At 59.3% G+C, this 227,676-nt stretch carries 218 protein-coding genes, 2 tRNA genes, 3 pseudogenes and 1 riboswitch (1 of these 224 only partly in view); of the genes and pseudogenes, 126 read left to right on the plus strand and 97 right to left on the minus strand.

Going from position 1 to position 227,676, the window contains the following annotated elements; genetic code table 11:
• Positions 1-227: 227 nt before the first annotated feature.
• Genes L1C91_RS02440 through L1C91_RS02455 form a run of 4 tightly spaced genes read right to left on the minus strand, consistent with a single transcriptional unit; the run spans position 228 to position 6,388 of the window.
• A complete protein-coding gene (locus L1C91_RS02440; protein WP_234857869.1) occupies positions 228-1,679 on the minus strand; it encodes a phytoene desaturase family protein in 1,452 nt (483 codons plus the stop codon).
• Positions 1,680-1,688: 9 nt separating this feature from the next.
• The gene (locus tag L1C91_RS02445) at positions 1,689-2,303 is read right to left on the minus strand and encodes a DUF3239 domain-containing protein (RefSeq protein WP_234857870.1); all 615 of its coding nucleotides are present in this window, start codon (positions 2,301-2,303) and stop codon (positions 1,689-1,691) included.
• A gap of 10 nt (positions 2,304-2,313) precedes the next feature.
• Positions 2,314-3,960: a DNA repair helicase XPB gene (locus tag L1C91_RS02450; protein WP_234857871.1), complete on the minus strand. Its 1,647-nt coding sequence runs from the start codon at positions 3,958-3,960 to the stop codon at positions 2,314-2,316.
• Positions 3,961-3,970: 10 nt separating this feature from the next.
• Positions 3,971-6,388, minus strand: coding sequence for a helicase-associated domain-containing protein (locus L1C91_RS02455; RefSeq protein WP_234857872.1), 2,418 nt, complete (start codon positions 6,386-6,388; stop codon positions 3,971-3,973).
• Between the two features lie 69 nt (positions 6,389-6,457).
• Between L1C91_RS02455 and L1C91_RS02460 the strand changes: the two genes are divergently transcribed.
• Entirely contained in the window at positions 6,458-6,658 is a 201-nt protein-coding gene (locus L1C91_RS02460) for a hypothetical protein (protein WP_234857873.1), read from the plus strand.
• Between the two features lie 70 nt (positions 6,659-6,728).
• On the opposite strand, the gene L1C91_RS02465 is transcribed toward L1C91_RS02460, so the two are convergent.
• Positions 6,729-7,346, minus strand: coding sequence for a resuscitation-promoting factor Rpf1 domain-containing protein (locus L1C91_RS02465; protein WP_234857874.1), 618 nt, complete (start codon positions 7,344-7,346; stop codon positions 6,729-6,731).
• Between the two features lie 295 nt (positions 7,347-7,641).
• On the opposite strand from L1C91_RS02465, the gene L1C91_RS02470 reads away from it, so the two are divergent.
• Positions 7,642-8,022, plus strand: a complete 381-nt coding sequence (locus L1C91_RS02470; protein ID WP_234653646.1) for a cold-shock protein — start codon at positions 7,642-7,644, stop codon at positions 8,020-8,022.
• Between the two features lie 48 nt (positions 8,023-8,070).
• Here L1C91_RS02470 and L1C91_RS02475 read toward each other — a convergent pair whose 3' ends face one another.
• Complete coding sequence (locus L1C91_RS02475) at positions 8,071-8,745, minus strand: DUF3027 domain-containing protein (protein ID WP_234857875.1); 675 nt, start codon at positions 8,743-8,745, stop codon at positions 8,071-8,073.
• Positions 8,746-8,813: 68 nt separating this feature from the next.
• On the opposite strand from L1C91_RS02475, the gene L1C91_RS02480 reads away from it, so the two are divergent.
• Together L1C91_RS02480 and L1C91_RS02485 are read left to right on the plus strand one after the other, a co-directional pair.
• Entirely contained in the window at positions 8,814-9,683 is an 870-nt protein-coding gene (locus tag L1C91_RS02480) for a glutaminyl-peptide cyclotransferase (RefSeq protein WP_234857876.1), read from the plus strand.
• Positions 9,684-9,689: 6 nt separating this feature from the next.
• The gene (locus L1C91_RS02485; RefSeq protein WP_234857877.1) at positions 9,690-10,229 is read left to right on the plus strand and encodes a DUF2771 domain-containing protein; all 540 of its coding nucleotides are present in this window, start codon (positions 9,690-9,692) and stop codon (positions 10,227-10,229) included.
• Positions 10,230-10,272: 43 nt separating this feature from the next.
• On the opposite strand, the gene L1C91_RS02490 is transcribed toward L1C91_RS02485, so the two are convergent.
• Together L1C91_RS02490 and L1C91_RS02495 are read right to left on the minus strand one after the other, a co-directional pair.
• Positions 10,273-11,052, minus strand: coding sequence for an aminotransferase class IV (locus L1C91_RS02490; RefSeq protein ID WP_234857878.1), 780 nt, complete (start codon positions 11,050-11,052; stop codon positions 10,273-10,275).
• A 118-nt stretch (positions 11,053-11,170) separates the two neighbouring features.
• Complete coding sequence (locus L1C91_RS02495; protein WP_234857879.1) at positions 11,171-12,862, minus strand: chorismate-binding protein; 1,692 nt, start codon at positions 12,860-12,862, stop codon at positions 11,171-11,173.
• A 136-nt stretch (positions 12,863-12,998) separates the two neighbouring features.
• Here L1C91_RS02495 and L1C91_RS02500 point away from each other — a divergent pair, with 136 nt between their 5' ends.
• The gene (locus L1C91_RS02500; RefSeq protein WP_234857880.1) at positions 12,999-14,432 is read left to right on the plus strand and encodes an NCS2 family permease; all 1,434 of its coding nucleotides are present in this window, start codon (positions 12,999-13,001) and stop codon (positions 14,430-14,432) included.
• Complete coding sequence (locus tag L1C91_RS02505) at positions 14,432-15,352, plus strand: TrmH family RNA methyltransferase (RefSeq protein ID WP_234857881.1); 921 nt, start codon at positions 14,432-14,434, stop codon at positions 15,350-15,352. The genes L1C91_RS02500 and L1C91_RS02505 overlap by 1 nt, the downstream gene beginning before the upstream one ends.
• 11 nt (positions 15,353-15,363) lie before the next feature.
• On the opposite strand, the gene L1C91_RS02510 is transcribed toward L1C91_RS02505, so the two are convergent.
• From L1C91_RS02510 to serC, 3 genes are all read right to left on the minus strand, one after another.
• Positions 15,364-16,182, minus strand: coding sequence for a DUF6928 family protein (locus L1C91_RS02510; protein WP_234857882.1), 819 nt, complete (start codon positions 16,180-16,182; stop codon positions 15,364-15,366).
• A 29-nt stretch (positions 16,183-16,211) separates the two neighbouring features.
• On the minus strand, positions 16,212-17,210 hold the full coding sequence (gene sepH / locus L1C91_RS02515) for a septation protein SepH (protein WP_234857883.1): 999 nt from the start codon (positions 17,208-17,210) through the stop codon (positions 16,212-16,214).
• Between the two features lie 137 nt (positions 17,211-17,347).
• Positions 17,348-18,478: a phosphoserine transaminase gene (gene serC / locus L1C91_RS02520; RefSeq protein WP_234857884.1), complete on the minus strand. Its 1,131-nt coding sequence runs from the start codon at positions 18,476-18,478 to the stop codon at positions 17,348-17,350.
• Between the two features lie 652 nt (positions 18,479-19,130).
• Here serC and L1C91_RS02525 point away from each other — a divergent pair.
• On the plus strand, positions 19,131-20,429 hold the full coding sequence (locus tag L1C91_RS02525; protein WP_234857885.1) for a citrate synthase: 1,299 nt from the start codon (positions 19,131-19,133) through the stop codon (positions 20,427-20,429).
• A 30-nt stretch (positions 20,430-20,459) separates the two neighbouring features.
• Complete coding sequence (locus L1C91_RS02530; protein ID WP_234653643.1) at positions 20,460-20,822, plus strand: FKBP-type peptidyl-prolyl cis-trans isomerase; 363 nt, start codon at positions 20,460-20,462, stop codon at positions 20,820-20,822.
• Positions 20,823-20,905: 83 nt separating this feature from the next.
• Here L1C91_RS02530 and L1C91_RS02535 read toward each other — a convergent pair whose 3' ends face one another.
• Positions 20,906-22,450: an acetyl-CoA carboxylase carboxyltransferase subunit alpha/beta gene (locus L1C91_RS02535; RefSeq protein ID WP_234857886.1), complete on the minus strand. Its 1,545-nt coding sequence runs from the start codon at positions 22,448-22,450 to the stop codon at positions 20,906-20,908.
• 110 nt (positions 22,451-22,560) lie between these two features.
• Here L1C91_RS02535 and L1C91_RS02540 point away from each other — a divergent pair, with 110 nt between their 5' ends.
• The 7 genes from L1C91_RS02540 (at position 22,561) to L1C91_RS02570 (ending at position 31,601) form a co-directional block, all read left to right on the plus strand.
• Entirely contained in the window at positions 22,561-23,406 is an 846-nt protein-coding gene (locus L1C91_RS02540; RefSeq protein ID WP_234857887.1) for an aldo/keto reductase, read from the plus strand.
• 61 nt (positions 23,407-23,467) lie between these two features.
• A complete protein-coding gene (locus L1C91_RS02545; protein ID WP_234857888.1) occupies positions 23,468-24,292 on the plus strand; it encodes an enoyl-CoA hydratase in 825 nt (274 codons plus the stop codon).
• Positions 24,292-26,712 (plus strand): HAD-IC family P-type ATPase, encoded by a 2,421-nt coding sequence (locus L1C91_RS02550; protein WP_234857889.1) that lies wholly within the window; start codon positions 24,292-24,294, stop codon positions 26,710-26,712. The genes L1C91_RS02545 and L1C91_RS02550 overlap by 1 nt, the downstream gene beginning before the upstream one ends.
• 355 nt (positions 26,713-27,067) lie before the next feature.
• On the plus strand, positions 27,068-27,418 hold the full coding sequence (locus tag L1C91_RS02555) for a DUF485 domain-containing protein (protein WP_419178696.1): 351 nt from the start codon (positions 27,068-27,070) through the stop codon (positions 27,416-27,418).
• 12 nt (positions 27,419-27,430) lie between these two features.
• Positions 27,431-29,119, plus strand: coding sequence for a solute symporter family protein (locus tag L1C91_RS02560; RefSeq protein WP_234857891.1), 1,689 nt, complete (start codon positions 27,431-27,433; stop codon positions 29,117-29,119).
• Between the two features lie 115 nt (positions 29,120-29,234).
• Positions 29,235-30,140 carry a hypothetical protein gene (locus L1C91_RS02565; protein ID WP_234857892.1) on the plus strand — a complete coding sequence of 302 codons (906 nt, stop codon included), beginning with the start codon at positions 29,235-29,237 and terminating at the stop codon, positions 30,138-30,140.
• A gap of 30 nt (positions 30,141-30,170) precedes the next feature.
• Entirely contained in the window at positions 30,171-31,601 is a 1,431-nt protein-coding gene (locus L1C91_RS02570; RefSeq protein WP_419178706.1) for a cation:proton antiporter, read from the plus strand.
• A 19-nt stretch (positions 31,602-31,620) separates the two neighbouring features.
• Here L1C91_RS02570 and L1C91_RS02575 read toward each other — a convergent pair whose 3' ends face one another.
• The 3 genes from L1C91_RS02575 to L1C91_RS02585 all read right to left on the minus strand — a co-directional run bounded on the left by L1C91_RS02575 (position 31,621) and on the right by L1C91_RS02585 (position 33,767).
• Positions 31,621-32,562, minus strand: a complete 942-nt coding sequence (locus tag L1C91_RS02575; RefSeq protein WP_234857893.1) for a DUF1906 domain-containing protein — start codon at positions 32,560-32,562, stop codon at positions 31,621-31,623.
• A 64-nt stretch (positions 32,563-32,626) separates the two neighbouring features.
• Positions 32,627-33,412, minus strand: a complete 786-nt coding sequence (cobF, locus tag L1C91_RS02580; RefSeq protein WP_234857894.1) for a precorrin-6A synthase (deacetylating) — start codon at positions 33,410-33,412, stop codon at positions 32,627-32,629.
• Between the two features lie 85 nt (positions 33,413-33,497).
• Entirely contained in the window at positions 33,498-33,767 is a 270-nt protein-coding gene (locus tag L1C91_RS02585) for a hypothetical protein (protein ID WP_234857895.1), read from the minus strand.
• Between the two features lie 189 nt (positions 33,768-33,956).
• Here L1C91_RS02585 and L1C91_RS02590 point away from each other — a divergent pair, with 189 nt between their 5' ends.
• Entirely contained in the window at positions 33,957-34,211 is a 255-nt protein-coding gene (locus tag L1C91_RS02590; RefSeq protein WP_041747306.1) for a mycoredoxin, read from the plus strand.
• 71 nt (positions 34,212-34,282) lie between these two features.
• Here the strand turns inward: L1C91_RS02590 and L1C91_RS02595 are convergent.
• The 4 genes from L1C91_RS02595 to L1C91_RS02610 all read right to left on the minus strand — a co-directional run bounded on the left by L1C91_RS02595 (position 34,283) and on the right by L1C91_RS02610 (position 36,596).
• Positions 34,283-34,358: transfer RNA gene (locus tag L1C91_RS02595), tRNA-Arg, on the minus strand.
• A 73-nt stretch (positions 34,359-34,431) separates the two neighbouring features.
• Positions 34,432-35,034 (minus strand): dihydrofolate reductase, encoded by a 603-nt coding sequence (locus L1C91_RS02600; RefSeq protein ID WP_234857896.1) that lies wholly within the window; start codon positions 35,032-35,034, stop codon positions 34,432-34,434.
• Positions 35,035-35,838, minus strand: a complete 804-nt coding sequence (locus L1C91_RS02605; RefSeq protein WP_234857897.1) for a thymidylate synthase — start codon at positions 35,836-35,838, stop codon at positions 35,035-35,037.
• Positions 35,838-36,596, minus strand: a complete 759-nt coding sequence (locus tag L1C91_RS02610) for a 3'(2'),5'-bisphosphate nucleotidase CysQ (RefSeq protein ID WP_234857898.1) — start codon at positions 36,594-36,596, stop codon at positions 35,838-35,840. The genes L1C91_RS02605 and L1C91_RS02610 overlap by 1 nt, the downstream gene beginning before the upstream one ends.
• Positions 36,597-36,631: 35 nt before the next feature.
• On the opposite strand from L1C91_RS02610, the gene L1C91_RS02615 reads away from it, so the two are divergent.
• Positions 36,632-41,581 (plus strand): ATP-dependent helicase, encoded by a 4,950-nt coding sequence (locus L1C91_RS02615; protein ID WP_234857899.1) that lies wholly within the window; start codon positions 36,632-36,634, stop codon positions 41,579-41,581.
• Positions 41,574-42,419 (plus strand): DNA-formamidopyrimidine glycosylase family protein, encoded by an 846-nt coding sequence (locus L1C91_RS02620; RefSeq protein ID WP_234857900.1) that lies wholly within the window; start codon positions 41,574-41,576, stop codon positions 42,417-42,419. Before L1C91_RS02615 ends, L1C91_RS02620 begins: the two co-directional genes overlap by 8 nt.
• Here the strand turns inward: L1C91_RS02620 and L1C91_RS02625 are convergent.
• The 3 genes from L1C91_RS02625 to L1C91_RS02635 form a co-directional block, all read right to left on the minus strand.
• Positions 42,401-43,042 (minus strand): hypothetical protein, encoded by a 642-nt coding sequence (locus L1C91_RS02625; protein WP_234857901.1) that lies wholly within the window; start codon positions 43,040-43,042, stop codon positions 42,401-42,403. The two genes, L1C91_RS02620 and L1C91_RS02625, sit on opposite strands and share 19 nt — an antisense overlap.
• Before the next feature lie 30 nt (positions 43,043-43,072).
• Entirely contained in the window at positions 43,073-44,695 is a 1,623-nt protein-coding gene (gene pgi / locus L1C91_RS02630; RefSeq protein WP_234858178.1) for a glucose-6-phosphate isomerase, read from the minus strand.
• Positions 44,696-44,767: 72 nt separating this feature from the next.
• Complete coding sequence (locus L1C91_RS02635) at positions 44,768-45,076, minus strand: chorismate mutase (RefSeq protein ID WP_234653526.1); 309 nt, start codon at positions 45,074-45,076, stop codon at positions 44,768-44,770.
• 79 nt (positions 45,077-45,155) lie between these two features.
• Between L1C91_RS02635 and L1C91_RS02640 the strand changes: the two genes are divergently transcribed.
• Complete coding sequence (locus tag L1C91_RS02640) at positions 45,156-47,606, plus strand: ATP-dependent helicase (RefSeq protein WP_234857902.1); 2,451 nt, start codon at positions 45,156-45,158, stop codon at positions 47,604-47,606.
• Positions 47,607-47,688: 82 nt separating this feature from the next.
• On the opposite strand, the gene L1C91_RS02645 is transcribed toward L1C91_RS02640, so the two are convergent.
• Positions 47,689-48,426 carry a M23 family metallopeptidase gene (locus L1C91_RS02645; protein WP_234857903.1) on the minus strand — a complete coding sequence of 246 codons (738 nt, stop codon included), beginning with the start codon at positions 48,424-48,426 and terminating at the stop codon, positions 47,689-47,691.
• Positions 48,427-48,833: 407 nt separating this feature from the next.
• Here L1C91_RS02645 and L1C91_RS02650 point away from each other — a divergent pair, with 407 nt between their 5' ends.
• The 4 genes from L1C91_RS02650 to L1C91_RS02665 all read left to right on the plus strand — a co-directional run bounded on the left by L1C91_RS02650 (position 48,834) and on the right by L1C91_RS02665 (position 53,704).
• Positions 48,834-50,453, plus strand: coding sequence for a cell division protein PerM (locus L1C91_RS02650; RefSeq protein WP_234857904.1), 1,620 nt, complete (start codon positions 48,834-48,836; stop codon positions 50,451-50,453).
• Between the two features lie 41 nt (positions 50,454-50,494).
• A complete protein-coding gene (gene purN, locus L1C91_RS02655; protein WP_419178697.1) occupies positions 50,495-51,106 on the plus strand; it encodes a phosphoribosylglycinamide formyltransferase in 612 nt (203 codons plus the stop codon).
• Between the two features lie 88 nt (positions 51,107-51,194).
• Entirely contained in the window at positions 51,195-52,766 is a 1,572-nt protein-coding gene (gene purH / locus L1C91_RS02660; RefSeq protein ID WP_234857905.1) for a bifunctional phosphoribosylaminoimidazolecarboxamide formyltransferase/IMP cyclohydrolase, read from the plus strand.
• 89 nt (positions 52,767-52,855) lie between these two features.
• Entirely contained in the window at positions 52,856-53,704 is an 849-nt protein-coding gene (locus tag L1C91_RS02665) for an HpcH/HpaI aldolase/citrate lyase family protein (RefSeq protein WP_234857906.1), read from the plus strand.
• On the opposite strand, the gene L1C91_RS02670 is transcribed toward L1C91_RS02665, so the two are convergent.
• The 6 genes from L1C91_RS02670 to rpmB all read right to left on the minus strand — a co-directional run bounded on the left by L1C91_RS02670 (position 53,679) and on the right by rpmB (position 56,562).
• Positions 53,679-54,356, minus strand: a complete 678-nt coding sequence (locus L1C91_RS02670) for a TetR/AcrR family transcriptional regulator (protein WP_234857907.1) — start codon at positions 54,354-54,356, stop codon at positions 53,679-53,681. The genes L1C91_RS02665 and L1C91_RS02670 overlap by 26 nt on opposite strands.
• Complete coding sequence (locus L1C91_RS02675; RefSeq protein WP_234857908.1) at positions 54,346-55,359, minus strand: hypothetical protein; 1,014 nt, start codon at positions 55,357-55,359, stop codon at positions 54,346-54,348. The genes L1C91_RS02670 and L1C91_RS02675 overlap by 11 nt, the downstream gene beginning before the upstream one ends.
• Before the next feature lie 229 nt (positions 55,360-55,588).
• A complete protein-coding gene (rpsR, locus tag L1C91_RS02680) occupies positions 55,589-55,837 on the minus strand; it encodes a 30S ribosomal protein S18 (RefSeq protein ID WP_020975862.1) in 249 nt (82 codons plus the stop codon).
• Positions 55,838-55,848: 11 nt separating this feature from the next.
• Positions 55,849-56,154 (minus strand): 30S ribosomal protein S14, encoded by a 306-nt coding sequence (gene rpsN / locus L1C91_RS02685; protein WP_234857909.1) that lies wholly within the window; start codon positions 56,152-56,154, stop codon positions 55,849-55,851.
• Between the two features lie 3 nt (positions 56,155-56,157).
• Entirely contained in the window at positions 56,158-56,322 is a 165-nt protein-coding gene (rpmG, locus tag L1C91_RS02690) for a 50S ribosomal protein L33 (protein WP_020975864.1), read from the minus strand.
• 3 nt (positions 56,323-56,325) lie between these two features.
• Positions 56,326-56,562, minus strand: coding sequence for a 50S ribosomal protein L28 (gene rpmB / locus L1C91_RS02695; RefSeq protein ID WP_020975865.1), 237 nt, complete (start codon positions 56,560-56,562; stop codon positions 56,326-56,328).
• Positions 56,563-57,124: 562 nt separating this feature from the next.
• Between rpmB and L1C91_RS02700 the strand changes: the two genes are divergently transcribed.
• The 7 genes from L1C91_RS02700 (at position 57,125) to L1C91_RS02730 (ending at position 62,489) form a co-directional block, all read left to right on the plus strand.
• On the plus strand, positions 57,125-57,391 hold the full coding sequence (locus tag L1C91_RS02700; protein ID WP_020975866.1) for a type B 50S ribosomal protein L31: 267 nt from the start codon (positions 57,125-57,127) through the stop codon (positions 57,389-57,391).
• A gap of 15 nt (positions 57,392-57,406) precedes the next feature.
• Complete coding sequence (gene rpmF, locus L1C91_RS02705) at positions 57,407-57,580, plus strand: 50S ribosomal protein L32 (protein ID WP_020975867.1); 174 nt, start codon at positions 57,407-57,409, stop codon at positions 57,578-57,580.
• Positions 57,581-57,806: 226 nt separating this feature from the next.
• The gene (locus tag L1C91_RS02710; RefSeq protein WP_234858180.1) at positions 57,807-58,526 is read left to right on the plus strand and encodes a response regulator transcription factor; all 720 of its coding nucleotides are present in this window, start codon (positions 57,807-57,809) and stop codon (positions 58,524-58,526) included.
• A gap of 48 nt (positions 58,527-58,574) precedes the next feature.
• Positions 58,575-60,026, plus strand: coding sequence for a sensor histidine kinase (locus tag L1C91_RS02715; protein WP_234857910.1), 1,452 nt, complete (start codon positions 58,575-58,577; stop codon positions 60,024-60,026).
• Between the two features lie 96 nt (positions 60,027-60,122).
• Positions 60,123-61,583 carry a trypsin-like peptidase domain-containing protein gene (locus L1C91_RS02720; RefSeq protein WP_328219573.1) on the plus strand — a complete coding sequence of 487 codons (1,461 nt, stop codon included), beginning with the start codon at positions 60,123-60,125 and terminating at the stop codon, positions 61,581-61,583.
• Between the two features lie 107 nt (positions 61,584-61,690).
• Positions 61,691-62,263 carry a MogA/MoaB family molybdenum cofactor biosynthesis protein gene (locus tag L1C91_RS02725; protein WP_234857911.1) on the plus strand — a complete coding sequence of 191 codons (573 nt, stop codon included), beginning with the start codon at positions 61,691-61,693 and terminating at the stop codon, positions 62,261-62,263.
• Complete coding sequence (locus L1C91_RS02730; RefSeq protein ID WP_234857912.1) at positions 62,256-62,489, plus strand: hypothetical protein; 234 nt, start codon at positions 62,256-62,258, stop codon at positions 62,487-62,489. Before L1C91_RS02725 ends, L1C91_RS02730 begins: the two co-directional genes overlap by 8 nt.
• A gap of 117 nt (positions 62,490-62,606) precedes the next feature.
• Here L1C91_RS02730 and mscL read toward each other — a convergent pair whose 3' ends face one another.
• The 3 genes from mscL to L1C91_RS02745 form a co-directional block, all read right to left on the minus strand.
• Complete coding sequence (mscL, locus tag L1C91_RS02735; protein WP_234857913.1) at positions 62,607-63,005, minus strand: large conductance mechanosensitive channel protein MscL; 399 nt, start codon at positions 63,003-63,005, stop codon at positions 62,607-62,609.
• A gap of 127 nt (positions 63,006-63,132) precedes the next feature.
• Entirely contained in the window at positions 63,133-63,837 is a 705-nt protein-coding gene (locus tag L1C91_RS02740; protein ID WP_234857914.1) for an SAF domain-containing protein, read from the minus strand.
• A gap of 13 nt (positions 63,838-63,850) precedes the next feature.
• A complete protein-coding gene (locus tag L1C91_RS02745; RefSeq protein ID WP_234857915.1) occupies positions 63,851-64,555 on the minus strand; it encodes a 5-formyltetrahydrofolate cyclo-ligase in 705 nt (234 codons plus the stop codon).
• Between the two features lie 68 nt (positions 64,556-64,623).
• On the opposite strand from L1C91_RS02745, the gene L1C91_RS02750 reads away from it, so the two are divergent.
• From L1C91_RS02750 to L1C91_RS02775, 6 genes are all read left to right on the plus strand, one after another.
• Complete coding sequence (locus tag L1C91_RS02750) at positions 64,624-65,544, plus strand: UTP--glucose-1-phosphate uridylyltransferase (RefSeq protein ID WP_234857916.1); 921 nt, start codon at positions 64,624-64,626, stop codon at positions 65,542-65,544.
• Positions 65,545-65,649: 105 nt separating this feature from the next.
• Positions 65,650-66,936, plus strand: a complete 1,287-nt coding sequence (gene glp, locus L1C91_RS02755; protein ID WP_234857917.1) for a molybdotransferase-like divisome protein Glp — start codon at positions 65,650-65,652, stop codon at positions 66,934-66,936.
• A 97-nt stretch (positions 66,937-67,033) separates the two neighbouring features.
• On the plus strand, positions 67,034-67,684 hold the full coding sequence (locus tag L1C91_RS02760; RefSeq protein ID WP_234857918.1) for a GNAT family N-acetyltransferase: 651 nt from the start codon (positions 67,034-67,036) through the stop codon (positions 67,682-67,684).
• 110 nt (positions 67,685-67,794) lie between these two features.
• Positions 67,795-69,147: a divisome protein SepX/GlpR gene (gene sepX / locus L1C91_RS02765; RefSeq protein ID WP_328219581.1), complete on the plus strand. Its 1,353-nt coding sequence runs from the start codon at positions 67,795-67,797 to the stop codon at positions 69,145-69,147.
• Positions 69,148-69,186: 39 nt separating this feature from the next.
• Complete coding sequence (locus L1C91_RS02770; protein WP_234857920.1) at positions 69,187-69,588, plus strand: DoxX family protein; 402 nt, start codon at positions 69,187-69,189, stop codon at positions 69,586-69,588.
• 8 nt (positions 69,589-69,596) lie between these two features.
• On the plus strand, positions 69,597-70,259 hold the full coding sequence (locus L1C91_RS02775; protein WP_234857921.1) for a zf-HC2 domain-containing protein: 663 nt from the start codon (positions 69,597-69,599) through the stop codon (positions 70,257-70,259).
• On the opposite strand, the gene L1C91_RS02780 is transcribed toward L1C91_RS02775, so the two are convergent.
• Positions 70,256-71,881: a dolichyl-phosphate-mannose--protein mannosyltransferase gene (locus tag L1C91_RS02780; protein WP_419178698.1), complete on the minus strand. Its 1,626-nt coding sequence runs from the start codon at positions 71,879-71,881 to the stop codon at positions 70,256-70,258. The two genes, L1C91_RS02775 and L1C91_RS02780, sit on opposite strands and share 4 nt — an antisense overlap.
• On the opposite strand from L1C91_RS02780, the gene rsmI reads away from it, so the two are divergent.
• The 10 genes from rsmI to L1C91_RS02830 all read left to right on the plus strand — a co-directional run bounded on the left by rsmI (position 71,880) and on the right by L1C91_RS02830 (position 83,471).
• Positions 71,880-72,776 carry a 16S rRNA (cytidine(1402)-2'-O)-methyltransferase gene (gene rsmI, locus L1C91_RS02785; RefSeq protein ID WP_234857923.1) on the plus strand — a complete coding sequence of 299 codons (897 nt, stop codon included), beginning with the start codon at positions 71,880-71,882 and terminating at the stop codon, positions 72,774-72,776. The two genes, L1C91_RS02780 and rsmI, sit on opposite strands and share 2 nt — an antisense overlap.
• A 275-nt stretch (positions 72,777-73,051) precedes the next feature.
• Positions 73,052-73,438 carry a hypothetical protein gene (locus tag L1C91_RS02790; protein WP_234857924.1) on the plus strand — a complete coding sequence of 129 codons (387 nt, stop codon included), beginning with the start codon at positions 73,052-73,054 and terminating at the stop codon, positions 73,436-73,438.
• 48 nt (positions 73,439-73,486) lie between these two features.
• Positions 73,487-73,759, plus strand: a complete 273-nt coding sequence (locus tag L1C91_RS02795; protein WP_234857925.1) for a hypothetical protein — start codon at positions 73,487-73,489, stop codon at positions 73,757-73,759.
• 11 nt (positions 73,760-73,770) lie between these two features.
• Positions 73,771-75,606 (plus strand): methionine--tRNA ligase, encoded by a 1,836-nt coding sequence (gene metG, locus L1C91_RS02800; RefSeq protein WP_234857926.1) that lies wholly within the window; start codon positions 73,771-73,773, stop codon positions 75,604-75,606.
• 33 nt (positions 75,607-75,639) lie between these two features.
• Entirely contained in the window at positions 75,640-76,479 is an 840-nt protein-coding gene (locus tag L1C91_RS02805) for a TatD family hydrolase (RefSeq protein ID WP_234857927.1), read from the plus strand.
• A 268-nt stretch (positions 76,480-76,747) separates the two neighbouring features.
• Complete coding sequence (locus tag L1C91_RS09440; protein WP_234857928.1) at positions 76,748-77,878, plus strand: transglycosylase family protein; 1,131 nt, start codon at positions 76,748-76,750, stop codon at positions 77,876-77,878.
• Between the two features lie 45 nt (positions 77,879-77,923).
• The gene (gene rsmA / locus L1C91_RS02815) at positions 77,924-78,784 is read left to right on the plus strand and encodes a 16S rRNA (adenine(1518)-N(6)/adenine(1519)-N(6))-dimethyltransferase RsmA (protein WP_234857929.1); all 861 of its coding nucleotides are present in this window, start codon (positions 77,924-77,926) and stop codon (positions 78,782-78,784) included.
• A complete protein-coding gene (locus L1C91_RS09445; protein WP_234857930.1) occupies positions 78,784-79,740 on the plus strand; it encodes a 4-(cytidine 5'-diphospho)-2-C-methyl-D-erythritol kinase in 957 nt (318 codons plus the stop codon). Before rsmA ends, L1C91_RS09445 begins: the two co-directional genes overlap by 1 nt.
• A 243-nt stretch (positions 79,741-79,983) precedes the next feature.
• The gene (locus tag L1C91_RS02825; RefSeq protein ID WP_234857931.1) at positions 79,984-81,753 is read left to right on the plus strand and encodes an aldehyde dehydrogenase family protein; all 1,770 of its coding nucleotides are present in this window, start codon (positions 79,984-79,986) and stop codon (positions 81,751-81,753) included.
• Between the two features lie 35 nt (positions 81,754-81,788).
• Positions 81,789-83,471 (plus strand): alpha-keto acid decarboxylase family protein, encoded by a 1,683-nt coding sequence (locus L1C91_RS02830; RefSeq protein ID WP_234857932.1) that lies wholly within the window; start codon positions 81,789-81,791, stop codon positions 83,469-83,471.
• A 5-nt stretch (positions 83,472-83,476) separates the two neighbouring features.
• On the opposite strand, the pseudogene L1C91_RS02835 reads toward L1C91_RS02830, so the two are convergent.
• From L1C91_RS02835 to L1C91_RS02855, 5 genes and pseudogenes are all read right to left on the minus strand, one after another.
• Positions 83,477-83,982, minus strand: a pseudogene (locus L1C91_RS02835) (L-serine ammonia-lyase, iron-sulfur-dependent, subunit alpha); the annotation flags it as partial.
• Positions 83,970-84,125 (minus strand): serine dehydratase beta chain, encoded by a 156-nt coding sequence (locus L1C91_RS09545; RefSeq protein WP_419178699.1) that lies wholly within the window; start codon positions 84,123-84,125, stop codon positions 83,970-83,972. The gene L1C91_RS09545 and the pseudogene L1C91_RS02835, both read right to left, overlap by 13 nt.
• Complete coding sequence (locus L1C91_RS02845; protein WP_234857933.1) at positions 84,098-85,942, minus strand: ABC-F family ATP-binding cassette domain-containing protein; 1,845 nt, start codon at positions 85,940-85,942, stop codon at positions 84,098-84,100. Before L1C91_RS02845 ends, L1C91_RS09545 begins: the two co-directional genes overlap by 28 nt.
• Positions 85,943-86,034: 92 nt before the next feature.
• Positions 86,035-86,388, minus strand: coding sequence for a cupin domain-containing protein (locus tag L1C91_RS02850; RefSeq protein WP_234857934.1), 354 nt, complete (start codon positions 86,386-86,388; stop codon positions 86,035-86,037).
• Between the two features lie 14 nt (positions 86,389-86,402).
• The gene (locus L1C91_RS02855; RefSeq protein WP_234857935.1) at positions 86,403-87,182 is read right to left on the minus strand and encodes a class I SAM-dependent methyltransferase; all 780 of its coding nucleotides are present in this window, start codon (positions 87,180-87,182) and stop codon (positions 86,403-86,405) included.
• Positions 87,183-87,314: 132 nt separating this feature from the next.
• On the opposite strand from L1C91_RS02855, the gene L1C91_RS02860 reads away from it, so the two are divergent.
• The 3 genes from L1C91_RS02860 to L1C91_RS02870 are packed head-to-tail and all read left to right on the plus strand — an operon-like array spanning position 87,315 to position 89,682.
• On the plus strand, positions 87,315-87,638 hold the full coding sequence (locus L1C91_RS02860; RefSeq protein WP_234857936.1) for a putative quinol monooxygenase: 324 nt from the start codon (positions 87,315-87,317) through the stop codon (positions 87,636-87,638).
• A gap of 53 nt (positions 87,639-87,691) precedes the next feature.
• The gene (gene ppk2, locus L1C91_RS02865; protein WP_234857937.1) at positions 87,692-88,564 is read left to right on the plus strand and encodes a polyphosphate kinase 2; all 873 of its coding nucleotides are present in this window, start codon (positions 87,692-87,694) and stop codon (positions 88,562-88,564) included.
• Positions 88,565-88,599: 35 nt separating this feature from the next.
• Positions 88,600-89,682, plus strand: a complete 1,083-nt coding sequence (locus tag L1C91_RS02870; RefSeq protein WP_234857938.1) for a 3-hydroxyisobutyryl-CoA hydrolase — start codon at positions 88,600-88,602, stop codon at positions 89,680-89,682.
• A 58-nt stretch (positions 89,683-89,740) separates the two neighbouring features.
• Here the strand turns inward: L1C91_RS02870 and L1C91_RS02875 are convergent, their stop codons facing one another.
• Positions 89,741-90,937, minus strand: a complete 1,197-nt coding sequence (locus tag L1C91_RS02875; RefSeq protein WP_234857939.1) for a DUF6882 domain-containing protein — start codon at positions 90,935-90,937, stop codon at positions 89,741-89,743.
• A gap of 274 nt (positions 90,938-91,211) precedes the next feature.
• Here L1C91_RS02875 and L1C91_RS02880 point away from each other — a divergent pair, with 274 nt between their 5' ends.
• On the plus strand, positions 91,212-92,669 hold the full coding sequence (locus L1C91_RS02880) for an alpha/beta hydrolase (RefSeq protein WP_234857940.1): 1,458 nt from the start codon (positions 91,212-91,214) through the stop codon (positions 92,667-92,669).
• 664 nt (positions 92,670-93,333) lie between these two features.
• Here L1C91_RS02880 and L1C91_RS02885 read toward each other — a convergent pair.
• Together L1C91_RS02885 and pth (L1C91_RS02890) are read right to left on the minus strand one after the other, a co-directional pair.
• Positions 93,334-94,968 carry a peptide chain release factor 3 gene (locus tag L1C91_RS02885; RefSeq protein ID WP_234857941.1) on the minus strand — a complete coding sequence of 545 codons (1,635 nt, stop codon included), beginning with the start codon at positions 94,966-94,968 and terminating at the stop codon, positions 93,334-93,336.
• A 65-nt stretch (positions 94,969-95,033) separates the two neighbouring features.
• Positions 95,034-95,768 carry an aminoacyl-tRNA hydrolase gene (gene pth, locus L1C91_RS02890; protein WP_234857942.1) on the minus strand — a complete coding sequence of 245 codons (735 nt, stop codon included), beginning with the start codon at positions 95,766-95,768 and terminating at the stop codon, positions 95,034-95,036.
• A gap of 238 nt (positions 95,769-96,006) precedes the next feature.
• Between pth (L1C91_RS02890) and L1C91_RS02895 the strand changes: the two genes are divergently transcribed.
• From L1C91_RS02895 to L1C91_RS02915, 5 genes are all read left to right on the plus strand, one after another.
• Positions 96,007-97,458, plus strand: coding sequence for a glyceraldehyde-3-phosphate dehydrogenase (locus tag L1C91_RS02895; RefSeq protein WP_234857943.1), 1,452 nt, complete (start codon positions 96,007-96,009; stop codon positions 97,456-97,458).
• Between the two features lie 581 nt (positions 97,459-98,039).
• The gene (locus tag L1C91_RS02900) at positions 98,040-98,228 is read left to right on the plus strand and encodes a hypothetical protein (protein WP_234857944.1); all 189 of its coding nucleotides are present in this window, start codon (positions 98,040-98,042) and stop codon (positions 98,226-98,228) included.
• Between the two features lie 191 nt (positions 98,229-98,419).
• Positions 98,420-99,607, plus strand: coding sequence for an ABC transporter substrate-binding protein (locus tag L1C91_RS02905; RefSeq protein WP_234857945.1), 1,188 nt, complete (start codon positions 98,420-98,422; stop codon positions 99,605-99,607).
• Between the two features lie 67 nt (positions 99,608-99,674).
• Positions 99,675-100,721, plus strand: a complete 1,047-nt coding sequence (locus L1C91_RS02910) for a FecCD family ABC transporter permease (RefSeq protein ID WP_234857946.1) — start codon at positions 99,675-99,677, stop codon at positions 100,719-100,721.
• A gap of 29 nt (positions 100,722-100,750) precedes the next feature.
• A complete protein-coding gene (locus L1C91_RS02915) occupies positions 100,751-101,506 on the plus strand; it encodes an ABC transporter ATP-binding protein (protein WP_234858182.1) in 756 nt (251 codons plus the stop codon).
• Here the strand turns inward: L1C91_RS02915 and L1C91_RS02920 are convergent.
• Positions 101,392-102,477 carry a hypothetical protein gene (locus L1C91_RS02920; RefSeq protein ID WP_234857947.1) on the minus strand — a complete coding sequence of 362 codons (1,086 nt, stop codon included), beginning with the start codon at positions 102,475-102,477 and terminating at the stop codon, positions 101,392-101,394. The two genes, L1C91_RS02915 and L1C91_RS02920, sit on opposite strands and share 115 nt — an antisense overlap.
• A 164-nt stretch (positions 102,478-102,641) precedes the next feature.
• Between L1C91_RS02920 and L1C91_RS02925 the strand changes: the two genes are divergently transcribed.
• A complete protein-coding gene (locus L1C91_RS02925) occupies positions 102,642-103,709 on the plus strand; it encodes an AAA family ATPase (protein WP_234857948.1) in 1,068 nt (355 codons plus the stop codon).
• Positions 103,710-104,260: 551 nt separating this feature from the next.
• On the opposite strand, the gene L1C91_RS02930 is transcribed toward L1C91_RS02925, so the two are convergent.
• Positions 104,261-104,770 carry a GNAT family N-acetyltransferase gene (locus tag L1C91_RS02930; RefSeq protein WP_234857949.1) on the minus strand — a complete coding sequence of 170 codons (510 nt, stop codon included), beginning with the start codon at positions 104,768-104,770 and terminating at the stop codon, positions 104,261-104,263.
• A gap of 58 nt (positions 104,771-104,828) precedes the next feature.
• Between L1C91_RS02930 and L1C91_RS02935 the strand changes: the two genes are divergently transcribed.
• Together L1C91_RS02935 and L1C91_RS02940 are read left to right on the plus strand one after the other, a co-directional pair.
• Positions 104,829-104,978, plus strand: a complete 150-nt coding sequence (locus tag L1C91_RS02935; protein ID WP_234857950.1) for a hypothetical protein — start codon at positions 104,829-104,831, stop codon at positions 104,976-104,978.
• Between the two features lie 167 nt (positions 104,979-105,145).
• On the plus strand, positions 105,146-106,168 hold the full coding sequence (locus L1C91_RS02940) for a GIY-YIG nuclease family protein (protein ID WP_234857951.1): 1,023 nt from the start codon (positions 105,146-105,148) through the stop codon (positions 106,166-106,168).
• Between the two features lie 2 nt (positions 106,169-106,170).
• Here L1C91_RS02940 and L1C91_RS02945 read toward each other — a convergent pair whose 3' ends face one another.
• Complete coding sequence (locus tag L1C91_RS02945; protein WP_234857952.1) at positions 106,171-108,054, minus strand: hypothetical protein; 1,884 nt, start codon at positions 108,052-108,054, stop codon at positions 106,171-106,173.
• A gap of 152 nt (positions 108,055-108,206) precedes the next feature.
• Positions 108,207-108,992, minus strand: coding sequence for a hypothetical protein (locus L1C91_RS02950; protein ID WP_234857953.1), 786 nt, complete (start codon positions 108,990-108,992; stop codon positions 108,207-108,209).
• Positions 108,993-109,400: 408 nt separating this feature from the next.
• Here L1C91_RS02950 and L1C91_RS02955 point away from each other — a divergent pair, with 408 nt between their 5' ends.
• The gene (locus L1C91_RS02955) at positions 109,401-110,030 is read left to right on the plus strand and encodes an ATP-binding cassette domain-containing protein (protein ID WP_234857954.1); all 630 of its coding nucleotides are present in this window, start codon (positions 109,401-109,403) and stop codon (positions 110,028-110,030) included.
• Here L1C91_RS02955 and hutG read toward each other — a convergent pair.
• Positions 110,027-110,968 (minus strand): formimidoylglutamase, encoded by a 942-nt coding sequence (gene hutG, locus L1C91_RS02960; RefSeq protein WP_234857955.1) that lies wholly within the window; start codon positions 110,966-110,968, stop codon positions 110,027-110,029. The two genes, L1C91_RS02955 and hutG, sit on opposite strands and share 4 nt — an antisense overlap.
• Before the next feature lie 22 nt (positions 110,969-110,990).
• On the opposite strand from hutG, the gene L1C91_RS02965 reads away from it, so the two are divergent.
• The 5 genes from L1C91_RS02965 to hutH all read left to right on the plus strand — a co-directional run bounded on the left by L1C91_RS02965 (position 110,991) and on the right by hutH (position 116,864).
• Entirely contained in the window at positions 110,991-111,779 is a 789-nt protein-coding gene (locus L1C91_RS02965) for an IclR family transcriptional regulator (RefSeq protein WP_234857956.1), read from the plus strand.
• Positions 111,780-111,864: 85 nt separating this feature from the next.
• A complete protein-coding gene (hutU, locus tag L1C91_RS02970; protein ID WP_234857957.1) occupies positions 111,865-113,574 on the plus strand; it encodes a urocanate hydratase in 1,710 nt (569 codons plus the stop codon).
• A gap of 5 nt (positions 113,575-113,579) precedes the next feature.
• The gene (locus tag L1C91_RS02975) at positions 113,580-114,098 is read left to right on the plus strand and encodes a CoA transferase (protein WP_234857958.1); all 519 of its coding nucleotides are present in this window, start codon (positions 113,580-113,582) and stop codon (positions 114,096-114,098) included.
• Between the two features lie 8 nt (positions 114,099-114,106).
• Positions 114,107-115,288: an imidazolonepropionase gene (gene hutI / locus L1C91_RS02980; protein WP_234857959.1), complete on the plus strand. Its 1,182-nt coding sequence runs from the start codon at positions 114,107-114,109 to the stop codon at positions 115,286-115,288.
• 46 nt (positions 115,289-115,334) lie between these two features.
• The gene (gene hutH, locus L1C91_RS02985) at positions 115,335-116,864 is read left to right on the plus strand and encodes a histidine ammonia-lyase (RefSeq protein ID WP_234857960.1); all 1,530 of its coding nucleotides are present in this window, start codon (positions 115,335-115,337) and stop codon (positions 116,862-116,864) included.
• A gap of 54 nt (positions 116,865-116,918) precedes the next feature.
• Here hutH and pth (L1C91_RS02990) read toward each other — a convergent pair whose 3' ends face one another.
• Entirely contained in the window at positions 116,919-117,452 is a 534-nt protein-coding gene (gene pth, locus L1C91_RS02990; RefSeq protein WP_411909703.1) for an aminoacyl-tRNA hydrolase, read from the minus strand.
• A gap of 146 nt (positions 117,453-117,598) precedes the next feature.
• On the opposite strand from pth (L1C91_RS02990), the gene L1C91_RS02995 reads away from it, so the two are divergent.
• The 17 genes from L1C91_RS02995 to L1C91_RS03075 all read left to right on the plus strand — a co-directional run bounded on the left by L1C91_RS02995 (position 117,599) and on the right by L1C91_RS03075 (position 133,660).
• Complete coding sequence (locus L1C91_RS02995) at positions 117,599-118,180, plus strand: thioredoxin domain-containing protein (RefSeq protein WP_234857961.1); 582 nt, start codon at positions 117,599-117,601, stop codon at positions 118,178-118,180.
• 3 nt (positions 118,181-118,183) lie between these two features.
• Positions 118,184-119,854 carry a cytochrome c biogenesis protein DipZ gene (locus L1C91_RS03000; RefSeq protein ID WP_020975937.1) on the plus strand — a complete coding sequence of 557 codons (1,671 nt, stop codon included), beginning with the start codon at positions 118,184-118,186 and terminating at the stop codon, positions 119,852-119,854.
• Entirely contained in the window at positions 119,832-120,560 is a 729-nt protein-coding gene (locus L1C91_RS03005; protein ID WP_234857962.1) for a response regulator transcription factor, read from the plus strand. Before L1C91_RS03000 ends, L1C91_RS03005 begins: the two co-directional genes overlap by 23 nt.
• 1 nt (position 120,561) lies before the next feature.
• Positions 120,562-121,560 (plus strand): sensor histidine kinase, encoded by a 999-nt coding sequence (locus L1C91_RS03010; RefSeq protein WP_234857963.1) that lies wholly within the window; start codon positions 120,562-120,564, stop codon positions 121,558-121,560.
• Between the two features lie 804 nt (positions 121,561-122,364).
• A complete protein-coding gene (locus tag L1C91_RS03015) occupies positions 122,365-123,231 on the plus strand; it encodes an alpha/beta fold hydrolase (RefSeq protein ID WP_234653411.1) in 867 nt (288 codons plus the stop codon).
• A gap of 15 nt (positions 123,232-123,246) precedes the next feature.
• Positions 123,247-124,185 carry a 3-carboxyethylcatechol 2,3-dioxygenase gene (locus L1C91_RS03020; protein ID WP_234857964.1) on the plus strand — a complete coding sequence of 313 codons (939 nt, stop codon included), beginning with the start codon at positions 123,247-123,249 and terminating at the stop codon, positions 124,183-124,185.
• Positions 124,186-124,187: 2 nt separating this feature from the next.
• Positions 124,188-124,964: a 2-keto-4-pentenoate hydratase gene (locus L1C91_RS03025; RefSeq protein ID WP_234857965.1), complete on the plus strand. Its 777-nt coding sequence runs from the start codon at positions 124,188-124,190 to the stop codon at positions 124,962-124,964.
• A gap of 19 nt (positions 124,965-124,983) precedes the next feature.
• Entirely contained in the window at positions 124,984-125,904 is a 921-nt protein-coding gene (locus tag L1C91_RS03030) for an acetaldehyde dehydrogenase (acetylating) (protein WP_234857966.1), read from the plus strand.
• Positions 125,905-125,906: 2 nt separating this feature from the next.
• Entirely contained in the window at positions 125,907-126,911 is a 1,005-nt protein-coding gene (gene dmpG, locus L1C91_RS03035) for a 4-hydroxy-2-oxovalerate aldolase (protein WP_234857967.1), read from the plus strand.
• A gap of 132 nt (positions 126,912-127,043) precedes the next feature.
• Positions 127,044-128,354 (plus strand): aromatic ring-hydroxylating dioxygenase subunit alpha, encoded by a 1,311-nt coding sequence (locus tag L1C91_RS03040; RefSeq protein WP_234858183.1) that lies wholly within the window; start codon positions 127,044-127,046, stop codon positions 128,352-128,354.
• Between the two features lie 8 nt (positions 128,355-128,362).
• Positions 128,363-128,707: a bifunctional 3-phenylpropionate/cinnamic acid dioxygenase ferredoxin subunit gene (locus L1C91_RS03045; RefSeq protein ID WP_234857968.1), complete on the plus strand. Its 345-nt coding sequence runs from the start codon at positions 128,363-128,365 to the stop codon at positions 128,705-128,707.
• Between the two features lie 14 nt (positions 128,708-128,721).
• The gene (locus tag L1C91_RS03050; protein WP_234857969.1) at positions 128,722-129,927 is read left to right on the plus strand and encodes an NAD(P)/FAD-dependent oxidoreductase; all 1,206 of its coding nucleotides are present in this window, start codon (positions 128,722-128,724) and stop codon (positions 129,925-129,927) included.
• Positions 129,928-129,939: 12 nt separating this feature from the next.
• The gene (locus L1C91_RS03055; protein WP_234857970.1) at positions 129,940-130,500 is read left to right on the plus strand and encodes an aromatic-ring-hydroxylating dioxygenase subunit beta; all 561 of its coding nucleotides are present in this window, start codon (positions 129,940-129,942) and stop codon (positions 130,498-130,500) included.
• Between the two features lie 5 nt (positions 130,501-130,505).
• On the plus strand, positions 130,506-131,315 hold the full coding sequence (locus L1C91_RS03060; RefSeq protein ID WP_234857971.1) for an SDR family NAD(P)-dependent oxidoreductase: 810 nt from the start codon (positions 130,506-130,508) through the stop codon (positions 131,313-131,315).
• Positions 131,312-132,928, plus strand: coding sequence for an acyl-CoA synthetase (locus tag L1C91_RS03065; RefSeq protein WP_234857972.1), 1,617 nt, complete (start codon positions 131,312-131,314; stop codon positions 132,926-132,928). Before L1C91_RS03060 ends, L1C91_RS03065 begins: the two co-directional genes overlap by 4 nt.
• Positions 132,921-133,244, plus strand: coding sequence for a hypothetical protein (locus tag L1C91_RS03070; RefSeq protein ID WP_234857973.1), 324 nt, complete (start codon positions 132,921-132,923; stop codon positions 133,242-133,244). The genes L1C91_RS03065 and L1C91_RS03070 overlap by 8 nt, the downstream gene beginning before the upstream one ends.
• The gene (locus L1C91_RS03075; protein ID WP_234857974.1) at positions 133,241-133,660 is read left to right on the plus strand and encodes a PaaI family thioesterase; all 420 of its coding nucleotides are present in this window, start codon (positions 133,241-133,243) and stop codon (positions 133,658-133,660) included. Before L1C91_RS03070 ends, L1C91_RS03075 begins: the two co-directional genes overlap by 4 nt.
• A gap of 221 nt (positions 133,661-133,881) precedes the next feature.
• On the opposite strand, the gene L1C91_RS03080 is transcribed toward L1C91_RS03075, so the two are convergent.
• From L1C91_RS03080 to L1C91_RS03105, 6 genes are all read right to left on the minus strand, one after another.
• On the minus strand, positions 133,882-135,264 hold the full coding sequence (locus L1C91_RS03080) for an MFS transporter (RefSeq protein WP_234857975.1): 1,383 nt from the start codon (positions 135,262-135,264) through the stop codon (positions 133,882-133,884).
• Positions 135,265-135,309: 45 nt separating this feature from the next.
• Positions 135,310-136,005, minus strand: a complete 696-nt coding sequence (locus L1C91_RS03085; RefSeq protein ID WP_234857976.1) for a putative quinol monooxygenase — start codon at positions 136,003-136,005, stop codon at positions 135,310-135,312.
• 6 nt (positions 136,006-136,011) lie between these two features.
• A complete protein-coding gene (locus L1C91_RS03090; protein ID WP_234857977.1) occupies positions 136,012-136,983 on the minus strand; it encodes a VOC family protein in 972 nt (323 codons plus the stop codon).
• An 11-nt stretch (positions 136,984-136,994) separates the two neighbouring features.
• Positions 136,995-137,624: an aromatic-ring-hydroxylating dioxygenase subunit beta gene (locus tag L1C91_RS03095; protein WP_234857978.1), complete on the minus strand. Its 630-nt coding sequence runs from the start codon at positions 137,622-137,624 to the stop codon at positions 136,995-136,997.
• A 36-nt stretch (positions 137,625-137,660) separates the two neighbouring features.
• The gene (locus L1C91_RS03100; protein WP_234857979.1) at positions 137,661-139,094 is read right to left on the minus strand and encodes an aromatic ring-hydroxylating oxygenase subunit alpha; all 1,434 of its coding nucleotides are present in this window, start codon (positions 139,092-139,094) and stop codon (positions 137,661-137,663) included.
• Positions 139,095-139,320: 226 nt separating this feature from the next.
• A complete protein-coding gene (locus L1C91_RS03105; protein ID WP_234857980.1) occupies positions 139,321-140,088 on the minus strand; it encodes an IclR family transcriptional regulator in 768 nt (255 codons plus the stop codon).
• A gap of 505 nt (positions 140,089-140,593) precedes the next feature.
• Between L1C91_RS03105 and L1C91_RS03110 the strand changes: the two genes are divergently transcribed.
• Entirely contained in the window at positions 140,594-140,983 is a 390-nt protein-coding gene (locus L1C91_RS03110) for an OB-fold putative lipoprotein (RefSeq protein WP_234857981.1), read from the plus strand.
• 761 nt (positions 140,984-141,744) lie between these two features.
• On the opposite strand, the gene L1C91_RS03115 is transcribed toward L1C91_RS03110, so the two are convergent.
• Positions 141,745-142,380: a 50S ribosomal protein L25/general stress protein Ctc gene (locus tag L1C91_RS03115; protein WP_234857982.1), complete on the minus strand. Its 636-nt coding sequence runs from the start codon at positions 142,378-142,380 to the stop codon at positions 141,745-141,747.
• 510 nt (positions 142,381-142,890) lie between these two features.
• Between L1C91_RS03115 and L1C91_RS03120 the strand changes: the two genes are divergently transcribed.
• Together L1C91_RS03120 and L1C91_RS03125 are read left to right on the plus strand one after the other, a co-directional pair.
• Positions 142,891-144,366, plus strand: coding sequence for a PepSY-associated TM helix domain-containing protein (locus tag L1C91_RS03120; protein WP_234857983.1), 1,476 nt, complete (start codon positions 142,891-142,893; stop codon positions 144,364-144,366).
• 67 nt (positions 144,367-144,433) lie between these two features.
• The gene (locus L1C91_RS03125) at positions 144,434-146,401 is read left to right on the plus strand and encodes a hypothetical protein (RefSeq protein ID WP_234857984.1); all 1,968 of its coding nucleotides are present in this window, start codon (positions 144,434-144,436) and stop codon (positions 146,399-146,401) included.
• A 632-nt stretch (positions 146,402-147,033) separates the two neighbouring features.
• On the opposite strand, the gene L1C91_RS03130 is transcribed toward L1C91_RS03125, so the two are convergent.
• Positions 147,034-148,011, minus strand: a complete 978-nt coding sequence (locus L1C91_RS03130) for a ribose-phosphate diphosphokinase (protein ID WP_234857985.1) — start codon at positions 148,009-148,011, stop codon at positions 147,034-147,036.
• 5 nt (positions 148,012-148,016) lie between these two features.
• Positions 148,017-149,483, minus strand: coding sequence for a bifunctional UDP-N-acetylglucosamine diphosphorylase/glucosamine-1-phosphate N-acetyltransferase GlmU (gene glmU, locus L1C91_RS03135; RefSeq protein ID WP_234857986.1), 1,467 nt, complete (start codon positions 149,481-149,483; stop codon positions 148,017-148,019).
• Between the two features lie 285 nt (positions 149,484-149,768).
• On the opposite strand from glmU, the gene L1C91_RS03140 reads away from it, so the two are divergent.
• Together L1C91_RS03140 and mfd are read left to right on the plus strand one after the other, a co-directional pair.
• Positions 149,769-150,377, plus strand: a complete 609-nt coding sequence (locus tag L1C91_RS03140) for a TetR/AcrR family transcriptional regulator (protein ID WP_234857987.1) — start codon at positions 149,769-149,771, stop codon at positions 150,375-150,377.
• Between the two features lie 29 nt (positions 150,378-150,406).
• Positions 150,407-153,973, plus strand: a pseudogene (gene mfd, locus L1C91_RS03145) (transcription-repair coupling factor); the annotation flags it as partial.
• 119 nt (positions 153,974-154,092) lie between these two features.
• Here mfd and efeB read toward each other — a convergent pair.
• The 3 genes from efeB to efeU form a co-directional block, all read right to left on the minus strand.
• On the minus strand, positions 154,093-155,337 hold the full coding sequence (efeB, locus tag L1C91_RS03150) for an iron uptake transporter deferrochelatase/peroxidase subunit (RefSeq protein WP_082091734.1): 1,245 nt from the start codon (positions 155,335-155,337) through the stop codon (positions 154,093-154,095).
• Positions 155,338-155,352: 15 nt separating this feature from the next.
• On the minus strand, positions 155,353-156,459 hold the full coding sequence (gene efeO / locus L1C91_RS03155) for an iron uptake system protein EfeO (RefSeq protein ID WP_234858184.1): 1,107 nt from the start codon (positions 156,457-156,459) through the stop codon (positions 155,353-155,355).
• Positions 156,460-156,530: 71 nt separating this feature from the next.
• Complete coding sequence (gene efeU, locus L1C91_RS03160) at positions 156,531-157,382, minus strand: iron uptake transporter permease EfeU (RefSeq protein WP_234857988.1); 852 nt, start codon at positions 157,380-157,382, stop codon at positions 156,531-156,533.
• Between the two features lie 300 nt (positions 157,383-157,682).
• Here efeU and L1C91_RS03165 point away from each other — a divergent pair, with 300 nt between their 5' ends.
• The gene (locus L1C91_RS03165; RefSeq protein WP_234857989.1) at positions 157,683-158,348 is read left to right on the plus strand and encodes a MazG nucleotide pyrophosphohydrolase domain-containing protein; all 666 of its coding nucleotides are present in this window, start codon (positions 157,683-157,685) and stop codon (positions 158,346-158,348) included.
• A 90-nt stretch (positions 158,349-158,438) separates the two neighbouring features.
• Here the strand turns inward: L1C91_RS03165 and L1C91_RS03170 are convergent, their stop codons facing one another.
• Positions 158,439-158,921 carry a hypothetical protein gene (locus L1C91_RS03170; RefSeq protein ID WP_234857990.1) on the minus strand — a complete coding sequence of 161 codons (483 nt, stop codon included), beginning with the start codon at positions 158,919-158,921 and terminating at the stop codon, positions 158,439-158,441.
• Positions 158,922-159,076: 155 nt separating this feature from the next.
• Here L1C91_RS03170 and L1C91_RS03175 point away from each other — a divergent pair, with 155 nt between their 5' ends.
• The 5 genes from L1C91_RS03175 (at position 159,077) to L1C91_RS03195 (ending at position 163,632) form a co-directional block, all read left to right on the plus strand.
• On the plus strand, positions 159,077-159,856 hold the full coding sequence (locus L1C91_RS03175; protein WP_234857991.1) for a lytic transglycosylase domain-containing protein: 780 nt from the start codon (positions 159,077-159,079) through the stop codon (positions 159,854-159,856).
• 289 nt (positions 159,857-160,145) lie between these two features.
• Positions 160,146-161,426 carry a phosphopyruvate hydratase gene (eno, locus tag L1C91_RS03180; protein ID WP_234857992.1) on the plus strand — a complete coding sequence of 427 codons (1,281 nt, stop codon included), beginning with the start codon at positions 160,146-160,148 and terminating at the stop codon, positions 161,424-161,426.
• Positions 161,427-161,530: 104 nt separating this feature from the next.
• Complete coding sequence (locus tag L1C91_RS03185; protein WP_234857993.1) at positions 161,531-162,070, plus strand: FtsB family cell division protein; 540 nt, start codon at positions 161,531-161,533, stop codon at positions 162,068-162,070.
• Positions 162,071-162,075: 5 nt separating this feature from the next.
• Positions 162,076-162,624 (plus strand): DUF501 domain-containing protein, encoded by a 549-nt coding sequence (locus L1C91_RS03190; protein ID WP_020975976.1) that lies wholly within the window; start codon positions 162,076-162,078, stop codon positions 162,622-162,624.
• An 18-nt stretch (positions 162,625-162,642) separates the two neighbouring features.
• The gene (locus tag L1C91_RS03195; RefSeq protein ID WP_234857994.1) at positions 162,643-163,632 is read left to right on the plus strand and encodes a Ppx/GppA phosphatase family protein; all 990 of its coding nucleotides are present in this window, start codon (positions 162,643-162,645) and stop codon (positions 163,630-163,632) included.
• 90 nt (positions 163,633-163,722) lie between these two features.
• Here the strand turns inward: L1C91_RS03195 and L1C91_RS03200 are convergent, their stop codons facing one another.
• Entirely contained in the window at positions 163,723-164,598 is an 876-nt protein-coding gene (locus tag L1C91_RS03200; protein WP_234857995.1) for a Bax inhibitor-1/YccA family protein, read from the minus strand.
• A 181-nt stretch (positions 164,599-164,779) separates the two neighbouring features.
• On the opposite strand from L1C91_RS03200, the gene L1C91_RS03205 reads away from it, so the two are divergent.
• Positions 164,780-164,856, plus strand: a tRNA-Leu gene (locus L1C91_RS03205).
• A 1,115-nt stretch (positions 164,857-165,971) separates the two neighbouring features.
• On the opposite strand, the gene L1C91_RS03210 is transcribed toward L1C91_RS03205, so the two are convergent.
• The 9 genes from L1C91_RS03210 to L1C91_RS03250 form a co-directional block, all read right to left on the minus strand.
• A complete protein-coding gene (locus tag L1C91_RS03210) occupies positions 165,972-166,880 on the minus strand; it encodes a phage major capsid protein (RefSeq protein WP_234857996.1) in 909 nt (302 codons plus the stop codon).
• A 34-nt stretch (positions 166,881-166,914) separates the two neighbouring features.
• Positions 166,915-167,376 carry a hypothetical protein gene (locus L1C91_RS03215; RefSeq protein WP_234857997.1) on the minus strand — a complete coding sequence of 154 codons (462 nt, stop codon included), beginning with the start codon at positions 167,374-167,376 and terminating at the stop codon, positions 166,915-166,917.
• Positions 167,369-167,713 (minus strand): hypothetical protein, encoded by a 345-nt coding sequence (locus L1C91_RS03220; RefSeq protein ID WP_234857998.1) that lies wholly within the window; start codon positions 167,711-167,713, stop codon positions 167,369-167,371. Before L1C91_RS03220 ends, L1C91_RS03215 begins: the two co-directional genes overlap by 8 nt.
• A complete protein-coding gene (locus L1C91_RS03225; RefSeq protein ID WP_234857999.1) occupies positions 167,710-168,132 on the minus strand; it encodes a helix-turn-helix domain-containing protein in 423 nt (140 codons plus the stop codon). Before L1C91_RS03225 ends, L1C91_RS03220 begins: the two co-directional genes overlap by 4 nt.
• 12 nt (positions 168,133-168,144) lie before the next feature.
• Positions 168,145-168,531, minus strand: coding sequence for a hypothetical protein (locus L1C91_RS03230; protein ID WP_234858000.1), 387 nt, complete (start codon positions 168,529-168,531; stop codon positions 168,145-168,147).
• 945 nt (positions 168,532-169,476) lie between these two features.
• A complete protein-coding gene (locus L1C91_RS03235) occupies positions 169,477-169,767 on the minus strand; it encodes a hypothetical protein (RefSeq protein WP_234858001.1) in 291 nt (96 codons plus the stop codon).
• A complete protein-coding gene (locus L1C91_RS03240; protein WP_234858002.1) occupies positions 169,768-169,968 on the minus strand; it encodes a hypothetical protein in 201 nt (66 codons plus the stop codon).
• Between the two features lie 39 nt (positions 169,969-170,007).
• Positions 170,008-170,277: a hypothetical protein gene (locus tag L1C91_RS03245; protein WP_234858003.1), complete on the minus strand. Its 270-nt coding sequence runs from the start codon at positions 170,275-170,277 to the stop codon at positions 170,008-170,010.
• Between the two features lie 29 nt (positions 170,278-170,306).
• Positions 170,307-170,612, minus strand: coding sequence for a hypothetical protein (locus L1C91_RS03250; RefSeq protein WP_234858004.1), 306 nt, complete (start codon positions 170,610-170,612; stop codon positions 170,307-170,309).
• A gap of 713 nt (positions 170,613-171,325) precedes the next feature.
• On the opposite strand from L1C91_RS03250, the gene L1C91_RS03255 reads away from it, so the two are divergent.
• The 4 genes from L1C91_RS03255 to L1C91_RS03265 all read left to right on the plus strand — a co-directional run bounded on the left by L1C91_RS03255 (position 171,326) and on the right by L1C91_RS03265 (position 174,989).
• Positions 171,326-171,733 carry a hypothetical protein gene (locus L1C91_RS03255; protein ID WP_234858005.1) on the plus strand — a complete coding sequence of 136 codons (408 nt, stop codon included), beginning with the start codon at positions 171,326-171,328 and terminating at the stop codon, positions 171,731-171,733.
• Positions 171,690-172,862 carry a tyrosine-type recombinase/integrase gene (locus L1C91_RS09550; protein ID WP_419178700.1) on the plus strand — a complete coding sequence of 391 codons (1,173 nt, stop codon included), beginning with the start codon at positions 171,690-171,692 and terminating at the stop codon, positions 172,860-172,862. Before L1C91_RS03255 ends, L1C91_RS09550 begins: the two co-directional genes overlap by 44 nt.
• 520 nt (positions 172,863-173,382) lie before the next feature.
• Complete coding sequence (locus tag L1C91_RS03260; protein ID WP_234858006.1) at positions 173,383-173,685, plus strand: hypothetical protein; 303 nt, start codon at positions 173,383-173,385, stop codon at positions 173,683-173,685.
• Positions 173,686-173,912: 227 nt separating this feature from the next.
• On the plus strand, positions 173,913-174,989 hold the full coding sequence (locus L1C91_RS03265; RefSeq protein ID WP_234858007.1) for a S41 family peptidase: 1,077 nt from the start codon (positions 173,913-173,915) through the stop codon (positions 174,987-174,989).
• A gap of 137 nt (positions 174,990-175,126) precedes the next feature.
• Here L1C91_RS03265 and L1C91_RS03270 read toward each other — a convergent pair whose 3' ends face one another.
• The 3 genes from L1C91_RS03270 to L1C91_RS03280 are packed head-to-tail and all read right to left on the minus strand — an operon-like array spanning position 175,127 to position 176,672.
• A complete protein-coding gene (locus L1C91_RS03270) occupies positions 175,127-175,630 on the minus strand; it encodes a hypothetical protein (RefSeq protein ID WP_234858008.1) in 504 nt (167 codons plus the stop codon).
• A 45-nt stretch (positions 175,631-175,675) separates the two neighbouring features.
• Complete coding sequence (gene greA / locus L1C91_RS03275; protein ID WP_234858009.1) at positions 175,676-176,200, minus strand: transcription elongation factor GreA; 525 nt, start codon at positions 176,198-176,200, stop codon at positions 175,676-175,678.
• A gap of 52 nt (positions 176,201-176,252) precedes the next feature.
• Positions 176,253-176,672, minus strand: a complete 420-nt coding sequence (locus L1C91_RS03280; RefSeq protein WP_234858010.1) for a DUF4307 domain-containing protein — start codon at positions 176,670-176,672, stop codon at positions 176,253-176,255.
• A 44-nt stretch (positions 176,673-176,716) separates the two neighbouring features.
• Between L1C91_RS03280 and mca the strand changes: the two genes are divergently transcribed.
• From mca to L1C91_RS03295, 3 genes are read left to right on the plus strand one after another with little or no spacing between them, the layout of a single operon-like run.
• Positions 176,717-177,628 (plus strand): mycothiol conjugate amidase Mca, encoded by a 912-nt coding sequence (gene mca, locus L1C91_RS03285; RefSeq protein WP_234858185.1) that lies wholly within the window; start codon positions 176,717-176,719, stop codon positions 177,626-177,628.
• Positions 177,629-177,638: 10 nt separating this feature from the next.
• The gene (locus L1C91_RS03290) at positions 177,639-177,911 is read left to right on the plus strand and encodes a hypothetical protein (RefSeq protein ID WP_046204397.1); all 273 of its coding nucleotides are present in this window, start codon (positions 177,639-177,641) and stop codon (positions 177,909-177,911) included.
• 2 nt (positions 177,912-177,913) lie between these two features.
• Complete coding sequence (locus L1C91_RS03295; RefSeq protein WP_234858011.1) at positions 177,914-178,675, plus strand: isoprenyl transferase; 762 nt, start codon at positions 177,914-177,916, stop codon at positions 178,673-178,675.
• A gap of 15 nt (positions 178,676-178,690) precedes the next feature.
• Here L1C91_RS03295 and coaA read toward each other — a convergent pair whose 3' ends face one another.
• Positions 178,691-179,617 carry a type I pantothenate kinase gene (gene coaA / locus L1C91_RS03300; protein ID WP_234858186.1) on the minus strand — a complete coding sequence of 309 codons (927 nt, stop codon included), beginning with the start codon at positions 179,615-179,617 and terminating at the stop codon, positions 178,691-178,693.
• A gap of 110 nt (positions 179,618-179,727) precedes the next feature.
• On the opposite strand from coaA, the gene glyA reads away from it, so the two are divergent.
• A complete protein-coding gene (gene glyA, locus L1C91_RS03305; protein WP_234858012.1) occupies positions 179,728-181,020 on the plus strand; it encodes a serine hydroxymethyltransferase in 1,293 nt (430 codons plus the stop codon).
• On the opposite strand, the gene L1C91_RS03310 is transcribed toward glyA, so the two are convergent.
• Positions 181,017-181,355, minus strand: a complete 339-nt coding sequence (locus L1C91_RS03310) for a DUF5997 family protein (RefSeq protein ID WP_234858187.1) — start codon at positions 181,353-181,355, stop codon at positions 181,017-181,019. The two genes, glyA and L1C91_RS03310, sit on opposite strands and share 4 nt — an antisense overlap.
• Before the next feature lie 36 nt (positions 181,356-181,391).
• On the opposite strand from L1C91_RS03310, the gene L1C91_RS03315 reads away from it, so the two are divergent.
• The 3 genes and pseudogenes from L1C91_RS03315 to L1C91_RS03325 all read left to right on the plus strand — a co-directional run.
• Positions 181,392-182,165, plus strand: coding sequence for a LysR family transcriptional regulator (locus L1C91_RS03315; protein ID WP_234858013.1), 774 nt, complete (start codon positions 181,392-181,394; stop codon positions 182,163-182,165).
• A gap of 85 nt (positions 182,166-182,250) precedes the next feature.
• A complete protein-coding gene (locus tag L1C91_RS03320; protein WP_234858014.1) occupies positions 182,251-182,841 on the plus strand; it encodes an LGFP repeat-containing protein in 591 nt (196 codons plus the stop codon).
• Between the two features lie 89 nt (positions 182,842-182,930).
• Positions 182,931-183,098: pseudogene (locus L1C91_RS03325) on the plus strand (GNAT family N-acetyltransferase); the annotation flags it as partial.
• A gap of 67 nt (positions 183,099-183,165) precedes the next feature.
• On the opposite strand, the gene L1C91_RS03330 reads toward L1C91_RS03325, so the two are convergent.
• The 6 genes from L1C91_RS03330 to L1C91_RS03355 are packed head-to-tail and all read right to left on the minus strand — an operon-like array spanning position 183,166 to position 189,030.
• On the minus strand, positions 183,166-184,740 hold the full coding sequence (locus tag L1C91_RS03330) for an MDR family MFS transporter (RefSeq protein WP_268836288.1): 1,575 nt from the start codon (positions 184,738-184,740) through the stop codon (positions 183,166-183,168).
• On the minus strand, positions 184,740-185,396 hold the full coding sequence (locus L1C91_RS03335) for a TetR family transcriptional regulator (protein ID WP_234858015.1): 657 nt from the start codon (positions 185,394-185,396) through the stop codon (positions 184,740-184,742). Before L1C91_RS03335 ends, L1C91_RS03330 begins: the two co-directional genes overlap by 1 nt.
• A 56-nt stretch (positions 185,397-185,452) precedes the next feature.
• Positions 185,453-186,337, minus strand: coding sequence for a biotin-dependent carboxyltransferase family protein (locus L1C91_RS03340; RefSeq protein ID WP_234858016.1), 885 nt, complete (start codon positions 186,335-186,337; stop codon positions 185,453-185,455).
• A gap of 23 nt (positions 186,338-186,360) precedes the next feature.
• Entirely contained in the window at positions 186,361-187,017 is a 657-nt protein-coding gene (locus tag L1C91_RS03345) for a 5-oxoprolinase subunit B family protein (protein WP_234858017.1), read from the minus strand.
• The gene (locus L1C91_RS03350; RefSeq protein ID WP_234858018.1) at positions 187,014-187,742 is read right to left on the minus strand and encodes a 5-oxoprolinase subunit PxpA; all 729 of its coding nucleotides are present in this window, start codon (positions 187,740-187,742) and stop codon (positions 187,014-187,016) included. Before L1C91_RS03350 ends, L1C91_RS03345 begins: the two co-directional genes overlap by 4 nt.
• Positions 187,743-187,755: 13 nt before the next feature.
• Positions 187,756-189,030, minus strand: a complete 1,275-nt coding sequence (locus L1C91_RS03355) for an NRAMP family divalent metal transporter (RefSeq protein ID WP_419178701.1) — start codon at positions 189,028-189,030, stop codon at positions 187,756-187,758.
• A gap of 125 nt (positions 189,031-189,155) precedes the next feature.
• Here L1C91_RS03355 and L1C91_RS03360 point away from each other — a divergent pair, with 125 nt between their 5' ends.
• Positions 189,156-189,929 (plus strand): GntR family transcriptional regulator, encoded by a 774-nt coding sequence (locus L1C91_RS03360; RefSeq protein ID WP_234858019.1) that lies wholly within the window; start codon positions 189,156-189,158, stop codon positions 189,927-189,929.
• A 125-nt stretch (positions 189,930-190,054) separates the two neighbouring features.
• On the opposite strand, the gene L1C91_RS03365 is transcribed toward L1C91_RS03360, so the two are convergent.
• Positions 190,055-191,452 carry a class II fumarate hydratase gene (locus tag L1C91_RS03365; protein ID WP_020975999.1) on the minus strand — a complete coding sequence of 466 codons (1,398 nt, stop codon included), beginning with the start codon at positions 191,450-191,452 and terminating at the stop codon, positions 190,055-190,057.
• Positions 191,453-191,702: 250 nt separating this feature from the next.
• Entirely contained in the window at positions 191,703-192,659 is a 957-nt protein-coding gene (gene glpX, locus L1C91_RS03370; protein ID WP_234858190.1) for a class II fructose-bisphosphatase, read from the minus strand.
• A gap of 258 nt (positions 192,660-192,917) precedes the next feature.
• On the opposite strand from glpX, the gene L1C91_RS03375 reads away from it, so the two are divergent.
• On the plus strand, positions 192,918-193,550 hold the full coding sequence (locus L1C91_RS03375; protein WP_234858020.1) for a DUF4245 domain-containing protein: 633 nt from the start codon (positions 192,918-192,920) through the stop codon (positions 193,548-193,550).
• Positions 193,551-193,556: 6 nt separating this feature from the next.
• On the opposite strand, the gene L1C91_RS03380 is transcribed toward L1C91_RS03375, so the two are convergent.
• Positions 193,557-193,841, minus strand: coding sequence for an exodeoxyribonuclease VII small subunit (locus L1C91_RS03380; protein ID WP_234858021.1), 285 nt, complete (start codon positions 193,839-193,841; stop codon positions 193,557-193,559).
• A gap of 29 nt (positions 193,842-193,870) precedes the next feature.
• Positions 193,871-195,118, minus strand: coding sequence for an exodeoxyribonuclease VII large subunit (gene xseA / locus L1C91_RS03385; RefSeq protein WP_234858022.1), 1,248 nt, complete (start codon positions 195,116-195,118; stop codon positions 193,871-193,873).
• Positions 195,119-195,199: 81 nt separating this feature from the next.
• On the opposite strand from xseA, the gene L1C91_RS03390 reads away from it, so the two are divergent.
• Entirely contained in the window at positions 195,200-196,159 is a 960-nt protein-coding gene (locus tag L1C91_RS03390) for a 4-hydroxy-3-methylbut-2-enyl diphosphate reductase (protein ID WP_234858023.1), read from the plus strand.
• 85 nt (positions 196,160-196,244) lie between these two features.
• Here the strand turns inward: L1C91_RS03390 and L1C91_RS03395 are convergent, their stop codons facing one another.
• The 4 genes from L1C91_RS03395 to L1C91_RS03410 form a co-directional block, all read right to left on the minus strand.
• On the minus strand, positions 196,245-197,051 hold the full coding sequence (locus tag L1C91_RS03395; RefSeq protein ID WP_234858024.1) for a DUF6542 domain-containing protein: 807 nt from the start codon (positions 197,049-197,051) through the stop codon (positions 196,245-196,247).
• 54 nt (positions 197,052-197,105) lie between these two features.
• Positions 197,106-198,308, minus strand: coding sequence for an AI-2E family transporter (locus L1C91_RS03400; RefSeq protein ID WP_442872263.1), 1,203 nt, complete (start codon positions 198,306-198,308; stop codon positions 197,106-197,108).
• Positions 198,309-198,423: 115 nt separating this feature from the next.
• Positions 198,424-198,591 carry a methionine/alanine import NSS transporter subunit MetS gene (metS, locus tag L1C91_RS03405; protein ID WP_020976007.1) on the minus strand — a complete coding sequence of 56 codons (168 nt, stop codon included), beginning with the start codon at positions 198,589-198,591 and terminating at the stop codon, positions 198,424-198,426.
• Between the two features lie 3 nt (positions 198,592-198,594).
• A complete protein-coding gene (locus L1C91_RS03410; RefSeq protein ID WP_234858026.1) occupies positions 198,595-200,220 on the minus strand; it encodes a sodium-dependent transporter in 1,626 nt (541 codons plus the stop codon).
• A gap of 316 nt (positions 200,221-200,536) precedes the next feature.
• On the opposite strand from L1C91_RS03410, the gene ychF reads away from it, so the two are divergent.
• The 3 genes from ychF (at position 200,537) to L1C91_RS03425 (ending at position 202,321) form a co-directional block, all read left to right on the plus strand.
• Complete coding sequence (gene ychF / locus L1C91_RS03415; RefSeq protein ID WP_234653305.1) at positions 200,537-201,616, plus strand: redox-regulated ATPase YchF; 1,080 nt, start codon at positions 200,537-200,539, stop codon at positions 201,614-201,616.
• A gap of 115 nt (positions 201,617-201,731) precedes the next feature.
• On the plus strand, positions 201,732-202,013 hold the full coding sequence (locus L1C91_RS03420; protein WP_234858027.1) for a type II toxin-antitoxin system RelE/ParE family toxin: 282 nt from the start codon (positions 201,732-201,734) through the stop codon (positions 202,011-202,013).
• 8 nt (positions 202,014-202,021) lie between these two features.
• A complete protein-coding gene (locus tag L1C91_RS03425) occupies positions 202,022-202,321 on the plus strand; it encodes a HigA family addiction module antitoxin (RefSeq protein ID WP_020976016.1) in 300 nt (99 codons plus the stop codon).
• 407 nt (positions 202,322-202,728) lie between these two features.
• Here the strand turns inward: L1C91_RS03425 and L1C91_RS03430 are convergent, their stop codons facing one another.
• Positions 202,729-203,688 carry a DUF808 domain-containing protein gene (locus L1C91_RS03430; RefSeq protein ID WP_234858028.1) on the minus strand — a complete coding sequence of 320 codons (960 nt, stop codon included), beginning with the start codon at positions 203,686-203,688 and terminating at the stop codon, positions 202,729-202,731.
• Complete coding sequence (locus tag L1C91_RS03435) at positions 203,689-204,324, minus strand: DUF4232 domain-containing protein (protein WP_234858029.1); 636 nt, start codon at positions 204,322-204,324, stop codon at positions 203,689-203,691.
• Positions 204,325-204,425: 101 nt separating this feature from the next.
• Positions 204,426-204,522: riboswitch (TPP riboswitch) on the plus strand.
• Here L1C91_RS03435 and L1C91_RS03440 point away from each other — a divergent pair.
• From L1C91_RS03440 to L1C91_RS03470, 7 genes are all read left to right on the plus strand, one after another.
• A complete protein-coding gene (locus tag L1C91_RS03440; RefSeq protein ID WP_020976020.1) occupies positions 204,519-205,166 on the plus strand; it encodes an ECF transporter S component in 648 nt (215 codons plus the stop codon). Its footprint overlaps the riboswitch before it by 4 nt.
• Positions 205,167-205,173: 7 nt before the next feature.
• Complete coding sequence (locus L1C91_RS03445) at positions 205,174-206,772, plus strand: ABC transporter ATP-binding protein (protein WP_234858030.1); 1,599 nt, start codon at positions 205,174-205,176, stop codon at positions 206,770-206,772.
• On the plus strand, positions 206,769-207,539 hold the full coding sequence (locus tag L1C91_RS03450; protein ID WP_234858031.1) for an energy-coupling factor transporter transmembrane component T family protein: 771 nt from the start codon (positions 206,769-206,771) through the stop codon (positions 207,537-207,539). Before L1C91_RS03445 ends, L1C91_RS03450 begins: the two co-directional genes overlap by 4 nt.
• 243 nt (positions 207,540-207,782) lie before the next feature.
• Entirely contained in the window at positions 207,783-209,360 is a 1,578-nt protein-coding gene (locus L1C91_RS03455; protein WP_041746951.1) for a peptide ABC transporter substrate-binding protein, read from the plus strand.
• Between the two features lie 253 nt (positions 209,361-209,613).
• Positions 209,614-210,540 carry an ABC transporter permease gene (locus L1C91_RS03460; protein ID WP_234858032.1) on the plus strand — a complete coding sequence of 309 codons (927 nt, stop codon included), beginning with the start codon at positions 209,614-209,616 and terminating at the stop codon, positions 210,538-210,540.
• Positions 210,533-211,513: an ABC transporter permease gene (locus tag L1C91_RS03465; protein ID WP_234858033.1), complete on the plus strand. Its 981-nt coding sequence runs from the start codon at positions 210,533-210,535 to the stop codon at positions 211,511-211,513. The genes L1C91_RS03460 and L1C91_RS03465 overlap by 8 nt, the downstream gene beginning before the upstream one ends.
• A gap of 2 nt (positions 211,514-211,515) precedes the next feature.
• On the plus strand, positions 211,516-213,237 hold the full coding sequence (locus L1C91_RS03470) for a dipeptide ABC transporter ATP-binding protein (protein WP_234858034.1): 1,722 nt from the start codon (positions 211,516-211,518) through the stop codon (positions 213,235-213,237).
• A gap of 275 nt (positions 213,238-213,512) precedes the next feature.
• On the opposite strand, the gene L1C91_RS03480 is transcribed toward L1C91_RS03470, so the two are convergent.
• Together L1C91_RS03480 and L1C91_RS03485 are read right to left on the minus strand one after the other, a co-directional pair.
• Entirely contained in the window at positions 213,513-214,049 is a 537-nt protein-coding gene (locus L1C91_RS03480) for a DUF402 domain-containing protein (RefSeq protein ID WP_234858035.1), read from the minus strand.
• Positions 214,049-214,762 (minus strand): Rv1157c family protein, encoded by a 714-nt coding sequence (locus L1C91_RS03485; protein ID WP_234858036.1) that lies wholly within the window; start codon positions 214,760-214,762, stop codon positions 214,049-214,051. The genes L1C91_RS03480 and L1C91_RS03485 overlap by 1 nt, the downstream gene beginning before the upstream one ends.
• 309 nt (positions 214,763-215,071) lie before the next feature.
• Here L1C91_RS03485 and typA point away from each other — a divergent pair, with 309 nt between their 5' ends.
• The 7 genes from typA (at position 215,072) to L1C91_RS03520 (ending at position 222,122) form a co-directional block, all read left to right on the plus strand.
• Positions 215,072-216,982, plus strand: a complete 1,911-nt coding sequence (gene typA, locus L1C91_RS03490; RefSeq protein ID WP_234858037.1) for a translational GTPase TypA — start codon at positions 215,072-215,074, stop codon at positions 216,980-216,982.
• A gap of 121 nt (positions 216,983-217,103) precedes the next feature.
• Positions 217,104-218,843, plus strand: coding sequence for an ABC transporter family substrate-binding protein (locus L1C91_RS03495; RefSeq protein WP_234858038.1), 1,740 nt, complete (start codon positions 217,104-217,106; stop codon positions 218,841-218,843).
• Positions 218,844-218,885: 42 nt separating this feature from the next.
• On the plus strand, positions 218,886-219,734 hold the full coding sequence (gene mshB, locus L1C91_RS03500) for an N-acetyl-1-D-myo-inositol-2-amino-2-deoxy-alpha-D-glucopyranoside deacetylase (RefSeq protein ID WP_234858039.1): 849 nt from the start codon (positions 218,886-218,888) through the stop codon (positions 219,732-219,734).
• Positions 219,724-220,140, plus strand: a complete 417-nt coding sequence (locus tag L1C91_RS03505) for a hypothetical protein (RefSeq protein WP_234858040.1) — start codon at positions 219,724-219,726, stop codon at positions 220,138-220,140. The genes mshB and L1C91_RS03505 overlap by 11 nt, the downstream gene beginning before the upstream one ends.
• Positions 220,137-220,460, plus strand: coding sequence for a ferredoxin (gene fdxA, locus L1C91_RS03510; RefSeq protein WP_234858041.1), 324 nt, complete (start codon positions 220,137-220,139; stop codon positions 220,458-220,460). The genes L1C91_RS03505 and fdxA overlap by 4 nt, the downstream gene beginning before the upstream one ends.
• A 22-nt stretch (positions 220,461-220,482) precedes the next feature.
• Positions 220,483-221,610: a succinyldiaminopimelate transaminase gene (dapC, locus tag L1C91_RS03515; protein WP_234858042.1), complete on the plus strand. Its 1,128-nt coding sequence runs from the start codon at positions 220,483-220,485 to the stop codon at positions 221,608-221,610.
• 14 nt (positions 221,611-221,624) lie between these two features.
• Positions 221,625-222,122: a GtrA family protein gene (locus L1C91_RS03520; protein ID WP_234858043.1), complete on the plus strand. Its 498-nt coding sequence runs from the start codon at positions 221,625-221,627 to the stop codon at positions 222,120-222,122.
• A 24-nt stretch (positions 222,123-222,146) separates the two neighbouring features.
• On the opposite strand, the gene L1C91_RS03525 is transcribed toward L1C91_RS03520, so the two are convergent.
• The 4 genes from L1C91_RS03525 to L1C91_RS03540 all read right to left on the minus strand — a co-directional run bounded on the left by L1C91_RS03525 (position 222,147) and on the right by L1C91_RS03540 (position 225,826).
• A complete protein-coding gene (locus L1C91_RS03525; RefSeq protein ID WP_234858044.1) occupies positions 222,147-222,287 on the minus strand; it encodes a hypothetical protein in 141 nt (46 codons plus the stop codon).
• A 111-nt stretch (positions 222,288-222,398) separates the two neighbouring features.
• Positions 222,399-223,367 (minus strand): 2,3,4,5-tetrahydropyridine-2,6-dicarboxylate N-succinyltransferase, encoded by a 969-nt coding sequence (gene dapD / locus L1C91_RS03530; RefSeq protein WP_234858045.1) that lies wholly within the window; start codon positions 223,365-223,367, stop codon positions 222,399-222,401.
• 18 nt (positions 223,368-223,385) lie between these two features.
• Positions 223,386-224,768 carry an amino acid permease gene (locus L1C91_RS03535; protein WP_234858046.1) on the minus strand — a complete coding sequence of 461 codons (1,383 nt, stop codon included), beginning with the start codon at positions 224,766-224,768 and terminating at the stop codon, positions 223,386-223,388.
• 59 nt (positions 224,769-224,827) lie between these two features.
• Positions 224,828-225,826: a DapH/DapD/GlmU-related protein gene (locus L1C91_RS03540; protein WP_234858047.1), complete on the minus strand. Its 999-nt coding sequence runs from the start codon at positions 225,824-225,826 to the stop codon at positions 224,828-224,830.
• 64 nt (positions 225,827-225,890) lie between these two features.
• Between L1C91_RS03540 and dapE the strand changes: the two genes are divergently transcribed.
• Both dapE and L1C91_RS03550 read left to right on the plus strand, forming a co-directional pair.
• On the plus strand, positions 225,891-227,048 hold the full coding sequence (gene dapE / locus L1C91_RS03545) for a succinyl-diaminopimelate desuccinylase (RefSeq protein WP_328219577.1): 1,158 nt from the start codon (positions 225,891-225,893) through the stop codon (positions 227,046-227,048).
• A 42-nt stretch (positions 227,049-227,090) separates the two neighbouring features.
• A protein-coding gene (locus tag L1C91_RS03550; protein ID WP_234858048.1) for a TIGR00730 family Rossman fold protein crosses the window boundary here: on the plus strand, positions 227,091-227,676 show its 5' portion. 173 nt of this gene lie beyond the right edge of the window; 586 of the gene's 759 nt are visible here — the first part of the coding sequence; its start codon is at positions 227,091-227,093; its stop codon lies off the right edge, out of view.

The following is a 227,676-nucleotide window of genomic DNA, read 5'->3' on the forward strand; positions in this document are numbered from 1 at the left end:
GAAAAACGATAATTTTATATAGTTTTGTTTGTTGGGAAGGCGTCACTTGTTTGTTGGGTGGCGTCTTTCCTTTTTTGTGTGGTCATGATTGGGGGGGTGTTTGGGTGGTGGGGTGTGTGGGTGTTGTTTGTGGGTGGGGTGTGGGGTTGAACGATTATGAACCCGACGGGTGGGGTGGGTGAGTGTAGTAAAGCAACACACACCACACGCCCCTGGGGCAGCAACGATTATGAGCGCAGGATGTGGTTGGCGGCGATGGCCCCGGCCATTCCGTGGACACCGGCTCCGGGGTAGGCGGCTGCGCTGATGAGGTAGGTGTTGGGGTGGATTTGGTTGTGGTTGAGTAGATTGGCTGCGCGGTGGAGGAGTCCGGTGGGTCCCATGGTTCCGAGGGTGATGTCGCCGCCGGTGAGGTTGGGGTTCCATTGTTGTAGGTCGGATGGGGTTGTTGTGCGTGTTTCGACTATGCAGTCTTTGAAGCCGGGGGCGTAGTGTTCGATGCGGTCGGTGATGAGGTTTTTCATGTGTTGGGGTGTGGGGTCTTGGTAGCCGTGGGGTACGTGGGCGTAGGCCCATAGGTGGCGTGCGGTGCCACTGGTTGTGCCTGGTCCGTGTTGTGGTCGGCGGGTGGGGTCGGTGTTGTCTTGTTGGCAGACCATGATGAATGGATGTGTGGGGATTTTTCCGTGGTGGATGGTTTGTTCGGCGGTGATCATTTGTTGTGGTGTGCCGCCGAGGTGTACGGTGCCGGCTTTACTGGTTTCTGGGTTGGTCCAGGGGGTGGGTTCGCTTAGCCAGTAGTCGACTTTGTAGATGCCGGGTGCTTTGGGGATGGTTGGTAGTGGGTGTCCGGTGATGCGTTGTGCGGTGGCCCTGGTGGTGTTGAGTAGGGTGGGTTGGTTGTTGGGGGGTGGGTCTATGGGGTTGCTTATGGGGTGGTTGGTGTGGATGTGACCGCCGTTGTTTTTGATGATGGTGGCTAGCCTCTTGGTGATTTCGCCGCTTCCTCCGCGTGCGATGGGCCATCCTGTAGATTCTCCGAGTGCGGCGAAGAGTAGGCCGATGCCGGCTGTTCCGGGGAGGTTTGGGGGGCGGATGGCGTGGAGTGCGCAGCCGAGTAGTAGGGCGTGGGCGGCGTCATTGGTGAAGAGGGTGCTGGCTAAGACGCTGGCGGGCAGCATGCCTGTTGTGCCGAAGGTGAGGGCGGCTGCGGGGCTGCATAGGAGTTGTGCGCCGTGTCTTGGTGGGTCGAGGATTGCTTGGCCGATTGTTGTTGCGTTGCGTACTAGGGGTGTGAATAGGCGTTTCCAGGCGTTGGCGTCGGTGGGGGAGTGTTCGGCTAGTGCGTCGAGGGTGTCTTCTAGTGTGTTGCAGAGTAGGGCGACGCGCCCGTTTTCTAGTGGGTGCGCCATGGGGTAGGTGGGGTGCACCCATAGGTTTTGGGTGATGCCTAGATGGTTGAAGGCGGGGCTGATTGCTCCGAATGGGTGGCCTGCGGCGCCGAGGTCGACTATTCCACCGTTGTTGAATATGTCTGCGGATGAAGAGGCACCGCCGATGGTGGTGGTTTGTTCGTAGATGTGTACGTCGCGGCCGGCTTGGCTGAGTAGGGCGGCTGCGGTGAGTGCGTTAGGCCCGGATCCGACGATGTGGATGGGGTCGGATACGTGGGCGTTCATGGGGTAATTCTACAGTGGCAGCAGGTTGAAGCGGGTGCTGCGGACGTCTTCGAAGCGGTTTTTGTTTGCTTCGAGGAGGTTCCATTCGCGCCCCGGGATGCTCTTGATTGCTTCCTTCCACACAGTGGTGTCGGGGGTGGCCCAGTCGACGGGCATGGGGGAGACTTCTTCTAGTGTGCCTTGGCGGCTGCGGCGGCCTGGGACGGCGACTGTTGCTACGCGGTCGCCGAGTGCACAGGGGTGGCCGAGGCTTTTCATGGGCCTGACTGCGAGGGCGTAACGGTCCGCGGCGTCATTGATGCGGACGAGTGCCAGGAGTGTGAGGTCGTGGTCGCCTTTGGCTGCGACGATGGCGGGCGCTAGTGGGTAGGTGTTGTAGAGGTCTTGGGGGTCGCCGATGCGGCGGCTGACGGCGATCATGGAGCCGAGCATGAGGGCGGCTACGACAAGGAGGGATGCGGCGAAGAGTAGTCCGGTGGTGCTCAGGCCGCTGATGAAGTAGACGATGATCGCGGCGGCGACGAATGCGGCGCTGAGGATGTAGCCGGAGAGTTTGAGGCGGCCGGCGTCACGGTTGAATTCATTGTGGATTTTGTTGTGGGCGGCGTCTACGGGGATGTGCATATCAGATAGTTTAGATGGGGCTGATGAGATCGTCGGCATCGACGATGCGGTAGGCGTAGCCTTGTTCAGCGAGGAAGCGTTGGCGGTGGGCGGCGTAGTCGACGTCGAGGGAGTCTCGGGTGACGACGGAGTAGAAGTGGGCTTCTCCGCCGTCGGCTTTGGGACGGAGCAGGCGGCCAAGGCGTTGGGCTTCTTCCTGTCGGGAGCCGAAGGTTCCGGAGACTTGGATGGCGACGGCGGCTTCGGGTAGGTCGATGGAGAAGTTTGCGACTTTGGAGACGACGAGTACGTTGATGTCGCCGTTGCGGAATTGGTCGAATAGTTTTTCGCGGACGGTGTTGCGGGTTTTGCCTTCGATGACTGGGACGTCGAGGCGACGGCCGATGTCTTCCAGCTGGTCGAGGTAGGCCCCGATGATCAGGGTGGGTTGTCCCTTGTGCCGGTTTAAGATGCGGGTGACGACAGGGAATTTCTGTTCGCTGCAGGCGGCGAGACGGTAGCGTTCTTTGGGTTCTGCGGTTGCGTAGAGCATCCGTTCTGCGGGCTCCATGGTGCAGCGGACTTCGACGCAGTCGGCGGTGGCGATGAACCCTTGGGCTTCGATGTCTTTCCAGGGGGCGTCGTAGCGTTTGGGGCCGATGAGGGAGAAGACGTCGCCTTCACGCCCGTCTTCGCGCACGAGTGTTGCGGTCAGACCTAGTCGGCGCCGGGATTGCAGGTCGCTGGTCATGCGGAAGACAGGGGCGGGTAGCAGGTGCACCTCGTCGTAGATGATGAGGCCCCAGTCGCGAGAGTCGAAGAGCTCCAGTGCGCGGTACTCGCCTTTGGTTTTGCGGGTGACTACCTGGTAGGTGGCGATGGTTACGGGGCGGATTTCTTTTTTCTCACCCGAGTATTCACCAATTTCATCGGCGGTGAGGCTGGTGCGTTTGATGAGCTCGTCGCGCCACTGTCGGCCCGCGACGGTGTTTGTGACCAGGATGAGGGTGGTGGCTTGGGCCCGGGCCATCGCTGCGGCACCCACCATGGTTTTGCCCGCACCACAGGGCAGGACCACTACTCCGGAGCCACCCTCCCAGAAACTATCGGCGGCGTAGCGTTGGTAGTCGCGCAGCTCCCAGTCGTCTTCTTCGAGGGCGATGGGGTGGGCTTCACCATCGATGTAGCCTGCGAGGTCTTCTGCCGGCCAGCCGACTTTGAGTAGTTCTTGTTTGAGGCGGCCGCGTTCGCTGGGGTGGACGACGTAGGTGTGCTCATCTATGCGCGCACCCAACATGGGGGCGATCTTTTTCTGACGGGAGACTTCCGCCAGGATTGCGGGCTCTTCCGATTCCAAAATAAGCCCGTGGGCTGGATGTTTGTGTAACCGTACCCTGCCGTAGCGCGACATGGTTTCCGCGACGTCAATAAGCAGCGGTTGTGGTACAGGGAAGCGGGAGAATCGGTCGAGTACGTCCACGAGCTGTTCGGCGTCATGGCCTGCGGCACGCGCATTCCATAGCGCAAGCGGGGTGATGCGGTAGGTGTGCACATGCTCGGGTGCGCGCTCGAGCTCAGCAAAAGGTGCAAGTGCTGCGCGGGCAGCGTCCGCTTGGGGGTGATCGATCTCCAGCAGCACGGTCTTATCGGATTGGACGATCAAAGGGCCACTGGACAAAACGCACTCCTTAGAACTTCAGATCGCTGTCAGCCGGCACGAGGATGCCCGCCACCCGGTCGATGCTGACTCGACGGGGAAGACCCTGGGAATCAACCCCGGTTAATGCACCGCTCAGAATACGGCATGTGTCAAGCTGCAGCACCTGCAGGCCGCCCCGACTGTGCTCGAATTCGACGCGCACGGGCACCTTGGCTTGGGATGCCGCGGCGACCACGGGGATGACATCGCGCCCACTCAGCTGCTGCCCTTCCGCGTTGCATGCGGCCTGCCACTTGGGGGCGTCTTCCACACCGATGCGGCGAACAACGGCATCCACCATCGCAGGATCGAGGGGGGCGAGTTGGCTATCAAGTGTTGCCGGGGGACTGAACTGTCCGGCGGGGCGAGCCGTGTGACGGTCGGAGATTTCGAAGCGCCGCACACTCAAGTCAACAACCTCGCCGTCTAGCGACTCCGCGGCGGGGGAGAAACCGGCATTACGCAGCAGATCCAACAGCATTGTGGGCGCCACCGTACTGATTGCCACCGTGGGCGCAAGCAGCCGTAGCTCAGCCGAGGGCACGGCTTGTGCTGCGTGCGCCAGCATCTCCGGGTCCTCGCAGCGCAAAAAACAGCTTGCAGCCCCGACACGAAGCACCCCGTGTGCGCGTTCGGCATCGGCCAGAGCGTACACAAGCGGCTGGGGAAGTTCCCCCACTACATAAGTCTCCAGCAATGTTTTCATTTCCGGGACGCTGACGCCGCGTTCCAGACCGCGCGCAATGGACTCCGGGGAGATGCGGAATACGGTCGCAACACCCGCGGATTCTGTGTCGGCAAAAGCGAGCAGCATGCGTTGGACGTTCGGCGCCAGTGGGCCGGGCGCCAAAATGGTGTGGTCGGCTTGAGCAATCAGGTAATCCACAGGCTCCGGGAAGAGTTGTGCTGCCCGCTCCACACCTTCAAGCAGCAGCGATCCGGCCGCATACATCTCCACCCCATCGATGGTGTGGCGCGATACCAGCCCCAGCCACGAGGCCTCCCGAAGCACTGTGCCGAAGGCATCGTGTGGGTGCTTCGGAACATCGCCTGGGGCCAGCACAGACGCGATGTCAACAATGTCGTCCAGGGACAGCGCAACGACTGTTTCCGCATGCTGGTGGCAGTGCCGAAACACCCGCACCAGTAGCTTTTTGGTTGTCACCACGATGGGGTCGCTGTGCTCGGGGGCGAAGAGTTTTGGTTTCTGGTGTTGCTCCTCGGCGGTTTTCATTAATGACGCCGTGGAGAGCACCGACGCCAACCAGCCTCGCGCGAGCAGCCCCCAACGAGCCGCTTGGTCGGAATCGATCCACTGCTGGGAAGACTCCGTGACGGCAAGGAAGGAAAAACGCCCATAATCGGGTTCGGGGTGGGGCACGCCGACGGTCAGGAGGTCCGCGCCCCGCAGGACAGCGACAACGTCAGCCAACTGCTCGAACTCTAATCCGAGGGTTTTAGCCAGGGCGTTAGCAGCACGAACACCGACCTGCTCGGATGCGACCAGCTCGACCGGCTGCTGCTCGATAACAGTCACCACGTCGTAGGCCACGCGTACGACCTCCAGGGCGGCAGCGGCGCACGCATCATCAACCTGCTTGAGCGTGGGGCCGCCTGCGGGCGGAGTGTAACCGGGGTAGACCAGTGGGGCGAGGTGGCCTCCCTTGGCATAAGCGCGCACGGTGTTGGGCAGGCGCACTCGGCCTTCAACCGGGGGAGCGAGCTCCAGAACACCACGGCGAAGCAGCGAAGGCACAGGCGTGTGCGCCTCCAGATCCAACGAGCGGCTGAACCCATAGCCACCGCTGGTAGCCAGGGTAGTGACCACCCTGCGCTCCTCGGGGCTTAAACCCTCGAGCAGCTGCGGAATACTCGCTACAGGGATAGAGACATCCGCCAGCACACACAGTGCCGATGAATGGTTGAGAGGGTTATTGCGGGCATGGGGCGCGATCACAAAAGATTGTGGATTGCCCCACGCAATTCCCGCCACGATCAGATCGACGAAGGCACTGCGGAGTTCGGCCATACTGGGCCGGTAGTTGTCGCCCAATGACGCCGCGTCTGCCCTGGAGACAATGAGCGCCGCGACGTCATCAAGTTGAAAAGTGCGCGGGGTGTTTGCTCCGGAACGCTCGAGGCCATCGAGGCGCTGTTGCTCCGTGGCTTCAACAATTGCGGCAGATAGCGAAGACAAGGTGGGCGGGTAGGCCCTGTCCACGCAACGAGCGAGTTGTGTAAACGTTGACACTTGGGAGACTGTGCGCTCGGGCTGGTGGGCGACGATAGCGCAGATGACCTCGCGCGGACAGGTTGCCAGCCACTGTTCGTAGGAAGCGAGCTGCCCTTCAGCCGGTGCGAGAGTATCGAGAACACCGCTGGAGAAGCTGGCAGGGCAGGGATTCATAGCAGACAATTATCCCACAGTAGGGGTGAAGTCGTTGCAGTTAGTGCCCGCATCTGCGACAATGAGCACATGAGTAAAAGCGCTGATGTTGAGAAGAAGTCCTACGTAGACCCGGGCTGGCCTGCACACGTCGCTGGCGGCGGTCACCCCGTAACCGAGCTGGTCTCCAAGGTTGCTGGTGCATCCAGCCCCTATGGTGACGAGACCATCTTCCCCGTCCCCGCATCCCAGCTGGGTTACGTCCACCCCTACACCAAGGTCAATAAGTAATACTTCGAGTGCACAAGCAAAACCCCCGGACACTGCTTTTCCAGCAGGCCGGGGGTTTGTGTTGTGCAGATTAGTTGTTAGCCAGCAGAGCCTCAATGGTGCCGCGGTTAGCGTTGTAGAAGTTGTTGAACTCCGAACGGTTGGCGTTGTAGTAGTTGGTGATGAACGCGGGCATCTGGATGCCTGCACGGTTGAATGCGTCCTGCAGCTGCTTGAACAGTGCATCAGACGGCAGGGAGGAGTTCTCGCTGGAAGCCTCGACTGCGCGCTCAACGGTGCGCTCGACAGCCTGAACAGCGGGGGATGCTTGGACGTCGCGGAGGGTCGGTGCGGAACTCAGACCCAGGCGAGCGGAGCAGGACGGCCATGCGCCCCAGCCCTGGCCAGCCAGGACCTTCTCAGCGATCGCGATCTGTTGTTCGCGGGTTGCCTGGAAAGCGAAGGGGGCGAACTGGCCGCCACCGTATGCACGCCAGGTGGAGGGGGAGAACTGGAGGCCACCGTGGTAGCCGTTACCAGTGTTGATCTGCCAGTTGCCGCCGGCCTCGCACTGTGCCAGACGGTCCCAGTCAGAATCGGGCGCTGCGGAGGCGTTCGGGGCCAGGATGGTAGCAGCGGTGCCCAACGCGACGGTGGTAGCTGCGAGCTTGGTCGCTACGGACGAGTTTTTAGCTGCATGACGAGCCATGAAAATCCTCTCGAAGGAAGTGCTTGAATATCTCAGACCACCCTAGACGTTTATAACGAAATAGTCACGCTAAAAGCTCAAAAAGTTTGCAGATTTGTTACCAAATTTTAGAAAGTGCAGGTCAGGGCTGTAGGGGAGCGTTAAAAAAGTCAGTGTGATTCGCGTCGCCCTCAGTTATGCAGCGCAACGCCACGGTGCGCGCGAGGGAACAATAGCAGCCTGCGGCGCGTTAAAGTGGGCGTTAGGTTATAGCTCACCCCTCAACGAACGCGAAAACGATAAAAAGGAGAAACTCATGCCCATCGGCAAAGTGAAGTGGTACGACCCCGAACGCGGCTTCGGTTTCGTTAGCAACCCCGGTGAAGAAGACTGCTTCCTGCCCAAGTCCGTACTACCCGAGGGCATCGATGACCTCTACCCGGGGCAGAGGATCGAATTCGACTTTGTCGCCGGCCGCAAAGGCCCCCAGGTCCTGCGCATGGAAGTACTCGATCCCCCCAAGCACAAGGTGCATAAGTACAGTGCGGATCAGCTAGGGAGCATGGTCGCAGACTTAGTCACCCTTCTGGAAACCACGGTGCAGCCGGGACTCGCCGCCGGCCGATACCCGGAGAAAAAGGTGGGTCGCCAGGTCGCAGAGATCCTGCGCGTCGTCGCCACCGAGCTCGACGCCTAAGCAACCCCCGGAACATACGGGACCCAGCCCAGCCCATTGCCCTAGGTTCTAGACCAGGGGAATGGGCTTTTCGTCATCAAAGGCAGTGTGTTCCGCCTGGCCGAGGATCTCCGCCGGGGGCGTATCCGAGTGGGCACCGCAACCAAAACCAAGCTGCACAACCCTGCCGTCAGCGGAATACTCATTGGTGCACACACCGAAGCCTTGGCCAATGACCTCCCCGGCGGGGACACAAAAAGCACAGGTCTTACAGAACAACTTCGTCGCGCGAGCAAAATCCGAATTCGGACCAGTATCGCCTTTACGCCAGCGGTCCTTCGCAGCAGACAACCCCTGTTCACTCAGTGCGTAACCATCGTCACCGCGCTCAAGTCGGGGATCGTCCGGACGCGGAGGCATCTCATCATTAGGCCCCAAATCTCCCGGGCGGACACGATCTTCATAAGGAACCCACTCTGGGGTCTTCAACGCCTCATCGCCCGGCAGCAAAGCAACCTCATTAATGGTCACGTGCTCGCTGCCCGGGGCACAGGCCACAACAGCCGTCCACTCCCACCCCGGATAGCCCGGAACAGAGGCTGAGAAACGATGCAAAGCCAGATTTTCCCCCAAACGTCGAACCCCCAAATGACGCCCAACAGGCCCCTCATCGAGCTCAAGAAGCGCGGCGCGCGCAACGTCGCGGGCAGCATCGCCACACAGCGGTGTTGTTGAATCAGGCACCTGTCCATTATCCACGGTTGCCACCAGCAATCAACCCAGGCCCCACACCCTTCAGGCATGATAGAGCCATGCGCCACGCAACACACCAGCACGCCCGAGCACACGCGCGCGCACTCCTCATCATCTGTGCAGCAGCGCTCCCACTAGCCACCGCCTGCACACAAGTCGACCCCGACCACGTAGAACACTTACGGGCAGACGTCATCACCCGCTACCCATTCGACGCCGACAGCTTCACCCAAGGCCTCGAATTCGACGACACCGGTAACCTCCTCGTCTCCACAGGCTGGTGGGGTGAAGGCCGGGTCTACCGCACCACCATCGAAGGCAAAGAAACAGCCACCTCAGAAGTCCTCGACTCCGAACTATTCGGCGAAGGGATCACCGTCGCCCAACCATCCGGACCACTATGGCAACTCACATGGAAAGCCGGGACAGCCTACAAACGCGACCCCCACACCCTAAGAACACAAGACACCGTCACCTACCAAGGCCAAGGCTGGGGACTGTGCGCCTACGAGGACTACCTCGTCATGTCCGACGGTAGCGCAACCCTCACCCTGCGCGACCCACACACCTTTGACGTCATCGGCACACGCGACGTCATCAATCCAGACACGGGCGAAAAAATAGACAAACTCAACGAACTCGACTGCACCTACGACCGACACGGCCACAACACACCCCGAGTGCTAGCCAACCGCTTCCTCACCACAGACGTCTACGAAATCAACCCCGACGACGGCCACGTCACCGCACACATCGACGCATCCGGCCTGCCCAACAACGCAACACCCGACCCAAACAACGTCCTCAACGGCATCGCCACAGCCAACCCTCACGAACGCAACAGCGACGCAGGCACCGCAGGACGACTATTTATGACAGGCAAACGCTGGCCAGACCTGTACGAGGTCGCCCTCGTCAACGTAGAATAATCCCCCATGAGCGAGCCCACACACGACGCGACCACATCAACCGTCGAACCAGCACCCGAACGCAACACAAAAACTACCCTCATCCAAATTGGGGTCATGCTGGCCACCGTCGTCGTAGTCACCATCGCATTCCTAGGCTTCCGCACCTGGTGGAAACCCGCCGACCCGGAACCGCAAGACGTCCACATCACCGTCGCCACAGGGGACACAACAGAAGAAATAGCCCCCTACTCCGTGTGCGAACAAGGCGTCGAATGCCAAGAACAACCACTCACAGAACTAAGCTTCGGCGACGACGTGACCCTCACCCTCCCCGAAGCCATTTACGACCACGACTGGGCCTTGCTGAAAATCTACGACAACCCCGCCAAAAACGACCAGTCCTACTACGGCTCCCACGAAAAGCAGGAAATAACCCTGCCCACCCACGAAGACGACGCCCAACTAATGGTCATCGAAGTGTCCTCCCTGATGATCGGCCACGACGACCAAGGCGAAGAAACCCCCTACGTTGTCACCTGGTCAATCAGCTCCGACAAAGCCTAAAACCCAGGCGCAACACAACCATGGCTTCCGCCGACACGAGCGTTTAAACATCGTGTACAGACTGAGCCTGCGCCCACAAATAATCATTGACGACGCCGCGCAAATGTTCCCAGGCCGCAGGGCCCGCGACGTCATCAATTCCCGCAGCGCGAGCAACATGCTCCGGGATCTCGGGGCAAGACGTAGGCACCATAGCGGCATATTCCAACCAATGCGACACCGAACGAACCCCGGAAAAAGAATTCAACAACCACACATGCGAACGCATCAAGTGCGGCGGGCGCAAACCCAACTCGTGGCGAATCACCCGGAAACCCCAACGCTCAACCAGCGGCAACACTAAGCCGGCAGTCACCGACGCCAACGTCCGTGGATGCGTCGACACATGCACAACACCATCGGCATCAAACGCCAGGGGAGTGGAATAAAAACACTCCACGATCCGATCTCTCGGGGCCTCCGGGCAACCCAAAATACCCTCGGTAGCGCCCTTTTCATGAGCACGATGCATCAACACACCCAACATGTAAATATCCGGGCCCTTGACCGTGGGATTGTAGCGCTCATCCAGCACAGGATGGACACGAACAATCGCCGAATCCTCCACCACACGGTCCGGACGATGCGTCACCACCCAATGGGTGCCCTCCAAACTAATTTTCGGATTGCACGGTGCGGGGCCAAAACTACGCAGCCGGCCCAAGATCGCCCGCTCGACCTCGGTAGTCCACGGCACCGACTCGAGCGACGAATAGGTGCGCAAACGTTCGAGATGCAGGTCCAAACCACGAACCCTGCCATCAACCATCCGAAAAGAGGTCATCCCTAGGGAACTCACAAACCACGCACCTCGCAGAACTAACGTGCATAAAGCACACCTGTACAACACCACCGGCCGGCACCAAGAGGCACCGCGTGGACACACACGACCGCAGCACTACCTACGGCACATACTGTTGGCCTAGCAGCGCAAACAACGGCCGGGCCTTCACAAGGATCTCATCGTATTCATCATCTGGGTCGCTCAGCCACGTTATTGCACCGCCCACGCCGTAGTGCAGACGTCGCTGACGTAGCACGACGCAGCGAATCAGCATGGACAGGTCAATGTCGTCACAGTCAATGTAGCCCATCACCCCGGAATAATAACCGCGAGGGTGCCCTTCGTATTCCCGCAGAAGATCCATAGTTTTTTGCTTTGGTGCACCCGTCATCGAGCCGCCCGGGAAAGCAGCGAGCGTGGCGTCGATGGCGGAGATTTCCGGGCGCACGTGACCAGAAATAGTCGAAATCATCTGGGTGACCTGGGGGAGCTCGTAGATACCAAAAAGTTCCTCCACCGTGACGCTTCCCGGGGTGCATACGCGGGCGAGATCATTGCGCATGAGGTCGACGATCATCAGATTCTCCGCGCGATCCTTTTCGCTAGATAACAGTTCCGCGGGGTCGCTGCCGGCTGGGCGGGTTCCCTTAATCGGATGGGCCGAGATCGTGCGCCCACCCGCGGCTGTTGGCTGCTCGGGGCGGACGCGTATGAAGCGCTCCGGGGATGCTGAAATAATCGACACCTCGGGGCTCGTTAACATCCCGCGCATGGGTGCCGGCACCAGCGAGCGCAGGCGCACATACAGTTCAATCGCAGAAACCTCTTCAAGCAAGTTTGATGACGCCGCGGTGGTCAAGCACAACTCGTAGGAATCACCGCGGGCAATGGCCTGGCGACAACGTGAAATGGCCTCGCGGTAGTCCTCGCGGCTATCGCGGAAAGAAATGGCACTGGCCTGCGGTGCAGGGGGAACGCCGCCCAAAAGTTCCTCCGGTACGGCTCCTTCCCAACGCAGCTCATGCACGGGGTGAAACCATATACTCTGCGCACTATCGGCACCGGAGTTGTTGTTGGCGTGCAGCTGTGCGGCAGTGCTGCCATCCACCCCGCCTGTGGCCTCATAGGACAGGGCACCATACAGGGCGACATCTGTATCCAACGGCCCCTCCCAGTGCTCATTCCCGGCAGCGATGCGGGTGTATCCGTCGAATTCAAGCCACGCAAAATACGGGTAGCGGTGCGCCCACTCCCATGGCTTCAATGCACACAGCAGGACATTACGCACAAGGTCCACGCCCTGCTCAGTCGCAATGGACTCCGGGTGAAACTGCACACCCCACTGCGGTGCATCCGTCCGGCGGCAGGCCATGATCGAACCGTCGTCCGCGCGGGCCAGAACCTCCAACGCGGCGTCATTAAAATCTGTGATCTCCAAGGAGTGATAGCGCACAACCTCCATCGGCTGCGGCAACCCCGCGAACATTCCCGTGCCGCAATGCGACACCTGGCTGACACGGCCATGCATCGGAAACTGCGCGGGCCCTACCGTCGCGCCGGCCTCCATCGCAATGACCTGATGCCCCAAACACACCCCCACGCACGGCACGCCGCTGCGCACGGCCTCGATACTCAATCGCGCGTCCTCTGGTCGGCCGGGGCCGGGGGAGAGCACAAACACGTCGGCGTCCGCAGGCAATTCGCCGTCATGGGCAACCACCTGCGGAAAAACACCGACGGCGCGAAAAATCGCATCAGCTAACAGATGCGAAAAAGAATCCTGATTGTCGATCAACACAATGCGCGGCACGTAATACACCCTAAAGCACCCCTGGGTGAGTGGGGCTATGCCCAGTATTTGCCCATTGAGCGGACTCAGTGAGATTCTTTAAAGCGCCAGTTCACTGAGGGCGAACCCCGCCCCAGTACCTTTAAACGGAGAGTTCATGCAGCAAGCACTTGATCGCTACTTCCACATCTCGGAACGTGGATCCACCGTAGGCACCGAAGTACGTGGCGGACTCGTCACATTCTTCGCGATGGCCTACATCATCATTCTTAACCCGCTCATCCTCGGAACCACCGAGGACATCACAGGCCAAGCGCTTGGCGGCGCACGCGTTGCCGCAGTGACCGCACTGGCCGCAGGCGCCATGACCATCCTGTTTGGTTTGTTCGCGCGCTACCCATTCGGCATCGCCACCGGCCTGGGCATTAATACTCTTGTGGCCGTCACCTTGGTTGCCACTGAGGGTCTGACGTGGCCGGAGGCCATGGGCCTGGTGGTCATCGACGGTATCATCATCGTGTTACTGGCCGTATCGGGTTTCCGCGTCGCCGTCTTCAACGCCATCCCCCGCGAACTCAAAGCCGCAATGGGCGTGGGTATTGGCCTGTTCATCGCGATGATCGGCCTGGTTGATTCTGGTTTCGTCCGCCGTATTCCTGACGCCGCGGGCACCACCGTCCCCGTCGGCCTAGGCATCAATGGTTCCATCGCGTCGTGGCCGACCTTTGTTTTTGTGTGCGGTTTGGTCATCTGTGGCGTGCTGGTTGCCCGCAATACCCGTGGCGGATTGTTTATCGGCATCGTTGTGACCACCGTGATCGGCATGATTGTCGAGGCTCTCACCGGTGCTGGTCCTTCCTTCGTTGATGGCAAGCCCAACCCCACTGGATGGTCGCTTGCGGTGCCGACCCTGCCGGATTCCATCGGCGGTATGCCGGACCTTTCCCTCGTTGGTGCGGTTGATTTGGTGGGGGCCTTCAGCCGCATTGGTGTGCTCAGCGCCTCCCTTTTGGTGTTCACCCTTGTGCTCGCGAACTTCTTTGATGCCATGGGCACCATGACCGCATTGGGCAAGCAGGGCGGCTTGGTTGATGAGGACGGCAACCTTCCCGACATGAAGCGCGCCCTGATCGTTGAGGGCACCGGTGCCATCATCGGTGGCGGTGTGTCTGCTTCCTCCAACACTGTCTACATTGACTCCGCAGCGGGTATTGCTGACGGTGCGCGCACTGGTCTTGCGAACGTCGTCACCGGCGTGCTGTTTTTGGCCGCGATGTTCCTCACCCCGCTGTATTCCATCGTCCCGATTGAGGCCGCTGCACCCGTATTGGTTGTCGTCGGTGCCCTCATGATGGCGCAGATCAAAGACATCGACTTTTCCACCTTCTCTATCGCACTGCCCGCCTTCCTGATGATCGTGGTCATGCCTTTCACCTACTCGATTGCCAACGGCATCGGCGTCGGTTTCATCGCCTACGTTCTGATGGCTCTGGCGTCCGGCAAAGCTAAGCAAGTTCACTGGCTGTTGTGGCTGATCTCTGCATTGTTCCTTGTGTACTTTGCAGTCGATCCCATCATGAACGCTATCTAATGAGCACCCAGCCAGCTAGCTTTGATGCGATCGACGGGGTTGTACGCCTCGACGGTCCCCATGACCCCCGTTTGGACGATTTTCGGGATCTTAACAATTCTGATCACCGCCCCGATCTACCCGACGGCAAGGGGCTAGTTATCGCCGAGGGTGCACTGGTGGTTGGCCGGCTGGTTGACTCCCGCTACCCGGTGCGCGCAATCGTGGGCTTCGGGTCCAAACTGCGCGGCTTCATCGACGCATACGCCGAGGAACATGGCATTGCAGGCGAGGATCCGGAATCCGCCCGAGTTGCGTGCGTGCAGCACTTACACAGCTTAGGTATCGACGTCTATGAGGTGTCACGCGCACTGTTGGCCGAGGTCGCCGGTTTCGATATGCACCGAGGACTGGTCGCCGTAGCGCAGCGCACGGAGCCGCTGTCGGTGGCAGAAGCCATCGACGGGGCACGAACGGTGGTGGTGCTCGAAGGCGTGGGCGACTTAGAAAATATTGGTTCCATCTTCCGTAATGCAGCAGGAATGGGTGTTGACGCCGTGCTGTTCGGCGCCGGCTGCGCAGACCCCCTGTATCGCCGCGTGGTGAGGGTGTCGATGGGGCACGTTCTGCGACTTCCCTTCGCTTTCTTCGAGGGAAGCACACGCAACTGGCACCACAGTATGCAGCAGCTGCACGAGGCAGGCTTTAGCACTGTGTCGTTGACGCCCGACCCGCAGGCGCCGACAATCGCGGCCGCTCTACAAGGCGTCGAGAAAGCAGCGCTACTCGTGGGCGCTGAAGGGCCAGGCTTGAGCGAAAGAACCATGCACTACACCCACACCCGCGCACGGATCCCCATGGCGGAAGGCACAGACTCCCTCAACCTCGCCACCGCAGCAGCCATCGCATTCTACGAACGCGACAGGCACCTGCACGGCTAACCCCCGCGACGTCAGGAACGGTCGATGCGGCGCAAACGCTCGCGAGCCGAATGCGCCGCAGACTTCGCCGCATCACTCATGCCCGACAATAAGGTGCGGCCCACGTCGCTAGCCTTCGCGGCAGTATCACGCATGCGGGCGGTCATCTCGGCCTCCGCATCAATCGACAGATCCTCATAATCCGGCTCCAAAACCTCAGAACCGGTATCAACCGGGGCCACCGGCCGCGTCACCAACGGAACCTGCTTCGGCTCAGGGCGCCCATCGACCGCGAACGCCACAATATTGATCGGCGGGCCCTCCATCGACACATCAACCCCCAGCCACCCCTGCTGGGACGCCACAGCCAACTCCACCGGATCAAAAGGCAACAAAATGCCCCCGTCAGTGCGTTCCTGGGACCAAAAAGGCAACTCGAAAGGCTCGGGCACGCCTTCGTCTTCGAAAATCCGGTCAGGGGTCGCAAAAAAACTACGGCGCAGAACGCCACCCGAAAAATGTGCAAAGCCCCCAAGCCCAGTGGACTCATTGACCGCGCTGATATATACATCAGCCGCTGGCAGAGCAGTCAGCAAAAAATCAGGCAAGTGCGCCACACTGCGTGCGTCTTCCACCACCGTCTGGATAATGCCCACACCCGGAAAACCCGCAATATAAAATTCGCCGGTGGACGTCGGAACACTGCGGTTCATCGAAAACTGGCCAATGGGGGTGATCGGCCACGAAGGATTCAACTGGGCCAACAGTTTCCGGCCGAAACCACGATCCGCCCGAGGATGAGAATTGATCACCGCAGCAACATCCGCAGCGGTGACAAACCACGCGGTCACAACCGCACTGCAATCCACGACGATCCCCGCTAGCTACGTGGCCGCTTCGTGTTGGCACGAACCCCCAACAGGACGTCCTCCCAGTGAGGAGTCACGGCCTTGCGGCGACGCTTGGAGGAAGGCTCCTGACCTTCCCGCTGGGGGGCCTGGGAATCCGACTGCTCGGCCCCAGCGTCGCCGTCGGCAGCAGAAACATCAGCGGCATCGGACTGCGCAGCGGCAGGGGTTTCGACAACGCCAGTCAGCTCTGACAGAAGATCCATTTCTTGGGTGTCTTCCGCAGAAGGGCGGGGCCGGTGGACGCTGACTTTGCGCACTGGCTGGATGAACTCCGGATCGATCACATCAGCCGCGATGGCGTTTCTTGCCACAGCAGTGGACTGGCCGAAATTCTTGGTATGCAGTGACCACTCAGCCGTATTCTCCGACAGGCCGGCCTTCCACGACACGCTCACCACCCACTGGTTGGATGCATCACGGTAGGAATCCCACTCGGCAGATTCCAAATCGATACCACGGGCGGCGAAGGCAGTCGCCAAAATCTCCCACAGGGTGAGCTTGGCCGGGCCGTCGTCACGCACCGGATAGGCCTTCTTGGCGATCTCAGCCATCCGCGAACGCTCCAACAGCACCGGGTAGGCGTAGTCGTCGATGCGCTCCACAGAGACTCCAGCTAGCTCCGCAACCTCTTCGACGGTAGCGCCCGCGCGAATACGCTCCTGAATCTCCTTTGGGCGCAGCTTGAGCGGCTGCGAACGCGGCGACTCAACGGGTTCAGCTGCGGGTTCAGCGGGGGAGGAAGCGACGTCATCTCCTGGCGTCGCAGTCTCGGCAGAAGCCTCAACTGTGGAGACATCAGCGCGGCCGCGAGAGGACTCTAATGCACTGGCCAGGGCGTCAATATCCTGAGGCGACAAGGTATCCAGGGCCAGGAAAAACTGCTCCTGGGCACCATTGGCAGAAGAATCGGAGGTAAACACCAAAGAATTACCATCAGACTCGGTGCTCTCAAAGCGAAGCTCACGCATCGTTACTCCTGACCCTAACGCGAATACAATTGTGCTCCACTTTAACGCACAAAACGGCCCAGCAAGCAGATGCCGGGCCGTTGACGCCACACACTAACGCGGCGTCACAAGCAGGTAAAAGAAAGCACTACCCACCTTTAGCGGGCTGCGTAACCACCATCGAGGATGAAATCAATCGCCTTGGTCAAGGTGGCAACATCGGTGGAATCAATAGCCGGGAACATGCCGACGCGCAGCTGATTGCGCCCAAGCTTACGGTAGGGCTCGACGTCAACAATTCCATTGGAACGCAGAATCTTCGCGACAACAGATGCATCCACGGCGTCATCAAAATCAATGGTGCCGACAACCAGCGAACGCTTCGCGGGATCAGCCACGTAGCAAGAGGTTTCGGGGCGAGCCGTGGCCCAATCGTAAAGAATGGAAGAAGACTCGGTGGTACGAGCAACCATGGCATCCAAGCCACCCTGAGCGTTCATCCACTGCACCTGATTGTCCATCAACAACAATGTGCCCACAGCCGGGGTGTTGTAGGTCTGATTCTTGCGGGAGTTGTCGACAGCAGTCTGCAGGTTCAAAAACGACGGGATGAAGCGGTCAGACGCATTGATCTTTTCGATGCGCTCCAAAGCGGCGGGGCTCATGGCAGCGAACCACAGGCCACCATCGGAAGCGAAGCACTTCTGGGGAGAGAAGTAGTACACGTCAGCCTGCGACATGTCGACAGGCAGACCACCTGCGCCACTGGTGGCGTCGATAGCGACCAGGGAGCCCTCGGACCCTGCGGGGCGAGTGACAGGAACCATCGCGCCGGTGGAGGTTTCGTTGTGTGCCCAACCGATGAGGTCGCAACCATCCATGGCTACAGGCTCGGGAGCATCACCGGGATCAGTGGAGACCAAGGTGGGCTCCTCCAGCCACGGAGCCTTAGCGGAAGCAGAGGCGAACTTAGAGGAAAACTCACCGAAAGTAAGGTGGCCGGAGCGCTTCTCGATCAAACCATAGGTTGCGGCGTCCCAGAAAGCGGTGGCGCCACCCAAAGACAGGACGATCTCGTAGCCCTCAGGCAAACGGAAGAGCTCGCTGAGACCCTCACGGATAGAGCCGACCACATTCTTTACTGCGGGCTGACGGTGCGAGGTGCCCATAATGGACGTTGCGCCATCGACGATCGCCTGGATCTGCTCGGGGCGAACTTTGGAAGGGCCGCAGCCGAAGCGGCCATCAGCGGGTTGAAGATCGTTGGGGAGGGTGGGCATGTCGGACATCCGGGTACCTTCTCTAATTCCTGGCTCTCAAGGGACAGTGCTCTACCAAGCACATGCTCTTCCAGAGTACTGCACCGCCTGCGCAGGTGTTTGCGTCATACCCCTTATGTGGGGCACCGCGCCAAGAGTGGTTTACCCCCGACTAGGGGGTGGGTGCAAAGTCTGAAAAACCTCCAATGGTCGTTAGGCGCCCAGGCTTACGAGGCTACCGAGGTGCGCATCATCAATTGCCCCGGCTGGGCGGAGGATTATTCGGGTGCCGTTGGCTCCTAACGCTGCACAAATGGGGGGATGGTCACAAACTTTGCTAAACTGCGACCAACACCACGAAACTTCGGTGATAACGATATATAAGCAGGTGCTTGAGGGGCACAACCGGCCCAAAAACCCGCCGCCTTCCAGTGAATAAAACGTGATACAAGCAGCAACATTGTTGCTCCCGCTTACCTTTCACTGTCAGCTGCGGTAGTGTGGCTCTGATCGCTTAAATGATTGTCTCGATCTTGGAGGGCTTTCCCCATAAGGGATGCCGACCAAGTGGCAGGCAAGGCATGTGAGTAAAACAAAGCCCGAATGCGGTGCTAGCCCCGCAACAAGCCGGTGGAATCCCTCATCCTAGGGAGACCGCTTCACAAGTTTGAAAGGTAATACTGTGGCTACAGAGAACAAGGACAAGGCCATACTGAGCTACCCCGGCGGCGAGTACGAAATGGATATCGTGCGCGCTACCGAAGGCAACGACGGTATCGTCCTCGGCAAGCTTCGCGACGCAACCGGCTTGGTCACTTACGACCCCGGCTACGTCAGCACCGGCTCTACCGAGTCCGCAATTACCTACATTGATGGTGAGAAGGGCATCCTCCGCTACCGCGGTTACGCAATTGAAGACCTCGCGGAAAAGACCACCTTCAATGAGGTTTCTTACCTGTTGATCCACGGAGAGCTGCCCACCCAGGAACAGCTCTTGGCTTTCAACGACGAAGTTCGCCACCACACGCTGCTGGACGAGGACTTTAAGAAGCAGTTCTCTGTCTTCCCGCGCAACGCGCACCCCATGGCTGTGCTGGCTTCCTCGCTGAACATCCTCTCGACCTACTACCAGGACGAGCTTGATCCCCTGAACCCTGATCACCTTGAGAAGGCCACCGTCCGACTCATGGCTAAGGTTCCGATGCTTGCCGCTTACGCACATCGTGCACGCCACGGCGAGCCCTACATGTACCCCGACAACTCCCTCAACGCGCGTGAAAACTTCCTGCGCATGATGTTCGGTTTCCCGACCGAGCCCTACGAGGTTGATCCCCTCCTAGTCAAGGCACTCGATCAGCTGCTGATTCTGCACGCTGATCACGAGCAGAACTGCTCCACCTCCACTGTCCGCATGGTTGCCTCCGCTCAGGCAAACATGTTCGTGTCCGTGGCTGCAGGCATCAACGCACTGTCCGGCCCGCTGCACGGCGGCGCCAACCAAGCTGTGCTCGAGATGCTTGACGAAATCAAGGCCAACGGCGGTGACGCAACCGACTTCATGAACCGCGTGAAGAACAAGGAGCCCGGCGTTCGCCTCATGGGCTTCGGTCACCGCGTCTACAAGAACTACGATCCCCGCGCGGCCATCATCAAGAAGACCGCCCACGAAGTTCTCGAGAAGCTCGGCGGCGACGACACCCTCGAGCTCGCCATGAACCTCGAAGAGATTGCTCTCGCTGACGACTACTTCATCAGCCGCAAGCTCTACCCGAACGTTGACTTCTACACCGGCCTGATCTACCGCGCCATGGGCTTCCCCACGGACTTCTTCACCGTCCTGTTCGCAATGGGCCGCCTTCCCGGCTGGATCGCTCAGTACCGCGAACTCGTGGAGAACCCCGCATCCAAGATCTACCGCCCGCGCCAGATCTACACCGGCGAAGCCTTCCGCAGCTTCGTTCCTCGCGATCAGCGCAAATAAAAACTAGACCGAGGAGAAAACATGTCAGACATGGAAAAACCCCAACTGGAAGCTGGCGACCCGAAAGCCCTTCCCACTGAGCTTGTTGTCGAAGACATCATCGTCGGCGATGGGGAAGAAGCAACCCCCGGTGCCAACGTTGAGGTGCACTACGTCGGCGTTGACTACGCCGATGGTGCAGAGTTCGACTCCTCCTGGGACCGCGGCCAGTCCATCAGCTTCCCATTGAGGGGCCTCATCCAGGGCTGGCAGGACGGAATCCCCGGAATGAAGGTGGGCGGTCGCCGCAAGCTGATCATTCCCCCGGCACTCGCCTACGGCGAAAAGGGTGGCTTCCACCCCTTGGCAGGTAAGACGCTGATCTTCATGATCGACCTGATCGACGTCAAGTAGGCCCCGGCCACCCTAGCCAGACTATAAACTGCCGGGCCCTGCACTCACAGTGCAGGGCCCGGCAATTTTCGTATGTATCCCGTCTAGACGTCAGGGTTGTCGGCAAGCGCCTCATAATGGCGGAAGCGCTGCTCACGGCCAACACGTTGAGGCTCATGATCCAGGGTCCACAAGGCGTGCGCCACACTGTCGACAACGCGTTGGATGAACGCCTCCGGTTCCTCCGCGGCGTCATCACGCTCAGCAATCAATCGATCCACCAAGCCCACGTCCTTCAGGGCCCAAGACGACACCCTTTGACGCTCCATCATGGCAGGGGCATGCGTAGTATCGCGGTACATGATCGCCGACGCACCTTCCGGCGGAAGCGGAGACAACCAGCCGTGCTCAGCGCACAACACGCAGTCGGCAGGCAACATGGACAGAGCTCCGCCGCCGCAGCCCTCGCCCAGAATCACCGACACCGTAGGCACATCCACATCGACAAGCTCGCCAAGCGTGCGAGCAATCGATCCTGCCATGCCGTTTTCCTCCGCATGCTGCGACAATTCTGCACCGGGTGTGTCGATGATGCTGACCAACGGAAGCTTCAACTCGTGAGCCAAAGCAATACCGCGGCGGGCAAAACGCAAAGCCTCCGGGCCAAGCCACGCAGCGCCGTGGGGCGGCTGCTGCTCACGATTCTGCGCGATGAGAACAACGGGGCGACCAGCGATGCGACACAACGCGACCGTCACCGCGGGGGAGCGACGTCCATCGCCGGTGCCCGACAGCTCGATCAAATGGTGGGACAGACGCTCGACAATAGCCCGTGCACCCGGCCGCTGCGGATTACGCGTGCGTTCGATGGACTCCCACACGCTTGCCTCTGGCTTCCTGAGCGGTTCTTCCGGTTGTTGGGGTTGATCGGTGGAAGATACAGGACGCAGAACATCGATGATCTTTAAGACAGCGACGCGCAGCTGGTCCGGATCGACAACCCCGTCGATGACACCGTGCTTGGCGAGGTTTTCCCCACTCTGCACGCCTTCCGGCATGGGTGTGCCTGTGGTCAGCTCGACAACCCGCGGGCCCAAGAAGCCGAGCAGAGCGTTGGGTTCCGCGAAGGTGAAGTGCCCAGCAGAGCCCCAGGAGGCCATCACGCCGCCGGTAGTGGGATTTCTCAGGTAAACCAAAAATGGAAGGTTCGCGTCCTTATGCCGGTATACAGCGGTGGTGATTGACACCATGAGTGCGAACGCAGGTGTGCCTTCCTGCATGCGGGTGCCGCCCGAAGAAGGGGAGATAAGCAAAGGTAGGCGCTCGTGGGTGGCGCGGTGAATACTTGCAATGATGCGCCGTGCGGTTGCCGCACCGATGGAACCGCCCAAGAAGCCGAACTCGCTGACGATGAAGGCGACCCGGGCGCCACCGACCAGCCCTTCGCCGGTGATGACAGATTCATCCACCCCAGTCTTTTCGCGTGCCCTGGAGAGACTAGCGGCGTAGTCATCGTCGATATCGCCATAGTCGGGTGGAGTGTCCCAGGAAACAAACGTGCCCTCATCTAGTACGTGGCTGATGAGCTCTTTAGCGCTGGTGTGTTTCGTTTTAGCATTTGAATCGGTGCTTTTAGACTGCGTGCTCATAGTGACAAGACTAAAACATGGGCACACCGAGTGCGCTGGTTTTTATTTTCGGGGGCACCCGCTGGCCGGGGTTCCTGCACGCGCGCCGCATATTGACTTGAATAGACACTATGGCTACTTCTCTCACCCTCAACGATGGTTCCCCGATCCCACAGCTTGGTCTCGGGGTGTACAAGATGAGCAACGACGAGGCTTACTCGGCCATTCGCCATGCAATCGAGGTCGGATACCGGCACATCGATACTGCAGCGCTCTACGACAACGAAGTTGGGGTGGGTAAAGCTGTCAATGACGCCGTGGCTGCGGGGGACGTATCGCGCGAAGAGCTGTTTGTCACCACCAAATTATGGAATGACCAGCACCACCAGGCTGAGGTCGCGTTCCAACAGTCTCTTGAGCGCCTGAACCTCGACTACATCGACCTTTATCTTGTGCACTGGCCAGTGCCGGCTCAGGGGCTAGCCAACCAGGCGTTCAGCTCGATGGCCAAGCTTCAAGGCATGGGCACTGTTCAGTCTCTCGGCGTGTGCAATTTCTACGAAGAAGCCCTCGAGTCTTTGATCGCTGAATGCGGGATCACCCCAGCTGTCAACCAGGTTGAGCTTCACCCGGGCTTCTCGCAAAAGCCATTGCGGGAATTCAACGAGGGCCTGGGGATCCTCACCGAAGCATGGTCCCCGCTTGGTAGGGGGGCCAATATTGAGGATCCCACCATCGTCTCCCTGGCAGAGGAACTAGGTAGGACCCCCGCGCAGGTGATCATCCGCTGGCACCTGCAACTCGGCAACATTGTTATTCCAAAGTCTGTGACCCCGGACCGCATCGAGGAAAATTTCGATGTTTTCTCCTTCGAGCTGACCCCAGCGCAGATAGACTCGATCAGTGCTATGGATCCGGAGGACCCCGAGGCCGGCCGCATGAGCAACAACCCGCGCCTATGGCCTGAGGTCTCTTAGAGGCCACAGTACAAACAGCCCTCCCGCCGACCCGCCCCTTTTGGAGTGAAAAGACACTGCTATGACCGTTTCGCCAGCTGAAACCCATGAGACTTTCAAGACGACGTTGCTGGAGATGAACTCGGAGATCCTCCGCATTGAGCTCGACGGGTTTGTGGCTGTTGCGACGATGACCCGACCTGACAAGCGCAACGCTCTCAACGAGGCAGCTTGCAATGCCCTTGCGGACCTGTTGGAGGCTATCGGCCAGCATGATGAGCAGCACCCTGTGGATCCTCCGGTGCGCGCGGTGCTGATCCGTGGCGAAGGCCCTGCCTTTTGCGCTGGGGCGGATCTGTCGGGGTCGGTATACGGGGACACGTTCCATGTTGCGTTGCACAGGATGTTGCGTGCGGTGGTGCATTGCCCGTACCCGGTGATTGCGGATGTTCAGGGCCCTGCGGTGGGTGCCGGCACCCAGTTGTCTCTGGCCTGTGATTTGCGGGTGGTGGGGGAGCGTGGCTGGTTCATGGTCCCTCCCGCGAAGCTGGGTTTTGCTCTTGACAACTGGACTTTGCGGCGCAGTGAGCACTTGTTGGGCGGCGCGTGGACTAGAAGCGTGATGTTGTCGGGGGCTCGTGTTGATCAGCAGCAGGCTCGCATCAGTGGTTTCGCCTCAGAAGTTGGGGATGCGGATCAGGCCTTATCTTTTGCTCATGACGTCGCGTCTGCCGCACCGCTCAGCGTCAAGCATCTGAAGAGTGTGTTGAACCGCACGGATTACGGGTTCGAGTTTGCTGATCCAGAGCACCAGCAGGGCTATGAGGAATGCTGGGCTAGTCAGGATGCTGCCGAGGCGCGCCGGGCTCGGGCGGAGAAGCGGCCTGCGGTGTTTCGCGGTTTGTGATGCTGTCGTCGCCTTTGGTTGTTCGTTCTGAGACTCCTCTGGAGGGCTTGGATTCTTCTGACGTTGCGTTGCGTGTGGCGCGTGGTTTGTGCAATGTGCATGAGCATGCGACGGGGCGTTCGGTGGGCGATATTATTCGCTCGAATGTTGTGACGCGGATTAATGCGATCTTGGCGGTGCTCTTTGTTTGCGTCATGGTGACCGGCAGCATTGTCAATGGTGCTTTTGGTTTGTTGATCGTGGCGAACTCAGCTGTGGGGATTATTCAGGAGTTGCGGGCGAAGCGCACGCTGGATCGTTTGAGTATTTTGGCGCAGGCTCCGGCTGTTGTGGTGCGCGAGTCGGTGGCGCGTGAGGTTGCTCAGGAATCCGTGGTTGTTGATGATCTGCTCCAAGTGCGGGCGGGGGATCAGATCGTGGTGGATGGGGTTGTGCGTGTCGCGCAGGGGCTGGATGTTGATGAGTCGATGCTCACGGGGGAGTCCGTGCCGATTCACAAGCATCCGGGGGATACGGTGTGGTCTGGTTCTTTTGTGACGGCTGGTTCTGGTGTTTTCCAGGCTGTCGCTGTGGGGGAGGATGCGTATCAAGCGAAGTTGGTCAGTGAGGCTGGGAAGTTTCAGCTGACTGATAGCGAACTTCGGCGGGGCATTGATCGTATTTTGCGGGTGATTACGTGGTTGTTGATCCCGGTGGGGTTGCTGACTATTTGGGTGCAGTTGACGGAGACGGGGGCGCCGTTTAATCGCGCAATGCTGGCGATGGTTGCTGCGCTGGTTCCGATGGTGCCAGAGGGTTTGGTGTTGATGACGTCCGTTGCTTTCGCAGTGGGCGTTGTGCGTTTGGGTAAGCGTAAGGCTTTGCTCAATGAGCTGGCCGCGATTGAGGGCCTGGCCCGCATTGATGTTGTGTGTGCGGATAAGACGGGTACGTTGACGGAAAATCGCATGGTGTTGGGTCAGGTGCTGCCGTGTGGGGAGCATCAGGATCGTGTGGTGCGGCGGGTGTTGGCGGCTATTGCGCGTGCTGATGGGGCTGCTAATGACACGATGGTGGCGATCGCGGAGGGGCTAGATGGGGTGGATTCTGCGGGCGTGAGTGTTCGTTGCGTTCGTCCGTTTGATTCTGCGTGGAAGTTTTCTTCCTGGTCTGTGGATGGTGATGGTTGTGGGGGTGTGTTTGTGTTGGGGGCGCCTGATGTGTTGCTTCCAGATGGTGACGTCGCGGAGCGTGCGCAGCACATTGCGGCTCAAGGTTTGCGGGTGTTGGCGTTTGGTGTGGTGGATCCATCTAATGTGTTGGCGCAGTCGCCGGATAGTGCGCGGTTGCGCATGGATTCTTCTGCGTATGTGGACGATGCATGGGGGCTGGTTGTTGTGGAGCAGGCGGTGCGTGGTGATGCTGCGGAGACGGTGGATTTCTTTATGCGGGAGGGGGTGGATGTGAAGATCATTTCGGGGGATAATGCCGCTAGCGTGGGTGCGGTTGCTCGTGGGGTGGGCGTGTCTGGGGAGGTTGTGGATGCGCGTGATTTGCCTGCGTACGCGAGTGATCCGGATGCTTTTGCGGAGGTGGTGTGCCGGGCCAAGGTGTTTGGTCGGGTGAGCCCTGAGCAGAAGCGGGATATGGTGCGGGCTCTGCATGATCGCGGCCATGTGGTGGCGATGACGGGCGATGGTATTAATGATGTGCTGGCGTTGAAGGAAGCCGCGATCGGGGTGGCCATGGGCTCGGGGGCGGATGCTACCCGGAGTGTTGCCCAGTTGGTGTTATTGAATAATTCTTTTGCTTCTTTGCCGCATGTTGTGAGGGAGGGCCGTCGGGTGATCGGCAATATTGAGCGGATCGCTCATCTGTTCTTGACTAAGACGGTGTATTCGATCGTGTTGGCTTTGGTGGTGGGGCTGTGCGCGATTAATTTTCCTTTCCAGCCGATTCATGTGACGGTGGCGGGGTGGTTCACGATCGGCATTCCCGGTTTTATCTTGTCTCTCGCCCCTAATGCGGAGCGCGCTCGCCCTGGTTTTACGTCTCGCGTGTTGCGTTTGGCCGTGCCTTCTGGCGTGATTATTGGTGGGGTGACGGTGGCGTTGTGGGTGATGATCAATCCGGGTGCGAAGGCGTCTGATGCGGATTTCATGCGAGCGTCTACGGCGGTGTTCGCGGCGTTGATCGTGATGGCTGTATGGGTGTTGGCTATGGTTGCTCGTCCGTGGAACCGTTGGCGTGCTTTGTTGGTGGCGGGGTGCGCTGGGGCGTACTGTTTCGTATTTTTCTTCACCCCTGTTGCTCGACTGGTCGAGCTTGATACCTCTGATACTGGGCTGATGCTTAGTGGTCTTGGAGCTGGTGTTGTTGGGATCGCGTTGATTGAGTCGGTACGCGTGCTGGGCAGGAGTGCGTTGGTCTCTTCTGTGTGACAGGCTGTGTCCACTAGATGGAACGGCTAGTGTGATCGCCAACGTAGTCAAAATTCTGTGAAGTAGGCATTAACAAAGTTTGCAAAAGTGCAGGAGGCTCCATTGTGGGGGTAGTTTCACACCGAGCTTTGCCCCTGTCTGTCCGGAAGGTCGGGGGTGCTCTGTGAAGTGCGTGGAGTTATGGAAAGGTGTCCGCTTTCACATTGCAATGTGTCCTATGTAACTTAGGAGGTGCCCAGTTGTTATGACTAGAGACACATAAGGGTTTTCGTGATTGCATCGTCACATGCAAGTGTGATCGAGCAGTTCGCCCCAATGGTCTACGTCGCGAAATGAGAAAGCGAGATGACTTCCCGTGAGTGCATCGACTTCGCCACAAGGTTTGCCACAGCGGCATGAGCCTACCGCTGCCGAATTCCGCGCAATGCAAGCTTCTCCAGAGTTCCTTGACCTCAAGAAGACCTTTAGGCGCTTTACATTCCCGATATCAGTAGCGTTCTTCGTCTGGTACCTGACCTACGTGCTGCTGGCTATTTATGGCGGAGACTTCTTCGCTAAGCCCGTATTCGGCAACATCAACGTCGGTGTGTTGTTAGGACTGCTCCAGTTCGTCACCACCTACCTGATTACCGCCCTGTACATCCGCTATGCCAACCGAGAGATCGAACCGCGAGCGACCCGCATCCGTGAAGAGATGGAAGGCTAAGGAGCACCCACAATGACTACAACATTTAATGCCCTCAACACTGTGGGGGCAGGTAATCTGCGCTTGTTGGCTGAAGGCGGAGGCCAAGGCGAATCCAGCACCGGCAATCCGATCCTGAATATCGCCATCTTCGTTATCTTCATCGTGATCACGATGGCTATCGTGATGCGTGCCGGAAAATCCACCAAGGAAGCTTCCGACTTCTACACCGGTGGCGCTACCTTCTCGGGTAAGCAAAACGGTCTGGCTATCGCCGGTGACTACCTGTCTGCTGCGTCCTTCCTGGGTATAGTTGGCGCCGTCGCCCTCAACGGTTACGACGGCTTCCTGTACTCCATCGGCTTCTTCGTCGCATGGCTGGTGGCACTGCTGCTGGTTGCGGAGCCGCTACGAAACACCGGTAAGTTCACCATGGCCGACGTGCTGAGCTTCCGCCTCAAGCAGAAGCCTGTCCGCATGGCTGCAGCTTTCGGCACCCTGTTCGTGTCCCTGTTCTACCTCATCGCCCAGATGGCTGGTGCTGGTTCACTGGTGTCCGTGCTCCTGGATATTCACGACAAGAAGTCCCAGGCGATTGTCGTCGCTGTCGTGGGTGCAGTCATGATCGCCTACGTGCTCTTCGGCGGTATGAAGGGCACCACCTACGTCCAGATGATCAAGGCTGTGTTGCTGGTTTCTGGTGTTGCGTTCATGACCATCACCATCCTCATCGGTGTGAAGGGCAACTTCTCTCACCTGCTGCAGCAGGCTATCGATATGCACGCCGCATCGGGTGCCTCACCGGAGGATGCCCAGAAGATTCTCGAGCCCGGCTTGAAGTACGGTAAGACCGCTACGACCCGCCTGGACTTCGTTTCCTTGGCTCTGGCACTGGTGCTCGGTACCGCTGGTTTACCCCACGTGCTCATGCGTTTCTACACCGTTCCGACCGCTCGTGAGGCTCGCCGCTCCGTTACCTGGGCGATCGGCCTAATCGGCGCCTTCTACCTGATGACCCTGGTGCTTGGTTACGGCGCTGCCGCACTGGTAGGTCCCGAGCGCATCAAGAACGCACCTGGTGGCGCGAACGCTGCGGCACCGCTGCTGGCACTCGAAATTGGTGGCAGTTTTGTGATGGCTCTGATCTCGGCCGTCGCATTCGCTACAGTCCTCGCGGTTGTGGCAGGCCTGGCGATTACCGCTTCGGCGTCCGTGGCGCACGACATCTACCACTCGATCATCCGCGACGGAAAGTCCACGGAGGAAGAGCAGGTCCGCGTCTCCCGTATCACGGTTGTCGTGATCGGCGTTGTCTCCATCATCTTGGGCATTCTGGCCATGGGCCAAAACGTTGCCTTCCTGGTGGCCCTGGCGTTCGCTATCGCGGCGTCCGCAAACCTGCCCACTATCCTGTACTCGCTGTACTGGAAGGAATTCAACACCACCGGCGCGTTGGCATCCATGTACACCGGCCTTGTGTGCGCCCTGGTGCTGATCATCTTCTCCCCGGCGGTGTCTGGTACGGATAAGTCGATGTTCACCGACGTTGACTTCCACTGGTTCCCGCTGAACAACCCGGGCTTGATCTCCATCCCGGCAGCGTTCATCGCAGGTTTCATCGGCACCAAGCTTGGTAAGCCGGACAACTTCGATGACCTGCAGGCGGAAATGGAAGTTCGCTCCCTGACCGGTGTTGGTGTTGAGGCTCCTGTCGACCACTAAAACCTAAGGGTTGAACCGAGGTTCAACGGCCCCGGGGTGCACGGCCTACGTGCTCCCCGGGGCTTTGTTATTGGCGTCGTTTTTATGCTTGTGCTCTGCCGCTTAAGATTGTCCTATGCGTTTGGAGGCCCATCACATCTCTACGCCACGCAAGATCGCCATTGTGTTGATTGTCGTGGCGGTTTTTATTGTGTTTGGGTTTGCTGCGGTGCTCCGCCCATCGGTGCCGGAGGCCTTGCATAGCGTGGCGGCAGCTCCGGCGGAGATCAAGGCTTCTACTGATGGTCGCGCGGGCCTGAGCGAAAGTGATATTGCGACGCTCAAGGGCTTTGTGTCTAATTCGACTGGTTCGCAGTTGAGTTACACGCGTTTGTCTGATGGCTACCACGTGGGTACAGCCACGGAGCGTTTCGCTAGGCCTGCGTTGAGTCTGATCAAGCTGTACATCGCTGATTATGTGTTGGAGCATGGCACCGCTAAGCAGCGGGCGCAGGCGATCGAAATGATTAAGGCTTCGGATGATGAGACAGCCGAGAAGCTGTATGAGGCCTATCCTCAGGCGATTGATGACGTCGCGGATAAGTACGGTTTGCTGTCCACGCGCAGCAACGAGTCATGGGGGTATAGCGTGACCTCCACCTATGACGTTGTGCTGTTCATCATTGAGAAGTTAAAGACCGATCCTGATTCGCCGCTGTTGGATGCGATGAGGCATCCGGATGCGATGGCTGCCGATGGGTATCCGCAGGATTTTGGAACGTCGGTGTTGCCTGGTGTGCGCGGTTCCAAATGGGGTTGGTCCAATGATTTGGAGCTGCATTCGTCTGTGTCTTTTGGCGATAATTATGTGGTTGCTGCGGCGGTTACTGGTTCGGCGGATGATTTGACCCGGTTGGTGGTCAATCAGATGGTTCCGGTGTTTGGGCAGTCGTTGCGCCAGCTTGCCCCACCAGAGGCGTCGGAATCTACGTCTAGTCGGCCGCGCCCCACACCGACCGCTACATCGAAGAGAAAGAGCTAGTACGTGGCTGTCATGCCGGATATTGCATATATGGCCTCTGGTGAGGCCGCGAACGTCGATGTCATTTTGTCGATGATGTGGATTGCGATTGCTGCGTTGGCGTCGCCGTTGTTGAGCTTCCTCACGGGCAAGCGTGTGCCGGGCGTGGTGTTCATGCTTGTTCTTGGCGTCATTATTGGCCCTGAGGTTTTAGGTTTGGCCTCTTCGGATGGCTCGAATGCGTTGTTGCGTGAGCTTGGCCTGGGCATGCTGTTTTTGTTGGCGGGTTGGGAGATTGATCCCGATTCGATTCATGGCAAGCAGGGGCGTCGTGCCGCTGTGACGTGGATTGTGTCTTTGTTGGCGGCTTTTGGTGCCGCGCTGATTGTGTTTGACAACCGGGACGTGCTGACTTCTGTGGTGATGGCTATCGCGGTCAGTTCGACGGCGATGGGCACGTTGTTGCCGGTGATTAAGACTGCTGGTGTGGCGGATTCGCCTGTGGGGCGCGGGGTGTTGGTCCACGGTGCTGTGGGCGAGCTCGGCCCGGTGTTTGCGATGGCGCTGCTGTTGTCGACTCGTGCGACGTGGTTGACCTTGGTCATTTTGGTGCTGTTTATGGGCGGCGCGATCGTGGTGGCTCTGGTTCCTCGTTCGGTGAGTCTGTTGGTTCCGTGGGTGGGGCGTGCTGTTCGCGATGGTGCGAGCCATACCTCGCAGACGATTATGCGCGCGGTGATTGTGCTGTTGACGTTGTTGATGGCGATGGCTGCTGTCTTCGAGTTGGACGTGGTGTTGGGGGCTTTCGCTGCAGGTATTATTTTGCGCGCGCTGGTTCCTGTGCGTGCGCGTAAGACGGTGGAGGCTCGCCTGGATGTGTTGGGTTATGGCCTGCTGATTCCGGTGTTTTTCATCAGTAGCGGCATGACGATTGATGTGTCTTCGGTGTTGAGTTCGCTGTGGCTTGTTGCGCTGGCTGTGATCGTGATTTTGGGTGCTCGTGGTGTGCCGATTTTCTTGGCGGAGCGGTTCACGGATACTGGTTCCGGGATTGTTGGTTTGCGTGACCAGCTCCAGTTGTCTTTGTATTCGGCGACGGGTTTGCCGATTATCGTTGCGGTCACTGAGATTGCTTTGCAGCGTGATTTGATTGCGGAGCGTTTGGCGTCGGTGCTTGTGTCTGCTGGTGCAGCGACGGTGTTGTTGTTCCCATTGATGGCCGTGTGGGTTGCTAATTTTGTGCCGGGACCAAAGTCCGACGATGCCGATGCCGATGATGATGGTGATGACGCCGCATCAGATACTGATGCTGCGCAGGCTTCCGGTGATGCGGACGATGCGCCAGTGGTGGAGCGACGTCAGGCAGGAACGGATAATGAGGAGACGGCCGCGCCGAAGCGGAGAACATCGTCGACGGTGGACGATGAGGAGATCACCTTGGATGATGATCATCCTTCATCGTTGAAGAGCTCTGCTGATTAGTGCGTGCCAGTGTGCGTGTTTAGCGCGGGGTGAATTGCTGGAGCAGGGTGGAGGAGCCGTTGGCGGCGTCGCTGGATCCTGCAGCAAGTTTGCTCAGGTCGAGTTGGCTCAAGTCCGGGATAGGGATTTCCGGGGCGTCTCCCGGGATGACGGGTAGTTCGTTGATGGTGCTGCCGGGGGTCCACTGCCCCCAGTCGTGGGCGTAGACGTTGTTGATGTCGACGAGGATGCCACCCACGTGGGTTTGGAGCCCGGCTTTTTGGTGGATGGTGGTGTGGGGGTGGATGCGTCCTTGGGAGCCCCAGTCGTGCTGCCAGAAGTATTCCCCGAGGCCGTCGGCGATGCACCAGTCTATGACGTTGTAGTTCCCGTAGACGCCGAGGCGTAGCCCTGCTGCGGCAAGTTGTGCGCGGAAGGCTTGGAGGTAGGCGCGGATCTGGTTGTCGTATTGCCAGCGGCTTGGGTTGTCGTCGATGGCGACATAGATGGGGCGCCCTGTGGGCCCGCCTGCTGCGGCATGAATGGCGATTGCTTGGGGTGCGTGTACGGCAGCGCCTGGCCCGCCTTGTTTCCAATCGGCGGTGTCTGCTTTTCCGAACTGGTAGACGCTGGCGACGGCTAGGCCGTTGCGTGCGAAGTCTTGGGTTTCGGGCAGCAGTACTGGTTTGCCGCGCATCCATTCGGCGCCGGGGCGACGCCTGGAGACGTAGCGCACCGCGCCTAGGTGGCCTGCTGCGCGCACGGACGCGGCGGAGGGTACCCCTGCGGAGTAGTCGAGGACCGTGCCGAGGATGGGGCCGAGTGCTGCTGCCGGGGAGGCTGCGGCAGAGGCCGCTTTACCCAGGGCGATACCGGCGATAGCTGCGGCGCCCGCCTTGAGTAGGCCGCGTCGGCTGAGGGTGGGGCTGTGCGTGCCGGTGGAGCTGGTGGACACAGGGTTGCTGTGGTCTGCCGCGGGCATGAGCGCTCCCAAAGAGTAACAAGAGTTTACTTAGAATAACTCTTGTAACATTAGCAACATTTTTCTATAGGCGCGAGGGTTCCTCATGCCCATCAAGCTCCCTCAACAGATACACATCCATAATCCAGCCATGCTGCTCGCGCAATGAGGCCTTGAGCCCCGCGACGTCATCACCAATGTCTGACACCCAACCCGAACGCAACACCTGCATATCCGTGCCCACATACGCGCCCCACCACATGTAGGTGTTGGGGCCGGCAACCTCGCGCCACCCAGCACCACCATCCAACATCACCACACAATTACGGCGATCAGCGGCACTCGTTGCGGGCAAGTTACGCGCCGTCGTCACATGGATGGCCTCGCCAATACGATTAATCAAAATCCCATGGGCGGCAGTGAGCGCCTGCACAGAGGTAATGCCAGGAATCACCCGCACCTCACACTCCAAGCCGCACTCGCCACGCATTCGATCAATGATCCTCAACGTCGAGTCGTACAAACTCGGATCCCCCCACACCAAAAACGCCGCAGAACCACCCTCATCCACCGCACCCACAAGCGCATCCGTCAACAGCTGTGCGCGGGCAGAATGCCAACGCCGAACCTCCGCACGATAAGCCGCCGCATCCCCAGGCTGACGATCCCGAGGCGGATCAACCACACTGACCAGACGCACCCCCGGGGCATGCTTCGCCAAAATCTGCCGACGCACCCCCAGCAAATCATCCTTCGAATCCCCCTTATCCAAAGCGACAACCGCATCGACAGCCTGCAACGCCTCGATAGCTTCAACAGTCACATGCTTCGGGCTACCAGCGCCAATACCAATCACATAAACAGTACGCACACCCCAAGACTAGCCCCACCAACGCATGACGCCGCGCACCCACAGCACACAGCTGCAGCACGCGGCGTCACAAAGAGGAGAAGGCTTAGTCCTCGCCGAACATTTCCTCGCGCTCCACCGAAGACAACTGGCCGTTCATGTCAGCGAAGTTGTGTGCGATGGTGCGCTGCATGAACTGGTTGGTAGCGTCGTGAAGCTTCTTGGCGTCGTACATGTTCAAAAGCAATGCGCGCTCGGTCGAACCAGTGGCCTCGTCCAGAAAGCTAACCTCCAGGTACTCAAAACCATTCTGCTCTAAGAACGCGCACACGACCTTCTTGCCATCAACATCGGTAAAGGTGGGCTTCGTGCTCATGATGAAAAACCTAACTCTTGAAACGGACCCCGGTACACGGCCACAGGTCCACGAACAATACGAGTGCTCCAACGCATCACTCACACACCAGGATACTGCCTAAAAGGGCCAGGCGTGGCCGTTTTTAAAAAATGGGGCCAACTGTGTACCCCCGTTGCAGCAGCTCTGTTTTTTCGGCACTATGGAACCATGTCTGAAGCACACGTGACTCTGTACACCACCACCTGGTGCCCCTTCTGCCAGAAGCTCGTCAAAAACCTCGACCGCACCAACACCCCCTACGTCAACATCGATGTCGAAGACGACCTCGAGGCTGCCGAATGGGTGAAATCCGTCAACGACGGTAACCGCGTTGTCCCCACCGTCAAGTATTCCGACGGTAGCTACGCGACCAACCCGCCCGCATCCGAGGTGCGCGCGAAGGTCGAGGAACTATCCAATTAGCTCGCGCATATCCCGAATAAAACAATAGTGGGGCCCAGCAGTGTTTGTACTGCTAGGCCTCACTTTTTCAATGGTGCCCCAGAGAGGAATCGAACCTCCGACACCGGCTTTAGGAGAGCCGTGCTCTATCCACTGAGCTACTAGGGCAAACACCACACGCACACAAGGGGGCACAAGCCGCGAAGCTTCGAGCCCCCTGCCGTGGGCAGCTGTTAGATTATCACGATCGCGCCCAGCGTTCGAAGCGCAAGCGCAATGGCGCTTCACTATGGGCTTCATCAACACCTATGTCTCGAAGGAACGCAGCCGTCAGGTGCCCATGTGCCGACTGCTGCCAGTCAGAGGCCTCCACTAGAGAAAAATCCTGCTCAATATCCGGGGCGTGCACCAAGGCGGAAGGATCAGCGCCCAGCGCGGACAAACCCACATCAATGCTGGTCACGACGACCTCTTGGACTTGATCGAGAGTGCTGGAATACAGCTTGCCGCCGCCAAGCACCCACAGCACGGGGCTATCCTGCTGCTCACCCGCAGCCGACTGCGCAGCGTGATCCAACGCGGCGTCAACACTGGAAAAAACCGTCGAGCCCTCCGACCATCGCCCAGGCTCTCGGGAAGACAACACATAGTTCGGCCGGCCGGGCAGCGGGCGGAAACGCTCCGGAAGAGACTCCCACGTGCCGCGGCCCATCACCACCGGCGACCCCACAGTGGTGGACTTGAAGTGGGCGAGGTCCTCTGGAATGTGCCACGGCATCTTGCGGCCATCGCCGATCACCCTGTCGATGGACTGCGCCCAGATAGCACGTAGTTGCGGCTGCACTTAGACAGCGACCTTTCCGCGGATCATGGGGTGGGGGTCATAGCCCTCGAAAGACACATCGTCGAAGGTGTAGGAGAACATATCAGCAGCCTTGCGCAGGTTCAACTGTGGGTAGGGGCGGGCCTGCCTGCTGAGCTGTAAGCGGACTTGCTCCTGGTGATTGTCGTAAATGTGGCAATCGCCGCCCGTCCACACGAACTCGCCGACCTCCAGACCAGCCTGCTGGGCAAACATGTGGGTCAACAGAGAATAGGAGGCGATGTTGAAGGGCACACCAAGGAACATGTCCGCGCTGCGCTGATAGAGCTGGCAGGACAACTTACCGTCCGCGACATACAACTGGAAGAGCAAGTGGCACGGCGGCAGTGCCATGTTGTCGAGTTCGGAGACATTCCACGCCGACACAATGTTGCGGCGCGAATCCGGATTGTTACGCAGCAACTCGAGCGCGCCCGAGATCTGGTCAATATGCTGGCCATTCGGTGTGGGCCAACTGCGCCATTGCACACCATAAACAGGGCCGAGGTCGCCGTGCTCATCCGCCCATTCGTCCCAAATGGTGATCCCATTATCGTGCAGGAACTGAATGTTGGATTCCCCTCGAAGGAACCACAATAACTCGCCCACAACCGACTTGACGTGCACCTTCTTCGTGGTGATCAGCGGGAAGCTCTCCGAAAGGTCAAAGCGCATCTGCTGGGCAAACAAACTGGTTGTGCCGGTGCCAGTGCGGTCGTCCTTGTGGGTTCCCTCGGCGAGGATCTTCGCCAAAAGGTCTTCGTACGGGGTGTCGATCGTAGCCATTAGTAGCTGCCGTGCTCCTCGCGATATGCGGCGACCAATTCGAGAATTTCCTTCGCCAACTCCGGGCGGCAGATCAGCAGGTCGGGAAGGTAGGTGTCCTTATTGTTGTAGTTCAGGCTGCTGCCATCGAGACGGCTGCAGTGCAGGCCAGCGGCGGTGCACACACCAACAGGGGCCGCGGAATCCCATTCGTACTGGCCACCGGCGTGAATGTAGGCGTCGGCATCGCCCAGCAGCACGTGCATGGCCTTGGCGCCTGCAGAACCCATCAGGGTGGTTTCGAAGTTCATCTTGTCCGCCACGAATTTCGCGACCTCCGGCGGCCGGTTGTGACTGATCACGATCTTGCGTGACAGCGGACCAGACACGGCCTTGACATCGTCGGATGCGAAGACGACCCCGAGGTCAGGCAGCCCCACGGCGGCAACAATAGGGATGCCGTGTTCGACGAGTGCGATGTGAACCGCCCAGTCCTGGCGGCCAGTGGCAAATTCTTTCGTGCCATCGAGGGGGTCGATAATCCACACGCGGTCTTTGGCGAGGCGGGCGGGATTATCCGCGGCTTCTTCACTGAGCACGCCGTCGTCGGGACGGTGTTGTTCCAATACGCGGGCGATCCAGTTTTGGGAGAGTTCGTCACCGGCATCGCCGAGGTTACGGCCACGCAGTAGGCCGACGTTGCGTACCCCTTTTAGAATCTCGCCGGTGCCCTGCGCGAGGCGGCGGGCCAGGATGGCGTCATCAAAGTGTGCAGTCATGGGTTTTAGCTTAGTTGCTCTTGTATGTTTGAGGCATGTCCGCTGATGTCGTCGATCGTTTCCCCCAGCCAGTCGCGCACTGGTTCCGTTCGTCTTTTCAGCGTCCGACCTCTGTGCAGGCTGCCGCGTGGGAGGAAATTTCCGCCGGCCGCAATGCTCTGGTGGTGGCTCCTACCGGTTCGGGTAAAACGCTAGCTGCATTTTTGTGGTCGTTGGGCCAGTTGTGTCGGCCGCGTTCAGAGGGCACACCTGCGCAGGATTCTGCCCCGCAGCAGGGGGTTCGGGTTGTGTATGTGTCGCCGCTGAAGGCCCTGGGCGTGGATGTGGATAACAACCTTCGGGCCCCGTTGAAGGGCATTGCGCTGGCGGCGGAAAAATTGGGTGTTGACGTCGCGTCGGTTACGGTCGGCGTTCGCAGCGGCGATACGTCGCAGGCGGAGAGGGCGCGGCAGGTGCGCCGACCCCCGGACATTTTGATCACGACTCCAGAGTCGTTGTATTTGTTGCTCACGTCTAAAGGTGGGCGGATGTTGCGCACCGTCGACACGGTGATTATCGACGAGGTGCATGCCGTCGCGGGCACCAAGCGCGGGGCGCACTTGGCGCTGTCCCTAGAGCGGTTGGAGGAGCTTAAAGCAGAGGCCGGCGGCTCGAGGATTCAACGCATCGGCTTGTCAGCTACCGTGCGGCCGGTGGAGGAAGTGGCAGCGTTCATCGGCGGTGGGCAGCCCGTGTCCATCGTGGCACCGGAGGCGACGAAACACTTCGATTTGATGGTCAGCGTCCCGGTGGAGGACCTTGATGACATCCCTGCGGTGGATACCGGGTCGGTCATTGGGGAGGCCGTGGTTGATGATCCTTTCGGTATCAGCGACCTATCCGACACGCCCGAGACAGGTGCTGACGCAGTGGAACCCGCTGCTGCCACCGCCGCCGACCCCGCAGGGTCCGTGTGGCCCTTCATCGAGCGCGACGTGTACGACAAGATCATGGGCGCCCGCTCCACCCTCGTGTTCGTCAATTCCCGCCGCACCGCAGAGCGACTCACCAGCAAAATTAACGAACTGTACGCGCAGGAACACCAGCCGGAAGCCCTCAGCCCCCCGCTGCGCCGAGACCCCGCACAAATGATGGCGAGTAGCGCCCGCGCAGGCACCGCCGCCACACTCATTGCCCGCGCCCACCACGGCAGCGTCAGCAAAGACGAAAGGGCAGAAACCGAAGCGCTGCTGAAATCCGGCGAACTACGTGCGGTAGTCGCGACGTCATCACTAGAACTGGGCATTGACATGGGGGTCGTGGATCTGGTCATCCAAGTCGAATCCCCACCGTCTGTGGCGGCAGGGCTGCAACGCGTCGGTCGCGCCGGGCACAACGTGGGCGACACCTCCCGGGGTGTGTTTTACCCGAAGCACCGAGCCGATGTTGTGAACACTACGGTGGCGGTGGCGCGCATGTTGCGCGGCCAGATTGAGCAGCTCAGCGTGCCCCGTAACGCTCTGGATGTTCTGGCGCAGCACACCGTGGCGGCAGTTGCTTTGCGTGACTGGCATGTGGACCAATGGTTCGAGGTTGTGCGCCGAGCGTACCCCTATGCCGAGTTGCCGCGTGAGGCTTTCGACGCCGTCATCGACCTGGTGTCCGGCACCTACCCCTCGACGGACTTCGCGGAACTGCGGCCCAGGGTCGTGTTCGATCGCGTGTCCGGCATGCTGGAAGGCCGCCCGGGTAGCCAACGCGTGGCCGTGACCAACGGTGGCACCATCCCGGACCGCGGCATGTTTGGGGTGTTTCTCAGCGGCACCGAATCCGACACCGGGCCTCGGCGCGTCGGCGAGCTCGATGAAGAAATGGTCTACGAATCCCGCGTCGGTGACGTGTTCACGCTCGGGGCCAGCAGTTGGAAAATCGACAATATTACCCGCGACCAAGTACTCGTCTCGCCCGCGCCAGGCCATACGGGGCGTCTGCCTTTTTGGCGCGGTGACCAAGTCGGACGCCCCTTCGAGTTGGGGCAGGCGATCGGCGCGTTTCGGCGCGACGTTGCCCGGCGCGGGCAGGCTGCGATTGATGACGTCGCGTGCGTGAAGGCCGGCGGTTCGGATGCTCGTGTGGTGGATGACTACGCCCAGGACAATCTGCTGAGCTTCATTAAGGATCAGCAGGAGGCGATGGGGGTGGTGCCTGACGGGTCAACTGTTGTGGTGGAGCGTTTTCGTGATGAGGTGGGGGATTGGCGGGTGGTGCTGCATGCGCCGTTTGGTCGGCCGGTGATGGCTGCGTGGGCGGTGGCTGTGTCGGCTCGTATCGAACAGGATACGGGCTTTGATCCTCAGGCTGTTGCGGGTGATGACGGCATCGTGTTGCGTTTGCCTGATGGTTTCGCGGAGGGCGATGGGTTCCGTTCTTTGTTCATGTTCGACCCGGATGCGGTGGTCGATATTGTGTCGGAGCATGTGGGGGATTCGGCGCTGTTTGCTTCGCGTTTTAGGGAGTGCGCGGCGAGGGCTTTGCTGCTTCCGCGGAAGAATGCTTCGCAGCGTGCACCGTTGTGGCAGCAGCGTCAGCGGGCGTCGCAGTTGTTGGATGTGGCTAAGCGTTTTCCGACGTTTCCGATCATTTTGGAGACGGTGCGCGAATGCTTGCAGGATGTGTATGATTTGCCATCGCTTCGTCAGGTGCACGCGGATATTGCTGCCGGTCAGGTGCGCGTTATTGATGTGACGACGGAGTCGCCGAGCCCTTTTGCTTCCTCTTTGTTGTTTAACTACACCGGGGCTTTTATGTACAACGGGGATTCGCCTTTGGCGGAGCGTCGTGCCGCGGCATTGTCGTTGGATCCGGTGTTGTTGGAAAAGATCCTGGGCCGCCAGCAGCTCAAAGACGTGCTGGATCCCGCGGTGATTGATCAGTGTGATCGTCGTGCGCGGCGTATGGTTGAGCCGTACCGGGTGGGCAGCGCGGAGCAGTTTGTGGACATGTTGCGCGAGTGTGGGCCGGTGCCGGTGAGCGAGGGCTATTCGGCGATGCCTGCGGATGTGGCTGCCGGGCGTTGCGACGATAGTTTCGCCGCCGATCTTGAGCAATTGCGTTCGGCGTTGGGCCCGTTGATGCCTACGCGCGTGATGCAGGTGCGCGTGGGTGGGCGCGAGGTGTTCGCGGCGTCATCGGATGCGGCGGTGCTGCGTGACGCCCTCGGAGTGCCGGTGCCTGCCGGTGTTGCGGCCAGCCCGGAGGTTGTGGAAGGGGCATTAGGCCAGTTGTTGCGGCGTTTTGCGCGCTCACGTGGTCCTTTTGTGGTTGATGACGTCGCGGAGGCGTTCGGGTTGGGCGCGTCCACTGCCGCGTCGGCACTGAGCCAGGAGGTTGCGGCGCGTTCGCTGGTGCAGGGACGTTTCAGGCAGGGGATTGGCGAGCAAGAATTTTGTGCGCCGGAGATGCTTGACCGGATTAGGCGGCGTAGTTTGGCCGCCGCGCGGGCGGAGCTGGAACCGGTCAGCGGCGATGCTTTTGCTCGGTTTTTGCTCGATTGGCATTCGCTGCGCCCGGCGGTCATCCTGGACCCACCGGATGATGGTGCTACTCCGGCCGATCCGGGTGCCGCCCAAGCCGGTGGTGCTGTCGGTGGCATTGACGCGGTCTACGCCTGCATCGAGCAGCTTGCCGGGGTGGCCATGCCCGCTAGCGCGTGGGAAAAACTTGTGCTCGCCCAGCGCGTACCGTCCTACAACCAGCAATGGTTGGACGAGCTCACCTCCAGCGGGGATGTGGTGATCGTCGGGGATGGTGCCGCAGCGGCCAATGACCCCAGGATCATGCTGCTGCCAGCTGCTGACGTATCGGCTTTGTCTGGCGACCCCGCGCCGGACCTGGGGGATGATCCTTTGGCAGACGCCCTGGTAGAGGCTGTGTCCTCTGGTGGGTTTTTCAGCTTCGCCCAGATAGTCCACCACGTGCGCACCTCGAGCGACAGTACCGCTGCTAGAACCGCCAGCGTGAAGGACATCCGCACGGCTTTGTGGCAGCTGGTCGAACGCGGCGTCATCACCCCAGATAGTTTTTCTGCGCTGCGCACCCACGTGTCCGGCCAGGGGGCGCGCAAAGCACACCGCTCGCCGCGCGCCGCCGGCACTTACCGGGGCCGCCCCCGGGGCCTGGGCAGAGGCAGAGCGCGCGGCATTGGCATGGGCATGGCCACCGGGGACACCTTCGGGGTCAGCGCCGCCGAGTTGTCCGAATACCCCGATGTTGCCGGCAGGTGGGGGTTGGGTGCGCGCGCTCCACGAGGTGCACAAGAGCACGACCCGCAGGCCCAGGCACAGCAGGTTGTTGTCGCCGCTGACGCCTGGCTGGACCGCTACGGTGTGGTCACGCGCGGGAGCATCGTCGCCGAGGACGTCTCGGGTGGTTTCGCCTTCGCATACAAAGTGCTCAAAGGTTTCGAAGATGCAGGCACCGTGATCCGCGGTTACATCATCGAAAAGTTGGGCGCCGCGCAGTTTTCCACCAGTTCGGTGGTTGACCGCTTGCGCACCTACCAAGACGAACGCCCCGGCAAGGTGCATGGTTTGGCCGCTACCGACCCCGCTAACCCCTATGGTGCGGCATTGCCGTGGCCGGAGTCCATCGAGGGCCGCTGCGGCCGCCACGCAGGAGCACTAGTGGTGCTACTCGATGGTCACTTGGCCGCCTACGCAAGCAGAGGCCTGAAAAACGTGTACATCCCGCAGGAGGTGGACCCGCAGGTGGCCAGCAGTGGATTGGTCGATGAGCAGCAGGCTCGGGAGGAATCCGTACGACGTCGCGTCACCGCGTGGGTCCGCGGGTGTGCGGCACTCATCGACCGTGAACTGCTCAGCCCTTTTACCGTTGAGAAACTGTGCGGGGAGCCCGCGTTGGCCAGCCCGCTGTTGCCTGCGGTGCGTGAGGCTGGTGCGAAGATCAGCCCACGCGGCGTCAGGATTGGGGGTGCGTCCCGTGCCTGAGGGCGATAGCGTCTACCAGCTGGCCCACCGTCTGCGCTTCGTAGAGGACTGCGAGGTCACGCACACCAGCATCAGGGTGCCCAACTATGCTGTGGCCTCGTTTGATGGGGCGCGCTGCAGCCGGGTGTGGCCGTATGGAAAGCACCTGTTTATGCAGTTCGATGAGCAGATTTTGCATACACACCTCAAGATGGAGGGCACGTGGGCGTTTCACCCTGCGGGCACGCGCTGGAAGAAACCCGGTTACACGGCGAGGGTGGTGCTGAGGCTGCGGTCGCAGGCGCTAGCCGACCGAGGTTTCGATGAGGTCGAGTTGGTGGGCCACAGCCTTGGTTTCGTGAAGGTGTATGACGTCGCGGAGCTTGAGGCACACACGGGACATTTGGGGCCCGACGTGCTGGGCGCACAGTGGGAGCAGCAGGGGCGTGACGAGGCCGTGCGTCGGGTTCTTGCCCGTCCCGAGCGCAGCGTGGGGGCGGCGCTGATGGACCAAACCAACCTTGCGGGAATCGGTAATGAATACCGGGCGGAGATTTGTTTTCTGCGCGGGGTGCATCCAGCAACGACCGTGGCCGCGGTGGGGGAGGCTGGTGTCGACAAGCTGGTGGATACTAGCCGTGCACTGATGTGGGCGAACAAAGATTCCCCGCTGCGGGTGACCACAGGGGTGCGCCTCCCGGGAGAAAACGCCTACGTTTTTGGCCGCTACTCTAAACCCTGTAGGCGGTGCGGGGCGCTCATAGAAAAGTCCACCCTGGGTGGGGATGATCCCCTGGCCCCGGGTGAACTTGAGCGCATTATTTGGTGGTGCCCACGCTGTCAGCCATTGCTGGGCTGAGGTGCCGGTTCGCCCTCTGCCGGCGCAGGCTCGCCCTCGGGCTGTTGCCCTTCGGGGAGCAGTTCGCCTTCAGGTGTGAGCGTGCGATCCCACTGTGACGGGGGAAGGCCGTAGAGGGCCGGGTCCCCAGTGCTTTCCATCAGAACCCAGGGGTCGCTGTCGCTGCTGCGCTCGATCGGCAGGTCTTTGTCAGCGGGCAGGTTGTATTCCATCGGGTGCGGGCACAGGTTAAAGGTCGCTGTGGGGACTTCCACAACCCCGATCGCCTTGCCTTCAGCGTCGATACCGACCAGGAACTGTTGCTTGTTGTCGGCACCATCCTTCGGGACCATTTTGAGCTTGCCGGCATCAACACCCGCAGCGCTGGCGGCTTCTTCGCGGCCGGTACCACGGCAAATGATGTGGTATTCGGCGACGTCATCACCGAAGTACTCGGCTGCACTCATGTTTTCCACGCCGGTGCCCGCGTATTTGCCGCTATCGATCTGTTCGGCGAGTGCGCGTTCGGCGTCCTTATCGGTGCCGCTGCCGCATGCGCTGAGCGACAGCGTAGACAGTGCCACGGTGGCGATGGTTACTGCGCGGGTTGCTCGGCGCGCAAAGGGGGTGGTGCTGAAAGTCATCTATACGTTCCTTTTTTACTCGGTGCGGGGCTACTTCTTCGAGCGGTACCAAGTGATCAAATTATCAGTGGAGCTATCGCCGGAATCTGCAGCAACCTCACCAGTCACCGCGGGCAGAAGGTCGCCGGCCTGCTTCTTACCGAGCTCCACGCCCCACTGGTCGAAGGAGTTGATGTCCCACAGCACACCTTGGACAAACACAATGTGTTCGTACAAAGCGATCAGTGCACCGAGCACCGCAGGGGTGAGCTCCTCGGCGAGGATCGTCGTCGACGGGCGGTTACCGGGCATAACCTTGTGCTCGACCAGTTCCGCAGGGACACCCTCTGCTGCGATTTCTTCGCTGTTTTTACCGAATGCCAGCACCTTGGTTTGGGCGAACAGGTTGCTCATCAGCAGGTCATGCATGCTGCCCGTGCCGTCGGCGGTGGGCAGATCTTGGCGGGGGCGGGCAAAGCCGATGAAGTCTGCGGGAACCATGCGGGTGCCCTGGTGCATCAGCTGGTAGAAAGCGTGCTGGCCGTTGGTGCCGGGCTCGCCCCAGTAGATCTCGCCGGTGTTGTAGTCCACACGGCTGCCGTCGTGGCGCACGGACTTTCCGTTGGATTCCATCGTCAGCTGCTGCAGGTAGGCCGGGAAACGACCAAGGTCTTGGGAGTAAGGGAGCACGGCATGGGTGTCGGCTCCGAAGAAGTTGCCGTACCAGGTGCCCAACAGTGCCATCAGAACCGGAACGTTGCTACCAAAAGGTGCAGTGCGGAAGTGCACGTCCATGGCGTTGAAGCCCTCGAGGAAGCGCATGAAGTCCATGGGGCCGATGACAGCCATGAGGGACAAGCCGATGGCGGAATCCACGCTGTAGCGTCCGCCAACCCAGTCCCAGAAACCAAACATGTTGGCGGTGTCGATGCCGAACTCTGCCACCTTGTCCGCATTGGTCGACACAGCCACGAAGTGCTTAGCCACCGCGGCGTCATCACCGAAAGCATCAATGATCCACCGCTTCGCAGCATGTGCATTGGCCAGGGTTTCCTGCGTGGTGAAGGTCTTGGAAGCGACGATGAACAAGGTGGATGCGGGATCCAAGCCGTCCAAGGTAGCCACCATGTCGGCGGGATCGACGTTGGAGACAAAACGAGCCGAAATGCCGGCAGTGGCTTCGGAACGTAGCGCCTGTACAGCCATCGCAGGGCCCAAATCAGAGCCGCCGATACCAATATTGACGATCGTCTTGATCGTGTGGCCGGTGTAGCCCAACCACTCACCCGAACGCAGGGCATGGGCGAAATCCCGCATGCGGCCCAGGACCTCATGCACGTCGGCTGCTACATCTTGGCCGTCGACCGTCAGCTCCTGCTCCACCGGAAGACGCAACGCCGTGTGCAACACCGCGCGATCCTCGGTGTTGTTGATGTGCACACCCTCGAACATCTTCTCGCGTGCTTCGGCCAGGTTGCAAGCCTCCGCCAAAGCAATGAGCTTGTCGATGGTGTCTTGATCGACGAGGTTCTTCGACAAATCAACATGGAGCCCCGCGGCGTCAAAAGTCATCCGCGATGCGCGCTTGGGGTCGGCTGCGAACAGTTCCCGCAGAGTGGTAGTGCTGATGCGTGCATAAGCATCTTCAAGGGCCTTCCACTGGGGAAGGTTGATGACTGTGTTGTCGCCAGCGGTGGTGGAATTAGACACTGAGGTCTCCTAACAAAAGTGGTTAAAGATGGGTGTTTAGCCGAGTTTGCCGCGGCCCATGCGCAGCAAAATTGCGGCAAGGCCGGGGCCTTCCTCGCCGATTTCTTCACGGAATTGGTTAATGATCTGGACCTCGCGGGTGTGCACCAACTTGGTGCCTCCAGAGCCCATGCGGGTGCGGCCGATGGCTTGGGACACTGCTTGTCGGCGTTTGACCGCGGCGATAATTTCTTTATCCAAGCGGTCGATTTCTGCCCGATACTGCTTAATTTCGGCGTCCGATAGGGGATCATCGGTGCCGGTGGGCATCCGGGGAGTAAACGAGTTGTCCGCGTCGAGGCTCATGTGTCTCATTGTGCCACTTTTTGTGCGCCATGAGTATTGTGCAGCGCGCTGCCCAGGGGCTGTTAGATTGAAGAGCATTATGACTACTTCTCAGAACTCCCGCGCCGAAGCACTCTTGGATGGGCTCAACCCCCAACAGCATGACGCCGTGTTGCATACAGGCAGTCCGTTGTTGATTGTTGCGGGCGCGGGGTCGGGAAAGACAGCGGTGTTGACCCGCAGGATTGCCTATCTCATGCGGGCTCGGGGTGTGCAGCCTTATGAAATTTTGGCCATCACCTTTACCAACAAGGCTGCGGCTGAGATGCGGGAACGTGTCACAGAACTGGTGGGGCCTGTTGCCCAGCAGATGTGGGTGTCGACTTTCCACTCCACGTGCGTGCGGATTTTGCGACAGCAAGCGCACCTGGTTGAAGGGCTCAACAGTAACTTCACCATTTATGATTCGGATGATTCCAAGCGTCTGGTCACCCAGATACTTAAAGAGATGGACGTGGACATTAAAAAGGTCACGCCCAGGTCGATCTTGGGGGTCATCTCTAATTGGAAAAATGAGTTGGTTTCTGCCCAGCAGGCCGCTGCAGAAGAAGGGGCTCAGGCGCAGGCCTATGGTGCGCGCAGTGGTTTCGGCCAAAGCCTCGCCGCTGAGGTTTATGAGGTGTATCAGCGGAGGTTGAGGCAGGCCAACGCGGTCGATTTTGATGATCTTATTGCTTTAGTTGTGTCTGTTTTTGTCAATCACCCCCAGGTTGCTGAAACCTATAGGCGGCGTTTCCGCCATGTGCTGATTGATGAGTATCAGGACACTAACCATGCTCAGTATCGTTTGGTGGCTGAATTGGTGGGCAAGCCGGGCGGGGCGGTTCCCCCGAGCGAGCTGTGTGTGGTCGGCGATGCCGATCAGTCGATTTATGCTTTCCGTGGTGCCACGATCCGTAATATCGAGGAATTTGAGCGGGATTACCCCCAGGCGCGGACGATCGTTTTGGAGCAGAATTATCGTTCGACGCAGAGGATTTTGACGGCTGCGAATGCGGTGATTGCGCAGAACCAGGGGCGGCGGGAAAAGAAGCTGTGGACGTCGCACGGTGATGGGGAGCCGATCATTGGGTATGTCGCTGACAATGAGCATGATGAGGCCCGTTTTATAGCGCAGGAAATTGATGAATTGGCCGATCAGGGCTATTCCTTTAGTGATATTGCGGTGATGTATCGCACCAATAATTCCTCGCGCGCTATTGAAGATATGTTGATGCGCAACGGGATTAATTACCGTGTGGTTGGTGGCACGCGTTTTTATGAGCGCAAAGAGATCCGCGACGTCGTTGCGTATTTGAGGGTTGTTGATAATCCCCAGGATGCGGTGTCTTTGCGTCGGGTGATTAATACCCCGCGCCGTGGCATTGGGGATAAGGCCTTGGGTTTGATCGATACGCATGCGCGCTTGCGGGGGATTGGTTTTTGGCAGGCGCTGCAGGACGCCGCGCGGGGTGATGTCGATGGGTTGAGTTCGCGCGGTCGCAACGCTGTGGCTGGTTTTGTGGCGGTCATTGAGCAGTTGCAGGCGGCGGCCGTCAATGCGGTCAGTGAGCAGACGGGTTTGCCGGATGTGGGCGCGATCGTGGTGAATGTCCTCGAATTCACCGGCTACAAGTCCAGTTTGGAGGGCAGCAACGACCCGCAGGATGGGACGCGCTTGGACAACCTTCATGAGTTGGTGGCGATTGCTCGCGAGTTTTCCTCAGAGGCGGCAATGCAGCAGGCTTATGAGGATTTTGCTGATGACGCCGCGTCGGCTCAGCAGGCGGGTCAGGCTGCGGCTGAAGGGTTGGCGGAGCCGGGTAGTTTGCAGGCTTTTCTGGAGCGTGTGTCGCTGGTGGCTGACGCTGATCAGATTCCGGATGAGGACGAGGGCGTGGTGACGCTGATGACGTTGCATACGGCAAAGGGCTTGGAGTTTCCTGTTGTGTTTGTTGTGGGGTGGGAAGATGGGCAGTTCCCTCACATGCGTGCGTTGGGGGATCCAGAAGAGTTGGCGGAGGAGCGCCGCTTGGCGTACGTCGGAATTACTCGTGCCCGGGAGCGTTTGTATGTGACGCGGGCAAGCATGCGTAGTGCATGGGGTAATGCTACGCAGAATCCTCCGTCGCGTTTTTTGGGTGAGATCCCCAGCGAGGTGCTCTCGTGGCGTAGGGAGGAGCCCGAGTGGATGAGCTCTGGTTCTGGCTTTGGCGGCGGCTCTAGCTATGGTGGATCTGGTTATGGTGATTCTGGATATGGCCGGGGCGGCGGTTTTGGTACCAGCCGGGGTTCTGGCTTCTCATCGAAACCGCCGCTGCCGAAGGCCGCCGAAAAGCGCCCTCAGCTGCATCTTGTGGTGGGCGATAAAGTCAATCACGAAAAGTATGGTTTGGGCACCGTCAAAGAGGTCTCGAGCATGGGTGGGTTCGATATGGCTGTGATTGATTTCGGAAGCAGCGGGACGGTGAAGATGATGCTCAATGGCACCGCCCCAATGGAAAAACTATAGAAAACTATAGAAAGGAGAAAACCTCCCGGCTGGCCACGGTTCAGGTGTGGCCGGCGGGAGGTTGCTTTGTGCTTATGCGGTTTTAGATGGTGATGCCGCGCTCTGCGAGCCACGGGATCGGGTCGACTGCTGCGCCGCCACCCGGATGTGCTTCGAAGTGGAGGTGGACACCGGTGGAGAAACCGCGGGAGCCCATGCCTGCGATCTTCTGGCCGGCGGTAACATGCTGGCCGACTGCGACGTCAATGGTTTCCATGTGGCCGTAGACGGTGATAGTGCCGTCTTCGTGGCGCAGGCGCACCCACTGGCCGTAGCCGGAGGCGGGGCCGGCGTCGATAACTTCACCGTCGAGGACAGCAACGATGGGGGTGCCCAGGCTGTTGGCGATGTCGATACCGGAGTGGAAGCTGCCCCAGCGGGGGCCGAAGGGGGAGGTGAGAACGCCTTCAGCCGGCTTAGCGGCCTGGGGTGCGCGGGCTGCGCGGTCAGCGGCTACGCGCTCGGCGTTGTACTGAATGGCCTTGTTGAGCTGGTCGCTCAGGTTGGCCATGGGCTTGAAGTCTGCGATCGCGAGGATCTGCGGAGCGCCGTTGATGGGCTCGGAGGAAGAGGTGGCGAGTGCGATGTCTTGTGCTTCGCGCACTTCCTGCTGGGGTGCGGATGCGTGGGCGGCTGCAGCACCTGCTGCGCCGGCGGTGGACACTGCGCCAGTCGCTACGGCGACGAGGGCGACACGGCCTTTGGTGGTTGCGGAGGAGTAGTGCTTACGGTGCGCACCGGCGGTCTTCCGCACAGACGTGGTGTTCGCCTTCATCTGCATGTGGCTCTCTTCCTTGAACGCTCGCGAGTACCTGCCCCCGAGTCTGGAGTAGTGGTACAGCTCGGTCGTTGTGACCGCCTTGTTATCTAACAGTGTCCAACGATAACGGTTTGTTACAAAGCGTTCAACAAAATGAGCGACTTTTTGGGCGCGTGCGCAAAATTGTTACTGATGTGACGCAAGTGTTTTGGTGGTGGTGTTCACTTTGGGCGGTCGGGGCGCGTCGTAGATAGGTCCCTATCTGCGCTTTAAGGTTCCTCTTAGGCTTCTATCTTGCTTTTTATCCCGCGTGTTACAGAAGACGTCACCCATTGAGATGCTCATCACTATTTTGGGGGTGGTAGCCCTTTCGGGGCCCACCGGCACGCCTCAGCCTGTGCCGCGGCCCCGCGTGGCATGGTGGTGTCGTGAACTCTAAGCAACCTTCGCGCGGTGGACAGATTGACCGGGGCGGCCAGCCTGCATCGGCTGGTCCTGAGCGCCCTGCACGTTCCGGGCGTCCCCCTCGGACGGCTCCGGGGCAGAGGCGTCCGCGTTCCTCGAGCCCTAGGGCGGCGCGTAATAGTGGTGTGTCGAAGGTGCGTCGCGGCGCGGGTTTGTCTGTGGTTTCTGCCCAGAAGGCGGCGTTGATTGACCGGTCGACGTGGAAGGGCAAGTTTAAGGCTTTTCTTCCCACCCTGGTGTTGCCCCACGTGACGATTATTGCTGTGGCGATCATCGGCGCTATTTCGGTGTTGTTGGCCACTGGTTCGAGCTTTGTAGCTTTGCCCGCCACCATTGCCCAGCTGTGGTTGTTGGCGCATGCCGCCCCTGTTGCATCGTCGTCCACCGTGTTGTCTGTGGTGCCGGTTGTGCCCGCTTTCTTGGTTGCGCGCGCGATGGCCCGGCGGATTCGGGTGCTGATTAAAGACCGCGTGAGTATCTCTGATCTCGTCCTGCTGCAGGCCTTGACGCTTGCCTTCCCGCTTGCGTTGACGGGTATTGCGTGCGCAATGTTGTATGACGCCGCGTCGGTTCTGCCCGTCGCTGTTCCTCCTGTGGGCACGGCGATGCTGCGGGCTGTGATTGTTCATGAGTTTGGGTTGATTGCTGCCATGGGGGTTCGTTTGTGGCGGCTGCTTGTGGTGCGGTGGAAGATGAGCCCCGTGGTGGTTGATGCAGCACTCTACGCCCGTGATTTCTTGCTGCGTCTGGGCGCTGTGGGTCTAGCGGCCATGCTTGTTTCTTTGATTGTCCATGGCTCGACTACGGTGTCGATGGCGGGAATGTTTGGAGATGAGGTTCATGGCGGCGGCCCTGTGGCGATCGCCGCGATGATCGCCTTAAGCCTTCTCTACCTTCCTAATGCTGCTGTGTGGTCGGCGGCCGTGCTGTCTGGTTCTGAGATGCATGTGGGCGATGGGGTGGTGTCGCTGTTTGGTGTGGCACCCAGCCCGTTGCCGCCTCTTCCGTTGTTTGCTGCCATGCCTATGCACGCGTGGGTGGTGGCGCCGGTGTTGCTGCTTGCTCCGGTTGCTGTGTCTTCGGCGATGGCGTATCGCCGCGTTGCCCACAGTGAGCGCGCTCTGAGCGAGTTTGCGTTTGCTGGCCTGTTTGCGGCGTTGGGATGCGCTGTTGCTGTTTTCATGGCCTCGGGTGATGCGGGCGCCTTCGGCTTTGTGGGGGCGACGTTCTGGTTGACTGTTGTGTTGGTGGCGCTGTGGTGTGCTGTCCCGGGTATTTTGATCGCTTTAATTCACGGCTTTATGGCGGTGAAAGCCCCGTTGGCTAAGAGGGGAGACACTGATGTAGCCGAGCTAGAAGAGATAGAAGATATAGAGGAAGCAGAAGAAGAGGCCGAGGCTAAGTCCGCAGAAAAAGCGGAACCGGAAGATCCGGAAGACGCAGAGAATCTGGAAGATGCAGGAGCGGCTGAAGAAGAAGCTGAAGCAGAGAACATAGAGGCCGAAGAACCCGACCCGGAAGAGCCCGACGCAGAAGAATCAGATGTGGAAGACGAAGAGTCGGAGCAACCCGGTAGGGGGTAGGTTCGGGGGTTATAGCTCGTGCGTGTAGCTACACTATTCGCGTGACCAACAACCCTGAACCACTGCGCGTAGCGGTGTTAGCATCCGGTACTGGTTCACTTCTGCAAGCGATTCTCAATGCCCAGGACAACTCCTATGTTGTCGTGGGCGTTTTTGCTGATAAGCCTTGTGAAGCGATTGACCAAGCGCGCCGCCACATACCAGCGCCGCAGACAGTGCAGGTTGTTGATTTTTCTTTATTCGGCCAGGCCCGCCGACCACAGTGGAATAGCCTGCTGGCAGATAGCGTCGCGGCGTCATCACCAGATGTGGTTGTTTCTGCGGGCTTCATGCGGATTTTGGGCACGGAATTCTTAGATCGCTTCGGGGGACGCACGATCAACACCCACCCGGCGCTGCTGCCGAACTTTCCCGGAGCCCACGCAGTCCGAGACGCCCTGGCCGCGGGAGTGAAGGTGACGGGGACGACCGTCCACTATGTCGACGCAGGGGTCGACACCGGGCCAGTAATCGAACAACGCGAAGTGCCCGTTTATCCGGGGGATGACGAGTCCACGCTGCACGAGCGCATCAAGACTGTGGAACGCGAAATGATCGTCGACGTGCTGCGGGGCTTCCGCTCGTTGGGCACCCGCGCCCGACCGGGCGGCTAATCCCCTAAAGCGGCCCGTTGCTGGCTCGCCGCACTGTTACTTCCGTAAGTACTCGGTATCCCAAACGCATCTTGAAGAAGGTTTCATCGTGACTCAGACTGCACGCAAGCAGATCACCCGCGCGCTCATCAGCGTGTATGACAAGACTGGCCTGGTGGAGCTCGCCTCCGCGCTGGCTGACAATAACGTGGAGATCGTCTCTACCGGCTCGACCGCGAAAACCATCGCGGAGGCAGGCATCAAGGTCACTCCGGTGGAGGACGTCACCGGTTTCCCCGAATGCTTGGAGGGCCGCGTGAAGACGCTGCATCCCCGCGTCCACGCAGGTATCCTCGCCGACACCCGCAAGGCTGATCACCTGGCACAGCTGGAGGAGCTCGATGTGGCTGCCTTCCAGCTTGTTGTCGTGAACCTGTACCCCTTCACGGAGACCGTCGCATCCGGTGCGGATTTCGATGCCTGCGTCGAGCAGATCGACATCGGAGGCCCCTCGATGGTGCGTGCTGCCGCAAAGAATCACCCGTCGGTTGCTGTTGTGGTTGATCCGGCGCGCTACGGTGATGTTGCGCGTGCCGTCGCGGAGGGTGGCTTCAGTCTGCAGCAGCGCACCGAGTTGGCTGCGCAGGCTTTCCAGCACACTGCGGCTTATGACGTCGCGGTTGCTACCTGGATGTCCGAGCAGCTCGCCGCCCAGCAGGGGGAGGATTCGGGCGCTTACCCGCAGTGGATGGGTCGTACCTTCGAGCGCGCGCATGTGTTGCGTTACGGCGAGAATCCCCACCAGTCGGCTGCGTTGTACACGGCGGCGGGGGAGCGTGGTTTGGCGCAGGCAACCCAGCTGCATGGCAAAGAGATGAGTTACAACAACTATACGGATTCTGACGCCGCGTGGCGTGCCGCGTGGGATCATGAGCGCCCGTGTGTTGCCGTGATCAAGCATGCGAACCCCTGTGGCATCGCTGTGGCTGATGATATTGCTGCGGCTCACCGCGCGGCCCATGCGTGCGACCCTGTGAGTGCTTTCGGTGGGGTGATTGCCGCGAACCGTGAGGTCAGCGTCGAGATGGCCAAGCAGGTGGCGGAGATTTTCACCGAGGTGATCATCGCGCCCAGCTATGAGGACGGTGCTGTGGAGGTTCTGCAGGCGAAGAAGAACATTCGCATTTTGGTCTCTGAGGCGCCTAATGGTGCTGTGCCGGAGTTGCGCCAGATCTCTGGCGGCATGTTGGTGCAGGAACGCGACCGTGTTGACGCCGCGGGGGATGACGCTTCGACGTGGACTCTTGCTGCTGGTCAAGCTGCTGATCCGGAGTTGCTGAGCGACTTGGAGTTCGCGTGGCGGGCGGTGCGTGCTGTGAAGTCGAACGCTATTTTGTTGGCTCGCGATGGCGCGACGGTGGGTGTTGGCATGGGGCAGGTCAACCGCGTGGATTCGGCGCGTCTTGCGGTCTCGCGTGCAGGTGAGGAGCGTGCGCGTGGTTCTGTAGCTGCATCTGATGCTTTCTTCCCCTTCGCTGATGGCTTCGAGGTCCTGGCTGAGGCCGGCGTGAAGGCAGTCGTGCAGCCTGGTGGCTCCATCCGTGATGAGGAAGTTATTGCAGCGGCGCAAAAAGCTGGGGTAACGATGTACTTCACGGGCGCCCGCCACTTCGCCCACTAGTTGTTGTTTCAAACAAAGAGCGGGCTTTCACTAATTTTTTAACGGTGAAACCCCGCGCGCGCCCCGGGGCTGCGTGCATACTTGGAACCATGGTGATTAACGATTCCTACATCTGCGGGCCGGCTGTATTGTTTGCGCCCGCCAATCGGCCGGAGATTTTCCCCAAGGCCGCGGCAGCCGCAGACATGGTCATCCTTGACCTAGAAGACGGCGCGGGTGACGCTCCCAAACAACAATGCCGACGCAACATCATCGACTCCACGCTTGACCCCGCACGGACCATCGTCAGGGTCACTGGCCCCGACCATCCAGATTTTATTGATGACGTCGCGTGCGCCAAGGCCTCACCTTACGACCTGATCATGGTGCCCAAGGTTCGCGCGAAGCTGCCGGAGGAAGTTAAGGGTTTGAAGGTGATCGCCATGGTGGAGACACCTCAGGCAGTGGTGGGTATTGATCGCTTGGCATCCGACCCGTCCGTGGTGGGCATGTTCTGGGGAGCCGAAGACCTCACGATGGAACTGGGTGGGACGCACTCGCGCTTCCTCGTAGACGAGGGTGCACCCTCTGGCCGCCCAGGGCCCTACCGCGACACCATGCGTTTAGCGCGGGCAACCATGCATATGCACGCATCTGCATGGGGCAAATTCACCATCGATGCGGTGCATGCGGACTTTAATGACGAGGCTGGCATGTTTGCCGAAGCCGTCGATGCCGCACGCAGTGGCTTTGCCGCCAGTGCCTGTATTCACCCGCGGCAGGTGGCCACTGTGCGTAAGGCCTACCAGCCGGATCCAGGGCAGCTCGAATGGGCGCGCCGTGTGGTGGACGAGGCCGCGTATTACCCCGGAGCTTTCAAACTCGACGGGCAGATGATTGACGCGCCGCTGATCGCCCAAGCTAGAAGGATTCTCACTCGTGGGGGTCAAGCAAGCTAGCGCACCTGTCGACACGGTCGGCCGGGAGGTCTGCGCCAACAACCCGCAGCGCGGCGTCAGCAAGCATGATTGCTAATTCAGGCAACGCGGTGCCGCCACTGGGGTCGAAGGGCGCTGTGCCATCGTTGGGCCGCATATCTGTCACGGATAATGCGATGTGGAAGGACAGGTCGTTGAGCGCGGATTCGAGCGGCACGCCTGTGATGTCCGCTGAGAACTGGCGGAATGTTGCCCGCAGGCTGGCGCGCTGAGCGTGGAATTCCGCGAAGTCCTCGGAGGCGGCAACCGGCAGCTGATACAGCTTGCCGATGTTCCACCGTTGCGACAGCAACAGCCGAGTTTCCGCCGCGACAAGCGACCACAGGCGAAGCTCCGGGGTGAGGTCCCCGATGGTGCTGAAACGCTCCGCTAGCTCCACCGCGGGATTGACGGTTGAATTGAGCAGCGTGAGGAAGATTTCTGTCTTCGAGGGGAAGTGGTAGTACAGGGACGCCTGACGGATCCCCACCGCATCGGCGATCTGGTGGGTGGAGGTTGTTGCAAAACCTTGGGTGGTAAACAGCTCTGCTGCGGCATCCAGGATTTCCTCGCGGGCAGTGCCACCGCGCCGGCGCGGGCTGGTTTTGCGCGGTCGTCCAACGTTACCGGCCATGGGGTGCCTCCTCGCTTCGGGTGACAACAGACGTGATCACTTCGGAAATCATGCGGGCTGATGCCCCATAGGCGCTGCGGTGGATGTGTGACAAGTCGTCGATGAAGTCAGCGTGGCTGCGGTTTCGCCACTGCTCCAGGTCGATTTTTATGCCGGTGCGCCAGGCGTCACGAACGTATTCGGATTCGTCTGCAGACAGAGCGGGGCTGTGTAGACGGTCCGGGGTGTATCCGGAGGCAGTTGCGGCCCGCACTGCAGCCCAACGCGCCAATGATACGCATGGATTAATGACGTCGCGTCGTATGTCGGCGGTTGCGTCTCTATCTGGCATGCCGGCAACAAAGGTGACCGCCCGGGGGCGTGCTGCAGACGCGTCGGACAGGAGCAGCGGTTCCAGCGAGGGATCGATGGGCTGGTTGGTGGGGGAGTCTGCGTAGACGGTGCGTTGCGTTCCATTGTCTGGGGCGCTGGCGTCGGCGAGGCCGGGTTGGGTGATAAACGATACTGCGTGGCTGCGGTTATGTTGAGGGCGGTCGTCGTTGGTGCTCCTCGCCAGGGAGTAAATGTCGTGCAGATAATCCTCGATGCACGCGAGTCGCTCATCTGCGGGGATTGAAGCCAGGTCCGGAGCGTGGGCGGTGAGGGCAGCTGGATTCTGATCTAGGGCTTGGGCACGGAGCGTCGAATGGTCGGGTGTGTCGGCGGGAAGGATCAGCACGATGGGGCTCGTCGGCAGGCCCTCGCCCCGGGCAAAATCCCCACCTAGTTCCACAGGTCCGGGAAGAATGGGAAGACCGTTGAGGTGCGGTACCGCGGCGGCGGGGGAGTTGAACACATTGCGGATGGCGTCGCAGTACCAGCTCATCAACAGTGTTGGATCGCCGGAGTGGTCGAGGGCATTGCGTAGCAGGTGCTGGGCTTCGCTGAGAATACCGCGTGCATGGGAGTGTGTGCGGCAGGCGGTGGCCTCGCGGGAGAGCTCGACTAGCGATTCATGAAGCACGCGTGCACTGGTCCTTTCGACTGTTAGCAATGCTCATAGACTACCAGGGCGATTTTTAGTCCGGCTGGATCAGGTGGGCGCATAAAAGACTCCCCCCGAGTAAACACTCGGGGGGAGTCTTGGTGGCTTGTCGCCGCAGTTCTAGCCTGGGCCCAATGCGAACCATTGGTTCAAGTTAAAGACATGCGGCTGATGAGCCCGCTGTCATCTTCTAACGTTGACCGTGCCTTTAGCGGCTGGTGAACGGCAGGAGAGCCATTTCGCGTGCGTTCTTCACGGCAGTAGCAACCTGACGCTGCTGCTGCGGGGTGAGACCGGTGACGCGACGGGAGCGGATCTTACCGCGGTCGGAAATGAACAGACGCAGGGTCTTCAGATCCTTGTAGTCAACCTTCTCAATGCCGTTGGCCTTGAGCGGGTTCTTCTTCGGGCGGCGGGACTGTTCAATCCGCGCCTTCTTGATGTTGGTGCGCTTCATTGTGAAACCCCTTACCAGCTGGACTTACGAACGCCCGGGAGCTCACCGCGGTGAGCCATCTCGCGGACACGGACACGGGAGAGACCGAACTTGCGGAGGTAGCCGCGGGGACGACCATCGGCAGCGTCGCGGTTGCGAACGCGGACCGGGGAGGCGTCGCGGGGCTGGCGGTTCAGCTCAAACTGTGCGTCCAGGCGCTGTTCGTCGGTGGAGTTCGGGTTCTTGATGATGGCCTTGAGCTCGTTACGGCGCTCCGCGTAGCGGGCCACAATTTCCTTGCGTTGCTCGTTCTTGGCGATCTTAGACTTCTTAGCCATGAATTAACGCTCCTCGCGGAATTCGACGTGCTTGCGGACAACCGGATCGTACTTCTTCAAGGTCATACGGTCGGGGTTGTTGCGCTTGTTCTTACGGGTGACGTAGGTGTAACCGGTGCCAGCCGTAGACTTCAGCTTGATGATCGGACGGATGTCATTACGTGCCATCTTTTAGACCTTCTCTCCACGTGCGCGGATCTGAGCAACAACAGCTTCGATGCCGTCGCGGTCAATGACCTTCAGACCCTTGGTGGATACGGTCAGAGTGACCGTACGGCCCAAAGAGGGAACAAAAAACTTACGACGCTGCACGTTGACGTTCCAACGGCGGTTGGTGCGTCGGTGCGAGTGCGAGACGGACTTGCCGAAACCCGGCTTGCGTCCCGTGACCTGGCAAATAGCCGACATGGACTTTCTTTCTCCTAGCCGCCCACATCAAAAGACGGCCGCTATGGTGGGCGGCCGAGCCAGCTGACGGGGCGAAAAACGAATAATTCGACAACAGCAAGCGTCAACAATACCGTTTCGAGCCCGGGATGCATAATCGAGGGTGCTTGGCGGCTATGGTCCGCAATATCTGCACTACCTACCGCAATATTGGCAGAAGTTCATCGGTGGGGTTTTCCAACATGGTGCTCGCACTATATTAAATAGGTGCGATATCGGCTGCTGCTTGCGTGGGCAACCGGCTCGATTTCGGTTTTTGGGGGTCGACGTTGTAACATGCTCGGGTGCGCCGTACGCGGCGTCTCAGCCATTAAAGACTACTGTGCTGCTATTAGGTGCAGCAGTCCGCAATGTGCAGACCTCGTTGCCATCTTCTTAGCTAAAGAAGTGGCCTCGTGGCTCTGAGGCCCGGCGCGGCTACTTAAAGTTTTAGCGTCAGCGCGCGCCGAACGGCTATACATTATGGCGTTTATGGCCTTGAGCCGTCGTAAACCACTCTTACTTGATCGTTTAAGGGATGAGAATGAAGAAGGATATCCACCCCGACTACCACCCGGTGGTCTTCCAGGATGCGGGTACGGGCCACCAGTTTCTGACCCGTTCCACCGCTAAGTCTGACCGCACCACCCAGTGGGAAGACGGCAACGAGTACCCGCTGATCGTCGTCGACGTCACCAGCGAGTCTCACCCGTTCTGGACCGGTGCTCAGCGTGTCATGGACACCGCTGGTCGTGTCGAGAAGTTCCAGCGTCGCTACGGCAACCGTGCCCGTCGCGCGAAGAAAGCTTAAGGAGGGTAGAAAACAATGGCAGTTCCGAAGCGTCGTATGTCGCGTGCTAACACCCACGCTCGTCGTTCCCAGTGGAAGGCCGACAATGTTGCCCTCCAAGAGGTCACCATCAACGGTCGTTCCCACCTGATCCCCCGCCGCCTGGTCAAGGCCGCGAAGCTGGGTCTGGTTGATGTTGAGCAGTTTTAAGCTCGACTTTTAATCGCAAAACTCGAGTCCCCTCATGTAGGGCCCTGATCCAGGGCGCGTGGGGGGACTTTTGCGTTAGCCTCGCAACGTGTTTGATTGTTTTACATGGTTTGTTCAAAACCCTACACCACTATTTCTCCATGGTTGCTGCGCGCAGTCCAGAAGGCTTTGGTAGCTTCTCGGCCGCTACGGTAGTGGCCCCAATCCTCGAAGGCGGATGTTGTACATGAAGGTCCTCGTTGTTGATGATGAACAGGCAGTGCGTGAGTCACTGCGCCGTTCGCTTGCGTTCAACGGCTACAAGGTGTTGCTCGCTGGTGATGGCGGCGAAGCACTCGAGGTGATTCGGGCGGAAGAGCCCGATCTGGTCATCCTCGACGTCATGATGCCCAACGTTGACGGATTGGAGACCTGCCGCATTTTGCGCAGCAGTGGGGACGACCGGCCGATTTTGCTGTTGACCGCCCGCGACGGGGTGTCTGACCGGGTAGCCGGTTTGGATGCCGGGGCCGACGATTACCTGCCGAAGCCCTTTGCACTTGAAGAGCTTCTGGCCCGCGTGCGCTCCCTTCTGCGCCGTGCAGCCAGCACTGACGCCACCAATGCTTTGAATGCCGCAGGTGGCAATAGCAGTGTGCTGTCCTTCGGTGATCTTAAGGTGGATACGGATTCCCGCGAGGTTTTCCGCGGCAATCGTCCTATTGCGCTGACCCGCACGGAGTATTCGCTTCTCGAGTTGCTCGTGGCTCACCCCAGGAAGGTTCTATCCCGCGACGAGATCTTGGAAGCGGTGTGGGGCTACGAGTTCCCAACCTCGGGCAATGCTCTCGAGGTGTACATCGGTTATCTTCGCCGCAAGACGGAAGCGGAGGGTGAGTCGCGTTTGATCCACACCGTCCGCGGCGTCGGCTATGTTTTGAAGGAAAATCCCAACGACGCGACCTAGAGTCTGCTCGTGGGGTGAAAATGTTTACCCACACGTGAAGGAAAGTGCATGCTGAGGCGACCTGTCGAACGAGAGGTCGGGGGCGAGGAGACCGTCGACCCCCGAAGCTGGTCACGACGCGTGTCGCTACGCTGGCAGCTGTCGGCGATGTCTGCTTCCATGGTGGCCCTGTCACTGGGAATGATGATCCTCGTCGCCTACTGGACGCTGTCTGCGTCCCTTGCCCACAATGTTGACCAAGGCCTCAAAGAAAAGGCGATGTCGCTGATCTCCAAGGTGGAATCGAGCGATTTTTCCGACGACCCTGGCCTGCTCATCAGTGAGTTTAAGGAGTACAACCCGGATATCCGCATCGCGTACTTCCCGCCGCACTCCTTTTCTGGTATCGGCGATAACATTTCGCTGTCGGAGGAGCTCTCCGTCGTCGGCGGCGCAAAAAGCGAAAACATCCGCACCGCACAAAACGAACGCATCCTGTCGCAACGCTCCCCAGAAGGCGCGACCTTCATCCTGGCCGAGAGTATGGAAAACACCCGGCAGCTGACCTCCTCCCTAGGGTTTGCCCTGTTGTTTGTTGGTGGGGTTGGCATTTTTGTGTCCGTCATGGCTGGTGCCGTAGCCGCTCAAGCCGGTTTGCGCCCCATCAGTCGCCTGCAAAGCGCTGTCGATTACGTCGCGACGACCGACGACCTGCGCCCCATCCAGGTCTACGGTGATGACGAAATTGCACAACTGACCCGCAGCTTTAACCTGATGCTTGCGGCCTTGCAGAACTCCCGCGACCGTCAGGCGGCCCTCGTCGCCGATGCTGGTCACGAACTGAAAACACCGCTGACCTCTCTGCGAACCAATATCGAACTGCTCATGCTGATTACAAAATCGCCCAATGCGTCGGTCAGTGAGCAGGACCGCGAAGATCTTGAACGCGACGTCATCGCCCAAATGGAGGAATTAGCGTCACTGGTCAACGATCTGGTCGACCTCGCCAGGGAAGAATCCAACGAGCACTCCGCGGAACCCGTCGACCTTAGTGAGGTTATTGAAGGCGCCCTGGACCGCGTACGCCGCCGACGCGTCGACGTGGATTTCCAGGTGCAGACGTTCCCCTGGGAACTGCAAGGGGACCCCTTCGCGCTCAACCGGGCGATGGTCAACCTCCTCGACAACGCCGCGAAATGGTCACCGGCTAATGGAATCGTCGAAGTAACAATGAACCGCACCCCCTGGGGAGGCTGCGAACTGCTCATCGGCGACTCCGGGCCAGGGATCCCCATGGCAGAACGGCAAAAAGTATTTGAACGCTTCTACCGGGCGATCGAATCCCGAAGCATGCCGGGCTCTGGCCTGGGGCTCGCAATTGTGAAACAAGTGATCACCAAACACGGCGGCACAATCAGCATCGGCGACTCTAGAATGGGCGGGGCGCTCATCCGCATAGGATTGCAACCAGAAGGGCTACTTGTCGACCGCGACACCCGGCTCGGCGACACCCCCAACTAAACTCCGGGTTACTCCCAGCAAACCCCCAGTAACATTAGACAAATATCGGATCTCAACCCGAGAACCATCACAGCAGACAGGGTGAGGATAGAAGTTATGAACAACCAACCTGAAGACTTCCGAAGCGTCAACAATCCCTACGGCCAGGGATCGCCCAACCCGCAGCCGCACGCCTACCCGGGCCAGCCCACCCAACAGTTCGGTCAGGCCCAGCCCGCAGGGCAACAGCCCTACACCCAGCCGCAGCCCGAGGCACAGTACGCTCAGCAGAACCCGCAACCACAGCCCGAAGGGCACTACGCCCAGCAGGCGCAGCCTTCCGCCTTCGGAAGCAGCACCCCAGAACCCACGCGCCAGTACGAACAATTCGAACCCCAGATGGGCGGCGCCAGTGGAAACGTTGCTCCTGGGGGCAATGGTGGCGATAACAGCATGCCTCAGGGGGCGGAGGTCGCTGCTGCCCCGGAACCGAAGAAGCGGCACACCTTGGGCATACCGGCCGTCCTATCACTGATGCTGGTCTCCGCGGTGGGCGCAGGATCGGCAGTCGGCTTGGGGCTGAGTGCCGCAAACCAACACAACGACAACTCCCACGTTGTGAACGCACTCAACGAACCCGCCGTGCAACGCACCGGAACCACCGAACCCGGTGACGTCGAGCAGGTCGCCGCCAACGTGCTGCCCTCTGTTGTCAGTATCCGCGTGTCCAGCCGTAATGCTGTCGAAGAAGGATCGGGGTCGATCATTTCCTCCGATGGCTACGTGCTCACCAACAATCACGTTGTTGGTAGCGCAGCCCAAGGCAGCGACATTCAAGTCACCCTCAACGATGGTTCCACCATGGATGCCGACTTTGTTGCCGGCGATGCAGAAACAGACATCGCGGTCATCAAAATCCGCGGAGCAAATGATCTGCCGGTCATCAGCTTAGGTGATTCCAGCCAGGTTCGGGTGGGTCAGCAAGTGGTTGCTATCGGTTCACCCCTAGGCTTGTCAGCCACCGTGACCACCGGTATCGTCAGCGCGCTGAATCGTCCCGTGCGTGCCTCCGGCGGTGACGGTGGAGAATCCTCCCTCATTGACGCCATCCAAACCGACGCAGCCATCAACCCCGGTAACTCCGGTGGCCCCCTGGTCGATATGAATGGCAACTTGATCGGCATGAACTCGGTGATCGCCTCCATGAGCAATGGCGAAGGCCAGGCAGGCTCCATTGGTTTGGGCTTCGCGATCCCGGTCAACCAGGCTCGCCGTCTAGCGCAGCAGCTTATCGATAATGGTCGAGTGTCCCAGCCGAAGATCGGTGTGAGCCTCAACCCCAACGATCGCTACCGTGGTGCACTGATCGCCGATGTTGCTAAGGGCAGCCCCGCAGACGAGGCTGGCTTGCGGCCTGGCGAACTAGTCGTGGGAGTCAACGACCGCGTGATCGACAGCAATGATGCGTTGATTGCTGCTATCCGTGGCTTTGAGTTCGGCGATACCATCACCATGAAAGTCCGCACCAGTGACGACCAGCAGCCCCGCGAAGTGCAGGTGACCCTCCCTGCTGAATAGTGGGCGCTGCGCTCGCTTTTCGCGGGTCCGTTGGACGCTTGACCGGATGCGCATCCACAAGGCACACTGTAAGGGCACCCAAAACATCGCGAAGGAGTAGAACAGCTGTGACTGGACAGACCGGACACCTCGGCAGCCTTGAAGACATCGGCGAGCCGGACGACAATCTCCTTCGCGAGACCGAAGCGGAAAGCACAATCCCCCCAGTTCGCCGGGCAATCGTCGTGCTGGTCAGCGACTCCGCCATGGATAGTGACGACCGCACTGGCGACCTAGTGACCGAGTTGCTCAGCGAAGACAACTTCGAGGTTGATGGCGTCGTTAGTGTCGAATCCAAGCGCTCAACGATCCGGAAGGCCATTGAAACTGCAGTGGTTGGTGGAGCAGACTTGGTGGTCACCATCGGTGGAACCGGGGCAGGCCCCCGCAACAAGACCCCCGATGCTACCCGCGCGGTGCTCGACCAGATCTTGCCCGGTATCGCTCAAGCATTGCGTGCCTCAGGGCTGGCGTGTGGCGCTATCGACGCCTGCACCTCCCGTGGTATCGCCGGCGTGTCCGGCTCCACAGTGATCGTCAACCTCGCCCCCTCCCGCGCAGCAATCCGCGATGGAATGGCAACCCTCGGCCCGCTTGTGCATCACGTCATTGACCAGCTGCAGCAGTGGACGTGTGACTAAACCAACCGTGCAATCACCAGGACGACCGTCACGACGCAGGGCGGTGCGCCCATCGGACGCCGCCAACATTGATCGAAGCTGGGACCGCGAAGACGCCCTCGAAGTAATCTCCAACGGTGGGCGCAGCCCTCAGCTGCAAGATTCTGGCGAGCAACCAGCGGCTGATCCGCAACAGGGGCTCAGTGAAGAATTTTGGAAAAGCCAGCGCCCGCCCCACTGGGGGTAGCGGGGATGCCTCGGAGTTTGTGAGGCAAGGAAAAACCCCGGTGGCCGGGCCGTTATTTACGGCAGCCACCGGGGTTGAGTCACGCAGAAGGGGATGAACCCCCAGCGAGATCGCTAGTTACTGCTTAGCAAGCAGGTCGCGGATCTCGGTGAGCAGCTGGGTCTCGACGGGAACCGGAGCCTCTTCGTCGGTCTTGGTGCCCTGGCGTGCTTCCTGAAGCTCCTTCAGCTTGTTCATCGGCAGAACGATGACGAAGTAGACAACAGCAGCGATCAGGATGAAGTCGATAGCAGCGTTGATGACTGCGCCGAAGTTAACGAAGGTAGCTTCGTTGCCTTTCTTGATGAAGAAGCCGAGGCCGGGGGCATTCCCGGTGCCGAGGGAAGCGATCAGCGGCTGGATGAGGTTCTCAGTGAAAGCGGTCACGATAGCGGTGAAAGCGCCACCGATGACGACTGCGACGGCGAGGTCAACGACGTTGCCGCGCATGATGAAATCTTTAAAACCCTTAAGCAAGGTGTGCTCCTTGGTGTAGCTGTGTAATTGTCGTGCAGCGCACGTATGGCTGGCACTCTTTGGCCCGGTGCCAAAGTAACCGCCCATAGCTTAACGAAATATTAACGTCTTACCTATAGCAGAAACGCTATCCCGAAGCCCGTGCTCCCGTAATCACCACCGCAAGCGGTGCACCCAGTGATGCTGTCGCAACATCACGCGCTTGCTCTGCAGGCAGTGACAACAACACTTTGGGGGAGGCCTGCGACCCTTTCGCATCCTCGGATCGATCCACCAAAACCACCCTTCCACCTGCGGCAATAATATGAGTTGCTTGCCCATCGTCGGTGGCGGTCACAACGTCGACGATGTCTCCCGGGTGGAGCAGCTCTGCCAATTCTGGGTGTGCAAGATGTAGGGGCACCAAGTTAAGTAGGCTTTCTTTATTATTTTCTGTGTTTGTTATCACCACAGGGGTGTTCTGCGGGTTCGATAAGACCTTAGAGAAGCTCAGCACCTCCCCCGGAACCATGGTGCTGGTGGCAATCATCCCCTCAACCTCCTCGAGATGTCCAGGTTCTGGGCGAGCGTCTTCAGGTAGGAAACGCTCGGGTATCGGTGCCGTGGTGAGATCTTCTGCAGTGATCACGGCGCCTGCGTCGACCCGGCGGGCAAACACCACAACCGGCTGCGGCTGGATTGTGCGGGAATGAAGCAAAGAAGCGATCGCAGCTACGAACAACACCACTGCCGCGACTTTGCGTAACAAAGACGTACGCCGCCAACCGGGGTGGCGCAAGCTAGCCAAGAGCGTGGAAGAACGAGAGGAACTCGCGCGCAAAGAAGAAGTCATACATATATAGACGTCATCCGGATGCCAAACGGTTCCCACCAAGCCCCGAGGTAACCACCAGATCGACTGGAGCGTCGTGGGGTTCAGCGAACACCGTGTCGACCACCTCGTGATCGTGCACGAGAGCTGCAACTAGCGGCCGCGCAGATCGGGTCTTTAGCGTCTGTGCGCCGGTGTGCGCACCCGCAGCTTCCAACGCGCGGTCATAAAAACCAGCACCACGCCCCAGACGCTCGCCAGTTGCAGTGCAGGCCAACGCTGGAACCACAAAAATATCAATGTCGGCCACGTCCACTGTTGGAAGGTACTCGCGAGGCTCCAACAAACCGAAAGCCCCCGGCGCGAGATCATCCACGCATTCATACACATGCCAGGCCATCAACCGCTCCGGCAGCACCCGCGGCAGCACTATACTGACCGGCAGCCCCGCCTCCTGGAACCCCCTGTAAAGAGCCCCCACAAAGACGCCCGGCTGCGCCACTCCGGATTGATCTGTACACCAGCCGGGCTCGCCGACATCCGGCGCATACGCGGCCAGCGTCACAACTGAGTCGGTCGATGTCCCCACCCTGCTACGCCACTGCGGCACAATCCCCTCAGCAACCCTGTGGGCACAGCGAGTTGCTGCACCCACGGTGTGCGACGCGGCGTCATCACTTAAGAGTGCCCTGGTGGCCAGAAGCTTCCGCCGAAGCGCGTCCTTATCCTTGCGCGACATAGTCGGATTCTAACCCCGCCCCGGCCTGGTTAGCGTCCGGGCAGGCCTCGGCGCGCTACCCTGAAGCCATGAATTTGCCAATCCACGAGCACAAGTATGCGGTCAAGACGGTAGTCGTGCCCGCAGCCGGACTAGGCACCCGATTTCTGCCGGCAACGAAAACCGTCCCCAAAGAGCTACTGCCCGTGGTTGACACCCCAGGAATCGAACTGATCGCAGAAGAAGCCGCAGCTCTCGGGGCTACGCGACTCGCCATCATCACAGCACCCAAAAAACAAGGCGTGCTTGCGCACTTCGACCCCTACGTAGAACTCGAAGAAACCCTCGAACAGCGCGGAAAAACAGAACAGCTCAACAAGGTACGCCGCGCCCCAGAGCTGATCAGCGCAGTGCCCGTCGTCCAACAACGCCCCCTGGGCCTCGGCCACGCGGTGGGGCTAGCAGAAGAAGTACTTGACGAAGACGAAGATGTCGTCGCTGTCATGCTCCCCGACGACCTTGTGCTGCCCATGGGAGTCATGGAAAAAATGGCCGACGTGCGCGCCCAATACGGCGGCAGCGTGCTTTGTGCCTTCGACGTACCCCGCGATGAAGTAAGCAACTACGGCGTGTTCGACATTGCCGACACCGACCGAGACGACGTCAAAAAAGTCCTCGGAATGGTGGAAAAACCAGCAGCTCAGGATGCGCCCTCTACCTTTATCGCCTCCGGACGATACCTATTGGACCGCGCCATTTTTACCGCCATCAAACAGATCGGTGTCGGCACCGGTGGGGAAATTCAACTCACCGACGCCATCCAGTGGCTCATCGACCAAGGACACCCCGTCCACATCGTCGTGCACGAAGGCAAACGCCACGATCTCGGCAACCCTGGCGGCTACATCCGAGCGTGCGTAGAGTTCGGATTGAACAACCCCACCTACGGCCCTGGGTTGCGGCGCTACCTCACAGCGCTACTCCAAGAACAACCAGACGGTGGACTATAGATGCTTGAGGCTCATCCCGGTGCACGTTAACAACCGTGCCGACCCGCCGCCACAGGGGGGCGGGCACACCGGGAAGTGTTAGAAGACAAGGAATGAGGTAGGTCAGTGCGCAGCGTCGAAGAGCAGCTTGCTATTGTCACCGCGGCGGCAAGAGCACCCGAGCCGGTGCGTTTGGCGCTGACTGAGTCCCTGGGGCTCATGTGCGCTGAAGAAGTACAAGCCACACGCCCACTTCCTGGTTTTCCGCAGGCCGCGATCGACGGATATGCCGTGCGCGCCGTCGACGTCGGGGGAGAACGACCCATCGTTGCCCGGGACCGCGGCCAAGAGCAGCCAGCCAAGCCCCGGAGCGTCGAAGGATTAGGACCACTGCCCGTCGTCGGGGAAGTCTCCGCAGGCTCCGGCCAACCGCTCAGGCTGCAACCCAAACAAGCCGTCCGCGTGCATACGGGCGCACCCCTTCCCGCCCTGGCTGACGCGGTGCTGCCATTGGAGTGGTCGGATCGTGGCACCCGCCGCGTCAAACCGGTCAAAGTGGTGCGCTCTGGGGATTTCGTGCGCCACCCCGGCGACGATATTCGCCCCGGAGATGTTGCGGTGAGCCCCAACTCCATCCTTGGCCCAGCACAAATCGGTCTGCTGGCTGCAGTTGGCCGCTCGAAAGTGCTGGTGTATCCGCGACCGCGGGTCACCGTCATGTCCTTCGGTTCGGAGTTGGTCGACATCGACCGCGAACCAGGCCTGGGCCAGGTGTATGACGTCAATAGTTACGCCCTTGCCGCAGCGGCGAAAGACGCCGGCGCAGATGTACACCGTGTCGGGATCATCGACGGTGAGCCCCGCCGCCTGGCTGAAATTATTGAAGCCCAGTTGCTGCGCAGTGAAGTACTGGTGATTTCCGGTGCTGTGGGTGGTGCGGGTTCCCGCCGTATCCTCGAGGTGTTGGAGGGACTCGGTCGCATCGACACCACCCGTGTAGCCATGCACCCTGGGTCGGTTCAGGGCTTCGGTTTGCTAGGCGAGGCAGAAATCCCCACCTTCCTGCTGCCCAACAATCCTGTTGCGGCGCTGGTTGCTTTCGAAATTTTTGTACGCCCCTTGATTGGTGCGGCATTGGGCAAGACGACGTCGCGTCGTCGTACGGTTCGCGCGCGCTCCCTGGGCCATCTGCAGTCGCGAGTGGGACGCCGCGGATTTATCCGCGCACGACTCATGCGGGATGCTCAAACCCAGGATTACCTCGTGGAGGGAATGGGCGGTGCAACTGGTGCCCCGGCACACCTGCTCGCCGGTATGGGGCAGGCTAACGCATTGATCAGAATCCCCGAGCATGTTTCCGAGGTGCGTCCGGGTGATGTCGTTGAGGTGCTGTTTTTAAGCCAAGGGGCTTGATCAGTTCCTGATGTGTGCGTTTGCGTGGAACAGGTTAGGGGACCCAAGCCGGCAACCCCATGCCCACCACCCGGGTTGGCCAGAGAACACCCCTGCCGTGCTCACCATTCCCGGCGGAGGATCGTCGGTTTCTTCCGGGGGCAACAGCCACGGGGTTCAGGTGCGTTTGCGTCCTTTGCGTGCATCCGATGGTGCTGACTGGCGCCGATTGCGCTTACGCAATGAACAACGGCTGCGCCCCGTCGAACCAACCATTGTCGGCTCGTGGGAGTCCGTCCACAGCAGGGCTGGGTGGTGGAGATTTTTCCTACAGAATCGTGAGTCCGCCCAGATGGGGGCCTCTATTCCTTTCGTCATCGATGTTGATGGGTGTTTTGCCGGCCAGCTAATGATCGGTGGGATCAGCCGTGGCGCCCAGTCGGAATGCTGGTTGGGTTACTGGGTGGATGAATCTTTCTCGGGGAGGTCAGTGGCGACTGCTGCGGTGGCCCTGGCACTCGACCACGCAACCACGCGGCTTCGCTTGAGGCGCGTGACGGCGACGTGCCTGCCCGATAACGAGGCCTCACAGGCGGTACTGCTCGCCAATGGTTTTGTGCAGGAGGGGTTGTTGCGCAAGTATCTGCACATCGATGGCGCACCTGAAGACCATCTGTTGTTCTCCCGTTTGGCGGACGATTTTGCTGACACAGCAGTGGGTTTTTTGGCCCGCCATGGCCGTGTTAGTGCTGATTACGGCGTGGGATGATCTATCGGCGGGGTTGGGTCGATAAGTTTAGGCGCAGTATGTCTGCTTAATGCCTGTCCGCGCCTGTGCGGACGGGTGGTGTTTAGCTAAAGAAAGGTCGGGTGGGCTTGGTGTCCGCAACCCTCGTGATTGGCCTGATTGTGGCAATGTGGCTGTTTGTTTTGGCGCCGTTGTTGCTGCGTTCGCAGAGGCCGATGAGCCGCACCAATGACTCTTTCGAGCAAACTCGCGTGGTCTTCGAGGGCGGTCGTGATGCTCCTCCGCAGCGCGCCAGGATGGCCCGTGTGCGTCGCAGGGCGGAGGCTAATATTTTCGACGACTCTGCCGATGATTATGACGATTATGATGACGCCGCGTCGGTGCGGGCAGCAGGCGAACGCGACGTCATTGATAATGCCGATGACGTGGTCTTGGAAGATTACGAGGAAGGCTTAGCCCGCCCGAGCTTTGGTTTCTTTACTGGGCTGTCTTCGAAGCTCGGTTGGGGTTCACGCCGCGCTGAGCAGGTAGAAGCCACTGAGGACGAGGCAGTCGCAGAGCAAGCAGACACCGAGGACCTCGACGACCATTACGAGCTCGCCGATGAGTCGGTTGAGGTAGAAGAACAAGACGAAACTGCAGCCGACGCACACGCTGAAGCAGACAGTGACGCAGACACCGATGTAGACGCCGCGGCTCAGGAGGATGGGGAGGTCGTTGAGCCTGAGATCTTAGACGAACACGAGCTAGATCTGCGCGAGGACAGCGACGCCATGGCAGACACCATTGTGATCGAAGCCCAGGACATCTACGAGATGGATGATTCTTTTGTCGGCCCGGCTGACATTCTGGACCGCCGCGCAGAATTGGATGATTACGAGGCCGATACTCAGGCTGCGGCCGCTCAGTTGACCTTGGCAGATGCTGCGGCCGAGTACGACGCAGTTGATCCCGACGCCTACGCGGCTGACGAGGTGTACGGCGAGGAGCTCACCCACCTCGATCCGGAGGACTTGGAATTTGCTGCTCGCCGACGCGGCCGCGGTGGCTTCGACCCGGAGCGGGACGCGCAGATCCGCCAGTCGCACTACCAGCGCCGTCAGCGCACCGTCATGGGTTTGGTGGCGTTCATCGCGATTGCTTCCATCGCCGCGGTTGTTGCCGGCGGATGGGTGTGGGCTGTACCCGCTGTTGGCGTGGTGGTTCTGTTTAGCTACCTGTCCGGTCTGCGCCGGCAGGTTAAGGCCGAAGAGCAGTTGCGCGCCCGCCGTATCGCCCACATGAAGCGTGCGCGTTTGGGTGTCCGTACGGTCAGCGATGAACAGTATGGCGTGCCGGCTCACTTGCGTCGTCGTGGTGGTGTGGTGCTGCAAATTGATGATGACAGCCCGGACTTCGTTGACCTTGATGTGGTCGATTACGCCTTTGATTCCGGTGAGGATGTTACCGGGGGGCAGTACCGTGAACAGCAGCATGCCGGCTAGGCAGTGGGTGCGTGAGGATGCGCGGGGACGGGTGATCCTATGAATAAACCTGTTGTGCGTGATGGTGCCTTGTTCGTCCTGAGGCTCGTTTTGGGCTTTGTGTTTATTGCCCACGGTTGGCAGATCTTGTTTGCTGATGGTGCGGCTGCGACGGCCCAGAGTTTCGCGGCTGCTGGTGTTCCCCAGGCGCAGACGTCTGCGTGGGTGGCGGGGGTGTCGCAGCTGGTGGGTGGTTCGATGTTGATTGTTGGCTTGTTGACGACCGCCGTGGCGGGGGCGTTGGCGTTGTTGGTGCTGGCCGCAGCGTATTTTGTACATTTCGATCATGGGGTATTTGTCACCAACAATGGTTTTGAGTATGTGTTGGTGTTGATGGTGTCGTTGATGATGATCGTTGTTTTTGGTTCGGGCCGCGCGTCGCTTGACGCGGTGTTGGGTTAGGTTGCAGCGTGCTTGATTGTGCTCGTATGCAGGCAGCATTGTCTGCGCGTCTGGATGGGGAGCCCGCGGGCATCGATGATGATGTGCTGGATGCGCATGTGTCGATGTGCGAGCAGTGCCAGGCGTTTGTGGAGGGGGCGGCTCGTTTGAATCGCCATTTGGCGGTCAGCGTGGTGCCCGAGCTGCCTGTGGAATCTGAGCGTTTGCAGCAGGTTGTTCTTTCGGGTGTTGACGTCGCGGGGGTTGGGCGGCGCGGTGCTGTTCTGCTTGCTTGTGCTCGTGTGGCGTTGGTTGTCGTGGCTGTGGGCTACGTTGCGTGGGCGTTGCGCCTGTTGGGGGATTCGGCCACGTCGGTTGCTGTTGAGCAGGGTATTGCTCGTTTGGTGAGCGATGCTGCTGCGGTGCGTTTGGCTTTGGCGTTCGGGTTGGTGTGGTGTGCCTGGCGTCCGCGTGCTGTGGGGTCGGTGTTACCGGTGTTTGGCGCGTTGTTTATGTTCAGCTCGGGTTTCGCGACCAGGGATGTGATGGTGGGGCAGGCGTCGTCTGGCCAGTTGTGGGGGTTGGTGATGTTGTGCGCTTCTGTTGTGGTGATGGTTGTTGTGTGGCTGTCTGATCGCGGCTGGGCGGAGCTTGTGCGCACGTGGAAGTCCCTGCAGGCCAGCCCCGCTTAGCGCCAGCTGGGTAGCCACAGCATGGACTGGTAGTACCACTCGGGGACGGTGATGCCGTAGAGCAAGGGAGAGAAGAAGAGGAACGCGGCGACGACGAGCGCTAGGTAACCTTGGGCGATTCTGCGTTTCAGTGCGCTGCCGCTGGTGATGAGTTGGCTGGTGATGATGGCGATGATAATGATGCTAAAAGGCACCAGCGGTGTGGCGTAGAAGAAGTACATTTGCCGGTCGGATTCCAACATCCATGGCAGCCAGCCGGCTAGGAAGAGGCCTAGGGGTAGCCAGTAGTGGTTTTCGCGGCGTGCGATGGCGGCCCACAGTGCCCAGAGCAGGACGGGGACGGTGACCCACCAGATCGGTGGTGTGCCGAAGAGGTAGACGACGCGGGAGCAGCTGGTGGTGCCGAGGCAGCTCAGGTCGTGTGCGGAGGAGTACAGGATGGGGCGGGTGGCGGCTAGCCATTGCCAGGGTTTGGATTCCCAGGGGTGTTGGTGGCCGGAGCTGTTGGTCAGGGTGGTGTGGAAGCGCAGCACGCTGGCGTGGTAGTACAGCCAGTTGGATATACCGGTGGGCAGTAGGTCGTAGAGTCCGCCGGTTGCGCCGTTGCTTTGTTCGGCGTGCCGGTAGACGCCGGTTTCGGAGGCAAACCAGGCGCGCCAGCTCCAGGCGTAGATGGCGATGGGCAAGATGACGAGGCTTGCGAAGGCGCTGGGTGCGTCGCGTAGGAGAGCGCCGGGCAGTGGTGCGCGGATGCCTGCGCGGCGTCGTAACCAGTAGTCGGCGCCGACGCTGATCAGTCCGAAGAAGGCGATGTAGTACAGCGCGGACCATTTCACCGACAGTGCGAGTCCCAGGCAGAGGCCGGTGGTGAAGCGCCACCATCGGAACCCTAGGCGTGGTCCAAGGATTCCCCATTGGAGGTTTGAGGGGTAGCCGGGTTGGTAGGGCACGGTGCTGCCGGCGATGGTCGTTTCTAGTCGGGTGGTGACGTCGCGTCGGTCAAGCACCCAGGCCCATGCGGCAAGGATGACAAACAGGGTTTGGAAGATGTCGAGCATCCCGTAGCGGGAGATCACCAGTAGCACTCCGTCGAAGACGGCGAGTAGTCCGGCGATGGTCATCACTAGGGTGGAGCGAGTGAGGCTTCGTGTGAGTCCCATGATCGCGAGAACCACGAGGATTCCGACAAGTGCTGCGCTGATCCGCCAGCCCATGGGGGTGTATCCGAACAGGGTGTTGCCCCAGGCCATGATTTGTTTGGCAAGGGGCGGGTGGACGACTAGCCCGTAGCCGGGGTTGGATTCGATGCCGCCGGTAAGCGGGTTGGTGGCGGATACTGCGATGTCGAAGGCTTGGGGCGCGTAGTGTTTTTCGTCGAAGACGGGGGTACCGTCGCCGGTGATTGTGGTGAGCCCGATGAGTCGGGTGATGGCGGCGAGTGCGGTGATTGTTGCCAGGCTGATCCAGTCGGCGCGGCTCCATTGTGAGGAGCTTGTGGCGCCCGCCTGGCTGGCGCCGGCGGGGGTCTGTGGGGGTTGTTTGGTGAGTTCTGCTCCGCGATTCACGACTTTTAGTCTAGGGGACGTGAGCGGGTATCGTCGGTGCCTTATGCTGGTGGGCATGATCTCTGACGATGCGCCTGCTGCTGCGACCTTGGAAGATGGCTATGTGTTGGGGGTGGTTGTTGCCGGTACTCCTTTGGGTAATGCCGGTGATGCGAGCCCTCGGTTGCAGCGGGCTTTGGCCGTGGCGGATGTGATTGCGGCGGAGGACACGCGGCGCACGCGTGCTCTGTGTGATGCTTTGGGTGTGGTTCCGCGGGGCAAGATCGTGAGCAATTTCGACCATAATGAGGCCTCACGCGTGGAGGGGTTGTTGGAGGTGGCTCGTTCGGGAATGGTGTTGGTGGTTTCTGATGCGGGCATGCCTGTTGTTAGCGACCCGGGTTTCCCTTTGGTGGAGGCCGCCCATGATGCGGGGATTCGTGTGTCTTCGGTTCCGGGGCCTTCGGCTGTGACGACGGCGTTGGCGTTGTGTGGGCTGCGCGTGGGGCATTTTGTTTTTGATGGTTTCGCGCCTCGGAAGCCTGGGGCGCGGCGGGCGTGGTTGGAGTCTTTGCGTGGTGAGCGTCGGGCTGTGTGTTTTTTTGAGTCCCCTCATCGGATTGCTTCGACGCTTGATGACGCTGCGTCGGTGTTGGGGGAGCAGCGTCGGGTTGCGGTGTGTCGCGAGCTGACGAAGGCGTTTGAAGAAGTCAAGCGGGGCAGCTTGGGTGAGGTTGCTGCCTGGGCGCAGGGAGGTGTGCGCGGTGAGATCACTGTGGTGTTGGAAGGGGCTGCTGCGTCTGCTCAGCCGGTGGGGGAGGACGAGTTGGCGGCCTGTGTGGAAGAGGTTGAGCGTTTGGTTGCTTCGGGGGGGCGTTTGAAGTCGGCGTGTGCCTGGGTGGCGGAGCGCGTGGGTGGTGTGTCGAAGAAGCAGTTGTATGAGGCTGTGTTGTTGGCGCGTTCCGAGGGGTAGTTTCTGATGGAGAGCGCCGTGGTGGTGTGTTCTGCGTTACTTTAGTGACCGCATTGGCCGATTGTTATCGTTTCGTGATCTTAGGCCGTCAGGGTGATTGTTAAGTCGTTCTTATTGATTTTCTTAATCGTCGCCACTAGCGGCTATAGGGGTGTGGTCTCCCCGCCGGAAAATATAACGAAATGGTAACGGTCCGCTGGAAGGGGGGGCTGTGGGCGTGGCGGGGGTAGTCCGATCATGTTGATTTTACCCCCGCCACACACCAAGGCGTAAGCATGACCAAAAATCCATCAGAAGAACAACCAGATATTCAAACAACAGAAGTGTCTGCCTCCCGCGAGCAGCAGGACACTGCCGCCGCGGCTCCCGGATGCGAGCTCGCCGACGACACCGTCGCCTGGCGCTACGACGGCGAAAAGACGGAAGCTTTCGGCGCCGGGGTGTTCCGCTACAACGCTGACACCTACGCTATCCCGGTGAGCTGCCCGGCGACCGGGACGAACGCGAACTTCACCATCCGCCCCGGCAGCCGATACGAGAGCGGTGCTATCGCACATTTCGGTGAGCTGCCCACCCTGTACAAGACTGCTGCCGACACTGGCCGAGTGTTGCCTGGTTCCCTGTGGGATGTAGAGATTTGCCACCGCCCGGAGCTCGAGTAGGGCGGATACGCTCAAGACTTCACCTGCCGGTCCGTCGAAGATGTCGACATGGCCGTGGACGGCCAGATCCTGTGGCGCTACATTTTCCTGCGCAACACCCCGGAAACCCGTGTTGACGAAGCTACCGGAGAGCCGCTGTGGACGTTCACGCTGAAAGAAAAGCTCGCTCCGTACGGCTACACGCCGCTGGGCAACAGCGTGCGCTTTACCGCCAACGCGGACACCGGTGCCGATGTACGCGGCGTCATTGCTGCATCGCTGATCATGATGCTGGCAGGTGCTTCCGCGCTAGCGTTTCGTGCTCGTAAGCACATCAATTAAGCTAAACACTTATGTCTAAGTCTGTGCTCACTGCCGTCGCTTGGCCCTACGCGAACGGCCCACGTCATATCGGCCACGTCGCCGGTTTCGGTGTCCCCTCCGACGTATTCGCCCGCTACCAGCGAATGACAGGCGCAGACGTGCTGATGATCTCCGGAACGGACGAACACGGCACCCCCTTGCTCGTCCAAGCGGAAAAAGAAGGCGTGAGCGTCCAAGAGCTCGCCGACCGCTACAACCGACAAATCGTCGAAGACCTCGCCGGCCTAGGCCTGACCTACGACCTGTTCACCCGCACCACCACCCGTAACCACTACGCGGTGGTGCAGGAGCTGTTCAAAGGCCTCTACGCCAACGGCTACATGATCAAAGAGACCACCTTCGGCGCGATCTCCCCCTCCACCGGCCGCACCCTGCCGGACCGCTACATCGAAGGCACCTGCCCCATCTGTAGCGCGCCGGGAGCACGCGGCGACCAGTGCGACAACTGCGGCAACCAGCTCGACCCCGCAGACCTGATCGACCCGGTCAGCAAAATCAACGGTGAAACCCCCAAGTTCGTCGAAACCGAACACTTCCTTCTAGACCTTCCGGCTCTCGCCGAGGCGCTGTCCCAATGGTTGTCCACCCGTGAGGATTGGCGCCCCAACGTGCTGAAATTCTCCCTCAACCTGCTTGACGACATCCGCCCCCGCGCGATGACCCGCGACATCGACTGGGGTGTTCCGGTACCGATCGAAGGTTGGCAGGACAACAACGCCAAAAAGCTCTACGTGTGGTTCGACGCCGTGGTGGGCTACCTGTCCGCATCCATCGAGTGGGCCTACCGCACCGGCAACCCCGACGCGTGGCGCGCCTTCTGGACCGATCGGGAAGCTCTGTCCTACTACTTCATGGGCAAAGACAACATCACCTTCCACTCCCAGATTTGGCCCGCTGAACTGCTGGGTTACCGCGGCGAAGGCTCGCGTGGGGGAGAAGCCGGCGAGTTCGGCGAACTGCAGCTTCCCACCGAGGTTGTCTCTTCTGAATACCTGACCATGTCTGGTTCGAAGTTCTCCTCCTCCAAGGGCGTGGTCATTTACGTCAAGGACTTCCTCAAAGACTTCGGCCCCGACCCGCTGCGCTACTTCATCGCCGTGGCAGGTCCGGAAAACACCGACACCGACTTCACCTGGGACGAGTTTGTCCGACGCGTCAACAACGAGCTCGCCAACGGCTGGGGCAACCTGGTCAACCGCACCGTGTCGATGGTGCACAAAAACTTCGGCCAAGTACCGACCCCCGGGCAGCTGACCGAAGAAGACCAAGCGATCCTCGACCTGGCCACAGACGCATTCGGCATCGTTGGTGAAGCCCTGGAAAACAACCGCTTCAAAGCTGGCATCACCCACGCCATGCATGTTGTTGGCGAAGCCAACGCCTACATTGCGGCGATGGAGCCATGGAAGCTGGCCAAGGATGACACCCAGCGCGAACGCCTGGGCACCGTACTGTGGACCGCGCTGCAGGTTGTCAGCCACATCAACACCCTGCTGACCCCCTACCTCCCGCACACCGCCCAAAAAGTCCATGAAACCCTGGGCCGCGAAGGCGTGTGGGCGCCGATGCCGAAGATCGTTGAAGTGCACGACGACATGCCCGTGGAACCCGTGGGCGTTGGCCTGCCTGAGGAGGGCAAGAGCTACCCGGTGATCATGGGCGACTACTCCAGCGCCCAAGCCAAGTGGGAACCCATCGCCTTGGAATCCGGCACTCCGCTGTCCAAGCCGAAGCCGCTGATCGCCAAGCTCGACCCAGAACTTGGCCAGACCGGTCCCGAATGGGCGCCGGTCCAGCAGGGCTAACAACCGCAGCACAGCTCGAAGGAGTCCAACAGCGTGGCTAAGAAAAAGCCCCGCCCGCAGCCGGTGCCAGCGCCACTCATCTCGGGCGAAACGATCATCGACGCCCACACCCACCTGGCGTCCTGTGGTGCGCGCACGCCTGAAGAAGTGGGCGCCATCGTCGAGCGCGCCAAGGCGGCCGGGGTGGCCCGCGTCTGCACCGTTGGTGATGGACTTGAAGAAGCTGAGCTGGCCTTGCAAGCGGCGCACAGTAACGCGGATGTGTACGCTGCGTGCGCAATCCACCCGACCAGGGCCTTTGAGCTTGATGACGCCGCGCGGGCTCGCCTTAGTGAGATGGCTGCCGACCCCAGGTGCGTTGCGATTGGTGAGACCGGCCTGGACACCTATTGGATCGGCAAATCTGAGGACTGCGCGCCCCTAGACGTACAGGCTGAAGCCCTGCGCTGGCATATTGACCTGGCCTGTGCCGCGGGCAAAGCCCTAATGATCCACAACCGGGAAGCAGATGCCGAGCTGATGGAGATTTTGGCTGACGCCCCGCGCCCCCGCGACGTCATACTGCATTGTTTTTCCTCCCCGCTCGAGGTTGCGGAGGAAGCACTTTCTAGGGGGTACGTGCTCAGTTTCGCCGGCAACGTCACCTTCAAACGCAACGACTTTTTGCGTGAGGCAGCCCGCATCGCGCCGGCGGGGCAGTACTTGATCGAAACCGACGCGCCCTACATGACGGCCGAACCCTACCGGGGTGCGCGCAACGAACCGGCGTTCGTGGGGCACGCGGCCCACTGCATCGCGGAGGCGCGAGGGGTTAATCCGGCAGAGGTGGCACGCGACGTCAGCGAGACCTTCGCGCGCGTCTATCAGGTGTAGGCAGCGGCCCCGGGTACGGGCCGAGGCCAAGCCACCGTGTGAGTGGCTGCTGTTGCCTGCTGTGGAAGTTGCGAATCCTGAGGTTGTAATTTTCTGTGAGCTGCATCGCTAAAGCCTAAATCCGCTAGACATACCTGCATTGTTACCGTATCGTGACAATGTTGCTTGAGGGCCTCGTGCACCTAAAAAATGCGCACTCAAAACCAAGGCCCCTTCGGCTTTGAACCCTAAAGCTGAAGATCTACACAGCTAATGAAAGAGTGTCCCCGTGGGCTTTTCCGCACGTCGTCGTATTAACACCTCCTCCGGCCGATCCGTCCCCGTACGCATCGCAACCGGTGGCGTGCTCGCCGGCCTCGTCGTCGGTGGTGGCGTCGTAGTCAGCATGAACAAAGATGTCGAACTGGTCGTCAACGGTGACACCCAGCACATCAAAACCATGGCCGGCAGCGTGGACTCTGTCCTGCGCCAGGCAGGCGTCGAAGTCGGCGACAAAGATATGGTCGTTCCGGCACCCAGCGAGAAAATCGGCGACAACGCCACCATCACCGTGCGCACCGCACGCCCCGTGGCCGTCACCATCGACGGTGTTACCCAAAACATCGACACCACCGCACTGACCGTCGAAGAGCTGCTTGACCAGCTGTCCGTTGGCTCCTCCGACGCCGTTGACGTCCCCTCCGACCAACAGATCCCTACCTCGGGTCTTGCCATCGGCATCGCCACCCCCAAGCCCGTCACCGTTGACAACGCCGGCAATGTTGAAAACCTGGTCGTCGCAGCCAACACCGTCAAGGACCTGCTCGACCGCCTGGGCGTCGCTTACGACGATGATGACGTCGTGGAGCCCGCTCTGGACACGCCCGTCACCCCCGACATGACCGCCCGCGTCACCCGCATCCAAAACGATGAAGTGACCGAAACCAAGCCCTACGAAGCACCGGCCGAATACATCGACAACCCGGAGCTCAACGAGGGTGAAGAAAGCATCCTCGAGCCGGCCAAGCCCGGCACCAAGAGGATCGTGTCCACCATCCGCAAGGTCAATGGTGTCGAAGAGGCCCGCGACGTCATTGAAGATGTGGCGCTGACGCCCGCGACCCCAGCCAAGATTGAACGCGGCACCAAGCCCGCCGCCCCCGCAGTGGCAGAGGGCAGCGTGTGGGACTCCATCGCGCAGTGTGAATCCACCGGCAACTGGGCGATCAACACCGGCAACGGCTTCTTCGGCGGCCTGCAGTTCACCCCCTCCACCTGGTTGGGCTTCGGCGGTGGCGAGTATGCACCGTCCGCACACCTGGCCACCCGCGAACAGCAAATCGCCATCGCGCAAAAGGTACAGGCCGCGCAGGGCTGGGGCGCATGGCCTGCCTGCACCGCGAAACTCGGCCTGCGCTAGGTCCCGTGCGACGATCGCGGCCGGGATTCACTAGGATAGTCTTTCATGACTGAGCTGCTGGGGCCCGCAGAGATCCGCCAACTTGCCGACAAGCTTGGCGTAGTCCCGACGAAAAAACTGGGGCAAAATTTTGTGCACGACCCCAACACCGTGCGCCGCATTGTCGCCGACAGTGGAATCGGCGGCGAGGACCACGTGGTCGAGATCGGCCCCGGGCTGGGCTCTTTAACCCTGGAGCTGCTGGACAAAGCTGGCCGGGTGACGACTGTGGAAATCGACGACCGGTTGGCCGCGGAACTCCCAAAAACGGTTGAATGGCGCGCTCCCGAGCACGTGGACAAGCTGCGGGTGATCAACAAGGACGCGCTGAAGATCGAGGCCAGCGACCTGCCCGGTGGTCCCACCGCACTGGTTGCAAACCTTCCCTACAACGTCTCGGTTCCCGTATTGTTGCATTTCCTTGCAACTTTCCCGACGATTCGCCGCGTGCTGGTGATGGTGCAGCTGGAGGTGGCGGAGCGCCTGGCGGCAGAGCCCGGAAGCAAGGTTTATGGCGTGCCGAGCGTGAAGGCGGCGTTCTATGGGAAGGTGAGCTTGGCGGGGAAGATCGGCAAGAACGTGTTCTGGCCCGCGCCCAACATCGAATCCGGACTGGTTGCAATAGATTGCTACACCCCCGAGGATGCCCCCTGGCCGATCACACCTGAGCTGCGGGAGCTGCTATTTCCGCTAATTGACGCCGCGTTTGCCCAACGCCGCAAGACTCTGCGCGCGGCACTGACGCGATACTACGCTTCCTCCATCATCGCCGAGGTCGAACTAGAGGGGGCGGGGATTTCCCCACGGGAGCGCGGCGAAAAACTCGGCATCGCAGACTTTGTCCGCCTGGCAGCTCAAAACTTATAGTGAACGCGCACACGGAATCGGCGTACGCCAAGGTCAACCTAGCGTTATCGGTGGGTAATGCCCGCGCGGACGGCTACCACGAACTGGTGAGCATCTTCCACGAAGTCTCCCTGCACGACGACCTCGCATTCACCCTCATCGATTACGGCGCCCACGGCTCCACCCACCCCGAAGCCGGGCGCTTCATCGACCAAGGCTATGTCAGCTATACCGAACTGCACGTCACCGGCAGGCAAGCAGACGAGGTGCCGTTAGGGCCCAGCAACCTTATTTGCGCAGCCATCGAACACGTCTCTCGTGTCGCCGGCGTTGCGCTCAACTTGCGCTGCGAGGTGCACAAGCGGATCCCCACCCAGGGCGGCATGGCCGGTGGGTCCGCCGATGGTGCGGCCGCTGTGCGTGCGGCGGCGAGTTACGCGGCGTCATTAGGTGGACAGGTGCTGAGTGAACAGCAGCTGCTCGATATCTGCCTCAAACTCGGATCCGATGTGCCCTTCATGCTGCGCGGTGGCACCCAATGCGGTCGCGGGCGGGGTGAGGTGCTCAGCCCCATCGACTGTGCGTTGCCGCTGCACTTCGTGATCCTCCCGCGCGAGGGTGGGCTGTCGACGCCGGCGGTGTTTCGTGCCCTAGATGCCATGCGCGACGAGGGACTGTGCCTGGGCCCTAGCCTCGTTGACGTCGAGGCGTTCTCCCGGGCCTTAAGCGCCGAGGGTATCGGCGGGGCGACGGGTGCGGACGCTGTTGCTGGATTGATGGTCAACGACCTGCAGTCGCCGGCGGTGGCCCTGGCGCCGGACTTGGCGGAGGCGTTGGAACGCGGTGTGGCTGCTGGTGCCGTGAAAGGTATGGTGTCTGGATCTGGCCCGACGCTCTTTTTCCTGTGTGCGGATGCACAGGCGGCGAATGACCTGGTCGAAGCCCTCGGCGGGATCGCGGTGAGCAGCCGGCACTAGCAGCCGGCAGCATGGGCCGGCGGTGAGCGCTAAGAGGTGCCGGTGGTGAGGGAGGGGGTAACAGCAGTGGTATCGCGAAACACAAACTATTAAAGTTGTGACTCAAGTAATGCTTCCGCCGCAGGAGCTACCATGACCCCACCGCCGTCGCGTTCGCTGCTCGTGTCAGCGAACCTCAACCCCATCTGGCACTCCATCGATGTCGCCGTGCGCCGACACGATCAATAAGGCACCCCACCCATTGTGGCGGGCCTCGTCGACTCCAGCGGCACAAACCTCATCCACAGCAACGGCTGCCCGCCCAACGCCCTGCTAGCCCTGTTCTCGCTGACCAAATCGATCACCACCACCCTGGCGCTGATCCTGTACGACCGCAGTCAACTCGACCTCGACGCACCCGCGCGCATCTACCTGCCAGAACTCGAAGAACTGCAGGTGCTCGACACCACCGATGACGCCGCGCCGACCTTGCGCGCCCCACGACGCGACGTCACCACCCGAGACTTGCTGCTGCACACAGCCGGCTTCGGCTACGGATTCTTCAACGACACCCTCAACCACTACATCGCATCCAGCCGAACCCCGGATATCGCCACCGCCACCCGCGAATCCCTGCGCCTGCCGCTGCTCTTCGACCCTGGTACGCAATGGGAATACGGGATCAGCATGGACTGGGCCGGGCTCGTGCTCGAGGCAGCAACCGGACAGCGCCTTGGCGCAGCACTGAATGACCCGGACTGGTCGGGCCTGCTTCCTGCCCAGCGCGCAGATGTGCTGTTCAAGATCGCAGACCTGATCGAAGCGAATGCTGATGAGTTGGCGCGGCTGGAGACCCTCGATCAGGGCCAGCCGCTGGGGATCGCTCAGGGGGTGAGCGTAGGCGGAGCTGCCAGCCACTTCCGCTACTACGCGGGCTGGGTTACCAAGATCGAGGGAACAGTGAACTCCATTTCCTTCCCCGAAACCCTGAACTACACCGTCCGTGAGCCTGTGGGCGTGAACGCTCTGATCACCCCGTGGAACTTCCCCCTTATGATCCTGGCCTGGAAGCTGGCACCCGCACTCGCGACGGGCAACACTGTTGTTATCAAGCCCAGCGAGGTGACCCCGCTGACTAGCCTTCGCCTGGTGGAGCTATGCCACGAGGCAGGGGTGCCTGCCGGTGTGGTCAACATTGTTACAGGCGGCGGGGATGTCGGCGCGATGTTGTCTAGCCACATGGGGGTCGACCACTTGAGCTACACCGGTTCGACAGCTGTTGGCAAGACCATTACCAAGGCCTCGGCGGAGTCGAACCTCAAGCGACTCACCCTGGAGCTTGGTGGTAAAGCTCCCTCCATAATCACGAAGCACGCGGATATTGACGCCGCCGTAGCCGGGAATCTGGGCGGTGCGCTGCTTAACTCGGGTCAGGTGTGTGCCGCATACACTCGCTTCTTTGTCGATAAGTCCGTTGAAGACGAGTTTGTCAGCAAGATGGCAGACGCGATGCAGTCGATGACTATCGGCGGAGGCGACGACCCGAATGCGCAGATCACTCCGTTGGTGAGCGAGAAGCACGCTGGGCACGTGTTGGACATCATCGGCCGAGGTAAGGGCGAAGGGGCAGAGCTGGTTACAGGAGGTAATCGTGTGGACCGTGATGGCTTCTTCGTCGAGCCGACCTTGTTCAGGGGTGTCACCGATGATATGTCCCTGGCCCGGGAGGAGATTTTTGGCCCGGTATTGTCTGTCATGGCTTTCGACGGTGAAGACGATTTGATGTCCACCCTGGCACGCGCAAACAATACCGACTACGGCCTTGCAGCCAGCGTATGGACGAAGGATATCGGTGAGTCGCAGCGTATTTCTCGTGGTCTGCGCAGTGGTGCTGTGTTTATTAACATGCTGCCCATCCCTGATATGGCTGCTCCCTGGGGTGGCTACAAAGCTAGCGGTTGGGGCCGCGAAATGGGTAAGTGGGCGCTGGATTGCTACACCGAGCAGAAGACGGTGTGGATGCACTACGGCTAAAGTAATCCGAGACGAACTAGACGAAAGGCCCACCCATGAGCACCACCACCCCCTACACCGTCGCCGACTACCTCTTCGACCGCATCGCACAAACCGGAGTCAGCGACATCTTCGGCGTCCCCGGTGACTTCAACCTCACCTTCCTCGACAACATTCTGGACAACCCCGCACTGCGCTGGGTGGGTAACAATAACGAGCTCAACGCGGGCTACGCCGCCGACGGATACGCACGCCTGCGTGGCTTCGCCGCCATGGTCACCACCTTCGGCGTGGGCGAACTATCCGCCATCAACGCCACCGGCGGCTCCTATGCAGAAAACGTTCCAGTCCTCCACATCGTGGGCGCCCCGGTGCGCTTTAGCCAAGACAATCACCTCAAAGTGCACCACACCCTGGCTGATGGTAACTACCGGCACTTTTACGAGATGGCCAGCCACGTCACCTGCGCCCAAGCATGGCTGACTCCGGACAATGCGGCGAGCGAAATCGACCGCGTCATCCGCACCATGCTCATCGAATCCCGCCCCGGCTACCTGGTGCTCAGCCCCGACGTGGCTGCGGCCCGCATCGGGCAGCCCGTGGGTAACATCCGTGAGGACGTCAGCGAATTTACGGCACGCAACCAACTGGCCGCCTTCGAAGAGGCAGCGACCGAATTCCTTAAAGGCAAGAAAACCACCATCGTCGCTGACCGGCTGATCGAGCGCTATCACGCAAAACAAGCAACGGGGGAGTTCATCGCCTCCTGCGACCTGCCCTACGCGACGCTGCCGTGGTCTATCGGCGTCGTCGATAATGACAGCCCCCGCTACGTTGGTGCCTATTGGGCGTCCGTCTCCCCGGAGCGCACCCGTGCGGCAGTCGAGGATGCCGAACGGCTCATCACCATCGGCGTACTGTTTACCGACACCGCCACCGCTGGTTTCACCGCAGACATCGAGGAAGCGGACATTCTGGCCGTTGACCCGCACTCCGCACGCGTCGGACACACTATCTACGGGCCCATCGCCATGGCCGATGCCCTCCCGGCTCTGACCCGGGCCGTTGCCGCCGCCCAACCGCAGCCCCAACCCCTGAAGCAAGCCGAGCCAGCAGAGGCAGCCGAGTCCAATCCCGATGAGCAGCTGCGCCAGGATGACCTGTGGGAGATCATCACCACCTGGCTTCCCACGGACGCAACCTTGGTCGCTGATCTTGGAACCTCCATGTTCGGCCTTGCCGGCAAGCCCCTGCCCAAGGGCACCGAATCCATGGGCCAGCCCGTGTGGGCTTCCATCGGATTCGCGCTACCCGCCAGCCTTGGCGCATCCTTGGCCGCCCCCGAGCGGCGCAGCGTGCTGGTCAGTGGTGACGGTGCGGCACAGCTGACCGTGCAGGAAATCTCCACGATGCTGCGGGAAAAAACCAACCCGATCATGGTGATCATCAACAACGAGGGCTACACCGTCGAACGCGCCATCCACGGCCCCGAAGCCCCTTACAACGACATCACCACCTACCACTGGGACCTCGTGCCCGCAGCCATGGGCGGCACCGAAGAAACCACTCTGGTCCTCAAGGCACGCACCCCGAACGAGTTGAAGCAGGCGCTAGCCACGGCGGAGGCCACCAGGGACAAGCTGGTGATGGTGGAAGTCATTATGGATCGCGACGACATCCCCACCACCTTGAAGAACTTCGCCGCATCCGTGGCGAAGAAGCCGCAGCCGAAGAACTAAAGCTTCTAGCACTCAGGGATATTGACCGCCACGGTGATTGCCAAACCACCGTCGGCGGTCTCTTTATAGCGCTCCGACATATCGGCACCGGTGAGACGCATCGTCTCGATCACGTTATCCAAGGACACCAGGTGGGTTCCGTCCCCACGCAGCGCCATCTTCGCCGCATTAATTGCCTTGCCCGCGGAAATGGCGTTGCGTTCGATACAGGGGATCTGTACCAATCCGCCGATCGGATCGCAGGTCAGACCCAGCGAGTGCTCCATGGCGATCTCCGCAGCGTTGCACACCTGGCGTGGGGTGCCGCCGAAAGTTTCCGTAAGCCCAGCAGGGGTGAAGGCCGCGCATAAAACAGCACCGCCGGAATGATGCCGGCCGCACCATTGGTCGGTGCCGTCACCACGCGCCCACCCGCAGCGTTTTCCTCATTGACCGCCAACGCCACCAGGTTGACCCAATCTTCCGAAAACTCCGCCGTTTTCTGCGGATCCTCGGCAGCTAGCTGCTCGTGTCATCCGGGAAGCGCAGCAGGCTGTCGGCAAACTCGTACCCGGCGAGCATCGGGCCGACCGTATGGCTCGAACTCGGCCCAACACCCACCTTGAACAGGTCAAACGCGGACACCGTTATAGTTTCTCGGCGACCTCCATCCACTGCATATCCAGCTCGTCTTTTTCCTCACGCACCGCACTGAGCTGCTCATTAAGCTCAGCCACCCGAGCAAAATCATCCGCAGCCTCAGCCATGGCCTGCTCGATCTGCGCCTGCTTGTCATCCAACTTGGCGATCTTGCGCTCCAAAGACTGCAGCTCCTTGGTCAGCTCGCGTTCCTCCGCTGCGCTCAAACCCGACGTTGACGCGCCCGCCCCAGCCCCCGCGACGTCAGGACTAGATGATGACGCCGCGGGGGACGACGCCGAACGCGACTGCGCCGCCGCAGAACCCACATTGCTCGCAACAGTCGACTGGGCAAGGCTAGCCCTACGCTGCAAATACTCTTCGATGCCGCCCGGAAGGTTCGTCAGGGTGCCATCGCCAAACAGTGCCCAGGTGCTGTCACACACACGCTCGATCAGATAACGATCGTGGGAAATAACAATCAGGGTGCCTGGCCACCCGTCGAGCAAAGACTCTAACTCCTGCAAGGTATCAATGTCGAGGTCGTTGGTGGGCTCGTCAAGCAACAACACATTCGGCTCCGCCATCAGCACGCGCGTCAGCTGCAAACGGCGGCGCTCGCCACCGGACAAATCCTTAATGGGCGTGCGCTGGCGCTTAGCAGAAAAACCAAGGCGCTCCGCCAACTGGGAGGCCGACAATTCCTTCTTGCCCAACTGCACATAGGACGCCACCTGCTCCACCGCATCCAGCAAGCGCATGTCCTGATCCAGATCATCCAACTCCTGGCGCAACCAGCCCAAACGCACCGTCGTGCCCTCGGTTCGGGAACCCGCAGCCAGCGGATGCTCGCCCGCGATCGTGCGCAACAGCGTCGTCTTGCCGGAACCATTGACCCCCACCAAACCAATGCGCTCGCCCGGGGCCAAACGCCACGTTAAATCCTCAACCAGCACACGGCCGTCAGGGGTCTGGATGCTGGCATCCACCAGATCAATAACCTTCTTACCCTGCCGTTTGCGGGAGAAAGCCATCAGCTCCACAGAATCCCTCGGCGGCGGCACATCGTTAATCAACTGCTCCGCAGCCTCGATCCGGTACCGCGGCTTCGAGGTACGCGCCGGAGCCCCACGACGCAACCACGCCAACTCTTTACGCGCAAGATTCTGACGCCGCTGCTCCGCCGCGTCCGCCTGGCGGGCACGCTCCGCACGGGCAAACGTCCAATCGTTGTAGCCGCCCTCGTAGGTGTCCACCTGACCGTCGTGGACTTCCCACGTCTTCGTCGCCACCGTGTCGAGGAACCAACGGTCGTGCGTGACCACGATCAATGCAGCCTTGTTGGCCAGCAGATAGTCCGCCAACCACTGCACACCCTCTACATCCAGGTGGTTGGTGGGCTCATCCAAAATGATCAAATCAAGATCACGCACCAGGGCTGCAGCAAGATTCGTGCGGCGGCGCTCCCCACCGGACAGCGAACCCACCGGGGTGTCCAGCCCGAGGTCGACAATGCCCAAACCCTCTAGGACCTCACGAACCTTCGCGTTCGACGCCCACTCGTAGGTGTGCACACCCAACGGTTCCAGCACAACCTCAGCCACCGTGGCGTCATCATCTAATTCCGCGCCCTGGGTGACCACGGCCATCGCCAAATCCCCAGTGTGCGACACCCGGCCAGAATCCGGCTGCTCGAGACCCGCGAGGATGCGCAACAGGGTGGTTTTACCACCTCCGTTCAACCCCACCACGCCGATGCGGTCGCCCGTCTGAATGCCCAAAGACACCTGGTCGATCACGGTTTTCAGCCCATAGGACTGCGAGACATTTTCGAGGTTAATGAGGTTAGCCACGAGCGCTATTGTCGCACACTGTACCGCCCACTGCCGCCTGCTGCCCGGTGCTGCATGCTGCCTGCTGCGTGATGTGGACTTCCTGGTGTGGGCTAGTCCGTGGTGAGCATCGTCAGCAACAGCAACGCATCATCGCACCCATCCACCGCATCCACCCGATGCAGCTCATACGCATCCAGATGAATCACGCGCCCCGGCCGCAAACGGAACGCCTGCGTGGTTGTAGCAGTAGATCCTGGCGCAGACGTATACACCGTGAAATCAAGCTCGCCGCGCACACACTGCACCGTGATCGGATGCGCCGCAGTATGGTCGTTCAAGCACTGGCCGGGGGCAAAACGAAACACGATGATGTTCGCGCCGGGCAACGTCGCCAGACGCGCAACCGCTGGTCGTGCGCCCTGCCGTGGCTCCGGGGCGTCATCAAACAGATCACTAAAAAACATCTTCCACCCACCCGCTAGGACACATCGGACTTTTTCAACACCAACCCGATCGCCCCCAAGTGCTCCGCATGCTTTCTAAACGTCGCGCGCATCGTGACAACACGCTTGCGCAATTGCGGCTGGCGCAGCAGATTGAACGCAATCTTGAACACCCCGAGGCCCTCGTCGGCAATCAACCGGCGCGGCTCTAACAGAGACATTGAGGTGGTGAACGTCTTGACCACCTCAAAGCCCGCCTGAGTGGCCAGGTCGCTCCACTCGTCAATAGTCAGCGGGCGGGCATTGACCTTGATAGCCCGAGCCAAATCCCGTTGAATAGCCGTCTTCGATTCCTCATCCAGCTCCGCCGGCGTTAACAGCAGTTCGTGGATGGCATAGATGCCCCCGGTGCGCAGGATGCGGGCGGCCTCCCGCATGATGGCCAGCTTGTGGGCATCAGTTTGCATACTCAACATCGCCTCACCTACCACCACGTCGGCGATGCCATCTTCCAAACCAGTAGCATTCGCAGGGCATTCCCGCACCGACACCTGGCACGGGGGCTGGAGTTCGTTCAAACGGCGACGGGTGGTCTCACATGCGGAAGGGTCGGCGTCAACACCCACATAGCTGCGGGGTGTTCGGGACAGGATCTCCGCCGCGGTGATACCCAACCCTGGGGCAAATTCAACCACCCGTGCGCCAGTGATGGGGCAGTGGTTGAGCAGGAACTCGGTGGTTTCGCGCCCGCCGGGGCGGAGGACTTTTTTGCCGAGGGCAGCCAGCACCCAGTGGCCGGCCTGTGGTTTATTCATGGGCGCAATCCTTGATCCTTGGTAATTTTTTGCTTACTTCTCGCTGGTACCCGCAGGGGTATGAGGTGTACGCAGCTAATTGTACGCTAATCTTTTCTTTCCTGTGGGGTGCGTTACCTATATCCTGGTCACATGATTTTGATCAACGTAAAATTCACGCCCCTGCCCGACAACGTCGAAACCTTCCCCGAACTGGTCCGCGACTTCACCCAAGCAACCCGCGCGGAAGACGGCTGCCTGTTCTTCGAGTGGTACCGCTCCACCGAACGCCCCAACGAATACATCCTGGTCGAAGGCTTTAAGGATGACGCCGCGGAGGCCCATGTCGGCAGCGAACACTTCAAGGCTGCCTGCGAGATGTTCCCCACCATCCTCGAGAAAACCCCAGAGATCATCAACACCCTGATCGAAGGCAAAACCCACTGGGACGAAATGGCCGAATTCCAAGTTCAATAGGGGCTGGCCATGTAGGGGTAGCGGGTGGCATTGGGGGACTAGAATGCCACCCTATGGGTAAAAAAGAGCTACCGAAGCTGTCCAAAAAAGCCTACGAGGCCGAACTGAAGCGCCTGCAGGCTGAACTGGTTGAGATGCAGCAGTGGGTTGTCGAGACCGGCGCCCGCGTCGTCATCATCATGGAGGGGCGCGACGCCGCAGGTAAGGGCTCTGCGATCAAGCGGATCACCCAATACCTCAACCCCCGAACCTGCCGCATTGAGGCGTTGCCCGCGCCGTCATCACGCGAACAGGGCCAGTGGTACTTCCAGCGCTACGTTGAAAAACTGCCGACCGCTGGCGAGATCGTCATTTTTGACCGCTCGTGGTACAACCGTGCGGGCGTCGAGCGCGTCATGGGCTTTTGCACCTCGCAGGAATACCGCCGCTTCTTGCACCAGGCCCCGATCTTTGAGCGCCTGCTGGTAGAAGACGGCATTATGCTGCGCAAATACTGGTTCTCGGTGTCGGATGAAGAGCAAGTCAAGCGCTTTAAGTCCCGCCGTAATGATCCGCTGCGCCGCTGGAAGCTGTCGCCCATGGACCTGCAATCGATCACCCGCTGGGAGGACTACTCCCGTGCGAAGGACGAAATGTTCGTCCACACCGACATCCCCTCCGCCCCCTGGTACACGGTGGAGTCGGAGGACAAGAAGCGCTCGCGTATCAACGTCATTTCGCACCTGTTGTCGACCATTCCCTATGAGCACATCGATCGTCCGATGCCGGATATCCCGGAGCGCCCCCAGTCGACGAATGACTACGAGCGCCCCCCGCGTGAGGATTTCCGTTACGTTCCTGACGTCGCGTCCAAACTTGAGGCAGGCAATCAGGATGTCGCTGAGCAGGACAAGAAGACGAAAAAGAAGAAGAACCCCAAAAACTGACGCCTGGGTCACATTTTTTCGGTACAGTGTGCTGCATGGCACACAATACTGATGTTTCTACCAACGCGTCCACCGTTCCTGACAACCTCGTCTACGCGCACGTCGTGGGCACCACCGGCCGGCTAGAACTCAACCGGCCCCGTGCCCTCAACTCGCTTAACCTCGAGATGGTCGAGATCATCCTCGACCGCTTGGAAGAGTGGCGCGATGACCCGTCGGTCACTCACATCCTCATCACCTCCACCTCCGAGCGCGCATTCTGCGCCGGCGGTGACGTTCGAGCCATCCGCGAACAAGGCATGCAGGGCCAGTATGCCGAAGGCGACCGCTTCTTCAACGCCGAATACCAGATGAACGAGATGCTAGCGGTATACCCCAAGCCGATCGTCTCCCTCATCCACGGTGTGGTGATGGGCGGTGGCCTGGGCGTATCGGCGCACGGTTCGCACCGCGTGGTCACCGAAAAAACCTTCGCCGCGATGCCCGAAATGCTCATCGGGTTCATCCCGGACGTCGGCATGAGCTGGCGGATGCAAAAAATGGTCGGGGGCAAGGGCTACGCATCGGTGGCGTTGGCGAACTTCCTCGCCACCACGGGTATGCACTTGAAGCCGGCCGACATGCTGTGGTGCGGCCTGGCCACCCACTACATCGATTCCCCCAAGATGGATGAGTTCGTAGAGGCCGTAATTGATGAGTCCAAGGGTGTTGACGCCGCGATCGAAGCGCACACCACGACCGTTGCGGAGTCCTCGGAGTTGGCCCGCTGGGAAAAGCAGATGGAGCAGTGCTTCGCAGCGAGCTCCTGGTCGGAGATCCGCGCCAACCTTGAAGTCTGCGAGGACGCTGAGTTTGTGGACTTGGTGCGCGAACACACCAAGCTTGCCAACCCGACTTCCCTGGTGGCCACCATTGAGGTTATTGCCGCGACCGTCGAGTGCAGCCACATTGGGCAGAGTCTGGGCCATGAGCTGACCATGGGTAACCAACTGCGGCGCGAACCCAACTTCGCAGAAGGCGTGCGCGCGGTGCTCATCGATAAGGACCGCAACCCCAGTTTCGTGCCCAATGACATCGCCGAGGTGGACGAGCAGTTCTACCGCGACCTGCTGCGCTAGCGGCTAGCTGGCAGCTGCTGAGCAGTTATGTGGTGGCTATTGCGCAGCTAGCTGGCGGCTAGATGGCGTTGCCGGGGAACAGCAGCAACGCCCAGGAGTCATCCGGTTGTGGCACCCACGCGTGATGCCACAACCCGGTGGCAGAGGTGCACATAGCCAGCACATGTGACTGCTCTACCTCCTGCCTCGATAGTTCGGGGCGAAGCAGTGCACCCACCCCATGCCGATAGCCCAGGAGACGAATGTCGTGGGCTGGGCTGGGCCGGGTCGGCCCGAACGCTTGCGCCCCAAACCACTCTGCGGAACGCGTGGCATCCGCCCAGGACCACCGCCAGGTATCACCCTTCACCGTGGCAACATGATAGGCGGTGACGGACGCCAAGCCCCGCGACGTCATTAATGACAGGGGAGCGCCGAAGGGGGAGGGCGCTGTGCATTGCAAGGGGCTGCGTCCATCGGCTGGTGGGACGAGCAACGAGTTCAAGTAATGCTGGAATTCTGCGGTGGGTTGCAGGCCCTTGGCGGCGATGTCCTGTCCGGTGACGTCGCCCACGCTGTTGAGGTAGCCGGGGGTGCGTAGGTGCATCACCGACCCATTGGAAAACTCCACCAGCGTGCGGCCTTCTTCCGGCTGCGAGGTGCGGATACCGAGCCCGTGCAGAGAGGCGAAGCCCTCGCATGCGCGAACTGACACGTGCGGGGACCATGCTGCTGCGAACAATTGCTGGTGGGGGTCCTGGTGCGGCAGCCAGTCGATGATCGCGAGGGTCCGGGTGCCGTCGGTCTTGGGCAGGCTGATGCCCGGGCGGCCCATGAGGTGCGCGGAAGCGGCCGCGAGATCTGACCAGGATTCGCCCGGAACCGTCACGGCAGCGAACGTGCGGGGGGCCTGGCCCCGCAGAGTAAAACGAATGCTGATGGCGTCGTCACTGGCAAACGGTGAGACCGAAGGGTCGTGGGTGGTGCCGGATGATGCGTCCGACGAGGAGTCAGCAGATGCATCAGGCGAGGTGTTGGACACGGGGGCGTGTGCTGGACCGTTCGCCAGGCCTTGCGGGGTGGCGGTACCGGTGGGTGCGACCTCGATGTGTTCGATGTGGCCGAGTTCCTGCAACAAACACTGGATGCTGGCGGCACAGTTCAAGGAGCCGAAGGCGGCGGCGTCGGGCGCGTTGGTGGCGTCGGCGGTGTCGGCGTTGACTGCGTCGGTGGTGTCGGTGGCGTTGGCGGCGGGGCCAGTCGAATGCTCAGACATAGCTCACAGCATACTGACAACGGTGCCGCCGCGGACGGACAATGTGCGCCACGCATGACTCGCTGCAACTGACTGCAACAACAGCTAAGGCGGCGGTAGCTAAGGTGCGTAAATGTAACCCGATCGCGCACAAGTCGATATAGTCCCATGAGAGACTTCTAACGAATGCGGCAAAACTGACAACCCGGGTTACACCGGTGAAGCTGCCGCAGTCGCAAAAACACACCAGTACACGGAATCCTCCAAGGAGCAGTTGAAAGTGCGCATGCGTCGGATGTTGACCTCCCTGCTAGTAAGCACCACCGTCTTCGGCGCGTCGCTTAGCCCAGCCCCAGTCCACGCGCAAGACCACGGACTCGACCCCGAAGGTACCGACAACCCCGGCAACACCGACACCCGTCGCGCTCCCAGTGGCTTCTCGGAACAAGGTTGGCTGAACGCCCTCATGCCTTCAGTTAACCCACAGTTCGACAACCCCATGTTCCCCAACGGGCGCGAAGGCATGCCGAAAGCAAAGATCGACATGCACCCAGAGGAAATCGAACGCCTCAAGCGCTGGATGGGCGTCAATGGAGATACCGTCCGGCAAATCAATGCCTACTCCCCGTCGATGGGCCGCTGGATTCCCTTGGTGTGGTTGCCCGCGCCGGACACCAGCACGCCCCGCCCCGTCGTCTACGCATTGGGTGGCGCCGATGGGGGCTACACCGACCAAAATTGGCTGAACCGCTCTGACCTGCCGGAACTTGCCCGCGAAGGTAACTACCATGTGGTCATCCCCGCCCTGGGCCGCCACTCTGCCTACACCGACTGGGTCGAGGAATTGCCGGAACAGGGCGGCAAGCAAATGTGGGAAACCTTCCTCACCTACGAGCTGCCCGAGGCACTGGAAGCCGAAATCGGTGGCGACGGCCAGCGCAGTCTCATCGGCATGTCCATGTCGGGCGGTACCGCACTGAACTACGCCGCCCACCAGCCGGGTTTCTATTCCTCCGTGGCATCCCTGTCCGGTTGCGCCGCGAACAACACCTGGTGGGGTCGCTACGGGCTCAACCGCACCATCGAGGGTGGTGGCGGAAACACCGACATGATGTGGGGCCCGATGAACTCCCCACTGTCCCGCTACAACGATGCTGTCCTTAACGCCGAGCGGTTGAAGGACCAGGAAAACCTCTACGTCTATTCCGCCACCGGTTTGATGGGCGCCCTGGACTTCTTCGGCGACTGGGCCCCGGCTAACAGCAACCAGAAGAAAGACCGCTGGAGTTACGGCTTCAGCATCGAGGCTGCATCTAACCTGTGCGCCCACCAGCTGAAGGTCCGTACCGATAGCCTGGGAATCACCGACATCGCCTACGATTTCCCAATGACGGGCACGCATAGTTGGGATGCGTGGAATGAGGCCCTGCATACGTTCTGGCCTCGCCTTCAGCGCGGATTCGGCGAGGAGGTCGTGGTGCCGGACGTTCCTAGCTTGGGATCCTCCGACCTCGGCTCCTCCGATCCTGCGACCGGCGTTAGCACCTCTTCCGAATTGGCGGAAGGTTCGTCCGCGTTGGGTTCCTCAGATGGTTCTTCGGATGATGACGCCGTGAGCGGCAGCGCCGCGCTTGGGTTCCTGGCGGGCAGCAGCATGGCGCTGGGTAACTTCAGTAACTCGCTGCTGCAGATGATCTTTACGCTATTCAACCTGCTGTTCGGTTGGATCAGCAGGGCAACGTTTAGCGGCTAGTTGCACTAAATTGCCGCCCTGATTACTGCTGGAAACTCTGTAGGGTGTCAGCGGTATGCACGACTGTGGCTTGAGGGCTCAGAGGTACCCTTTCCCTTGAGCGATCTGGTTTTGAATTTCAGCGGAATGCTTTCGGATGTCCTCCGAGTCTGCCTCTTCTGAAAGTTTCCCAAGATTTCGTTCAAGAGAAAATCGGTACGCCAAGTAGATTAAAGCTACTGCGAGAATAGCCAGAAGCAACCAGAGAAAAAGCTCATTGTTCTAGTTCTGGCCGCACCCGACCCACGCTAAGCAGGCACGCATCTGCCAGTCTTCGTGAGGCCGGTTCGCAATGTTTTTGCAAGTGTATTCATTTGGGTACCAGCCGGTGCACCTTGGCCCATTCTCGTATTCGCATTCCTTTGCTGGGAATACGTGAGGTACCTGAGCGTGAACGGGGGATGTACATATGACTACAGCTGCGACTGCTGCCAGACATGCGCTTAAGTTCTTTTTTAAAGCGTTCATGTGGATCTCCCTTAGGAGTAGTGTTACTCTAAAATGAGTAGCTTTCAGAATAGAAATATTTTCCACATATAGCAACCACTTTAAAGTGACCTTAGTCATATCTTGAGGGGGTGCTAGTCCCTAATCGCTGTTAGTTGGCGGGGCCGGGCCCATGCCGCTAGTCGGCGACTAGCGGTTCGAGCACGAACTCGGGGTGCTCCTTTTCGATGAACTGCAGGCGCCACTTGTCGCCAAATAAAGCAATGAGCTCCCCATCGGTGCGGGTAAATACCTCACACCCGCGCTGCTTGGTCAACTCTGCAGCCGTTTCTGGGGTAGTGCGTCGGGCCACCGAATAGGGCACAGGTTCGGCGATGGTCTCCACGTTGTACTCGTTGTCCATGCGAGCCATCATGACCTCGAACTGCATGGGGCCGACTGCGGCCATGACCGGCGCGGCGTCACCACGCGCATCATTTTTCAAAATCTGTACGACACCTTCGGCCGCCAACTGATCCAAAGCCTTGCGGAACTGCTTGTACTTACCCAAGGACTTCGCGCGCAACGTGCGGAAATGCTCGGGTGCGAACTGTGGCATCGGCGGGTACTGCACCTTACGGCCTGCGTAGATGGTGTCGCCGGGTGCGAGTGTTCCTGCGTTGACCAAACCAACAATATCGCCGGGGTATGCGGTGTCGACGGTGTTGCGGGTGCGGCCGAACACGGTGAGCGCATACTTGGTGGAGAAACTCCTACCGGACTGGGCGTGCGTGACCTGCATGCCGCGGTCGAACTCGCCGGACACAACGCGCATGAAAGCTAGGGAGTCGCGGTGGTTTTTGTCCATGCCGGCCTGCACCTTGAACACCACGCCGGAGAAATCATCGGTGACGTCGCGGGCGGCGTCGAAGGCTGCAGTGGCCTCGTCGATTGCCTTCTGGGAGGACGCACGCGAGCCTGGTGAGGGGGCGAGCGCGCACAGGGTATCGAGGATCTGGTGGACGCCGAAGTTCAGCATTGCGGAGGCGAAAATCACCGGGGAGGTGGTGCAGTCCAGGAAAAGCTCCTGGTCATGCAGGGCTCCATCCATCGTCATCAATTCGACTTCTTCCGCCGCGGTCGACCACGCATCCCCTTCACGCTCTTCGGCCTGCTCCGGGCTGTAATGCTCCTCGGGGGCGATGGTGGAGCCGCCGGCGGTGCGGATGAAGTGGATGTATTCCTCTGGCTCACCGTCATCGCTGACCTTGGCGAGCCCACGGAAGTCGCCGGCTTCACCCACCGGCCAAAACAGGGGAGTGGGCTGCAAGCCGATCTCCTGCACGATCTCATCCATGAGCTCGAGCGGCGCCATACCGGGGCGGTCCCACTTGTTGATCACCGTGACGATCGGCAGGCCACGGGCCTTGCACACGCGGAACAGCTTCAGTGTTTGGGGCTCCAGGCCCTTCGCGCCGTCAATAAGCATCACGGCCGCATCCACCGCGGTGAGAACGCGATAGGTGTCCTCAGAGAAATCCGCGTGGCCGGGCGTATCCACCAAGTTGATCATGTAGGGCTCGCCCGTGTGGCCCTCTGGTGCGTATTCGAACTGTAGGGCGGAGGACGCGATGGAAATACCGCGGTCTTTTTCCATTTCCATCCAGTCCGACACCGTGGCCTTGCGCCCTGCCTTGCCATGCACCGCACCGGCTTCGCTGATGACGTGCGCGTGCAGCGCCAATGCCTCCGTCAGAGTGGACTTACCGGCATCGGGGTGGGCGATGACGGCGAAGGTACGGCGGCGGGCGGCTTGGGCAAAAAGATCAGACACGGACGCCTATCTTACAGGCAGCAAGGCCAAACGCAGGCGCGGGTTGCGCCCGAGTGCGCACAGGGTTAGCGCTTGCGGGTGTGCACAATGTTTTGGGCGCGATCAACGCCTTCAGTGATGATTAACTGCGCAGCAACGATGGCGTCGGCCGACTGGGTGGGCAGGGTATCGAGGATCTCCTGGGTCATGGGCCCGATCACGTGCTCGATGATCGGAACGCCTGTCGGCCGCCCGATACCCATCCGCACGCGAACATAGTCCCCCGACCCGAGCCGCGCGGTGATGGACTTCAGCCCGTTGTGGCCATTATCGCTACCGCCCGCCTTTAGCTTGACCGTACCTGGCGGCAAATCAAGCTCATCGTGGATGACGATGACGCGCTCCGGAGGAATCGACCAGCGCTGTGCGAGCGCGGCGACGGCGATGCCAGACTCATTCATATACGTATCCGAGCGCACCAGTGCGACGGTGTTCTCGCCCCAGGTGGTGACGGCGGCATGGGCGGTGCAGCCGGGCACGGGCTGCAGGGACAGTGTGCTGCCTGAAGGCTGCGGGCCCTGGCCAGGTGCGTAGTCGTGCGCGTGGTCGAGCGCGTGGTCGATGGCGAAGTAGCCGACATTGTGCGGGGTCATCTGATACTTCGCCCCCGGATTGCCCAACCCGATGATGAGCCACTCGGGCACAGCGTCGGGGGAGTGTGCGGCGTCAGGATGTACAGATCCGCCGGAGGCAGACGCGGCGTCATGATCGCGGGAAGAAAAAATCTGGACGATGCGCTGAAGGAAGCGAGGTAAAGCCATGGACACCATAGTGGCAGATCGCCAACGCAACGGCACAGCGGGGACACAGCGAGCACGCCATGGCGGGATGATGGCGCTGTGATGGCGGTGGTGAGGACAGCACGATAGCGGTGGTGAGGTACAACACCCCCACAAAGTAACCCCGGTAGAGAGTAAAAGGGGCCCGAAACAAAGAAAACTTAGCTACGTTATATGTGTACTTGTTTTCTTCGAATCACACCCCACGGAAGGCGCATAAATGCCCAACAACGACTGGAACCAGCGGATCGAACTAGCGGAAAAAATGATCCCCCTGCTCGGCCAGCTCCGCCGGAACAACAACGTTGTTACCTCGATCTTCGGATCCCTACTCGACAACGCAACCGCCGTCGACATCGTCAAATCCCACCGCTACGCCCGCCGCATCTCCGGCACAGAACTCTCCCTTCACAAGACCTACCCGATCGTCGAACTGCTCACCACCCTCAACCTCGGCACCGCATCCATCGATCTCGGTGAACTCGCAGTCCGCTATGACGAACGCGGCGGCGACCTCGAAGCCTTCCTCCGCGAAGAACTCGCCGACGTCATCGACGCACCCGTCACCACCGCCGACGAAGTAGACGTCGTCCTCTACGGCTTCGGCCGCATCGGCCGCCTGCTCGCCCGCATCCTGCTCGCCAAGCAATCCTACGGACGCGGCGTCAACCTCCGCGCCATCGTCGTACGCAAAAACGGCGACAACGACCTGCAAAAACGCGCAAGCCTGCTGCGTCGCGACTCCGTCCACGGCGCCTTCGACGGCACCATCAAAGTCGACGAAGACAACAACATCATCTGGGCCAACGGAACCCCCATCCAGGTCATCTACTCCAGCGACCCCGCAACCGTCGACTACACCGAATACGGCATCAATGACGCCATCGTCGTCGACAACACCGGCCGCTGGCGCGACCGCGAAGGCCTCTCCCAACACCTCAAGTCCACCGGTGTGTCCAAGGTGCTGCTCACCGCGCCGGGCAAGGGCGACATCAAGAACATCGTCTTCGGCATCAACGACGGCGACATGACCGCAGACGACCAGATCCTCTCCGCGGCGTCATGCACAACAAACGCCATCACCCCCGTCCTCAAGGCCGTCAACGACAAATACGGCGTCGAATTCGGCCACGTCGAAACCGTCCACTCCTTCACCAACGACCAAAACCTCATCGACAACTTCCACAAAGGCTCCCGCCGTGGACGCGCCGCCACCCTCAACATGGTGCTCACCGATACCGGTGCCGCCAAGGCCGTCTCCAAGGCCCTGCCTGAGTTCGAAGGCAAGCTGACTGGCAACGCCATCCGCGTCCCCACCCCGGACGTCTCCATGGCGGTGCTGAACCTCACCATGGCCGGTGACGTCGACCGCGACGAGGTCAACGAATACCTCAAGCAGGTCTCCCTGCGCAGCGACCTGCGCCAACAGATCGGCTACATCCACTCCCCGGAGGTTGTGTCCAACGACTTCGTCGGCACCACCCAAGCGGGCATCGTCGATGGCCTTGCGACCATCGCAACCGGCAAGCACCTCGTGCTCTACGTCTGGTACGACAACGAGTTCGGCTACTCCAACCAGGTGATCCGCATCGTCGAAGAAATGGGTGGCGTGCGCCCCCGCGTCTACCCGAAGCGCAGCAGCATCGACGCAATCTCGGCGGGGCAACGCTAGGCACGGTGGGCCGGGCTCGGTGCTCCGTGCGTGCTGCTTGAGCGGCCGTGGTTAGGCTTTTGGGCCTGGCTGCGGCCGCTATTTTCATGCTGGTGTGCACTTTTATCGGGTGGGCGGGCATATGCGGCGGTGTTTTCCCAGGTCGCCGGTTTTAGTGCGGCGCCCCACCCGATATTTTGGTCCGTTGCCGATAACGTGACGCCAGTTACTTTTTATATAGGCTCGTGGGGAGTCGGGACACCTGAACGGTCAAGGTGCCTGAAAGATTCGAGCCATCCGTACAGCCGAGGAAGTAGCGGGCAGCAATGAGCGACCGCGAAGATCACGCAGAGGAAACCGCTGGCGCAGCTAAAACCTTGGCGGTGGTGGCCGGTGTTGTGCTTGTCATGATCGCCGTGCCCGTGGAGAAAGCGACCGCAAGTTCAAGGAGTTGGATCTGGAGCCGATCCCGGTGCGAGGCGATGCGAAAAGTGGCTAGTGGTCTTTTGTGCGGCGTGGAGTGCACTGGTTAGCGGCGTGGAGCGTTGCTGTTGACGGTGTGTGGGGGCGGTGGCTGCTGCTATTAAGGTAAGCTTTCGATCATGGATATGGACAAGCTGCGCAAGAAGGCCGCAAAGGCCGCCAAGGGGGGTAAGCGTAAAAAGTGCTGCAAGTCCAAGCCGCGGTGCAAGGGGTGTCCGGTGGTGTTGCATCGTTTGAATAAGGGGGGTTGCTTGGAGCTTGATGACGCCGCGTTAAAAAAGGCTCTCAAGAAGGCCCGCGCGTACTGAGTGACTGCGGCACAGGGGCGGCAATCGGCCGGGGATGGGTGATAGTTGCTGCATGACGCGTGATTGCGGTCAATGCTGTGCGCATTGAGGGCGCAATCTGACGATGTTATGAAACTAAAGTTGTATATACAACACGGTGGGGAGTATGATTCATTTTTGCAACCTACGCTAATCTACGGCAAGGAGTACCTATGAAAACGATCACTAAAGGTCTGGCGGCTGTCCTAGCCTCCAGCGCACTGCTGCTCACCGCATGTGGCGGCACTGGAGAAACCACCGCGACGTCAGAAAGCACAAAAGCTGACGCAGCCTCGGGCAACGCAATCACCGTCACCGACGTCGAAGGCCGCACCGTCACCTTCGACAAGCTGCCTGAACGTGTCATCCTTAGTGAAGGCCGCGGCGTGTTCGCAACCTCCATCCTCGACCGCGAGCACCCCCTCGACAAGGTCGTAGGCATGGGCAACGACCTGGAACAGGCAGACCCCAGCTACTACGACAACTTCAAAAAGGCTGTCCCTGAGCTCGCCGACGTCACCACGATCGGCAACATGAACCACGGCGACGTCACCGTCGAAAACCTCCTCGCCCTCAACCCCGACGTTGTCGTCATGAGCGCCGACGCCTACAAGACCTCCGGCACCAACGGCCTGCTGCAGAAGCTCGACGACGCAAAAATCAAGTACGTCGTCACCGACTTCCGCCAGCACCCGCTGGAAAACACCACCAAATCCGTCGAAATGCTCGGCACTGTCCTCGGCAAAGAAGACAAAGCCAAGGAATTCACCAAAGAATGGACCGACAAGGTCAATACCGTTAAGGAACGCGTCGAGAAGCTCAACGACCGCCCCAGCACCTTCGTGTGGCGCGCGGCCGGCCTGAAGGAATGCTGCTCCACCGTCAACGACAGCAACCTCGGCGAGATGATCAACCTTGCAGGCGGCGACAACCTCGGCGACCACCTAGTCGACGGGCCGTCCGGTAGCGTCACCGCCGAACAGCTGATCGCTTCCCAGCCTGCTGCGATCATCGCCACCGGTGGATCCTGGGCGCCGGACAAAGACAAGCCCGAAGTAGTGCCCCACGTAGAACTCGGCTACAACTCCGACCCCGAGACCGCACAGAAGACCCTCCAGGGCCTGCTGGCAACCCCCGGCTTCGAAGAACTCAAGGCACCCAAGGATGACGAATTCTTCGCCGTATGGCACCAGTTCTACGACTCCCCGCTGAACTACATCGCTATCGAACAGTTCGCGAAGTGGCTGCACCCCGACGAGTTCAAGGGCCTCGATCCCGAAAAGGACCTGAAGGAAGCCCACAAGAAGTACGTCGCCTTCGACGAGACCGGCGTCTTCTTCGTCAAGGACAACCAGAAGTAACAGCTGGCACACACAACGCTCGGCATGCCGCCCGGCACGCCACCCGAGGAATGGAAACGGTAGGACAGTGACAACAGTCGACACCCTTGTCTCCGCACACAGACGCCGCGTCGCCCGGCGATGGGCAATCATCGCGCTGCTCATCGCTGGGGCACTGGCCGCATTCGTCATCTCCACAGTGGTCGGCCCCATCGACCTAGGCCTGAAAGAAGTAGTCCAGGGTATCCTTTCCCCAGGTAGCCTGACGGACCAAAACAGGGTGGTGCTGTGGAAACTGCGCCTGCCGATGTCAGTGATGGCGCTGCTCGTCGGCATGACGCTGTCCCTGGCCGGGGCGCAGATGCAAACCATCCTCGGAAACCCCCTCGCCGAGCCCTTTACCCTAGGAATATCCGCAGCGGCGGCGTTTGGCGGGGCGGCCACAATCGTCCTGGGGATCACCATCATTCCGGTTGCGCAATTCAACCTCGCGACGGCCGCCTGGATCTCCGCAATGATCGCCACCACGCTGATCGTCGTGGCGTCAATACGCAGGGGAGCCTCCGCCGAAACAATGATCCTTTTGGGCATTGGTCTAGTGTTTTTCTTCCAGGCGATGCTCAGCCTGATGCAATACTCGGCGTCCGTGGAGGCTCTGCAGCAGATCGTGTTCTGGACCATGGGGTCGATGACCCGCGCAACCTGGCTGGGTAACGGAATTATTGCGGTCGTTCTGGTGGTGTCGCTGCCGATTTTCATGTGGCTGTCGTGGCGGCTGACGGCGCTTCGCCTGGGGGATGCGCGCGCGATGGCGATGGGCATCAACGTGCAGCGCCTGAGGGTCGTGGTGCTAATCATGGTGTCAGTGCTGGCGGCAACCACCGTCGCCTTCTCGGGAATAATCGGATTCATTGGCCTCGTGGGGCCACACATCGCCCGGATGCTGGTGGGGGAGGACCAACGCTACTTCATTCCGGCGTCCATGGCGTCGGGTGCGCTGGTGCTGGCCTGCTCGCATGCGGTATCGCTGATGATCCGCCCCGGGCTAGCGATCCCGATCGGCATCATCACCGCAGTGATCGGCGTGCCATTCTTCATCCTCATCATCATGACTAGGAAGCGGGCGAACTGGTGAATGACGTGACGCAGCACCATGCGGCGAACATGCTGCACATCGAAGACCTAAACGCGGGATACGGCTCCCACAAAATACTTGAAAACTTCACACCGAAACCCCTGCAGGGTGGCCGGGTGGTAGGCCTGCTTGGGCCGAACGGCTCCGGAAAATCGACCCTCATCAAGACAATCGCCGGGGTCCAACCGAAGCTCGGCGGATCCGTCTACCTACGCACCGACGATGGTGAGATGCTGCAGGGCAAGGAGCTCCGCGGCGTCATTGGTTATGTGCCGCAAGACCTCCCCGGATCCGCATCGCTGACCGCATTCGAAGCCGTGTTGGTGGCGGCCAGGCGCGTCGCTGTCGGGATAAAACCCACCGAGCTGGCGGCCCGAACCATGGTTGAGCTGGACATTGGGCACATTGCGGAAAGCTACATCGGTGAGCTGTCGGGAGGGCAGCGGCAGATGGTGGCGGTCGCGCAGATGCTGGTGGGCGACCCCAAGGTGATGCTGCTAGATGAGCCCACCTCGGCGCTCGACCTGCACCGGCAGCTGTACCTGCTGGGGCTCGTGCGGGAACGGACGCGGCGCGCCGGGGCAGTGACGATGGTGGCGATACACGACATCAACCTGGCAGCACGGTTCTGCGACGACCTTCTCGTCATGCGGGGCGGGGAGATCATCGCTCAAGGCGCACCGTGCGACGTGCTGTGCGAGGGACTCATCAAGACGGTGTATGACGTCGCGGCGGAGATCCTCGACCACAACGGAACCCCCGTCGTGTCGCCCACCGGACTTTGACGCAGGCTGCCTGGGGGCGGCAGGCACTGGAGACCGACCTGCTGCGAAGTAATGTTATCGGTGAGGGGGCCTTGACCCGACGACAAAATCATATTGGCGGACATGTTGATCCGCATCGTTGGGGTGCACTCGGGGCTGCCCCCAACACTGGGTGCCACCGTCCCGCGGAAAACATAACCGGGCACCCCATCCGACAGGTTCGCCGGCGGCTGCACCTCGATCGACGTGAGGGTGTCACCGAAGAAGGCACCCGCATAATGCAACAGGGTGCGCATGTCATCTGCCTGCAGCAAATTCAGTGGTCGATCGATGGTGACCGCACCATCACCGGCAGCTGCGGAAGATGGGTCGGAGAGCCCCGCGACGTCATCGGTGATAGTTAGCTCACCATTCCTGTTCACAATGTCATCGGACGGAGCGCAAAACGTTTCGACCGATGCCTTTCCGGAGGGGGTGACACGGTAGGACACGTGCGTCAACATGTCGGGGGCGGAGCAGCGGGGATCCTCGGTGGCGCGTTTGTGCACGGCGGCGACGAGGTCCGCGATGGGTGCCTCGGTGGGGGAGAACGTGGTGATTGCGCCGAGGACGTCGTCGAGGGGCTCATCGCTGAACTGTGAACCGTCGGAATCGTCGAGGTGCCACTGCGACCAGGTGCGGGGGCTGCTTGCAGCTGTGGGAACGGTCACCGCGACGGAACCGAGTTCACCATTTTCGAGTTGGAGTGCGAGCAATTCGACCTGGTTGGCGCCGCGGTCTTTTAGCTCCTGGACGTGGGTGGTGGCGGTGGTGAGGGCATCGAGGGAAGCGCCCTTGGAGAATGCGCCGTGGAAGGGATTGATGGGGAGGACGGAGCACGCGGAAAGTGTGGCGACGGTGAGGAGGGAGGCGGAGAGGGTTGCGGCGGTGGTGAGGGATTCTTGGGGACGTTTGGTTGCGCCGCTGGTGGGGCGGCTGACTGCGTGCCGCAAATTTTATTAGCGCCAACGTGTTAACCCCCGCAGGCTCTCAGCAGGAGGTTAAAACGGCCTATGGGTCTAGTGCCCTCTGCGACCCAGTCGCTTGATATATGGATAGAAGCTGGGTTGCCCACTTTGTGACTAAAATCTTCGGTAAATCCGGATATACTCAGGGCATGGCTAAATACCCGGTGAAGCACCTCGATGTGAGCGGATTCGGCCCCTTTGCGGGCGCCAACATCGAGTGCTCTTCGCAACTTAACGTCATTGTCGGCGACAACGGATGTGGCAAAACGCAGTTGCTTAAACTGCTCTACGCAGCAACGAAATCGCTCAGAGGCACTAAGAAGCTGATCGATAGACACAAAAGCTATGATCAGCCCACCAAGACCGAGTTGAGGGGAGAGATTGCTGACAAACTGGACGGAGTATTCCGCCCAGACTCCCTCGGGCGCTTAGTGCGCCGGGGCCAAGGTAGGAGCAAATGCTCTGTAGAGGTTAAGTACGAAGGCATCGGCTCGCCCCTGGGCTTTGACTTCAGTTCACGGGCTCAAAAAGAAGTAGACGTGGTTGACCTACCAGGGAGCAGGCTTAAAGATGAGCCTGTCTACATACCACCGCATGAGCTACTGACCCTTTCACAGACATTCATCACGATCTTTGAGAGCGTCGAAGCTGATTTTGATGAGACGTGGTATGACACCTCGAAGCTACTCAAAAAACCACCGCTAAAAGGGCGTCGAACCAAACACTCATCTCCTCTGGCCTCGTTATTTTCTGAGTTGCTTGGCGATGGCACTGTGAGCGAATCTGACAGCGGGCGTTTCTACCTACACCAGCCAGGTGTTGGCAATCTAGAAGCCACGTTGTTGGCTGAAGGGCATCGTAAACTCGCAATGATCAGTAGGCTAATCGCTAACGGGACGCTCCTTGAAGGGGGGTACCTGTTCTGGGATGAGCCCGAAGCTAACCTAAACCCAGCATCACAAAAAGCCGTGGCCAACGCGCTCATCCTTCTAGCTAGCCAAGGGGCGCAGGTGTTCGTCGCTTCCCATAGCCTTTACCTGATTCGCGAACTGCAGATGGCGGAAAATGCTCCTGATATCCAGTACATCGGGCTGTATCGTCCAGAAGGCAGCGCCACCGCAGTGGAGGCACAAACCTCGCACGACTTGGACGATATTGAGGTGTTTGCTGCCCTCGAAGCCGAGGCAGAACAAGCAGAGCGCTACCTAGCGTGGTGATGGGCAATGAATACTCAGACATCGGTTTCAGAGGGGAACCTGATCTTTAGCTTCCCCACGGGGTGGAAGGTAGACAAGTTTGACAGCTGGAAAGAATACGCAAAAGCCCAAGGTGCCTCAGATATCAGCGGGTGTGACGTGGTGGCTGTCGGCCGAGCTCGAGAGCCCCTGATACTGATAGAAGTCAAGGATTACAGCAGAGCAAGCAATCAGCTTCCCAATCCTTTGGACCTTGGGAAAACAGTAGCCCGGAAAGTCCTTGGAACACTGGGTTTATTGAATGCTCTGCGTTTCAGTAGCCAATATACCTATCCAGCGAGCTTGGCTCGGATAGCTGCGGGGTGCACGACGATACAGGTAGTTCTTCACATAGAGCTCGCAGGAGTCGCGACGAAGAAATTAAAGGGGCCTTTAGCAAACATTCAAAACCGGATGAGGAGGGTGAGCAAGCAGATCTCTTTGCCCGCTCCTATCGAAGTGACCTATCCCGGTGACGAAAGGCAAACGATCTGGCATGTAACGCGCCAATAGTCCACGCCCTTGAGCAATGCTTAAAACGGCACCACCTTGTGCATGTCCTGGTGGGGGATACCCGCATCCATATAGGTGGTGCCATCGATTAACTCGTAGCCCAAGGCAAGATAGAACCCCACCGCCTGCACCTGTGCAGCAAGCACGCACCTCACTGCGCTAGCTTGGGGCGCTGCGGTAGACGCGACGTCAGCACCCACACGCTCCAACAACGCCATAATCTGCCGACCGACACCGGTGCCACGCAAAGAAGAATCCACAGCTATGCGGCCAATATGCACCACGCACGGATCATCAGGCACATCCTGTAACACCCGCCCGATCGCAACCACCTGGCCAGAGCCGTCCGTCAACCACGCGTGAGTTGTCGTGGCGATCAGATCCTGTCCGTCCCACTCCAGGTCTTCCGGAACCTTCTGCTCGTCGATAAACACCCGCCGGCGCAGCTGGGTCGCGGTATCCAATTGGCTGCGCAGCGTGGGATCGGCAGCGGCCTGAGCACCATTAACAACGTGAGGGAGGAAAGCCATGCGCCCACTCTATACGGGTGGCGCGTACAGATGGCTGCCTCTGAAGGGTTGTAGCTGGGTGCGGCGCGAACTTATTGATCAGCGTCTTGAAAACGTTACGCCGAAGCAGTCCCTCATCGACCAGGCCGTAGCGGCGTTAAAGATCTGCGAGCAGGAAAATAGCCTACTATTCTGGGACACACACGGTGCTGAAATCACCGGTACATAAAAGAACCCGATCGGATGGCAGTCCGATCGAGGTTTCGGGCAAAGCCCGTCTAGTTGAGAAGTCTGATGAGCTCAACTAGTTCGGTCGTAAGAACTACGAGCTCGGTGAGCAGTTTTACTAACTCGCTAAAGGTGCTGCTGGCCGAGCTTTTGCCTAAAATGACAACCGTGACTGACACACCCCGGCGCTCCCCGCGGCGTCATTTCACCCGCTGGGTTGTTGAACCGGGCGACACGCTTGCAGCCATCCTGGCCGAACGACCCACGCGAAGCGGCGTCTACATCATCGAATTCGCCAACGGGGAACGCTATGTAGGCGAAACGGAAAACATTCAGACTCGCTTCGCCACACACGTCCTACGCTCTGGGCAGCACGCACCGTGGAAAGACGCCGTCGCACTCCAATTCTGGCCCCTACCGAGATTCAGCCGCGTCGAACGCCAAGTCGAGGAACGGAAACTCATCGAAGAACTGCGCGCACAAGGCCACACGCTGCGTAACCGCACTTGGAACCTTTACTCCACACAGCCCGGAACACTCGACGGTACCCTCGACGCCGACACATTCGAGCACTGGGCAGCCGGCACCATCGACCACGCCATTCGGCGGGACTGGCACGAACCAGATGCTGTCCTAGAGCGTTGCATCCACGACGGCTCCAAACTCATGCGCAACACTGCGGCCGTCCCGGGGTTATACGGCGCAATTATTGATGACGTCGCGTCGGTACTTCACCGCACCATCCCCATGCCGGTCACGTTGGAGGCCAAACGCTGGACTTTAAGCGATTTCCCTTCGACCAGTGGTGGCCGCTTTGTCACACTCAACGTGGGAAGACTAGAGGTGTACTTCGCGCCCCGCGAATGGGATGACCCTTGGGTGGTGCTCAATGCTGCGTTGGGAACCGTGCAGAAGATTAAACGCGAACGACAGCTCAAGGAGTTGGACGCCGTGGCCAATAGTGGAGCATACAAAGGACACCCCGTTGACCAGTTTGCTTTTGGTGTGGGTGAGGTCGCGGAAGCATTTGACAGGTCGCCAGCATTGCTGGAAGGCGTCCGCCGGTTGACGATGCAGTTGATGCGGCGGGAAACCTCTGGCCTGTTCGCACGTCATCACAGTGAGGTGCTGGCGACCGAGGTATTCCGCTACATGCATGTCAGCTACTTTGATGGTGACACCAGCGGGTAGTTTTATACGTCCCATCCTTCTTTTCTGAAGAAGTACTCCGCGATGGCGTGCTTGACCGGGCTATCGGCCACGAAGGTTCCGGCACGTAGTTCGCGCCGGGCGTGGCTCATTGCTTTATTAAACTCTGCCTGCGGGAATTGCTTTTGCACATGTTCTGGCAGTAGTGACCATGCCCCGAAGGAGTGCGACGGCAACCCACGTTGCGGGCCCAGGAGTGCGCGTAGGTTGTGTTCGCGCTCAAAGTCGGCGACACTTCCTTGCCGCCGGCTGCGACTAATCGATGGCTTTGTTTTCCCGCTCCCGGTTGTGGTGCCGGCTGCTCCTGCCATGGGGGCGGCCCCCATCATCGGCCCCATTGGTCGACTGCTTGCGCTGTTGGAGCCTGCTGTGGTGGTGGGGGACTGCGGCGTACCACCACTGCCGATCATGCTGCGACCTGCACCACCACCGGGTGTGCCGGGGCCTGTGATGCTACGGCCACCGATCCCACCGCCACCACTGCCGCCGATACTGCCAGCGGATAGACCCCGGCTGCCTGTACCGAGTGCGGTACCCGCACCACCGATCCCGCCGATACCACGAAGGGATGTGCCCCCGCCGCCACCACTGCCGCTGATCCCACCAGTGCCGCGCTGGGTGAGCTTGTCTGATAGTTGTTGGCTGAGTTTTTCTCCCGCTAGGCCACTGATCAACGGCCTAGCTCCACTCCCGGTGGTGGGTGTAGTGCCAGTTGTTGTGTGTTGTGCGGCGGTTGCTTTGAGTTGTTCTAGTGCTGGAGTAAAAGCACTGTGGCTGCCTGCGGAGGGGTTGGTGGCAAACACTTGTGATGGGTGCATTCCCTGGGCATGGCTCAGCCCTGTGGTGTGTGCATTAGACATGCCGGGTGTGGGTGTAGGTGCTGTGGGGGTGGCGACGGCGTGCTGGGTGCCGACCTGCTGTAGTGCATCACTTGTTGCGCCGACCGCTTCGAGGGAGCCACCTGTGCCAATCGTGTTGGCCTGTGTTGTGGTTTGTTCGCCTGCGATGGGGGTGATACTGGTGGGGCCTGCGCCTGCGACAGAACGTTTACCGGTGTGGCCGGCCTCCCGTTGGCCGGCTTGGCCGAGTATGTCCATGAGGGTGTTAAACGGTGGTATGGCTCCGGTGGTTTGTGTGCTGAGTACGCTGGCGAAGGCGTGGAGGAAGGCGTGTTCTGCTGCTTGTTGGGCAAAGGGGTTGGGCAGTGCTGCGATCATGGCTTGTGCTTGGGCGATGGTGGTGGTTGCTTCGGCGTGGATGGCGTTCATCAGGGAGACGTTGGTGGCCATGGTGTGTGCGGTGTCGATGAAGTGTTGACCAGAGGTGATGATGGCGTTGATTTGTTCGCCTGCGGCGGTGAAGGTATCCCCGTGGTTGTTGGCGGCGAGGTTGCTGGCGGCTTGACGTACATCGTTGACGACTGTGCTGAGCGTGTTAGCTAGGTTCCGCCAGGTGTGTTCGGCTGAGCTGAAGGCTCCCGTGTTGGTGGTGGCTAGTGCGTTGGCTAGCCAGGTGAGGGATATTTCTGCGTGGGCGATTGGTGGTGGGAAGGTGAAAGGGGTGATGGTGGTGTCGGGTCGGGTGGGGAAGTGGTGTGTGGTGTCCCCGATGGTGGCACCGGCGTGCGTGTCGCTTGGTGTGGTGGAGATGGTGGTGGCGACTGTGTCGAGTTGGTTGCGTAGTGTTGTGTCGGTGGTGGTCAGTGCGTTGGTGGTGGCGTTGAGGTTGTCGGCGACCCATTGGAGTTGGTCGGCGTAGTTTTTGAGTACTTGGTATGCGGAGCCTTCTTGGCCGGACAACACATTTGCATGCCCCTGCGCCAGGCCTTGCAAACCAGATACCTGGGTAGCTGTTTCCAATCCCAGCATGCCGATCGCTTTACCAGCCCGCGCTGTAGTGTCCGCAGCATGCCTGATTCTATCTGCGTTTGTATCGACGTTTGAAGGTATGTATTTGATGATGCTTGTCATTTTTCCCCCTAGTTATTGTTTTCAGCCGGTGTCGACCCGGCAGTGCTTGGTTAGCCCACTCCTGTGAGTGCATAGGTGGTGTCAACCACGGGATCGCAGTTGTCCAGAGGGCTATTTTTATAGCTTGGTCGGTCCATCCATAGAAGAAGAAGGCCCCGATCGGTTTTTACCGCTGCAACGCAGGCTGCATCAGGTTCAGTGACGTGAAGCTGCCACCCGGCGTCCCTCAGGCGTGGAAAGCTCTCTGCTGGTTTAAGCGACTTGCCTAATGCATTTGCGGCAGGACTAGTAGTCAGTCGTACGAGGAGGTCAGCTTCGGTTGTTCCAGGGTATGAAACTGTCCATGCGCAAGATTTACCGTCCGGAGAACCTAGGTCTTGATCGGTCCCTTTGTTACTTAAGTGCAGGCGCTGTTCGAGTTCGGGAGGCATGTCGCAGGGGTCCCAGACGTCGAAGCCTGGTTGGGTGTAGATCTCCGGTTCATCTGGTTCCAGTGGGCGTAGTGGGGCAGTGGTGTCTCTAGTGGGCCACTGCGTGTCTTGGTTCCCCTCAGCCATGTGGGTGGCGGAGGCTGCTGCGGGTGTCGTTGCCCCCGCAGTGTCATTGCTTTTGGACATTTGCCCTGCGGCGAACCCGACGGCGAATATGACAACGAGGGTAAGCAGCAGGCTGAGGATGATGAGGGCGATCTTGGTACCTTTGCTCAGGCCTTGTTTTACTGGCTCAGGTTCCGGTTGGCCGGGTGGAACGAACACTCCTTGCTGCATGCCAGAGCTTTGCGGAGTGCCGAATGTGTTTCCGCCGCCGGTGGGTGGTGGTGATTGTGGTGGATACATCTGCCTTTCCCCTTCTAGTTCACCGGTGTGTGGTGAACGTCTAGAACATTCCCCTCAGGTGAGCGCCCAACCCGTGGCGTGGGGTGGGATGTTCACCGTGGCGGCGCGCGGAGATGTGTGTCTGAGCGCCGTCAATGTACTTAGACGTAAAAGATACCTGAATCGGTTCCATGGGATCTTAAAAAATTTGCATTATCCGTCGACTCTTAATTCTCTGTAGCTGAGTACACCGCCTAACAGGGTTTTTATTTCGGCTCGACAACGTGCCGAGCACCGGCGATGCTGCACGAGCGCGGGTAATTACCCCAATTGTGGGGTGGTTAAAGTTTTCAAGTATTTGAGATCTGGAACACTTTCTACTGTATGGTCTAAAAGGTGCAGTAACTAGACCTTTTAGGGAGGCTTGCAGTGTCAACCGTTGCGGGGCGCACGGAGTTTCTACGAGCCCTCGTAGGCCTCAGCACCGTGGAAAGCGGAACAGTATCGCTTAACGGTGAAACGTACACCCCATCGCGCCCAGCAGCTGCAGCATCCCGCGGGCTCGTTTATGTCACGGAAGAACGGAAAACCGACGGAATCGTTGCCCAAATGAGCGGGCTCGATAATGTCGCACTACCTGTTCTCAAACGTTATACGCGTTTTGGCTGGTTGCGTCGTGGCGCAATGGATGAAGCGGCCCTGGAGATCCTTGGTAAATTGCAGATTCGAGGCGACGTTACGTCGCCGGTGGAATCCCTGTCGGGTGGAAACCAACAGAAAGTTTTGCTGGCTCGTGCCATAGCGCAACGACCTACGGTGCTGCTTCTTGATGAAGCCACCAAGGGTGTTGACATTGGCGTGAAGAATCAGATCCATGACCTCCTGAAACACATGGCTCAGGAACAAGGGTTGACTCTGATAGTGGCTTCCTCCGAAGAGGAAGAAATCTTGAACCTGGCGGATAGAGTCGTGGTCTTTGCCAAGGGAAGTGCGATCACTGAGCCAATTTCTACCGGCGCGCTCGACGTCGCCCGCCTCCGCGAGCTCGCCTGGAGCTAGCCCGCACAGGAGGGGTTATGAAGGGCTTCTCCCGCTACAATCGTGGCGATATCCCACAGCAAGCGGGCGGCAACTTTCGCCGTCCGCCCATCAATGTCAAACCCTGGATTCAACTCCACCACGTCCACCAGCCGTAGCTTTCCACTTGCCGCCACTTGGCAGGCGAGTGCACGAATAGTAGCCAGATCGACGCCAAGCCCCGCAGGTGCGCTTACGCCCGGCGCGACACCGGCTGGCAGAACATCCAGGTCAATCGACAAATGAATCACGTCGTGTGATTCGAGGAAGTTCGCTACGACGAAGTCTGCTTGGTCGATCTGCCAATCTTCCACGTAGGTTGCGCCCAGACGATCAGCCTCATCGAACAATTCCTGCGTGTTATTCGGCCTTGAAACGCCTACTACCAGGTAGTCTTGTCCGCAATCGAACTGTTCACAGATTTGCAAAAATGGGGTTCCTGACGTCGCCTCTTCCGCACGCCGCAGGTCAAAATGTGCGTCCAAATTAATTACGCCGACACGAGGGGAGCGTGAGCTTTCGTTGGTGCGGGAGTCCCTCACGGCGTCATCGTTGAGCCCATGGCGTAGGCCGCAATGGGAGCCGTAGGCGGTTTCGTGGCCCCCACCGAGGACAAACGTCACGGGATGTGAGCTCACTGATGCGGCCACCGCCGCTGCTAATTCTTGGTGGCCTTGCTCGAGGTCTGTTCCTCCAACAGTGACGTCGCCGTGATCAACAACGCTCAATTGACCATGCACTGCCAGCGGTGCGAGTGCCTGTCGCAGTGCGGTAGGTCCCTCGGAGGCCCCCGGTCGCCCGTGGTTGCGCCTCACCCCCTCGTCACTTGCGAAACCCACAATGCCTACCGTGCTATCGCCCGAATCAGTGACGATATGATGCCAGCGGGGTCCGTCGCTACGTCCTGTCCAGATGCTCATGATTGCACTATAGAGTGTTGTCATGAGTCCCGGGAAGAGTCGCGTACCAGCCGCTGCCAATACTCTTGCAATTCTGCAGGTGCTTACAGCCGCTGACGTGCCCATGTCTGCAGCCCGCATCACCCAAGAAACAGGCTTGCCGCGATCAACGGTGTACCACCTATTGTCCGTCATGGAGCAGGCGGGTTTTGTTGTTCACTTGGCGGAAGAGCAAGCCTACGGGTTGGGGGTTGCGGCGTATGAGATGGCGAGCTCCTACTCCCGTCAACAGCCTCTGGTTCGCGTTGGTAGGCGATACGCGGCGGCGTTGGCTATGCAGGTGGGTGGCAGTACGCACATTAGTCGTCTGTCTGGTTCGGAGGTTGTGTATCTGCTGGAAGAACGCGCGCCGGATGCGGTGCGTTTGCTAACCGATGTGGGGGTTCGCCTCGATGCTTATCGGACGGCTAGTGGTAAGGCGATGATGGCGTATCTTCCGGCTGCTGAAGTCAAGGCTGCGGTCGGTGTCCACGGTGTAGGCGGGCGGGATTTCTCGGAGTTCGAGCATGATCTTTGTATTGTGCGGCAGCGGGGCTGGGCGGAGGAGACAGGCCTGGTAAGTCCGGGGCAGGAGAGTCTTGCGGTGCCTCTCTTTGATCATTTGGGTCGTGCTAGCTCATCGTTGGCTCTTACCTATCGTCAGGGATCCTTGGCGGAGTCTAAAAAACAGCAATTGCTGGCGGAAATGGTGGAGACTGCCGGAAAAATAGCCAGCACGGTGTACGGAAGTAACGTGCATCACCTGCATAGTCTTGGATCCCAGACAATATAGTTCTTCAACCGCTGGGAATCTTTAGTATCGGCCCTTACATTTGTGGCAATCCACAATCCAAGTCACAAAATGTGAAGGAGCCACAATGAGTGAAACCACCACTAACACGAACGGCAGCAGGGTCATCCGCGCCCCCCGCGGGACTGAGCTGAATGCAAAGTCCTGGCAGACTGAAGCACCCCTGCGCATGCTCATGAACAACCTCGATCCCGAGGTAGCCGAACGCCCCGAAGACCTCGTTGTTTACGGTGGCACGGGTAAAGCTGCCCGCAACTGGGAAGCCTTTGACGCTATTGTCGAGACCCTCAAAACCCTTGAAGATGACGAGACACTTCTTGTTCAGTCCGGAAAGCCCGTTGGTGTGTTCCGTACCAACGAGTGGGCGCCCCGCGTCCTAATCGCTAACTCCAACCTCGTTGGTGACTGGGCAACGTGGCCGGAGTTCCGCAAGCTCGAGGCCGAAGGTCTCATGATGTACGGCCAAATGACCGCCGGCTCCTGGATCTACATCGCCACGCAGGGAATCCTTCAGGGCACCTTCGAAACATTCGCTGCGATCGCGCGCAAGCGTTTCGGTGGAACCCTCAAAGGCACGATCACCCTCACCGGAGGCTGTGGTGGCATGGGCGGCGCACAACCTCTCGCGGTGACGCTCAACGGCGGTGTGTGCATCATCGTCGATGCCGATCGCTCTCGCCTCGAACGCCGTCAGTCCAAGCGCTACCTCGGGTGCGTTGCCGATTCGCTTGATGACGCCGTGTCGCGCGCTCTAGCAGCGCAGGCTGCGGGCGAAGCACTGTCCATTGGCGTCGAAGGAAACGCAGCGGAGATTTTCCCCGAGCTCCTCCGTCGTCATCGTGCTGGCGAGATCAAGGTAGACATCGTCACCGATCAGACCAGTGCACATGATCCCCTCAGCTACCTGCCGACCGAGGTGGCGTTCGAGGACTGGCATCGAGAAGCTGCCGAAGACCCCATCACCTTCACCAAAAAGGCTCGGGAGTCCATGGCTGCCCAAGTCCAGGCCATGGTGGAATTCCAGGACGAAGGTGCCGAGGTGTTCGACTACGGCAACTCGATCCGTGACGAAGCACGACAGGCAGGCTACAACCGAGCCTTTGAATTCCCGGGCTTCGTGCCCGCCTACATCCGCCCCTTGTTCTGTGAAGGCAACGGGCCCTTCCGCTGGGCAGCTCTATCCGGTGACCCCGAGGACATCCGTGTCACCGACCAAGCGCTGAAGGAATTGTTCCCCGACAATGAGCACCTCCACCGTTGGCTCGACGCCGCCGAAGAGTTCGTCGAGTTTGAAGGGCTTCCTGCCCGCATTTGTTGGCTTGGCTACGGTGAGCGCCACAAAGCCGGCATGCTGTTCAACAAGCTTGTCCGCGAAGGCAAACTCAAGGCCCCGGTGGTCATCGGACGCGATCACCTCGATTCAGGATCGGTCGCATCGCCCTACCGAGAGACCGAATCTATGCTCGATGGGTCCGATGCGATCGCGGACTGGCCGCTGCTCAACGCTCTTACCTCAACTTCTTCCGGTGCAACCTGGGTGTCACTGCACCATGGCGGTGGCGTCGGCATCGGCCGCTCCATCCACGCAGGCCAGGTGATCGTCGCTGACGGTACCGACCTCGCAGAAAAGAAGCTCGAACGAGTGCTGACCAACGACCCCGGTATGGGCGTTATTCGGCACGTGGATGCCGGCTACAACCGAGCCGATGAAGTCGCACGCGAACGCGGCGTGCGCATCCCAATGCCATTCAACTCTCGTGAAAACACTGGCAACTAGGGGACATGACCATGCAACGCTATCCTGAAGGGGACTATTTCAACTTCGAAGAGACCCTGCCGCAGCGCGAAGACGACAAACTGATGCATGTGCGAGACTGGGCCCAAAACCAAGTCCGGCCGATCGCCGTCAGCAACGACAAACTCTTCGCCGCATTAGCGACCGCACTCGAGCGGACACAATGGCTCGAAGACCCCCGGTTCGCGACCTATTACGCACGCTTCAACCATCGTGATGAGATGCGCTCAGAGATCAACAATGCACTCCGTAGCTTCACAGTTGAACAAGCAGTCCATACACTCCAACAACACGGTGTGCCCACCGCCCCCGTGCTCGGTGTAAAAACTGCCCTGAGAAACGAACACGCTAACCACAGAGGACTCATTGCACGTGAAGAAGACGGCTTTGAGACACTAGCGAGCCCTCTACGCTTGCGAGGCAGTGTCGCACCACGGCGCGCACCAGAACCCAACCAAGACATCGATTACGTCCTCAACACGGTTCTGAAAGAACCACCTCGCTAGGAGCACATATGGCATCCACACTGTTCACAGGAATATCAGAACTGCACACAGTCAGCGAACGCGGCGTCATAACCAATGGGGCAGTCATCACCCACAACGGCACAATCCAATGGGTCGGTGCAGCAAACGAAGCCCCCGCAGCCGACCAAGCAATTGATTGCGGAGGACGGGCAGTGCTGCCGGGGTGGGTCGACAGCCACACCCACATGATCTTCGCTGGTGACCGTAGCCAAGAATTCGCTGCACGAATGGCAGGCAAAGACTACGCGGCAGGTGGCATAGCAGTCACCATGAACGCCACCCGGGAAGCCGGCGAACATGCCCTCACCGAACTGCTCAAACAACGCATCCGTGACGCCCACGCCGGAGGCACCACGACCATCGAGACCAAAACCGGGTATGGACTCGATACACAATCTGAAGCCCTTGCCGCACGTATCGCTGCGGCTCATGTCGACGACGTCACCTTCCTCGGGGCACACCTCGTACCCCCAGGTGCTGACCCTGACGCATACTTGGACGAAGTCTGCGGCCCCATGCTTGACGCGGTCGCACCGCATGCTCGATGGATCGACGTCTTCTGCGAACGAGGCGCCTTCAATGAAGAACAATCCCGTCGAGTTCTGCGCGCCGGGCAAGAACGTGGGCTGAAACCCCGCGTTCACGGCAACCAGCTCGGCGAAGGCAGCGGGGTACAGCTCGCAGTAGAACTAGGAGCCGCGAGCGTTGACCACGTGAACTACATCAATGCCGAAGACATTGAGGCGTTAGCGAGTTCCAATACCGTCGCGACCGTGCTACCCGCCTGTGATCTGTCCACTCGCCAACCACTAGCGCCCGCCCGCACCCTAATCGATGCAGGAGCACACGTAGCCATTGCGAGCAACCTCAACCCAGGAACCTCCTACACCTCGTCTATGAACTTTTGCGTGGGCACAGCAGTGCTCCAAATGCATCTCACCCTGGATGAAGCAATCCGAGCTGCTACCGCTGGGGGAGCACGCGCTCTGGACCGCCATAACGTAGGCAACGGGCTGGACCCCCAGGGGCGACCGGCCAAAGGAACCCTGGTGGAAGGAGCTGCCGCAGACCTGCACGTTTTGCGTAGCCCTCATGCAATTGACCTGGCTTATAGGCCAGGTATGCCCATGAGTCACCAGACGTATCGTGCCGGCCGCCGCGTGGCCTAAACTGCGGATTATCAAGAATCGTTTTTCACAAAAACAAGGAGCACTAATGATCACTGTGAGCACTGGGCCGCTATCGATCGATGATGTTGTCGCTGTTGCCCGACACGACGAACCCATCCGTCTCAGCGATGAAGCGCGCGCAGGCATTGCAGCCACCCGCCAACACATCGATAAGCTGGCGGAACAGCAAGAACCTGTCTACGGAGTCTCCACCGGATTTGGCGCACTAGCGCGACGTCACATTCCTCACGAGCAGCGGGCACAACTGCAACGAAGCCTAGTGCGCAGTCACGCAGCGGGCTCTGGACCAGAAGTAGAACGAGAAGTAATCCGGGCGCTCATGCTGCTGAGGCTATCGACACTCGCGACGGGTCGCACCGGTGTACGCGTCGAAGTCGCAGATACCTACGCTGCCATGCTCAACGCAGGAATCACCCCGATCGTTCACGAATACGGTTCGCTCGGGTGCTCCGGTGATCTAGCTCCGCTATCGCATTGCGCACTCGCGCTGATGGGGGAGGGGCGAGTTCGTGACGCACAGGGGCGCGCCATGGACGCAGCGGAAGCCCTCGCCGCCGCCGACATCGAACCCCTCGTGCTGCGGGAAAAGGAAGGCCTTGCGCTCATCAACGGAACCGACGGCATGCTGGGGCAACTGTGCTTAGCAATCGTCGATCTGCGCCACCTAGCAAAGACCGCGGACCTCGCCGTCGCTATGAGCGTTCAGGGCCTTCGCGGAACCACGGGAGTGTTCGAACCACATCTGCAGGCACTGCGCCCGCAGCCAGGTCAAGCAGTATCTGCGGCCAACATCCTTGCCCTTAGCCAGCAATCTCCCTTGCTGGACGCGGCCTACGAAGAGTTCAAAACGAGCCACGTGCAGGATGCTTACTCGGTGCGCTGCTCCCCGCAGGTTACTGGTGGGTTCCGGGACACCATCGACCATGCCGCTCGGGTGGCTGGTTACGAACTTGACTCAGCCGTCGATAACCCCGTGGTGACGCTCGACGGCGAAGTTCGATCTAATGGAAACTTCCATGGTGCACCAGTGGCCTATGTACTTGACTTCCTGGCCATTGTTGCCGCAGATGTGGCCAGCATGTCAGAGCGTCGCACAGATCGTTTCCTCGATCCTGCACGAAATCGGGGCCTGAATCCATTCCTTGCGGATGATCCAGGCGTCGACTCTGGGCACATGATCGCCCAGTACACCCAAGCTGCGATCGTTTCGGAGATGAAGCGACTGGCTAACCCTGCCTCCGCCGATTCCATTCCTTCCTCCGCGATGCAGGAAGACCATGTATCGATGGGATGGTCGGCAGCGCGAAAACTGCGCAAGGCGGTTGATGGTTTGCGTCGGGTGCTGGCGATAGAAATCCTCACCGCCGCACGAGCTATCGATATGCGCGAACAGCAACCATCGCCCGCCGTCGCAGCAGTCATCGCCAGGTTGCGTGATGACGTCGCGGGGCCCGGTGTTGACCGGTTCCTTTCTCCCGAAATTGAAGCTACCGTTCAGCTCGTCGCTGACGGAACCCTGCTGGATGTTGCACACCAGGTGTGCCCCATGCAGTAGCCCGGCAGTTGTCACCGTATGGGATAGCAGTGCCTCCGAGCTACAGCAAGGTCGCTACAGCAGGGTCGCGATCAGATCAGCCGCATCAGCAGCCACGATCGGAAGCTCGTCGCGTTCTCGCTTCGAAAAATCCTCCAGCACAAACTTCGCCGGAGCCATCCTGCCCGGAGGCCTACCAATCCCAACCCGAATCCGCTGATAATCCGGGGTAGACAACGCCTTAGTAATATCGCGCAGCCCATTATGGCCGTTTCCGCCGCCCCCCACCTTGTGCACGACCTGGCCTAGATCTAGATCCAACTCGTCATGCACCACAATGATGTCCGCGGGCGGAACCTTGAAAAAAGAAGCCACATTTTTTACAGGCCCGCCCGACAAATTCATCATCGATCGCGGCTTCACCACAATCACATCAGGGAATTCCGCGACGTCAACATTCGTACGTTTATGTGTACCGAAACGGCCACCGCGGTCGTCAACAAACGCATCCACGACGATAAAGCCCGCATTATGACGAGTCATCGCATAACGAGGCCCCGGATTACCAAGACCAACTAGCAGCTTTTTCGCCAAGGGGTGCCTCCTCAGGCGCTTAATACAGGCGCGTACTCTTCGTTGCCCACACATCACAGTGAACAGTGGCGACAGTGAGAATAGTTTATTTAGCGCCTTGTCACAGAATCGTAAGAATATCCCACCGGGGTTCGTAATTTCTGCTCTTTACAATGGGCATCATGAGAATCCACAAGAGTTACCTCACAGTATTGTTACTACCCGCTTTGGCACTGGCTGGCTGCAGCTCCAGCTCGGATGCAGACAAAAAAGATGACGCCATGATGTCGACCTCCGCGACGTCGAGCGCGATGAGCACGTCGTCCGAAGCCCCTGAAACTTCAGCGGCCATGGACAAAGATGCCAAGGACGGCATGAAGAAAGACTCCATGGAAAAGGACGCCATGAAGAAAGACTCCATGGAAAAGGACGCCATGAATAAGGGCGGCGAATTTGTCACCTACGAGCAGTACATGGAGCACTCCGACGCAGCAATGCACCACGACGGCCGAACCGTCCTCTTCTTCGACGCATCCTGGTGCCCCGACTGCCAGAAACTCAAGAACGCCCTAAGCTCCGAGCACGATGTGATCCCCGCTGGCGTGACCGTCGTCGACGTGGACTACGACTCCCACAACGATCTGCGCAAACAGTACGGAGTGACCATGCAGCACACCTTCGTTGAGGTGGATGCGCAGGGCAACAAGGTCAGCAGCTGGTCCATCACCGACCCGTCGGCACTGAATGAAAAGCTTGCAGGCTAGCCCATGATTCTCACTGGGCTACTGTCGTTCGGCGCGGGTCTGCTCACAGTACTCGCGCCCTGTGTGCTGCCTTTCCTACCGATCATCGTCGGAGGCAGCCTACGCGGACATCGATCGCGACCGTACATCGTCGCGGCGTCATTAATTGCTTCACTGCTCGCATTCACACTGCTATTGAAGGCAAGCACAGCGCTCATCGGAATTGATCCGCGCTGGTGGAGCATCATCTCCGGAGTAATCGTTGTCCTGCTGGGCATCGCTATGCTGTTCCCGGACCTGTGGACGCGTGTGTCGCTCGCTATTGGCTTCGACCAAAAGTCGCACAACATCCTTGACCGCGCAGTCAGCCACGAAAAGCGCGTCACCTCAGCCGTGTTAACGGGTGCGGCACTCGGCCCAGTGTTTTCCAGCTGCAGCCCCACCTACGCGTGGGTGATCGCAACAGTACTACCCGCAAGCCCCGTGGCGGGACTGATCTACCTCGGTCTATACTGCGTGGGCGTTGGGGGAGCGCTGCTTGCATTTTCTCTACTCGGCAGGAAGCTTGTCGACCGAGTGCAATGGGCGGCCAACCCCCGAGGATGGTTCCAACGAAGCATCGCCGTGCTGTTCATCATCATCGGCCTGGCCGTGAGCACCGGAGTCGATAAGAAATTCGAAACATGGGCAGTGTCATGGGCGCCGTCCTTTACCGAAATCGAAAACAAACTGCTCCCCAGCGATAACGACGATTCATCCGCCGACGCCGCAGCTCCTACACAGTCGTCGGGTGCTGCCGCCCCAGACTTTCAGGGAATCGATACATGGATCAACAGTGATCCGTTAAGCATCGATGAACTGCGAGGCAAAGTGGTGCTGGTGGACTTTTGGACGTACTCCTGCATCAACTGTGTGCGAACCCAGCCGTATCTGAACGAGTGGTACAACAAGTATCACGACGACGGATTGGTGATCGTCGGCGTGCACGCACCGGAATTCACCTTCGAAAAAGACCCAAAGAACGTCGAGCGTGCCGTGGAAGAAGCGGGTATCAAATACCCAGTCGCTTTGGACAATGACTTCGCTACCTGGAACGCCTACAAAAATAAATACTGGCCAGCGAAATACCTGATTGATGCTCAGGGAAACGTGCAATACACCCATTTCGGTGAAGGCGAATACGAAGACACCGAGAAAGCGATCCAACAGCTACTCGATGTACGCCAACCCGTGTCCACGGTGGACAATGGCCTTGCCGCCGGAGTTGGTCAGTCCCCCGAAACCTACCTGGGCACCCAGCGTGCACGTAACTTCCAAGGCGACCACCCCCTGCGCTCTGGAACAGGGGAGTATGACGCCGCGGGGGAACTGGACAGCGACGAATGGACCCTGGGTGGAAACTGGGATGTTCAGGATGAAAAAATCACCGCTGACAAGAGTGGCGCTACGTTGACCTACGTGTTCGATGGTGCGGAAATGTACCTGGTGATGAGTGGTCGAACAGGCGCAACAGTACACGTATCGGTTGAAGGTGAGCCGGATGCCTTCGGCGACGACGTCACAGATGGGCGTATTACACTAGACGGAAGTCGCTTGTACCACCTCGTTCATCTACCTCAACCGCGTACGAAAACCACGGTGAAGTTAACCTTCGATGAAGGAGTGTCCGCTCATGCATTCACCTTTGGGGGCTGACGAACCCTCCCGCAGCACAGTGCTCGTCGTCGATGACGACTCCACTGTTCGCAGCGTCGTCGTCGACTACCTGAAGGCGTCAGAATACGACGTCACCGAGGTCGGCGACGGATTGCAGGCGCTACAGCTGGCGCAAAGCCAGCGGTGGGACCTTCTCATCTTGGACCTGATGCTTCCGTCGATGGACGGACTAGAAATCCTGCGTCGCGTGCGGCACTCGGATCCAGACACTCCGGTTATTTTGTTGACAGCCAAAGGCACGGAATCCGAGCGCATCCTGGGGCTTGAAACAGGTGCCGATGACTACATGACCAAACCTTTTAGCCCCCGTGAGCTCGTTCTTCGAGCAAACACCATCATTAGAAGAACTAAAGCCAAAGCCGAGCTCGAGCCTGACCGCGACGTCATTTCCGATGGGGACCTACACGTCGATCTCACGGCAAGGAAAGCATCCAGCGGCGACGAAGAGCTATCCCTCACCGTGCGGGAGTTTGATCTACTCGCACACTTCATGAGCCACCCCAACCAAGTATTCTCACGAGACCAGCTCATGGGGGCTGTGTGGGGATGGGAAATCGGTGACCCCTCAACGGTAACTGTCCACGTGCGACGTCTGCGCAGCAAGATTGAGAGCGACAGCACGGCACCGCAACGATTGGTCACAGTATGGGGAACCGGCTACCGATGGGAACCACAGGAAGGTTGAGATGGCTAACGAACTGCTCTTGGCTGTAGCCGCCGCAATAGTTACCGGCATGCTCGGCGCCTTGGTGACCGTGCGGATCGCGCGAAAAAGCCTACGGTGGGCGTCAATTTTGAGCCCACTGGCAGTTGTTGGTTCGATCGCTGCAGGCCTCATAGTCGGTATTCATTTCATGGTGATCGAGGGGCAGAGCGTTGTCCTACTCATACTCGCTGCCACTATGCCTGTGGCACTCGTGCTCGGGGTGGGCATGTCAATGAAAGCACAACAGGTGGCTGCTCAGTCATTGGCGGAGATCGAAAAAGAACGACGCCAACGCGAGGTTGAAGCAGGCCGTCGAGAGCTGATCACCTGGCTTTCACACGATTTGCGCACCCCACTAGCTGGGATTAAGGCGATGGGCGAGGCTTTAGAAGACGGTGTGGCCCCCGATCCGGGGCGCTACTACCGCATGATTGTCGCTGAAGCCGAACGAACAAACGAGATGGTCAGCAGCGTGATGTCGCTGGCCAGCCTGCAGACATCTTCTGAGGAAGTCAACCATGAGCTCGTATCTCTGAGCGACTTGGCATCCGATCTGGTGGGGCAGCTGACCCCGCTCGCTCAAGCTCGACGGTCGCGTTTGCTCCTCGAATGTGACTCCAACGTCGACGTCCATGGCGACCCGCACTTGCTCAGCCGAGCGATGCAAAACATCGTGGCGAATGCGATCCAATACAGTGGCGAAGAATCCACCATCACGGTCAGCGTGCGTTCCACACAAGAAGGCGCTGCATTTGAGGTGCTTGACCAGTGCGGTGGGCTTTCAGCGGATGCGTTGAGCAACATGTTCCATGTTGGTTGGCGGGGCAGCGTGGCACGCACACCGTCGGCACACGGCGGGGGTTCCGGCTTGGGCCTGCCGATAGTCCAAATGGTGGCCGAGGCGCATCAAGGAACGGTCAGTGTTCGCAATGATGGGGACGGGTGCCGCGTGACAGTGGAATTGCCGGAAAGACGATAACTTGCCGACTGTTCAGCCGTCGCTGTAAGTCGCGGCGGCGATCTATGCCGTGGGGGGCGGGCGCATTCCGCCCCGTTGGTGCTTGTTTTGGGTGGGGAAGGTACAGAAAATCGGCAGATTGTGTGTTTTGGGTGGCGCGAGCTGGGGAAACTGGGGGCTGGGGCGCAAATCTGCCGGGTTTTTGTACTGAGGAGGGTGCGAGGGGGGCGCCTGCTGTGGTTGGTGTGTGGGGCGCGTGCTGTGGTTGAGGTCGATCAGCTGCAGCCCATTAGATGGCGGGCGCATTCCGCCCCGTCGGTGCTATTTGGTGGGGAGGGTACAGAAAATCGGCAGATTTGGGTTTTGGGGGAGAGTGACCTGCGGAAATAGGGGAGGGGGAGGTAAATCTGCCGGTTTTTTGTACGGTTGGGCATCTGAGGACGGGGTGTGGGCGGGATGCGTGCACTGGTTTGGGCAAATTTGCACCTTTAAAAAACGCGACCTGGGGAAATGGGAGCGCGAGGTGCAAATCTGCCAGAACCAGTGCATCTTTCATGCGCCCCCGGCGCATCTGCTGCCCCAGTACTGCACCTTGCTTGGCAAAACCCGGCCACGGCATCGCCACCACCCCGGCACTGCCGGTACCGCCAGCTCGCCCTTTCGCGGCTGTGTTGGCGGTGAGCCACTCCTAGTGGGGCATGCCTGGAGGGCCTGCGGTTTCTTTGCTGGTGTTCCATTGGATGGAACGTGTGCAGGACTCATGGGGGGCACTTTTCTAAGCTGTGGTGCAGCACACTGCCCCTCGTTTTTGTAAGGAGTCTATCTATGAACTACACCAGCACTTGGGACGACCTAGCAGAGGTAGCTTTTGACCAGGGCTACATCGAAGCAGGCGGATATCGCACGCGTTACCTCCATGCAGGCACCTCCGATAAGCCAACTCTGTTCATGCTTCACGGGATCACCGGACACGCCGAAGCGTACGCACGAAATCTCGCTGCTCATTCAGAGCACTTCAACGTGTACGCGATTGACTTCATCGGCCACGGTTACTCTTCGAAGCCGGAGCATCCACTGGAGATTAAGCACTACATCGAACAAGTGCTGGCAATCATGGATGAGCTGGGGGTCGAAAAAGCGTACTTCTCAGGCGAATCTCTTGGTGGCTGGACCACCGCCCGCTTGGCGCAACTGCACCCAGAGCGTGTCGAGCGCATTGTCCTCAACACCATGGGCGGCACTATGGCTAACCCACAGGTGATGGAGCGTCTTTACACATTGTCTATGCAGGCAGCAGAGGATCCAAGCTGGGAACGCGTTAAGGCCCGCCTTGAGTGGCTGATGGCAGACCCAAGCATGGTTACCCCAGATCTCATCCGCACCCGTCAGCGCATCTTCGAGCAGCCTGATTGGAAAATGGCTTGCGAAATGAACATGGCATTGCAGGATATGGAGATCCGCAAGCGAAACATGCTCTCCGATGATGATCTGCGACAGATCGAAGTGCCAGCTTTGGTTTTGTGGACGACTAAAGATCCGTCTGGCCCGGTAGACGAGGGGCGCCGCATTGCTGATCTGATCCCTAACGGTCAGCTTGCCGTGATGGAGGAGTGTGGCCACTGGCCACAGTACGAGGACACCGAAACCTTTAATAAAATCCAGCTGGACTTTCTGCTGGGTCGAAACGACTAGGAGCAGTGATTGACCATGGCAGAATTCGCATTGCTCGCAATGAGCCACAGTCCACTATTGGGTATTAACGATCCGGGCCAGGAGGCTACCGACAGTCTGAACGAAGCTTTCGAGATTGCCCGTCGCTTCGCTGATGATTTCAATCCAGATTTGATTGTTAATTTCGCGCCAGATCACTACAACGGGTTCTTCTATGATTTGATGCCGCCCTTCTGCATCGGTTACGAAGCCATTGGCGTTGGAGACTACAACTCTCAGGCGGGTCCCTTGAACGTGCCGACCCAGATCTCAGAAGAGATGGCGCAGTACGTTATCAACGCAGGTGTGGACATGGCGATTTCGCGGCGTATGGAGATCGATCATGGTGCTGTCCAGCCAATGGAAGTCATCTACGGCGACATAACGGCCAAGCCATGTGTTCCCATTTATGTTAATGGTGTGGCACGGCCGTTCCATCCGATGGAGCGTGTCCGGAAGATGGGGCAGGCGGTAGGTAGTTACCTCAAAGGGCGCGATGAGCGCGTTTTGTTCATTGCCTCTGGCGGTTTGAGTCATGATCCACCTGTGCCGCAGTGGGCAACTGCCACTGAGGATCAACGAAAGCTTCTTCTTAACGGTCGTAATCCTACCGAGGAAGCCCGTAACGCGCGGCAGGAGCGTGTCATCACTACTGCTCAGGCCTTTGCGCGCGGAGAAGCTGACATCTTGGATCTGAACCCCGAATGGGACCGTGGGTTCATGGATGCTTGTGCGGCGTCGGACCCCACTCGTTTTGATAGCTACACTGCTGATGAAATGGATGCTCAAGCTGGGCATTCTTCCCATGAAGTCCGCTCATGGGTAGCTGCGTTCTCTGCTATGCATGAGGCCACAGGTGGATACAAGGTGGAGTACGAGTACTACCGACCGATTCGCGAGTTCATCGCTGGTTTCGGTGTGATGGCGGTGAAGTAGCTATGACAGCAGAAGGATGCCGCGACGAAATTTTTACAGAGGTGGCAGCGGGTTTACTAGCAGCGTATAGCTCACGTACCCCTGTGGAACCGCCGCGCGATGTTATCGAAGATCTCGATGTTGCAGGAGCGTATAAGATTCAGCAACTCCAGGAAGCTACATTGCGTGCAGGCGGCCATAAAATCGTCGGGCGCAAAGTCGGTCTTACGTCGAAGGCTATGCAGAAGCAGCTCGGTGTTGATAGTCCAGACTTTGGATTCTTTACTGAGTCTATGGTGCTCAAGGGGCCCGTGGAAGCCGATAGGTTTATTGCGCCGAAGATTGAACCCGAACTCGGTTTTCGACTGGCCAAGGACCTACCTGCGCATGCAACGGTCGACCAAGTGGCTGAGGCGGTGGACGCGGTTTTCCTAGCCGTTGAAATCATTGATTCTCGCGTCCGCGACTGGGATATTCGCTTGGTTGACACTATTGCAGACAACGCATCGTGCGGTGCAGTTTTTCTCAGCGATGAGCCTATCGAGGTCAGGATGGACGAACTCAATAGAGTTTCTGCAGTGATGTGCGTCGACGGTCATGAGACCGGTAGGGGCTCTGGCATCGACGTAATGGGAAACCCCTTGGCGCCAATCGCTTGGCTGACTTCTGTGGGTGTTGAGCTCAACGCCGGAGACATTGTGCTATCGGGTAGCTTCTGCGGTGCAGCAGAAGTGAATGCGGGTTCGACAGTTCACATTGATTACGGCAACTACGGAACGCTCAACGTTGAATTCGTGTGAGGGGAAGAAAAGAGAAAAAATGACGAAAAAATATACTGCTGCCGTGGTCGGGCCGGGAAACATCGGTACTGACTTGTTGATGAAACTGCTGAAAAACTCCAGGCATGTGGAGCCGATATACATGATCGGCGTTGATCCTGAATCCGACGGGCTGGCCAGGGCTGAAAAGATGGGGATCCAAGCTTCCGCTGGTGGCGTGGACTGGTTGCTGGAGCAAGGGGAACGACCAGACTTAGTGTTCGAGGCAACTAGTGCCTATGCGCACCTGGCCAATGCTCCGCGATATCGCGAGGCAGGCATCCGTGCGATCGATCTCACTCCGGCTGCAGTAGGTCCGTACTTTTGCCCTTCCGTGAACTTGGATGCGCTGAAGACGGTGGACAACGTCAACATGATTACTTGTGGTGGGCAAGCCACTACCCCGATCGTTGCGGCGATCAGCCGGGTGGTTGATGTTCAGTATGCCGAGATCGTTGCATCCATCAGTTCTAGATCTGCGGGGCCTGGTACACGAGCCAACATTGATGAGTTTATGGAGACTACTTCTCGGGCCCTCGAGAAGGTTGGTGGTGCGAAAAAGGGCAAGGCGATTTTGATTCTGAACCCTGTTGAGCCGCCGATGCTGATGCGTAACACAGTCTATTGTGCTCTGCCGCCGGAAGCAGCAGAGCCTGGTGAATTACAAGACAGGATTAGGCAGTCCATTAGCGAGATGGTTGAACGCGTGCAGTCCTATGTTCCGGGGTATCGCCTGACTGCCGAGCCACAGTTTGATAGGGGGCGCGAAGACTGGAATGGATGGGGCCGCGTGACGGTCCTGATTGAAGTTAGAGGCGCGGCTGACTACCTGCCGGACTTTGCTGGCAACCTCGACATTATTACTGCGGCAGCGGTAGCAACCGCCGATAAGTATGTGGAATTGCTGGAAGGGCAGGAGTAATCATGGTTCGTATTAATGACACTACTTTGCGCGATGGTTCCCACGCGATCCGCCATCAATACACAGAGGAGCAGGTTCGTAAGGTGGTTCGCGCTCTTGACGATGCCGGAGTCGAGATGATTGAGGTGACTCATGGCGACGGTCTGGGCGGCTCTTCATTCAACTATGGCTTTTCGAAGCAGTCTGACCTCGAGCTGATTGCAGCAGCCGTGGACGAAGTTAAGCAAGCAAAGATTGCTTGCTTGCTTCTGCCCGGCTTGGGAACGGTTGCGGACCTGAAAGAAGCGCGTGATCGTGGCGCATCGATCGTTCGGGTGGCTACACATTGCACAGAAGCTGACGTTTCTATCAAGCACTTTGAGGCCGCTCGGGAGATGGGAATGGAAACTGGGGGTTTCCTGATGCTTTCGCACCGCATTGGTCCGGCGGAGTTGGCCAAACAGGCTCGAATCATGGTTGATGCTGGCTGTCAGTGTGTGTTCGTTGTTGACTCTGCTGGCGCGCTGATTATGGAGGAGGCTTCTGATCGAGTGAAGGCTTTGGTCGATGAGGTTGGGGGAGACGCCCAGGTTGGTTTCCATGGTCACCAAAATATGAGTTTCGGTGTGACCAACTCAGTCTTGGCGGTACGTGCTGGGGCTAGCCAAATTGATGGTTCGCTGGCAGGTCTCGGTGCGGGGGCAGGTAACTCGCCGACTGAGGTACTGGCTGTAGCTTTTGAGCGGCTCGGGATTGAGCATTCCGTCGATACTAAGAAGATTCTGTCTGCGGCGGAGGACGTTTTGAAGCCCATGGTACCGCGGTTGCCCGCGATGGACCGGGGATCGATCGTTCAAGGGCAGATGGGTGTGTACAACTCGTTTTTGTTGCATGCAGAACGGGCGGCCGAGAGGTATGGGGTTCCTGCGGACGAGCTGTTGCGTGAGGTCGGTAGACGCGGATATGTGGGGGGTCAAGAAGACATGATTATTGACGTCGCGGTTCACCTTGCCGAGCAGAATAGCTGACACGCCCAAACTTTAAAACGTTCCGCTAGATGGAACCCCACATGGAACATTAGCGTGAGATAGGGCACAGTTTAGTTCCGATAGGTATAAGCGACACAAAGGAGATTTAGGTTGTGTACTCCAGGTAACCCAATGCCTCGAGGCGGTTTGACGCGTCCGGAAGGAATCGACCCGGTAATCGATGTATCGGGCATGGTTGATCCCGACGGGGGCTTAGTCGATCGTCGAATTTTCTCCGATCCAACTGTTTACTCCCAAGAGATGCGGCGGATCTTCGCACGGAGTTGGCTCTTCATCGCGCATGAGGATCAGTTCAAGAAACCCGGCGACTTTTTCCAGACTTACATGGGGGAAGACCCAGTCATCGCATGCATGAACAAGAAGAAGGAAATCCGCGTCCTGCTGAACAACTGCCGTCACCGTGGCGCCCGCGTCTGCCGTGCCGACATGGGTCAGACCAAGAACTTTTCCTGCACCTACCACGGATGGACCTTTGACCTTGACGGCAAGTTGATTAACGTGCCTGCGCAGGAGTCCTACGCATCGGACTTTAACCCAGCAGACTGGGGGCTGGTCACGGCACCACGCGTTGAAAGCTACAAGGGCCTTATCTTTGCTAACTGGGATTCAGACGCAGAACCTCTCGAGGATGCACTTGGGGATATGAAGTGGTACATCGATGCATTTATGGACCGCGACCCTGAGGGCACTTGTGTTGTTGGTGGCGTCACTAAGTGGGTGCTCGACGGAAACTGGAAGCTTGCTGCGGAGCAGTTCGCTACTGACTGGTACCACGTGAACATGTCCCACGCTTCGGCACTGATGGTTCTGTCCCCAACAGGCAAGGGGCCAAAGAAGGAAATCGCGCAGCGCACGGGGCGTCAGTACAACGACGATCACGGTAACGGTGCGGGCTTCCCAGTTCACCCGCGCAATCGTTTCGATGCTCAGCCTGTCCACGAATACTATGACTACGAATTCCTGCGCGAGCGTCTTTCTCCTGAGCAGGTAATGGGTCCGCTAACCAATGGCCATGCCACCATCTTTCCGAACTTTTCTTACCTTCCGGTCAACGGCTCCATCCGTGTCTGGCACCCAAAGGGACCAAACAAGATGGAGGTCTGGTCCTGGACTGTCTTAGATAAAGGAATGCCGGAGGATGTCCGTCACGCACAGCGTTTGTACAACCTACGTACTTTCGGGCCATCCGGAATCTTCGAGCAAGACGACGGAGAGAACTGGTCTGAGTGCCAGGCCAACGCCCACGCCTTCATGGTTGGAAACACGGCGCTGAACTACCAGATGGGATTAGGCACCGAAAAGCACGAAGAAGGCTTCCCCGGCACCACCTCGGAGCTGTACTCCGATGCTGCTGGTCGCGCCGTCTACCGCCGTTGGCGCGAACTCATGTCCACCCCCGCTTGGCACGAAAACAAGGAGTAGAACCCACAATGTCTGAGCCAATCAAGGTCGCAACCATCAACGACATCGACGAAGAGGAAGCAATCGTCATCGACGACGATGTCACCGGATACGGCGCCCCAATCGCCATCTTCCACACCGAAGACGACGAGTTCTACGCCCTCGACGACACCTGCTCCCACGCAGTCGCCTCCCTGGCAGACGGCTGGATTGAAGGCAACGAAGTCGAGTGCCCAATGCACGCCGGCAAGTTCTGCCTGAAGACCGGCAAGGTTTTGTGCATGCCGGCAGTGGAGGACGTCAAGACCCACAAGCTGGAGATCCGCGGCGCGGATATCTACCTCTACCCGGGTACCCCAGCAGACGCAGAATAAGGAGGCCTGATTAGATGAGCACCACGATTATTGGCGGCGGCATCGGTGGATTCACCGTTGCATCGGAGCTGCGTGCGCGCGGCTACGAAGACGACATCACCATAGTCGACCCACACGGTCTGCCTTATGATCGTCCACCACTGTCTAAGGAGATTCTCTCCGGCGAAAAGAACGCCGAGCAGCTTCTCCTGGCATCCCGCTCCTGGTACGAAGAGCACAACGTCAACGTTAAGAAGGCACACGTTTCCCGCATCTGTGGAGTAACCCGCCAGCTGCACTTTGACGATGGCTCGGTTGAGGAATTCGACAACCTCGTGATTGCCACCGGCGGTCTGCCACGCAACCTTCCAACCCCAGGCTTCGACGATCCAGGACTCTTCGTCCTGCGCACTACCGAAGATGCCATGGCGCTGAAGAAGGTACTGGGCAAGGGTGTTCACCTCGCAATCGTTGGTGCTGGTCTCATTGGCGCAGAGGTCGCATCCTCCGCGCAGGCCCTCGGCGCAAAGGTCACACTCATCGATCCGGCACCAGTTGCGTTGGTTCCTGCCCTCGGTGAAGAGATCGCAACCCGTCTGCACGGCATGCATGCTGAGCACGGTGTCGAGCACATCTGCGGCCTGACCACCAAGCTAGAAAAGGCTGAGAACGGCTATCGCCTGCACATCGATGGTGAGCGCACTCTTGACGCTGACCAGGTTCTGCTGGCCGTAGGCATTGTCGCTGAAGAGGAACTGGCTCAGTCCGCTGAGCTGGAGTGCGATGGCGGCGTCCTCGTCGACCATGAACAGCGCACCAGCCTCGACAAGGTGTGGGCAGTCGGTGACTGCGCCCGCCTTCGCAATGAGGATGGTTCCCTTGAGCGGCGCCACGAGCACTGGGAATCCGCAGTGCACGAGGCACAGACCGCAGCAGCCTCCATTATGGGTGCTGATCTGCCAGAACACGGTGCTTCCTGGTTCTGGACCGACCGCTACGGCGCACATGTCGAAGGTATCGGTTCCATGAGCGCACCAGGCACCACCATCATCCGCCCGGATGCGGACGGCAAGCCTGCCATCGCCTTCCGGATGCGTAACGACGGCCGCATGGCTGGCTGTGCCAGCGTCAACGACGGCATGGCTGTGCGTGCGGCCCGTCGAATCATCGACCGTGGCCTGACTCCAGATCCAGAGGCACTGGCAGATCCTGCTGTGCCGTTGAAGAAGCTGGCCAAATAAGGAGCAATCACCATGACTGACTACTTGCGTAAAGACGATGTCACCGTTGGTGAGCTGGTAGACATCAACCACTACTACCAATTGCAGCAGTTCTACTTCGAGGAAGCTGATCTTCTCGACGAAGGCCGCTACGTGGACTGGTTGGAGCGTTTCGACGACGACCTCTACTACTGGGCGCCCACCCGCACGAACCGCACCCGCCGCCAGCAAGCGCTTGCTATCGCCGGACCTGACGAAGCAGCCTTCTATGACGAGACCAAGGACTCCTTGGCCTGGCGCATTCGCCGCTTCGACTCCGGTATGGCCTGGGCGGAGGATCCACCTTCGCGCACCCGCCACCTCATCACCAACTTGAGCGTGCGACACGCCAAGGACGGGGAGGGCAACGAGCTGCTGGAGGCACGCACCAACTTCCTAGTGTGGCGCACCCGCCTTGAGCGCGAACGTGATCTCTTCGCCGGTACCCGCACTGATCTGCTGCGGCCAAGCGGGGACGGCTACAAGATCTTCGACCGCCGCATCCTGCTCGACATCAATGTGCTGCCAAGCAAGAACATCTCAACCTTCTTCTGATAACTATGGAAACCGTACTGATCACAGGAGCAGCCTCCGGGCTGGGTGCAGCGCTGGCCTTCCGCTTCAATGAGCTCGGCCAGAATGTAGTGTTGCTCGATCGCGATCTGGACAGGGCTCAAGAAACAGCACGTGCATTGCCACACCCGGATAATGCACTTGCTGTGGCGGCCGATGTACGTGATAGCGCGCAGCTGCACGCGGCTGTCGATAAGGCCATTGACACCTTTGGTCGACTCGACACCGTCATCCCCAACGCGGGCATCTGGGACTACAACCGTTCCGTAACCCGACTCAATGGGGAAGAAATGGGTGAGCTCTTTGACGAACTCTTTGCAATTAACGTCAAAGGTTATTTGCTCACCGTCGAGGCAACCTGGCGCCACCTTATAGAAAGCGAAGGCAACATCATCATGACGTTGTCCAACGCAGCCTTCTACGCGGCAGGTGGAGGCCCGGTCTACACCGCCAGTAAATTCGCCGACCGCGGCCTAATGCTGGAATTCGCTCACGAACTTGCGCCCAAAGTTCGCGTCAACGGCGTAGCGGTAGGCGGTATGCGTACTGATCTACGCGGCCCAGAAGCCCTCGGCCTTGATTCCCGTAAGTTCTCCGACAGCATCGACCGCTGGGAGAACTCCAATCCTTATATCCCACTGCATGATATTTCCACGGAGCCACTCGCATTCAGCGGTCCGTACGTCATGCTTGCCAATCGACACGAAGCCGGCAATATCACCGGCGCCATTATTAACTGCGATGGCGGAATCGCCGCCCGCGGATTCCACCAAGCAGCAGGAGGTGATCACCTGTGATTGTCACGGGAGTCAAGCACAGCGCAGAAAACATGGACGTCAATCCCTGCGCACAGATCCACCGTCATGCGCAGTATCACCCAGATACTGTCGCCATCGTCTACGAAGACGAGCCAATTACCTACGCCAAACTCGAAGAGGGTATTAAGAAGTGGGCTGCGCATTTTGATGCTTCCGGTGTACGACAGGGGAGCCGCGTTGCCTACTTGGGTATGAACTCCACCTCCTTCATTTATGCCATGTTGGCAAGCTGGTGGGTGGGGGCCACCTTCATGCCATTCAACTTCCGCCTATCGGCACCCGAAGTATCCCAGCTACTTATGCAGGGAACTCCGCATACTGTGGTGGTAGAAGGCCCATTCGTCGAGATGGCTCGCCACATCTATGGCATCGAACAGCACCACGTTGTAGTCGTCGATGATGATCAGCACGCACCAGCCGAGGTCGACATTCCGCTCTACTGGTCCAAGACCTCCAAGAATGTCACCCCGAATAAGGACTTTAGCCACGTGGCAAAGCCGCGCCCGATGGTAATGTCTGACCTGGCATTGCTGTTGTTTACTTCCGGTACCACCGGCCTGCCAAAGGGAGCACAGCTTACCTTTGGGAACTTATGGTGGAATTCTATAAACGTGGACACCATGGTGGATACTCGCCCGGGTGACGTCACTCTGGCTGTGGCTCCACTGTTCCACGTTGGGGCTTTGAATTCTTTCGCAATTCGTAGTCTTTTTCGTGGCAATACGCTGCTGGTGCATCGGCATTTCGATCCTGGGCGAGTGCTGTCAGATTTGGAAAATTACCGTATTTCTTCGGCATTCCTGGTTCCTGCCATGCTGGAGGCCTTGTATGCACACCCCAACTTTGCCGACGCCAAAATGGGCACCCTACGTGCCACCATTTGCGCAGGAGCCCCAGTCCCACCCGTGCTCATCCGCCGTTACATGGACAAGGGCGTCAACGTACAACAGGCATGGGGCCTCACTGAAACCTCACCGTTTGCCACATACTTGCCGGCGCGCATGACGGAAGCCAAAACCGGCTCCTGCGGTATTCCAATGCCCCACACCGAAATCAAGCTCGTCGATCCTGAAACCGGTGAGGATGTCACGGAGCCAGGTGTCACCGGTGAGTTGTGGGTACGTGGACCAAACGTGGCTACTGGCTATTGGAACAACCCAGAGGCAACCGAAAAGGCCTACACCGCAGGTTGGTTCCACTCCGGTGACCTCGGCCACCGCGATGAGGACGGCTACTACTATATCGTCGATCGCCTCAAGGACCTCATCATCACCGGTGGCGAGAATGTCTACCCTGCTGAAGTAGAGCGAGTGCTCGCCGAGCTCGACGGGGTTCTGGGAAATGCGGTTGTTGGTCTGCCGGATGAGAAGTGGGGTGAGATCGTGGTCGCCGTGCTGCAGCCAGAAAACGGCGCTGCCGACAAGCTCGCTCTCGACGCTGTACGTGAACACTGTGAACGCCACCTGGCACGCTACAAGCTGCCAAAGAAGGTCATCATCGTGGACGAAATTGAACGCAACTCTGCCGGCAAGGTTAACAAGATCGCCATCCGCCAGATGGTCCGAGAAATGGCAGGGGGTGCCAATGCCTAGCACAGTATCGATCCTTGCCAGCCCGCTGCGCCACACCTACCCCTACGGTGTCAGCGATCGCGTGGCAGAGTACGGCCCAGTGGAGCAGATGCGTACTGACATTGCCTCCTGCTTCGCTGAACATCCCGACTGCCGCCGCGTGATTGTGGCTGCCGCAGAGGACAACCTGGAAGAAATCGCTGCCTGCGAGGAGGCCGGCCTGCGCTACGTTGTGGACGTGCAGACCCGTGATCACGAGGCGTACTCCCTAATGGTGGCGGAACCGGATTGGGTGGCAAGCCAGCCATGTGAAATCGATGAAATGGAGCTGTCATGAGCGATTTCCTGACGCAATGGGACGAGTTTTACTCCAAGGTTGATGACGTCGCGATTTCTTTACGCCTCTACCCGATATCAGGCGACGAGTACGAAGTCCAAGTTGGTATGCCGCTGTTTAAAGAAATCACCCAGCCTGCTGGGATGTTTTCAGCTCCAGCACTTTTCGGGCTTGCTGACGTCGCGGGCACATGGCTGGCCATGCAACAGGTACCGAAGGGAGTGTTCCCGCTTGCGGTTGGTTCCAGCGTCAACGTTGTCTCCAACATTCGCCAGGGCGATGCCGTGGCCAAGGCCCGCATTGTGCGTGCCGGCAAGATGGTCATTGTGACCGATACGGAGATTTTTTCCAAAGACACTGGTGCCATTTTGGCTAAGGTAGTCACCACCTACACGGTTCCACCTATCAAAAAATAGGCGAAAATAAACAGGTCACATGGCTGATCTTGTCTCCGCTAGTTGGACTGGCTAAACAGAGCCCAGCTAGCGGGGACATTTTTATGAGCACATTGTGTTCTTCAAGCGTTCGCGCTCTCTTGTGGATTAACAGGAATACTGAAAACTTAAAAAGCCGTCATGAGGAAAGGCAAGTGTCCTTTTGCATCATGACGGCTAGGAGATGACCTGCCTGAATGAAATTAGGCTTTAAACACGGCGGTTTCTTCGAAGCGTTCTTCGTGGCTCTCACGGTGAGCAGTTTCTCGCGAGAAGTAGATCGCTGCCGAAGAGATAACGAACAGGCCGCTTACCCACCAAGCTATTGGGTCGAGGCTTGATCCTGGGGGTGCTATTCGATTGGCGATGAGGGGAGCTGTACCCGCGCCCAAGATGGATGCCATTTGGAAAGTCATTCCCGCGCCTGTGTAACGATGCGCGGCGTCGAATTTTTCGGATAGGAAGGCGCCAATGGGGCCGTATTGCGCAGGCTGAACGACACAGACCATGAGGATCATACCTGCCCACACCATGGATGGATGGCCGGTCTGGATCATGTGGAACACGATCCAAATACCCGCAATTGAAACGATGCCACCACTGATCATGACAGTCCGGCGCCCATACTTATCGGACAGCCAAGCCAGGAAGGGCATCACGAAGATCGCGATGATCGATCCGATAGTAAGCATCATGAGAGCATCTGCACGTTCGATTGGCTGATCGGAGTCCTTTGTAGAACGAACGATAAACGGAACCATGTACGAAGCCTGCAGACCTTGGACAAACAGCCCGGACATACCGGCTAGGGTGCCCAGGAGTAGGTCCTTGGGTGAGTCGCGCAGCATCTTGACCAGTGGAACACCGGTGTGAACGTCGCCACGGCGACGCGCCTCTTCGAATTCGGGAGATTCGGTAACGCGGCTGCGTAGATAGAGGCCGAAGATGACGATGCAGGCCGACAGTAAAAACGGTACGCGCCAGCCCCAGTCCGTTACGAAATACTGTTCAGGATTCGCGAAGTTGGCACCTGAAGCCTTGGCGAAAATAGAAAGCACAAGCGTCGACAGGACAGCGCCAGCAGGTCCACCAGCGATGGCGAGTGACGCACCGAAGCCCTTATTGCCTTGTTCAGAGTGCTCCATGGCCATGAGGGTCGCACCCGCCCATTCGCCACCGACAGCGACACCCTGGATTGCTCGGAGTAAAACTAGCAGCCAGGGGGCAAGCGGAAAAGCAGCCGATGATGGCATGAATCCGATGGCGACGGATACTAGTCCCATTGTCAGGAGCGTGATGACTAGAACATTTTTACGTCCGTAGCGGTCTCCGAAGTGTCCAAATGCGACGGATCCAATTGGGCGCGCAATGTATCCAATCAGGAGGATTAAGAAGGACAGCGTCGTTCCAGTAGTTTCATCAAGATTGTTGAAGAATAGCTTCGGAAAAACCAGTCCTGCTGCTGCGGCGTAGAGGAGGAAGTCGTAGTACTCTACGGTTGCGCCTAGGAAACTGGACCATACAGCACGGCGCCTTTCTTTCGGATCTACAGACTCTTGGGTAAGTGGGGATACTGCGGGAGGCATGGGTTCTCCTTAATGTCGTAGTGAAGTGTCGGGCATATAAGGCGTTTATTGGGCGCCCCAGGTCACGGTGTGCGAGTAGTGGGCTGTGTCGGCAGGTAAGAGCCGGCCGTAGTGGTACTCAAATGGCTGGTGTCGGTAGAACTCACGGGATACTTCTCCCCGTTGGCGGGGTGAGGGCTTGCGTCCAGAATCACCTCGGTAATCAGAGGTTTTCATGCGGCCAAACCAATGAGCGTCGTAGATTACTTGGTTGTCCCACAGCTCCAAAAGAAGAAGATCTCCGGGGCGGTCGACGTCCTCGTACCAGGCGTATTGCAGGCATCCAGGTTCTGCCCGAGTTTGGCTGATTTCCTCGCTCGTCATCGCGTACATTGCAGGGTTGTTTTCGCAGGCAGTTTCGATGACTATTCGCACCGGGGAGTTCCCCGGCCACATGATGCGGGAATCCTGGATTGCATCCGTCGGGGTCCAGACGCCGTCAATCAACGCATAGGACGATTGGATATAGCAATCAATCGTTGCGTGGCGGAGCAGTTCATCTGCTGGGCCATTGGGTGCTTCGGCAAGAAAGGTTTCGAGCGCGGCCTCGTCTGGAAATAACAGAGTGAACGCGTAGATTTTTTCCTCGCCCTCAGCTAGGCTGCGGTAAACCGTAGCGTTGTAGTGCGCATATAGCGCTGCTACCTTGCGGTGCAGTTCTAGATCAGACGCGGACTCTACTACCATTCGGATCATCGTCATGGCTCCCTAATACTCGATAACCCAGTCGGGTGAAGCGAATTCTTCAGCGGGAGCTTCTCGTCGGATTACACCTTCGATGAGATAGCCACCGAGATTGTCGAAAGTGTCGAAATATCCAAATTCAGCTGCACCACCGCGCAGAGGCGAACCCATGCATAGGCTCATACCTTCATCGCTCATGAGCTCGATGACCCTAGTCCACGCAGCTTCGGCTTCTACCGGTGTCGAGTAGTCCTGGGTCGCTACCATCCAGGGAAAAATGTGGTGAATACCGGGCCCGCGGATGTCAAAGAATTCACGGTTGTAGTGCGAGGGGCCGTGGTTGCATTGGATTATTTCAAAGCCGAAATCGGCGCAGTGGCCTTGAGCAGTGAAATAGCCGTGGTCGACCTTTTCGCCCCGGTACATTGAATCGTCCAAACGCCCAAAGCCGGTTTCCCAGGTTTTGCACTCGAATCGCTCGATGCCGAAGATATCTCGGTAAAAGGGGAGGGCCTTGAGTACATCGTGAACGAGGACTCCGAAATGGTATATCCCTTGAGTAGGGAGGATGCCTTCAACAGCTTCGGGCCTTTCATCCATGTCGGTACTCATTTCGAGCAAGAATCCTCCGAGGTACTCCCTCGTGTCGTAGAAACTACGGCCCCCTCCCACGTAGCAGCGCTTGACATAGGAAGGCCGAGTGGGATCGGTGATTACCCGGAGGAAGCAAATTCCTTCCCTTTTGGTTCGCAGGTGTTCCATGAAAGGGGATTCGCCGGACAGTGGCTGCACCAGTTCGAAAGTGATGTTAGAGGTTGAGCCAATTGCGGAGGTCCAGGATGCTTTAATTCCTTTGCGATCATGGGACACTGCGTTGTTCTCTTCGATAGTTTCCACAGACCAGTCGGTGATTCCGTATACCTTGGTGTAGTGCTCCATTGCCGACTTTACGTCGTAGACGACCACCCCGATGCGTCCGAGTTTTACTTCACTCATGGTGTTACTCCTTAGTAGAAAAGAGATAGGTTTTTAATAAGGATCGTTGCCATGTCGAAACGGATTTCGCGTTCTAGCACGAGAAACCCAAGGGGCGCTGTCTCGTCTTTAACGATGATGTCGCGCCGTTCGTAGGTGATGTGATCTTGGTAGCGCTCTCCGCGGCTGCGGTAGACGAGGACGTTAGATCGAACATCGAAGTGCCCGTCTCCGCGTGCATCAACTCGGACGTTTGACACGAGGTGTCGGGATCGCGATGCTGGCTCCTCGGCCCATGCTTTTTGTGTTTGAAGTCGGAAGACTCGTTGGCGGAGGTATTCCCAGTTTTCCTCGAAGTACACCGACGTTCCTTTTTCATAGAACTCGTGTTTACGTTCGCGGTAGACGCGATTTTCTCGAACTGGAGCCCAGTAGTAGATGTCCGGATGCATGCATTCAAGCCAGGCGTCCCACTCCATGTTGTCGACTAGTTCTGCTTCATCAAAAAGGAAGCGTGTCAGGGCGCGTTCAGTTTCGGCGTCGGCGTGTTTGTTTAATGACGCCGCAGTGGGTGTCTCGAGTATTGCTTGGGCTGTGGTTTCCTTCGAATCTGCGAAGTGCTCTCCAGGGGGTGGTGCCATGGTTTCGGGTCCATGTGACATGTCTGCGTGTCCTCCTATCTGGTGTCTGTAGGTCGTTTAGGCTTTTGCGTTTTCGGTGTCGATGTCGAACTTGGCCATGGTGTTGTGGGTGGCTTTGTAGTCAGCGCCGTCAGGCATTACTGCCGTGAAGTCGGCTTGTTCCACTTCGACTTCTCCGTGGCGTATTTCTTTAAGTTGGGGCCAGTCGTAGCCCATCATCATGTCGCGGTAGAAGCCGTACATGTTGAGCGCTGCGTTATCGGAGTAGACGTGGGCTGTTGATCCGCCGGGGTATCCGTCATCATCTCGGGTGACGGGGACGCCGCGCATGTTGTAGGTGAATCCTGTTTTGCGAGATACTGCGCCTTTAAGAATGTGCTGCATTTCCTCCCAGTTTTCAGCATCATCTTGTTCAAACATTCCGGCTGGGGAGAAGGTGCGCATTACATCGAGTCGAATTGATTCCTTGACTTCCTCGGGTGCATCCTTCGGCACGAACGCCCAGGACCAAATCTCCATTTCGTGTGGCCCGCGCGGGTGTGTGACCCGGAATGTGTAGTTACCGAGAAGCATGAAGTTCGGAAAAACGTTCATATGGCCTCGAACCTCTCGGAATTCTCCTAGACGTTCCTCGATCTTGTCTCGGACGGTGTTCTCCCAGTCGATGAGAGCCGGGGCAGTGTTGGGAATTTCCTTTCCACGCTTGCCGAAGAATGCGCCACCGTGCCCGTAGGGGCTGAACCACTGGCGTCCGGTAGGAATCTTCTCTCGTCCGGTTTTTCGGTCGAAGGTGTCTGAGCCGGAGGCTAAGGCTTCCACGGCGGAAACATGAGAGATCTCCGAGTGCTGCATGTCAGAAGTGGGCTGCTCCACGTTGAACTTCCAGTTTGCTGGAAGAACCCACTTGTGTACGGCAATAGCCTCCATGCCCCCTGCGTAGCGGTCGAGATAGCCGTCGAGGTAGTACTTTGCATTTCCGAGATACTCTTCAAGAGGGGGAATATTTTCATCCCATGATCCGAAGATGAACCCGTTATAGTTTTCAATCCGCGGCACTTGGATAGCTGAAAGTTTCGTTTTGTCCATGCCTTGCGGGTACGCAGTGTCCTCGTGTGGAATGTCGAGAAGCGTGCCATCCAGTCCGTAAGCCCATCCGTGGAAGGAGCACATGAATCCTTTAGCGAGGCCCCGGTCGGCACGGCAGATTCGCATGCCACGGTGACGGCACTGATTCAGAAAGGCTTTTATGGAGCCATCTTTTTGTCGGCAGACAATCACGGGATCTTCACCGATGTAGGTCTGGATGTAGTTTCCTTTTTTCGGAAGCATTGAGTCATGGGCTAGGAAGACCCAAGTTTTTTGCCAGACCGTTTGGAGTTCCTGCTCGTAGATATCGGCGTCATGAAAAATTCTGCCGGAGACGTAGCCGCCCACCGGGTCTATCAGGTTTTCAATGCCGGTGACGTTAACGTCATGTTGCGCGTGAGTCACTGAAATCCTCCTTCAAAAGTGCGGTTGCGTGAATCACATACTATTGGGGGATATGGGGTGATGTCTCACTAGTGTTCCACTGTGAGGAACGCTACACTCACGGGTCTGGCGAGAGAGCAGCGCCGCAGCGTGGCTTGTTTTACGCGCGATTATTGGATTACTAAGTGTTAAACGAGGAAGGGGGCCGTTCGGTGAAGCCTAGTCAGGAAGCATCTGAATTGCAGTATTAACCGTTACTTTGACTGCGCTGCACCGCCAGTACTGCTTTAGATGCCGCAGCACTTACACGCTTGAGCGGGCCAATGAAATCAGATGATCGAAAAACACCGGAAGAGCCGGACACGGACAGAGCGGCTACCGGCACGTTATTTTGACCGAGAATCGGTGCAGCGACGCAGGAAATCCCGAGAGTAATTTCCTGATTGTCGTAGGCGAAGCCTTCGGCACGGATACGCTGTAGCTCTTCCCAAAACTCGTTGGGGTCGGTGATGGTGTAGGGAGTCCATGGGTGCAGGCCGGACTCAACGACCGATTTTGCTCGGGGCTGGTCCCAGGCAAGCATCGCTTTTCCTACACCCGTGCAATATGCTGGGGCTCGTCCGCCGATCCTTGAAGGTGAAGAAATCCGGCGAGTAGTAAAGAGCTTGTTGATATAAGAAACCTGATCACCATAGAGATATGCCAAGTGAACTGTGTGGCGAGTCTGCTCGAACAGTGCTGCTAGATAGGGTGTTAACAATTCCGAAAAGGTATTGTGATATTCATTCTCGGGGTTCGACACTAAGTCGTAGCAGAGGGTGCCCAAACGGTAGACATTTCCGCTTCGCTCCACAGCACCGTTTTCGACTAGCGCGGCCAGAATGCGGTGTGCGGTTGATTTCGATAAGTCTGCGCGGCGGGCAAGTTCGCTTACTCCGACTCCGCTCGCGTCTTCAGCTGAAAAACTGCGGAGCAGGCTGAAGGCTTTATCTATGGCGCTTCTTGTGTCAGTCACCTTGGTTCTCCTCACCCTCAACGATGCCTGCGAATTACGCTCAATTATAAGCGGTAGATCTTCCCATAATCTGTGAAAATATCGGCGGAATCAGTGTCTCAAACGTGAGAATGGGACCGGGGGGGCAGGCGCAAGCTGTCATCTACGGTGCGTATTGAGTCTATGGAATACCGCAGGGCCGATATGAAAGTACCCCCGGGGGGTAAAATTGTGCCGATCTGTGCAGCGAAAATAGCAGCTCAGAGCTGGTTTAATGTTTTTAGCACGCTAAAATTGGCGGGGGGGGGGGGGGAGGGATCGCTGCTAGTCTTCCATAAAAGCTGGAGAAATCCCAGCGTATCGCCCCATTTGATCACGAGGTCGCTGCTCATAACACGCTGACCGCATGATGCCTGTGTCCACCATAGGCAGGGTGATGCTCCATCGTAAACAAAACCATGCAAGGTGTGCGGCCGAATGAGCCAAGAAAATCCCCCCCACCCAACCCAATCCCGAACAGCAGGTCGTGTATGTCCAGGCACCGAAGGCTCCCTGGTATAAGCGCCCCGGCTGCCTCATCCCTCTCGTATTGGACATCCTCCTTCTGCTAGGAATCGGTGGTTGCTTGGCCGCCATCGGGAATTCTGTCTCGGACAGTGTTGCATCGTCGAGCAGCAGCTCCAGTAGTGCCGAGGCTGTCGCAGATGATTCCCCCACTATCGCAATTAGCGCCGTGGATTATGTTGCAGCTTACGACACCAATGAGATCGCAGACGACAAGGAATACAAGGGCAAGAAACTCGAAGTCACCGGCACAGTAGACAGCGTCAACGAAACTTTTGGCAGCTACTACCTCACCCTCGATGGGCCGAGCGACGGTATCGCAAGCGTTTCCTGCAGGCTCAGAAGACTCTGAGCTGGACCGTGCAGGCTCTCTCACTCCTAGAGGAACTGCGACCGTCACCGGCATCGGTGATGGTTTCGACGGCTTCAATGCATTCGTAAAGAACTGCACAATTCAGTAGCTCAGCCTCTCACAACAGAAGGCCTGCCCCGATTCCAAAGTGGTCTCGGGGCAAGCCTTGTTTAGCATCATGTTCCTGTGATTCTTCGAGCTAAGTACAAAAACCGGCAGATTTGGGTTTTGGGGGAGAGTGACCTGCGGAAATAGGGGAGGGGGAGGTAAATCTGCCGGTTTTTTGTACGGTTGGGCATCTGAGGACGGGGTGCGTGTGGGGCGTGGGCGGGATGCGTGCACTGGTTTGGGCAAATTTGCACCTTTAAGAAGAGCGACCTGGGGAAATGGGAGCGTGCGGTGCAAATCTGCCCAAAAAGTGCATCTTTCACGCGTCCGCCAGTGCGCCCTCCCCGGCACCGGCATCGCCCCCGCACCGGTCGCCGACTACAGACTGTGCGCCCCGGCGCATCTGCTGCCCCAGTACTGCACCCTGCTTGGCAAAACCCGGGCACGGCACCGCTCCCTGCCCAGGTCGCCGACTGCAGACTGTGTCGCCCCGGCGCTGCCGCCCCGGCGCTGCCAGTTCGCACCGCCTGCCCACCCCACCCGGTACTACCAGAGCACTCGCCCCGGCGTCCCGCCTGCAAACAGCGAAACGCCGCGCCCACCAAACGGTAGACGCGGCGTCAACACCCAAAGGAGAGTAAGCGCAAGAAGGCTTACTCGTCAGCTGCGGAAGTCTCCTCGACCTCAGCGGCGTCATCCTCGGTGCCGTCTTCTTGCCCGCCCTCTTCGGGAACGTCAGCGACCTCAGGAACAACAACGTGGATGATCAGCATCTCCGGATCATCGACCAGGGTGCAGTCGTCAGGCATCTGAACGTCGCCAGCGGTGATGGTGGAGCCGATCTCCATGCCCTCAACGTCGAGGACGATCTCTTCCGGAATGTTCATAACGTCAGCTTCAACGCGGATGGTCTCTGCGTCCTGCATGAGCATTGCGCCGGCAGCGATCTCGCCAGTGTGGACGACAGGAATGTCGACCTCGACCTTTTCGCCGCGCTTAATAGCAAGCAGGTCAGCGTGGTCGATGTTGAAGGTCAGGACGTTTTGGTCCACAGACTTGATCATGGCCAGCTGCTTCTCACCCTCAATGTCGAGGGAAACAACAGCGTTGGTGCCGTGGTTACGGATGATCGCGGTGAAGTCGAGGCGGTCGACCAGGATGTGGAGGGGCTCGAACTCGTTTGCGTAAACGACCACGGGGATCTGGCCGGCGCGGCGTGCACGGCGGGCAGCACCCTTGCCGAATTCCTTACGGACGGCAGCCTCAAGGGCGATAGCTTGGTTAGACATGAAAGTCTCCTCACAGGTATTAGTTTCCCGGTGTGCGCATCGGCTGTGAACAGCATTGATGACGCCGCCGGGGTGTAACGTTGTCGCCTGCGCATCACGTCGCACACCGTGTGGCTGGGGCTGAGCCCACCAGGGGTGAAACAACGAAAGCCCGCGCAGGACTCGGATATCTCGTCGAGTCTTCGCAGGCTTACAAAGATTCAAATCGCGTCGATAACGGCAACCATTGTGCAGTACGTGCGCTATGCGGTGTGCATGGTGCTGTTCTGCGTGGCGGCGCCCTCGCCGAGACCTGAAAAATAATACACCCTGCCGGTCTGTGATTCAAAGTGGGGCGACAAAAATATGCGGGTCGGGAACTAAAGCGGTTTGCCGTGCGACTTGTATTCGGAACGCGTTCTCAAATCAAAACAACACATAAACAAGGTCAACGGCGACCGAAGAACACCCCCGGAAGGGGCCGCAGGGTAGCCGTGACCTTGCGCAACCACTTGTGATGAATGAGGACACATGGCACGCAACGCCCTAACAACGCACGAACACAACCCCAACACGCGCACACCAATCGATGGGCCACCCACCCGCGATGAACCCGCGCACCCTGACGCTCGCGACGCAAGCGGTCGGCAGCGCCCGCATCGCACCGAGGGAGTGGCCTCCGGGCGAAAACGCTCCGGCCTGCGGCCGATCCTCGCGCGCTTGCATTTCTACGCTGGGATCATTGCGGCACCGCTGATTATCGTCGCCTCCCTCACCGGACTGGGCTACGCACTAGCGCCGACACTGGAAAACACGCTCGACCGCGACTTGCTCACCGTCGCAGCGCCCGCTGCAGGTGCGACGCCAGACCTCAGCGTGAGCCAACAGGTGTCCATCGCCCAAGAAGCAGCGGGAGGAAAAACCCTAGCCAGCGTGTGGCTGCCGAAGGATGACACGCACTCCACCCGCGTCCTCTTTGCCGACGAGAACCTGCCACCGAGCACCAAAGAAGCCGTCTTTATCAACCCTCATACAGGCGAGGTTCTTGGGGTAACCACCAGCTACGGCAGTTCCGGCGCGCTGCCGCTGCGGCACTGGTTATCCATCGGGCACAAGAACCTCTGGCTCGGCGAACCTGGCCGCATCTATTCCGAGGCTGCGGCCGCCTGGATGGGTTTTCTTGCCATCAGCGGCGCAGCGATGTGGTGGGGTGTCCAGCGCGGAAACAAGCGGGTGCGTGCGATGTTCAGGGTGAGCACCGCGGCGTCATCACGCACGGCCATCATGCGCACGCACAGCGCCCTGGGAATGTGGGCGCTGGCTGGGATGCTCTTTCTGACGATCACGGGGCTGACGTGGTCATCGTTTGCCGGTGATAATATCGCCACCATCCGCAAGGAACTCGGGTGGGCAACGCCGCGACCCGCCGCCGAACTGCCCGCCGGAACGCCCCCGAGCTACAGTGCGTTGAGCAGCGCTGTCCAGCCCTACGCCACAGATATCGACGCGGTAGCAGACGCCGCAAAGACAGAGCTCACCCTGCCGATCACCCTCAACGTGCCCCAAGACGACGCAAGCACATGGATCGCCCAAGAAACCCGCGCGCCGTGGCGAGCAAGCTACGACGCCATCACGGTCAGCGGCGCTGACGGGCAGGTGACCTCGCGCCTAGACTTCGCGGACTTCCCCTTCATGGCGAAGCTCACCTACTGGCTCATCCAGGCACACATGGGCTTGCTGTTCGGGTTGCCGAACCAGCTGCTGCTTGTGGCGTTGGCGATCGGGATCATCGCCGTGGCGCTCAAGGGTTACCAGATGTGGTGGAAGCGAGCCCGCAAAACCGCACCCGAGATCAAGGATTGGCGCGTGCTGACTGCACCCGTAGGCCTGTTGCTCGTCGCGGGTTTGGTCGCGTACGGGGTGTTTGCGCCACTGTTCGGGCTGTCGCTCCTTGTGTTGGTGGCTTGCGACCTCTGCTGGGTATACGCGAAGAAAAAGTGTAGGTAGCCATTGGTCAATTGGTGATGATGTCGCGGAGGATTAGGCTGCACCACCCCCGCCGTATACTCAAAGCATGAATGTCGACCGCCTGCAGGCCCAAATCAAGCAGCTGCTTGACGCCGGGGTGAACGTTGTTTTGTTGGGTGGTACGCGGCATCAAATAAAGCAGCTAGCTGACGGTCTGGGGACGTCGATAGTCGACTTCTTCGAGATAGACGAAGACGTCTACGCCGGAGAAGACTTCAGTAGCAACGTTGTTCATGGAATAGCCCAGTCCCTCCTGTTTAGCGCTCAGGTTTACTGGTTAGACGTTGCTCAAGAAGCCTTCCTCACTACCGAACTTGCAAAAAAACTATCCCGGTTTGAAGTCATCGTCCTTAGCCCGGAGCCCGGCGACAAATACGGGGAATTTCTATCAAAAGTACGCGCCGGGATGGTCACCAACACGATGATCGACGAGATCAACCAGCGTTGCTACGACTCTTCTGATAAAACGCGGCGCTTCGAAGTACAGCTAGTCGACGACAAATGTAATCCGGAGCGGGTGATGCGGCGCCGGCGTCGCGGAAAAACCACCCGCGAATTCAACGCGATGCTTTTTGGAACCCCACCCCACGGCACCACATTGCCTGCACCACGTACCCTGACGCTAGCGCTAGGTGAGCTTGTTTACTTTGGGCGTAACTCCGAAGGTTTTTACATGGACCACGGGTTGGGCATGTCCTACGGAGTGGGATGGGTGCAAGCGATGAGCGATGGGGGTATTGCGGTCCGGCAGCTCAACGGTCACATCGACTACGTTCAGCCCACCGTGTGGCGCTACAACTGGGGTACCTACGCCCAATTCGACATCGAGCCCATCAGCGTCCTTCCGCGGTCCCGAGTACACCGGTACGAACTCGAAGGCCTGAATTTCCGCTGGTCGCTGCCGAGCACATGCGAGCAAGGCTTGTTCTTATCAGTACTCGCACAGATCGACAGCCTCGACCAACTGAGTCTTAGCAGACCCGTTCAAACCCGCGACCTACTGCGTTTGAGCGAACGAGACCAAGCCTTCGGCTGGTTCGGAGCGGTGGGCGCGGTACGCGTAGTGTTTGGAGCCCGATTCCACCGTCCCCTGGAACTCGCGCTGGTGCTTTCAGACCAGGAATTCAGCACACTTGTAAATCCTGGTTGGGACGTCGGGCCGGACGCTGCGTCAGCGGGCATCACAGCAGACATGATCCGGCTCGCGCCCAGCCCTCGCGTCGCCCGCAAAGCGCTCAGCAGAATCGCCCAAGGCCGCAGAATTATCAACCCGGATGCACTGAATGAACGCGACGAAGACATACGCCTAGACCTACCCACCCCACTCAATGTATGTAATACCAGTGGGGATGAACACGCTTGGGATAACGAGGTCTCATTAGGCAAGGGGCGTTCAGCGTTCCGCGATGCTGCCCGCGTTCTCGCCCACGAAAAAGAACTAGTAGCACGCCATATTCACTGGGCTGCAGACACCGGATATCCCTTCGACCCTGAGGCTTACTTGCTGGATCGTCAAGGCAACATCACCGTCCTTGGGGAACCGCAACACATCGCAATTGGCTTGTGTAGCCAGGCCGCGGATTACTACCTGGGGCCGTTTTCCCGCGGCGTCATTAGGAAATTTGGGCAACAATACCCACAGTATCGAGTCAACGATGAACTACCCTGCGGAGGACTCGACAAAGCACTCGAAGCCAACCTAATCCACCAACCAAGACAATGGCTTGTGAAAGTAGACTCCCTGCAATGGGTCGGCTTCTCTGGAAGCAGCTGCATATACCCTAAGGAAGAACTTGAGCAGCTCGCGGAATCCCTAGGACTGATCGTTGCCGACGGGCCCCGAGTGGGGATCGGAATCGTATTCACCTCCGACTTGAGCTCACAATCCCGCAAAGTGAAACGTGCCTGGGATGAAGGAATACTCATCGCTGAATATGCAGAATTCGTGCGCCTGGCGATGAGCAAAACCACCGAAATCGAGGCCATCATGAACCCCCGGTACGACATGTACTAGGGGCGGGGCAGCGGGGTGACGCGCGGCGGATTCACCGGGATCAGATCGCTACCAGGACCAACCGAAAACTTACCATCGTAACGCACCGTCGGACAGCACTCCCCCTGGAAATTATCCGGATCATGCCCCTCAAATTCTAGATGGAACACACTGCCCGGAGTCACCTCGAAGATCGTGTACGGCTGCCGCGCGATGTTCTCCGGGAAATACCCATTAGTTTGCGGACCCGGGCCGACCAGATTGAGATCCTGGTCGAAAATGAAGACCGGTCAGCGTCCTGGCAGTAGGTTCCCCAGCGTTCTTCGGGGTGATGGTCACCATCCCGCATGAACCCACGACAAGCCCCACCGTGCACAGGGAGGCAACAGCTGACAGCCGCCTGGCGGCACCGACATTAAGCACTCGCATAAAGCAATCCTAGGCTGGGGCCGCAACCCATTGCCCCCGCCGTCGCCACCGCGTCTAGCGAGCGTCCAGACTCTTCGCGTCCAGCGCGCCGGTTTCCGCAGTCCCCGCACCGCGTCAAGTGTGCACACCCCAAGCATCCCCAGGCATAAAAAGTGGCCCCGCCGATAAGGCGGGACCACACAGCGCACAACCTACAAAGGCAGTGCACAAGGCTCTACATAAAGCTAGGCCTGGCCCTCAAACAGGGTGGTCACAGAGCCGTTTTCGAAGATCTCGCGAATGGTCTTGGCCAGCAGCGGCGCAATCGACAGCACGGTTAGGTTGTCCCAGCCCTCAGAGTTCTGCGGCAGCGTATCGGTGGTGATAACTTCCTTCGCACCGCACTGCGACAAACGCTCGCGGGCCGGATCAGAGAACACACCGTGGGTGCAGGCAATGATGACGTCCTTCGCACCGGCGTCGCGCAGAACACCAACGGCACCTGCGATGGTTCCGCCGGTGTCGATCATGTCGTCGAGCAGGACACAGGTGCGGCCGGCGACATCACCGACGACACGGTTAGCAACAACCTGGTTGGCAACATCCACGCTGCGGGTCTTGTGGACGAACGCCAGGGGAGCGTCGCCCAAAATGTTGGCCCACTTTTCGGCAACCTTCACGCGGCCAGCATCGGGGGAGACTACAGTAATGTTGTCGAGGCTGTAGTTCTTCTTGATGTAGTCCGTCAGGATCGGCATGGCGTGCATGTGATCGACGGGGCCGTCGAAGAAGCCCTGGATCTGGTCGGTGTGCAGGTCGACAGACACGATGCGGTCGGCACCAGCAGCGTAGAGCAGGTCGGCGACCAAGCGGGCGGAAATCGGCTCGCGGCCGCGGTGCTTTTTGTCCTGGCGGGCGTAGGGGTAGAACGGCAGGATCGCGGTGATGCGCTTGGCGGAGCCGCGCTTCAGGGCGTCGATCATGATGAGCTGTTCCATCAGCCACTTGTTCAGCGGCTGGGTGTGGGACTGCAGGACGAAGGCGTCGCAGCCGCGGACGGATTCTTCGAAACGGACGAAGATCTCGCCGTTGGCGAAGTCCCGTGCGGTCATGGGGGTGAGGTCGATGCCAAGGTTCTTGGCGACGGCTTCACCGAGTTCGGGGTGTGCGCGCCCTGAGAAGAGCATCAGGTTGCGTTTGTTGTCCACCCAGTTGTCAGTCATCACGTTCAGCCTTCCTGCTGTTGTGCTCGCTGTTGTGCCCTAGCTGCGGCTTCGGCAGCGGGCGTGCCGGGGCGTTTGGCCTCGACCCATCCTTCAATATTGCGTTGTTTACCGCCGGACACGACGAGTGCCCCGGCCGGTACGTCTTCCCTGATCACTGTACCTGCGCCGGAGTAGGCGCCGTCGCCGACGGTGACTGGTGCGATAAACATCGTATCGGAGCCGGTGCGTACGTGATCCCCAATAGTGGTGTGGTGCTTGTTGACGCCGTCGTAGTTGACGAAGACGCTGGAGGCGCCAATGTTGGATTCTTCCCCGACGGTTGCATCACCAATGTAGGTGAGGTGCGGAACTTTCGAGCCTCGGCCGATCTTGGCGTTCTTCGCTTCGACGAATCCGCCGAGTTTGCCCTTTTCGCCGAGCTCGGTGCCGGGGCGGATGTAGGTGTAGGGGCCGACGGTGGCGTCTTTACCGATGACGGACAGTGACCCATGCGTGCGGATGACGGATGCGCCTTCGTGGACTTCCATGTCGATGAGTGTGGTGTCGGGCCCGATTTCGCAGTTGTCCGCGATGGTGGTGCAGCCTTTGAGCTGGGTTCCGGGGTGGATGATGACGTCGCGTCCGATCTCGACATCAATATCGATCCAGGTTGTGTCGGGGTCGATGATGGTGGCCCCGCCGCGCATGGCTTTTTCGCAGATGCGGCGGTTCAGTTCTTTGCCCATGGCGGCGAGCTGTACGCGGTCGTTGACGCCGGCGACCAACGCGGCGTCATCAAGTCGGTGGCCGCGGACAGTGCGGTCGAGTTCGCGGGCGATGCTGATGACATCGGTGAGGTAGAACTCGCCTTGGGCGTTGTTGGTGTCTAGGCGGGTGAGGGCATGACGCAGGAGCTCAGCGTCGAAGGCGTACACACCAGAGTTGACTTCGGTGATGGCGCGGATGTCGTCGGTGGCGTCTTTTTCTTCGACGATGCGCATGACTTCGCCGTCGGCGGAGCGCACGACACGGCCGTAGCCGCGGGGCGCATCCACGGTGGCGGTCAGCACGGTGACGGCCGCGCGGGGTTTGGTGTCGTGTTCGGCGAGCAGGCCAGCGAGGGTGTCACTGTTGAGCATCGGCACGTCGGAGGTGGTGACCAGGACGGTGCCGTCGAAATCCTCGGGGAGTTCTGCGAGGCCGCAGGCGACGGCGTCACCGGTGCCGTTTTGCTGTTCCTGGGTGGCGGTGGCAACCGTATCTACCCCGTAGTCGCGCAGGGCCGTAGTTTCAGCGTCGATGGCGGGCAGGACTTGTTCGCGCCCGTGGCCCACAACAGTGATGAGGTGCTGGGGTTTCAGCCCTGCGGCGGCATGTAGTGCGTGGGCTAGCATGGTGCGGCCGGCTACGCTGTGCAGCATTTTGGGGGTGGTGGATTTCATTCTCGTGCCGGCACCGGCGGCGAGGATGACTACAGCGACATTGCTCATAGACAGTGTGGCTCCGATCGCGAATTCGTCTGGTTGAACACACACCACGGTACCCCTAACGCGAACTGCTCCCCAAAAGGTCGGCCACGGTGCGTGTCGGTTGCTTTTGGGGAGCAGGTGTGTTGCTTCCCCACCTGGACTCGAACCAAGAATGACGGTACCAAAAACCGTAGTGTTGCCAATTACACCATGGGGAATTGCGCGAGTGCCTACGTGTGCCACCTGTGAGGGGCGTTGCGGGCATTGCGCGCCTAAGACTATAGCTCACACTGTAGGGTCTTGTCTATGGTTAGGCAGAGGATGTCGGGCTCTCAACGTCGTGAGCAGCTCATTAGTGTTGGTCGTAGTGTGTTTGCTGCGCGGGGTTATGACGCCGCGAGTGTTGAGGAAATTGCGGCGCGTGCGGGTGTCAGCAAGCCTGTGGTGTACGACCACTTTGGGGGCAAGGAGGGCTTGTATGCGGTGGTGGTGGACCGCGAGATGGTGCGTTTGCAGGAGGTGATTACGCAGGCGTTGGCTAAGGGGCGTAGCCGGACGCGTATTGAGCAGGCCGTGTTGGCTTTGTTGACGTATGTGGAGGAGCATACGGACGGTTTTCAGATTTTGGTGCGCGATGTGCCGCAAGGTGGGGATCGTGGTTATGCGACTTTGCTCAATGACGCCGTGGGGCAGGTGTCGCACATTTTGGGTGAGGCGTTCACGCGGTTGGGCCTGGATCCGGATACTGCGGTGTTGTATGGTCAGGCGCTGGTGGGGATGGTCAGTATGACTGCGCAGTGGTGGTTGGATGTGCGTACTCCTGATAAAGAGGCCGTGGCTGCCCACATCGTTAACCTATGCTGGAATGGTTTGGCCCGGATGGAGTCGCATCCGGTGTTGTCTGAAGATCTTTAAGGATTGTTGTTGTGACTGCTGCTTTCTCTATGGCTGTGAAGGCTCCGTTGTCGGGGTTGTTGAAGGCTGTGGCCTCGTCGACGACGTTTAAGGGCATTGTCCCGAATTTGGATGAGCAGCGGTTGGCGATTACTGGCCCTGAGCAGGTGCGCCCGTGGCTTGTTGGTGTGATGGCGGGTGCGCAGGGTAGGCCGGTGTTGGTTGTCACGGCTAATGGTCGTGAGGCGGAGGATCTGGCGTCGGAGTTGTCTTCGATGTTGGGGGATGTGGTGGATTTGTTTCCTAGTTGGGAGACGTTGCCGCATGAGCGTTTGAGCCCGGGGGTGGACATTGTTGGTCATCGTGCGCGTGTGCTGGATCGGTTGGGCGCCGGACAGTGTCGTGTGGTTGTGGCGGCAGCTAGGGCGTTGAGCCAGCCCATTGTCGACACTGTGATCAAGGTGATCGAGTTGCGCGTTGATCAGGAGTGCCTTGGTCTTGCGGATCGTTTGACGCATGCGGGTTATCATCATGTGGATTTGGTGGCTAAGCGCGGCGAGTTCGCGACTCGCGGCGGCATTATTGACGTGTTTCCGACCACCGCTGATTTCCCTGTCCGCGTGGAGTTTTGGGGCGATGAGGTCTCGGAGCTCCGCCCGTTTTCCGTCGCCGATCAGCGCACGTTAACGCTCCCTGAGGGTGAGGAGTTACGCGAGGTTCAGGTCTACCCCTGCCGCACCCTGTTAATTGATGACGCCGTGTCGGCTCGCGCCCAGGATTTGGCACGCGAGCACGCCGGCAACCCGTCGTTGGCGGAGCTGCTGACCAAGATCGGGGAGGGGATGTACACCGATGGAATGGAAACCCTCATCCCCGCACTGACGGATGCCGAATATCGGACCCTGCCTCAGCTGCTGCCCGAGGGCTCTTACACGGTGGTCGTGGCGCCGGAAAAAGTACGAACACGCATCCACGACCTGCAGCAAACCGATGAAGAATTCCTGGCGGCAGCCTGGGAAGCCGCAGCGATGGGCGCAGAGGGACCGATCGCGACGTCAACACTGGATTTGTCGGCAGCAAGCTACCGCAGCCTTGAATCGCTGGAACGCAACGCCATGGAACGCGGCGGGCACTATTGGACACTAGACCCCACGGGCATGGGGGCAACCCTGGACCACGAGTCCGGGAACTACCTGCCGCTTGAGCCCCAACTGCCGCCGGCACCGCACGGTGATCTCAAAGTCATCGAAGCGCTGATGGTCACCCTGAAGGCGCACACGCATGATGGGGGAGCCGCAGCATTTATCGCGCCGGCAGCCGCAACCATCAAACGCATGAAGCAGCGCTTCACCGAGGCGGGCATCCCCACCTACGTGCCCTCCAAACCCAGCGCGCCTAAGCCAGGGCACGTCACCTTGTATCACGCACTCAACCACGCCGGCATCATCGCGGACAATGCCAAAGGCTACGATGCGCCACTGGTGGTCATCACCGAAACCGACCTGACCGGCAACCGCGTCGGCGACCTCACCGGTGCGAAACGACGCCCCGCCCGCAAACGACACAAAGTCGACCCACTGGCGCTGCAAACCGGCGATCTTGTCGTCCACGACACCCACGGCATCGGGCGTTTTGTGAAGATGACCGAACGCACCATCACCGCTGGTGACGAGACCTCCCGCCGCGAATATGTCGTGCTTGAATACGCCCCTTCGCGCCGCGGCGGCCCGCCAGACCAGCTCTACGTCCCCATGGACTCGCTGGACATGCTGTCCCGATACGTCGGCGGCGAAAGCCCAGCACTGTCCAAAATGGGCGGATCGGATTGGAAAAACACCAAAAAGAAAGCCCGCGCCGCAGTTCGCGAAATCGCCGGTGAACTGGTCGAACTCTACGCCAAGCGTCAAGCCGCACCCGGGCATGCCTTCGCGCCGGACACCCCATGGCAGCGCGAAATGGAAGACAACTTCCCCTTCGTCGAAACCGAAGACCAAATGCTGGCCATCGACGCGGTCAAAGAAGACATGGAAAGACCCGTGCCGATGGACCGCGTCGTTATCGGCGACGTCGGATACGGCAAAACCGAAGTGGCTGTCCGCGCAGCATTCAAAGCAGTCCAGGACGGCAAGCAAGTCGCGGTGTTGGTCCCCACCACGCTGCTCGCCCAGCAGCACCTCGCCACCTTCACCAGCCGCACAGAAGGCTTCCCACTGACGATCCGCGGCCTGTCTCGGTTCACCAGCACACGCGAAGCCAAAGAAACCCTCGCCGGCCTGGCTGACGGCACCGTCGACATAGTCATCGGTACCCACCGGTTGCTGCAAACCGGCGTGCAGTGGAAAAACCTTGGCCTGGTCGTCGTCGATGAAGAGCAGCGCTTCGGTGTGGAACACAAGGAACACATCAAAGCACTGCGCTCCGCCGTGGACATGCTCACCATGTCCGCGACCCCCATCCCGCGCACCCTGGAAATGTCGATGGCGGGCATCCGAGAAATGTCCACCATCCTCACCCCACCAGAAGACCGCCACCCCGTGCTCACCTATGTCGGTCAGCAGGAAGATAAACACATCGCGGCGTCAATACGCAGAGAATTACTGCGCGATGGTCAGGTGTTCTACGTACACAACAAGGTCAAAACCATCGACAAACGTGCCAGGGAGCTGCGCGACCTTGTGCCGGAAGCGCGAATTGTCGTCGCACACGGCCAGATGAGCGAGGAACAACTCGAGCAAACCGTCCAAGGCTTCTGGAACCGCGAATACGACGTGCTGGTGTGCACCACCATCGTCGAAACCGGCCTAGATATTTCCAACGCCAACACCCTGATCGTGGAAAACGCCCACCACATGGGCCTATCGCAGCTACACCAGCTGCGCGGACGCGTGGGCCGATCCCGTGAACGCGGATACGCCTACTTCCTCTACCCCAAAGGCGCGATCCTAAGCGAAAACTCCTACGACCGCCTGGCCACCATCGCCCAAAACAATGATCTGGGTGCTGGCATGGCCGTGGCGATGAAAGACCTCGAAATGCGCGGTGCCGGTAATGTGCTTGGTGCCGAGCAATCCGGCCACATCGCAGGCGTCGGCTTCGACCTGTACATGCGGCTTGTTGGTGACGCCGTGCAGGCCTACCGTGCGCTCGCCGACGGCACGCCCGTCGACGGAACCGACAAGGAGCCCCGGGAAATCCGCATCGACCTACCCGTCGACGCGCACATTCCAGAGCAGTATGTGGCATCAGAACGCCTGCGCCTGGAGATCTATCGCAAGCTCGCCCAGTCCAACACCGATGACGACCTGGATCTTATCGCCGAGGAACTCATCGACCGCTACGGGCCTCTACCCACCGAGGTCAGCAGATTATTCAGTCTCGCCCAGCTGCGCAACAGCATCCGACCGCTCGGGGTGAACGATGTCGGCGTGCAAGGCACCCGCATCAAGATGCACCCGGTGGAACTGCCGGATTCCCGCCAAGTCCGGCTCAAGCGTTTGTTCCCCGGGGCCACCTATCGTGCCGCTGCGAAAACAGTGGTGCTTCCCTTCCCGAAGGCCGGCAACAAAATCACCGACCCCACCCTGCGCGACGTCGAACTACTCCGATGGGTGGGAGAGACCGCGCAGGCCCTACTGGGTGTCGACTAGACGCGACTAGGGAGACAACGACAAAGCGCTCCACCCACAAGTTTTCATGGGTGGAGCGCTCGGTACAGCGGTGGTCTTAAGCCTGTCGTTTAAGTAAACAGGGTTTGGCCCCACCACTGCGAGTTATTCCGCGTGCCCGGAGGGCAGGCGAAAATCGCTGAGGACTCGTAGCGGACGTACTCATTCATCTTGTCGTTTTTCGACAAGTTGTTCTGAATCGTGATGAAATCCCGATCCGGATCAGCAACGAAAGCGATGAAGAACAACCCTGCGTTCAAGTGGCCGAAGCCATCCGAACCATCCACAAAGTTGTAGCCGCGGCGCAACATCCGGCCACCATCGTTTTGAGAATAGTGAGCCAGACGCGCGTGGGCGTCATTGGGGATGATGGGGCCCTCCGTGCCGACGTACTCGTCCAAGGGCAATTCGTCGAATTCGTCCTCGCGGCCCAAGGGGGCCCCGCTGCGCTTGTCGCGCCCGAAGGTGGCCTCCTGTTCCGCCAAGATTTGACGATCCCAGTTCTCAATGAGCATGCGGATGCGGCGGGTGATTAGGAACGTGCCGCCATCCATCCACGAGGGCTGTTTGACCCACACGTGCTCGTCGATGAGCTTGGTGTACTCGGACTTTAGGTTGTTGGTGCCATCTTTAAACCCGAACAGGTTACGCGGCGTCTTCTGCGCACTGGAGGTGGAAGAGGTGCGGCCGAAACCCAGCTGCGACCAACGAATCACGACCATGCCGACACCGGCCTTAGCCAGAACACGCACCGCGTGAACCGCGACCTGAGGGTCGTCGGCGCACGCCTGGATGCACAAATCACCGCGGGATTGCTCGGCAACCAGTTGGTCGCCGGGGAAGTGCGGCAGATCCCGCAACTGTTCGGGCTTTTTGGATGCTAAACCGAAACGGTCGTCAAACAACGAGGGGCCGAAGCCCACCGTGATCGTCAGGTTTGATGGAGGAAGGTCGAGTGCTTCGCCAGTGTCCTGGGGGACTGCAACATCACCGAGGCCGGTGGCGCCGTCCTCAACAGCCTCTTTACCTGCGGACATACGGCGGGCCATAACTGTCCACTTCTTCAACAACTCGATCAGGTCCTCACGCGTTGTGCCTTCGAGAACATCGAAAGCAACAAAGTGCATGCGGTCCTGCGCGGGCGTCACAATGCCAGCCTGATGGGCACCATTGAAGGGAACAATCTGCGAACTATTTCCCGCATGGGCTTTTGGCTCGGAGGAGTCTGCGGGCATCGCAGCGAAACCTGCGACACCGGCAACACCCAAGCCCGCGCCTGTGAGGAAACCACGGCGGGACAGAGACTTTTCGTTCATGACGACCCTCGTCTATTAGTTAGTGACGACTTGCTGAACCTTGGCGACCTTCTCGGTCAGCGCGTCGATAGCCGTTGCCAGCTCCTTGCGCTCAGGCTCAGTGACCTTCTTGTAGTCGACGAAACCGTCGCCCTCGTGGTAGCGATCAAGCAGCTTCTGAACATTGTCGAAGCGCTTGTTGATCTCCTTGAGCAGGTCGGCATCGCGCTCGTCGATAGCCTTCTCGAGGGAGGCAATAGCAGCCTTGGAGCCATCAAGGTTGGCCTGGAAATCGTAGAGGTCAGTGCCGGAGAAGATGTCCTCTTCGCCGGTGATCTTGCTGGTGGAGATTTCGTCCAGAAGCTCCTGGGCGCCACCTGCGATCTGGGCGGGGGTGATCTTGTAATCCGGGGAGTTCACGCCCTCGTCGAGCTCCTCGACGTCCTTGTACAGCTGGCGAGCAGTCTGCTTGGTTTCCTCAGTGATGGCGCCGCCGACCCACAGGTCCTTTTCGATCTTGTGGAAGCCGGACCAGTCGTCAGCGGTCTGGCCGTCCTCGAGATCAGCCTCACGCCGGTCGATGCGGGGATCGAGATTGTCGGGGAAGGACTCGGCGACGGGCTCGATGCGCTCGTAGGGGGTGCGGGCAATCGGGAACAGTGCCTTGGCAGTCTCCACATCGCCCTTTTCGATAGCACCGACGAACTCGGAGGTTTGCTCCTTCAAGCTGCCGACCTGGGAGCGGACGTAGGCGACGTAGCCGTCGACGGCCTCAGTCAGCACGGCGTCACCCTCAGTGGCGGACTTGGATTCGCCAGTGACCTTCAGTTGCTGAGAAATACCTTCGCCGACCATGCCGGGCTTACAGGTCAAGGTGTAGTCGCCCGGATCGGTGATCTGGACAGTCAATTTGCGGGTGCTGCCGGGGCCAATGTTTTCGACCTCGCCGACCACGCGACCGCCGGAGGTGTAGACATAAAACTCGGTGGTCTTGCTGCCGTCGTTGGTGACCTCGAAAACGGAGGCGCCGGTCTCGGCGGAATCGCCGCTGACTTCACAAGCAGAATCGTTGGCCTTCACGGTGAAGGTGGTGGCGGAGGCTTCATCAGCCTTATCTGCACACGCAGCCAGAGCCAAAGGCATGGTAGCCAAGGCAAGAAGAGAAATGGACTTGCGCACTGGAGTTCTCCTAAGAATTGTTTATAGTGCTTACGTTAAACGGTGGTGTTCACCGGCGTGGAGGGGGCTGAAGTCGAAACAGCCTTAGGGGGTGCAACCGGGCGCAGGAACAGCGCCAAAGCAACAATCAGGTAGATGACCCAACCGATCATTGATGCAGTCGTTGGGGCTGGCACAAGGTTGAAGATGCCTTCAACCAGTGTGGCGACGGGAGTGCCGGGCACCAACACGTGGGAAATATCAAAAGCGAGGTTTCCAAGACCCGGCACAACGCCGGCTTCCTGGAGATCAGTAATGCCGTAGCGCAGGATGCCTGCGGCGACGACAATCAGCAAAATTCCGGTAACCCGGAAAAAGACACTCAGGTTGATGCGAATAGCGCCGCGGTACATCAGCATGGCAAGAACAACAGAGGCAACGATGCCCGTCATCAACCCCAAGAAGGGAGTTGCGAGGGTGCCGCCGGTGAAAGAATCAAACACCAATAGGGCGGTCTCGATGCCTTCGCGTACAACTGCGGTAAACGCAACCAGTACGACAGCGAAGGGGCCGATAGCGACCGCCTTATCCAGTTTTCCTTGCAGCTCAGCCGACATAGTGGCACTAGCGGTGCGCATCCACAGCAACAACCAGGTAACCAAGCCGACAGCAATCAGCGATGCGATGCCGCCTACTAGTTCCTGGCCCGTGCTGGTCAGTGTCTTGGTGCCGAATTGGATGATGACAAACACGGCAGTCGTCGTGGCGAGTGCGGCTGCTACGCCGAGCCATACCCACTTCAACTGCTGTCGACGGTCTCCTTTAACCAGGAAGGCAACGAGGATCATGACGATCATCGACGCTTCGAGGCCCTCGCGTAAACCGATGAGTGCGTTAGCTACAAACATGTAATTGGTTCCTTATCTGTGGTGAAGCAGGCTAGCCTGGTCTGCTCCAACCAAAGAATAGGCTATGGCTACCACGTTCAGAAAGTCCCCCCATCACCTTTTTGTGCATTTGTGATCTGCCTCCTCGGCAGTCTGCGAACGCACAGAGTCGTATCCGGTACTTATACCGTTGCTATAGGAAACAGTGGTCAACTCGGTATGACTAATGTCATGCAGCGCACAAGCCCACAGTGCCCGTGCGAATACCCGCGAAAAGGGGCTATCGACGATCCCACATGTGCAGGGTCTAAGATCACTCGCATGCCCGTGCTGTTGCTCGACCCCCGCTGCCCCAACCAGATCCCTATCGAAGCCCTAGCATTTATCACCGGCACTACCAGCACAGTCGCCTACACCGATGAAGTCCCCATCAGGGTGCGTTGGGCGATCGCCGACCTCGGTGCCACTACCGTGTGCGATGTCAGTGATGCCCAGCTGCTTGTCACCACCGATGATTCGAGCGCATTGTTCGCGGAGGCGACAGCCGCCGACAGTCACGTCATCGTGTGTCCGTCGCGCGCAATCACCGCGGCGTCATCAATCCAACAAACCCCCATTGAGCAGGCGCAGGAGACCATCAGCCGTGCTCTCGATATAGGGGAGTGGGAGCAGAAACAAACCCACGCGAGCCTCATCCCCTACCTGGAAGAGGAAACACAAGAGTTCGCCCAAGCTGTGCGCGCAGCAGAAACCCGACGCAGCTACTTCGACGATAGCGACATGTGCGACGAACTCGGCGACATTTTGCTGCAGGTGCTTTTCCATGCAGAGATCGCCCGCCGGCGCGAAGCCTTCACGTTTAATGACGTCGCGGAATCCGTCAACAACAAAATGCGTGCGCGCGCACCCTACCTGTTTGACGGCACAACCGAGATAGTGCCGGAGGCCGAGCAGCAACGACTGTGGAATAAAGCAAAAAGCGTGTAACCCACCCGCCCCAGAAGTGATGGGGCGGCGTGGACTACACGCTCAGGCAGTGCGCGGGCACTGCGGATGAAGCTTCCGAATGTCGAAAGCTTAGCCAGCCAGTTGGTTGGTGGCGTTGATCAGGCGGGTGATCTGGTCAAGCAGCGGCTTGATGACCTTCAGGATCTCCAGCAGGGGGCCGAAAATCTTGCCCAGGATGCTGTCCTCGGAGGACAGGGTGGGGAATTCGTTGGAGTCGTCGTGGACGAACTTGCACTCCACTGCCCGGTCGGACAGCCCGTCAATCTGGTTGGCGGTGACATTTGCGACACCCAGGTTGATACCCAGGGTGGTGGACTTCTTGTCCAGAGCCTTGTAGAGCTCGGCGCGGGTGTCGTACTTCTTGTCCTTGGTGTTGATCTCGTTGTCGGTCAGGAAGTCCTTGAGGTCCGGGCAGGTGACGGTGGAGATGGTGCCGTTGCCCATCAGGTAGGTGGTCACCGAAGCGGATGCGGCCTGTGCAGGTGCTGTTGCCATCGTGCCGGCGACAGTCATTGCGGCGAGTGCCAGGCTGGCATGGGTAAAGCGAGACATACAGATTATCCTTATCTGCTGTTGGTCAGGGTTGGTGGCGCCTAGCTTAACCGATCGGTCAAGCCTGTGTCCTGCGCGCTCGGTCACAGTAGGCACTTGTGGGGGGGAGGAGGTGACAGTGTGGCGGAGCGTTCGGCACAGTATGATGTGCCCCTATGAGGTCAAGAGGGTGCGCGGCAGCAGTGGCGTTGGTGGTTGTTCCATTGTTGCTGTTGGTCTTGGCTGGTTGGCTTGTTGCGATTGGGCGTGGGGTTAATCCGATTCGCCACCTTGAGCCTGTTCCGGATGATGTTCCTCCGGCGGCGGGTGCTGCTTTGCCTTCGGTCGATGTCAATGGTCCCGGGCGTACTGCGCAGCAGTTTACTGATTGGTCGCAGCCGTTGTCGGAAGAGACAGGCATTTCGGTGCAGGCGTTGAACGCGTATGCGAATGCGACGGCGATTATTGATGCGGCGACGCCCGGTTGTCATCTTCGGTGGACGACGTTGGCGGGGATCGGCTACGTGGAAACCCGCCACGGGACGTATTCCGGTCGCGTGTTTGGTGGCGGCAAGTTGGATGCTGATGGGGTAGCGACGCCGCCGATTGTGGGCCCCGCGTTGGATGGCACCCGTGGTTTCGCGGTGATCAAAGACACCGACCGTGGCGAGATCGACACCGATTCAACCTATGATCGCGCGGTGGGACCGATGCAGTTTATTCCTGGGTCGTGGGCGTTGTATGGCCGCGATGCGGATGGGGACGGCGTCAAAAATCCTCAACAGATTGATGACGCCGCGATCTCGGCGGCTACATTGTTGTGCGCGTCGGAGCGTGATCTGGCGACACCGGAGGGGTGGGTGAGTGCGGTGCGGGCCTACAACAATTCTGATGACTATGTGATCAAGGTGCGCAACGCTGCTAATGCTTATGCGATGGGGCAGCCCCCTGCTTAAGACCCCCCTGCTTAAAACACAGTGTGGCGCAGAGTAGCGCAGTGTGTGGCATGCAATGGGTGGATTCTGGGGGTGTGCGGCGCCGAGTGAGGGCGCTGGTGCGGGTGGATGGCACACTGTCGAAAGGTGTGAAAGGCCACATTTTTGGGTGGTTGGTGCTTGGAGCTGCATCAAAACCCCAGCAGTGGTGTCCGTTTGTGTGGTTTTCTGTGCTGGGTCGGCATCACGATCAAAGGATTCGTGCAACAATTGAGGCCGAAGGTTTACACAACGATCAAGGAGGCCGCAAGTGGCTGAAATCATGCACGTTTTTGCTCGCGAGATCATGGATTCGCGCGGCAACCCCACCGTCGAATGCGAGGTCTTCCTCGACGACGGTGCTCACGGTGTTGCAGGCGTTCCCTCCGGCGCATCCACCGGTGTGCACGAGGCTCACGAGCTGCGTGACGGCGGCGACCGCTACCAGGGCAAGGGTGTTCTGAAGGCCGTCGAGAACCTCAACGAAGAAATCGCCGACGCCCTCGCTGGCCTCGAAGCTGATGACCAGCGCCTTGTCGACAAGACCATGATCGACCTGGATGGCACCCCCAACAAGTCCCGCCTGGGTGCTAACGCTATCCTCGGCGCTTCCATCGCCACCGCGAAGGCTGCAGCTGAGTCCGCTGGCCTGGAGCTGTTCCGTTACGTCGGCGGCCCCAACGCTCACCTCCTTCCCGTTCCGATGATGAACATCGTCAACGGTGGCGCACACGCTGACTCCGGCGTTGACGTCCAGGAGTTCATGATCGCACCGATCGGTGCCCCCACCTTCGCAGAAGCACTGCGCATGGGCGCCGAGGTCTACCACAACCTCAAGGCCGTCATTAAGGCTAAGGGCCTGTCCACCGGTCTCGGCGACGAGGGTGGCTTTGCTCCCTCCGTTGATTCCACCAAGGCAGCTCTCGACCTGATCGTCGAAGCTATCAACAAGGCCGGCTTCACCCCCGGCGAAGATGTCGCCCTCGCACTGGACGTTGCTTCCTCCGAGTTCTTCGACAAGGACAAGGGTGTCTACAACTTCGAAGGTGGCGAGCACACCGCTGCCGAGATGACCGAGGTCTACAAGAAGCTGATCGAGGAATACCCGATCGTTTCCATCGAGGACCCGCTGCAGGAAGACGACTGGGAGGGCTACACCCACCTGACCGCCGAGATCGGCGACAAGGTGCAGATCGTCGGCGACGACTTCTTCGTCACCAACCCCGCCCGCCTTGCAGAAGGCATCGAGAAGAAGGCCGCCAACGCTCTGTTGGTCAAGGTCAACCAGATCGGTACCCTGACCGAGACCTTCGACGCTGTTGAGATGGCTCACCGCAACGGCTACCGCTGCATGATGTCCCACCGCTCTGGCGAGACCGAGGACACCACCATCGCTGACCTCGCAGTTGCTTTGAACTGTGGTCAGATCAAGACCGGTGCTCCGGCCCGTTCCGAGCGCGTCGCTAAGTACAACCAGCTGCTGCGCATCGAGCAGCTTCTCGGTGACGCCGCTGTCTACGCTGGTCGCTCTGCATTCCCCCGCTTCAAGTAAGCCGGTGTAGCTAGCGTCTAGCAGCTTCAAGGCCCGTCCGTGATGAATGTCGCGGCCGGGCCTTCCGCTGTGCTGCCCCCAATGCTTCTAGGATGGTTGGCATCATGGATTCACAGCAGCGACCCACCACAGGGCGGACACACACCTCATCGAAGCGGCGCTCCAACCGTAGTTCGGTACCTGTCGCGCGCCGTGAGGTCACTGGGGTGCAGCCGAAAATTCGCTCTCCTAAGCCGGCGTTTAAGATTGGGCCGAAGGAGATCTTCGTTGTCGCTGCGGTGTTGATCCTCATGTTGCTTGCCACCGCTTTGCCTCTGCGTAATTACTTTCAGCAACGCCACGCGATTGTGACCGCCCAGCAAGCTATTGAATCCAAGCAGGAAGAAAAGCAGCAGCTCATCGAGGAGATTGAGCGCTATCAATCGGAAGACTACATTCGCGAGGAAGCGCGCAACAGGCTCGGCGTAATCCAGCCGGGGGAGAGCGCGTACCGCATCATCGACCCCGAGATGAAGCGCGAACACATGACTCAGGGCCGTGACCCTTCGAGTGAAAAACACGACCCCTGGTTTGAGCAATTGTGGGGGCAGGTCGCAGGCGCGGATGACGCAGTTGCAGACAGGGGCTCGGCACTGGGACAATAAGCCCCATGCCTGACACTTCCCACGTCGATCCCCAGGACCTCGCGACCGTTGCCGAACAGCTCGGCAGGCAGCCCCGCGGCGTCGTTGAAATTTCTTACCGCAGCCCGGATGGTGTTCCCGGTGTAGTTAAGACCCGCCCGCGCCTGGATGACGGTACTCCCTTCCCGACGCTGTACTACTTGACGGATCCGCGCCTGACTGCAGAGGCCTCCCGCCTGGAGGTCGCACAGGTGATGAAATGGATGACGTCGCGTTTGGCTTCGGACGCAGAATTGGCTGCGGATTACCAGGCGGCACACGAGCATTTCTTGGCTGTGCGCAATGAAATGGAAGACCTCGGCACGGATTTCTCCGGCGGGGGTATGCCCGATCGGGTGAAGTGCCTGCACGTACTCATTGCGTATGCGTTGGCTGAAGGCCCTGAACGTGTCCGTTTGGGCACCGAGGCCGTGGCACTGGCCGCTGAGAATCCCGATCTGCGCGGCAGTGCTATTCCCGCCGATTGGCCGACGGCTGCCGAACTTGGCATCGACACCAGCCTGTTTGAAGACTAGAGAAAAAAGGGGCAGCTGATGGCCACGAGTGCACCCAGGGTCGCCGCAGTCGACTGCGGTACCAACTCCATCCGCCTGTTGATCAGCGAAATCCGTGGGCCTAAGCCCTCCGACATCGTGCAGATCCGCAGGGAGATGACGATCGTCCGATTGGGCGAGGGCGTCGACGCCAGCGGCAAATTTTCTGACGCCGCTTTGGAGCGCGTACGTACCGCCTTGGAACGTTATGCGGACACCATGGTCGCCGAAAGAGTCACGGCTGTTCGGATGGTTGCTACCTCCGCGACCCGCGATGCGTCCAACCGGCATGAGTTTTTCCGTATGACGGAGCAGATCCTCAGCCGGGTTGTGCCTGGCGCGCGCGCCGAGGTGATTACCGGTACTGAAGAAGCCGAATTGTCCTTCCGGGGTGCTATCGCTGACCTGCCGGCGGACAAGGGGCCTTTCTGCGTCATTGACTTGGGTGGTGGCAGCACCGAATTTATCGTCGGCACAGAGTCGGAAATCTTAGGCAGTCACTCTGCTCAGATTGGATGCGTGCGCCTTAGCGAACGAATCCTACACACTGACCCTCCCGCAGAGCCAGAGATTGACGCCGCGCGCGCCTTTGCCGCAGAGAAGGTCGCCGAAGTGCGCCAAACGGTTCCCTTGAGGAAGGCCGCCACCTTTGTTGGTTGCGCCGGCACATTCACCACACTGTCCGCCCTGGCTCTCGGATTGGAGGAATATGACGAGCGGGCGATCCACAACTCCACCCTGGAATTCGACGCGTTGCGCGTGCTGACTGCCCAGCTGCTGCGCCAGACGGCCGCACAGCGTGCGGCACAGCCGGTGGTACACGAAGGCCGGGCGGATGTGATCGGCGGCGGCTGCATTGTCGTCGATGCCATCATGGACGAAGCACAGGCCGCAACCGATGGGGCGGCGTCATCGTTTGTGATTTCTGAAAAAGACATCCTGGACGGGATCGTTTTTGGCTTGAGCGAGCAGCTACGCCTCGAGGGGTAGGGGAAGCGCGCGCCAGGGCATAAGTAAAACCCCGGTCTGTGGGGCACACACGGTGCCGACCACGGGCCGGGGTTTTAGTCTGTGACGCTACTAGCGGTTGTTGAAGTAGCTGAGCAGACGCAGGATCTCGGTGTAGAGCCACACCAGAGTCACAGCCAGGCCGAGTGCAACGCCCCAGGCCATCTTGGCGGGTGCGCCAGCGCGAACGAGCTTGTCGGCATTGTCGAAGTCCTGAAGGAAGCTCATAGCCGCAAGGCCGATGCACACCAGTGAGAACACGATCGACAGCGGGCCACCATCACGCAAAACGTTGAAGCCGAAGAAGCTGCCAACAAAATTACCCAGCATAAGCACCAGCACACCGATGAAGCCGCCCATCAGCAAACGGGTGAACTTCGGGGTGACCTTCACAGCACCGGTCTTGTAGACGTAGAGCATGCCCGCAAAAACACCCAAGGTGCCGAGCACTGCCTGACCGATGAGGACGCCTGCGCTAACAGAGCTGACAGTCATGGAAGCGAACATGTAAGAGATGCCGCCAACCAGCAAACCCTCAAAAACTGCGTAGGTCAAGGTGACAGCTGCGGAGCCGTACTTCTTGCCGAATGTGCTCACCAAAACGGTAATCAGGCCACCGATGGCGCCAACCAGGGCAAGGCCCATGGCAAGCCCGGGGGCGACAGTGCCGATGAAGAAGTTAACGATCGCCACCGCAATGATGACACCGAGGGTGATGCCGGTTTTGGAAATGACGTCGTCGACAGTCATGGCGCGCTCAGCTGGAGCGACGGCACCGGGGAAGCCGGGCTGTTGCCCAACACCAGCGCCGAAAGGAGACTGCTGGTACGGGTTCTGCTGGCCGAATCCAACACCCGCACCATAGGGGTTGCCGTAGGGGTTTCCGTACTGCTGCGGAGCGCCTCCGTTGGCAGTTAAGTCTTTAAAAACAGGATTGCTGCTTCGCACGTTGTCAGGTGTCCTTTCAAAGGATCCACGCCACGAGTAGTGACCTGGAATTGATGTACACCCTTTACAACGAACAAACGTTGCGAAAAGTTCCAACAGGGTGGTTCGCGGGTATCTGTGCAGGGCTGTTTGGTTGGCCACTGTTATGGTCTAGACTGTTTTATTGGCTTTTAAACAGCCAGCCCCTATAGCCCAATTGGCAGAGGCAGTGGACTTAAAATCCATTCAGTGTGAGTTCGAATCTCACTAGGGGCACCATTGAGCAGCACTTTTAATGTTGCTCTTTTCTCGTTTCGGGGGCTGGAGTGCCGTTTAAGGGCCAGAAACCAAAGAAAATTAACGTCTATTTTGGCGACTTTTGAAACGTTAGTGTGCTTGTCAACTACGGGGTGAGCGGCTAGCCACCCCGCGCGGGGCGTGTGCGAGCACACCGGCCAGCACATCCAGGGCGGGGGATAGGTCCACTAGCGACCCCGGGCGGTAAATATCCTCGGTAGTCCGAATGAACCTAGCGCGGCTGTACACCTCCACCCCCGCGCGGCGTATGCCGGGGGCCTCAGGAAGTAGACCAAATACGTGCAACCCCCGCCCGCTTATCGACTTTTCAACTACCGCGCCGGGTACGGCGGCTAGTACGGCGCGGGCTAGCGCGCTCAGTCCACCACGGGGGCCTATGCAGTGGTCTAGGTCGATACACGCTAAACCGCCCCCTAGCATGACCCCGCGCGGGCCCCCGGCCACCTCAGAGTAGCTAGACCACGTGCTCGGATCAGTGGAACTAGCCGGGGTGCCAGTGGGTGTTATGGGGCGTTTCCCGGCGGCACTAGTCCACCGGGGTAGCGCGCGCATATCGGCGGGCAGTTGTTCAGCCCGGCGCGCGCGGTAGGCAGCAGTGCGACAGCGGCCAGAGCAATAGCGCGGGGTGCGGCCGCTATTCACCCCGGCGGGCAGAGTACCCCCACAATGAACACACACGCGTTTAGCCATAGCCCTAATTATAGCCGTATTTTGTGACGTATGCAAGCCGTTGACCTGTACAAATAGCATAAAAATAGCCCCTAATTCCGTTAAAAATAGGTGTGCAAGTACGACCAGGGAAAACGAAGGCGCGGCAGATACACGAAAACCCCCGCTCAGCGGGGGTTTTAGGGGGTTTACGGGGTGGGGGTGCAAAACCCTGGAACCCGTACAATTTCCGAAGCGCTATGCGTGTCGGGGTCGAAAGCACAGGTCACAGGGGGTACCCCCACCCCCGCGCGCGGCGGAGGCAGCGGCGCTTACGATACGTCACAATTACGCGCGCGCTTACGGGGTGCGACCTCGAATAACCGCAGCACTAGGGCTATCGACTAGCGCCGGGGCTGTCTGCGATTCTAGCTGTTAACGGTGATCTTGGCCAGGGCCTCGGGCTGCAAGCAACCGAAACCAAAGCGCAGTAAGCCCACTAGCAAGCCCTGGGCGTGGGCGGCGCGCGCGTCGGGTAGCCACTTGACCATAACGTCTTGAGGTATCGACAGGATTAGCCGGTCACTCGGAATAGCCCAGATAACGCCGGGCTTAACGTGGCGGCTAGTCAACAGCGGTACACCGTTAATCGTGGCACTACCCGGGCGCTCAGCGGTACCTAGCAGTGGCTCAGCGGACTTATCGGCGCGTTTAATCTTGGCGATCATTGTGGCGGTAGCCGGTGCACACACAAAGTGCGTGACCATAGTGTCCAAGTTTTCGGCGTGCTCCTGTGCATCTAGGAAGATGTCCAGGTCCTTGAGCGCTCCACCAGCCCCGGCGGCTAGTTCTTTCACGCCGGCTAGTTGGCTGAGTCCAGGCACGGGGCTTGACTCATCGGCGTTAAAGACAGTCCGGTCAATCTTGGTAGTCATCGACTGGGTAAGAGCATTACCGTACATGCCCGTCACGTCGTGGCTAGCGTCAGACAATGCGCGCCAGTTGATTGACTTCTTAGCACCTAGGTCGTGGTGCTCAATGAACAGAGATCGGGCGTTAGGGTCACCCAGTTCGACTAGTTCGGCACCATCAGTATGCCAGGCGGGCCCGTCATCCTCGGATACCAGTTCATCAATAACCGGCACTTCCACAACAGTGCCGGGGGCGGGGCGCAGCACTGTAGACACCTGTGTCGCTACAGAGGTTTTAATCACCGGTAGGGTGACTAATTCCTCGGTGGTCTTAGCATCCCAGTAGGTTGCACCGGCGGCGGCACCGGCGGCGGTAATTAGTCCCCCACCGGTGGAACTAGCGGGGATTAGGTTGTTAGTTGTCATTGATTGCAACTCCTTTTGTTTGGTGGGTGGTGGGTTAGACCCCGGGCGGGCGAATGACGTTAGACCAACTAGCCGGGGGCGGTGGGGCTTGAGATACCCCGCTACCGGATTGCAGGGCCTCACGGGGGCGTAATGAGGGCGGTAGCGGGCGGGCGGCGGCCAGTAGGGCGGCTATCTCATCCAGGCGGCTAGACAGTGCTTCCCCCTGTAGGTCAGCTACTAGCGGCGCGGTAGCGGCCAGCACCTCCGAATTAGCGCCGGTATCGTTAGCCCACTGCTCCAGTAGTGCGGCGCTATCGCGGGCGGCTAGCTCAGCACGTGCGGTGGCTAGTTCCTCCGTCAGGCGGGCTATCTCATCGGCGGGGGTGGGGTGCTCCTCGTCCTCCGCTACGCGGCCCGGCGCGCCGTGGTCCTCGTGGTCCTCGTCGTGCTCGTGGTCCTCGTGGTGGTCGTCGTCGGTAGTGGCGGGCGGGGTGGTGTCCTCGTCGCTAGTCATCAGTGCCTACCAGGTGGGAATAACCGGCCACTTGATCGACTGGAACGGCGCGACCATCAGTGCACGCGACGCATGCGAGCGCGTAGGTATCCCCGGGTGTGAGTTGGTCAAGGGCGATGCGCTGGCTAGCGGTTAGCCACTCATCGGGATATTGCCGGGCGGGGGTGTCCTCGTAGGTTGCAAACCCGATCACGGGGAGGTCTACACCGCAGGATAGGCGGGCGTAGAGATCGTTAAAGATAGCGGCGAACCCTACGAGAGTACGCGCGCGGGGCGGGGTGTTCACAGCATCGGGGGATACACACACCCCGGCGCTACGGTCGTTTGTCATGCTCATTGTTGGAAGTCCTTGTCATGTGCGGGAAAGTACCAGCGGCCCGCGTGCTTGATCCCACCGAAGGCCCGCGCGCGGCGCTGCACTGTGCGCGGGGAAACTCTCAAGCGGGCGGCTAGCTCCTGGGCCGTTATTAGCGACGCTAGGGGCGCGCTAGCGCTAGCCGTATAGTGCGTGTCGTTCCCCGTGGTGGCGGGTGTCGGGCGGGTGTCGTTTGTGCGACTGATAGCGGCTACACACGCGGCGGTGAGTTGTCGCTCATCGGGGGTTAACCCCCGGCCCCTAATCGTGCTAGCGCGGCGGTAGGCGGCCAGTACACCGGCCAGGGTGGCGAGCATATCGGCGTGGATTACCAGCACTCCGGGGGCGGCGATCAACCCCGGGGAGGGCATACCCGGCGCGCGGTGGTGGGTGGTGCTCATCGCGGGCGGGCCTTAGGCGGCTACGGCCAGCGGGCGGGTATCGGCGGGCCGGGTACCCGGCGCGGTAGCGGCCGGGGAGTCATCGCGGGGGGCTGTCGTGGCGGCCCGAACACGGCCAGTGGCGCGGCGTATCGCGGCCATAGCGGCGGCCCGGGCGGCGGGGCTAGCCGGGCGGGCAGTCTCGGCAGCACGGCGGCGCTCATCGGCGCGGGCCCGTTCGGCGGCCAGCTCGGCAGCACGGCGGGCGGCTAGTTGCTCGGCAGCGGCGTATTCGGCAGCCCGGCGCGCGGCGGCACATGCTCGGCAGGGTGGCACATCGGCGGTGGCGGGCAGGTGGGCGTGTCGGTCACAGCGCGGCGCGGTAGCCGGGGCCGGGCTAGCTGCGGGGCGGGTGTCCACCGGGTGAGGGGCTGGGCGGGTATCGGCGGGCCGGGTACCCGGCGCGGTAGCGGCCGGGGAGTCATCGCGGGGGGCTGTCGTGGCGGCCCGCGCGCGGCCAGTTAGGTTACTGCCTACATTAACCCCCTTATTGTTATTGTTCTTGTTATTGTTTAAAACGCTGTTACATTTAGACGTTTTCGCAGGTCGAAGGGGGTGCGAGTCTGTCAGAATGGCGTCATTTTGGTTGCAATTTGGCTCGTATTTGGCGTTATTTTGGCAATTATCCACAGGGTGTAACGGCGTTACCGGCGCGGGTGTAACGGCGTTACCGCTAGCAGTATCGGCGGGGGTCGAAGTACCCCGCGCGGGGCGCTCCGCGTCCTCCGCTACGCGGGCGGCGGGCGGGCTAGCCGGGCGGGTAGCGGCGCGCCGGGCGGCGCGGTGGCGTGCGACCCGGGCGCGTGTTTGCGCGCGTTTGTGCTCCCATTCTTCCCGGGTGTAGTTGTAGTCCTCCCAATCATGGATTAGGTAGTCATCTCCATCGACTAGCCACAGGCGCGCGTTAACTAGCTCATTGATCGTGCGTGTGCGGCCCTGGAGTAGGCCCCGGGCTATCCGGGCGGGGATACGTCCAAAAGTTTCGATATCGGCGCACCATGAAAGGCCCTTAATATAGAGTCTGAACGCGGCGGCGCTCAGTGCGTCAATTTTTGGGTTACTGTAGAGGGTGCCGTCTAAACGTGCCCACATAGTGTGTGGTATCCTTTCTGTAGTTTTCGTGCTGTTGTGTTAGTTTTGTTCCCACCCCGCCCCTGGCTAGTTCTGTTAGCCGGGGGCGGCGGCATATCCAGGGTGGGGGCTAGTGATCGGGCGGGGTGTCTAGCAGCACCCCGGGAGTCTCAAATAGTAGGTTTTGCACCCCGCGCGGTAGGCGCTCTAGCTCATCCTCAAAGTGCTTTTTAGCTAGGCCGGGTACCCGGGGGCCAGGGTGGTTAAAAATTCGTTCATAACCGCCGCGCGGTCGTAATCGTGTTCAGCGGCTAGCAGTGGTGCGGCGGCAGACCAGAGGGCGACACCGGCGGCACTCATCGTCAGATACGTAAGCAGGTCCCACAGCATCCCGTGTAGGTAGTCCCCTTGTAGGGCGGGGGCGTACTCATCGGCGCTAGGCGCGGCGCTAGCGCGCTCATCTAGCAGCTCGGCTAGGGTGCGGGTGGTGTAGTCCTTATCCCCCACAGAATTGCCGGCGGCCATTTACGCCACCCCCTCAACGTCGAAGACGCGGGTTAGTCGGTGTAGCCACTGATCCCTAGCGGTCGTGAGATCGGCGGCAAGCCCGCGCTGGATACCGTCAACAATGAACACATCAAGTCCGTTATGGGCGGCGTGGTAGTCGATACGCTCAGCTATCCAGTCAGATAGTGCGACATAGATAGTAGTGACTAGCAATTCCACTAGGCGGGTGTAGTGCTTAGAATCTATAGGGCACATGATTTAGATTGTTTTCCTTGTCTCAAGCGGGGGCACATCGGGGCCTATTTTTTCGATCAGTTCCAACACAGACACGCCCGAATAATGGGCGATAGCGAGCAGTTCGCCAGGGGCGCGCCAGTGGCGGGCAAAATCAGCGGGCAGCATATTGGCCCGGCGGGTATGTTCGTTGTATTCCAGGCGGCCAGCACGGGCGCGGGTACGACGAATAACCCCCGGGGCTACCGGACCGCGCGATATGCGGCGCTGTAGCGGCGTTAATGGATAGCGCATAATCGTTTCTCTCATGTAAAGCCGGGGCGCTAGGCACCGGCGCGGGCAATTTCTTGGGGGCTAAACACAGCACCGGCGCGGGCCCTCATACGGATTAGCGCGCGGGCTAGCGCGGCCTGTGAATAGATAGTTCCCTCATCTAGCGATAGGGCGGCGCAGATTGTGGCAACCGCGTCGTGGTGCCGGGTGGTGCCGTCAGAGAGCACCATCAGCACCCGGGCTAGTTCATCGACGGCGGCCGCGTAATCGGCTAGCGCGTGGGCGCGCTCGTCCAGTAGATCGGCGGCGCGGGTTGACTGTATCGGCGGGCGGACACTAGGCGGCCCCCCGCTCATCGTCTAGCCGGGGGTCCGGCGCGCCCATATGCTCCGGTATGTACGGCACACCGCTAATCGTTGCTATCTCAATCGGGGAGAGTCCTACAGCGGCGGCTAGCGACCGGGTACCCACGGCGTAGCGGGTGCCTATGCGCGTCACGTGTAGGTCAGTAGTCCCGGCCTCAACCGCGCGCCGTAGCGTACTGTGTGACACTCCTAGCGCGTCAGCAGCTTGGTTAAGGGTGACAGTCGTGCGGGTGGCGCACCATTCCGCTACCTGTTGCCAGCTAGCCAGGGCGATAGCCCCACCCGGGGCACTCATGCCGCGGCCTTAGCAGCGGGGGCGGTGGTAAAAATTGCGTCAAACTTACACCCGAATGATTCAAGGGTGCTAGCTATGAACTTGCCAGATACGGGGAGCACACCCGCGCGGGCGCGGGTGTAAGTGTTCACAGTGCACCCGATACGGGCGGCCATGCCCTCGGGGGCTAGCGCTAGGGTGCTTTCCAGTTCTTCCAGAACACCCGGGCGGGCGTAAACATCGTGAGCTAACCGCCGGGCATATGATCGGCGCGTCATGTGCTTAATTTCCTTTCAAGTTGCGGGCATTGCATAAATTACAATACATTAAAACAACATGAAAACAACACGAAACGCCATATTGCATTATTTTTTAATCGCTAGGGGTGTTTGTTCAGTTCCCCCGGGGTGCACTAGCTACGCTGGAGGGCATGTCACAAAGCGAGCGGGTGAGCACATGGATAGCCGACGTTACGGGCGGGGAGTCTATGCGCGGGATTGCTCGGAAAGTGGGCGTTACACAGCCCACCATCAAGCGGCGGCTGGAATTGGAACCCCCGCTAGCTATTTTTCAGATTGCGGAAGCATACGGCGCGAACCCCGTTATTGGGTTGATCGAAGCAGGACTAATTACCGGGCAGGACTTAAGACAGGCGGTACCCTTGGCTACAATCAACTCAACCCCCACACCGGCGCTACTAGCCGAATTGGCGCGCCGTCTCGGAATAGCCGACGAATTAGCGGCGGTACTAGCGCACCCGATCACAGCGGCTACCGATACGGGGGTGGGCGATAATGGCGCGGCCCCCGCTACCCCCGGGGACCACCGGGGAGATTAGTTTCACCACCCTACCTAGCGGGAAGATTCAAGCTAGCGCGCGGCTACGGACCTTTACCGGGCAGGTTAAGCGCGTTAAAGCCAGTGGTAAGACGAAGACAATAGCGCGGCGGGAATTGCAGGCCCGCGCGGCGGCACTAGCCGGGGTAGACACTACAAGCACGCTAGGCCCGTATTCCACTACGCGGGCGCTTATTGAGTCGTATTTATGGCAACTAGACCCGGGCAAGAGTACTAGCGACCGGTACAAGACAGCGGCGCGGCTACACGTCCTACCCGCGCTAGGTGAACTCAAGATTATCGAAGTAACCCCGGCGGTTATCGACAGGTGGCAACGCGGGTTAAGCCCGGGCGCGGTAGGTAACGCGCGTAGCGTACTAGGCGGGGCGCTATCTATGGCGGTGCGTTACGGCATATTGCGCGCGAACCCTATGCGGGAACTACCCGCCCCACTCAAGCAACGCGCGGCGCACGATACACCCCGGGCGTTAACACGCGGGGATATACCGGCGTTTCGGGCACACATAGCCGCGCGCGGGGATCAGCAACTAAGCCGCGCTATTGACGTGGCCCTATCGACCGGACTACGCGCCGGGGAACTGCTAGCGCTTAGGTGGGCAGATGTTGACCTACCGGGTAAAACAATCACAGTGACGGGCACTATCTCCTATAGCCGTAGGCGTGGGAACCATCGTCAGGAAACCACGAAAACTAGCGCAGGCCTACGCACGATAGCGGCCCCGGCGCTAGCGCTGGAAGCACTAGCGGCACAGTGGGACTATCTCACCACGCTAGGCGGGGCTCCTACTGAACTAGCGCCGGTATTCCCGGCGGCTAATGGCAACTGGCTTAGTGAGTCGAACTTTAATAAGCGGCTACGTAAGGCCCGCGCGGGCGGGTGGGAGTGGGTGACTATCCACACCCTACGAAGGACGGTAGCCACGCTAGTGACGGAAGCGCTAGGCCCCCGGGCGGCGGCGGAAGTGCTAGGCCACTCAGATAGCCGCCTCACAGAGACCACCTACGTAGTGGCTACCACGGCACAGGGGGCGGCCCGGGCGCTTACTGATCTAGAGCGCGGCCATATCCAGGCCGTGGAAGCACCCCGGGGCTACCGCTACCGGGTATAGCCCACACGCCGGTGGGGGGCGGGTGCTCCGATACGCAGGCTAGTTCAATTGGACTAGCCGGGGGTGCTCACAGCGGCCCGGCGCGCCGGTGTGGGGCGGGCAGTAGCGCGGGTGGGTAACGTTATGGGGCCTAATTGCGACCGGCTAGACACGCCGGGCGGGGAGAGTGCTAAAAATGGCCCCCGCGCGTTATATACTGTGAGCAGTGGTTTTAAGGGTTTTAAAAAAATCGTGAAAATGGGGAAACGTTAGTATCACACCCATTCAGTGTCGGTTCGAGTCCGACTGGGGGCACGCGTGAGCCCCTATCGAAAACGGTGGTAGGGGCCTTTTCTTTGCCTGATTCGCAGCCAAATTCCTCGATGCCACGGCACTCCCAGGGCAGGCGCCGGCACGGCTTGGTGGAGTGCACGTTTTCCGTGCAGACACAGATTTGTGCTGGTGTACTGCCGCACTGGTACTGGCCTATCATATGGGCTGGTAGCTTCCCCGCCAGACGACAACAAGTAAGGGAGCAATGATGGCAACAGCACAAAGCGACTACATTACGCATTTCAATGCAGCGGTTGATGTGGTGTTTGAATTAAAGAATCTGTGGGATCCAGAGGGTACGAATCGACAACTCCGCAAAATCGCTGGGGAATGTGCCGAAGCCCCTTTTGAAACCATCGGCGACATGTTCGGATACGCAGAACAACATGGGCTGAACACCCCTGCAGATCTAGCAGACCGACTAAAAAATATTGAGCCCGTCGATGATGATGAATCCATGTACGCGGTATGCATTGAACTTGCAGAACAACTAGCAGCGCCCGTCGAGTAAACACCTTGTTGTGTCTAGCGCCAGGTTCGATCCCCGACGCGATGTTTGGCTACAGCACCTTTCACACCTTGATCGACACGACGGCATCGGTAGGCAGGCGCCGGCATCCGCTGGCAGGCGCTGGCACGGCTTGGTGGAGCGCAAGCGTGCACAAATTTTGGCTTCTCGTCACCCATGTCTCGTCTATAATCACTCCGAAGAGACTGACTAGTAGAAAGGCCGGAACCATGGATAGCGTCCCTGCATCAAGTGAGCAGATGGCCGACCCCGCAGCTCAAGACAGCGACCTGAAAAAGTCACGCTCCAAAGGCAAAAAGGTTCTCATCGGCTGCGGTTCCAGCTTTGTCGTTTTCGCCCTGGTTGTCGCTGCCCTTGGCTATGTCTATGGGCCTTCAAGTCTCGCGTTCATCACTGGTGAACCTCGTTACCTCTTCAAGCCATCACCACAGAAATACGCCAAGGACGTTCTGCGTATCGCCGATGTGATGGCTATTTATCGGGGGAGCGAAGACTATGCCCGGGCAAAGGAAGAAATAAAGCCTCAGATCAAGGAGGCCAAGTCTTATGAGGATGTGTACGAACCGCTAAGAACTGCACTGAAAGCTGGTGGTGGAAAGCACTCCAACTTGATCACACCAGACGATGCTCAGCCTGCGACTGAGGAAAACAGTGAAGCGCCGCAAGTAAGTGCCTCCGGAGACATTGGCATTGTGCGGCTGCCTGAACTCGGAATCGGAGAATACGGCCAAACGTATGCGGACATTGTGAGCAAGGGGCTGATCGATAATGCTACCTGTGGCGCCATAGTTGATCTTCGGGGCAATGATGGCGGCGATATGGGGCCGATGGTCGCTGGTGTTTCACCGCTATTGCCCGACGGCGTGGTCCTAAGCTTCGTTGGTGGAGCCTTTGATAGCGATGTAACTGTCAGGGGTAACAGCGTTCAAGGAGGAGGCACGCCGACCACGACGAACGGCGGCAAGCTTGATATCCCTGTCGCAATCCTCACGGACGGGGACACCGCTTCTTCCGCTGAGGCGACATTGTTGGCCTTCCGTGGCCTAGACTTCGCGCGCAGCTTCGGTGCACCGACAGCGGGATATGCTTCCGCGAACTCCTATTTCACTTTGGCTGACGGAGCGGGTGTGATGATCACCGTGTCTAACGATCAAGCCCGTACCGGCGAGGTATTTGGCGACGACCCCATTCCGCCAGACGTAGAAATTACAGGGGATGACCCAAAGGCAGTTGAGGATGCTGCTCTGCAATGGCTGGCGAGCAAGGGGTGTAGTCCCGCGCTATAAGCGGGGTTTGAATTCCCAGACCCATCCGGACTAATCGAAAGTGGTCCAGTGGAGGCTTGGGTTGTAATGAAAAACTGAAGCCGCCGGCACACTTGTTACGTGTGCCGGCAGCTTCAAGCCTTTATGCGGTGTATCGCTTAGGAGGCGAAAGGCTGACCATCAACCATCAAGGTGGTGAATTCCACGTCGGGGGAGGTGCCCAAGTTCGCGGGGTTGATCAGTGCAACCTCAACCTGGGACTCGACGAATTTGCCATCGGCGCAATTCGGGATGCATTCGTTGGTGCGTCGAGTTGCAGTGCCAGTAGCCTGGGTGTCGGTCCAGGAATTCCACTTGATGTTCACGAGCTCATCGTTGTTGTCCGCACATGCCAAGGACAGGGTTTTTGGCTTACGCTCGCCCTTGTCAGCAGCGCACAGACCACGGTAGGTCGGAGTAGCGGCATCCTTGCCGTCCTTGGCTGCGGCAGCAGGCTGAGCTTCGTCGGTGCTTTCAGCTGCCTTAGCGGTGGTGGAGGGAGCCTCTACGGCGGTAGCGGTGTCAACGCGAACATCGCTGGGTTTTTCGTTGGGCGGGGTGCATGCTGCGAGTGCGAGGGTGCCAGCAACGAGGGCCACGCCGGTCATGGACATGCGCTTCATGGACTAACTCCTTTGAGTTCTAGAGTTACTGTCAACTATTGTTTTTCACTTGCTTTCGCGCAGAGTGGCGTATTTCTTGGAGTCGTAGGGCTCTGCGGAAATAATGGTGACGGAAATGGTGTTGCCGTTGGGGGCGGTGTACTCGCGGGTTTCGCCTTCGCGAGCACCCAAAACAGCAGCGCCGAGCGGTGCGTGCTCGGAGTAGGTTTCGAGGTCCTTGTTGTCAGAGGCAGCAGCGCGGGTACCGATCAGGAAGGTTTCCTTCTGATCCTTGTCGCCATTGTAGTATACGTGCACCACGGAACCAACCACAGCGACGCCCTCTTCGATGGAGGAACGCTCGGTGGTGGAGTTGGCGAGGATCTCCGAGATTTGCTTGATGCGGGCCTCTTCTTGGTCCTGCATCTCGCGGGCAGCGTCGTAGCCTGCGTTTTCCTTCAGGTCGCCTTCTTCGCGGCGCTCGTTAATTTCGGCGGCGACGACGGGACGGTGAGCAATAAGTGCATTGAGCTCGTCTTCGAGCTTCTGCTTGGTTTCCGGTGTGATGTACTGCTTCTGATTCTCAGCCATAGGGGAAACCCTATCACGCGGGCGCAGGGTTATACCCGCTACATCGGGGCCCCTACTGTAGGTAGTCGGGGATGACGTCTGAGCAGCCGTAAACAGTACCCGCGACGGGCTCGTCATTGGTGGGGATATCGACGGTTACTGGCTGGGTTTTCGCACCACCGGCGGGAACGAGGACTTCCCGCCGACCAACCTCGGCTTTGTTGTAATTCAGTGCGGTGACGATGCAATACGTTGGGACATCAGGGTTTTTACGAGTGATATCCACCGTGGAGCGGAGGGTGTGGTCGTCGACTCGTTCGATGCCTGCCTGGGTGGCGGAGACAGTGGTGGCGCGTTGGCTCTGGAAGTACTGCACGGCGACGATGATGATCGCTATGGCGATGAGTACCGCTGCGATGGCAACGAGTTTGCCCGATAGGTTGGGCTGTGTGCCAGGGACGTTGTAGCGGCTGGTGCGTTTGTTCTCGCGCATGGCTACATCTTAGCCCTGTTGCTTCTAAGATAAATCGGGTGACTATGAACAAAGGTCTTCGACTGCTCGCAATCCACGCCCACCCCGACGATGAGTCCAGCAAGGGTGCCGCCACTATGGCCCGCTATGTTTCGGAGGGCAACCGGGTGATGGTGGTGACGTGTACCGGTGGCGAACGCGGTGACATCCTCAACCCCGCACTGCTGGCAGAGGACACTACCGCCGACGACATCGCCGCGATCCGCCGTACAGAGATGGCTCAGGCCGCTGCGATTTTGGGTGTTGAGCACATGTGGTTGGGCTACGAGGATTCAGGGCTGCCCTCCGGCGACCCGCTGCCGCCCCTGCCCGAAGGCTGCTTTGCTCTCCAGGACAACGACGAGGTTGTGCGCCGCCTCGTCGGAGTGCTGCGTACTTTCCGACCCCACGTGATCATCACCTATGACGAGAATGGTGGCTACCCGCACCCGGATCATCTGAAGGTGCATGAGGTGTCCATGTTGGCGTGGGACGCATGCGCCGACCCCGACTACGCCCCAGAATTGGGCGAAGCGTGGGCTCCACTGAAGATGTATTACACCCACGGGTTTATCAGGCAGCGTTTGGAACTGTTCGACGCTGAATCTGAGCGCCTCGGCCAGCCCAGGCTCTACCAAGAGATTTTGGGTCGGTGGAAGTCGCTGCGCGGTGACATCATGTCGCGGGTGACCACACAGGTTGACGCCGCGAACTTCTTCGAGCAGCGTGACGATGCGTTGCGTGCGCATGCGACGCAGATCGATCCTGCCGGCACCTTCTTCGCGACGTCATTGGATGTGCAGCGCAGACTGTGGCCTACAGAAGAATTTGAGCTGGCGCGCACCCGCATCGACGTCCCCGGCTTTGAGGGTGTTACCCGCCTGCCTGATGCCGGTTTGGAAACAGACCTGTTCGCGGGCATCGAAGACGAAAGCTAGAGTCTAAGACATGTTGTTGATGGATATCCTCGCCCAGGCAGAGCCCTCGAGGCCGTTGGGATCAGAATTCGGTAAGGCCTCACCGGTGGGGTTGTTCCTCATCGTGGTGCTGCTGGCCATCGTGCTGTACCTGGGGTGGGCGCTCAATCGTCGCCTGAAGCGCATGGCACGCCGCCGCGCGTTTGCTGAGGCCCACGGGATTGACATTTTCGATACCGAGGCGCTTGACAAAGCCATGGCTGAGGCCGGTCTGGCTGACGTGAACAAAGAGCATTTGATCTGATCATGAGAACCCTGCTCTATCCCCTGTATGAGTGGCGGCTCCAGCGGCAGCTGAAGTCCAAGCCACAGCCTCGGCATGTGGCCATCATGTGCGATGGTAATCGCCGCTGGGCTCGGGAGGCTGGGTTCGCAGATGTTAGCCACGGCCACCGGGTCGGGGCGAAAAAGATCGGCGAGATGGTTCGCTGGTGCCAAGACACCGACATCGAACTGGTCACCGTCTACCTGTTGAGCACCGAGAATCTGGCTCGTGAAGAGTCAGAACTAGAGCTGCTGTTCGACATCATCGGCGATGTTGTCGACGAGCTTTCGGAGTCCGACACCAATTGCAGCGTGCGCATGGTGGGGCATCTGGATTTGCTGCCGGACGAGCTCCGCTTACGTCTTAAGCGCGCGGAGGAAGCAACCAAAGACCACACGGGCGTGTGCGTGAATGTTGCGGTTGGCTACGGTGGGCGCCAAGAAATTGTTGACGCCGCGCGCAAACTGTTGCTGGAGCAGGCTGCTGCTGGTGTGACGACCTCTGAACTGGCCGACAGCATCACTATTGAATCGATCAGCGAGCACCTGTACACCTCGGGCCAGCCTGATCCGGACTTGGTGATTCGCACGTCCGGGGAGCAACGTCTGTCGGGTTTCTTGCTGTGGCAGGCGGCGTATTCGGAGATTTGGTTTACCGATACCTACTGGCCGGCGTTCAGGCGGGTGGATTTTTTGCGCGCGTTACGTTCCTACGCGTCCCGCACCCGCAGGTTTGGCCGCTAGTCGAGCAGCCGGCTGTTAAACCTTGCGCATGCGCACACGGCGCACCAAGTGGTCGTCGCCTTTTTGCATGATCAGTGAGGCTCGCACTTTGGTTGGGGCGATGTTTTCTACAAGGTTGGGCAGGTTGACTGATTGCCAGATTTCCCGTGCCTGGGCTGTTGCTTGCACATCGCTTAGGTTCGCGTAGTGCTTGAAGTGCGCGCCGGGGGCTCGGAAGGATGTGTGGCGCAGTTCGAGGAAGCGCTCGATGTACCACTGTTCGATGTCTTGGGTTTTTGCGTCGACGTAGACGGAGAAGTCAAACAAGTCACTGACCATCAGCGTCGGTCCGGTTTGTAGCACGTTGAGGCCCTCAATGATCAAGATGTCTGGCTGGGAGATGGTGATGAATTCTCCGGGGACCCGGTCGTAGCGGGTGTGGGAGTAGACGGGGGCGGTGCAGTGGCTGTGGCCGGCTTTGACGTCGGTGACGAAACGCAGCAGGGCGCGCTGGTCGTAGGATTCGGGGAAGCCTTTGCGGTTGAGGATGCCTCGGCGCTTGAGCTCATCGGTGGGGTGGAGGAACCCGTCGGTGGTGACCAGGTCGACGCGCGGGTGGGATTCCCAGCGCTGCAGCAGTACTTGGAGCAGGCGGGCGGTGGTGGATTTGCCGACGGCGACAGAGCCCGCGATGCCGATGATGAAGGGCACGTGGTGGGGTTTGGAGCCGAGGAATGTTGACGTCGCGCGGGTTAATTGTTGGCGCGCGGCTACCTGGAGGTGGATGAGACGGCTGAGCGGGAGGTAGACCTCTTCGACTTCTTGAAGGTCGATGTTTTCGCCGATGCCTCGGAGTTCGTCGACTTCTTGTTCGGTGAGGACCTGCGGCATGTGTTGGCGCAGGCTGTGCCAGGTGCTGCGGTCGAAGTCGAGATAGGGGCTGGTGTCAGCGTGGCGAGCCATGTAGCTCATTGTGCCAAAGATAACGGTGTTGTTGGTCTACAGGGGGTAGTTTGTTTGCTGCTTAGGGTTATGATTGCCTACGACCCACTGAACTAGTCGAGAGGTTCTTTATGACCGCGTCTGACGTCCGTTATCAACCGTTGCACGAGCTTGATCCTGAGGTTGCTGCCGCTATTGCTGGGGAGCTTTCCCGCCAGCGCGACACCCTTGAGATGATCGCTTCTGAAAACTTTGTTCCGCGCGCTGTGCTGCAGGCGCAGGGTTCGGTGCTGACCAATAAGTATGCCGAGGGGTACCCGGGGCGTCGTTACTACGGCGGTTGTGAGTACGTTGACGTGGTTGAGGACCTGGCGCGTGACCGCGCGAAGGCTGTGTTTGGTGCAGAGTACGCTAATGTTCAGCCGCACGCCGGTGCGCAGGCTAACGCCGCGGTTCTGATGGCTTTGGCTAACCCGGGCGACAAGATCATGGGCCTGTCTTTGGCTCACGGTGGGCATTTGACTCACGGCATGAAGCTGAACTTCTCCGGCAAGCTGTACGAGGTTGCTGCCTACGGTGTCGACCCCGAGACCATGCGTTTGGACATGGACGCTGTGCGCGAGCAGGCACTGAAGGAACGCCCTCAGGTGCTGATCGCTGGCTGGTCTGCGTACCCCCGCCATGTTGATTTCGCTGCGTTCCGTTCGATTGCGGATGAGGTTGGCGCGAAGCTGTGGGTGGACATGGCGCACTTCGCTGGTCTGGTTGCTGCGGGTCTGCACCCCTCCCCGGTTCCACATGCTGACGTCGTGTCGACTACTGTTCACAAGACTCTGGGCGGTCCGCGCTCTGGCATGATTTTGGCGAAGCAGGACTACGCCAAGGCGTTGAATTCTGCTGTGTTCCCGGGCCAGCAGGGTGGTCCTTTGATGCACGCTGTGGCTGCGAAGGCCATTGCCATGAAGATCGCTGCGACGGAGGAGTTCAAGGATCGTCAGCAGCGCACTTTGGACGGCGCTGCTATTTTGGCTGAGCGTTTGACTGCCGCTGATTGTTCTGCGGCTGGTGTCGATGTGCTCACCGGCGGCACCGACGTGCACTTGGTTCTGGCTGACCTGCGTAATTCCGAGATGAACGGCCAGGAGGCCGAGGATCTGCTGCACGAGGTTGGCATCACCGTCAACCGCAATGCTGTGCCGAACGACCCCCGCCCCCCGATGGTGACCTCTGGCCTGCGCATCGGTACCCCGGCGTTGGCTACCCGCGGTTTCGATAACGCCGCGTTCACCGAGGTCGCAGACATCATCGGCACCGCACTGGCAGCCGGCAAGAATGCTGATGTTGCTTCGCTGCGCGCCCGCGTGAGCGCGCTGGCCGAGCAGTACCCTCTCTACGAGGGCCTCGAAGAGTGGAAGATGGTTTAAGCGTCCTTATTTTTGGCGTTTTCTTCGCGCTGCTCGGCCAATTGGGTGCGGGCAGTGCGAAGCCATTCCGGCTGATCTTCCAGTAGGGCCTTGATGCCCGCGGTGGTTAGGGGCTTGTCCATGTCGTTGCGTTTGAGCGCGGCGATGGTGATGCCCAGTTTTTGCGCGACGACGGGGCGGGGGTGCGGCCCGGTGCGGCGCAGTTCGGATAGCCACTCGGGGGGATTGCTTTGCAGTTCGATGAACTGCTCGTGGCTGAGGCTTGTTGTTTGAAATTCCTCAGGGCAGGCGGGCAGGTAGATGCCTAGTTTTTTCGCTGCGGTCTGTGGCTTCATCAGGTTATTCACGCACTCACGGTAGCATGAATGCCCATGGACGCCAGGCTGAAGCTCAAATTTTTCTATGTCACCGGTACCGCCCCGGGAAAGTGGATGGAAAGGTTTAGCGAACGCACTGAGTATCTTTTAGATGCCCACGAGTCCGCCGATCCTTTGGCTGTGTTGCTTGACCCCCGCGACGTCATTGATGAGAGCGCATGTAGCGATGACGCCGTGACTGCTGTGTTGGTGCGTTTGCCGGATGAGCGCATCACCGACGACATGCACGTGGTGCGTTTATATGAGGAGAGCCCCGGTGTGGCGGTGCCTAAGGACCATGAATTGAGCCTGCTTAGCATCATCACGCCCCAAGATTTGCAGGAGCTTGGTGACGCCGCGGGGGTGCTGTTTGAGGGTTACGGTCCGGTTGCTGTGGGGGAGGTCAAGGCGCAGCTGGATCTGGTGGCGGCTAACGTCGGGCATGTGATTGCGCCGCGGCCGCTGCTGAGGCGGTTGAACGTGTCGGGCACTGTGCATGCGGACTATGCGGGCTCTGCCGCAACACCCGTGGCTTTGGTGTGGTTCAAAGACGATGACTGCGACATGGTGCAGGATTTTGTGGGCATTGCCCGCGGTAGGAAGCAGTCCAGCTCGCGCATGGCCAAAGGGGCTGGCACGAAGGTGGGGAAGGCGAAGGAACCGGGGAAAAATAAGTCGAAGGCTGTACGTTGCGGCGGGAGAAAAACCCCGAACGGGAGGACAGTCAAGGCTTCATTAAAGGGGAAAGGTGGCGGACGTCGCAGAAAAAATCGCTCCAACCAGGGGTAATAATGTGCCGCGTGGTGTGCTTTTCGGGCTGCCGAAGTGCTACCGTAGCTGTGTAGGTTTTCTTTTAAGAGGAAGTTGGTATCACATGAACACTCGTCTCGTTGCTGCAGCTGCTGTGGTCGCATTGTCCCTCGGAGCAGTTGCTTGCGCCAGCGACGATGCAACCAAGGTGAAGGACTCCGCAACCTCCGCAGCTGAAGCTGCAACTTCGGCAGCCAAGGACGGCGCTGACGGCGCTGCCGACAAGGCTAAGGAAGCCGGCGAAGCTGCTGGTGACAAGGCCGCCGACGCCCTCGAAGGCATGGCTGAGGTCACCGATGCTCAGGGTGCAACCGTCAAGATCCCCGCACAGGCTAAGGCACTGTGGGAGAAGATGGGCGGCGCTAAAGGCCACCTGGGTGCCATCACCTCTGTCACCGACCGCAACGAAGGCAAGGAAGCCATTGTTGAAACCGAGGGCGGCCAGAAGATCGTCTACTCCAAGGACACCGGCGCACACATCGTCCAGGGCATGATCGCTGAAACCTGGATGAGCGAAGGCGGCCTGGATGCCCCCGTCGGTCTGCCCACCTCTGATGAGCAGACCGTCGACAAAGGCTGGACCCAAGAGTTCAGCAACGGCAGCATCTCCTGGCTCAGCGATGACCAAGGCATCTTCTCTGCAACCGTCAGCTAACACCTGATCACAGCAGCAAACACCAACCATCCCCGCTTCGGGGAGGTTGGTGTTTTTCTCTATCCACCGGTTGCTTAAACTTAGCCCCCATGGCCGACTTCACCATCCGCCCTTTGCGGCAGGCAGACTTCCCCCAGGTCCAAAAAATCTACGAGACGGGACTGGAAACAGGGCACGCCACCTTCGAACTGCGCGCACCCACGTGGGAAGAATTCTCCCGCGCAAAGATCATGGACACTGTCTTCGTTGCTGCCCAAGCCCACTAACCCCGCGCCGGTGGCAAACCCGGAGGGCTAGCGGCTTGAGCTACAGCCGCTAGGGGCTTTAAGAGATTGTCTCCTTGAGGGAATCCTCGCGGACGAACATCAACAGCACCACAGTCACAATCGACAGCGGAACCAGCATGAGGAATACCGGAGTCAGTGCATCGTTGTAGGAAATATCGATAGCCTGACGCAGGGGGTCCGGCAATGAAGCAACAATGCCGGGGGTCAAGCTGGATTTCCCATGGCTCATCAAATCGCTAAACTGTGCGGCCTCGGGCCCCATGGTCTTTAGCGCGGCCGGCACGTTTTCGCTCAAACGCTGGGTCAGGTTAGAGACGAATATGCCACCAACGAAAGCCGAACCAACAGCGCTGCCGATCTGGCGGAAGAAGTTGTTGGCGGCGGTAGCGGTGCCGACCATCGTGATCGGGAACGAGTTTTGGACGATGAGCACCAGGATCTGCATCGCAGCACCCAAACCGAAGCCGAACACGAACAGGCACACCCCGACGTGGACCAGGCTGGAGCTGGCCTCGAGCTGAGACAACAGGAGCAGTCCGAAAGTTACGACCACGAGGCCTGCGACCGGGAACCACTTGTAGCGGCCTGTGCGCGAAACAATGTTGCCTACCACGATGGAGGTGCCCATCAGGCCCGCCATCATGGGGATCATCATCAGGCCCGCGTTGGTCGGCGTCATGGAATGCACCATTTGTAGATAAGTGGGGATGTAGGCAAGAGCGCCGAACATGAAGATGCCGACAAACAGGCCTGCGATGGTGGTGAGGGTGAAATTGCGGGTGGCAAACAGCTGCATCGGGATGATCGGGTTAGAGGCTTTAAGCTCGGTAAAAACAAACAGTGCACTAAACACAGCCGCACTGATGCCCAGCAGGATGATCCGGGTCGAGCCCCACGGGTACTCATTACCGCCCCAGGTGATCAGCAAGATGATTGAGGTAGTGGCAATGGCCATCGTTGCCATGCCCAACCAGTCGGTGGCGCCAACAGCCCTGCGCTTCGGCAGCTTCAAGAACACCGCAATGCCAGTCAGCGCAATGATGCCCAAGGGCACGTTGAGCCACATGCCCCAGCGCCAGCCGGGGCCGTCAGTAAACCATCCACCCAGCACTGGGCCCAACACGCTGCTCATGCCAAAGACCGAGCCCATGACGCCCATGTACTTGCCACGCTGACGGGCAGGCACGACGTCAGCAATAATCGCCTGCGACATGATCATCATCCCGCCACCAGCGATACCCTGCAGTGCGCGGCAGATAATCAGAATCGACATTGACGTCGCCATGCCGCCGACGATCGAACCCACAATAAACAGGCTGACGGCAAACATGAACAAGCCCTTGCGGCCAATCATGTCCCCCACCTTGCCGAAAATAGGCAGGGCGATCGTCTCGCCCAGAAGGAAGGCGGTGATCACCCAGGTCATGTGCTCGACGCCGCCGAGGTCGCCGACGATGGTGGGCAGGGCGGTGGAGAAGATCATCTGTCCCAGGGAGCTCATGAGCATCGTGAGCATCAGGGCAGTGAACACCAGGGCCACGTTGGGTTTGTGCGCGACCGTCTGCGAGTCGTTGGTGTCGTTTTTATCGATGGTTGCAGTTGCGTTGCTCATCAGTTGGCGTCTCCTTGGTGTGCGTTGGTGATTAGCGTGTGTAGGTGTGTCAGTGCGAAGTGGCAGCTGCGGCGGAGGGAATTATCGGAGGCGTCGTCGCCTTCGGCCCAGCGGTGGAAGCCCAGTTTGATGCAGTTGCTGGCCAAGCTTATCCAGGTGTCGGCTTCGGCTTCCACGCTCAGGGCATCCAGTTGGCGCTGGTCGGGGTGGGCGTTGAAGTACACGCCCAGTGCCTGCTTGTAGGACTTGTGCGCCTCGATCAGCTGAGACATCCGGGCCACGCCCAGTTGGGGGCGTTGGGTGAGGATCTGCTTGCGGCGTTTGCGCACCTCGGGGCAGGTGTAGCCGTAGCCTTCAATAAAGCCGTCCACTATGAGATCCACGATCGACGCCAACAGGGGAGTGTGGACGTCGCGCGCGAAGGCGTGGACTTCGTCTTCGCTCAGGGGAGTGGGCAAGGGGCCGAGGACAGCGGTTTCCTTGCTGTCGACGTAGTTAAAGAAGGTGCGCTTGGATATTTCTGCGGCCTGGCAGATGTCTTCTACGGTGACGCCATCAAAGCCGCGGTCGAGGACCAGCCGGGTGGCGTGTTCCTCGATGGCGGCTTTAGTTGCGCGGCGTTTGCTTTCACGCAGGGTGAGGTTGGGGGAATTCACAAAAAGTAAACTTACTGCAAACTTTCACCCGGTGCAAAAATTTACTTAGTGAAGTTCTACGCCTGCCTGCGGCGAAAGCGAACCAGATCACCCGGAGCCAATTGGGCACACCTATCCGACGAACGCCCACTCAACACACCAATCACCGGATAACCACCGGTCACCGGATGATCCGGACCAAAAATCACCGGATGCCCATTCGGCGGAACTTGAATCGCACCACGCACAGTGCCCTCGCTAGCAAGCTCCTGATCAATCACACGCTCCAAAGGATGCGCCGCAGCAAGACGCACACCTACACGATTCGAATCCGAACCCACCGTAAACGTCTGCGAACACAACGCGGCAGGATCCCTAAACCACCCATCGCGCGGACCCATGATGACCTCCAGTTCCACGACACGCTGCCCGGCACGCCACAGGGGAGTGAGCTCCCTCAGCACAGGATGCCACCCAGGCTCCGCCACCCATATCGCTAGAACATCACCCTCCCGCACAGGGGCCGGGCCAAGGCCACTCATCACATCCGTACTACAGCTGCCCAACATCTTTGCCCCCTGCACGCCCCCACGCACGCCCACATAGCCGCGCATGCCAGCAGAAAACATCCCAATGTTGATGCAGTCACCCTCCGCGACGTCAATAACCCTATTGCTAAACAACCTGCGCGCAGGGTGCCCACTGGAAGGAAACACCGTCACCGAACACGCCACACCAGTGACAATCAGCGTCGCAGCACGCAACGCCCGCAACTCCAACCCACCCATCAGCACTTCCAGTACCGCACAGTCGGGATCATTGCCCACCGCATGGTTGGCCCGCGCCGCCGACAAACGATCAAAACTGCCAGAGGCGCACACACCCACCGACGCAAACCCCGGCCGCCCCCGATCCTGAATAAGCGTCTGCGGCCCTGTCGCAATCACCTCGAACGTATCCACGCCCTCGCACCTATCCACGTTCATCAGACACGCCCCTCAGCATCAACAAAACGCACACCCATCCCCGGAGCCAACAACGCCGGCGGAGTGCGATCAACATCAAACAACACAGCATCCGTACGGCCAATCAACTGCCAACCACCCGGCGAGGCATTCGGATACACGCCACTAAACATGCCCGCCAAACCCACCGACCCAGCAGGAATCTTCGGCCGCGGAGTCTCACGCCGCGCAACCTCACGCCGCTCACCCTGCCTCACAAGGTAGAAAAAGCCCGGCGCAAAACCCCCAAACGCCACCTGCCACACCTGATCCTGATGCCAGCGGACCACAGCATCCACGCTGATGCCGAAACTGTCCGCGACGTCATGAAGATCCGGCCCATCGTAAGTCACCGCGATCTCCTTAATTGATGACGTCGCGGGGGCCTGGGCCGCAGCACGCGGCGACAATCCAGACACAAAAGCGACAACATCGCGCACCCGCGTGGGATCGCACACAACAAGCAGCGTCTCTGCAGCCGGCACAACATCAACAACCCCCGCCACCCGGCCGGAATCCACCGCGGCGCCAATCTGCGCCGTCAGGTCCAACACACAATCCAACACTTCAGAACCCGGCGGGCAACTGCTTGCCACATCGACGATGAACGCGGACTCGCCGCACGCACGAACCCTCATCGAAGACCTAACGCATCCAACTGCTCAGCCACGCGACGAGCCAACTCAACCGCCGCGGGATTATCCCCATGCACGCACAAGGAATCCGCGTGCACAGACACAGCTTGGCCATCCACGGACGTGATCGACTCGCCCCGGGCAAAGGCCACAGCCTGGGCCACAGCGGCCTCCGGATCATGCAACACAGACCCAGGCTGGCTTCGCGACACCAACCGCCCCTGCGCCGTATACGCGCGATCGATGAAAGCCTCCTCGATCACCTCGATGCCGCGCTCGCGAGCCCACTCAGTGGCCTCACACCCCGCCAACAACATAATCGGCATGTCCTCCGGCAAACCATCAAACACAGCCTCCGCCTGGGGACGATCCCACGCAATGCGGTTATACAACGCACCATGCGGCTTCACATACGACACAGCCGTGCCCGCGCGCCGGGCACACGCCTCAAGCGCACCAATCTGATACAGCGTCTCCGCCGTCAGCTCTCGTGGCGCATAGGCCATATCGCGACGGCCAAACCCAGCCAAATCCCGATAACCCACATGCGCACCCACCATGACGCCGCGCCGGGCAGCCTCAGTGCAGGTATCGATCATCGTCGCAGCATCACCGGCGTGAAAACCACAGGCGACATTAGCGCGGTCGACAACAGCGAGCATCGCGGCGTCATCACCCATAGGCCACAGGCCGAAACGCTCGCCCAGATCCGCATTCAAATCAACCATCGAACAACTACCTTTAAGCGCTGAGCAAAGCCCACATCGGCTGGAAAGCCTTGACCGCCAAGAACCACGCAATCGCCAGGGCAAACAAACCGACGGTGATCAACCACTTCGGGTAGCGGTAGCCCTTGAGCAGATCCTTCGAGCGGAACAACGCCACATAAAGCGTCAACGTAAAGCCCACGGGCAAAACCAGGCCGTTGAAAGCGCCGGCGAAGACCAACAGCTGCTTAGGCGCAGTACCGATAGCGACGAAGGCGGCGCAGGAAATCACGATGAACACGATCGTCACGACATTTTGAGTAAAACGCTTGTCCGGACGCTGACTGACCAGGAAGGATGCGCTGGTGTAGCTCGCGCCAATGATCGAGGACAAAGCGGCTGCCCACATCACCATGCCGAAGAAACGGAAACCAACCTCGCCTGCAGCGATACGGAATGCGGCGCCGGCGGGGTTAGCGTCACCGGTCAGATCGCTCGTGCCGGCTGCCACCACACCCAGTACAGCCAGGAACAGCACGATGCGCATGATGCCCGTCAGGATGATGCCCGTGACCGACGAGCGGCTGACCTGACGCACGTGCTCGGGGCCGGTCTGGCCGGAATCCAACAAGCGGTGCGCGCCGGCGTAGGTGATGTAGCCACCCACAGTGCCGCCCACCAGGGTGGTCACAGCCAACCAGTTGTACTCGTCCGGTAACACCGAGCTGCGCAGAGCCTCGCCCACCGGCGGCTGGGATACGACCGCGACGTACATCGTCAGGCCGATCATCAGCACGCCCAGGCCAACAATCAGGTAGTCAAGCGCTAGGCCCAGGCGCTTGAGCAGGAAGAAGGCGATAGCGATGCCCGCGGTCAGCGTGCCGCCGACCTTCGCATCGACGCCCAGGAAAGCGTTGGTTCCTAGGCCGGCGCCGGCAATATTGCCGATGTTGAACACCAAACCGCCGACGCAGATGAGCAAGGCCAAAAACCATCCCAGGCCGGGAGCGACGCGGTTGCCCAATTCGCTCGCGCGCAAACCACTGATGCCGATGACTCGCCACACATTGAGCTGCACAGCGATGTCGATGATGATCGACGCAAGGATTGCAAAAGCGAAGGCCGCACCCAGCTGCGCGGTGAAGTTCGCGGTTTGGGTGAGGAAGCCCGGGCCGATGGCCGAGGTAGCCATGAGGAAGATGGCACCGAGCAGTGGACCCTTGGCCTTCTTTACGCCGTCGGCGGGGGAGTCGATGCTGGTCGTTGGGCCGGTTGTGGTTGCCGGTGGGGTGGGGGAGTGTTCGCTCAATGGCTTGCCCTTTCTGACAGTTGTTCCACCCCGTAGAGGGGGATTGTTGAACAATCTTGGTAAATTTCTGCCAAGTATAGGGGCTTGTGTCCTGAAGCACAATTAGATCTTGCTATGGTGTGCATATGACTACCCCCGCATCAGGCTCAAGCTCACGACGTAGCTCCTCCGCCGGAACCCCTGATTCGGCGGTCAACCAAGCAGTGGCAGCAATCTCCGAGGACATAGCCAGCGGCTTCTACCAGCCCGGCGACCAACTCATTGAACAAGAATGCGCACAGGACTACCAGGTCTCCCGCAACACCCTGCGCGAAGCATTCCGCATCCTCCAACGCCAGCAGTTACTTGTCCATCAACCCCACAGAGGTGTGTTCCTGCGTAGCTTCGACTCGGAAGCGACAGCAGAGCTCTACGTCTACCGCCGCTTTGTCCAACTCGCTGCCATCGACGCTTTCGCTTACGCCAGCGAAGACAAACAACAGCAGTGCATCGACACGATGATTGCCGCGTGCGATGCCGCGCACAATGCCCAAGCAGAAGGCGATTGGCGGACTGTGGGCACCCGCAACTCAGAAGTACACCTGGCACTGGTCGATGTCGCTGGTATTCCCAAACTGAGCGAGGACATGCGGATCATCATGGTCCAGTCGCGACTGGCATTTTTAAGTGCTGCGCACAGGGGAGACCTTGCCGCCACCCACGGGCCTTTCATAGACGGCAACCGTGAGCTCGCCAATGTTCTCACTGCAGTACAACAGGCGGCCAATACCAGTGAAGAGGCTAGGGACGCTGCCCGCAGGCAGGCCCGAGCATTCCTCCATGATTACCTCGACCGCGCAGAGCGCACAGTCATCGACTTGATTGAAGGCGGCAGCAGCGCACTGGGATTCCTGCGCTAGGCCCTGGACGGGAACGCCAGACAACCTCAGGAGGCATAAAAAGGTGGTGGCTTCCCGTGAAAATGGAAGCCACCACCTGGTGTCTATCCGACCTGCGTCGAACTACGACGTAGGTCTACATGGTTCTACTTGTCGCGGTCGGTGTTGCACATAGCAAGCACATCGAGGCGCTTGTCGAGCTCTTCCTCGGTGAGCTTCTCGCCATCAACGAAGCCCAAGTCTATGACGGTCTGGCGGATGGTCTTGCCTTCCTTCAGAGCAGTCTTAGCGACCTTAGCGGCGTTTTCGTAACCGATGGCGGAGTTCAGCGGAGTCACGATGGACGGGGAGGACTCAGCCAGGTTCTTCATGCGCTCGGTGTTGGGCTCGATGCCATCAACGAGACGCTCAGCGAAGACGCGGGCGGTGTTGGCCAGCAGGCGAGCGGACTCGAGAACGTTGCGGGCCATCATCGGGATGAACACGTTGAGCTCGAAAGCACCCTGGGAACCAGCGAAAGCCACACCAGCATCGTTGCCGATCACCTGTGCAGCGACCTGGGTAGCGGTCTCGCACAGAACCGGGTTGACCTTGCCAGGCATGATGGAGGAGCCGGGCTGCAGGTCGGGCAGGTGGATCTCGCCCAGGCCGGTCAGCGGACCGGAACCCATCCAACGGATGTCGTTAGCGATCTTGTTCAGGGACACTGCGATGGTGCGCATCGCGCCGGAGAACTCAACCAAGCCGTCACGAGCAGCCTGAGCCTCGAAGTGGTTCACGCACTCGCGCAGCTCCTTAACATCGGTGAGGTTGACCAGCTCGGCCACGACCTTAGCGCCGAAATCAGCAGGGGTGTTCAGGCCGGTGCCGACAGCGGTGCCACCAATCGGCAGCTCACCCAGGCGGGGCAGAGTAGCCTCGACGCGCTCAATACCAGCTTCGATCTGGCGGGCGTAGCCGGCGAACTCCTGACCCAGGGTGACCGGAACAGCATCCATCAGGTGGGTGCGGCCGGACTTAACGACGTTCTCCCACTCCTTAGCCTTGTTTTCCAGGGAGGTCTGGAGAACCTTTAGGCCGGGGATCAGATCGGTGACAGCAGCCTCGGTTGCAGCAACGTGGGTTGCGGTGGGGAAGGTGTCGTTGGAGGACTGACCCATATTGACGTCATCGTTGGGGTGAACCTCAACACCAGCCTGTGCACACAACGAAGCGATCACTTCGTTGGTGTTCATGTTGGAGGAGGTGCCGGAACCGGTCTGGAACACGTCGATCGGGAATTCAGCATCGTGCTTGCCCTCAGCGACAGCCTTAGCAGCGGTGATGATGGCATCGGCCTTTTCTGCGGGAAGCAGGCCACGGTCCTTGTTGACCTGTGCGCAGGCGGCCTTCAGCAAGCCCATAGCGCGGATCTGCGCGGACTCCAGGCCACGGCCGGAGATTGGGAAGTTTTCAACAGCACGCTGGGTCTGTGCACGCCATAGGGCGTCGACGGGGACCTTCACTTCGCCCATAGTGTCGTGTTCGATGCGGTACTCGGTCATAAAAACCACCTTAAAAGTTGGTGAAAGCGTTGTGTTGTAGAAAGCCTCAGTGAGGCACCGCTTTCAAGTATGGCTGATTTTTTTCCCGCTGGCATCGACAGAAGATAGTGGCCACCCCCTAAAGGTGGTGGCCACTATCTTCCAGCCAACAGCCGGGTGCGAAAAAGGAGGGGTTCGTCGGCCGCTAATGCCCTGCGGCGACGAACCCCTCCCACATCACAGCGACCAGACAAGCGATCGCTCGGGGTACTTAGGAGTAATCGACTACCGAGTATTCCTGCAGCTTAGCCAGCTGGTGGACGGACTCAATGTAGCGGATGGTGCCCGAACGAGAACGCATGACCAACGAACGGGTCGTGGCTCCATTCTTGCGGTAGCTCACGCCGCGCAGCATGTCGCCATTGGTCACGCCGGTTGCAACGAAGTAGCAGTCGTCGCTGGTCACCAAGTCATTGGTGGTGAGCACACGATTGAGGTCGTGGCCCGCATCAATAGCCTTCTGAGCTTCCTTATCAGAGGTGGGGGCCAGTTTGCCCTGGATTTCGCCACCCATGCACTTCATAGCGCAGGCAGTGATGATGCCCTCAGGGGTGCCGCCGGTGCCCATCATGATGTCAATGGCGTTGGTGTCCTGCGCTGCAGCAACAGCGCCCGCGACGTCACCATCGCTGATCATACGAACTTTGGCGCCAGCCGCACGAATATCGGCCATTAGCTGGTTGTGGCGGGGACGATCCAGCACAACAACCGTCACGTCCGAAGGTGCAATGCCCTTAGCCTTGGCGACATTCTTGATGTTGTACTCCACAGGAGCCTCGATGTCGATAACCCCCACGGCCTCCGGGCCGACGGCAATCTTCTGCATGTAGAACACAGCGGAAGGGTCGTACATGGAGCCACGCTCGGCGGCTGCCAGGACCGAAATAGCATTCGGGCGGCCCTCAGCCATCAGCGTGGTGCCGTCAACCGGGTCAACAGCGATGTCAACCTCTGCGCCAACACCGGTACCAACGCGCTCGCCGTTGAACAGCATCGGGGCTTCGTCCTTCTCGCCCTCGCCGATCACGACAACACCGTTCATATCAACGGAATTGATCAGCTTACGCATGGCATCAACAGCTGCGCCGTCGCCTTCGTTCTTCATACCGCGGCCAACCCACCGGCCACTGGCAAGCGCGGCGGCCTCGGTCACGCGGACCAGCTCCATCGCGAGGTTACGGTCGGGGGTTCGGGAATCAGTGTGTGCAGAAAATGCGTCGTTCTGATTGTTCACAGCTCTTGTGCCTCCTGAGGCATTGCTACATGGTGATATAAAACGAAGGTTTAAAAACCATCCCCTTAATTGTGTCACTTTCTTGGCGATTGCGCGCCGCTTTGAAAATAAAAACCCAGGTGCGTTCCTGACCCTCTACCCGCCAATGGGTGTGCTCTCAAGCACACGGTGGGGTGTGGGATACTGGGACACGTGGCTGAAAACAAACCCCGCATTTTCCAAGGTGGCAAAGACATCACCATCTCCCTGGTGGTCATCATCGTATTCATGGCTTTCGCCGTCGGATTCACCGGCATGTGCAGCTTCAACCCAGGAGCCCCCGAGAACGGGCCCGTTCATGAGGTCGACGCACCAGCTGTCGTGTCCATGGAGTCACGCGCCATGGCCTTTCCCCTGCGATACCCTGATGTGCCCGAAGGATGGATACCGAATTCTGCGCGCCGCATGGGGCTCAACAACCAACCAGCGGTGGTCGTCGGATGGGTAACCCCCAATGCAACCTACGTGCAGCTCACCCAAACATCAGCCGACCTAAAATACGCGCTCGAACATATCGACCGTCACGTGCGCACCCTCGGTGAGCCAGTAGACATCGACGGCCAGACCTTCACCACCTACACCTCCGATGACCCCACTGCAGGCGAGGCCTGGGGCACCGACTTAGGCGACGTCAGAATTATTATCTCCGGCGGTGGAACCGAGGAAGACTACCGCACCATGGCGAAAGCGATCCTCAAGGCCGCACCCATAGACAACATCGACACCACAGACAACACAGACAACTCTGGGGCTTCCGAAAGCATAGCCACCCCCGCGAGCAACTAGCCCGAGCTAGCCTTCCCCGAACTCCTCATCGGCCTCGGGATCATCTTCTTCAGCCCCAGCCACCTGCTCAGCCAAAGCCGCAGTGATGCGCTGCTTAGCGCCATCCAAGAAGCCCTCGCATGCCTTGGCTAAGGCTTCTCCGCGCTCCCAATAGGCCAAAGACTCATCCAAAGACATCTGCCCCAGCTCCAAAATGCCCACAACCTCGGCGAGTTCAGAACGAGCCTGCTCGTAAGACATCTGTTCAATGGGGTCAAACGTGGGGCCAGTGGAAGATTTTTGGGTCGACATGCCAACCATCCTAATAACTAAAACGACAACTAATCCGCTGGTGTCACATTAAGAACCGCAGCGCCCATGGAACCATCACCGACGCGGACCCTCAACTGACTACCCGGTGCCACATCCCCGATAGAGGTCACCACCGAATAAGCATCAGCGCCCCGCTGCTTCGGCGCATCAGGATCGCGCACTTGCACCACCGCGTACCCGCGAGCAAGCGTAGCTGCAGGACCCAAAGCCTTCACGCGAGCCCGCAGCGACGCGACGTCATTACTCTGGGACTCCACCAAAGACACAACCTCCCGGCGCAGCCGACGACGCCACCCATCCAACTCCTCCGCATGCCGATGGATAGGCGTATACGGATCCGCCAACACAGGACGCGACGCCAACTGGCCCACATAATCAGCCTGATTATTGACATAGCCCACCACCGCCTGGCGCCCCCGAGCACGCAACTGCTTCACCAACTCGCGCTCCGCCAACACATCCGGCACCACACGCTTAGCAGCATCCGTTGGGGTAGCAGCACGAACATCCGCAACATTATCCAAAATCGGATTGTCAGGCTCGTGACCAATCGCCGACACAACCGGGGTGGAACAAGCAGCCACAGCGCGCTGCAACGCCTCCTCCGAAAACGGCAGCAAATCCTCAACGCTGCCGCCACCGCGCGCGATAATGATGACGTCGACCCCCGCGGCGTCATCAAGAATCTTTAAGGCCTTCACAATTTCCGGAACCGCCGAAGGGCCCTGCACGGCAGTATTGATTACCTCAAAGTCGACCTCGGGCCAACGATCCCGCGCAACAGCCAACACATCCCGCTCTGCGGCAGAACCACGGCCCGTGATCAAACCAACCCGGCGAGGAAGAAAAGGCAGCGGCTTTTTACGCTCCGGGGCAAACAAACCCGCCCGGGCAAGGGCCTCCCGCAGCGCATTAATTCGGGCCAACAACTCGCCCATACCCACACGGCGAATCTGCGTAACCCACAAAGAAAAACTGCCCCGGCCAGCATAAAAAGCAGGCTTGCCATAGACCACCACGCGGTCACCATCAGACAGGTCCATATCCCGCAACAACGAGGACGGGCACGTCAACTGCACACTAGCCTCGGCCTGAGGATCACGCAGCGTCACATAAGACAACTTCCACGACGGCTTGTAATTAATCTGGGCAAGCTGCCCCTCAACCCACACATGCCCCAGACGCTCAATCCACTGCTTCACCCGGGTGTTTAAGTCCCGCACCGGCCAAGGAGACTCGGGGGTGGTATCGCTCACAGTGGGCGCCTTCCTTTCGAAGAAGTTACGAGTGCCTCACCAGTGTAGGTAAAACCAGCGCGAGACGTTAACCTAGACGTCATGACAGACACGGCGAAGAAAGTCCTTTTGGCCGCGCCCCGCGGATACTGTGCCGGCGTAGACCGGGCGGTGGAAACCGTGGAACGAGCACTAGAAAAATACGGTGCCCCCGTCTACGTGCGCAAAGAAATCGTCCACAACCGTTATGTGGTGGACACCCTGGCCGAGCGCGGCGCCATCTTCGTCGATGAAACCACCGAAGTTCCCGAAGGCGCCCACCTGGTGTTTTCCGCCCACGGTGTCAGCCCCGCCGTGCACAGCGAAGCCAAAGAGCTGTCCCTTCACACCCTCGACGCCACCTGCCCGCTGGTGACCAAGGTGCACAACGAAGTCAAGCGTTTCGCGAAGGCCGGCTACCAGATTCTGCTGATCGGACACGAAGGCCACGAAGAAGTTGAGGGCACCGCCGGTGAAGCCCCCGATGTTGTTCACCTCGTCGATGGGGTAGAGGGCGTTGAACGCTTGGAGTTCTCGGACGATGACAAGCTGATCTGGTTGTCGCAAACCACCCTGTCTGTCGACGAGACCATGACCATCGTGCAGCTGCTCAAGCAGAAGTTCCCCAACTTGCAGGATCCGCCGAGCGACGACATTTGCTACGCCACCCAGAACCGCCAAGTGGCAGTCAAAGCAATCGCGCCCCAGTGCGATCTGGTGATCGTCGTGGGCTCGCAGAATAGCTCGAACTCTAAGCGGCTAGTGGAGGTCGCCCTGCAAAATGGTGCCGCCGCAAGCTACCTTGTGGATTACGCCCACCAAATCGAACCCGAATGGCTCGAAGGTGTCAACACTATTGGGCTTACCTCCGGCGCATCCGTCCCGGAGATTCTGGTGCAGGGCGTACTCGACCTCGTAGCCGAGCATGGATTTAATGACGTCGAGACCGTTACCACCGCAAGCGAAAAACTGGTCTTTGGCCTTCCGCGCGAACTCCGCCCAGCTGACCGATCGAAGCGATAACCGGACGCAGAGCACAGTCCCTGGACATAGGTGAAAGCCGGACGCATTGGTGAGCGTCCGGCTTTTGTTCTATCTCTGGTGTGTATTAGCGGCTGTCGCGCCGGCTATCCCGGTAGCGAGGAGCATCGCGACGTTCGTCGCGCGGACGGTACTCGCGATAAGCAGCGCTACCTTGGGTGCGCGGGGGCCGCGTTCGGGGAGTATCCCCGCCTAGTCGGGTGGTCTGCTGGCGGTCAACAACAACCCGGCGCTCTGCCGAAGCGCTGGCGCGGCGTCGTGAAGAATGCGTAGCGCCCCGTGTGCGCAGCAGTTCGTCGACTGTGACCTGTTGTGGGCGCTCGCCACGCGCGCGGCGGGTACGCACACGGGTTGTCGCAGCAACATTCGCCCTGTCTGCCGACTGTTCTTTTCTGCGGGCTCGGGCCAGAGCAGCGGCGCGTGCCCGCGCACGGTTACGGGCGGCCAAATAGCGCAGCAACCCGATGAAACATACCAGCAGCGTGACGATCAACAGCGCGGGGAAAAACACAGCCAGTGGGTACACCGCAGCGACCATGTCTGCGCGGACCAACGAGCCCTTTGACGCGTCCGGAGCCATGGAATCCGATACAAACCATGACGCCACGGGGGTTGCGAAAGCGAAGAAAATGGGCACGCATGCTGCGAAAATGCTTAAGCCACGGACCTCAACTAGAAGGGAAGTCAGTAGCGCACCAACAGCGAAACACGCGAGGTATTGCCAGCCCAGGTCAGAGCCAAGGACGCTGAGAAGCGCACCGGTAGCCAACGTGGCGATCAGAATCGATAGGGCAGACCACAGCGGTATGCCAAAACCACCGGCCTTGCGGGGCTGGGGAGTGGGGCGCGAAGCGCGCGCTGGCTGTGAAGTCACAAAACGTTATGTTAGCCCATCGGGGGCTAAATCACCCGTAGCAGTCGGCCGAAATTATTCATCTTTGGAGCATGCGGCTTCGGATCGAGCGGGTGTGGTGGGAAAAAGCTCAGAAAAAAATTCCGGGTCCGACACAAACTCCACCTCTTCAGGTGTTCGCGCCCCGGTTTTCAGATCAATCATGTCGCCAATGAAGCGCAGCAGCACAGCGACCATCGCGGCGACCGGCACAGCAAAAAACGCGCCGAGGATCCCAAAAAGGGAACCGCCGATAGTGACGGACAACAGCACCACGGCCGGGTGAAGATTCATCGCCCTTGACTGCAACAGCGGTGACAAAATGTTGCCTTCGAGCTGCTGCACGGCAACAACGATCACCAGAACAACAATGGCGGCGGTCAGTCCCTTAGCCACAAACGCCACCATGACAGCCAGCGCGCCGGCAACGAAAGCCCCAACGATCGGGACGAACCCCGCAAAGAATGTCAGCATTGCCAGAACCAGAGCCAGTGGAATCCCCATGATGACAAGGCCAAAACCGATAAACGCGGCGTCAACAAATGAGACGATGGCCTGAGCCCGGATGAAGCCCGACAAGGTGACCCAGCAGCGGGCGAGTAGTTCCCTTAAAGGGCCCCCCGCACGTCGGCCGACCACAGAGTTAAGCCAGGGCAGGAAGCGGTCCCCATCTTTAAGGAAAAAGAAGGTGAGAACCAAAACAATACCCACGTTGACGACGATGCTCGATGCCTTACCCAAACCGGCGAACAGGCGCTCGGCGATAGTGCCCGACTGATTTTGCAACCAGGCTGTGCCGGAGGCGAAGTAATTGTTGAGGTCTTCATCGTGTAGATTCAGCGGCGGGCCTTGCAACCACAGTTCCATGCGCTGGATCCCCTCGAACCCTTGAAAATATAAGCCGGGCATCTGCTGTGCCACACTCGGTGCGATGAAAGCGAAGAATGCCCCCACCACTCCAACACTGCCGAGCAAAGTGATCAGAGCGGCGACCGCACGCGGCAGTTTGAGCCGGCACAGCCACTGCGTGGGAGTCCACAGCACGGTGGTGACGATGATCGCCAAAGCGACGGGCAGGATGCCACGCCAGAATTTACCCAATAACAGCCAGGTGACATAGGTGCCTGCCAGGATTACCAAGATGCGCAGAGACCACCACGCGAGCTGTTTTAAACCCTCAATGATGACGCCGGTACGGTCGTGTGGGTGAGCGTGTGACGCGACGTCAGCATCGTGCAGTTCATCGACTGCATGCGGGTTAGAAGACAACACGCCCCCTATTGTGCCACTACACAATAGGGGGCGTGGATTAGCAACACCCGGTAGCCGTGCGCGGTCGGCCGGGTGAGAAAGGTTAGTGTCCTTCGTGGGCGATCAGTGCGTCGTCCGTGGCGTAGTCATTGCTACCCAGCAAGCCGGACTGCTCATCCGGGTGGCGGCGCAACGTGGCGATCGAAGCAGCGAGGCCACCCCAGATCACAACCATGAACAACACCATCATCATTACGGCAATACCACTCATGGTTTAGGCCTCCTTCGTTGCGGGAACGGCATCCCCATTGTCGGGAACGTACTTTTGCGGGCGCTCCACGCTGAGCTCCAAGGAATTGGGGTCGACACCGAAGTCCGAGCCGGGCGGGCCCTGCAGCGGCTGGTTACCCTTCCACGGCGTCACAGAGAGCATGAAGGAACCGAGTACGACGACAGCCAGAACACCCCAGCCGTAGAGCAGTACCTGGGTGTGCGAGTAGCCGCCGTAGGGCTCCTTGATGAGGGAGATGAGCTCCTGCAGCAGGGTGTAGCCCAGGACGATGGTCGTGATGTTCACGACGCAGATACGCCAGATGGTGCCGACCTTGAAGGAGGAGACAGCGTTGAGGTGGAGGGCAAGCTCGTCGATGCGGCGCAGGATCCAGTCGATCACGACGATGGAGACCAAAGCGATGGCGACGATGCCAACGTTGTTGGTGAACTTGTCCATGATGTCCAGGGTGATCAAGCCCGAGGTGGTGGAGAACAACGTCAGGGAGAGCAGAGCCATCGCAACACCAACACCGATGGCGGCAGTCTTGCGCTCGAGATTGAGCTTGTCCTTGACACCGGAGACAACGACCTCAAGGAGCGAGAGCAGGGAGGTGAATCCGGCGATGGTCAGGGAGCCGAAGAACAGGGTGCCGAAGATGGCGCCCATTGGCATGTTGTTGATGATGGTCGGGAACGCGATGAACGCCAAGCCAATTCCGGAGCTCACGACCTCATCCACGGCAACGTTTTGCTGGTTAGCCATGAAACCCAGAGCAGCGAAGACGCCGATACCTGCGAGCAGCTCGAAAGAAGAGTTCGCGAAACCAGTGACCAGGCCGGTGCCGGTCAGGTTAGTGCGGGGCTTGAGGTAGGAGGAGTAGGTCAGCATAATGCCGAAGCCGACAGATAGGGAGAAGAAGATCTGACCGTACGCTGCGACCCAGATGCTCGGGTCCTTCAGAGCTTCCCAACGCGGAGTAAACAGTGCATCGAGGCCGATGCTCGCGCCCGGCAGGAACAGGGCAGCGATGACAACAATTAAGAAGAGGACGGTCAGGATCGGCATGAAGATCTTTGACGCGCGGCCGATGCCAGAGTCAACGCCCATCGCCAGAACGAGGATAGCGACGATCCACACGACGGCCAAAGCGACCGCGATCTCAGGAACGATCGAGGTGGAGAAAGTCTGGGAACTGTCCATCTTGAGGAAGGACTTGAAGAAGTAGTCCTGTGGTACCTCGCCCCATGCCTTGTTCAGCGACTTGACGGTGTAGAGGGCTGCCCAAGCGATGATGGCTGCGTAGTAAATGGTGATGAAGAAACAGATGCCTGTCTGAATCCAACCAACCGGTTCTGCCCAGCTCTTGATGCGGCGGAAAGCCAGGGGGGCGGAGCCGCGGTAGCGGTGGCCCAGTGCGTAGTCGAGGAAGAGCAGGGGGATACCTGCGGTTAGTAGCGCTAACAGGTACGGAACGAGGAATGCGCCGCCGCCGGATTCATACGCGACGTAAGGGAAGCGCCAAATGTTGCCCAAGCCCACAGCTGAGCCGATAGCGGCCAGCAAAAATGCCATGCGGGATGAGAACACTTCGCGGCGCTCAGGGCTTGAAACTTCCTGTGCAGCCATGGTCGAAGACCTTTCACTTTAGAAATGAACGATATGTGTATTTTTGCGCAGACCGCGGGGTGGTGCGGAGTGTACCCAAGCGCGAATCTCACTGGCCATGGTGAGGGTGTTCACAATCTAGGCCTGAAAGTGAACACATAATAACAAAAGGTGGTGGAATAGCCCCCCATGGTTGCCCCCGGTGCGACCCGGCTAGTGGTGTGGGGCCAGCGTTGCTGTACCCCGAGGTTGGACCGTCGTAGAAAAGCAGGTTATGGGCGGGCGGTCGAGTGGGCTATAGACATCTATGGTCAGCTGGCTGATAGTATTAGCGCCCGTGAGCCTTACTCTTGGAATTGTCGGTCTGCCCAATGTTGGCAAGTCCACTTTGTTTAACGCACTTACCCGCAACGATGTTCTTGCGGCTAATTACCCTTTCGCAACCATCGAGCCCAACGTTGGCCTCGTCGAGCTGCCTGACTCGCGACTGTCTAAGCTCGCCGAGATCTTCGGCTCGGAGCGCATCTTGCCCGCAACCGTCTCCTTCGTCGATATCGCCGGCATCGTCAAGGGTGCGTCCGAGGGGGAGGGGCTTGGAAACAAATTCCTAGCTAACATTCGCGAAGCAGATGCAATCTGCCAGGTAGTGCGTGCATTCGCCGATGGCGACGTCATCCACGTCGATGGCCGTGTCGATCCGCGCAGCGACATGTCGGTTATCGAGACCGAGCTGATCCTCGCCGACCTTCAGACCATCGAAAAGGCACTGCCGCGTCTGGAAAAGGAAGCAAAGAAGGACAAGTCCAAGGCCTCAGAAGTAGAGGCAGTTAAAAAGGCCCAGGCAATCCTCGAAGACGACCGCACCTTGTTCGCTGCGCAGTCTGAAGTTGACCTCGCAGCTCTGCGTGAACTTCACTTGCTGACTGCAAAGCCGTTTTTGTACGTATTCAACTCCGACGAAGCCGTGCTGACCGATGAGGCCAAGAAGGCGGAACTCCGCGAACTGGTAGCTCCGGCCGACTGCGTGTTCCTAGACGCCAAGACGGAGACCGAACTGCTCGAACTGGACGAGGAGGAAGCCGCAGAGCTTCTAGAGTCTGTCGGTCAACATGAGCCCGGCTTGCATTCGTTGGCTAAAGCAGGCTTCGACACCCTCGGATTGCAAACCTATTTGACGGCAGGCCCCAAGGAAGCGCGTGCGTGGACTATCCACAAGGGTGACACCGCGCCCCAGGCAGCTGGCGTTATCCACACCGACTTCGAGCGTGGATTTATTAAGGCTGAGATTGTGTCCTTCGATGATCTTGTTGCCGCCGGTTCCATGGCGGAGGCTAAGGCCCAAGGCAAGGTGCGCATGGAAGGCAAGGACTACGTGATGGCTGACGGCGACGTCGTCGAGTTCAAATTCAACGTCTAAGTGATCGCCTAGTCCATCCAGTCGAGCACTGACTCGAGCTGCTCCTGCACTGATCGCTCTAGGGTTAACGCACAGCGTTATTGACGCGAAGAGTTATGTTTGGCATGATTATTTTGTGATCAGATCATTTGGTAACCGCGACACGGAGCTTGTGTGGCTGCGCGAACCGGCTCCAAAGCTTGATCCAAGGATTCATAGAGTTGCTAATCGCAAGCTTCAGTTCCTGGACGCTGCAACCTCCTTGAATTCCCTGAGAGTTCCGCCGGGGAATCGGCTTGAGGCTTTGAAAGGGGACCGAAAAGGTCAGTGCAGTATACAGATCAACAGTCAATGGAGGATTTGCTTTAACTGGACTGAGGCAGGCCCAGAGAACGTGATCATTGAGGATTATCATTAAGGAGAATCATGGCCGAAAAGTTATATGAGCCGATACATCCTGGTGAGGTTCTGATGGAGGATTTCATCAAAGGGTTTGGCATTACGCAACACAAACTGGCCGTTGATATTGAAGTGCCACCCCGCAGGATAAATGAAATCGTTCATGGCAAGCGCGCAATCACTGCGGATACTGCGCTTCGGTTAGGTCGTTATTTTGGGATCGAATCTCAGTTCTGGCTGAATCTTCAGAGTCGCTATGATCTGGAAAAGGCTCAGAGTGCAGCAGCTGAGCAACTTGACAAAATCGTGCCTATCGTTGCTGCTTGATCAACATTTCACAGGTTTGACCTCCATCTTTTTGGCGCGTGCTCTTCAGCGTCACAATCACTACGCTAATGAAGTCAGGGCCCGAAACAGTGGCGGGCGCACCTGGAATTTAGCCGACCAGGGCATCGCGGATTTGTAGCTTCATTCTTCGAGAAGAAGTTGCGTTCTGCACCCTCTTGTAGATTGTCTTCGATCCTCGCCCGGAGGTCTTCTGCCGTCTCGGTAGTCCAGATGGTGTAGCTCGGGTCGATGCTAGATTTCCCATCGCCGAGCATTCTGTCGAGAATAGGACGAACGAGCTCAGCTAGTCGAGCATCTTCGGCGAACATAAGGGCCTGTTCGATGGCGATGCGGTCTACGGCAATACCTATGATGGCGCTAACCCTTCTCCCTGTTAAACAGCGTGTTTATTTCTTCGATACGAGCGCTTTTAGTGCCAGAACCACTGCGGTGATGATCGAACCGACCACCAGGCCAAATGCGGCGGAAGCGAATGTGTCCACTACCCATGACGCCGCGCCTACCGATTCTGCGTGCGTAGCGTGCAGCAACCACTCAACAACATGATGCGGCCCATCAACACCGATCTCGTGCAAGTTATGAATCGCGATGTGGCCGCCCACCCACAGCATGGCAAATGTGCCAACTTTGGACAGGATCTCGAGGATTATCGGCATGGCCCGAACCATCGCCCTGCCGAGATGAACACCAAACCCGCTCGCCTTGGGGCGTGTCGAGATTCTTAATCCAATATCGTCGAGTTTGACCAACACTCCGACAACGCCGTACACACCAGCGGTGATCACCAGAGCCACAGTTAACAACACAGCAATCTGGATCCCCAGGGACCGCTGCGCTACCTCTGCCAGGGAGATGATCATGATCTCGGCGCTCAGGATCAGATCCGTGCGGATCGCGCCCATTACCAGCGACTTTTCCTGCTCTTTGGCGCTAGCAGGTTCCTGCGCGGCGATGGGGGTATCCGCGGCGTCATCATCGTGGTGCTTGAGCAACCCCACTGCTTCAAGTATTTTTTCCGCGCCCTCAAAGGACAAAAAGAGACCACCGATCAGCAGTAGTGGTGGCAAAGCCCATGGGGCGAAATAGTTCAAGGCCAGGGCGATCGGCAAAATAATGATCGCTTTATTAAAAAGTGAACCTTTAGCGATGCGCCAAATAATCGGAAGTTCGCGCGCGGGAGTCACCCCGTGCACGAACTGCGGGGTGACGGCGGCATCATCGATGACGACACCTGCGGCCTTAGCCGAGGTTTTGGCACTGGCTGCAGCCACGTCATCCACGCTGGCGGACGCGGCCTTGGCGATCAACGCGACGTCATCAAGAAGCGCCGCTAGGCCCCCCGCCATTTAACGCACCATCCCGGTAAATAGCGTGTGGATTTGCTCATTTCCGCAGGTTGCGACAGTCAGCGGTAGGGTAACCCACTCGGTATCCGCGGGTGGGTAAACCTTCAAAGCGGTGGAATCGATCGTGTTGCATTCTTTCGGATCGAAGGCCAACGCGTTGGTGCTGCGGACGCTAAATGACGCCGCGTCTCCCGTGGCCAACGTCAATGACTGCGGCGTGGCAGAGGCTGGCTCGCGTTCAGCAGCGGCGCCAATCTGGGATCCATCCACGTCGATCAAGCTGACGCCAGGGAAACCCGCGACAGTGCACGAAGGGCCGTCATTGCGCAGGGACACATCGATGATGGTGGAACCTGCGGCCCCCTGGACCTGTTCGATGGTGCCGACAAGATTGTGGGCGGCACACGGTGCAACGGCTGCAGCGGCAGCGGGGGTGCTGGATGAAGACGAAGGCGAAGCAGTGACAGCGGCACCTGCGACAGAAGAAGCGTCCGCCGATCCATCGTTGGAAGAACACGCAGAAAGCGTGAGCGCTGCGGCGAGGGCGGCTGTTGTGGCAGCACACAGCGTCAATGGTGTGTGTACGCGGTTGCTGCGCGCACGAGCAGGGCCTTGGGAGCTGGATGTGGTGCTCATGCGGTTCAGTCTACTTGTATGCAGGTTGCTACCGCCCATACTCACGCGGTTGGGGGAGGCCACGGCCATCAATTAGGTCGCGGGTTTGGACGTGCTAACCTTTAAACGTCCACGGGTGCCTCCTTGGAGGCTGAGAGCCTAAACCGTCCGAACCTGATCCGGTTAATACCGGCGATAGGGAGAGAGAAACTTCTATGTCTTTCGCGTCTTCTGAACCTTCCGCACAACCCTCAACACAGCCGCAGTTTGGCGCAACGCCGCGCCGATCCTGGCGGGCTATCGACATCATTGTGGCGTGCGTATTGTCCGTAGCTATTGGCCTGATTTTCTGGGTGTGGAACACCGTTGGTGTCATTTGGGGCGACAGCTTGTCGGCCCTGACCCCTGGCCTCCACGGCCTGGCGTTGGGTATTTGGCTGTTGGGCGGCCCGATGGTGATGCTTGTCATTCGCAAGCCGGGTGCCGCGTTTATCGGTGAGCTTCTTGCCGCCAGTGTGTCTGCTTCTTTGGGTAGCGTGTGGGGCATCGGCGTGTTGTACTCGGGTCTCGCCCAGGGGTTGGGTGCCGAGTTGATCTTCTTGATTTTTGCTTACCGCCGATTTGGTGCCGGTGTCGCGATGCTGGCGGGTGCCGGCGCGGGGCTGGGCGCCGTCATTCTTGAGCTGTTCATGTACGGCAACTTGGCGAAGTCGATCGAATTCAACGTCATTTATGGCATCACCTCGATGATTTCCGGCGCCATTTTGGCTGGTTTGTTGTCCTTCTTCTTGGTCCGTGCACTGGCTCAGACTGGTGCGCTGGACAAGTTCCCTGCTGGTCGCGAACGCATGAAGACGGTGTAGCGCTTCCGTGGGTGACCGCATTGTCGCGCGTGGTTTAGGTTTTCGTCATGCCACGCGCAAACAGTTTGCTTTCCGCGGCGTCAATATTAATATTCCTGCAGGCCAGAGGGTGCTTCTTGTTGGTGCCTCTGGTGCGGGAAAATCGACTTTGTTGGCTGCGGTTGCGGGGGTTCTTGGGCCGGATGAGGGCGAGTTCGAAGGTCAGCTGACCGTCGGGGATCAGCCGCCGGCGCCTGGTCGTGTCGGCATGGTGTTGCAGGATCCTGACTCGCAGGTGATGTACGCCAGGGTGGGTGATGACGTCGCGTTTGGTTGCGAAAACATGGGTGTTGCGCGCGAAGAAATCTGGCGTAGGGTCCCGGAGGCGTTGTCCATGGTGGGGCTGGATCTTCCGCTAGACCACCCGACTTCGGAGCTATCGGGTGGGCAGAAGCAGCGTCTGGCGTTGGCTGGTGTGATTGCGATGCAGCCGGACGTTATCGTGTTGGATGAGCCAACCGCCAACGTAGATCCGGAAGGCGCGCGGGATTTGCTGGCTGCTGTCCAGCGGTGCGTCGATGCTACGGGCGCGACCTTGTTGGTGGTTGAGCACCGGGTGGATATTTGGGCGCCGCAGGTAGATCGGGTGATTGTTCTTGGTCGTTCCGATGATGACGCCGCGGAGAGTAACGGGGCGGGGGCTGTGGTCGCTGACGGTTCCCCCGAGGATGTTTTGGTGGGTTCTTCCGAGTTTTTGCGGCGCATCGGCATTTGGGTTCCTGAAGCCTATGACGAGAACCGTGGCGATGATGCTGGAATGCCTGTCGTCCACGAGCAGTCTGCCGGGGATATGAAGGAACAGCCCGTGTTGCAGGCGCGCGGTTTGGTCACTGGGTGGGCAAAAGATGCTCCCATGGGCACTGTTGTGCAGTGCTCTACCGCCCGGTGTTCCTCGGACACTAGTGGTCTTGATCTAGAGGTTTTCGCGGGTAGCTCCACGGTGATTACGGGTGTCAATGGGGTTGGCAAGACGACATTGGCGCTGACTCTAGCCGGCCTATTAGAGCCCCTAGCTGGCACAATTCAGGTCAAAGAATACAAGCGCCCGCCGCAGCAATGGAGCTCGCGGGCCCTGGCGCGGCGAATAGGTTTTGTGTTCCAAGACCCGGAGCACCAATTCATGGCCCCCACTGTGAGGGAAGAACTTTTGTTGGCTGCGGCGTCGCAAACCCTGCCCCCCAATGGGCTTGCCCGCTTCTTCGGCCAGTTCGGTGGGGTGAAATCCTACCTGAAGCGCTTGGACGGCCAACATCGTGTGGCGGCAGAGGCTGAGGCGGCGTCATTGCTTGAACGATTGCGCCTGGAGCAATTGCAGCATGCCAATCCTTTCACCTTGTCGGGTGGACAAAAGCGGCGTCTGTCGGTGGCGACGGCGTTGATGGCGAAACCATCGATTGTCATTCTGGACGAACCCACTTTCGGTCAGGACCGTCGCACATTTTTCGAGCTCGTGGAGCTATTGAGGGACCTGACGCGCGCGGGCTCGGCGGTTATTTCCATCACGCATGATCCCTTGTTTATTGAATTGATGGGGGACCAGCGCTGGAATCTGGAGGCTGCGCGATGAATGTGCTTGAGAAGGTCAACCCGGTTGTTCGGCTCATCGCGGTGATGCTGCTAACGACCCCACTGTTGTTTAGTGTCGACGTTGTGTCGGCTGCTGTGTGCCTAGCGTTTGTCGTTGCGCTGGCTCCGCTGTGTGGCGTCGGTCTTGTCCAGCTAGCGAAGACGGCGTGGCCCGTGTTTGCGGTGCTGCCGGTGGCGGGCCTATCGATGGCGTTGTACGGCAAGCGGGGTGGGCATGAGTATTTCTCTTTCTTTTATGCGCACGTGACTGATAATTCGCTGATGCTTGCCGCCGCGATCATGGTGAGAATGCTGGCGGTGAGTTTGCCTGTGATTATCGTTGCGCGCACTCTGGATTCCACGCGTTTGGGCGATGGCTTGGCCCAGGTGTTGCATTTTCCGGCGCGTTTTGTGATTGGTGCGGTGTCTGCTGTTCGGATGGTGGGGCTGTTCCGGCGGGATTGGCAGGCGTTGGGGCGTGCGCGTCGCAGCCGTGGTTTGGCTAATGATGGTCGCATTTTCCGCGCGTTCACCATGGTTTTTGCTTTGTTGGTTCTTGCGTTGCGCCGTGCCGATAAATTAGCGACGGCGATGGATGCCCGTGGTTTTGGTGCTCCAGGGAAACGGACGTGGGCGCGCCCGTCAACGGTGGGAATGCCTGACGTCGCGGCGGTGTGTGTTGCCATCGCTGTTGCGGCGATCAGCATTGCTGTGGCTGTGGTCACCGGTTCTTATGATTTTTTGAACTTGGGCTCGTCTAGCGCCTAGTGCCTTCTTTTCTTGGGGATGGGGTACGTGGTGGGGGAGGCGGTGGGGGAGGTTTGATCACAATTTGATAACCCACCCCGTTGAAAGTTGCTTTTTTAACCTCCGTCACAGTTAAGATAGTCAGCAACTCCCCACACAGTGGCCGCACAGTAAATATTCAGCGTTCTTCAATACCGACGCTCGGGGTTTGTCGCGGTTGCTGGGTGGGGCGATATCAAGTTCACCTCAAGGAGGAGCGTCAACGTGACGATGAAGAAGTACCTGGCAATCCCTATGTCCGCAGCGCTGATGTTCGGTCTCGCAGCTTGCTCGAGTGACGGCAGCTCTGGCGGCGGCGACAACTACATCATCGTCAACAGTTCTGAACCCCAGAACCCCCTCGTTCCGGCAAACACCACTGAAAACGGTGGCGGTCGCCCGATCGACATGCTCTACTCGGGTCTCGTCTACTACGACGCGAAGGGCGAAGAGCACAACGAGGTCGCAGAGAAGATCGAGACCGAAGACTCCCAGAAGTACACCATTACCCTTCGCAAGGACGCTAAGTTCTCTGACGGTTCCCCGGTGAAGGCTGAGAACTTCGTTAAGGCGTGGAACTACGCTGTGGAGAATTCTCTCCAGGCAGCGTCCTTCTTCGAGCCCATCAAGGGCTACGCCGAGGGTGTGAAGGAGATGGAAGGCCTGAAGGTTGTGGATGACTACACCTTCACTGTCGAGCTCACTCAGCCGGAGGCTGACTTCCCGCTGCGCCTCGGCTACTCCGCCTTCTACCCGATGCACGATTCCGCATTCGATGACATCGAGGCATACGGCCAGAAGCCGATCGGTAACGGACCTTACGTCCTCGAAGAGTGGAACCACGATGCATCCGCACTGCTGGTAAAGAACCCCGAGTACGTAGGCCCTCGCGAGGCCAAGAACGACGGCATTGACTTCCGCTTCTACGCAAAGATCGACGCCGCGTACACCGACCTGCTTGCTGGCAACCTCGACGTTATCGACGCTATTCCGGATTCCGCATTCAAGACCTACGAGTCCGAGCTCAATGGCCGTGCAGTCAACCAGCCTGCTGCTGTGTTCCAGTCCTTCACCGTTCCGGAGCGCCTCGATCACTTCAGCGGCGAGGAAGGCAACCTTCGTCGCCAGGCTCTGTCCATGGCCTTTGACCGCAGCGAGATCACCGAGAAGATCTTCGACGGAACCCGCACCCCGGCTAAGGACTTCACCTCCCCGGTCATCGCTGGCTACGACAAGGACCTGAAGGGTCACGATGTTCTCCAGTACAACCCGGAGAAGGCTAAGGAACTGTGGGAGAAGGCAGATGCAATCTCCCCGTGGAGCGGCAGCTTCGAGATTGCCTACAACGCCGATGGTGGCCACCAGGGCTGGGTCGATGCGGTGACCAACTCGATCCGCAACACCCTTGGCATTGATGCTCAGGGCAAGCCGATGCCCGACTTCAAGTCCTTCCGCAACGAGGTGAAGGACCGCACCATCCAGACCGGTTTCCGTACCGGCTGGCAGGCTGACTACCCGGGCCTCGGTAACTTCCTTGTTCCGCTGTACACCACGGGTGCATCCTCCAACGATGGTGACTACAGCAGTGCAGCATTCGACGCACAGATGAAGAAGGCTGCGGGCGCGGACAGTGTTGAAGAGTCCAGCAAGCTCTACAACGAAGGCCAGGAGATCCTCTTCCAGGACCTGCCTGCTATCCCGCTGTGGTACTCAAACGTCAACGGTGGTTGGTCCGAGAACGTCGACAATGTCGTCTTCAACTGGAAGTCCGTCCCCGAGTACTACAGCATCACCAAGAAGTAATAATTATTTCTGCGTGAGTTATTCCAAGCTTGGCGGAAGTGCCAAGTGGAAGGAAAAACCCCGACCGGTGCAGCGCAAACAACCAGTTCACTGGGAAGTCTGCACTGACCTGTTGGGGTTTTTCGTATGTTAACTACAGATCTTTAGAAGATCTTTGCGGTGTTTACATAATCTGATCCGATGGCTTTATCTGAGTCATCGTCAGTTAAGATAAATGCCGTTCCTAAGCCATCAATGAGAGGAAGGGGTGTACATGCTTCGCTATGTCGGCCGCCGGTTGCTACAGATGATCCCGGTCTTCTTCGGTGCCACCCTATTGATTTATGCCTTGGTGTTTCTCATGCCTGGCGACCCAGTGCAGGCGCTCGGCGGTGACCGCGGTCTAACCGCAGCTGCAGAAGCACGCATCCGTACCGAGTACAACCTGGACAAACCATTTTTCATCCAGTACCTGCTCTACATCAAAGGTATTCTGACGCTTGACTTCGGCACCACGTTCTCTGGGCGTCCCGTCATCGAAGTCATGGCACACGCCTTCCCCGTCACCATCAAGCTCGCTTTGATGGCACTGTGCTTCGAAGCCGTCTTCGGCATTCTTTTCGGTGTTTACGCAGGTGTCAAAAAGGGCGGATTCTTCGACTCCACCATTTTGGTTGTGTCGCTGTTCGTCATCGCTGTTCCCTCCTTCGTGATTGGCTTCGTCTTCCAGTTCCTGGTTGGCGTCAAGTGGGGGCTGTTGCCTCCTACAGTCGGCCCCAACGAGACTTTTAAGAACCTGCTCATGCCGGCCATCGTGCTTGGAGCAGTGTCTTTCGCTTACGTCATTCGTTTGACCCGTCAGTCGGTCTCCGAGAACCTCACTGCTGATTACGTGCGAACCGCCCGTGCAAAAGGCCTGGGCAACCGCGTAGTCATGATCAAGCACGTGCTGCGTAACTCGCTGATTCCCGTTGTTACCTACCTGGGTGCTGACCTCGGTAGCCTCATGGGTGGTGCCATCGTCACCGAGGGCATCTTCGGTATCAACGGCGTCGGCGGTCACCTCTACCAAGCTATTTTGAAGGGCGAGCCCACAACGGTTGTGTCCTTTACCACCGTGCTGGTGATCGTCTACATCGTCGCCAACCTGCTGGTTGACCTCCTGTACGCAGTACTCGACCCGAGGATCCGCTATGCATAACGTTGATAAAAACATTGGGAACCCCATCAAAGCAGAAGTGCGGGTGGGGCAGGAACACTACATTGCGGAAACTGACGAAACCGGTCTCGGTGCTGTTGACGCTGTAGCTGATGATTCAGCACCCGCTTCAATGTGGGCTGAGGCTTGGCGCTATGTTTGCAAACGGCCTCTGTTCTGGGTATCCAGCGTCATGATCGTTCTTGCGCTACTCATGGCCGCGCTACCTGGGCTGTTCACCAGCGTGGATCCCCGCTTGTGCGAGTTGAGTAACTCCTTGGCCGACCCCACTAGCGGCCACCCCTTCGGTTTCGACCGCCAGGGCTGCGACATTTACTCTCGCACCATTTTCGGTGCTCGCGCATCCGTATCGGTGGGCGTGCTGACCACCTTGCTGGTCGTCTTGATTGGTGGCACCATCGGTGCACTCGCCGGTTACTTTGGTGGTTTTATTGACGCCATTCTTTCCCGCCTGACCGACATCTTCTTCGCAGTGCCGCTCGTGCTTGCAGCCATCGTGGTTATGCAGATGTTCAAGGACAGCCGCACCATCGTCACCGTGGTCGTGGTTCTGGCTGCTTTCGGTTGGACGAACATCGCCCGCATTACGCGCGGCGCTGTGATGAGCGTGAAAAACGAAGAGTTCGTGACCGCCGCCCGCGCGGTGGGCGCATCCCGCACTCGCATGTTGCTCAATCACATTCTGCCCAACGCGGCAGCCCCCATCATCGTCTACGCAACCGTTGCACTCGGTGTGTTCATCGTGGCGGAAGCCACGCTGTCCTTCCTGGGTATTGGTCTGCCCCCGAGCGTTGTGTCTTGGGGTGGCGACATCTCCAATGCACAGGTGAGCTTGCGTAACCAGCCGATGGTTCTGTTCTATCCGGCGATGGCACTGGCACTGACCGTGCTCAGCTTCATCATGATGGGCGACGTCGTGCGTGACGCGCTGGATCCGAAGTCGAGGAAGCGATAACAATGACTAATCCTCAAAACAACAGCACCGAAGCAGTGCAAGAGTCTCGCAGCAGCGAAACCCCCTTGGTGGAGCTCCGTGACCTGAAGGTTTCCTTCACCAGTTCCACGGGTGTTGTCGACGCTGTCCGCGGCGTCAACCTGACGATCTACCCAGGGCAGTCTGTGGCCATCGTTGGCGAGTCTGGCTCCGGTAAATCCACCATGGCCATGGCCATCATCGGCCTTCTTCCAGGAACCGGCAGGATCACCGGCGGCAGCATCTTCTTCGAAGGCAAAGAGATTTCTAAGCTTTCCCCCAAGGAGATGCAGGGTTACCGCGGCAGCGAGATCGGCCTGGTGCCTCAGGATCCGATGTCTAACCTCAACCCGGTGTGGAAGGTCGGTAGCCAGATCAAGGAGTCCTTGATCGCCAACGACCTGTCGAAGGGCAAAGAGGCTGACGAACGCGTCGCAGTCCTCCTTGACGAGGCAGGCCTTCCGGATGCTGCGCGCCGTGCCAAGCAATTCCCCCATGAGTTTTCCGGCGGCATGCGCCAGCGTGCACTCATCGCTATGGGATTGGCCGCGCGTCCGAAGCTGCTGATTGCTGACGAGCCCACCTCTGCGCTGGACGTGACCGTGCAGCGCCGCATCCTCGACCACTTGGACGGGTTGACCACCGACCTGGGCACTGCGGTGCTGTTCATTACTCACGACCTGGGCTTGGCAGCTGAGCGCGTCGAGCACCTCGTCGTGATGCACCGCGGCCGTGTCGTTGAGTCCGGTCCCTCTTTACAGATCCTCCGAGATCCGCAGCACCCCTACACCAAGCGTTTGGTGAAGGCTGCTCCCTCCTTGGCATCCGCACGTATTCGTGCTGCGCAGGAGGAAGGCATCAAAACCGACGAGCTGCTGGCTAAGCACGAAAACGTGGAGACCGAAGAAGTCATCCGTGTTGAGAATCTGACCAAGGAGTTCCCCATTCGCGGGGCCAAGGGCGATAAGAAGATTCTCCGCGCAGTCGACGAGGTCTCCTTCACCCTCCAAAAAGGCCACACTCTGGCGCTTGTGGGCGAGTCCGGCTCCGGTAAGTCCACTGTTGCCAACATGGTGTTGAACCTGCTGGATCCGACTTCTGGCACCGTCTACTACAAGGGCACCGACCTGTCGACCCTGGGTAGCAAAGAGCTCTTTGAGATGCGCCGCAAGCTGCAGGTGGTTTTCCAGAACCCCTACGGCTCTCTGGACCCGATGTACTCGATCTACCGATGCATTGAAGAGCCCCTGAGCGTTCACAAGGTCGGCAACCGCAAGTCCCGCGAGAAGCGTGTGGCAGAGCTCCTCGACATGGTTGCTATGCCGCGCTCGACGATGCGCCGCTACCCGAACGAGTTGTCGGGTGGTCAGCGTCAGCGTATTGCTGTCGCTCGCGCGCTTGCGTTGGAGCCTGAGGTGATCGTCCTCGACGAGGCGGTCTCCGCACTGGATGTGCTGGTGCAGAATCAGATCCTTCAGCTGCTTGCCGAGCTTCAGGACAACCTGGACTTGAGCTACCTGTTCATTACCCACGACCTCGCTGTGGTTCGCCAGACCGCCGATGATGTGGTTGTGATGAAGCAGGGCAAGGTAGTGGAGCAGGGTACCGCGGACCAGATCTTCTCTGGTGCGAAGGAAGCCTACACGCGCGACCTCATTGACTCTGTGCCCGGCTTGGGTATCGAATTGGGTGCGACCTTGAATTAGGCGTTGCCTGGCTGTTTTTGATGACGCCGCGTTAGTCACTGTGTGAAGGTGATTAACGCGGCGTCATTTCTTTAAGTAACAACCGCGACGTCAAGACCTGCTACTTTGCAGGCGTAGGCCAGGTAGAGGCCTGCAGGGTCGGTTCCGAGTGATAACAAGAAGTACGCGCGCATGGTGGTGAAGTACCTGCTGCTGGGCGCACTGCGGTCGATGGAGCTTCAGTGGCCTGCGGCAGACTTCGACGTGGAGGCTGAACGCCGCAGAGTGGAAGCGTCCTAGCCGACGGGCGTGAGCTCCACGGACTCGGCCCAGTCAAGGTCGATGCCTTGGCTGCGCAGCCATGCCATGGGGTCGTCGTTGTGGCGGGTAATGCCGTCGACGGCTGCGAGCGTGGTTTCGATGGCTCGCTCGGCGTCCTCAGCTGTGATGAGTTTTTCGGAGGTTGCGGCGGCGAGCTCGTCGATGTCGTCGACGTCGATAGGGTTACCGACGTGGCTGATCAAGTCGACGTAGAGGTCGCGAGTGGTCCAGACGTCGCCGCTGCGTGAGATGTCCGCGACGTCAAAATAGTAATCTTCGCGTGCACAATCGGCGGTGTCGCGGTAGTGGAAGCGGTTAGCGCGAAGCCCTAGCTCGGGCAGTAGCCAGCTTTCGAGGTATCCAAAGTTGGGGTGGTTGGCGCCGCGGGCCATGTAGAGGCCAAAGTCTGTGATGCGGTAGGTGTCTACGGCGCGTTCGAAGCCTTTGGGGTCGATGTTGATGTCGCGGTCGACTGCGAAGGTTTCCTGCTTGACGGGGTGGATGTGTGTCATTATTTCACCTCGAATACCGCTGCGGTGGGTAGGAAGTTGCAGGTGGAGGTTTCGGTGGTGACGCCGCCGGACAACCAAGCGGCGATGGTTCCTCGTCCGGTGTTGGCGGTTGCGTTGATGGTGGCGGGCCCGTCGGGGTTGATGCCGCCGAAGCTTAGGGGGGTGCTGCCGCGGGTGCCGGTGTTTAGGTTGATCCAGTCGACGCGCATGGTGCTTGCATCGGGTTGAGCGACGGGGTCGGTGCCGAGGGCGGTGAAGATAAATGCGGTGTGGCCTTCGTCGACGCCGGGTAGGGGTAGATCGGCTGGGCCGGGCACGGCGATGGCGGTGCCTGTGGCTTTTTGCCCGTTGATACAGTTGCCGGCGATGGAGGGCCAGGCGAATTGGGCGATTCGGGGTGCGCCTCCGGGGATGTCGACGCCTGGTGTGCCGGTGCCTTCGATGAAGCCTACGGCGGTGGCGAGTTTGTCACGCAGGGGCTGGGGGAGTGCCGGATTATTGATGACGCCGCGGAGGTGGTCGAGGACGGGTTGTGTTGGGCGCCCAAGGTGGTCGACGTAGGTGCTGGGGTCGACTGACCCGGTGTCGGAGCTGGTAGGTACCGCGGGCTGTGCTTGGGCGTTGGTGGCTAGTGCCGTGGGGGATAGGGCTGCAGCGGTCACGGTTGCCGCGATCAAGGCCGCTTTGAGCGTGCCGATGGTCGAATTGCGCACCTAAACACTCCAATCACTTTCATTTACTTGAATAACTCTAGAACACTCTAGTCACACGAGTTTCGGGGGTCAAGCTTTCCCATATGTAATTTTCTTCCCCGGTTACCCCAATGACATGGGGAGAAACCGGGTGGCCCATCGCGGGGTTGCTCGACGCTTGCCGTGACACCAGCCGTGTCGTTATCTATGTCGGTGCTGGTGGCCAAAATGTTACGAATTGGTCACGAGTGCCGGTAGGGGAGTACTGTGTTCAAGGTTGTAATTTTTTAAATCCACAGGTGCGCCTGTGGATATGAGGTAGGAGAACCTTTGACTCAGACAGAGTTTCGTAACGTCGCTATCGTCGCGCACGTTGACCACGGAAAAACCACGCTCGTTGACGCCATGCTGCGCCAGTCCGGCGCCTTCGATGCTCACGCAGAGCTCGTCGACCGCGTGATGGACTCCGGTGACCTGGAAAAGGAAAAGGGCATCACCATCCTGGCCAAGAACACCGCCATTCGCCGCCACGGCGCAGGCAAAGACGGCCGCGACCTCATCATCAACGTCATCGACACCCCCGGTCACGCCGACTTCGGTGGCGAGGTTGAGCGTGCACTGTCCATGGTTGACGGCGTTGTCCTTCTGATCGACGCATCCGAAGGCCCCCTACCTCAGACCCGCTTCGTGCTCGGCAAAGCCCTGGCCGCCAAGATGCCCGTCATCATCGTCGTCAACAAGACCGACCGACCCGACGCCCGCATTGACGAAGTCGTCGAGGAGGCACACGACCTTCTACTGGAGCTCGCCTCCACCATCGAGGACGAGGAAGCAGCCGCAGCCGCCGAGAATCTCCTCGACCTGCCGGTGCTCTACGCCTCCGGTCGTGAAGGTAAAGCCTCCACCACCAACCCCGGTAACGGCAACGTCCCCGAGGCCGAAGACCTCCAAGAGCTCTTCGATGTCCTCTATGATGTGCTCCCCGAGCCCACCGCAGAACTCGAAGCCCCCCTGCAGGCCCACGTCACCAACCTTGATTCCTCTTCCTTCCTCGGTCGCATCGGCCTCGTCCGCGTTCACGCCGGCTCCTTGAAGAAGGGCCAGCAGGTCGCCTGGATTCACTACGATTCCGAGGGTAACCAGCACACCAAGACCGCCAAGATCGCAGAACTGCTGCGCACCGTTGGCGTCACCCGCGTGCCCACCGACGAGGTCATCGCCGGCGACATCGCCGCGATCTCCGGTATCGAAGAGATCATGATCGGCGACACCCTCGCTGACGTCGACAATCCGGTCGCGCTTCCCCGCATCACTGTGGACGAGCCCGCCATCTCCATGACCATTGGTGTGAACACCTCGCCTCTCGCAGGCCGCGGTGGCGGCGACAAGCTCACCGCCCGCGTCGTCAAGGCCCGCCTCGACCAGGAGCTCATCGGCAACGTCTCCATCAAGGTTCTTCCCACCGAGCGCCCCGACGCATGGGAAGTTCAGGGACGTGGCGAAATGGCCCTGTCCATTTTGGTGGAAACCATGCGCCGTGAAGGCTTCGAACTTACCGTCGGTAAGCCCCAAGTTGTGCCCCGCACCATCGATGGCAAACTCTACGAGCCCTTCGAACACATGGTCATCGACGTTCCCGGCGAATACCAGGGCAACGTCACCCAGCTCATGGCCGCACGCAAGGGCCAGATGGTCCACATGGACAACACCGGCTCCGACTGGGTCCGTATGGAATACAAGGTTCCCGCACGTGGCCTCATCGGTTTCCGCACCACCTTCATGACCGAAACCCGCGGCACCGGCATCGCCAACCACTACTCCGAGGGCTACGAACCCTGGGCCGGCGAAATCAAGGACCGTGCAACCGGTTCGCTCGTCGCCGACCGCGCCGGCCAGATCACTGCCTATGCTCTCCAGCAGCTGGCCGATCGAGGCTCCTTCTTTGTCGAACCCGGCACTGAAGCCTACGAAGGTATGGTCGTCGGCGCGAACAACCGCGACGAAGATATGGACATCAACATCACCCGTGAGAAGAAGCTCACCAACATGCGCTCCGCCACCGCAGACGCAACGGTGACCCTGGCCAAGGCCCGCAACCTCTCGCTGGAAGAAGCCATGGAATTCTGTGGCCAGGACGAATGCGTGGAGGTCACCCCCGAAACCATTCGCGTCCGCAAGGTCATCTTGAACGCCACCGAGCGTGGCCGTGCCCGCGCCCGCGAGAAGCAGCGCAACAAGTAAAAAAACTTGAGCGTGCCGCATAAGTGCTGCCACGTCTTCTCCATGCCACCCGGACCCTTCCGAGAGGATATCCGGGGTGGCAGGGCAACCTAGCGGCTAGACGCTGCTAAATTTGGGAAGGGTGAAAACCAACCGCGGCTCCCTGCGAACCGGAACACTCCTGTGCGCGCTACTACTCCCGGCGTCATTAATGGCAGGGTGCTCAGCCCGCCCAGGCCCAGCGCCCACCGTCGACCCCAGCGAAGCCGCCCCCACGCTCGACCAAGGTCAAGACAACCTCTCCAGCGTCAACGTCGATAACCGACGCAGCCAACTGACCATCGGCATCGACCCAGTCGACAGCGGGTTCAACCCACACCTCGCCGCCAACGACTACTCCTTCGTCCAATCCCTCGCGGCACTCGTATTTCCCAGCGCCTTCGTCCAAGGCCAACTCAACACCGACCTGCTAGTCAGCGCCGAAGAAATCCCACCGGCAGAAGGCGCCGCGCAAACCATCCGCTACGTCATCAACCCCGAAGCACAATGGAACGACGGCACCCCCATCTCCTACGCCGACTTCTACTACCTGTGGGACTCCATGCGCGACAACCCCGACGTCATCAACGGCGCAGGATACCGCGCCATCAAAGCCATGCGCACCTCCGACGGTGGCAAAAAAATCGAAGTCGACTTCGACCAACGCATCCGCGACTGGAACGAACTCTTCGACAACATCCTGCCCGCCCACCTGCTCAAAGACGCCACCGGAGGATTCGACGGCGCACTCAAAACCTCAATCCCCGCCAGCGGCGGCCGCTACGCAGTCAAAGACATCGACTTCGCCCGCGGCATCTACACCATCGTCCGCAACGACCGCTTCTGGGGAAACAACCCCGCAGCCACCGAAGTCCTCCAATTCCGCGAAATCCGAAGCGTCACCCAAGGCGTAGAAATGCTCCGCTCCGGCCAACTCAACTTCGTCGACGCCAGCCCCACCGAAACCGCCGAACTATCCTACGACCTCATCCCTGACACCCAAGTGCGTGCCTGGGACCGTAACTCCACCCTCACCATCGACTTCAACACGGCGTCAACACGCATGCCCACCCCAGAACTACGCAAGCAACTCGCCGGCCTGATCGACACGCAGCAACTCGCCATCCTCGCCACCGGGCGGCGCACCAACATCGCGGCCATCCCCAACACAATAAACAATGACGCCGCGGGCAACGACAGTACAGCAGACGAACTGCGCGCGCTCAGCAACGACACCTCGCTTGTGATCGCAGCAGACCCCGCCGACGCCACCTCCACCTCCGCCGCAATGGCACTAGTAGACATGCTCGCAGGCAAAGGCGTGAAAGCGGAAGTCAAACTCGTCGAACTCGCAGACATCGCACGAAACCTCGCACCACAAGGCCGCATCGACGCCACCATCAGCTGGCACCGCACCCCCAACACCTCACTACTGCTGGCCTCCGCTTACGGCTGCAGCACAGCCCCCACCAGCACAAAAGAAACAGACGATCAAGCCGATTCGACCACCACAGCAACCACAACCTCCACCACCCCTAACGCCCCCAGCGCCCAACCAGGCCGCTACACCGCACAAGCAGGCAACCTCACACAATTCTGCAACCCAGAACTTAACGACGCCCTCGACTACGTCATCGCGGGAGAGAGCGACTTCGAAGAAACCAAAGCACTAGCGCAACGCTACAACCAAGAACAAACCCTCACCCTGCCCATACTCAACGACCGACGCTTAGACGTCCTCGGCCGCAACATCCAAGGACCCAACCCAGAACTAGGGCAGTGGCCAATCATCCAACCAGCAGGAGTGCTACCCACCGCCGCCACCTGGAAATCCACCAGATAACCCCCAGACAGCCCCCGAGTGAGCATCACCTATAGTAAAGGAATGCACACCACCGAGCCCCTCTCCGGAACCAGCATCCTCCTCGTCCACGCACACCCCGACGACGAAGCCCTCTGGACAGGCGGCCTCATCGCCAAAGCCGCCAAACTCGGCGCCTACATACACATCCTCACATGCACCCTCGGCGAAGAAGGGGAAGTCATCGGCAACCAATGGGCCGAACTCACCTCCGACAAAGCCGACCAACTCGGCGGATACCGCATCCACGAACTCAACCGCAGCATCGCCGCACTAAACGAAGCAGCCACCAACAGTAGCGGCTCCGTCACCCACAGCTTCCTCGGCGGCGCCGGACGCTGGCGAGACTCCGGCATGGCAGGCAGCCCCACCAACAACCACCCCCGAGCATTCATCCACGCCGAACACGAGGCAACCCAAGCGCTCCGCGACGTCATTGATGAAAGAAACCCCGACTACATCATCACCTACGGCCCCGATGGCGGATACGGCCACCCCGACCACATCCAAGCACACACCATCGTCACCAACGCCGCACGCCCCACCGACACCATCGCATGGGCAGTCACCGACCGCGATACCTTCAACCACCACCACCAACAACTCACAGCCCCCGAAGGCTGGACACTCGCACCCCAAGACATCGCCACCATCGACACCACAACCAGCGAACACCCCGTCCAAGAAATCCCCCTCAGCGACCACATCCGCGGCATCAAAGCCAATGCCATGCGCCAACACGCCACCCAACTGATCGTCCCCACCAACACCATGTTCGCCCTATCCAACATGATCACCCAACCCCTCACCCCAGTCGAACACTACATCATCGCCCAAGGCCAACCATTCCCAGAGGCACTCAGTGCCCACTAGGCCCACCAGCGAACGCCGAACCGCACTGCTGCTGCTCAGCATCTTCGCAGCAGCAACAGCACTCAGCGCAGCCGCAAACCTCGGCACCACCAACACGACCACACTCATCGCCACCTACGCACTCAACGCATGGTGGATACACGTCCTCGCACGCACCGCACACCTCTGGAACAACCACCCCGCCACCACCACCCTCCCCGCACTCATCTACACAACCACAGCAGCACTGACCATCCTCGCCCTCCACCACCGCTGGGACAGCTTAGGCAGCGCTTGGACGATGCAAATCGCAACAAGGAGTATCATCTTTGAGCTGAGTAGCATAGCAGGCATCCCGTGGGCCTACATGGCCATCTACCTGCGACAAAAGAAAAACCAACAGAAAGCCGGAAAACCAAAACAATGACCTACGTGATCGCCCAGCCCTGCGTTGACGTCATGGACCGCGCCTGCGTCGAAGAATGCCCCGTCGACTGCATCTACGAAGGTAAACGATCCCTCTACATCCACCCCGACGAATGCGTCGACTGCGGCGCCTGCGAACCCGTATGCCCCGTCGAAGCCATCTTCTACGAAGACGACGTACCCGACGAATGGGTCGAATTCAACGACGCCAACGTCGCCTTCTTCGACGACCTAGGATCCCCCGGCGGAGCAGCCAAACTCGGCCCCCAAGACTTCGACCCACCCATGGTCGCCCAACTCCCACCCCAAGTCGAAGCCTAAAAACACCCCAAGGCTACATCACATGAACAACGCCATTCACCCACCCCAACGCACCCCCTTCAACCTCCCCGACTTCCCCTGGGACAGCATCGCAGACGCAAAAAAACTCGCCTCCGAGCACCCAGACGGACTCATCAACCTCTCCGTCGGAACCCCCGTTGACGATGTAGCCCCCTCCATCCAACTCGCCCTCGCCGAAGCAGCCGCAATCCCCGGCTACCCCCAAACCATCGGCACCCCCGAACTCCGCACAGCCATCGCCGAGGCCATGCACCGCCGATACAACATCGGCCCCCTCACCGACGACGAAATCCTCCCCGTCATCGGCACCAAAGAAGCCATCGCCAACCTCCCACATCTCCTCGGAATCGGCGCAGGCCACACCATCGTCATCCCCGAAATTGCCTACCCCACATACGAAGTAGCCGCACGCATCACCGGCGCCAACGTCGTCCGCGCAGACTCACTACTCCAACTCGGGCCCACCACGCCCACCCTCATGTTCATCAACACCCCCTCCAACCCCACAGGCAAAGTCCTAGGACGCGACCACCTACGCAAAGTCGTCCAATGGTGCCAACAACGCGGCGTCATCCTCTGCTCCGACGAATGCTACCTCGGCCTCAACTGGAGCGATGAAAAAGCCCACTCCATCCTTGACGACGAGATCTGCGACGGCAACCACACCGGCCTCATCGCCATCCACTCGCTGTCAAAAACCTCCAACATGGCCTCCTACCGATCCGGCTACCTCCTCGGAGACCCCGCACTTATCGCAGAACTCCGCGAAGTACGCAAACACGCGGGCTTCATGATGCCCACCCAAATCCAACACGCCACTATTGCTGCCCTAGGCGACGACGCACAAGAACAAGCACAACAACTCCGCTACGCACAACGCCGAGCCATCCTCACCCGCGCAATCCTCGAAGCAGGCTTCACCATCGACCAATCCGAAGCCGGGCTCTACCTCTGGATCACCCGCAACGAAAACTGCCGCGACACCCTAAACTGGTTCGCCCAACGCGGCATCCTCGTCGCCCCTGGCGACTTCTACGGCCCCAAAGCCCACAACCACATCCGCATGGCACTCACCGGCACCGACAAACAAATCGCTCAAGTACCCCAACGACTCCAAACCAACCCCTAAGGCACCCCACAACCATGCGCCAGTTCATCAAGTTTGGACTCGTCGGCGGCTCAGGCACCCTCGTCAACCTCATCGCCACCATCATCTTCACCAAACTCACCCTCTGGACCGCCGGCCACACCCCAGCCGACCCCTTCCTCACCCTCCTCGGCACCCAATTCCACCTACGCTGGTACCACATCATCATGACACTAGCGTTCCTCACCGCCAACACCTGGAACTACCAACTCAACCGCGTCTGGACCTTCAAAGCCGACAACCGCCAAAGCTGGTTCCGCGAATTCTTCCCCTTCCTCGCCACCGGAATCCTCAGCTACATCGTCTCCCTCATCGTCGCCACCCTCCTCATGAACCCCCACTCACCCCTCCACCTACCCAGCCACATCTTCGACGACACCACCGGACTCCGCACCAAATTCTACTGGGCCAACCTCATCTCCATCCTCGTCGCCATGCCCGTCAACTTCCTCGTCAACAAATTCTGGACATTTAAAGGTAAGCCCGTCGTGTAGGTGATTTGGCGGGGCGATAGACGCTCACTCACTAGGCTTCGCCGGCGCGCAATCGCGTGCTGGCTGCAGAATTCGTTCGTGAGCGTCCATCGCCCCGCAGATCCATTCGTTGAGCTTTTCCTCGCGCCACCTGTGGCGGGGGCCTGCAGAATCGTTCGCGTGCACACCTTCACTCCCTTGCTTACTACCACACGCTTACCCACCTAGTAGTGCCAGGGGAGTACGCAAAAGCGGGGCGAAGGCACCCTGCCCTCGCCCCGCTAAAACACAGCCGCACTAGTTAGCGTGCAATGCCTCATTCAACGCAACCGCAGCGGACTTCCACGCCACAGCCTCAATAGCACCAGACACCGAATTACGGCGGAACAAAATATTCGACGCGCCAGACAACTCAGCAGCCTTCACCGCATCGCCATCCTGCAAACTCAAAGCCTCAGCGACGCCGCCACGAACCAAAACCTTCGAACCAGCAGTCACATACAAACCAGCCTCGACCACGCAGTCGTCACCCAGCGAAATACCGCAACCCGCGTTGGCGCCCAGCAAACAACGCTTGCCGATGGAAATAACCTCTTTGCCGCCACCAGACAGCGTGCCCATAATCGAAGCGCCGCCGCCGACATCCGAACCATCATCCACAACAACACCGGCAGAAATACGGCCCTCAACCATCGAGCTACCAAGCGTGCCAGCATTGAAGTTCACAAAACCCTCATGCATCACGGTGGTGCCCTCAGCCAAGTGCGCACCCAAACGGATACGGTCGGCGTCACCAATGCGCACACCCGAAGGCATCACGTAATCAACCATGCGGGGGAACTTATCCACCGAATACACCGTCACAGGTCCGCGGGCCTGCAGCTTCGCGCGCGTGACCTCAAAACCCTCAACCTTGCACGGGCCAAAGTTCGTCCACACCACATTGCTCAGAAGACCGAACACACCATCAAGGTTCGCACCATGAGGCTTGACCAAACGGTGCGACAGCAAGTGAAGGCGAAGGTACGCGTCATAAGCATCAACAGGAGCAGAAGACAGATCAGCAGAAGTCGTCGCAATAGCAACGCGAGAAACCCCACGGTCAGCGTCTTCACCGACCAGAGAGGCCAACTCGGCAGGAGCATCAATACGTTCGGTGCCAGCCGAGGACGAACCCTCGCGGAGCTCCGGTGCGGGGAACCAGCAATCCAGCACGGTTCCGTCGGAAGTTACAGTCGCGAGCCCAGTAGCGTATGCAAAAGTCATGGGGTTAAACATACCAGCCTATGTAACCACGTCAGCGGCCTGCTTGTTTCGGCTGCCAGGAGCCAAGAATGACGCCGCGATCAACACCACTGCAAGCACCGACACCGCGATGATCTGCATGCGTGCCCCGGGGTCAGACAGCATCAGGATCAGCAAGGCAATCAGCATAGCGACAGTGACCCACGAAAGGACGGGGAATCCCCACATCTTCACACGAAGTTCACCTTCTGCCTCAAGTTCACGGCGAAGCTTAATCTGCGACAGGGCGATCATGAACCAGATGACCATCAAACAACCACCGACAGCATTAAACAGGATCGCGATCAGCTCTTTTTGATCAGACAGCTGCAAACCGACGGACAGGAAAGAGAAGAACACCGACAGCAACACCGCGGGAATCGGGACGCCGTGCTTATCAGTCCGGCCAAACCACGCGGGAGCGTCACCACGCTGAGCAAGCGAATACACAAAGCGGGAGGTGCCATAGATTTGGGCGTTGAACGCCGACAACAAAGCCAGCACAATGATGGCCTCCATGAAACCCACCACGCCAGGCACGTGTGCCATGCCGAGGATCAAAGTGAAGGGAGAATCGGCTGCACTGTCAGCCCCACCGATCGACCCGTAGGGCAGCAAGAAGCAAATGACAACAACAGCGCCCAAGTAGAACAAAGAGATGCGCCAAATGACAGAACGCACCGCAGTTTTAATGGACTCAGAAGGCTGCTCAGATTCTGCAGCAGCGATGGTGACGATCTCAATACCGCCGAAAGCGAACGCCACAGCCAACAAACCAGCCGCCACGCCGCTAATGCCATGGGGCATGAAACCATGATCGCCAATGAAGTTGCTCAAACCTACCGGGCTGCTGCCAGGCCACAAGCCAAAAATAAGCAAAGCACCAATAACAAGGAAGAGTGCAATGACAGCAACCTTGATGAAAGCAAACCAGAATTCGAACTCGCCGAAGCCGCGAACACCGGCGAGGTTAATGATGGAAAACAGCACCACACACACCAGGGCGGGAATCCAGGGGGCAACCCCGAACCACTGAGCCATGATTGCGGACGCGCCAGTAATTTCGGCGCCCATCACCATCGTCAGCATGAACCAGTACATCCATCCAAGCATGAAGCCAGCCCAGTGGCCGAAAGCCATCTGGCCATAGGTGGAAAAAGAACCGGAGGCTGGACGGGCAGCAGCCATCTCGCCCACCATCTGCATAACGAAGACGACAATCAGGCCAGCAAAAATGTAGGCGAGCAAAATCGCAGGGCCAGCGACCGAAATACCTACGCCGGTGCCGAGGAACAGGCCGGCGCCAATCGCAGAACCCAATCCCATCATGGTGAGATGTCGGGTTTTTAACCCTTTACCCAGTTGTGTCGAGTCCGTAGTCATACAGTAAATGTAGCGAACCTGTTGACTATTTGAAGAACCTTAACTCCCAAACGGGGGTGCTAAGCAGGCACAGGGCGAACCACCGGAGTAGAAGCGCCAGCCTCAACCGCAATCGACCAATTACTTTCCCCAGACAGCACCGATGCAGGCAGAACCCGACCTGCACGATCGCCACACGCGGCGTCATCACTAAAGAGCAACGGGGTATCCGCATCAATCACCACGTTGTTACCTAAGGAACAATTATCACCAAAACGAACACCAAGCAGCCCGGAACTTACCCCCAAAGTGCAATTCTTCCCGATGCTCATCGGAATGCGCGTGCCGTGCTCGTCTCGCGGCGCCATCAACGTAGCGGACAAACCAACCCGAGTGCCCTCGCCGACCATGATGCCGTAAGACAAACGCCCCTCGATTTTCGCAGCACCAAAAGAACCCGAATTAACGCTGACAAAACCCTCACGCAACACGCGCGTGCCAGGAGCCAAATACGCCCCCAAACGCACACGCTCAGCCTCCGCGATCTGCACACCCGAAGGCACAACATAATCAACCATGCGCGGCAACTTATCGATCGCATACACGTGAATCAGGCCGCGAGAACGCAAAGACGTGCGCACAAACTCGAAATTATCAGGCATGCACGGGCCTTTGTTCGTCCACACCACCGTCTGCAACAGGCTAAACATACCGTCCATATTGATCTCCTGCGGACGCGCCAAGCGATGCGACAGAACATGCAGACGCAGATACACATCGTGTGCATCACGCGGCGGCTCAGCCAGCGACGTGATCGTGGTGCGCACCGCCACCTGCTCGATCATGCGATCCTCGTCGAGCTTGACCAACGACAACATCTTGGAGCTCAACGCATGCGCACCCAAACGCGTGGTGCCAGCAACATGGCCACCATCGCGGACCTCCGCAGCAGACAACATCGTGGGGTGCGGAAACCACGTATCCAACACAGTTCCATCCAAGGCGATATTGGCAATACCAATGGCCGTAGCACCAAGATCGGAAGGGATAGCATGCAGGATCGGGTCAGGGGCGCTCATGACACTCAAGTTTACTAGGCGCCATCGCGGACACCGCAGAGCAGTCGGTCGCTAGGGTAGTGGTGTGAACTCCGCAACTAGCACAGACAACAATCAACAGCTCCCGCGTCTCACACTCGACGACACGGCCGTAACCCTCACCGAACAGCTCGTCGATATAGCCAGCCCCTCCCATAACGAGGCCACCATCGCCGACGTCGTAGAATACTCCCTGCGCAACCACTTCGACGGGCGCGACTGCCCAGTCGAGATCCACCGCTTTAATAACAACGTCATCGCGCGTACCAACTATCGGCTACCGACCCGCGTGATCCTCGCAGGCCACCTGGACACCGTCCCGATCGCCGACAATGTCCCCAGTCACCGAGAGACCGCCACCGTCGACGGTCAAGCACAAGAACAAATCTGGGGCTGCGGCAGTGTCGACATGAAAAGCGGCGACGCCGTGTTCCTCCATGCTTTCGCAACCCTCGCTGACGGCGGCCTACAACGCGACGTCACCCTTATCTGTTACGAGGGCGAAGAGGTCGCCAGCCGCTTCAACGGGCTGGGGCATATCGCCGAGCAGCACCCGGAATGGCTCGAAGGCGACGTAGCCATCCTGGGCGAACCCAGCGCGGCGCGTATCGAAGGCGGCTGCCAGGGGAGTATCCGGCTGAGGATCACCGCGCATGGGACGCGGGCGCATTCGGCGCGAGCCTGGATGGGGCTCAACGCCATGCATCTTCTGTCACCGGTCATCGGCCGCGTTGCTGCCTATCAGCCCGCCACCGTCGATATCGATGGGTTGACGTATCACGAAGGCCTCAACATTGTGCATTGCGAATCCGGGGTGGCAACCAACACCATTCCCGACGAGGCCTGGATGTTCGTCAACTTCCGTTTCGCGCCCAACCGCACCGTCGACGAGGCGCTGGCACACATGCTTGAGGTACTGGACTTGCCCGAGGGCGTGTCCTACGACATTGATGACGCCGTGTCTGGCGCACTGCCCGGACTATCTGTTCCGGCCGCGCAGGAACTGATCGACGCCACAGGCGAGGCACCCGCCCCGAAGTTTGGGTGGACGGATGTGGCTCGTTTCTCTGAGCTTGGTATTCCCGCCGTTAACTTCGGCCCGGGCGACCCAGCGCTGTGCCACAAACGCAACGAGCACTGCCCGGTGTGGATGATTGAGCGGGCATCCCAGGTGATCCTCGACTACCTCGGTGGTGCCAGGTAGATAGCACCCCCACTGTGCGGCGATGACGCTACTGTGGTGGACATGAGCGACAAACAAAGAGCGGCAGTCAGTGCCCAGCGCGTGATGCGCGGCCCCGTGTTGGTTCGGTCCGAAGGCAAGCAGCAGTCCACCGCAGACAGTCGACTGTTGGATAGTCAGAAGGATACCGACTGGCTGCACTCCGATCCGTGGCGTGTACTGCGGATCCAAAGCGAATTTGTCAACGGCTTTGGCGCACTGGCTGAAATGCCCCCAGCTGTCACCGTGTTCGGTTCGGCGCGCATTGGTGAAGGAAAATTCTATGATCTTGGTCGCGAGTTGGGTCAGAAACTCGTGCGCGCTAACTATGCGGTGATCACCGGCGGCGGCCCAGGCCTGATGGAGTCGTCCAACAGGGGAGCGTTGGAAGAAGGCGGGCTCTCTGTTGGGCTGGGCATCGAGCTACCCCACGAGCAGCATCTCAACGACTTTGTGGAGCTCGGGCTGAACTTCCGCTACTTCTTCGTCCGCAAGACGATGTTTTTGAAATATAGCCAGGCGTTTGTGTGCTTGCCGGGTGGCTTCGGCACTCTCGATGAGCTTTTTGAGGCCCTGTGCATGGTTCAGACCGGAAAGATCACGCACTACC

It is taken from the genome of Corynebacterium argentoratense, from assembly GCF_021491455.1.
Taxonomy (GTDB): Bacteria; Actinomycetota; Actinomycetes; order Mycobacteriales; family Mycobacteriaceae; genus Corynebacterium; species Corynebacterium argentoratense_A.

Excerpts from the sequence above, each read along its gene's own strand:
- L1C91_RS02440 (WP_234857869.1), bottom strand. The coding sequence starts at position 1,679 with ATGAACGCCCACGTATCCGACCCCATCCACATCGTCGGATCCGGGCCT.
- L1C91_RS02445 (WP_234857870.1), bottom strand. The coding sequence starts at position 2,303 with ATGCACATCCCCGTAGACGCCGCCCACAACAAAATCCACAATGAATTC.
- L1C91_RS02455 (WP_234857872.1), bottom strand. The coding sequence starts at position 6,388 with ATGAATCCCTGCCCTGCCAGCTTCTCCAGCGGTGTTCTCGATACTCTC.
- L1C91_RS02460 (WP_234857873.1), top strand. The coding sequence starts at position 6,458 with ATGAGTAAAAGCGCTGATGTTGAGAAGAAGTCCTACGTAGACCCGGGC.
- L1C91_RS02465 (WP_234857874.1), bottom strand. The coding sequence starts at position 7,346 with ATGGCTCGTCATGCAGCTAAAAACTCGTCCGTAGCGACCAAGCTCGCA.
- L1C91_RS02470 (WP_234653646.1), top strand. The coding sequence starts at position 7,642 with ATGCCCATCGGCAAAGTGAAGTGGTACGACCCCGAACGCGGCTTCGGT.
- L1C91_RS02480 (WP_234857876.1), top strand. The coding sequence starts at position 8,814 with ATGCGCCACGCAACACACCAGCACGCCCGAGCACACGCGCGCGCACTC.
- L1C91_RS02485 (WP_234857877.1), top strand. The coding sequence starts at position 9,690 with ATGAGCGAGCCCACACACGACGCGACCACATCAACCGTCGAACCAGCA.
- L1C91_RS02490 (WP_234857878.1), bottom strand. The coding sequence starts at position 11,052 with ATGACCTCTTTTCGGATGGTTGATGGCAGGGTTCGTGGTTTGGACCTG.
- L1C91_RS02500 (WP_234857880.1), top strand. The coding sequence starts at position 12,999 with ATGCAGCAAGCACTTGATCGCTACTTCCACATCTCGGAACGTGGATCC.
- L1C91_RS02505 (WP_234857881.1), top strand. The coding sequence starts at position 14,432 with ATGAGCACCCAGCCAGCTAGCTTTGATGCGATCGACGGGGTTGTACGC.
- sepH (WP_234857883.1), bottom strand. The coding sequence starts at position 17,210 with ATGCGTGAGCTTCGCTTTGAGAGCACCGAGTCTGATGGTAATTCTTTG.
- serC (WP_234857884.1), bottom strand. The coding sequence starts at position 18,478 with ATGTCCGACATGCCCACCCTCCCCAACGATCTTCAACCCGCTGATGGC.
- L1C91_RS02530 (WP_234653643.1), top strand. The coding sequence starts at position 20,460 with ATGGAAAAACCCCAACTGGAAGCTGGCGACCCGAAAGCCCTTCCCACT.
- L1C91_RS02535 (WP_234857886.1), bottom strand. The coding sequence starts at position 22,450 with ATGAGCACGCAGTCTAAAAGCACCGATTCAAATGCTAAAACGAAACAC.
- L1C91_RS02540 (WP_234857887.1), top strand. The coding sequence starts at position 22,561 with ATGGCTACTTCTCTCACCCTCAACGATGGTTCCCCGATCCCACAGCTT.
- L1C91_RS02545 (WP_234857888.1), top strand. The coding sequence starts at position 23,468 with ATGACCGTTTCGCCAGCTGAAACCCATGAGACTTTCAAGACGACGTTG.
- L1C91_RS02550 (WP_234857889.1), top strand. The coding sequence starts at position 24,292 with ATGCTGTCGTCGCCTTTGGTTGTTCGTTCTGAGACTCCTCTGGAGGGC.
- L1C91_RS02560 (WP_234857891.1), top strand. The coding sequence starts at position 27,431 with ATGACTACAACATTTAATGCCCTCAACACTGTGGGGGCAGGTAATCTG.
- L1C91_RS02565 (WP_234857892.1), top strand. The coding sequence starts at position 29,235 with ATGCGTTTGGAGGCCCATCACATCTCTACGCCACGCAAGATCGCCATT.
- L1C91_RS02570 (WP_419178706.1), top strand. The coding sequence starts at position 30,171 with ATGGCCTCTGGTGAGGCCGCGAACGTCGATGTCATTTTGTCGATGATG.
- L1C91_RS02575 (WP_234857893.1), bottom strand. The coding sequence starts at position 32,562 with ATGCCCGCGGCAGACCACAGCAACCCTGTGTCCACCAGCTCCACCGGC.
- L1C91_RS02585 (WP_234857895.1), bottom strand. The coding sequence starts at position 33,767 with ATGAGCACGAAGCCCACCTTTACCGATGTTGATGGCAAGAAGGTCGTG.
- L1C91_RS02590 (WP_041747306.1), top strand. The coding sequence starts at position 33,957 with ATGTCTGAAGCACACGTGACTCTGTACACCACCACCTGGTGCCCCTTC.
- L1C91_RS02605 (WP_234857897.1), bottom strand. The coding sequence starts at position 35,838 with ATGGCTACGATCGACACCCCGTACGAAGACCTTTTGGCGAAGATCCTC.
- L1C91_RS02610 (WP_234857898.1), bottom strand. The coding sequence starts at position 36,596 with ATGACTGCACACTTTGATGACGCCATCCTGGCCCGCCGCCTCGCGCAG.
- L1C91_RS02615 (WP_234857899.1), top strand. The coding sequence starts at position 36,632 with ATGTCCGCTGATGTCGTCGATCGTTTCCCCCAGCCAGTCGCGCACTGG.
- L1C91_RS02625 (WP_234857901.1), bottom strand. The coding sequence starts at position 43,042 with ATGACTTTCAGCACCACCCCCTTTGCGCGCCGAGCAACCCGCGCAGTA.
- L1C91_RS02635 (WP_234653526.1), bottom strand. The coding sequence starts at position 45,076 with ATGAGCCTCGACGCGGACAACTCGTTTACTCCCCGGATGCCCACCGGC.
- L1C91_RS02640 (WP_234857902.1), top strand. The coding sequence starts at position 45,156 with ATGACTACTTCTCAGAACTCCCGCGCCGAAGCACTCTTGGATGGGCTC.
- L1C91_RS02645 (WP_234857903.1), bottom strand. The coding sequence starts at position 48,426 with ATGCAGATGAAGGCGAACACCACGTCTGTGCGGAAGACCGCCGGTGCG.
- L1C91_RS02665 (WP_234857906.1), top strand. The coding sequence starts at position 52,856 with ATGGTGATTAACGATTCCTACATCTGCGGGCCGGCTGTATTGTTTGCG.
- L1C91_RS02670 (WP_234857907.1), bottom strand. The coding sequence starts at position 54,356 with ATGGCCGGTAACGTTGGACGACCGCGCAAAACCAGCCCGCGCCGGCGC.
- rpsR (WP_020975862.1), bottom strand. The coding sequence starts at position 55,837 with ATGAAGCGCACCAACATCAAGAAGGCGCGGATTGAACAGTCCCGCCGC.
- rpsN (WP_234857909.1), bottom strand. The coding sequence starts at position 56,154 with ATGGCTAAGAAGTCTAAGATCGCCAAGAACGAGCAACGCAAGGAAATT.
- rpmG (WP_020975864.1), bottom strand. The coding sequence starts at position 56,322 with ATGGCACGTAATGACATCCGTCCGATCATCAAGCTGAAGTCTACGGCT.
- rpmB (WP_020975865.1), bottom strand. The coding sequence starts at position 56,562 with ATGTCGGCTATTTGCCAGGTCACGGGACGCAAGCCGGGTTTCGGCAAG.
- L1C91_RS02700 (WP_020975866.1), top strand. The coding sequence starts at position 57,125 with ATGAAGAAGGATATCCACCCCGACTACCACCCGGTGGTCTTCCAGGAT.
- rpmF (WP_020975867.1), top strand. The coding sequence starts at position 57,407 with ATGGCAGTTCCGAAGCGTCGTATGTCGCGTGCTAACACCCACGCTCGT.
- L1C91_RS02710 (WP_234858180.1), top strand. The coding sequence starts at position 57,807 with ATGAAGGTCCTCGTTGTTGATGATGAACAGGCAGTGCGTGAGTCACTG.
- L1C91_RS02715 (WP_234857910.1), top strand. The coding sequence starts at position 58,575 with ATGCTGAGGCGACCTGTCGAACGAGAGGTCGGGGGCGAGGAGACCGTC.
- L1C91_RS02720 (WP_328219573.1), top strand. The coding sequence starts at position 60,123 with ATGAACAACCAACCTGAAGACTTCCGAAGCGTCAACAATCCCTACGGC.
- L1C91_RS02740 (WP_234857914.1), bottom strand. The coding sequence starts at position 63,837 with ATGACTTCTTCTTTGCGCGCGAGTTCCTCTCGTTCTTCCACGCTCTTG.
- L1C91_RS02745 (WP_234857915.1), bottom strand. The coding sequence starts at position 64,555 with ATGTCGCGCAAGGATAAGGACGCGCTTCGGCGGAAGCTTCTGGCCACC.
- L1C91_RS02750 (WP_234857916.1), top strand. The coding sequence starts at position 64,624 with ATGAATTTGCCAATCCACGAGCACAAGTATGCGGTCAAGACGGTAGTC.
- L1C91_RS02770 (WP_234857920.1), top strand. The coding sequence starts at position 69,187 with ATGAATAAACCTGTTGTGCGTGATGGTGCCTTGTTCGTCCTGAGGCTC.
- rsmI (WP_234857923.1), top strand. The coding sequence starts at position 71,880 with ATGATCTCTGACGATGCGCCTGCTGCTGCGACCTTGGAAGATGGCTAT.
- L1C91_RS02780 (WP_419178698.1), bottom strand. The coding sequence starts at position 71,881 with ATGCCCACCAGCATAAGGCACCGACGATACCCGCTCACGTCCCCTAGA.
- L1C91_RS02790 (WP_234857924.1), top strand. The coding sequence starts at position 73,052 with ATGACCAAAAATCCATCAGAAGAACAACCAGATATTCAAACAACAGAA.
- L1C91_RS02795 (WP_234857925.1), top strand. The coding sequence starts at position 73,487 with ATGGCCGTGGACGGCCAGATCCTGTGGCGCTACATTTTCCTGCGCAAC.
- metG (WP_234857926.1), top strand. The coding sequence starts at position 73,771 with ATGTCTAAGTCTGTGCTCACTGCCGTCGCTTGGCCCTACGCGAACGGC.
- rsmA (WP_234857929.1), top strand. The coding sequence starts at position 77,924 with ATGACTGAGCTGCTGGGGCCCGCAGAGATCCGCCAACTTGCCGACAAG.
- L1C91_RS02830 (WP_234857932.1), top strand. The coding sequence starts at position 81,789 with ATGAGCACCACCACCCCCTACACCGTCGCCGACTACCTCTTCGACCGC.
- L1C91_RS02850 (WP_234857934.1), bottom strand. The coding sequence starts at position 86,388 with ATGTTTTTTAGTGATCTGTTTGATGACGCCCCGGAGCCACGGCAGGGC.
- L1C91_RS02855 (WP_234857935.1), bottom strand. The coding sequence starts at position 87,182 with ATGAATAAACCACAGGCCGGCCACTGGGTGCTGGCTGCCCTCGGCAAA.
- L1C91_RS02860 (WP_234857936.1), top strand. The coding sequence starts at position 87,315 with ATGATTTTGATCAACGTAAAATTCACGCCCCTGCCCGACAACGTCGAA.
- ppk2 (WP_234857937.1), top strand. The coding sequence starts at position 87,692 with ATGGGTAAAAAAGAGCTACCGAAGCTGTCCAAAAAAGCCTACGAGGCC.
- L1C91_RS02870 (WP_234857938.1), top strand. The coding sequence starts at position 88,600 with ATGGCACACAATACTGATGTTTCTACCAACGCGTCCACCGTTCCTGAC.
- L1C91_RS02875 (WP_234857939.1), bottom strand. The coding sequence starts at position 90,937 with ATGTCTGAGCATTCGACTGGCCCCGCCGCCAACGCCACCGACACCACC.
- L1C91_RS02880 (WP_234857940.1), top strand. The coding sequence starts at position 91,212 with ATGTTGACCTCCCTGCTAGTAAGCACCACCGTCTTCGGCGCGTCGCTT.
- pth (WP_234857942.1), bottom strand. The coding sequence starts at position 95,768 with ATGGCTTTACCTCGCTTCCTTCAGCGCATCGTCCAGATTTTTTCTTCC.
- L1C91_RS02895 (WP_234857943.1), top strand. The coding sequence starts at position 96,007 with ATGCCCAACAACGACTGGAACCAGCGGATCGAACTAGCGGAAAAAATG.
- L1C91_RS02900 (WP_234857944.1), top strand. The coding sequence starts at position 98,040 with ATGGATATGGACAAGCTGCGCAAGAAGGCCGCAAAGGCCGCCAAGGGG.
- L1C91_RS02905 (WP_234857945.1), top strand. The coding sequence starts at position 98,420 with ATGAAAACGATCACTAAAGGTCTGGCGGCTGTCCTAGCCTCCAGCGCA.
- L1C91_RS02915 (WP_234858182.1), top strand. The coding sequence starts at position 100,751 with ATGCTGCACATCGAAGACCTAAACGCGGGATACGGCTCCCACAAAATA.
- L1C91_RS02925 (WP_234857948.1), top strand. The coding sequence starts at position 102,642 with ATGGCTAAATACCCGGTGAAGCACCTCGATGTGAGCGGATTCGGCCCC.
- L1C91_RS02930 (WP_234857949.1), bottom strand. The coding sequence starts at position 104,770 with ATGGCTTTCCTCCCTCACGTTGTTAATGGTGCTCAGGCCGCTGCCGAT.
- L1C91_RS02945 (WP_234857952.1), bottom strand. The coding sequence starts at position 108,054 with ATGCTGGGATTGGAAACAGCTACCCAGGTATCTGGTTTGCAAGGCCTG.
- L1C91_RS02950 (WP_234857953.1), bottom strand. The coding sequence starts at position 108,992 with ATGTATCCACCACAATCACCACCACCCACCGGCGGCGGAAACACATTC.
- hutG (WP_234857955.1), bottom strand. The coding sequence starts at position 110,968 with ATGAGCATCTGGACAGGACGTAGCGACGGACCCCGCTGGCATCATATC.
- L1C91_RS02965 (WP_234857956.1), top strand. The coding sequence starts at position 110,991 with ATGAGTCCCGGGAAGAGTCGCGTACCAGCCGCTGCCAATACTCTTGCA.
- hutU (WP_234857957.1), top strand. The coding sequence starts at position 111,865 with ATGAGTGAAACCACCACTAACACGAACGGCAGCAGGGTCATCCGCGCC.
- L1C91_RS02975 (WP_234857958.1), top strand. The coding sequence starts at position 113,580 with ATGACCATGCAACGCTATCCTGAAGGGGACTATTTCAACTTCGAAGAG.
- hutI (WP_234857959.1), top strand. The coding sequence starts at position 114,107 with ATGGCATCCACACTGTTCACAGGAATATCAGAACTGCACACAGTCAGC.
- hutH (WP_234857960.1), top strand. The coding sequence starts at position 115,335 with ATGATCACTGTGAGCACTGGGCCGCTATCGATCGATGATGTTGTCGCT.
- L1C91_RS02995 (WP_234857961.1), top strand. The coding sequence starts at position 117,599 with ATGAGAATCCACAAGAGTTACCTCACAGTATTGTTACTACCCGCTTTG.
- L1C91_RS03000 (WP_020975937.1), top strand. The coding sequence starts at position 118,184 with ATGATTCTCACTGGGCTACTGTCGTTCGGCGCGGGTCTGCTCACAGTA.
- L1C91_RS03005 (WP_234857962.1), top strand. The coding sequence starts at position 119,832 with ATGCATTCACCTTTGGGGGCTGACGAACCCTCCCGCAGCACAGTGCTC.
- L1C91_RS03010 (WP_234857963.1), top strand. The coding sequence starts at position 120,562 with ATGGCTAACGAACTGCTCTTGGCTGTAGCCGCCGCAATAGTTACCGGC.
- L1C91_RS03015 (WP_234653411.1), top strand. The coding sequence starts at position 122,365 with ATGAACTACACCAGCACTTGGGACGACCTAGCAGAGGTAGCTTTTGAC.
- L1C91_RS03020 (WP_234857964.1), top strand. The coding sequence starts at position 123,247 with ATGGCAGAATTCGCATTGCTCGCAATGAGCCACAGTCCACTATTGGGT.
- L1C91_RS03025 (WP_234857965.1), top strand. The coding sequence starts at position 124,188 with ATGACAGCAGAAGGATGCCGCGACGAAATTTTTACAGAGGTGGCAGCG.
- L1C91_RS03030 (WP_234857966.1), top strand. The coding sequence starts at position 124,984 with ATGACGAAAAAATATACTGCTGCCGTGGTCGGGCCGGGAAACATCGGT.
- dmpG (WP_234857967.1), top strand. The coding sequence starts at position 125,907 with ATGGTTCGTATTAATGACACTACTTTGCGCGATGGTTCCCACGCGATC.
- L1C91_RS03040 (WP_234858183.1), top strand. The coding sequence starts at position 127,044 with ATGCCTCGAGGCGGTTTGACGCGTCCGGAAGGAATCGACCCGGTAATC.
- L1C91_RS03045 (WP_234857968.1), top strand. The coding sequence starts at position 128,363 with ATGTCTGAGCCAATCAAGGTCGCAACCATCAACGACATCGACGAAGAG.
- L1C91_RS03050 (WP_234857969.1), top strand. The coding sequence starts at position 128,722 with ATGAGCACCACGATTATTGGCGGCGGCATCGGTGGATTCACCGTTGCA.
- L1C91_RS03055 (WP_234857970.1), top strand. The coding sequence starts at position 129,940 with ATGACTGACTACTTGCGTAAAGACGATGTCACCGTTGGTGAGCTGGTA.
- L1C91_RS03060 (WP_234857971.1), top strand. The coding sequence starts at position 130,506 with ATGGAAACCGTACTGATCACAGGAGCAGCCTCCGGGCTGGGTGCAGCG.
- L1C91_RS03070 (WP_234857973.1), top strand. The coding sequence starts at position 132,921 with ATGCCTAGCACAGTATCGATCCTTGCCAGCCCGCTGCGCCACACCTAC.
- L1C91_RS03075 (WP_234857974.1), top strand. The coding sequence starts at position 133,241 with ATGAGCGATTTCCTGACGCAATGGGACGAGTTTTACTCCAAGGTTGAT.
- L1C91_RS03080 (WP_234857975.1), bottom strand. The coding sequence starts at position 135,264 with ATGCCTCCCGCAGTATCCCCACTTACCCAAGAGTCTGTAGATCCGAAA.
- L1C91_RS03085 (WP_234857976.1), bottom strand. The coding sequence starts at position 136,005 with ATGACGATGATCCGAATGGTAGTAGAGTCCGCGTCTGATCTAGAACTG.
- L1C91_RS03090 (WP_234857977.1), bottom strand. The coding sequence starts at position 136,983 with ATGAGTGAAGTAAAACTCGGACGCATCGGGGTGGTCGTCTACGACGTA.
- L1C91_RS03095 (WP_234857978.1), bottom strand. The coding sequence starts at position 137,624 with ATGTCACATGGACCCGAAACCATGGCACCACCCCCTGGAGAGCACTTC.
- L1C91_RS03115 (WP_234857982.1), bottom strand. The coding sequence starts at position 142,380 with ATGTCTAACCAAGCTATCGCCCTTGAGGCTGCCGTCCGTAAGGAATTC.
- L1C91_RS03120 (WP_234857983.1), top strand. The coding sequence starts at position 142,891 with ATGGCACGCAACGCCCTAACAACGCACGAACACAACCCCAACACGCGC.
- L1C91_RS03125 (WP_234857984.1), top strand. The coding sequence starts at position 144,434 with ATGAATGTCGACCGCCTGCAGGCCCAAATCAAGCAGCTGCTTGACGCC.
- L1C91_RS03130 (WP_234857985.1), bottom strand. The coding sequence starts at position 148,011 with ATGACTGACAACTGGGTGGACAACAAACGCAACCTGATGCTCTTCTCA.
- glmU (WP_234857986.1), bottom strand. The coding sequence starts at position 149,483 with ATGAGCAATGTCGCTGTAGTCATCCTCGCCGCCGGTGCCGGCACGAGA.
- L1C91_RS03140 (WP_234857987.1), top strand. The coding sequence starts at position 149,769 with ATGGTTAGGCAGAGGATGTCGGGCTCTCAACGTCGTGAGCAGCTCATT.
- efeB (WP_082091734.1), bottom strand. The coding sequence starts at position 155,337 with ATGAACGAAAAGTCTCTGTCCCGCCGTGGTTTCCTCACAGGCGCGGGC.
- efeO (WP_234858184.1), bottom strand. The coding sequence starts at position 156,459 with ATGCCTTTGGCTCTGGCTGCGTGTGCAGATAAGGCTGATGAAGCCTCC.
- efeU (WP_234857988.1), bottom strand. The coding sequence starts at position 157,382 with ATGTTTGTAGCTAACGCACTCATCGGTTTACGCGAGGGCCTCGAAGCG.
- L1C91_RS03165 (WP_234857989.1), top strand. The coding sequence starts at position 157,683 with ATGCCCGTGCTGTTGCTCGACCCCCGCTGCCCCAACCAGATCCCTATC.
- L1C91_RS03170 (WP_234857990.1), bottom strand. The coding sequence starts at position 158,921 with ATGTCTCGCTTTACCCATGCCAGCCTGGCACTCGCCGCAATGACTGTC.
- L1C91_RS03175 (WP_234857991.1), top strand. The coding sequence starts at position 159,077 with ATGAGGTCAAGAGGGTGCGCGGCAGCAGTGGCGTTGGTGGTTGTTCCA.
- L1C91_RS03185 (WP_234857993.1), top strand. The coding sequence starts at position 161,531 with ATGGATTCACAGCAGCGACCCACCACAGGGCGGACACACACCTCATCG.
- L1C91_RS03190 (WP_020975976.1), top strand. The coding sequence starts at position 162,076 with ATGCCTGACACTTCCCACGTCGATCCCCAGGACCTCGCGACCGTTGCC.
- L1C91_RS03195 (WP_234857994.1), top strand. The coding sequence starts at position 162,643 with ATGGCCACGAGTGCACCCAGGGTCGCCGCAGTCGACTGCGGTACCAAC.
- L1C91_RS03210 (WP_234857996.1), bottom strand. The coding sequence starts at position 166,880 with ATGACAACTAACAACCTAATCCCCGCTAGTTCCACCGGTGGGGGACTA.
- L1C91_RS03215 (WP_234857997.1), bottom strand. The coding sequence starts at position 167,376 with ATGACTAGCGACGAGGACACCACCCCGCCCGCCACTACCGACGACGAC.
- L1C91_RS03220 (WP_234857998.1), bottom strand. The coding sequence starts at position 167,713 with ATGAGCATGACAAACGACCGTAGCGCCGGGGTGTGTGTATCCCCCGAT.
- L1C91_RS03225 (WP_234857999.1), bottom strand. The coding sequence starts at position 168,132 with ATGAGCACCACCCACCACCGCGCGCCGGGTATGCCCTCCCCGGGGTTG.
- L1C91_RS03235 (WP_234858001.1), bottom strand. The coding sequence starts at position 169,767 with ATGGCCGCCGGCAATTCTGTGGGGGATAAGGACTACACCACCCGCACC.
- L1C91_RS03245 (WP_234858003.1), bottom strand. The coding sequence starts at position 170,277 with ATGCGCTATCCATTAACGCCGCTACAGCGCCGCATATCGCGCGGTCCG.
- L1C91_RS03250 (WP_234858004.1), bottom strand. The coding sequence starts at position 170,612 with ATGAGCGGGGGGCCGCCTAGTGTCCGCCCGCCGATACAGTCAACCCGC.
- L1C91_RS03255 (WP_234858005.1), top strand. The coding sequence starts at position 171,326 with ATGTCACAAAGCGAGCGGGTGAGCACATGGATAGCCGACGTTACGGGC.
- L1C91_RS09550 (WP_419178700.1), top strand. The coding sequence starts at position 171,690 with ATGGCGCGGCCCCCGCTACCCCCGGGGACCACCGGGGAGATTAGTTTC.
- L1C91_RS03260 (WP_234858006.1), top strand. The coding sequence starts at position 173,383 with ATGGCAACAGCACAAAGCGACTACATTACGCATTTCAATGCAGCGGTT.
- L1C91_RS03265 (WP_234858007.1), top strand. The coding sequence starts at position 173,913 with ATGGATAGCGTCCCTGCATCAAGTGAGCAGATGGCCGACCCCGCAGCT.
- L1C91_RS03270 (WP_234858008.1), bottom strand. The coding sequence starts at position 175,630 with ATGAAGCGCATGTCCATGACCGGCGTGGCCCTCGTTGCTGGCACCCTC.
- greA (WP_234858009.1), bottom strand. The coding sequence starts at position 176,200 with ATGGCTGAGAATCAGAAGCAGTACATCACACCGGAAACCAAGCAGAAG.
- L1C91_RS03280 (WP_234858010.1), bottom strand. The coding sequence starts at position 176,672 with ATGCGCGAGAACAAACGCACCAGCCGCTACAACGTCCCTGGCACACAG.
- mca (WP_234858185.1), top strand. The coding sequence starts at position 176,717 with ATGAACAAAGGTCTTCGACTGCTCGCAATCCACGCCCACCCCGACGAT.
- L1C91_RS03290 (WP_046204397.1), top strand. The coding sequence starts at position 177,639 with ATGTTGTTGATGGATATCCTCGCCCAGGCAGAGCCCTCGAGGCCGTTG.
- L1C91_RS03295 (WP_234858011.1), top strand. The coding sequence starts at position 177,914 with ATGAGAACCCTGCTCTATCCCCTGTATGAGTGGCGGCTCCAGCGGCAG.
- coaA (WP_234858186.1), bottom strand. The coding sequence starts at position 179,617 with ATGGCTCGCCACGCTGACACCAGCCCCTATCTCGACTTCGACCGCAGC.
- glyA (WP_234858012.1), top strand. The coding sequence starts at position 179,728 with ATGACCGCGTCTGACGTCCGTTATCAACCGTTGCACGAGCTTGATCCT.
- L1C91_RS03310 (WP_234858187.1), bottom strand. The coding sequence starts at position 181,355 with ATGAAGCCACAGACCGCAGCGAAAAAACTAGGCATCTACCTGCCCGCC.
- L1C91_RS03315 (WP_234858013.1), top strand. The coding sequence starts at position 181,392 with ATGGACGCCAGGCTGAAGCTCAAATTTTTCTATGTCACCGGTACCGCC.
- L1C91_RS03320 (WP_234858014.1), top strand. The coding sequence starts at position 182,251 with ATGAACACTCGTCTCGTTGCTGCAGCTGCTGTGGTCGCATTGTCCCTC.
- L1C91_RS03330 (WP_268836288.1), bottom strand. The coding sequence starts at position 184,740 with ATGAGCAACGCAACTGCAACCATCGATAAAAACGACACCAACGACTCG.
- L1C91_RS03345 (WP_234858017.1), bottom strand. The coding sequence starts at position 187,017 with ATGAGGGTTCGTGCGTGCGGCGAGTCCGCGTTCATCGTCGATGTGGCA.
- L1C91_RS03350 (WP_234858018.1), bottom strand. The coding sequence starts at position 187,742 with ATGGTTGATTTGAATGCGGATCTGGGCGAGCGTTTCGGCCTGTGGCCT.
- L1C91_RS03360 (WP_234858019.1), top strand. The coding sequence starts at position 189,156 with ATGACTACCCCCGCATCAGGCTCAAGCTCACGACGTAGCTCCTCCGCC.
- L1C91_RS03365 (WP_020975999.1), bottom strand. The coding sequence starts at position 191,452 with ATGACCGAGTACCGCATCGAACACGACACTATGGGCGAAGTGAAGGTC.
- glpX (WP_234858190.1), bottom strand. The coding sequence starts at position 192,659 with ATGGAGCTGGTCCGCGTGACCGAGGCCGCCGCGCTTGCCAGTGGCCGG.
- L1C91_RS03380 (WP_234858021.1), bottom strand. The coding sequence starts at position 193,841 with ATGTCGACCCAAAAATCTTCCACTGGCCCCACGTTTGACCCCATTGAA.
- L1C91_RS03390 (WP_234858023.1), top strand. The coding sequence starts at position 195,200 with ATGACAGACACGGCGAAGAAAGTCCTTTTGGCCGCGCCCCGCGGATAC.
- metS (WP_020976007.1), bottom strand. The coding sequence starts at position 198,591 with ATGAGTGGTATTGCCGTAATGATGATGGTGTTGTTCATGGTTGTGATC.
- L1C91_RS03410 (WP_234858026.1), bottom strand. The coding sequence starts at position 200,220 with ATGGCTGCACAGGAAGTTTCAAGCCCTGAGCGCCGCGAAGTGTTCTCA.
- L1C91_RS03425 (WP_020976016.1), top strand. The coding sequence starts at position 202,022 with ATGGCCGAAAAGTTATATGAGCCGATACATCCTGGTGAGGTTCTGATG.
- L1C91_RS03430 (WP_234858028.1), bottom strand. The coding sequence starts at position 203,688 with ATGGCGGGGGGCCTAGCGGCGCTTCTTGATGACGTCGCGTTGATCGCC.
- L1C91_RS03435 (WP_234858029.1), bottom strand. The coding sequence starts at position 204,324 with ATGAGCACCACATCCAGCTCCCAAGGCCCTGCTCGTGCGCGCAGCAAC.
- L1C91_RS03440 (WP_020976020.1), top strand. The coding sequence starts at position 204,519 with ATGTCTTTCGCGTCTTCTGAACCTTCCGCACAACCCTCAACACAGCCG.
- L1C91_RS03450 (WP_234858031.1), top strand. The coding sequence starts at position 206,769 with ATGAATGTGCTTGAGAAGGTCAACCCGGTTGTTCGGCTCATCGCGGTG.
- L1C91_RS03460 (WP_234858032.1), top strand. The coding sequence starts at position 209,614 with ATGCTTCGCTATGTCGGCCGCCGGTTGCTACAGATGATCCCGGTCTTC.
- L1C91_RS03465 (WP_234858033.1), top strand. The coding sequence starts at position 210,533 with ATGCATAACGTTGATAAAAACATTGGGAACCCCATCAAAGCAGAAGTG.
- L1C91_RS03470 (WP_234858034.1), top strand. The coding sequence starts at position 211,516 with ATGACTAATCCTCAAAACAACAGCACCGAAGCAGTGCAAGAGTCTCGC.
- L1C91_RS03480 (WP_234858035.1), bottom strand. The coding sequence starts at position 214,049 with ATGACACACATCCACCCCGTCAAGCAGGAAACCTTCGCAGTCGACCGC.
- mshB (WP_234858039.1), top strand. The coding sequence starts at position 218,886 with ATGCACACCACCGAGCCCCTCTCCGGAACCAGCATCCTCCTCGTCCAC.
- fdxA (WP_234858041.1), top strand. The coding sequence starts at position 220,137 with ATGACCTACGTGATCGCCCAGCCCTGCGTTGACGTCATGGACCGCGCC.
- dapC (WP_234858042.1), top strand. The coding sequence starts at position 220,483 with ATGAACAACGCCATTCACCCACCCCAACGCACCCCCTTCAACCTCCCC.
- L1C91_RS03520 (WP_234858043.1), top strand. The coding sequence starts at position 221,625 with ATGCGCCAGTTCATCAAGTTTGGACTCGTCGGCGGCTCAGGCACCCTC.
- dapD (WP_234858045.1), bottom strand. The coding sequence starts at position 223,367 with ATGACTTTTGCATACGCTACTGGGCTCGCGACTGTAACTTCCGACGGA.
- L1C91_RS03535 (WP_234858046.1), bottom strand. The coding sequence starts at position 224,768 with ATGACTACGGACTCGACACAACTGGGTAAAGGGTTAAAAACCCGACAT.
- L1C91_RS03540 (WP_234858047.1), bottom strand. The coding sequence starts at position 225,826 with ATGAGCGCCCCTGACCCGATCCTGCATGCTATCCCTTCCGATCTTGGT.